We start from the raw sequence: 230,686 nt of genomic DNA on the forward strand, positions 1-230,686 counted from the left end.
CCTCGGCTACCACGTCACGCTCCAACCCGCCGCCTGACCCAGTGCCCACCGTCAGGTCATTTTCGAACTAGAGCGCTGCCGGCTGTCCTTGACGGTAGCCTGGCCGGTCTATGCACAGGTTCAAGCGCCGCGGCGGGGTGATCAGCACCGACCTCAGTGCCGACGAGGTCGCGATGCTGGATTCGCTGCTGCACGAGTTGATCGAGCTGGTCGCTCCGGGCGAACCGCAAGGCGATCAGCCGACGGCCGGCGAGGAGTCCGACGACCCGTTCGAGGCCTGGGCGGCCGAGCTGGGGGACCAGGGTCCGGTGGAGACACCCGATGATCCGGTGCTGCGGCGACTGCTGCCGGACGCGTACCCCGACGACCCCAAGGCATCGGCCGAATTCCGCCGGTTCACCGACCGCGATCTGCGGCGCAAGAAGGTCGCCGATGCCGAGGTGGCGCTGCGGCATCTGGCCGCCACTGACGGCGGCCAGCAGGATCTGCGGATCCCGATCGCCGAGGCCGGGAGTTGGTTGCGAGTGCTGACCAGCCTGCGGTTGGCCGTCGCCGGACGGCTGGGGATCACCGACAACGACAGCGCCGATGCCGTCGCCATGATCGATGACGACGACCCGCGCGCCTTCATGGTCAGCATCTACGACTGGCTCGGCTTCGCCCAGGAGACGCTCGTCTCCGCCCTCTGAGTTGCTCCAGCTCCGCCGTCCTCGCTCCAGTCGAGCCGGGTTGATCAGTCGAGGTGCCGGCTCCGGAGCCGCAGGGCGTTCGTGATCACCGAGACCGAGGACAGCGCCATCGCGGCGGCGGCGATGATCGGTGACAGCAGTAGACCGAAGGCGGGGTAGAGGACGCCGGCGGCGATCGGGATCCCAGCCGCGTTGTAGACGAAGGCGAAGATCAGATTCTGCCGGATGTTGCCCATCACCGCCCGGGACAGCCGCCGAGCCCGGACGATGCCGATCAGGTCGCCGTGCAGCAGGGTGACGCCGGCCGACTCGATCGCCACGTCGGTGCCGGTCGACATTGCCAGGCCGACATCGGCGGCGGCCAGCGCCGGGGCGTCGTTGACGCCGTCTCCGGCCATCGCCACCACCTTGCCCGCCTCGCGAAGGCGGCGTACGACCTCGCTCTTGTGCTCAGGCAACACTTCCGCCTCCACCTCGGAGATGTCGAGCCGGTCGGCCACTGCCTCGGCGGTTGTCCGGTTGTCACCGGTCAGCATGACGACACTGAGCCCTTCGGAGCGCAGCGCGGCGATCGCGGACCGGGTGTTGGCCCTGATCGGATCGGCGATCGCCAGCAGGGCCGTCGGCAGGTTGTCGATCGCGACGAAGATCACGGTCGCGCCGTCGCCGCGCAGCTGGGCCGCCTGCTCGGAGAGGGCCTGCGGGTCGGTCCCGTGGTCGGACAGTAGTTCGGCCGTACCGACCAGGACCTGGTGACCCTCGACCGTCCCGACAACCCCTCGGCCGGCGGGTGCGTCGAAGTCAGCGGCCTCGGGCACGCTGAGCTTGCGATCGGATGCCTCCGCGACCACCGCACGAGCCAGCGGATGCTCGGATGACCGTTCAACCGCGGCCGCGAGCCGCAGCACCTCGTCATCGGTCCACTCGGCACCGGTTCGTACGATCCTGGTCACGGCCGGCCGTCCCTCGGTCAGCGTGCCGGTCTTGTCGACCACCAGAGTGTCGACCTCCTCCATCCGCTCGAGCGCTTCGGCGTTCTTGATCAAGACGCCGGACCGAGCGCCGCGTCCGACTCCGACCATGATCGAGATCGGGGTCGCGAGCCCAAGTGCGCAGGGACACGCGATGATCAACACCGCGACGCCGGCGATCAGCCCGTGTGCCGCGCGGGGCTCGGGACCGACGAGTGACCAGACCACGAACGCGATGACCGCGGCCGCGATCACAGCCGGTACGAAGATCCCGGACACTTTGTCGGCCAGCCGCTGGATCGGCGCGCGGGATCGCTGTGCCTCGGCCACCATGGACACGATCCGGGCCAGGACCGTGTCGTGGCCGATCTTGTCCGCGCGCATGATCAACATCCCGGAACTGTTGAGCGTCCCGCCGATCACCGGATCGTCGGCGCCCTTGCCGACCGGCAGCGATTCACCGGTGACCAGGGATTCGTCGACCGACGAGCGGCCGTCGACGACGGTGCCGTCGACGGGGATCTGCTCACCCGGCCGGATCCGCAGCCGGTCACCCGGTTGCAGCTGATCGACCGGCACGTCCTCGTCGCTGCCGTCGGCGCGGATCCGGCGCGCCGACTTCGGGGTCAGGTCCAGCAGGGCGCGGATCGCTCCCGAAGTCTGCTCACGGGCCCGCAACTCCAGCACCTGCCCGAGCAGCACCAGGACCGTGATCACCGCGGCGGCTTCGTAGTAGACGTCGACGGTGCCCTTGTCGCCGTGGAACGAAGCCGGGAAGATCCCCGGCGCCACCGTGGCGATCACGCTGTAGACCCAGGCCACCCCGGTGCCCATCGCGATCAGGGTGAACATGTTGAGGCTGCGGTGGCGTACGGAGTCCCAGCCGCGGACGAAGAACGGCCAGCCGGCCCAGACGACCACCGGTGTGGCGAGCACGAATTGCACCCAGACCTGGACCTCGGCCGGTATCACGGCATCGAGGTCGAACAGGTGCCCGGTCATTTCCAGCAGGAAGACCGGTGCGGCCAACACCAGCCCGATCCAGAACCGCCGTGCCATGTCGATCAGTTCGGCGCTGGGCTCCGCGTCCGCCGTGATCGTGACCGGTTCGAGCGCCATGCCGCAGATCGGGCAGGCGCCGGGTCCCGGGCGGCGGATCTCCGGGTGCATCGGGCAGGTGTACTCGCTCGACTGACGCCCGCCGTCCTCGGGGGCCTGCTCGTGGTGGTCGTGCTCGTGGTGCTCGTGCCGCTCACCGAGGTAGGCCTGGGGATCGGCGACGAACCGGGTCCGGCAACCGGCAGAGCAGAAGTAGTAGGACTCGCCGTCGAGCTCTGCGGTGTGCTCGCTGGTTCGGCCGACCGTCATCCCGCACACCGGGTCGATCGTCTGGGTGTCGGTCGCAGGGCGTTGGCCGTGGCTTCCCGGTGTGCTCATACCGGAAGTATACCCCCCATGGGTATATGTGCGATCTCGGAGTGCGAGCGGCGTACGACCCGCTTGGCTGGGGTCCATAAGCTGCGACATCGTGTTGAGGATCGCCCGCGCCCACGTCGACGAGATGATCGCGCATGCCAGGGCGGACCACCCGGACGAGGCCTGCGGGGTGATCGTCGGGCCCGAGGGGTCGGACCGTCCCGCCCGCCTGGTGCGGATGATCAACGCCGACCGGTCGCCGACGTTCTTCCGTTTCGACCCGTCCGAGCAGTTGCAGCTGGCGAAACAGCTCGACGCCGCCGACGAGGAGATCATCGTCGTCTACCACAGCCATACGGCGACCGAGGCCTACCCGTCGCGGACCGACATCTCGTACGCGTCCGAACCCCAGGCGCACTATGTGCTGGTGTCCACGGCCGAATCGGGGAGGGATGAAGGGCCGGTGTCCGTACGGTCCTACCGGATCGTCGACGGCCAGGTGACCGAGGAAGAGCTGGACATCGTCGAGGACTAGTCGGCGACCGATGGAATATCTGTCGCGAACAGGGATGTTTCGCATCTAGAAGGATTGAGCCTGGCGGCCGGACGGCCGCCGAAGAACAGGAGTGACCAGATGGCGGTCGAAGTCAAGATCCCGACGATCCTGCGCACCTACACCGGCGGCGAGAAGACCGTCACCGGTAACGGCGGCACGCTGGGCCAGGTGATCGACGACCTGGAGAGCCGCCACGCCGGCCTGAAGGACCGCTTGGTCGAGGCCGACGGGTTGCGTCGTTTCGTCAACGTCTACATCAACGACGAGGACGTCCGCTTCTCCGGCGGGCTGGACGCCACGGTCTCCGACAACGACGTGGTCGTGGTGCTTCCGGCGGTTGCCGGCGGCTCGCGCTGATCGAGCACTGAGTCGTGACCCGCTACGACTCGCTGATCGACTCCGTCGGTCACACCCCGCTGGTCGGGCTGCCCACGCTGTCGCCGAGTGAGACTGTCCGACTGTGGGCCAAGCTGGAGGACCGCAACCCGACCGGTTCGATCAAGGACCGGGCCGCGCTGGCGATGATCCGCAAGGCCGAGGCGGACGGATTGTTGCGGCCCGGATCGACGATCCTGGAGCCGACCAGCGGCAACACCGGGATCTCGTTGGCGATGGCGGCCAAGCTGAGTGGGTACCGGTTGGTCTGCGTGATGCCGGAGAACACCAGCAGCGAACGCAAACAGCTGCTGGCGATGTGGGGGGCCGAGGTCGTGTCGTCCCCGGCGGCAGGCGGCTCCAACGAGGCCGTCCGGGTCGCCAAACAGATCGCCGAAGAGCACCCGGACTGGGTGATGCTCTACCAGTACGGCAATCCGGCCAATGCCGAAGCGCACTTTGCGGGCACCGGCCCCGAGATCCTGGAGGATCTACCGGAGGTCACCCACGTCGTCGCCGGGCTGGGCACCACCGGCACGCTGATGGGCATCGGCCGCTTCTTCCACCAGAAGAAGCCCGAGGTGACGATCGTCGCCGCCGAACCGCGCTACGGCGAGCTGGTCTACGGGCTGCGGAATCTGGACGAGGGCTTCGTACCGGAGTTGTACGACCCCAGCCAGATCGACGCTCGGGTTTCGGTCGGGTCCCGCGATGCCGTCCGCAGGGTTCGCGAGCTGTTGGAGAACGAGGGCATCTTCGTCGGGCTGTCGTCCGGTGCGATCGTGCATGCCGGCCTGTCGCAGGCGGCCAAGGCGCACAAGGCGGGAGAGCGGGCCGACATCGTCCTGGTGATCCCCGACGCCGGCTGGAAGTACCTGTCCACCGGCGCGTACGCTGCTGATCTTGACTCGGTCGAGGAGCACCTGGACACCCAGGTCTGGGCCTGAGGTTCCCGGGCTACGACCGCGGTCGCACGGATCGGATCCCTGAGCCTGTCGAAGGGTGTGCCGCGGTTGTGACAGGCTCGGGGCATGTCCGAGTCGATGATCAGCGTGCTTCTCCTGGTGCTGCCGCTGATGATCACCGTCGGGGTGTGCTGGATCGCGCTGGGACGGACCCGGGCCGAGCCGCGGCGGCTGTCCAACGCGTACTGGCTGCTGGTGGCCGGATTCCTTGCCCTGCAGACCCTTGCCGATCTCGGCTTGCCCGGATTCGGTGGGTATGCCGTGGTGATCATCCTGGCGCCGTTGCTGGTGCTCTGTCTGGCCGTCTTCCTGATCTTGAACGGCGTCGTGATGCTGAGACGGGAGCGGCCCACGATCGCAAACCTGCTGTCGTTGATCACCGGTATCGCGCTGCTGGTGATCATCGTTGGTACGCTGCCGGTGATCTTGTCGCGGATACCCTGGCTGATCAGCCTGTTGATCATCGCCCTGGTCCTGGTCGGCTACTTCGGATTCCATTTCGTGGCCTTCGTCGGCTACGCGCTGCTTTATCCGCGATTGGTCCGCGACCGGACGGCCGACTGGGTCGTCGTGCTCGGGTCCGGGCTCGGTGACGGTGTCCGGGTGACGCCACTGCTGGCTTCCCGGATCAGGGTGGGGATGGTTGAGCGGACCCGCCGCAACGCGCGGCTACTGGTGCTCTCGGGTGGGCAGGGCCCGGATGAGGAGCGATCCGAAGGTCACGCGATGGCGGACTGGGCGATCGCGAACGGCGCCGATCCGCAAGGAGTGCTTGTCGAGGACCGGTCCCGCAACACCGAGCAGAATCTTCGCTACTCAGCGGAGTTGGTCCCGGCCGGTGGCCAGGGTGTGATCGTGACGAGCAACTACCATACGCTCCGGGCGGCGATGCTTGCCCGCAAGATCGGGCTGCCCGCCCAGGCGGTTGGCGCACCGACTGCCGGCTACTACTGGCCGAGTGCGATGATCCGGGAGTTCGTCGCCGTGCTGGCCGAGCACAAGGTCGCCCATCTCCTCCTGATCGTGGTGGTCGGCGGCCCGCTGATCGCCCTGACGATCTCGGCATGGGCACAGGGCTGACGCCGGCGCGGCCCGGCGCACTATCGTCGGCTTCATGGATGCTTCCAACGATGCAGCAACCGATCCCGCACTGGTGATCGTCGGCGGAGGTCTCGCCGGGATGAAGGCGATCGAGGAACTGCGCGAGCAGGGGCACGACGGACCGATCACCCTGGTCGCGGCCGAGGATCACCTGCCCTATGAGCGGCCGGTGCTGTCCAAGGGATTCCTGCTGGGCAGTGAGTCCCGGGACTCGGCGTTCAGCCATGATCAACAGTGGTACGCCGATCACGACGTCGACCTGCTGCTCGCCGATCCGGCCGCCCGGCTCGATCCTGCCGGTCATACGATCACCACGCAGTCCGGCCTGCAGATCGCATACCGGAAACTGTTGCTGGCAACCGGATCCGAGCCGCGTACGCTCCCGCTTCCCGGCGCGGACGCAGCGAACGTCTTCACCTTGCGCGACGTCGACGATGCCGACAAGATCGACTCCGCCCTGACCGTGTTGGCCGACAGCGGCCGACCGCTGGTGATCATCGGAGGCGGCTGGATCGGGCTGGAAGTGGCCGCCGCTGCTCGGCAGCGAGACATCGACGTCACCGTCCTCGAGGCGCTGGACCAGCCGCTGCTGGGTGTCCTGGGTGCTGAGGTGGCGCGGGTCTTCGCCGATCTGCACACTGAGCACGGGGTCCACCTGGTCACCGGCGCCAAGGTCTCCGGCATCGCGACCGACGACGGGCGGGCGACAGCCGTCAGTACCGAGGACGGTGCCCGCTACGGCGCCGGTGCCGTACTGATCGGGATCGGAGCCGCTCCGCGGATCTCACTGGCTGCCGACGCCGGACTCGCCGTTGATCATGGTGTGCTCACCGACGGCTCGCTGCAGACCTCCGCCCCGGATGTCTACGCGGCCGGTGACATCGCCGAAGTCGATCATCCGCTGATCGGCGGCCGGGTCCGGGTGGAGCATTGGGCCTGGGCCAACGACACCGGTCCGGTTGCGGCCCGGGCGATGCTGGGCCAGGACTCGGCGATCGACTTCCTGCCGTTCTTCTTCACCGACCAGTACGACCTCGGGATGGAATACATCGGCTACGTCGCGCCGGGTAGCAGGCCGCAGGTCGAGCTGCGCGGCGACGTCGGTGGCCGGCAGTTCCAGGCGTACTGGATCGTCGACGGCAAGGTGGCCGCCGGGATGCACGTCAACGACTGGGACAACGGCATCGACCCGATCAAGGAGATCGTGTTGTCCGGTGACTCTGCGCGAATCCCGTCCTGAGGTCCGAGGCCGCTACGGCGAGACCCGGCTGGTGTCCAGGGCCTCCACCTGGATGCCGAGCGACTGCGCCAAGGTGGCCAGCGAGCCGTCGATCAGTTCGAGATCGCGGAAGGCCAGCTGCCGAGGCGTGGTGACATCCTCATCGTCCAGCCCACTGGCGATCCGGTCGAAGAGCGCGGCCGAGCGCATGTAGGTCCGGTCGGTGAAGGACTGCTCCTCGAAGGCCTCGATGATCTCCTTGATCGAGTTGGACAAGAGTTTGCCGGCGGTCTGCAGCTCGACCCCGAGCTCCTCGGGCAGGCAGGAGCTCCAGCCGGTGTCGATGACCAGGTTGCGGGCGTAGTGCCGGGACGAGGTGGCGGCGTACCAGAACTGCTCCCGCAGCCCACCGCCACCGACACCGGGCAGCCGCCCGCGCAATGGTCGGGTCGCCGCCTCGAGAGCCTGGTAGGCGGCGTCCAGCCGTCGCGCTGCTGCCCGTAGATCGCTGTCGCTGCCGGGCTCGCGCAGCCGCTCGATCGCCAGTCCGGCGACCTCGTCGAGGGCCTGCAGATGCTCGCGGGTGGCGACCGCCACCACCTGCCGGATCCGGACCGGCAGCACGAACAGCACGGTCAACGACGCGATCGCGGCACCGATCGCGGTCTCGGCGAGCCGTAACAGCAGCAGCGCGTCGGTGAATTCGTTCAGCTGGACGTAGAGCTGGGCCATCATCACGGTGATGCCGATGACCATGAAGGCGTAGCTGACCCGCAGCAGGTAGATGCCGAAGAACAGCGCGACCAGGATGACCATGATCGACATCCGGGTGTGGTCGCCGATCAGGTGGGCCAGCACGACGCCGACCACGACCCCGATCAGGGTCCCGAGCACCCGGTAGGCGCTCTTGCGGATCTGTTCGGTCGCATTGTGCGCACCCATGAAGGTGACGAAGGTGGCGATCACCGCCCAGTAGAAGCGCTGCGGCGACACCAGGCTGCCGACGATGATCGAACCGGTCACCGCGACAGCCATCTGGATCGTCACCCGGGCGTACGGTTCCAGCTTGACTCGGTCGATCCAGCGTGCCCCGGCCTCCGTGGACGCGGTTGCGCTGACCTTCTGCGAGCCGGGCAGCCAGCCGCCGGCCAGCGTGACGGCGGGATCGAACGGGTTGTCGCTGTCGTCAGGGATGTCGCTCGGCTCCGGGTGGTCGCGGATCATCCGCATCACCTCGGCGTGACCGATCACCGAGGTGGTGAAGCGGTGCAGGACGATCCTGATGGTCTGGTCCAGCCGCTTGGACTCGTCGGCTCCGTCGGCGGGGCCAGTCTCCTTGAGTCGCGTCCGGATCGCGTTCGCCGCCTCCTTGGCGCCGTCGGGATCCCGGTCCCGGACGGCGATCAGCGCCTGCCGGACCAGTGCGCGGAGGTCCGCCGGCACCTCCGGGTCGCTCAGCCGTTCGGCGAACCGGGCGGTGTTGGTCAGGGTCAGCTCGGAGTCGAAGACCCGTTGGTGCAGCGCGGCCGCCGTCGCACCGCGGGGTAGTGCGGCCTGATCGGCGAGCTGGGCGTCGACCATCAGTGCGCACTCGTTCAGCCGGATCAGCAGCTTCTGCAGCAGCCGGCTGCGTTGTTTGTCACCGGGGTCGTCGAGCAGGTCGATCGCGGCATCGGCGACCTGGCTGACCCGGCCGACGAAGGACCGCCGCAGCCGGCGCAACGCCGTCCGCCGACTGGGATAGAACAACGTGAACTGCGCGATGATCGCCACCGCGGTCCCGACGATCACGATCAACGCCAGTTGTCCGAGATCGGCGATGGTCATCAATCGGCCCAGGAAGAAGCCGAAGAAGTCGCCCATGAAAAGCAGCTGGCCGCCGAAGAATCCTCGTGGCCCGAAACGCCGCAGGTAGGCGCCGGCAGCCAGCACGACGACCAGCGAGGCGAGCGCAGCGACGTGGAACGGCGCCAGCGCCAGACCAAGCGCCATCCCGCCGATCATCGGCACCGGAACCAGCGCGAGACTGGCCAGCACCGCCAGTGGACGCTGGAACATCGGCCCGACGAAGGTCGAGATCATGCCCACCACGGCGCCGACCATCATCGCGATCACAGTGGCGGCATGGTCGGTCTGCCCGGTGGTCCTGGCCAGTAACCACTCGGCCAGCATGGCCGCGCCGATGGACGCGACCGCCTGCCCGGCCGTCCGCAGCCGGGTCAGCCCGGGGTCGGAAGCGACGAAACGCTCCCACCATTCGTACGGCGGCTGGATCTGCCGCACCGGCTGCATTGCCGGCGTCTGGGGTGCGATCCCGGCGCTCACGCCGTTTCGTTGTGGATTGTTGGGGAGAAGGGCGCCATGATCGCAGATTAGCGCCGCCGACCCGGCTCGTCGCGCGAGGGCTCAGAAACTCGCCTTGAGCACGTCAGAGCGGCCCAGCTCGGCGCCGTGGACGTCGACGCCGATCACTTGAAAGTACGGCCCGGTGCTGTCCACCGCGACTCCGGTCTCGAATCCGGCCCGGGGTACCTTCGCCAACTGGCGCAGCGCCGACTGCTTCGAGCCGGCCAGCACCGTCCACTGCGCCACCTCGGTCGCTCCGTTCCAGCTGGCGTACACCGTCGAGCCGCGAGCAGCATTGGTGCCGGCCGTGATCACCGGCTTACCACCTGGCTGGCCGGTCCAAGTGCCCGAGAGCGTCCGGTAGCTCTGCACGTTGTCGGGGAGCTTGCCGTCCAGCACGAGCGTGCCGTCGGTGGAGAACTGGGAGAAGTACGGCTCGGCTCCCCAGCCGACGAACCATTCACCCGTCGACAGGTGCTGGAAGCTGCCCTGGCTGTCGGCCAGCAATCCGGCCGGATGGGTCAGGGCCCGAACCAGTGCGACCGTCATGGACTTCGTGTCCACGTCAAGCAGCAGTGCTCTGGACTGCCGTTCCTGCGCAGGGGCCGAGGCGTTGTCGAAGATCATCAGCCGTCCCGGTCGCAGCTGGGTGGCGTGATGCTGCCATTCGAACCGAGTTCCGGTCGCGTGGTGGAAGTCGGAGTGCTGACCGCCGAGCCGCCAGAGCACCCTCCCTGAGGATTTGGCGACCGCGTAGACCGCCCAGGTATTGCGGGACGAGATCAGCAGCGTGTCGTTGTCCAGTTCGAAGATCGAATTGATGTGGAAATAGTCCAGCGTGTCGCCGGGATTGGTTGTGGGCTTGACGTAACTGGCCGTCGGATCAACGTGATCAAGACTGTCCCAACTGAAGAGCAGCTTGCCGGTGGCGATGTCGATCTCCTGGACGACCCCGCTCAGCACGTTGCCTTTCGACAGGCCGCCCGCTGCTGTCAGGTCCGTGGTGGTCCTGCGGTAGGCGGTCAGGTAGGCGGTGTTGCGCGCAGTGATCAGGAATTCGTGCAGATCGGCCTGGAGATTCCCGACCGCGTTGACGGTCGCGATCTTGGTGTAGCTGCTGTCGGCAATCACCCCGGTTCCGGTGCCGTACCCGTTGGCCGAGGTGCCTTCCCACCAGGTCAGCACCGGCCGGCCGCGATAGGTCTGTGGCCGGAAGTCCATCACCACATCGGATTGCCCCTCTGCGGAATCGGTCGGGGAGAACCAGACCAGGCGTCCGGCGTGATCGATGATCATCGGGCCCGACTGGCTACTGGTCGTCCCCGTGGCCGTGTATTGCTTCGGTGCCAGGAAGATGTATTTCTGGCTCCCGATCTTCGGGCCAGCCCCGGCGCGAGTCATGATCACTTCGGGCGGCGAAAGGTCGGGTCGGGTCCGGAAGCTGGTCGCGGTACTGGCCGTACCTGGGTTGGCCGTGCCCGAGGATCCGTCGGGAGAGGCGCTCGCGGACACACGCGAGGTCGCGGTCCCGTCAGACCTGCCGATCCGGTATCCGACCAGTCCGGCTGCACCGAGTGCGGCCGCACCGGCGACAACGCCGGACAGTCCCAGCACCTCGCGCCGGCCCAACCGCTGTCGGGTCGCGCGAGGGCCGTCGGGTTGGTCCTGTTGGTCGGTCTGACGGTCGGTCTGATCATCAGACTGGTTGTCGGTGGTCATCGGATCCTCGGGCACGTGGCCCAACTGTGCCCACCGGAGCTATGAACGACATGTGCAGAACCTGGGAGTCGGACCTGACGATTAAGCTGCCCGACTGTGACGCCCGAGCGACCGCAAACCGCCGCGCAGGCGCCGATCGGGATCTTCGACTCCGGATTCGGCGGCCTGACCGTGGCCCGTGCCGTCATGGATCAGCTGCCCAACGAGGACATCGTCTACCTCGGTGACACCGCGCGCTCGCCCTACGGCGAGCAGCCGATCGCCGACGTACGGGAATTCACCCTGGAGTGCCTTGATCATCTCGTTGGCCTGGGCGTCAAGGCGTTGGTGATCGCCTGCAACTCCGGTAGCGCCGCCACTCTCCGCGACGCCCGGGAGCGTTACGACGTGCCGGTGATCGAGGTCATCCTGCCGGCGGCCCGGCGGGCTGTGGCCACCACCCGCAACGGGCGCATCGGGGTGATCTGCACCGAGGCCACTGCTCACTCGATGGCCTACGACGACGCGTTCGCTGTGGCGCCCGGGGTCGAGCTCTTCACCGCGGCCTGTCCGAAATTCGTTCCTTATGTCGAGGCCGGGATCACCGGCGGGCCAGAGCTGCTGGCGGCTGCGGAGGACTATCTGGCGCCGTTGCGGGCGGCGGGTATCGACACTCTGGTGCTGGGCTGCACGCACTATCCGCTGCTCACCGGGGTGCTGTCGGTGGTGCTGGGTGACGGGGTGTCCCTAGTGTCCAGCGCGGCGGCCTGTGCCGACAGCGTCTACTCTGAGCTGTCGGCCGACGGGCTCACCCACAACGAGCCGCGCGAGGCGCGGCACACGTTCCTGACCACCGGCAATCCGGAGTCGTTCTCGCGGCTGGGCCGCAGGCTGATCCCGGAGTTGATCACCGATGTGGTGCAGTTCAGCGAGCCGTCGAGCCCGAGGGGGACAGCTGTGGGGCGGGCATGGACCTGACGATCATCGGCTGCAGTGGTTCGATCAGCGGGCCGGAGTCGCCGGCTTCCAGCTATTTGATCACCGCGCCGTACCGGGGGCGGACCTTCACGCTGCTGGTCGATTGTGGTCCGGGTGCGATGGGCGGGCTCTACCGGCTGATCGATCCGCGTCGGGTCGATGCGATCGGCATCAGCCACCTGCATCCCGATCACTGCATCGACCTGTGCGGTTTCCACGTCGCCTCCCGCTACGCGCCCGACGCACCCTGGGATCCCGTCGACCTGTACGGGCCGCCCGGCACGCTGGAGCGCATCACCAGGGCCTACGACTCCAGTGCGAACGGTGATGATCATGAAGATCTGACGTCGAGTTTCACTCCGCACAGCTGGCAACCGAGCCAGCAGGTCGGCCCGTTCACGATCACCACGGCTTTGATGAGTCACCCGGTGCCGACGTACGGGATGCGGATCGAGTCCGATGGTGTGGTGTTGGCCTATTCGGCCGACACCGGGCCGACGGATGCGCTGGTTGATCTTGCCCGCGGCTCCGACCTGCTGCTGGCCGAGTCGGCCTTCCTCGATGACGACGACAATCCGCCCGGCCTGCATCTGACCGGCTCCCAGGCCGGTGATCATGCCGCCCGGGCCGGTGCCAGGTCGCTGATGATCACCCATATTCCGCCGTGGCACGATCCGGAGCAGGTGCTGGCCGCTGCCGGCCGGCATTTCGACGGTCCGGTCGAGGGTGCGACCAGGGGTCTGGTCAGGCGGGTCGTCAGACGGTGATCAGTCGGCTCGCTGCAGCTTGTAGTGCAGCCTGAAGGCCGAAGTCCGCCACATCCGCAGTTCATGATCAGTGCGCAGCACGCCCTCGTCGTCCACATAGACCCGGAACGACTCGTGGAACGGCAGCCGCGCCGCGAAGGTCCGGCCCGCGTCCTCCGCGACCACATAGGTGCCGGGCGCACCGAACGGCCCTGGTGGTGACTCCAACCGGAAGGCGCCGTCGTGCTGGTCGGCGTACGGCATGAAGTTCGCCTGGATGTTGCCGGACTCCAGCGGGAAGGCGACGTTGACGGCGGGCCGGGTACCGCCCGGTAACAGCCGCGGCGCGTACAGGCCGCCGTAGACGTATTCACCGGTCGACCGCAGGGTGCGCAGCCAGCCGGCCGCCAGCTGCCGTCCCGCTGGATCGCGGATCGGCAGCACCCGGCTGCCCATGCCGTGGGCAGTGTCCAGCGGACGCATCGGCACCGCCAGCTGCTGCAACCGCTTGCCCCAGACCCGGGAGATCAGCTCGCCCGGCGGCCAGAACAGCGGCGACCATGCCGACCACACCTCCAGGCGGTAGCGGGCCGTGTGCTCGTAGAAGTCACGGACGGCGGGATGAAGATCCCCCGCGTCGAAGCCTGGTCCGTCGAGTTCGGCCATGTCGGCCAGAAGGCCGGCATCGGCGTCGTCGGTGACGACCGTCCCGCCGAGTAGGTCGGCCGCGGCCGGCAGCCAGCTGTCCTCGACCAGCGAACCGGTGTTCTGCGGTGCCCGCAACCAACGGCCGGACCCGTACGGGTCGATCTTGCGTCCGGTCAGCCGCCAGAACTTCCGGGTGCCGAGATCGAGCGCCCGGGTGAGGCCGGCGGAGGCGGATGGCTGCATGCGCACCGATCGTAGGCGGCCAGGCTCGACAAGGCTGAATGGTAATCTCGACCCATGCGCACAACCATGGACGCCGGTGGGCGAGTGGTGATCCCCAAGGAGGTGCGACGGCAACTCGGACTACAGCCGGGGCAACCGCTCGACATCGCCGTCGTCGACGGCCGGGTCAGCATTGACGTGTCCGGAATCGGCATGCATCTCGAGGTCCGTGACGGACTTCCGGTCGCCGTTCCGGATGAGCCGGTCGAGCAACTCACCGCGGAAACGGTCCGTGCCACGGTGGAGGAACTGCGTCGGTGAGGGCCGTTGACACCAGTGTCATCGTCGCGGCGTTCGCCGGCTGGCATCAGGACCACGCCTCGGCCGCGGCGGAGCTTCGGCAGCGCCCCCGGGTCGTCGCCCACGCGCTGTTGGAGGCCTACAGTGTGCTGACCCGGTTGCCCGGTCCGCACCGAGCGCCGCCGGTCTGGCTGCTGAATTCCTGGCCGCGGTCTTTCCCGAAGAGCCGTTGGTTCTGTCGTCGGGTCGCTATCGGGAGATGGCGACATCCCGACTGGTCGGACTCGGAATCTCCGGTGGTGCCTGTTACGACGCGCTGATCGCCGAGACCGTCCTGGCCGCGGGTGGAACGTTGGTCACCCTGGACGGTCGGGCACTGCGGACGTACATCAAGATCGGATGTCCGGCGGAGCAGCTCAGTCGTTAGGGTTGCGGCCATGACCGAGACGACGAGCAGCACCGGACCCCGCGCGGACGGCCGCGCCTACGACCAGTTGCGCGAGGTCAGGTTCACCCGCAACTGGCTGGACTCCGCCGAAGGGTCGGTGCTGGTCGAATTCGGCAAGACCCGGGTGCTCGTCGCCGCCAGCGTCACTGAGGGTGTACCGCGCTGGCGGAAGGGCTCCGGCCTGGGCTGGGTGACCAGCGAGTACGCGATGCTGCCGCGAGCGACCAACACCCGCAACGACCGCGAGTCGATCAAGGGCCGGGTCGGTGGGCGTACGCACGAGATCAGTCGGCTGATCGGCCGCAGTCTGCGCGCGGTGATCGACTACAAGGCGCTCGGCGAGAACACCATCGTGCTGGACTGCGACGTCCTGCAGGCCGACGGCGGTACGCGTACGGCCTCGATCACCGGCGCCTATGTCGCGCTCAGCGATGCGGTCAGCTGGTTGCGGGACCGCAACGCGCTGGCGGGAGAACCGCTGACCAACTCGGTCTCGGCGATCTCGGTCGGGGTGGTGGACGGCATCCCGATGCTCGACCTGGCCTACAGCGAGGACTCGGTGGCCGACACCGATATGAATGTGGTGCTGAGCGGAACGGGCGACTTCATCGAGGTCCAGGGCACCGCTGAGGGGGCGCCGTTCGACCGCAACACCCTGAACACGCTGCTCGACCTGGCGACCGACGGCTGCACGACATTGAAGGAACTGCAGCAGGCCGCGCTGGCGGACTGACCGAATCCGGAGAATCGGCATGGCGTACGAGGTGGTGCTGGCGACCGGAAACGCCAAGAAGCTGGTCGAGTTGCGCCGGATGGTCGCCGAGAACCCGGCCGCAGCCGCGCTGGACATCCAGGTGCACGGGCTGGCCGACTTCCCGGCCTACCCGCAGCCGGCCGAGACCGAGCGGACCTTCGAGGGCAACGCGCTGATCAAGGCCCGCACGGCCGTCGCCCGCACCGGACTGCCGGCCCTGGCCGACGACTCCGGGCTGGCGGTCGATGAGCTCAACGGCATGCCGGGCGTCCGGTCGGCGCGCTGGTCCGGGCCGGATGCCACCGACGACTCCAACAACGCGCTGCTGCTGGCCCAGCTGGACGACGTGGCCGACGAACGGCGTGCGGCGCAGTTCGTCAGCGCGGTCGCGCTGGTGCTCCCCGACGGCAGGGAGTTCGTCCGACACGGGCGGATGGCGGGTCGGCTGTTGTCGGAGCTTCGTGGTGATAATGGGTTCGGGTACGACCCGATGTTCGTCGCTGATGCGACCGTCGCGGCGGGGCGACAGCTCAGCAACGGGGAGTTGTCGGCCGAGGAGAAGGACGCGATCAGCCACCGCGGCATTGCAGTGCGGGCGATCGTCGAAGTGTTGGTGGACCTTGTGAAGGAAGCGGTCTGAGGGGTGAGTGGGCGATGAAGACGTATCTGGATCTGCTGCAGCATGTGCTGGACAACGGCACCGAGAAGGGTGACCGGACCGGCACCGGCACGCTGAGTGTCTTCGGCTACCAGATGCGCTTCAACCTCAATGACGGGTTCCCGCTGCTGACCACCAAGAAGATCCATACCCGGTCGGTGTTCGGCGAGCTGCTCTGGTTCCTGCGCGGCGAAACCAACGTCAACTGGCTGCATGAGCACGACATCAGCATCTGGGACGAGTGGGCCGACGATTCCGGCGAACTCGGGCCCATCTACGGCTACCAGTGGCGCAGTTGGCCGGATCCGATCGCCGCCGAGAACGGCGAACCGGACACCCATGACCAGATCAGGACCGTGATCGAGCAGATCCGCAAGACCCCCGACTCCCGGCGGATGATCGTCAGCGCCTGGAACGTCGCCGAGCTCGACCAGATGGCGCTGCCGCCCTGCCACACGATGTTCCAGTTCTACGTCGCCGACGGACGGCTGAGCTGCCAGCTCTACCAGCGCTCGGCCGACATCTTCCTCGGCGTGCCGTTCAACATCGCCTCGTACGCCCTCTTGACCCACATGATCGCCCAGGTCACCGGGCTCGGGGTCGGCGACTTCGTGCACACCCTGGGCGATGCGCACCTCTACCTCAACCACGTCGAGCAGGCGAAGCGGCAGCTCACCCGGACGCCGCGCGCGCTGCCGAAGCTGATCTTGAACCCGTCGGTCACCGATATCGACGACTTCACCCTGGACGACATCAGCGTCGAGGGCTACGACCCGTACAAGGGCATCAAAGCCCCGATCGCGGTCTAGGCCCGAGCTTGTCGCAGAGTATGGAGGTCGTCGCGATCGCCGCGGTCGCCCGCAACGGCGTGATCGGCAACGGCCCGGAGATCCCGTGGCGGATCAAGGGCGACCAGGCGCGCTTCAAGAAGCTCACCACCGGCCACGTGTTGATCATGGGCCGCAAGACCTACGACTCCATCGGCCGCCCGCTTCCTGGGCGCAGCACGATCGTGATCAGCCGCAATCCGGACTGGTCGGCCGACGGGGTCGAGACCGTCGACTCGATCGAGCGTGCACTTGAGCGGGCCGCCCAGATCGACCCCGACGGACCGGTATTCATCGCCGGCGGGGGAGACATCTACCGTGCGGCCCTTGATCGTACCGACCGGTTGGAGATCACCGAGGTCGACCTCGAGCCGGAGGGTGATGCGACTTTCCCGGAGATCGATCATGACCAGTGGCTGGTGTCGGCCCGGGACGATGATCACGACGGTTTCGCCTGGGTCAGCTACGTCCGCCGGTAGGAAACGTTGCCGGAAAGCTATCGCGACCGGCCGAGATGATCCGAAGCCAGGGACTGCGGCTGCCCTAAGGTGACTTACGTTCCCCAATGTGTGGGGTGTGGACAACGTAAGGAGATGGTCATGGATTCCTCCACTCCTGCAGCTCGGATCGGTGCGGAGTTCCTGGGCACGTTTTGGCTGGTCTTCGGCGGCTGTGGTGCCGCCATCCTGGCCGGTGTCGTACTCAACACCGACCAGGTGTCGGTCGGGATCGGATATCTCGGTGTGGCGCTGGCCTTCGGTCTGACGGTGCTGACGATGGCGTTCGCGGTCGGCCACGTGTCCGGCGGACACTTCAACCCGGCGGTCACGATCGGGCTGGCGATCGCCAACCGGATCGAATGGAAGTGGGTTCCCAGCTACATCATCACCCAGATCGTTGCGGGCTCGGCGGCCGGTGCGGTGCTGTGGGTGATCGCCAACGGCAAGCCGGGCTTCAGTGCTGTCGACAGTGGCTTCGCCAGCAACGGTTACGGTGATCGTTCGCCCAATCACTACTCGCTGCTGGCCTGTGCGATCGTGGAGATCGTCCTGACGGCGTTCTTCCTGTACGTGATCCTCGGTGCGACCGACGACCGGGCGCCGAAGGGCTTCGCCCCGATCGCGATCGGCCTGGCGCTGACTCTGATCCACCTGGTCGGCATCCCGGTCACGAACACCTCGGTCAACCCGGCCCGTTCGATCGGTGTCGCCTGGTTCGCCGGAAGCGGTGCGCTGGAACAGGTCTGGTTGTTCATCGTGGCGCCGATCGCGGGTGCGGCGATCGCCGGCTTCAGCTACTCCAAGATCACCGCGGCCCACAAGCTCGAGGTCGACGAGGGCGTCGCCAACAACCCGTAGGGCTCATGCGCTGGTGCCGGAGGCGGGACTTGAACCCGCACGCCTGGGGCACAGCATCCTAAGTGCTGCGTGTCTGCCAATTCCACCACTCCGGCCGTCCCGACAGTTTAGGGGTACGCAGCTACTGCACGAGCAGGCAGAACGGATGTCCGGCCGGGTCGGCAAGCACATACAGCGGCTCGTCCTCCTCGTCGGTGCGGTCGAACAGCAGTGTGGCACCGAGTTCCTCGGCATATCGGCGTTGCCGCCGGAGCTCATCGACATCGGCGACCAGATAGTCATGGTGCATCTGCTTGGGCACCTCGTCGGTGGGCCAGGTCGGCCGGGCCAACTCGCTCACCTGGTTGAAGGCCAGCACCCGATGATCATCATCGTCCATCAGCACCAGCCAGTCGGCCTCGTCGGGCCCGCTCTCCGGTGGTTCGTCGCCCGGTCGGTAGTGCAGTCCGAGCAGTTGCCGGTAGAACTCGGCGAGCCCGCGACAATCGGTGGCATCGAGCGCGGTGTGCATCAGCACCGGATGGTTCGGCATGGCGCCTCCGTGATTGCGGTGTAGTGGTCGCGATGCACGACATCATGGCACCGATCAGTCCGTGGCACCGTTGATCACCGGGCGACTGAAGGTCGCCGGCTGATCGGCGACCACGACGCCCGGGTTGATCACCCAGGACTGGTACTGCGGGGTGAACATCGCGTACGGCGCGGTGGGTTCCGGCGCTGTCGCCGCGTTGAGTGTGGTGATGACCTCAGCCGGCAGGGTCAACCCGGTCGCTGCCAGATTGCTCTCCAACTGCCGTACGCTGCTGGCCCCGGTGACCAGTGACGTGATGCCGGGCCGGGCCAGCGCCCACGCGAGTGCGACCTGCGCCATCGGTGCCCCGACGGTGTCGGCGGCCTCGCGCAGTGCATCCACTGCGGCCCAGTCCCGTTCGGTGAGAGGCTTGCTCGGAGCATCCGGGTTGGCGATCCGGCCCTCGCCGCTGACGCCATCGCCTGCGCGGGTGTACTTGCCCGTGAGCAATCCGCCCCCGAGCGGGCTCCAGGCGGTCAGGCCGATACCGAGATTCTGTGCCATCGACACGTACTCCGCCTCGAGTGATCGTTCTGCCAACGAGTACGGCAGTTGCACGGTGATGATCGGCGAAAGGCCGTGCACCTCGGCATAGGTCTGGGCGCGGGCTGCGTACCAGGCCGGTACGTCCGACAGCCCTGCGTAGCGGATCTTTCCCTCCCGGACAAGATTGTCGAGAGTCCGTACGACCTCCTCGACCGGGGTGATCCGGTCCCAGGTGTGCAGCAGGTAGAGGTCGAGGTAGTCGGTGTCGAGACGACGCAGGGATGCCTCGACCGCGCGGACGATGTGCGCCCGGCCGTTGCCGCTCGCGTTCGGATTGGGCCGCGTCGTCTGGTCGACGGTGTTGGTGAACTTGCTGGTGAGAACGACCTCGTCGCGGTTGCCTGCCCTGCGGATCAACCGGCCGAGGATCCGTTCGCTCTGGCCGGCGGTATAGAAGTCGGCGGTGTCGATGAAGTTGCCGCCGGCCTCGACGTAGCGACGGAAGATCGCCTCGGCATCCTCCTCGGTCTTTCCGTACCCGGCATGGAATCCGGCCACGCCGAAGTTCATCGTGCCGAGAGCCAGCCGGCTCACACGAAGGCCGGAGCGGCCTAAGAGGTAATAGGTGTTCATCGGGTTCTGATTCACACCTCGAAGGTAGGTACAGCGTTCTGGACCTGCAAGTCCAAAATACTGTCGAAGTTGGACCGGCGGGTCCAAAGTGCGGGTACGCTTCCAACCATGGTGCTGACGACGAAGGGCCGCGCTATGCGGCAGCTCATCATCGACGGTGCGGCGGCGTACCTGCGCAGTTCGGATCCCGGCACCGCGACCCTGGATGACATCCGGGGAGTGACGCACACCAGCAAGAGCCAGCTCTTCCACTACTTCCCGGGCGGCAAGGAGGAGCTGTTCCTCGAGGTGGCGCGTTCGGAGGCCGATCGGGTACTGGAGGACCAGCAGCCGCATCTTGACGCGCTCGACTCGTGGGCGGCCTGGGATCGCTGGCGCAAGGCGGTGATCGCCCGGTACCGCGCGCAGGGTGTCAACTGCCCGATGGCTGCGCTGATGAATCAGCTCGGCACTGTTCCCGGTGCGGCCGAGGTTTCCACCGTTCTGCTGAGACAGTGGCAGGACCGGGTCGAAGCAGGTATCAGGACGATGCAGGCCAAGGGTGCGGTCGGCCCGGGGATCAATGCCCGGCGGATGGCTGCGGCCTTCGTCGCCGGCATCCAGGGTGGCGTTGTCGTCCTGCGTACGACCGGAAGCACGGACCACCTCGAGTCGATCCTGGCGGTGCTGATCTCCCACCTGCGCAACTCGCGCAACGCGTGAGTCACGCCGGGCTTGACGGCTCCTGGGTGATCCGCTGTCGGGCGGTGTTGAGTCGTCCGGTGACCGGCTTGATGCCGGTCGCCTTGGCCAGCCCCTGCAGCGGCGTGTTGACGTAGATCGACTCGGCGTGCTCGACCTGGAAGGTCTCGTGCCAGACACCCACTACGCCGCCGGCCTTGCGCGCATTGCGGTTGTACGCCGCCCAGGCGGGCCGGTGGGTTGCCGCCGGGTCGCTGGCGTAGGCGTACAACTTGTCGAGGCTGCTCCAGTACTGGACCAGCCACGGCCCTCGCAGGTCGAAGATCAACCGGTACCCGAGCAGCCCGGATTCCTTGTCCTGGGAGAGTTCGCGGAGCATTCGCGGCATCGCGGCGAAGACCGGCAGCCAGCGATCTGGTCGCCACCACCGGTTGATCGTCATGCCGATCAGGAAGACGACCAAGTCTCTGTCTGTGTTGCCCTCGGTGACGCCGTCCTCGCTGATCGCGTAGTCGTGGGTCATCCGACCCGTGTTGATCCCCGCCATGATCCAGCCTCCCGGCATGATGGATACTGTCACTCTCTAATATTGGAGAGTAACACTGTCCAATAGTGCTGGCAAGGAGTTCCGTGCGTATCTCCGAGTTGTCCCGGGCCAGCGGAGTCCCGACGGCCACGATCAAGTACTACCTGCGGGAGGGGCTGCTGCACTCCGGCGAGCTGACCTCGGCGACGCAGGCCCAGTACGACGACGGCCACGTCGCCCGGCTGCGGTTGATCCGGGCGCTGATCGGCCCGGCCCGGTTGTCGATCACGACGGCGAAATCCGTGCTGGCGGCCATCGATGCGCCTGAAGGGCCGGTGTTGGAGCGTCTCGGCCGGGCGTCGATGGCGGTCAGCGGTGGCGAGGCAGAGGCCGAACCGGCTGCTGCCCGGGAGCTTGTTGATCAACTCGGCTGGCAGGTGGAACCCGGTAGTCCAGCACTTGTTGATCTTGAAGCTGCCTTGACGGCGATCGACGAGGCACAGCTGCTGTTGATCACCGGCGGGGTACGGCGCTACGCCGAACTGGTGCAGCGGCTGACTGTCGCCGAGATGGGCACGGTGCCGACCGAGACGCCCGAAGCAGCCGTCCGGCAGGCCGTGCTCGGCACGATCCTGATCGAGCCGCTGCTGATCGCGCTCCGCCGGCTCGCGCTGCAGGATGCGGCCATCCGCCGCTTCGGCAAGCAGCACTCGTAGGGTCCCCGACAGGCGATCATGCTCGCCCACCCGATTGGGATGTCTCGACCCGGACTACAGCGGGCCGAAGTAATCGTCGTTCCATTCGTCCAGGGGGTCGCCAAGCACCATGGTGGGCGGCCGAGCGCGGGGGAGCAGCCCACGCGTCAGGAGCCGAAGCGCTCTGCGAAGCGGGCGGTGAAGAGGTCGGTGCCCTTGCGTTGGACAACGGCTTCGACGGGAGCGGGCACCGAGCCGCCGTCGGGCGAGGGCAGCTGGCCAACGCCGAAGCGGGACCCGAGGGGGAGCAGGAGGCGAGGGGTGGCGTCAGGCTCGTAGACAGAGGTGGCGTCCCCGCCGCGCAGCTGCGCGAGGATGTTCTCGATCACTGTTGGGGCTTGGGTCTGCGCCCAGGTGGCCATTTTCGCGTCGGGGAGCTCGGCGATGTCGCCCAAGGCGTAGACCCTGGGATGCCCGACGACGTTGAGGTGACCGTCGACCGCGACGGTGTGACGTTCGGTGAGCTCGGTCAGGGCACCGTCGTCGAGAAAACCGGTGTTGGGCTGTGATCCGAAGCAGCGGAACCAGATGTCGGCGGTGATCGCCTCGCCGTCGGTGGTCTGCACGGCGAATGCTGTCGCGACGCCATCCGGGACGTCGGGCATCGATTCGATTGCGGTGCCCAGCCGCAGTTCGATGCCGAGGCCGTCGAGCTGGCGGTGCAGCTGCTCGCGGACCTCCGGGAGGTATCCGGGCAGCGCCTGGCTGGAGCGGTCGATGATGGTGACGTGCTTGTCGGGCCAGGCCTCGCGGATCTCGCCGGCGAGCTCGAGGCCGACAGGCCCGCCTCCGATGATGAGGACGCGCCCTGCTCGTACGAGCTGCTGGCCGGTGGCGCGCAAGTCTCGCGCGGCCTCTGTGGCGCTGGTCTCTGGCAGGTGCGGCCTGGCGGGGTAGGCGTGCGCGGACCCGGTGGCCAGCACCAGATAGTCGGCGTTGACGCGCTCCCCGCTCGCGAGGGTCACGCCGGCGGCGTCGGCCGATGTGACGCTGCCGCGGACGATTCGTCCGCGGTCGAGCAGGCGGTCGTAGGCGAAGAATGGGCGGTCCGCCCAGTCGGGGCGGACCAGGGCCCGCATCGAGCTGGAGACGTTGACGAAGGAATCCCGCGGGTCGATGAGGATCAGCTCTGCCTCTGGGTCCAAGGCCTTCGCCACCATCGTCCCGGCGTATCCGCCGCCGACCACGACAACCTTGCTCATCGCTGCATGTCCTTCCGCCTCCTGAAGAGTTGACGTAGCAACTGTAGCTCGTAGAGTTGCGATGTCAACTCTTGGCGTAGGATGACCACATGGCGGAGCTGGGAGTACTCACGGAGCAGGACTGGGAGTTCTGGGACGCTTGGGTCCGTTCGCAGCGCCTGCTCAACCGCGAGTTCGACAGGGCGCTGCAGCAGGAGCTGGCGCTCTCGAAGGCAGACTTCAGCGTCCTGGTGACGCTGGAGGCCGCCCCGGAGGGACGGAAGCGCGTGGGCGAGGTCGCCGAGGCTCTGGACTGGGACAAGGGCCGCGTGGCCCACCAGCTCACCCGCATGGAGTCCCGCTGTCTACTCGCGCGCGAGGAGGACGGCGCGCCCGGGCGTAGGACCGGCGTGCGGCTTACCGCGACCGGATGGGAAGCCGCACGGCGCGCCGTGCGACTCCACTCGGAGAACGTTCGCCGTCTCGTCCTCGACCGCCTGGCTCCCGAGGAGCGGGCCGCCATCGCCGCGATGAGCTGCCGGGTTATCAGGGACCTCGACGCTGGATGACACCCCCGGCTCGCCGCTGCTGCGCCCGCCTTCTCTTCCTACTCGGTCGGGCGCTTCCCGGCAGGCGAGGATCTGCTCGGCGTGCTCGTGCGCCACCGAACCGCGTCTGCACAGTAGGGCCTTTGCGAGCTGCGGTTCGTTCGAAGTTCTCCGTCACGTGCCGGTGGTTGTCGATCTTCGTCGTCTGGAATGATCAATACCCATGACAGACGTCCGCTTCGGCATCATCGGCATCGGCAACATCGGCACGACGCACGTGGCCCGGTTCGAGCGTGGAGAGATCGCACACGCACGGCTGGTCGGGATCTGCGACTCGGATCCGGCGGCACTGGCCCGGCATCCGCACCTGAAGGGTTGGAGCGACAGCGCCGCGATGATCGCCTCCGGCGAGGTCGACGCCGTGATCATCTCGGCACCGCACTATGCGCACACCCCGATCAGCATCGACGCCCTCAGCCACGGTCTGCATGTGCTGGTGGAGAAGCCGCTGGCGGTGCATCAGGCCGACTGCGACCGGATGATCGCCGCCCACACCAATCCCGACCAGGTGTTCGCTGTCATGTTCGACACCCGTACCGAACCCCGCTATCGGAAGCTGCGTGAGCTGATCCAGTCCGGGCAGCTCGGCAGGATCCGCCGGATCAACTGGATCCTCACCGCCTGGTTCCGGTCCAACGCGTACTACCGCTCCAGCAATTGGCGTGCGACCTGGGGCGGTGAGGGCGGCGGCATGCTGGTCAACCAGCTCCCGCACGACCTGGACCTCTTCCAGTGGCTTTTCGGGTTGCCGCAGCGGGTTCGCGCGTTCTGCCCGATCGGCAAGTACCACCCGATCGAGGTCGAGGACGAGGTGAATGCCCTGCTGGAGTTCGCTGACGGCAGCACCGCGGTGCTGGTGGCGACCACCGGCGAGGCACCCGGAACCGACCGCCGCGAGATCATCGGCGACAACGGCCGCGTCGTGGTCTACCCGGACCGGCTCGAGTTCACCCGGACCGCCATGCCGACCTCGGAGTGGAACGCCACGACCGAGAAGTCTTTCGGTGGCCCGGAGACGTCGCTCGAGACGATCGAGATCGACGGCAAGGGCGGACACCACACCGAGGTGATCAACGCGTTCGTCTCGACCATCCGCGGCGAGGGTTCGCTGATCGCCGAGGCTGCCGAGGGGCGTGCCTCGGTGTCGTTGGCCAACGCGATCATCTTGTCCTCCGAGCTGGATCGTACGGTGGAGTTGCCGCTCGATCCGGCGACGTTCGAGCAGTGGCTGTCGGGGAAGCGGGAGTCATCGACCTTCGACGCGAACGCCGCGACGTCTGGTGGCGTGGCGGACATGAGCGCGTCGTTCTCGTCCTGACCGACCGGCTCGAAGGAGGCATCCATGACCACAGCTCAGGCAACCGAGGGCCGGCTGTTTCCCCGGACGCCAGGAATGGTGTCATTCACCTATCGTCGGGAGTTCGACGAGGACGTCGCGGGAACCCTGGACCACATCCGATCGCTCGGTGTGACCGACATCGAATTCTCCAACCTGTTCGGTCGGACCGCGGCCGAGATTCGTACCCTGCTTGACGAACGAGGCATGTCCTGTTCGTCCTACGGCGTCGGGTACGCCGATCTTCAGGACTCCACCGATGCGGTCGCGGCGGCAGCGAAAACCCTTGGGGCACGCTTCGTACGCGTCGCGTGGATTCCTCACGAATCGCCCTTCGACCATCAGCAGGCCCTTGACGCCGCGGCCACCTTCAACCGGATCGGAAGCCGGCTGCGTTCCGAGCACGACCTCACGTTCTGCTATCACAATCACGGGTACGAGTTCGTGCCTCACAACGACGGCACGCTGTTCGATCTGATCATGCAGAGCACCGAACCTGCCGTGGTGGGCTTCGAACTGGATGTCCTGTGGACCTTCTTCCCCGGCCAGGATCCGGCGCAGCTGCTGCGTCGCTATCCGGACCGATTCCGCCTGATGCACCTCAAAGACCTCCGGTGCGGGGTCGTGGGCGACCTGAGCGGATCGACCGCACCCGAGAATGACGTCGCTCTCGGGGACGGCCAACTCGATCTGCCCGACATCCTCCGCGCGGCCCGCGAGTCATCGATCGAGCACTACTACATCGAGGACGAGAGTCCATCGACCGCCGACCAGGTGCCGCGCAGCCTCGCCTACCTGGCTTCGCTGCGTTGGTCTTGATTCTGACGCGACGTCAGGTCCTAGCCTGCAGGTGTGGCACTAGTCCGGGGGCCTGAAGTCCTCGCAGTTAGGGGCCAAACACCCTCCGTCGGGTCTGACGGTCGCAGGCACGATGGTGCACCTGGCCAAGGTCGAGGAGATGTGGACGGCATCCGCTGCCGGCCGCGCACCGGGGTCACCGGTGATCGGCTCGGACGGCGAGGAACACTACGGCGCCGAGTGGCAGGAGGCGCCGAAGCTGCCGCCCGAGGAGCTCTACAGCCTGTGGTACGGCACGATCGGTCGCTGCCGGGACGAGTGGGCCGGCCTTGTCGCCGACGGCGGCCTCGACGTCGAGTGCACCGACGATCCGGACTATGTGGTCAATCGTCGGCGCCGGCTGGTCGACATCTTGGAAGAGAACTTGCTGCACACGGGCCAGATTTCGATCATCCGCGAAGCGATCGACGGGCTTGTGGGCAACGGTGCGCCCTGATCGAATTCAGCCTGTCCGGTGAGGGACGCCGATCCCGGCTGAAACGGGCCGAACGGCGGTGGGCGGTTATGACAGACTTCTTGGCTATGCCGGACTGCGTCTTTTGCTCGTTACTCAACGGTGACGGGTCGGCGGAATGGCTATGGCGGGGACAGTCAGCATCGGCGCTACTGCCGCTGCGACATGGTTGGCTGGCTCTGGGGCACACCCTGGTCATCTCGAACGAGCATGCGGTCGGCGTGCAGGACGTCTCGCCGCATGGCATCCAGGAGGTTGCGCTTCTGGTCCAGCGGGTCGCGCAGCAGATGGCAACCACGATTGGCGCCTCCGGGGTCAACGTGCTCAACGCCAGCGGTCCAAACTCGGACCAGACCGTCGACCATTTGCACTTTCATGTGGTGCCACGATGGGCTGACGATGGTCTGGACACCTGGGTTCACGGGCGGTCGAGTCATGAACTCGGCGACGGTTGGTTTGACGAACTCCGCGGTGGGCTGGCATCCACGATTTCGGACCCCAGTTGACCTCCTGCCAGGTCAATTCCCTTTGCGAGTCAGGCCGGCTTGCGCCAAACCGAGACGTGGCTGTCGCTCTCGGAGGTGAACGGGCTTCGACGCCAGTCTGCATACCGTGACTCGAGTTCGAGTCCTGCGACCATCGCCATGAGATCGCACTCCGACGGCCAGACGTATCGGAAGCCGCCGGACCCGTAGCGGATTGTGCCTTCGGCATCGCGATCGTAGTGATGAGAGATGCATTGCTGCGTCACCAGATCGTAGGTGTCGAAGGACGCGTGTCCATCACTGACGTCCATCGCAACGATCTGCTGCCCTGGGGCAAGGCGGCGGATCGGCGGCACCCACAGCTCGATCACGAATCGTCCGCCAGGGCTCAGATGTCGTGCGGCATTTCGGAAGCACTCGACCTGTTCGGCCTGCGTTCGTAGGTTCGAGATGGTGTTGAAGACCAGGTAGACCAGAGCGAACTCACCATCGATGGTCGTGGTGGCCATGTCGCCGATGATCACTGGCAACTCTGCTTCGCCGACCTTCTGGCGAAGTTGGGCGACCATTGGCCCGGACAGCTCAATGCCGGTCACGGGAACGCCGCGACCAGTCAGCGCGACCCCGACGCGACCGGTTCCGATCGCGAACTCGAGTGCTGCCCCGGTGCCCGCAAGGTCAGCGAGGAAGTCAACAGTGGGGTTGAGCACCTCGGGTGCATACATGCCGGCTTGGTTGGCGTCGTAGCGTTCTGCTTGTTGCCGGCCCCAGACTTCGCTTGTCGTCATCGCCCACAGTCTGGCCGGGCCGCGTTGCGCGGTCGACGGGTTTTCGAAGACCAACCGCGCGCTTGTGCGGATTACGCCGGTGCCCAAAACATCAGCCCGCCACGAACCCGATGAGTCGCCCTGGCCTCGGCGGGGATGACTTGTAAGGTCACGGTCATGATCGCTGTCGAAGTCGCCTACACCACGCCGAGCCCGGAGCGGGATCGGCTGCGCCCCGCGCACCGGGAGCGCCTCAACGGGCTGCATGCCGAGGGCAAGGTCTTTGCGTCCGGGCCGTGGCCAGACGACACCGGCGCGCTGTTGATCTTCAACACCGAGGCCGACGAGGCCCAGCGGCTGGTGGACGAGGATCCGTACTTCCAGGCCGATGGCGTACGCGTCGTGTCGGTCCGGGAATGGAATGTCGTGGTCGGCGGCCCGCAGGAATGACGGTCACCGCCGACGCGGCCGGCACCTGGACGCTGGGCGACCTGACCGTCAACCGGCTGGGCTTCGGTGCGATGCGGCTGGCGGGCGACCGCGACGAATCGATCGCGGTCCTGCGCAGAGCCGTCGAACTGGGCGTCAACCACATCGACACCGCGGCCTTCTACTTCAGTCCGCTGCGCTCGGCCAACGAGTTGATCAACACCGCCCTGGCGCCGTACGACGGCCTCGTGATCGCGACCAAGGTCGGCCCCGGACGTGATCCGTGGGGCAACTGGATCGACCAGCTCCGGCCGGACCAGCTGCGCGGTCAGGTCGAGGAGAATCTGCGTCAGCTTGGCCAGGACCACCTGGACGTGGTCAACTTCCGGCGTCGCAGCGAGGCCAATGTCGCCGACTACATCGGCGCCCTGGCCGATCTGCGCGACGAGGGACTGATCCGCCACATCGGCATCTCCAATGTCGGGCCGGAGGCGGTCGCGGTCGCGCTGGAGGCGTCGCCGATCGTCGAGGTGCAGAACGCGTTCGGCGTCGACAACCAGCCCGCCCGGCAGCGCGAACTGATCCGGCTGTGTGCCGAACAGCAGATCGCGTACGTGCCGTTCTTCAGCATCGTCGGCGGCCGGGCCGGTGCCCACGGAGGTGCCGAGAAATCGGTCCGGGCGATCGCCGCCGGTCACGGCGTCAGCCCAGCCCAGATCCGACTGGCCTGGACGCTGCAGCTGTCGCCGAACGTGCTGGCCATCCCGGGCACCGGGAGCCCGGAGCATCTGGAACAGAATGTCGCCGCGGCCGCGATCCGGCTCACCGACGACGAGCTGGCCGCGCTGTCGGACTACTAGACGGCCAACTCCTTGCGGAGCTTGGCCACGTGGCCCTTGGCGCGGACGTTGTACTGAGCGACTGCGATGGTGCCGTTGCCCTCGGCGTCCACGTCAACCACGAAGGTCGACCGCAGCACGCCCTCGATCAGCTTGCCGTAGAGCAGCTTCTCCCCGTACGCACCCCAGGCGGACAGCGTGGTCTTGTCGGCGTCGGACAGCAGCGGGAAGCCGATGTGCTCCCGCTCCTTGAATTTCGCCAGCTTCGCGGTGTCGTCGGGCGAGATGCCGAGCACGCTCAGCCCGGCCGAACTCAACTCGTCCATGGCGGCCGTGAAATCGACGGCTTGGGTGGTGCAGCCGGGAGTCATCGCGGCCGGATAGAAGTAGACGATCACCCGTTTGCCCGCGAAATCGGACAACGAGACGGTCTTGCCGGTGGCATCGGGCAGGCTGAAGGCGGGGGCCACGTCCCCCGGTCCGAGGCGATCGCTCATGGACAGAACCCTAATGGCCGGGACCCACACCGATCGATCCGCGTTCATCGCCGGCCCCGACTGGTCCGTCGGCCACGCCGCCCTGGCCGGGAAACAAGGCAGGGTCCTACTTCTGTCTGGCGCTCGCGATGCTCGCCGCGGCCGTCGTCTTCGGGATCCTGGTCTTCTGGAGCCATACCAAGGAGCGCTGGGCGGTGGGGTCGCATCCGATGGCAGAGTGACCCGTACGGCGAGGGTTGTTCCGGCCGCGACTGTGGGTAGATACGCTGGGCCGACGGAGTAGCCGCCAGAGCAGCCGACAGGCCGTACCGAAGATCCTGTGCCGAGTAAGAGAGGTCACCGTGACCGAACAGACGCCCAGCCGGGCCGCGTCGAGCACGCCGCGCAGCCGAGCCCAGATCGAGGCGGACCTTGCGGCAACGCGCGAACGCCTCGCATCGTCGGTCGAGCAGCTCATCGACCAGGTGCACCCGCAGCGGGTGAAGGAGCGTCAGATCGAGTCGGCCAAGACGCTGGCCCGCGCCGAGGTCGCCAATCTCCGCTCGCAGGTCTTCTATCCCAACGGTGAGCTGCGGACCTCCCGGTTGGCGGCAGTGGGCGGGGCAGTGGCAGGCTTTGTCACGTTTGTTCTCGTCGTCCGCAAGATCGTCCGCGGCGCCAAGTTGTAGCACCCACAAGCGACACTGGAGGAAGAGCTGTCTGCGTCTGCACCGTCCGGATCCGGGAAGGACATGTCCCTGGATGCCGGCGCCGAACTGCCGATCCGGATGCTGCACGACCGGGTCCTGGTGATCCGGGAAAGCGAGTCCGGAGAACGCCGTAGCGGCAGCGGCATCCTGATTCCTGCCACGGTCTCGATGAGCCGACGGCTCGCCTGGGCAGAGGTTGTTGCGGTCGGCGCCAGCGTACGGGTCGTCAAGGTCGGCGACCGGGTGCTCTTCGACCCCGAGGAGAAGGCCGAGGTCGAAGTCCGCGGCAAGGACTACACCCTGCTGCGGGAGCGTGACTTACATGCCGTCGCCGCCGAGAGGCTCAACGACGGCAGCACCGGCCTATATCTGTGAGCCTGTATCTGTGAGCCGCATCGGCGTTCCTGATGGCGCAGGCGGCCTGAATTCGATCTGAACCCACGGTCACGATCAGACCCTCGCTGACCGCGGGCACGGACCCCACCCCGTTTGCTGTGAACTCGCACGGGTTAGCCTGAAGAGGTCGGCAATATTTCGCCAGACGGCGAAATCAGGGAGGAAGTAACCGTGTCCGCGGGGAAAATCAGGTTTCTGATCGGCTCATTGACAGCAGCAACTCTGGTGGGGCTGGCTGCATGCGGAGGCGGTGGTTCCGGTGGTTCGAGTGGGTCAGCCAGCAGCCCGGCCGCTCCCGCGACCAGCGCCAGCGCCGGCGGCGACCTGAAGGGCCAGTCGTTCACAATCCTCGGTCAGTGGACCGGCGGGGAGCAGAAGGCATTCCAGGCCGTGCTCGACAAATTCGACTCCGAGACCGGGGCTACTGGGCATTACACGCCCGCCGCCGGCGGTGACGAGGCGACGGTGCTCGGCACCAAGGTGGCCGGTGGTACGCCGCCCGACGTGGCGATCCTTTCATTGCCCGGTGCGATCGCGCAGTACGCGTCCTCGGGCGATCTGAAGCCCGCGACATCGGCGATGCAGCAGGCGACCAAGGACAACTACTCCTCGGAGTGGGCGACCCTCGGCTCATACAAGGGCAAGTTGTACGGTGTCCCGGTTGATGCATCCAACAAGTCGACCTTGTGGTACAACAATAAGCTCTTCGGTAACGCCGGGATCACCAAGCCGCCGGCGACCTGGCAGGATCTGATCAAGGATTCCAAGACGTTGTCGGACTCCGGTGTGACCACGCCGATCTCCGTCGGTGGCGGTGACGGCTGGACGCTGAGCGACTGGTTCGAGAATGTCTACATCCGCACCGCCGGGCTGGCGAACTACGACAAGCTCACCAAGCACCAGATCCCGTGGACCGATCCGACGGTGACCACGGCGCTGAACACGCTTAAGCAGATCTGGGGCGACAAGCAGTTGGTCGGCGATCCGGCCCAGGCCGTCAAGGTGCCGTTCACCGGCTCGGTCGACAACACCTTCAAGGCCAACCCGAGCTCCGCGATCGTCTACGAGGCCAGCTTCGTCGCCACCACGATCACCAGCGACAAGCTGCCGGCCAAGGTCGGCACGGACGCCAAGGTCGCGTCCTTCCCGTCGATCAACGGCTCCAAACCGGTGGTCGAGGCAGCCGGCGACTTCGCGGTCGGTTTCACCGACAACAAGGCCGCCCAGCAGTTCATGGCATACCTCGGCGGCAAGGAGGCCTCGGCGATCCTGGTCGGCACCCAGGGCAGCGGCTTCATCTCAGCGAACAAGAATCTGACTGCCTCCGACTACGCCGATCCGACGTCGGCCCAGCTCGGGCAGCAGATCGTCTCGGTCGGCGACAACTTCCGTTTCGACATGTCGGACCAGGCACCGGCAGCATTCGGTGGCACCCCGAACAAGGGCGAGTGGGGTGATCTCCAGACGTTCTTGACCGACGGCGACGTGAAGGCGGCACAGAAGCAGCTGGAGAAGGACGCCAAAGCGGTCAAGTGGCAGTAGTCGAGGCGCCGGGGCGGCCGGCGGCGAGTGATCGCCGCCGGCCCGGGCGCTCGCCGGGGGAACGCGGCTGGATCGCGGCGATCTTCCTGCTGCCCGCGGTGGTGTTCCTCGGGGCGCTGGTGCTCTACCCGCTGATCTACACCGTCATCCGGAGCTTCTTCAACGACGGGCCGAGCGGGCGTGCGACGACCTTCGCCGGCCTGAAGAACTACATCGGGATCTTCACCGCCCAGGATTCGCTGCAGGCCTTCGAGAACAACATCATCTGGGTGATCGTCGTGCCGGCGGTCGTCACAATCCTCGGGTTGTTCTTCGCGGTGCTGACCGAACGGATCCACTGGGGCGCAGCGTTCAAGATCATCCTGTTCATGCCGATGGCGATCTCGTTTCTTGCCTCCGGCGTGACCTGGACGCTGATCTACGTCGACACGCCGAGCCGCGGCCTGGCCAACTCGGTGGTGATCGGCGTGCACGACATGTTCGGATCGCAGCGGTCCTTCCCTGAGCTGCATCCGGGCAACAGCGCCAAGGGCCTGACCGGGAATCCGAAGCAGGGCTTCACCTTGACGACCCCGGTGACCTCCTCCGATGTCGCGCTGTTCCCGCTGACCGGCTTCAACCTGACCTCGCCGCCGCCGGGTGCTGAGCCCGCCGTCAAACCGGCACCCGGTAACGGCATTTCCGGCGTTGTCTGGAACGACTTCAAGCTCGGTGGCGGTGGCACCTCGGGTGCCGTCGACCAGGGTGAGCTGGGCGTTCCGGGGATCAAGGTCGAGGCGTTGCAGAACGGCAAGGTGGTCGCCACCGGCACGACGGAGGCGAACGGCACCTTCCGCTTCGCCGATCTCGGCAACGGCAGTTACCAGATCCGCCTGCCAGGGCAGGACTTCACCGCCGCCTACCAGGGCATCTCCTGGCTGGGCAAGGATCTGATCACCCCGTCGATCATCGTCGCCTATCTGTGGATCTACGCCGGATTCGCGATGGTGTTGTTGTCGGCCGGGATGTCGACGCTACCGCGTGATGTGCTCGAGGCAGCCCGGATCGACGGTGCATCGGAATGGCAGGTGTTCCGGCGGATCACCGTCCCGTTGTTGTCACCGGTGCTGCTGGTGGTGTTCGTGACGATGTTGATCAACGTGCTGAAGATCTTCGACATCGTCTTCATCATCCAGCAGGCGGCCGGCGGTGACGCCCGCTACGGCAATGTGCTGGCGGTGCAGCTCTACACCGATTACGGCAACCAGCGTTTCGGCCCGGCGAGCGCGATCGGGATCGTCCTGGTGCTGTTGGTGATTCCCGCGATGATCTTCCAGATCAGGCGGTTCAGAAAGGACGAGTCATGACCGCGCCCACTGTGACGGGAGCATCCGCGACCACAGCGGCCGGGAGCGGGATCGTCACCGGTGCGGCAAATCGTGGGCTACCGGCTCGGCTGGCCGCACGGACGGGCAGCGGCGCGCTGCAGATCGTGCTGATCATCGTGGCGCTGTTGTGGCTGCTGCCGACCTTCGGCCTGTTGGTCGAGTCGTTGCGCGATCCGACCCAGTATTCGGGCGGCGGCTGGTGGCATGCGCTGATCCATCCCGCCCAGCTGACGGTGGCCAACTACCAGGCACTGCTCGAGACCCCGGCGATGCGGTCCGGCTTCCTGAACACCGTGTTGATCACGGTGCCGGCAACCGTCCTGGTGATCTTGATCGGCTCAGCCGCGGGCTACGCATTCGCCTGGATGCGCTTCCCCGGCAGGGACTTCGCCTTCCTGGTGGTGGTCGGCCTGTTGGTGATCCCGATCCAGATCGCGCTGATCCCCGTGGTCAAGCTGTACGCCGCCCTCGGCCTGACCGGTTCGATCATCTCGGTGATCTTCTTCCACGTCGGCTTCGGGCTGCCGTTCGCGATCTTCCTGCTGCGCAACTACTTCGCCGGGATCCCGTCGGAGTTGATGGAGGCGGCACGGATGGACGGCGCCGGCGAGGGCCGGATCTTCTTCAGCCTGATCCTTCCGCTCGGGATGCCGGCGATCGCCTCGCTGGGGATCTTTCAGTTCCTCTGGGTGTGGAACGACCTGCTGGTGGCGTTGGTCTTCAGCGACAGCTCCAGCCAGCCGCTGACCGTAGCGCTGGCCAGCCAGACCCGGCAGTTCGGCAGCAGCATCGACATCCTGGCACCGGGAGCGTTCCTGTCCCTGGTCGTACCGCTGATCGTCTTCCTGGGTTTCCAGCGCTACTTCGTCCAGGGCGTGATGGCAGGCTCGGTGAAATAGCCGTACGGCCTGCCCGGAGGTGGGCCGTCAGCGGTCGTGCTGGGTGGGCTTCGGGGATCGAGCGGTACGCATCTCCGGTTGGCGGGGCTGCGGCAGCGGGATCGACGGGGCGCTGTCGACATCGATCTCAACCGGCTGATGGGCCTTGTGCAGGTAGGTCAGATCGGTCAGCACATCGGAGGCCGCCTCGATCTGCGACGGTGGCAACTCGGTGCCGGACCGGTGGGCCCGCTGCCACTGCACCAGCCGGATGACCTGCTGCACGATCACGCTCATGCAGACCGCGAAGGCGATGGCGATGACCATGCCGAGGATCGGATGGTCGGAGATCTTGCCGCCGAGGCTGCCGATGGTCGAGTAGATCAGCGCCCACAGGCCGCAGGCGACGGTGTCGTAGACGATGAATCTGCGGACCGAATAGCGCCCGAGCCCGAGGGCGATGATCACCGGCGCACGGCCGCCGGGGACGAGCCGGCCGGTGATGATCGAGCTGAAGGCGTTGCGGTGCAGCTTCTCCTCGGCCTGGTGGACCCGCTCGTAGTATTTGCGGCGTTCCAGCCACGGACGCAGTCGGTTGGCGCCGAGCCGTGCCTCGAGCAGCAGGATGGTGTCACCCAGCACCGAGGCCGCCCAGGTGACGAAGAAGATCAGGATGATGTCCAGCCGGGAGTTGGCGGCCAGCGCGGAACTGCCGCTGACCATTTCGCCGGTCGGTACGAAGGGGATCGCTGACCCGACGGTCACCGCCAGGAACAGCAGCAGGTGCCCTCGGATGTGGTCCACAAAGCAACTTTACGCGCGAGAGGCTCGGCTTCCGACTTCGGCCAGCGCGGCGTCGACGAAGTCTTGGTATTGATTCAGGAAGCTCTCCAGCCCGGCCGGATCCAGCCCCCACTCGGCCAGCCGCCCGACCGGGCGGGTCGCCGCGACCAGGTCCCAGTAGGGCTGGTCGGTGAAGTCGAGGTCGGCGAACGCGTCCCGGTAGCGTCGGGTGAAGTCCTCGCACGCCGTCCAGCCGTACGCCCAGAGCAGCTCGAGCCGGATGTTGGCCAGGTCGGAGCGTTGGTCGCCCCACGCGGCGTCCTCCCAGTCGATGACCGCCAGCAGCCGATCGGCGGCCCACATCGTGTTGCCCGGCCAGTAGTCGCCGTGCAGGATCCTCGGCGTCAGCTCCGTCCGGCGCGGCCACCAGTCGCCGAGCACCTGCCGGATCGCCGTCTCGCGCATCGGCTCGTCGGGCTCGGCAGCGGGCCTCGCCAGCCAGCGATCCACCCGGGCGGCATACGGCCGCAGCCAGCCCTGGACCGGGCCGGCGTCCAGCTGGTGCAGCCGGACCAGGACCTCGACCAGTTGCTCGGCCAGTGTCGGCGACCAGATCGGTGCGGGTCCGGCACCGGGCACGAAGCCGACCACTGCGTATGGGCCGTCGAGCAGTTGTGAGCTGTCGTCGGCCAGTCGCGGATCCGGCACCGGGATGCCGGCCGCGCGCAGCAACGACAGTAGCCGGGTCTCGGTGGCCGCCGGACGAGCGTCGGCGGCGACGTTCTTGGCGCCGTACTGGCGCACCACCACCCGGTCTGGGCTGCTCTGTGGATCATGATCGGGCCGGACGAGCTCCAGCACGGTGATCTGGGCGGACATCCCGCCGGCCAGTCGGCGGACCCTGGCCAACCGGGCCTGCGGATCCAGTCGGCGCGCGACCGGTGCGAACTGTGCTGCCAGTGCGCGCTCCGTGTCGCCAACGCGGTCATGCACGTTGTCGTCCACGTTGTCGTCCACGCTTCAATGTAACCGGCGGACCTGCTGGGAGCCGTACGCAATACGCTGCCGGTGTGCCGAATCTGGGAATCGTCGTCACCGGAGCTCCGCTCGCGGCCCGCACCGCGGACGTGATCGAGGCGGCCACCGCCGCAGGCTGGCAGACCTCGCTGGCGATCACCGAATCCGCTCGGCCCTGGCTGGATGGCGTCGACCTCAGCGATGTCGGCTACCGTGCGCCGGGCGCTCCCAAGCGGCCGCGACCGGACGCCCTCGTGGTCCTGCCGCTGACCTTCAACACCGGCAGCAAGTGGGCGCTGGGAATGGCGGACAACAGGCCCCTGAGCCTGCTGGCGGAGACGCTGGGCGCCCACAAGCCGATCGCCGTGGTGCCGATGGTGAACCGGGATCTGTGGGGCCATCCGGCCTGGCCTGGCCACGTGCGGACACTCACCGACGCCGGTGTGGTGATGGTCGACGCGGTTACCGGTGATCACGCCGCGCGGCCGCTGGAGTCCGACGACGTCGCCGAGGTCGTACGGCGCTTCGTCCCGGCCTGGCTGCTGGAGCCCCTATCGATGCGGTGAGCATGGCCCTGCTGTGAGGCAGGCCCGTGCTGTGAGCAGGCCCGTGCCGTGACCAGATCCGTGCCGTGAGCAGATCCGTGCGGCGAGCATGACCGTGCGGTGATCGGACAATGCGGAGCCTGTACGGCTCCGCTACCGCGGAGTAGCGTCGGCAACAGCCGTGAATGGCCCGATCACGCAACAGAGCCCGCGTTTCGTTAGGTCACCTAAGGAGCGGTTGTGAAATCGTTCGTCATGAAAGAGATCGGCTCGGTCGGTTTCATGGAGAAGCCGGTGCCGACTCCTGGTCCGAATGATGCCGTCATCCGGACCACGGCAGCCCTGATCTGCACCTCCGATTCGCATACCGTCAGCGGAAGCATCGGCGAGCGGACGAATCTGACCCTCGGCCACGAGGCGGTCGGCGTGGTCCACGAGGTCGGCAGCGAGGTTAGGCATTTCCGCCCTGGTGATCGGGTGCTGGTCGGCGCGATCACTCCGGACTGGGGAGATCCGGCATCCCAGGCCGGGCATTCCTCGCAATCGGGAAGCCCGCTGGGCGGCTGGAAATTCTCCAATACCAAGGACGGGATCCTGGCCGAGTATTTCCATGTCAACGAGGCTGACGCCAATATGGCGAAGATTCCCGACAGCGTTCCCGATGAGGTCGCCGTCTATTGCGCCGACATGTTGTCGACGGGATTCATGGGGGCCGAACACGGCAACATCCCGATCGGCGGCACGGTGGCGGTGATCGCCCAGGGACCGGTCGGGCTGATGGCCACGGTCGGTGCCCGGCTGCGCGGCGCAGGCCTGGTGATCGGCGTCGAGTCGGTGCCGCGGCGTCAGGAGTTGGCCAGGACCTATGGCGCCGACGAGATCGTTGACTTCAGCACCGAGGACGTCGTCGAACGCGTGTTGGAGCTGACGGGAGGACAAGGCGTCGACACCGCGATCGAGGCGCTCGGCGCGGATGTCACCTTCCAGACCTGCGTCAAGATCACCAAGGCCGGCGGCACGATCTCCAACATCGGTTACGTCGGCGAAGGGGAGTTCGTCCGGATCCCGCGCGAGGAGTGGGGCGTCGGTATGGCCGAGAAGACGATCACGACGGGCCTGTGTCCCGGCGGCCGCCTGCGGATGGAGCGATTGCTGCAGGTGTTGGAGAACAAGCGGGTCGACCCGACGCTGATGACCAGCCACACCTTCGGATTCGACGACATGGAGCGCGCCTTCGAGATCGCCGACCAGAAGCTCGAGGACGTGATCAAGGTCCTGATCACGTTCGAGGGCTGATCATCAATGCTCGATATCGATCCGGGCTTTCGACCGATCCGCCGGCATGATGGATATCTCGGGCTGGAGGACCTGGGACTGATCGGCAACGGTTCGACGACAGCGCTGGTCGGACTCGATGGCAGCATCGGCTGGATGTGCGTGCCGGCATTCGATTCCGATCCGCTGTTCGCCGGTCTTCTCGATCATGACCGGGGATGTGACTTCACGGTCGCCCCCGAAGGTCTGACCGAGGCCCGGCAGCGCTACGAGCCCGATACCGGTGTGCTGATCACCGAGTTGCGCGGGCCCGAGGGTGTGGTCCGGGTGACCGATGCGCTGGTGCTGCGGTCCGGTGCCGACCTCACCGACGACGCACCGGCCGGCCGTTCCGAACTGGTTCGGTCGGCGGTCGTCGTGTCCGGCCGGGTGCGGTTGCGGGTCAGACTGAATCCGCGCGGTGGTGCGCTGGCACAGCCGTCGCTGGACGGGCTTGCCGTCCAGGCCGCGCGGCAGCCGGGGCTGCGGCTACACCTGCGGGCCAACCGGGACCTGGCAGGGCTGGACGACGCGTACGATCTCGAGCAGGGCGAGCGTCTTGATCTTGTTCTGTCGTGGGGCCGGGTCCATCGCCACCATGCCTTGGATGCGGAGGCGACACTCCGGCAGACCACCGAGGCGTGGCGTCGGTGGATGCAACACTTCAGCTACGACGGGCCGCAAGAAGCGATGGTCCGGCGGGCCGCGGTCACGCTGAAACTCTGTGATCATTGGGAGAATGGGTCACTGGTCGCGGCGCCGACCTCGTCGTTGCCGGCACCTGTCGGCGGGATCCGCAACTGGGACTATCGCTACACCTGGATCCGGGATGCGTCCTACACCGTCTTCGCGCTGCGCCGGATCGGCTTCGTCAACGAAGCGGATGCCTTCCTGGGTTGGGTTTTGGACGCTTTCGACCAGAGCCGCTCCCCCCGGATCATGTACACCCTCGAGGGTGGCCCGGTTCCCGACGAATACGAGGATCCGGAGCTCGAGGGCTACCGCGGCTCGGCGCCGGTGCGCTGGGGCAACGGCGCCGCGGACCAGCGCCAGCACGACGTGTACGGCGAGGTGCTCGACTGTGCGGACCAGTGGGTCAGGTCCGGTGGCGTGCTACAGCCGGCTCTGTGGCGTGGGCTGAGCGCTCTGGCCGATACGGCCGGCAGGGCGTGGCGGGAGCCGGACCAGGGGATCTGGGAAGTCCGCAGCGAGGGCCGGATCTTCACCTATTCGGCAGGGATGTGCCAGGTGGCGCTGGATCGCGCGGCCGGGATCGGCGACCGGCTCGGGCTGGACGGGCCGGTCGAGCGGTGGCGGTCGGAGGCTGATGATCTTCGCCAGATGATCTTGACCCAGGCTTGGAACGCGGAGGCCAGGACCTTGTCGGAGCATCTCGACGGTGACGCCAGCGTCGACGCGAGTCTGCTGGCCCTGTCGCTGCGCGGCGTGGTACCGGCTGATCACCCGAAGATGGTCGCCACCGCGGCTGCGATCAGCGAACGACTGTCGGCCGTTGGCGGGCTGCTCTACCGCTATCGGCACGACGAGTCGCCGGACGGCCTGGCCGGCGACGAGGGTGCGTTCCTGTTGTGCAGCTTCTGGCTGGTCGACAATCTCGTCGGCCAGGGACGGCTGGACGAGGCCGAGGAGTTGTACGCGTCCCTGTGCGCGCGGGCCAACCCGTTGGGTCTGCTGTCGGAGCAGATCAATCCGACCACCGGCGAACTGGTCGGCAACTTCCCGCAGGCCTCCAGCCACATCGGGGTGATCGCCAGCGGCGTCACGATCGCCCGGGCGAGGGCAGCGCGATGATCGGGGAAGCAGCATGATCGGCGGTGCGGCATGATCGGCGGTGCGGCATGATCGAGAGGCTGCTGATCTTCGGTGCGACCGGTGACCTGTCGGCCCGCTATTTGCTGCCGGGCCTGGCCGCACTCCGCGAGCAGGGTCATCTCGGTGACGGCTTCCGGCTGATCGGCGTCAGCCGGGAGGATCGCAGCGATGATCAGTTCCGGAACTGGGTGGCCGAACAGCTCGATCGCTACGCTGCCGGCTACCCAGCCGAGGCCTGCCAGTTCGTGGCCGGAGTGTCGAGCTATCGAAGGGCAGATGTGACCGATCCCTCCGCGGTCGCACCCGCCGTCGCCGGCGATGGCCCGATCGCGGCCTACCTGGCGTTGCCGCCGTCGATCTTCGGCGCCGCCGTCACCGCACTGCACGGTGCCGGTCTCCCGCTCGGCAGCACCATCGTCCTGGAGAAGCCGTTCGGGGAGGACCTAGCGCAGGCCGAGCAGCTGAATTCGCTGCTGACCGGGATGATCGATGAGGAGTCGATCTTCCGCGTCGATCATTTCCTGGCGATGACGACGGTGCAGAATCTGCTCGGCACCCGGCTGGCGAACCGGATCATCGAGCCGATCTGGAACGGTGCGCACATCTCTGAGATCGAGATCATCTGGGACGAGACGCTGGCCCTGGCGGGCCGGGCCGGCTACTACGACGGTGTCGGCGCGCTGAAGGACATGCTGCAGAACCACCTGCTCCAACTGCTCTGTCTGGTGGCGATGGAGCCGCCGGTGAGCCTGGACGCTCGTGATCTTCGCGACCGCAAGGTCGACGTGCTGCGCTCGATCCGCCAACTCGACGATGCTGAGGTCCGGCAGCGGACCCGTCGGGCCCGATACAGCGCCGGCACGATCTACGGGCATCCGATCCCGGCCTACGTCGACGAGGACGGTGTCGATCCTGATCATGGCACCGAGACCTACGCCGAGATCGAATTGCAGATCGACAACTGGCGCTGGGCCGACACCGTGTTTCGGATGCGGACCGGCAAGGCCTTGGGCAACAATCGGATGGAGGTCGCCGTCCATTTCCGGCCGGTCCCGCATCTGCCGGCCGGCTTCGACGGCGACGTCGCACCCAACGTGCTGCGCTTCGAGCTGGATCCGGAAGGCGTGATCATCGAGCTGACCGGCATCGGCAGGCAGGTCCGCAGCCTCGCCCCGATGAAGCTGACCGCCGAGCTGGACCAGCCGGCACTACCGGCTTACGGACGGCTGCTGCTGGACGTCTTCGAACGCAACGCGACGCTGTCGATCCGCGGTGACGAGGCCGAGGAATCGTGGCGGGTGATGGAGCCGGTGATCACCGCCTGGGCAGAGGATCGCGTACCACTGGAGGAATACCCGGCCGGATCCGATGGTCCGGCCCGATCGCGACTGCGCTGATCGGCGCGTTCACCAACGACGGCGGGATCGCGACACCCGAAAGGGCATCTGGCACTGGCAGTCCGGAGCTCCGATCCGTCGGCGCCGGGCAGCACCCTCGGGCTGTGTCCTTCGGTGCCATCGCCAAGGCTGTCGGCGTACGGGCTGCGGGCTTCGGGATGACGATCATTGCCCATGACCCCTACCTGTCGCCGGAGGAGATCACCGCCGGCGGCGCGCGGCGGGTGTCCTTCGACGAGTTGATCACCGAATCGGACTGCACTGTCCCCGGTCAACGCCGACAGACTCGGGTCTGATCAGTCGAAGGTACGACCGCCGTTGACGGACAGCCGCTGCCCGGTGACGAACTTCGCCGCATCGGAGGCCAGGTAGCTGACCGCGCCGGCGATGTCCTCGGGCTTGCCCATATGGCCGAGCAGCACGTCGCGCCGGTAGCCGGCAGAATTCTCGTCGCTGACCACACCGTGACGCTCGACCGGGATCCAGCCGGGAGCGACCAGGTTGACGGTGATCCCGTACGGACCCAGCTCGCGCGCCCACGAGCGGGTCAGGCCGAGCTGGGCGCCCTTGGCCGAGACGTAGTTGCTGAAGTTGGCATTGCCGATGTCGAAGACCTCGGAGCCGATGTTGACGATCCGGCCCCAGCCGCGCTGCTTCATGCCGGGCAGGAATGCCTTGGTCAGCAGCAGCGGGCTTTTGACGAAGAATCGCAGCTGGTCGAGCATGTCCGACCATTCGAGTTCCTCGATCGGGCGCATCGGCTGCGGGCCGGTGGCGTTGAAGACAAGGACGTCGGGCTCCCCGAGGCTGGAGCTGATCGCGTCCTTCAATTCGGCGACAGCCGTCTCGTCGGTGACGTCGGCGGAGAACGTTTCCGCGACTCCGCCGCCGGCGACAATCTTCTCCTTGAGCTCGCGGGCTGCGTCGTGACTGCTGGAGTAGTTGATCGCGACCCGGAATCCTTGCTCAGCAAGGGATTCGGCGATGGCTCGGCCCAGGCCGCGAGAGGCGCCGGTGACCAGCGCGACATGATCGTGGGACATGTCGTGAACTGTAGTGCGCCGGCCCGGCGGGGCTCTCAGCGGGATCGCTGCGGGCCGGCGTTCCCGCGGGAACGTCGCAGGCCGAGCACCAGCAGGATGACGCCGATGATCGCGACTACGAGTCCGATCCAGAACCAGGTCCGGTTGTCGGACATGCCACTGCCGTGGATCAGGTTGCTGCCCTGGCCGATCCACAACAGGCCGACGAGGATGGCGATGATGCCGATTCGGATCAGCGACTATGGACCAATGGCGGCAGCCGGTCGAGGAACCGGAAGATCACTCCGATCACGGCGGCACCGACCAGGATCAGCAGGACGTTGAGTGCCGTCCTCGGGTAGCCGAGCTGGGTAACGTCCAGGAACGGATAGGGGTACCACCCGCTGATCGCCCCGTGGATGAGGGTGTACGCGATCCAGGCTGCCGGCCAGATGAAGGCGGCCGGGATCGTCACCCAGCTGACCCGGGGACGCGGACCGACGACGAGCCAGACGACCAGGGTCAGCCAGGGGCAGATGTAGTGCAGCAGGGCGTTGGCGATGAAGTCGGCACCCTCGGGATGGACCAGCGGCGCGAGGATCGTGGCGAAAACGATGCCGGTGATCAAGATCGCAAGTAGCGAGTCCAGCCGTACGACCCGCCAGATCGTGCCGTCGCGGGTCGGGCGCAGCATCAGGACGACGGAGGCGATCAGGACCAGGATGTTGCTCTGGACGGTGAAGTAGCTGAAGAACCGCAGCAGCCTGACACCGACCGGGATGACCGTGGTGTCCGCCGAGTTGACGTCGGCACCGCTGGCGAAGAGCAGGACCAGGCTGAGGACGAGTCCGGCCGCAGGAACGGCCGCCGCCACCGCATGCAGGACGCGGCCGAGCCGCTGTCGTCCGACCGCGAGTTCCACCGGCGCAGTGATCACGAAGCCATCATCGCCGACGAACCGTGATCGGGCAGGACCTTCGTCCTGAGGCGGGCGAAATCTCTTCGGACCGGGTCTCCGCAAGTCAGGATGGGAGAAACCTACGCGAAAGGCTCCCAGCCTGCGATCTGACCCACAAGCAGGTCAACGGCTGCCTGGTGCTGAATGGCACGCTGCAGGATCCGTACACCGGCAAGACGATCCACTCCCAGCGTGGCGAAGGCACGTCATCGGCGGTCCAGATCGATCATGTGGTGGCCGAGTCGGACGCCTGGCAGACCGGAGCCCAGCAGTGGTCAGCTGACAAGCGGCTGGACTTCGCGACCGACACCCTGAACCTGTACGCCGTCGACGGCCCGACGAACGACTCGAAGGGCGACGGGGACACCGCCACCTGGCTGCCGCCGAACAAGAGCTTCCGTTGCACCTACGTCGCCCATCAGGTTGCGGTGAAGAAGAAGTACGGACTCTGGGCCACCACGGCGGAACGCTCCGCGATGGTGAGGGTGTTGTCGGGCTGCCCGACGATGAAGTTGCCGAAGCGGGCCGCGATTCCGTCGCATCCGGCGGCCACACACAAGCCGGCGCACAAGTCGGCGCCGAAGCCGCATCACTCGTCGTCCGGCGGCGGGAGCAGCTCCAGCAACTCGAACACCTCCAGCGGTGGATCGACCACGAATGTCGTTCACCCCGGCTCGTTCTGCGCCCCTGCCGGCGCGACCGGTGTCACCGATCGCGGTACGCCGATGGTCCGTACGACAACCGCGACGGATTCGCGGAACCGCTGGCGGAGCGGGTAGCCGGCGTCGCGGCGACGATCATGATCCGGACATCGCCGAGCGCAGTTCCTCGGCGCGGTCGTTGATGATCGGGAACCTGCTCGCCGCCTCCTCCAGACGCGGGACGGCAACGCCGTAACGGCGGGCCGTTGCCAGGACGTCACCGGCGTAGGTCGCGGCCGACTCCGGACGTCCCGCGGCGCTGTGATCAACCTGCTCCATGATGAAGCGAGGGATACCACCGGCACCGAGGACTTGCTTGAGGATCCGGGCGATCAGCCTCGGCGCCAGGAATTGGACGATCCGTTCGGTGGGACCCGGCTGCCCACCCTTCATGATCATGACCGGAATCAGTTCGCGGGCGATGCGGGCGGCTTCGGCCAGCTCGGCACGGGAGTTGAGCACAGCCGAGAATGAGCCGGTGTAGAGAGCGCGCGTGGCGAGCGCGGTGTCGAGCAGGAAATGGGACCACAGCCAGCTGCGGAAGTCCTTTGACACCATGACGGTGAATCCCGCCCGGCGGAAGAGATTGCGCACTTGGCGATGCCGGGCGGTGGTCGACGAGCCGTCGATGTCGCCCAAGAACATGGTTCGCAGCAAGGCGCCACGCAACTGTCCGTCGGTGAAGCCGCCGCCACCGCCGGGAAAGCCCCACACAACGTGGTCGGACGGCAACGCTGTGATCGCGTCGGCCGGTTCGGTCCAGACGTTGTTGAAGATCAGCACGGTCGCGTCGCCGACCTTGTCGCGCAGCACCCCGAGCGCCGCGTCGAGTTGATCATGGTTGACGCTGACGATGATCACGTCGTAGTCGTGTCCGGCGTCGATCCGTTCAATCAGAGTGGTCGGCCACTGCTCGTTGATCTTGGTGCTGCGCAGCCGGCGTCCGTCGCGGAGTTCCAGCCTGACCGACGGTCCCAGCAGCTGAGCCTTACCGGGGCGTACGTAGAACTCGACCTGGTTGCCGGCATCGGCCAGCGCCCAGCCATAGATGGTCGAGATCACGCCTCGGCCGAACATCAAGATCTTCATCGGGCTCCTCCGGGATTCGTGGCGTCCAACGGCGGGACGACGTACGCTCAACTGGAAAGCTCGTTCCAGTTCTCGCTGAACGGTAGTTGCGACAAGGGGGCGAGCGAAGGGCAGCTGCGGAAGTGAGAACGATGGGTGATCGACCGGCTCAGATAGCTCCCGTGGACGGCTTGCGGTCTGACGCCCGACAGAACCGGGACCGGATCGTGACCGCCGCCGCGGAGGCATTCTCCGAGCGGGGACTCGACATCCCGATGGCGGCGATCGCACGCCGCGCCGGAGTCGGGGTGGCGACGCTCTTCCGCCGGTTCCCGACCAAGACCGACCTCGTCGAAGCGGTCTTCTCCCACCAGTTCAGTGCCTGCGGTGATCTGCTCGAGGAGGCGATCGACGATCCGGATCCGTGGCATGCATTCTGCACGCTGCTGGAATCCGTACGCCGGATGCAGGTTGCCGACCGAGGCTTCGCCGAGGCGCTGATCGCCGCCGGCTCACCCGGTGACGAGATCGACGAGCGGATCGTCTTCACCGAGCACGGAATCGCTGTCCTGCTGGAAAGGGCGAAGGCGACGGGGCAGTTGCGGCCCGATTTCACGTTGAGTGATCTGGTCGTCGTCCTGCTCGCGATCAGCGGCATCGCGACAGGCCCGCAGGAGTTCGCCGAGGCCGGTTCCCAACGTCTGCTCAGCTACCTGATCGAGTCTTTCGCGACCCAGCCCGGAGCGGAGCGGCGGGTGTTGCCACCAGCGCCGTCCGCCGGCTATTCGACGATCACGGCTGCAACCAGAGGACGTGACCGTCGGCGCTCCGGATCGTGACGGTCGGGCTGGCATCAAGATCGATCTCGACATCGAGATGATCATGGCCATCTGACGCGGTCGCCCGGTAACTGAGCCGTACGTTGTCCTGACTCAGCGTCGTGGTCCTGGCGGACACCAGCCAGGGGTGTCGACGTCGAAGGCCGATGAGGTCCTGATGGGCGCGGTAGATGGTCTCGCCCCAGCCTGCGAGCTGAGCGGGTGTCTCGGGAAACTCAGGGCGGATCGCGTCGTCGCCGCCCAAGCGTTCTTCCTTGATGCCGGTGAACCCTTGTTCGTCGCCGGCGTAGATGCCGCCGACGGTCAGCAGGATCGCGAGCGCGGTGATCGCGGGGTCCGGTCCGAGGGTGCTGGCGATGCGGGTCACGTCGTGGTTGCCGATGAACGTGTTCGGGGTGAAGTCGGCCAGGAAGCCGTTGTGTCGCGTCAGTGCCCAATCCAGTTCGAAGAGGTTGCGGTCGTTCAGGCTGGACCAGATGGCCTTCCACAGCTCGTACTGGGTCACCGCATCGACACCCGAGGACTGGACGAATCCGGGATAGTCGCCGTGGATCACCTCGCCGAGGAACCAGGCATCGGGATGATCCGTACGGACGCGGGGGAGCACTTGCGCCCAGAAGGCAGGATCGACGGAATACGCGGCGTCCAGCCGCCAGCCGTCGATCCCGCGGTCCAGCCAGTGGTTGAGCACGTTGGTCACGTAGTCGGCGGAAGCTGGGGAGGCGTGATCGAGACGTGCCAACCCCTCGTGTCCCTCGAACACCCGAGGTGCCGGTCCGTCGGCGGCGTCCCAGTCGATGTCGAACAGGGCAGCACCGGCGCTGTCGGGTCCTTCGTGCAACGCACGCAGGAGATCGGGATGGTCAGCAGAGACATGGCTGAAGACGCCGTCCAGGGCCACGCGCAGGCCGCGTTCCCGGCAGGCGCTGATCAGATCGTCGAAATCCTGGTCGCCACCAAGGCGCGGATCGATCCGGAACTGGTCGAGGCTGTCGTAGCCGTGGGTGCGTGAGGCGAAGACCGGCCCGAGCAGCAAGCCGGAGACACCCAGGTCTCGTGCGTAGTCCAGCCATGCGAGCAGACGTCGCAACCGTGGTCCGGGAGTCGCGTCATGATCGCGGATCGGCGCGCCGCAGAAGCCCAGCGGATAGACGTGCCACCAGATCGCATAGTCGACCCAACCCATCGCAGACTCCTACTGAATCGAATTCACTAACGTTAGTGATGCTAGTTCAGTAACGGTAGGCTGGGCAACATGGCACGTACGGACCGGCAGCCACGGACCCGCCTGGCGCCGGACTCGCGCCGGGCGGCGATCCAGGACGCGGCCGCCGAGGCGTTTGCCACCCATCCGTACGCCGAGGTGACCATCTCGGCGATCGCTCGGCAGGCGGGCGCATCGGACGCGCTGCTGTATCGGTACTTCTCCGGCAAGGAGGACCTGTACGCCGAGATCGTGCGGCTGTCGATCGACCGGCTCATTACCCAGCAGGCTGCTGCCCTGGGAGCTCTACCGTCAGGGGTGCCGGTACGCGACCGGCTTCGAGAGGCCGCACAGGTCTATCTCGATCACATCGCCACGCATCCTGACGCGTGGGCGATGCCGCTGCGTAGTCCCGGCACCGAGCCGGCGAGTGCGGCCGCCATCCGGCTGGCGGCCTGCCGCGACTATGTCGAACGGTTGAGGCAACTCCTGGCACCGAGCGCGCAACTGCGGCACGAGTACGCCCTCTGGGGCTACTTCGGATTCCTCGATGCCGCGTGCCTGCAGTGGGTCGAACGTGGCTGTCCCGACGATGACCGGCAGGCTCTGATCGATGCAGTGCTCGGTGCGCTGGAAGGGGCGCTCGGCGACTGGGCTGCCTGAATCGTGAGGTTCTTGCCGGAGAGCCAAGGCACCAAGTGCCCGATTCCGCTGGCTCCGAGACGAGAGAAGGCCAATCCCGCAAATCAACGACCACCAAAAGGGCGCGGAGAATTCAAAGGACCCCTGCGCCTCGGTAGTCGGCAGCGTCGGTGGGAGAACGGGCGGCACCAGCTCAGTCATGGATGTGTCGTGAGGCGCCGCCCGCAGCCACGCTGTCTGATCGGAAGAAGGGAATTACTTTCGAGTCATCCGATAGTCGTGCCAGGGACGGTCCCGGTCAGGCAGAATGCGAGCGTGAGAGTGTGGTTGATGGTCAAGCCGCGTTGGTTTCTGGCGGTTGTTTATGGATTGCTGTTCGGTCTGCCGTTCGGTCTTCTGATGGGGCTCCAAGAGCATGACTCGGTGGTGGGTTTGATCGATGGTGTAATCGGCGGAGCCTTTTTCGGTCCGGCAATGACTTTGACGCTGGGGCCGATTCAGAGCGGCCTTCTGGCCTCAGCCGGGTCGCTGCCGCCGGAAGAGCGTCTTGCTGCTGTTCGGGCGGCGAGCCGGAGCCCGCGCCCGACGGATCCGCCCGCCGTGATTACTGGTGCCCGTCGGGTTGTGGAATACCGCCTCGGCGAGGTTCGTCGGCAGCAACTGGCCGTATTCGGATTTCTTGGCGCCTTTATCTTGCTGGGCCTCGCCGCTGCCGTGCTCGAGAGTGGCTGGTGGTTTCTGGTTGTCGGTTTCTGGGTTATCCAAGGCGTGCTGCGTCTGATCCTGCCTAGTCGTCTGCGCCGTCGCCTGCAGTCCTACAAGGCCGTCGAGGGTGGCGCTTGAAGTTGGTCTGGGCTGCCGATTGACGCTGATCGAAGCATTCACCGTTGCGACCAAACCGCCGATAATGCAGTCGATTTGTGCGCAGCATGGTGGCGTCTCCGGACGGAGCATCCGTAACCTTGGTGATTCACACGTTTGGCTGCGGCTGGTCGGAGTGAGCTGCTATATGTGAGGTTATGTCATCCGAGCCCAGCCGATGGTGGAGTCTGTCTCCGCGTCGGCGGTGGGTGGCGGTCATTGCAACAGCTGGCAGTGGTTTGCTGGCCTTGGTCATAGCCGGTTTGGCGGGCGGTTGGTCGGACTGGCGTGGTGTCGTCAGCCTCACCTGCGGAGTTGCCGCTATCGCGGCGATCGTGACGACGATCCGCATGCCAATGGTCGATGATCGGCGCGGGAACCCGCTGTTGGGACTTGACCGCAGAACCAAGCGCAGGGCGCTGCGTTGTATTCGCCATGGCGACTGTGAAGGCGCGCCCATCGGCGTCAACCTGGGACACGTGGCGTTCTTCTGGGGAGATGCCCAAGTGCGCGGCCTTCGATTGTTGGTCCCAATGGTGTTGCTGGTGCTCGGTAACGCGTTGACGGATGGAGCGTTGTGGTTTTGGATCTTTGGCGTCGGCTTCGTGGTGGTCGCGGTTGTGTCGGTGATTCGGGGCATTCGCGATATCCGGGCTTGCCGACGGTTTCTGATCTCACGCGTGAGTGGTTCGGCGCCGCGCGGCTGACAGCACCTTGGGATCGATCAACGGCAAAGTCGCTGGAGCTGAACTATCCAGGGGCGGATGTCGAGGAATCGTCTACCCCATTGGGTTTCATACGTTCCGGAATACGGTAGGCCGCGTCAGGGGACGCTCTGGCTGAAACCGCAACGGAAGGCGATGCTGTGGTTTGACCTTCAGAGCCAGATCTCAGACCTGGTGTATCTGACGAGCCACGTTGGTGCGCCGCGAGGTGTGCTGGTTCACGACATCGTTCATATCTGAGTCGAGACATCGTTCACATTGATGAGTCGAGACATCGTTCATAGTCCTAGCGGCGTGCCTGCTGCCCGGGTTGACGTGTCGGTCATTGGTTGCTGGCATGTCGAAGGCGAAAGTGATCGTGCTCGCGGTCGTGGAACAGGGCCTGACCCAGACCGAAGCAGCTCGTCGGTTCAACGTGTCATGGCGCTGGGTTCACACCCTCGTCAGCCGTTACCGGGCCGACGGCCTCGATGGGCTGGAACCACGCTCGCGACGACCGCGGACCAACCCGCGAGGCATCACTGACCCGGTCCGGGCCAGGATCATCGAACTCCGCACCAAACTCGCCGCCAGCGGACTGGACGCCGGCCCGGCCACGATCGCCTGGCACCTGTCCGAAGAAGGCATCGACCCGCCACCGGCGATCTCGACCATCCGCCGCACGATCACCGACGCCGGCCTGGTCCGACCCGAACCGCGCAAACGCCCCAAAGCCTCACTGCACCGATTCGCCGCGAACAACCCAACGAAACCTGGCAATCCGACTTCACCCACTGGACCCTGGCCGACGACACCGAACCCGACACCGGGACTGACGTCGAGATCCTGAACTGGCTCGATGATCACTCCCGCTACCTGATCTCCTGCACCGCCCACCAACCCGTCACCGGCCCGATCGTGGTCGAAACCTTCACCACAGCAGCCAATACCTACGGGCCACCAGCATCAACCCTCGATCTGGCCTCACCGACAACGGCATGGTCTACACCACCCGACTGCTGCGCGACCGGGCCGCCCGCAACCAGTTCGAACACCTATGCCGAATACCTGTTGGGCGCCCTCGGCATCACCCAGAAGAACGGCACCCCGTTCCATCCCCAAACCCAGGGCAAGATCGAACGCTTCCACCAAACCCTCAAACGCTGGCTCGCCAACCAACCCCCAGCCGAGACCCTGGACCAACTCCAGACCCAGCTCGACACCTTCCGCCAGATCTACAACCACCACCGCCCACACCGCGCCCTGGACCGCCAAACCCCGGCCCAGGCCTACACCGCCCGACCCAAAGCCCGACCCACCGGTGCCCCGATCAACGGCTTCTTCCGAGTCCGCTACGACCACGTCGGCACCAACGGCAAAATCTCCCTCCGCCGAGCCGGTCGCATGCACCACCTCGGCATCGGCGCCGCCCACGCAGGCAAACCCGTCACCATCCTGATCACCGACACCGACGTCACCGTGATCCACAACGGCACCGGCAACATCCTGGCCACCAACACCATCAACCCCGACCGCACCTACTGGCGCAACAACCAAAAAGAGCCCGGCCGATGGCCGAGCTCCCAAACCCCCGAATATGAACGATGACCCGACTCACCTATGAACGATGACTCGACTCATCACATTGGTGCGCCGCGAGGGAATCGAACCCCCAACCCGCTGATTAAGAGTCAGCTGCTCTGCCAATTGAGCTAGCGGCGCGCGAGGAAGAACGTTACCAGCCAGCCCAAGGCTGAGCGAAATCGAAGCGTCAGTCCTCCAGCAGCGCCATCGCCGCGCTGTGACCGCCCAAGCCGCTGACCGCGCCGCCACGTCGGCTGCTCGAACCACACACCAGCAGGCCCTCGTGCCCACTGGCGACGCCCCAGCGTTCGGCGGCCGTTGTCGTCGGCTCGTCGTCGGCCAGCCAGGGCCAGGACAACTCGCCGTGGAAGATGTGACCGCCGGGCATCCCGACAGCGGCTTCGACATCGAGCGGGGTCATCACCTCGATGCAGAGATCACCGTTGGCATCGGTTGCCAGGCAGTCCTCCAGCGGCTCGGCCAGCACCGATTGCAGACTCGCCAGCGCCGCATCCCGAGCCTGGTGCCGCACGGCGTCGGGGTCGCGTACGAAGAGGCTTGCGGGAGTGTGCAGACCGAAGAGGGTCAGGGTGTGCCATCCCTGCTCGACCAGCTCGGGGTCGAGGATGCTCGGGTCAGTCAGGCTGTGGCAGTAGACCTCGCAGGGGAAGGGATCCGGTAGTTTGCCGGCGAGCGCAGCCGCATGGGCCGCCTGCAATTCCTCGTAGCCCTGGTGCAGGTGGAGCGTACCGGCGAATGCGGTCTTCGGGTCCAGACCGGAGCGCAGCCGGGGCAGCCGCTTGAGCACCATGTTGATCTTGAGCTGGTTGCCTTCTGGCTTCGGCGCTTGCTCGCCCAGGAGGCCGGCGAGGGTGTGCGCGGCACAGTTGGCCAGCACGTACGGCGCCTGCCAGGTTCCGGAAGAGGTCGTAACAGTCCAGCGATCATGATCGCGAGTCAGACTCCTAACCCGCTGATTAAGTGCCACTTCAGCTCCGGCCTCTCGGGCTGCATCGATCAACGACGCGGCCACGGCACCCATGCCGCCGACCGGCACCTTCCACTCGCCGGTGCTGTTGCCGATCACGTGATAGAGGAAGCAGCGGTTCTGCACCAGGCTCTGATCATGGACGCCTGCCTCGGTGCCGATCAGCGCATCGGTGAGGATCGTTCCGCGGATCGTGTCGTCGGCGAAGGTCCGTGTCACCAGGTCGCCGATCGGCTGCTCGGTGATCGCCGTCATCAGTTCCGCGCCGACCCGATGGGCGATCGCGCCGGCACGGGGGAGCGGTTCGGTGAGCGTCGGCGCGACCACCCGGGCGAAGCGACCAAGATCATCATGGAACAGCTGCCAGGCCTCGTACGCCTCCGGTCCGCCGGTCAGTTCGGCGAAGGAATCCCGGGTTGCCGTGCCCTCCGGGCGTTCGACCAGCAGACCATGATCATCGACAGGGGAGTAGGAGCCGACGGCCCGGGATCGCAACTCGAGCTCGAGTCCGAGATCGTCGATGATCTTCTGCGGCAGCAGGGAAACCAGGTAGGAGAAGCGCGACAGCCGGGCACCGACACCGGGGAAGACTTGCTCGCTGGCGACGGCGCCGCCGAGACGGTCGCGCACCTCCAGCACCACCACCGAGCGACCGGCGCGAGCCAGGTAGGCGGCGGCCACCAGACCGTTGTGGCCGCCGCCGATGATCACCACATCGGCCGTCCGCTCGGCACCTGCAGCGGCTCCGTTGCCACCACCTGCGGACATCGCGGTCACGAGCGGGCCGCTGCAATACGCTGCCGCCGCAGTTCGGTGATTTCCGGACGGTCGATGGGCGGAAGTGTAGTCCCCAATGCCAACTCCAGCACGTGATCGGCGAGGGCAGGATTGCGTGCCAGTGCCGGGCCGTGCGGGTAGATCGCCAGCACCGTACCGTTCTGTGCGCCGTCGAATCCGGTGCCGTCGTTGCCGATCCCGACCTCGACCTGTGTCACTGGCTTCGCGTCCGGTCCGAGCGTGGTGTAGCCGCCGTGATTCTCGAAGCCGGTGATCCACTGTTCCTCACCGGAGTGATCGATCCAGCGGCCCAGCAACTCGCCGACTGCCCGGGCCGGCCCGCGCCGGGTGGTCACGTCGAGCAGGCCGAGTCCCTCGGTGACGGTGTCGTCGTCGCCGATCGTGAACGTGTTGCCGAGGATCTGGTAGCCGGCACAGACCGCGAACACCGCCGCCCCGCGATCGACCGCGCGGTAGATGCTGCCGTCCTGCTTGAGCGCCTTGACCGCTGATATCTGGGCGGCGTCCTCGCCGCCGCCGAGCAGGTAGACGTCGCCGGTCTCGGGCAGCGGATCGCCGGGCTCGACGACATGCAGGACCGGGTCGTACCCCCGCCAGGCGAGCCGCTTCATCAACACCGTGGCGTTGCCGCGATCACCGTAGATTCCCAACAGGGACTGGTAGATCAGCACCACCTCGACGCGCTTGTCGCTGCCGGAACTCGCCGCACTCATGCCAGGCCTCCCATCTTGCGCAGCCGTTGGAACGGCGTATATGTGGCGACGATGTCGACCGGTTCGGTGTGCCCGACCACCGCCTGACCAAGATCAGGAAGACAGACATGATCAACTCCGGCGTATGCCAGGCGTACGGCCAGGTCCTGCGCCCTGGGGCCGGTGGCGATCACCCGACGGCCGGCCAGCTGTTCGTACTCGACGTCCCACAACCAGGAGACGTCGCGACCGTCGGCCGCCGCTGAATCGATCGCCAGGATCACCGTGTCGGTCGCCACCAGCGGCAGCGCCTCGGCCCAGCCGGCCGGATTCTTGGCCAGCAGCAGCCGGGCCGTGGTCGAACCGAAGTGTGCGGTGCCGAAGCGACCGGCCGGTGAGGTGACCGTCTGCATCCCCGCGATCGCCACATCGGGATCGATGCCCAGCACCCCGGCGGCGGCCAGTGCGCAGGCGGCGTTGCTGATGTTGAACTTGCCGGGCAGTTGCAGCCGCGGGTCGTGCAGGCTGCCGTCCGGCGTACTGATCTTGTCCCCGAGCACCCGGTAGTCGGCGGTCGGCTCGGCGAGCTCACAGTCCCGGCAGCGCCAGGTCTTGCCGAATTCGCCCTCGATTCGCAGCAGCGTCCCGCCGCACTGCGGGCAGAGCACCGCGTCCTGCAACCAGGTGCTCGCGGTGTCCACCCAGACCGTCTGCTTGGCTTCCTTTGCCGCCCACACCACCAGCGGTTCGTCGGCGTTGGCGACCACGATCGGGCCTTCGTCGCCGGCGCTGATCAGCGCATTCCGCCAGGCCCGGGCGAGCGCCTTGATCTCGTGGTGGCGGTCCAACTGGTCGCGGCTGAAGTTGAGCAGCACGAGGACCTCCGGTCGCCCGAGGCGTACGACATCGGCGACGACCCGCTCGTCGGTCTCCAGGATGGCGATATCGGCGCCGGGCTTCTTGGACAACGCCGAGGCGATGCCGCCGTGCAGATTGGCTCCGTCGGCGTTGTGCACGATCCGTTCCGGGCCGCCCCATCCCCGGTCAACCAGCGCGGCACCGACCGAGGCGGCGAGCAGGTGGGTGGTGGTGGTCTTGCCGTTGGTGCCCGAGACCATCGCGATCCGCCGGCCGTGCAGCAGCTTGGCCAGCGCCTGCGGATCGGCCTTGAGCATCACCTGCCCCTGGATCGCGGTGCCGGTTCCACGGCCGGCCAGCCGGGACGCGCGGGCGGCCAGGCGTCCGGCAGTTGTCGCAGCGGCCAGCCGGATCCTGGGCACCGGGGCCAGCCGGGGCCGGGAACCGGGCACGTCGAGCGGTGCGAGGGCGGTCTCCGGAAGAGGCATGGCGCTATTGTCACCCATCCCTCGCCGTGCGGCCGTCTCGTCACCGGCCACTAGCATCGGGAGACGTGAGGATCTGGGTCAGCGGCGCTGCAGGCAAGCTGGGCTCGCAGGTCAGCGAGCAGTTGCGCGACGACGGCCACGAGGTGGTCGGGGTTGATCGCCGGCCTGCTTCCGGGGTGCAGACGGTGGATCTGGAGGACCCGGCCGCGGTCGGGGCATCGCTGAGCGGTTGCGATGCGATCATCCACTGCGCGGCGATCCCGAGTCCGGAGGGCCACGAACCGGCCGAGCTGGTCCGCAACAATACGATGTCGACCTTCAATGCGCTCGAGGAAGCCTGGAAGCTCGGGATCCGTACGGCGGTGCTCGCCTCCAGCGGCTCGATCTATGGCACCGCCTGGTCGCCGGAGCCGATCGACCAGCCGTACGTCCCGGTCGACGAGGACAGTCCGTTGCAGTACGTCGACCCGTACGCGTTGACCAAGGACTTCCTTGAGCGGATGGGCCAGGCGTACGCCCGCCGCGGGATGACCGTCACCGCGCTGCGGTTCCATTGGATTCTGACCGCCGCCGAACAGGACGAGCTGGCCACGCGACAGCCGGTCGAGGACGAGGTCAAGAACCTCTGGGGCTTCGTCGATCTCGGCGACGCGGCCCGTGCCTGCACCCAGTCGCTGCAGCGCGACGGGGGTTCGGAGCCGTACGCGGTGTTGGTGATCGCCTCCGGCCGGACCTGGGCCGGCGAGCCGACCGCCGACATGCTGCGCCGCTACTGCCCGGACACCGATGTCCGGGGCGCGTTCGAGGGCAGTCAGGGTGCGTACGACATCAGCCACGCCCGCGAGCTGATCGGCTGGCAGCCGACATGAGCCGACCGACCGTTCGCGGTGCCGTGATTGACGACCAGACCCGCTGCAGGCACTGGCATGGGCCGTACGACGTGGTCGCGATCAAGTTCGCCTGTTGCGGCGACTTCTATCCCTGCATCAGCTGTCACGCCGAGGCGACCGAACACCCGGTCCGTCGCTGGCCGATCAGCCAGCGTGCCGATCCGGCGGTGCTCTGCGGGGTCTGCGGCCACCTGCTCACCATCGACGATTACCTGGTCGCCACCAGCTGCCCGGCGTGTTCGGCGGCGTTCAATCCCCGCTGCTCGCTGCACCATCACCTGTACTTCGAGCTGGCGGGCGAGACCGGCTCAGCTGCTCCGGATCCGAACGCTAAGGTCGAGATGTGACCGGAAGCAGGATCCGCATCATCGCCGGCGTCGGCCGCTTCAGTGACCCGTGGCACCCGTTCGCCGAGACCTCCCCGCGCATCGCCGCGCTGTTGACCGAACAAGATCATCAGGTCGAGATCCGCGACTCCACGCCCAACGCCTTCACCGGGCTTGACGACGTCGACCTGGTCGTCCTCAACCTTGGCGGCGGTGAGGGCGAAGCGGCCGCGGCGGAGGAGTACGACGCGGCGACCTGGCGGTCGACCTTCGAGAACTTCGGACAGTGGATCCGGGCCGGGCATCCGATCCTCGGCATCCACTGCGTCGCGAATGCATTCCCGGACTGGACCGAGTGGGAGGGGTTGCTCGGCGGTCTCTGGATCCGCGGCACCTCCCATCATCCGCCGCGCAACGAGTTCACCTTCGACGTCGTCCCTGCCCACCTGACCCATCCCGCGGTCGGCGGACTGTCCACCATCACGGCGCTCGACGAGCGCTACTCTGAGCTGGACGTCGCCGGCAGTTCCATACCGCTGGTGCAGCACCGCTTCGACGACAAGGACCAGATCATGGTCTGGGCCGTCGACGACGGGCATCGCAAAGCGGTCTACGACGGTCTGGGCCACAATCTCGAGTCCTACGACAGCCCGGAGCGGTGCCGGCTGCTGGTAGCCGAGGTCGACTGGCTTCTTGATCATCCCGAGGGCACAGAGGCAGGCTCGTGATCGACAGCAGATTGACCTCCGCCTCACGCGCCGAGGCCCTCGAACGGTTGGCAGCAAGCAACTCCGAGGGGCAAGAGCTTGACATCCTGGTCATCGGCGGCGGCGTTACCGGCGCAGGGATTGCCCTGGACGCGGCGACCCGCGGACTGACGACCGGAGTTGTCGAGGCGCAGGACTGGGCGTCCGGCACCTCGAGCAAGTCCAGCAAACTGATCCACGGCGGGCTGCGCTACCTGCAGATGTTCGACTTCAAACTGGTCCACGAGGCACTGGTCGAACGCGGGCTGCTGCTCAGCCAGATCGCGCCGCACCTGGTCAAGCCGGTGCCCTTCCTGTATCCCTTGCACAACAGGGTTTTCGGACGGGCCTATGTCGAGACCGGCATCAGCCTGTACGACGGTCTGGCCAGCCTCAGCACCGGTACAAAGGTGCGCGGGCAGCGTCGAAGGATCCTGCCCTGGCACACCTATATGGGTCACCACCGGATGATGGAGCGCTTCCCGGGGCTCGATCCCAAGGCGGCTGCCGGGGCGATCCAGTACTGGGACGCGACGGTCGACGATGCCCGGTTCGTCGCCGATCTTGTCCGTACGGCCCAGGCGTACGGAGCCTTCCCGGCCAGTCGGACCCAGGTATCCGGATTGATCAAGGACGGCGACCGGGTCGTCGGTGCGAGGCTCGTCGATCTTGAGACCGGCACAAAGCTCGAGGTCCGGGCGCGGACCGTGATCAACTCGACCGGCGTCTGGACCGACACGACCGAGAAGCTCACCGGGACCGACGGTAGCCTGAAAGTCCTTGCCTCCAAGGGCGTTCACATCGTCGTGCCCCGGGAACGCATCGACGGCCGGGTCGGACTGATCTTGCAGACCGAGAGCAGCGTGCTGTTCATCATCCCGTGGTCGCGTTACTGGATCATCGGCACCACCGACACCCCGTGGACCGAGGACGTCACCCACCCGGTCGCCACGGCCCGCGACATCGACTACGTCCTCGAGCAGGCGAACGCCGTGCTGGCCCGTCCGCTCACCCGTGACGACATCATCGGCCACTACGCCGGCCTCCGGCCACTGCTGCAGCCGGGCACGACCGGCGACGGCGTCTCGGCCAAGATCTCCCGCGAACACACCGTCGCTTCGCCGGCACCGGGCATGGTCTCGATCGCCGGCGGCAAATTCACCACCTACCGGGTGATGGCCAAGGACGCCGTCGACTTCGCGCTGGGGGAGCGGGCCGTACGGCTTCCCTCGGTGACTGCGAACGTGCCGTTGGTCGGCGCGGTCGGCTATCCCGGCGCCCGCGAGCACACCACTGCGCTGGCTGCCCGCTACGGCTGGGACGCCTGGCGGATCTCGCATCTGCTGCACCGCTATGGCGCCGAGATCAGTGAGATCACCCGGCTCTGCACCGACGATCCTTCGATGGCTCAGCCGTTGACCGGCGCGACCGCCTACATCCGGGCCGAGATCGCCTTCGCGGTCGGCCACGAGGGTGCGCTGCACCTGGACGACGTCCTGGCCCGCCGGACTCGGATCGTCTACGAGGAGCCTCAGCAGGGACTTGCGGCACTGGACGAGATCGCCGACCTGGTGGCGCCCCTGCTGGGCTGGAGCGAGGACCAGAAGGCTGCCGAGGTCCGGGCCTACCGGGAGCGGGCCAGGGCCGAGTCGGAGGCGATCCAGCAACCTGATGATCACGCCGCCGCCGAGGTGCGGGCCCGGGTCGATGATCACGTGCCGATGATCAGTTGAACCGAATGCCCCGTTAGCTCGTACACCGGTCAGCAGGTCCATGACTGTCGGCTGGCAGAGGGGGAGCGGGATGACGACTGCACGGGTCCCCGTTGGCGTCGGTCGGGTCGGGCTCGCCAATGTGATCACCGGCTCTCGCCTCTTGATCGCCGTCGCCGCTTTCATCTTGCTGCTCGTAGCTGTTGGCGGTCGGGAGCAGCCGCTCATGATTGCCGCCGCGGTGCTGGCCGGAGTCAGTCTGCTGCTGGACGGGATCGACGGTCGGGTCGCGCGGGCCCGGCACGAGGCGAGCCGGTTCGGCGCGATCTTCGACAACGAAGCGGATGCTGCGACGGTGGCGCTGTTGTCGGTCGGCCTGTGGATCAACGGCATCGCCGGCTGGTGGGTGCTGCTGATCGGCGCGATGCGTTATCTGTTTCTGCTCGCCGGCATGGTGCTGCCCGCGCTGCGGGGCCGGCTGCCGGTGAGCATGCTGCGCAAGGTGCTCGGGATCAGCCAGGGGATCTCGTTGGCGCTTGCTTTGTTCGGCGCCGCGATCCACGCGTCGGCCGGGTGGCAGCTGTTGCCGGCGATCGCGCTGGTCGGTCTATTCTGGTCGTTCGGCCGGGACACCGTCCACCTGCTGACGCGACGCTGACCAGGCGACGCTGATCACCAACTTGCCATGATCGAACACATGTTCGATACTCGATCCATGGCGCAGGATCATCGGTACGGGGCGTTCGGGGCACCGTCGGAGTGGAACCACCAGCAGGTGGTCAACGTCGAATGGCCGCCGCAGGGGATTCCGCCCATGCTCCCCGAGAACCCACCGGTGCCGGTCCAGGTCCGAGTCGTGTGGGAGCACGACGGCGAGGAGTGGATCCCCGGCCGCGCGGTCCGCTGGCTGCGGCCGGTGGTGTTCGTGCTGATCAACGATCAGCGGCATCGCGGTGCCGGAGTCTGGGTGCCGTTGAAGGATGTGCGGCGAACCTGACGCACAGCCGTTGAGATACAGGCTGTCCGGGTCGCTCAGGCAAGATGATCGAGCGGTAGGGTCCGACAAGGTACTCATCGGCCTGTGCGGAGGAGCACGTATGGCGGGCAACAGAGCTGTTACCTATGTCGGTTCAGGCAAGGTCGAGGTCCACGACATCGACTATCCGGGCCTGGAACTGAGAGACGGGCCGGGTGTCAACCCTGCCAATGTCGGCAGGAAGACGCCGCACGGCGTGATCTTGAAGAACGTCGCCACCAATATCTGCGGCAGCGACCAGCACATGGTCCGTGGTCGTACGACTGCACCCGAAGGTCTGGTGCTGGGACATGAGATCACCGGTGAGGTCGTGGAGACCGGGCCTGATGTCGAGTTCGTCAAGGTCGGTGATCTCTGTTCAGTGCCGTTCAACATCTCCTGCGGTCGTTGCCGTAACTGCAAGAGCGGCAAGACCGGTATCTGCCTCAACGTCAATCCCGACCGACCGGGATCGGCGTACGGCTACGTCGATATGGGCGGTTGGGTCGGCGGTCAGGCCGAGTACGTCATGGTCCCCTACGCCGACTGGAATCTGCTCAAGTTCCCGGACAAGGACCGGGCGATGGAAAAGATCCTCGACCTGACCATGCTCTCCGACATCTTCCCGACCGGCTACCACGGCTGTGTATCAGCCAAAGTCACCACGGGCTCGACGGTCTATATCGCCGGCGCCGGACCTGTCGGTCTGGCCGCGGCAACTTCAGCCTTCCTGCTCGGAGCAGCCGTGGTGATCGTCGGCGATCTCAACGCCGACCGGCTGGCCAAGGCTAGGAGCTTCGGCTGCGAGACGATCGATGTCTCACAGGGCCAGCCGCAGGACCAGATCGAGCAGATCCTGGGCGTCCCCGAGGTCGACTGCGCGGTCGATGCCGTCGGCTTCGAGGCCCGCGGACACGGGCCGGACGGCGCCGGGGTCGAGATGCCGGCCAGTGTGTTGAACTCCTTGATGGACCTCACCCAGGCCGGCGGCTCGATCGGCATTCCGGGGTTGTACGTCACGGGTGACCCCAGCGCGCATGAGGAGTCCGCCAAGGTCGGCTCGCTCTCGCTGCGACTCGGCCTCGGGTGGGCGAAGTCGCACGCCTTCTACACGGGGCAGTGCCCGGTCATGCAATACAACCGCCAGTTGATGATGGCCATCCTTCATGACCGCGTGCAGATCGCCAAGAACGTCGACGCCACCCCGATTCCTCTCGAGGACGCCCCGAAGGGCTATGCCGACTTCGATCATGGAGCAGCGAAGAAGTTCGTCCTCGATCCGCACGGGATGATCAAGGCGACGCATCCGGAACTGGCGGTCAGCGCGTGACCGGAAACATCGACGCACCGACCCTGACCTACCAGTGGTTCACCTTTCCGACCGACCCGAGCCATGCCGACGGCTGGGCCCACCACGGTGTGGCGATGACCTCGGACGGACAGGTGGTGACCTTCGCGGCCGGCGGTGACGAGGTGGTGATCTTCGATGTCGACGGCAATCCGGTGGACCACTGGCCCACCGGATTGACCGAAGGGCACGGCATTTCGGTCTCGCACGACGCCGACGGCGACCACATCTGGATCGCCGATCCCGGTAGCAAGATGGTGGCGGACACTCCTGGTCACTACCAGGGCTTCACTCCCGGTGATCATGGCCGGGTCGCCGAATTCGACCTGACTGGGCGCCTGGTCCTGGAGATCGGCGTTCCTGATCATCCTGCCTACACCGACGGGCGGTTCGCTCCGACGTCGGTGATCGTGGACTCGGTGGCCGACGGCGGCACCGGCAACATCTGGGTGGGCGACGGCTACGGGGCCAGCCTGGTACACGAATACGCACCAGACGGTACCTACCGGCAGACACTTGACCACGACTTCAACTGCCCGCACGGGGTGACCATTGATCGCCGTCGCGACGAACCCGAGCTCTATATCGCCGACCGAGGCAACGAACGGCTGCAGGTCTTCGGATTGGACGGGCGGTTCCAACGCATCTGCGGCGAGGGGCTGCTCCGGGGACCGTCGGCCTTCGCCTTCGCCGACGACAAGATGATCATCGCCGAGCTACGCGCCCGGGTAGCCGTACTCGACCTCGATGATCAACTCGTCGGCTACATCGGCGCCGACGACGAGGCACCCGCGCGGCCGGGCTGGCCCAACGCGATTTCGGCCGATGGACTGACCGTACGTCCCCCGCTGCAACCAGGCCGCTTCAACTCCCCACATGGAGTCGCGGTCACAGCCGACGGCAGGATCGTCGTCGCCGAGTGGCTGATCGGCGGTCGCGTCAACCGGCTGACCAGAGATACCGACTACTCGGCGCAGTAGCTCGAGCAGGGGGTTGGGTGTCAGCCCAGCTGCGGCACGATCTCTCGCGCGATGAACTCCAGATGATCAAGATCGTGGTGATCCATCACTTGCAGATACAGCCGCTGAACGCCGAGCTCCTTCAACGCCCCGATCCGATCGACCGCCTCGGCAGCAGTCCCGCCAACACCGTCCTGACGCAGCCCCGCGAGATCCCGGGAGATCGCCTCGGCACGACGGGTAGCTTCCGCCTCAGTGGCACCCACGGCAATCGTCCGAGGCACCGACAGGATCAAGTCACCCTGCGGCCGGCCGATCTCGTCGCACGCAGCACGTGCGCGATCCAGGGTGGTCTTCACCTGATCAAAGGGGACGAAGCCCGTGTTGTACTCGGTTGCGTACTTGGCAGCAAGGCGCGGCGTCTTCTTCTTGCCGGCTCCGCCGACGATCAGCGGCATCGGCCTCTGGACCGGCTTCGGCAGCGCCGGGGAATCCGTCAGCGTGTAGTGCTCTCCCGAGTAGGAGAATGTCTCGCCGACGGGAGTCGCCCAGAGCCCGGAGATGATCGCGAGCTGTTCCTCGTAGATGCCGAACCGCTTGGCCGGGAACGGGATGCCGTAGGCCTCATGCTCCCGCGTGTTCCAGCCGGCGCCGAGACCGAGTTCGGCCCGACCGCCGGACATCGCGTCGACCTGGGCGACCTGCACCGCCAGCACACCGGGATGGCGGAAGGTCACGGACGAGACCATGGTGCCGAGCTTGATGCGGCTGGTCTCCCGGGCCAGACCCGCGAGCGTCGTCCACGCGTCCGTCGGTCCGGGCAGCCCGTCGCCGGCGTCGAAGTTGATGTAATGGTCACTGCGGAACAGTGCGTCGAATCCGAGCTCCTCAGTGGCCTTCGCCACCGCCAACTGGTCCTCGTAGCTCGCGCCCTGCTGCGGTTCGATGAAGATCCTCAAGTCCACGGCTGAATCCTCTCATCCCGGCTCGGGGGACAATCGGTACGTGGTCGAAGTCGAGCCCTCGCGATTCGAGGAGATGGTGGCTGAGGCGCTCGACGGACTGCCTCACGAACTCGCCGAGCTGATGAGCAACGTCGCCGTCACCGTCGAGCACGACCGCGGTCCGAGGGGTCTGCTCGGGCTCTACCAAGGCATTCCGCTGACCGAGCGGACCACGAGCTACTCGGCGGTCCTGCCCGACCACATCACGATCTATCGGCGCGCGATCTGCGCGATCTGTCACACCGAGGAGGAGGTCGTGGATCAGGTGCGGCGGACGGTGGTGCACGAAGTCGGTCATCACTTCGGCATCGACGACGCGCGGCTGCACGAGCTCGGCTGGTGATCACCGAGCCCGAGGGAAAGAGATGGGGTGGATGACGAGACTCGAACTCGCGACCACCTGGACCACAACCAGGAGCTCTACCAACTGAGCTACATCCACCATCGCCCGACCAGAGGCGTACGCCATCGGTCGGCAGCCAGTGAATCTTAGCGTCACCGGTCGTCCGGACCGAAATCGGTTCCGGCGCTCCGACCGGTCAGGCCGGCGTCGGTTCGGAGGGCTTCGCGTCCGTCGCAGGAGAGGGTTCGGGGGCGGCCGGTCGCTCGCCGGTCAGCACGCCCTGATGGTGCAGTGCGATCGCCTTCGCGGTGGCGCTGTCCGGTCCGGGCTGGGGTACGAAGAGTGCCTCGCGGTAGTAGCGCAGCTCCTCGATGGACTCCTGGATGTCGGCCAGCGCGCGGTGGTTGCCGCTCTTGGCCGGCGACTGGTAGTAGACCCGCGGATACCAGCGGCGGGCGAGTTCTTTGATCGAGGAGACGTCCACGTTGCGGTAGTGCACGTGCGATTCCAGCGCCGGCATGTCGCGGGCCAGGAACGAACGGTCCGTACCGATCGTGTTGCCGGCCAGCGGCGCCTTGCGCGGCTCGGGCACGAACTGGGTGATGTAGGCCATCACCTTCTCCTCGGCCTCGCGCATCTCCAGACCCGCGTCCAGCTCGGTGAGCAGCCCCGAGTGCTCGTGCATGTTACGGACGAAGTCGCCCATCTGGTCCAGCGCCTCTTGGCTCGGCTTGATGATGACGTCCACACCGTCGCCGAGCACTTCGAGCTCGGAATCCGTCACCAGCGCTGCTACCTCGATCAAGGCGTCGTTGGCAAGGTCGAGCCCGGTCATCTCGCAGTCGATCCAGACCAGTAGCTGCTCAGTCACGCCCGCGAGTCTAGACCTCGGCGTGTTCGACGCAGCAGTCGTACGGGTCCGAGCAGGCCGTAGTCCCGCGGATGGGTCTGCTGGAATCCCTCACGTCCGACGAACATCAGCACGATGTCCGGGATCTGCTCGTAGTAGCCGCGAGCCAGCAGCCGGTTGTTCAGTGACGACGACACTCTGACGCGGATCGTGTTCTCGCCGGGGCGGAGATCATCGGTGATGTCGACCACCGGCCGCGAGGTGTCGAACCCACGCACCGCCCCGTCGTTGACCGTCACTGAGCCGAGACCGCCGGCGGTCGAACCAAGATCAAGAAGCAATCTTCCGCTGCCAAGATCATCGAGCCGCACGGTGGCCTGGTAGTCGCCGACTCCGGACACCTCCGCCCCGACCACGTCGATCTGCTGCCAGGGCCGCAGCGGACCGACACCAGCGTTGATCTTCGTGATCGCGGTGGTCGGGCGTACCTCGCGGCTGACATAGCCCAGCCCGCGATCCTCGGTGATCAGCTGCGGCTCTCCGGCATCCCAGCTCTCCACAGTCAGGTCCCAGTCCGCGATCTCGGCGACTTGTTCGTACGCCTCGGGCTCGGTCTCCGGGCCGGCGCCGGTCGAGCGATCGACCGTGATCAATGCGGTCTCGCCGGGGGAGAGTCGGAGCCGGACGATCGTGTGATCGTCCTCGTACCGCACTCCATCGCGATCATGAACGGTCCCGGTCCAGGCATCGATCGCGGACGCGGTGCCGAGACCCGGCAGCCGGATCTCGACCTCGGTCGGATCGCCCGTCTGGTAAAGGAAGTGGTACGCGTACAGGTGCAGTAGGTCGTCGTCCGCCCGCAGATGGGTGAGGATGCTCGGATTGTCCCGTACGAATTCGGCCCGACCCTGCACGCCGAGACTGCGGAGCGCGGACACCGTGCCGACGGGATCGTCGATCTCGACCACGGTCGGCAACTGCAGCAGCTCGGCGATGATCGTGGTCAACTCGTTGTCACGATGATCGAGTCCCGGTGTGCGGACGGCCGCCCGTTCGTGGCTGATGTAGTGGCCCATCATCGCCAGTCGTGCCTCCCGAGTTCCGTGCACCAGAAGGAGCCTGAGTCCCTCCCGGGCCCAACCGAGCAGGTGCGCGGCGACATCGGCGTCGAGTTCGCTCTGGTAGATGATTAGGGCCTGATATCCGGGGCCGTCCGGTTGGACGAGACCGTCGGCGTACGAGACGTCGCCGCGCAGCAGCAGCGATCCGTCGAAGAATTCGTACGTCCATCCGGCGTCCTGCATGCCGAGGTCGGACCACCAGCGGTTGTCCCGGTTGCGCATGCCGCGGGTCGCGTACGACTCCTCGTCGGGGACCCGCCGTCCGTCGAGATCCACCTCACCGACCCCGGAGACGTTGTCGGTGAAGTGATCCGTACGCAGGATGCCGACATCGATTCGTGGCAGGCCCTGCCGGAGCAGGTATTGGCAGCGCCCGAGCGCGGCGGTCCACAGCGGATAGAACTCCGCCGCCGGCTGCCGGGTGTCGAAGCGCTCGGAGAACATCGGCAGCATGCCCTCATGACCTGGCCACTCGGTTGTGTCCTCCGCGCCGGCCGGTGAGGACCAGCCGTGCAACACGGTCTTGGTGATCCCGGCCGCCAACTGGGTGGCGATGATCTGGTCGTAGAAGCGGTGTTCGAGCATGTGGTTGCGGGTGGTGGCACCGGTCTCGGACGAATACTGCTTGCCGAAGAGATGTGCGGGGCCGCCGAGCAGCCGGTAGGCGTCGATCTGGGAACCGAACTCCAGAGACTCGGTCTCGATCCCGTCGACCTCCGGGCCGGGTCGGGTCAGCTCGAACGGCAATCCGTAGCTGATCTCCGAGCGCAAGCTGATTCCCTGCGTGTGCAGGAATTCCGCGAACGGCCGCAGCATGTTCTCGATGTAGAGGTCGGTCAGGGTCCTGACATAGTCGTACCGGACCTTGTCGACGGTGATCTTGTGATCGTCGGCCGGTTCGTTGTGATAGGTCGTCGCTGCGGCCATCCAGGCGGACCGGGTCAGGAAGGGCAGCCAGGGCGTGATCTCGTAGCCGCGGCGGGACCGAAACTCAGAGGCCACTGATGGCCCCCAGAACATGCCGCCGGCTCCGTAGGTCGACAGCTCGAGAGAGTCCATGTACATCTGGGTCCGTGGATTCTTCGCGATCTCGGCGCGAAGCTCAGGAGTCAGGACAACGGAGTCCCAGTAGTCGATCACGGCGTCAACACCCGCCCGGTCGAGATAGTTGACCGTGTAGTTGATCGACGCCGACGGCGATGCGGTCTGCCCGGTGCCGTGCATCCAGAAGTTGAACAGTCGCCACCGGCCTTCAGCGGGTGCTGCCCATTCCAGCTCGTCGCCCTCGACCCGGTCCGACAGGTCAAGGACCGACTCGACGTCAAGGGTCGCGGCCGGGTCGGTCTCAGCGATCACCCGTGCAGCGACCACGGCAATCAGGACCTGATCGCGGATCACCCCGCGGTGGCCGGGGATGATCGACTCCGGCAGGGGAGCGTCGAGGTCGATCCGGGGCAGCGGCCCGGACCGGGATGTCCCGGCGGCCACGTCCTCGATCGTGACGTCGAGTTCCTTGGCCGCTGCGGCATGGTCTGGGTCGATGGTCGGCAGGTTGGCATTGGACCAGTTGGTGCCGGAGGTGAAGCTGACCGACATCCCGCGCCGGGTTGTCTCCTCGACCACGATCTGCGAGTCGTGCACCCACTCCTCGGCGCCCCAGCCGTATCTGCTGTGGTCGACCGCGGCCTCGTCCATGGCGAGGAATTCCATCCCGCCGAAACCGAGCCGGTGCGCCTCGCCGATCTCGTGCCGCAGGGTCTCGTCGGTGTGCAGGCCCTCGGCCAGCCACCAGCGCAACTCCGGCCGGAATTCGATGCCGGGCTCGGCGATCCGCCGGACCAACTCCTCGATGGACATGACCGTTCTCCCTTGAATGGCAATGAAACGATCCAACCAGGGTTGGCGTGCCCTGTCGAGAGATGCAACGGGTCAATCCGTCTGCTACCTCACAGGCAGCAGCTGGAGTCGGTCGAGGGTGTCGACCATAGCCCGGGCGAGGCGCTTGGACCCGTCGATGCTGGGGTGGGTGTGGTCCGGTGCCGCGTAGCGGGGCTCGAGGCGCGACGGGTCGGCGTCGGACCGGATCGCGGCGTCGAAGTCGACGTACTCGTGGCCGGACGTACGGATCCAGGTGTTCAGGTCCTGGCGGAGTTCTTCGCGGTGTGCGTCGACGCGGAGCTCGGGTGCGAGCGGGGTGATCGTCGCGAGAACCACTGTGATTCCAGCCGCCTCGGCACGATCGATGAGTTCCTGATAGCCGGCGACGAGTTGCGCGAGAGTGGGCATCTCCTCGATGGCGGTGACGCGGCCGGGCAGTCCCCAGTCGTTGCTGTTGTAGGCGATGACGAGGTGGGTGGCGCCGGCGGTTCCGAGCACGTCGTCGTCGAAGCGGGTCAGTCCTGCCTGTCCCCAGGAGGGGGTCTGTGGTGGCGCGTCGAGCCGGACACGGTTTCCGGAGATGCCGCGGTTGACGACGGCGATCGCGGCATCCTCGGGAAGCAGGTCGGCGGTGTACTGCGGCCATCCCATGGCGGTGCTGGAACCGCCGAACGCCACGACGACCGCCTTCGGCTCGGTCCCTGCGACCTCAACCGTGCGCAGGAACGGGCCACCGGCGGGCAGCGACCAGCCGGTCCCATCGGGCTCGGCATCCGCATCCGGGGCCGTGCCCGTGTTGGGCGCCGGGAACTCGCGGGACTCGTCGACGGCCGCCGGTGCCGAACCCTCGAGCGGGAACGGGAGGGATTCGACGAAGTCCCCGGGGAGCGAGCGGTCGAAGCGGAAGCCCGCTGCGGTCGCGTACGGGGTGGGACCGGGCAGGTAGACGTCGACGAGGATGTCGTCGCCCTTGGCCACATTCAGCTCGATCGGATCGGTCCACCGCGAGGCACCGACCGGGATCTCCACGGACGGTTGTCCGTTGAAGGTGGCTCCGACGAACCGGCTCCCGACGCCGATCGCGGCATGCCCGATGCGGACAGGGCCGTCGGCGAAGCGGTTGCTGAGCTCCACTCGGATCTGGCTGCCGCCGACTCCGGCCGGCACGCTCATCCGTACGGTGATGTCGTCGAAGTCCGGTTCGTCGTCCTCGCCGCGGTAGTCGGACACCGCCTGTCCCCAGGCCGGAACCCAGTCCAGGCCGTGGCCGCCGATGAACCCGATGAACGCGTACGGCGCCCGCTCGCCCAGGCACAACTCCTGGATCACCTGAGCCTCGGTGGCTTCGTCGCGGCTGCGGGCGAACATCGTCTCCTCGAAACCGGCTAGGGCCGCCTCCTGGTCATCCGGGTGGGCGGCCAACGCCAGCGCGAGCTCGGCGCCGTCGAGCATGGCCAGGTTCGCACCCTCGCCCGAGGGCGGCATCAGATGCGCGGCATCCCCGATCAGCGTGACGCCGGGAACGCGGCTCCAGCGGTGATCATCCGGCAGCGCGTGGATCATCCGGGCGACCGGCGGCCGCTCGCCGTCGGTGATCAGGGCCAGCAGCTCAGGCGCCCAGCCCTCGAATTCCGCGGCGATCCGCGCGGTCGCGGCAGCGGCATCACCGAAGTCGATGCCGGCGAACCACTCCTCCGACCGGGCGAGTTCGACGTAGGTATGGATCACTCCGCTCGCTTCGCGGTGTGCGGTGATCCCTCTGCCGGGCCTCAGCGCGTACATCACCCCGGCGCCCACAGCGGCGGCGGTTGCCGGATGGCGTTCGTCGACGTCGTAGAGGTAGGTCTCGACGAAAGTCATGTCCGAATAGACCGGGTTCGCGGACGAGAGGACCGGGCGGACCTTCGACCAGGCGCCATCGGCGCCGACCAGCATCTCTGCGGTCACGGTCGAGCCGTCCGCGAAGCTCAGCCCGTGGCGGCCGTCGCCCAGCGCAGCCACGCCGGTGAGCTTGCGCCCCCACTGGACCGTCCCCTCGGGGAGCGATTCCAGGAGAAGCCGGCGAAGATCGCCGCGGAGCGCCTCCGGCCGGCCACCGGTGCCGTCGTCGGGTTCGTCGAAGAGCAGCACGCCCCGCGGGTCAAGGACCCGGGTCGCTTCGGCGCCCGCGTGGATGATCGCCCGGAACTCCGCGGTCAGCCCGGCGGCCTCGAGCGCCCGCTGACCGGTGTGCTCGTGGATGTCGAGCTGTCCACCTTGGGTACGCGCCCCCGCCGAGGCATCCGCCTCGTAGACGGTCGCCGGGATCCCGTGCAGGTGGAGCACGCGCGCGAGTGTCAGGCCGCCGAGGCCGGCTCCGATGATCGTCATTGGTCTGGCCATCGCTGTTGCTGCTCCCAGATCGAAGGTTGGGTACGGTGTACCCGCAACTGTGGTACGGCGTACCCACCTGTCAAGATGGGGGCATGGTCACAACGAGCCGTGCCGCCGACATCCGATCAGCCGGACTCACCAGCGAACGCATCGTCCGGGCGGCGATCGACGTACTCGATGCCGAAGGCCTGAACGGGCTCACGTTTCGGACGCTCGCGGTCAAGTTGAAGACCGGGCACGGCGCGATCCAGCGGCACATCATCAACAAGGACAAACTCCTGGTCACAGCCACCACGACCGCGCTCACGCCGGTGCTCGAGGCGCCCGGGCGTGGGCTGCCGCCGCGTCCGGCCATCCATGCCGTCGCGTTGGCCGTCTTCGATGCCATCGACGCCCATCCCTGGTTGAGCTCGCAACTGTTCGCGGTGCCGTGGCAGCCGGCGATGGCAGAACTGTGGGAGCAGATCGGCCGGCCGGTCGCCGAGCTCGGTGTCCGCGAAGATCGGCTGTTCACCGCCGTGTCGACGCTGGTCAGCTACGTCGTCGGCGTGGGCAGCCAGAACGCCCTGAACACCCACTCCCTGGCAGCGGGCACGGATCGCGCATCGTTCCTGGACGCCGTCGCCACCACCTGGGAGAGTCTCGACGCGGTCGAGCACCCGTTCGTCGGCCGCGTGGCCGGGCAGCTGCGGGCGCATGACGACCGCAAGGAGTTCCTCGCGGGCATCGACATCATCCTCGCCGGGGTCGGGTCGCTGCGGTAATCGAGGGCGTCGCGCGGGCTGCTCGACGTCCTCGGACCAGCGGTTCCGGCATGGCCCCGGTCTCGCGTTCGGCTGCCAGCACGCGCTGGTGGGTCAGCCAGCCGACCAGGTGTGACCCGTCCTCGTCCAGCACTGGGACCGAGGCGTACGCAGTCTCCAAGGCGGCCAGGGCGGCCTGCAGCGGATCGGTGATCTTGATCGTGTCGGGGGACTCGATGATCGACTCGATCCGGTGATCATCGTGCCGGCCGTCGGCGAGTGCGTCGGCCAGGGCTCGGGCCGTGACGACTCCCAGATAACCGTTCTCGTCGATCACCCCGAGCTGCCCGTGCGGCGATGCCGTCACCGGGGCGATGGCCTTGATCAACAGTGTCCGGTTGTCCAGCAACGCCCCGACGGGTTCCATCACCTGACCGACCTCGATCCTCGCCATCGCAGAGATCGCGGGTTCGTCGATGTCGACCCCGCGGCGCAGCAGCTTGCGGGTGTAGATCGTGTCGTGGGACAGCAGATGGCTCAGCCCGGTGCCCAGGATGATCGCCGCCATCAGCGGCAGGATGATCGAATACTCCCCGGTCAGCTCGAACATGATCACCACGGCGGTGATCGGTGCCCGGGCGGCGCCGGCGAAGACAGCGCCCATGCCGATCAGCCCGTACGCTCCGGCCGGGCCGGCCAGTCCGGGCAGCAGATGGTGGGCGACCTCGCCGTATGCCGAGCCGAGCATCGCGCCGACGAATAGGCTTGGCGCGAAGACGCCGCCCGAGCCGCCGATACCGATGGTCAGACTGGTGGCGACCATCTTCCCGATCATCAAGATCAACAACATGATGATCCCGTACTCACCGGCGATCCCGGCGCCGAGCACGGGGTAGCCGACGCCGTACATCTGCGGCAGGATGAGCAGCAGACCGCCGAGGGCGAGGCCACCGACAGCCGGCCGGGCCCACTCGGGACCGCGCAGTTTGCGCCAGACCAGGTCGCAGCCGTCCTCGATCGCGTACAGAACCCGGCTGAAGCCGACACCGGCGGCGCCGACGAGCAGGCCGAGCCCGGCGAAGAGCGGATATTGGACCAGATGTCCGACGCTGAAGGCCGGCAAGGTCAGGAACGGGGTGTTGCCGAGAGCCGCCCTGCCGATCACGCTGGCGGTGACCGAGGATGCGACCACCATGCCGAAGGCGGCCGCGGTGAAGTCGCGCAGGATCAGTTCCATCGCGAAGAAGACGCCGGCCAACGGTGCGTTGAATGTCGCGGCGATGCCGCCGGCCGCACCGCAGGCGACCAAGACGCGCATCCGCGTCTCCGTGACCCGGAGCGTACGGCCGAGGGTCGAGCCGAGCGCAGAGCCGATCTGGACGATCGGCCCTTCCCGTCCAACCGAACCTCCGCCGCCGATACACAGCGCCGAGGCCAACGCCTTGACCAGGGCGACCTGGGGCGCGATCCGGCCGCCCCGCCGGGCGACTGCGAACATCACCTCCGGTACGCCGTGACCGCGGGCCTCCCGGGCGAAGCGCTGCACCAGCGGGCCGTAGATCAGGCCGGCGGCGATCGGTGCTACCAGCAGAAACCAGCGGCCGAGGTGGGGGAGCAGCGGGTGCGGCGCGCCCGGTGTGGCCGAGTAGTCGGCATGTCCGGAGAAGATCAACGTGAACGTCTTGATCAACCAGCGGAAACCTATCGCGCCGCATCCCGCACCGGCTCCGACAACCAGGGCCATCAGGAGCAGGCCCGGATTGGATGAGCGGACCCAGTTCAGCGCTCCGGCCCGGCCGTGTGGAATCGGCACGTCGGTGGCCGATCCGGTGCTCAGCTCCGGAACCTGCGGATTGCCGATCTCAGGTCGTGACACTATTGTATTATGCAATGATTGCACTGTGCCACGAAATTGGGCCCGGGGCGAGCGGCTGCCTGGCGACAGTGGTGACGCCCGTGATGACGCCCGTGATGACGCCCGTGGTGACGACGGCGATGTCGCCGTAGTGGCCAGCGACGAGGTCGCGGGCACAATGGGGGCTCGTGGAAGCAAGCAACGACGGCGGCCCGGCCGCTGCCGAGGACACCGACGAATTCGTGACGGCACTGCTGACTGCTTCGCGGGTGCTCGTCGCGGTCGCGGCCCGGTCCTTGGCGGAGCACAACGAATCAGTGACCATCACCCAGTTCCGCACGCTGGTGGTGCTCGGCAACCAGCCCAATCTGAGCTTGAACCAGCTTGCCGACCAGCTCGGTGTCAACGCCTCCACGGCGATGCGCATGATCAACCGGCTGTTGAAGGCCGAGTTGGTCACCCGTCACGACAATCCCGATGATCGGCGGGAGATCGTGCCGGCACTCACCGCGGCCGGCCGGGAGATCGTCGACACCGTGACCCGCCGGCGGCGGGATGAGATCAACCGGATCGTCACCGCGATGCCCGCGCGGCATCGCAGCGCGTTGATCGCAGCACTTCAGGCATTCGCGCAGGCTGCCGACGAACCGGACGCCCGACCGAGCGCCCTGGACTGGTAACCCGACCAGAGCACGAGACCCACGGGCAGCACGAAATCCGCGAGCGCCAAGGGAAAGGAGGTCTTGTTCCGCAGTATCCGAGGAGCAGGTGAGACGATGCCGCCCGTTCGCAGCTACGTGATCAGAGTGAGCGTCGCGCCGGACGGAGTGGCATGGGACGTACGGGTCCCAGGGCTCAGATCCGGCAAGGCCCCGACCGTCCAGGTTGCGATGAAGCCGGCGCTTGCGAAACACGTCGAGCGCACCGGGCACGCCGATGCCAGACAGGCCACAGTGTTCGTGTAAAGCGTGTCCCGGACTGTTGTCGGTGCATCGTGGTTCTCGCGGGTGAAAGTCGCTCGCAGTGAGGCGATCTTGCTCGATACGCTCCGGCGATGGGTGTCAGGAACTTTCTGGTCGAAGGCCGCTCAGGGAGTGGCAAGACCACGGTGTGCGACGAGCTGCTTCGGCGCGGTTACCAGGCCATTCACGGTGATCGGGTGTTGGCCTATCAGGGTGATCCGGAGACCGGTGAACCCGACCCGGTGACGAGCGAGATTCCGAACGGTAGCAGGCACCCACGCAACTGCGACTGCACAGAATGCCTTGCATGGCTGGACAAGCGGTGGATCTGGAACCTCGATCAGGTGAGATCCTTGATCGCCGATCACGATCAGCCGATGACCTTCTTCTGTGGCGGTTCGAGAAACGTCTCGAAGATCATCGATCTCTTCGACGGCGTGTTCATTCTCGAGGTTGATCTTGAAACGTTGCTCCATCGTCTGGAAAGGAGACCTGAGGACGAATTCGGCGGGAAGCAGTCCGAGCGGGACTTCGTCACCCAGCTGTACGGGACGTCGGACAGCATCCCCTCGGCCGGCATCATGATCAACACGGGCCGACCGGTGGAGCAGGTCGTGGACGAGATCATCAAGTACGCCGCTATGTTCGGACCGTGGTGATGCCAGACAACTCCCGGCAGACGGTCGGTTCTCACGGCTCCGGTGGCGGAGATTCCAGCCAGGGCTGGGCAGAACTCGCTCCAGGCTATGAGCAGTCCCGCGCCAGAGAGGACTCACTCGACCGTCTGGTCGAGTGGCCTGCGCAGCGGGAGCTCTTTGGCGATGTCGCGGGCCGTTCGGTGCTCGATGTCGGGTGCGGCAATGGTGGCAAGCTCGCCGAACTGGTTCGCGAAGGTGCGACCGGAGCCGTCGGCATCGACATCAGCGGCAACTTCCTCGCCGATCGGCCGCCCGGCCTGGAACTCATCCAGGCTGACCTCTCCGACCTCGATTCCGTGCCCGGACTTGCGGGACGACAATTCGATCGGATCCTGTTTCTGCAGTCTTTCGGATACGCCCGCGAGCCGGTCCGCACTCTGAAGGCCGCGCGGGAGCTGCTGACTGACGACGGCTTCATCCTGCTCACCAGGACCCAGCCGATCCGGTACGCCCTCGAGCGCACCGAGCAGAACGGCACCATGCTGGGGGAGGAATACTTCTCCACTGCCGGATACACCTACCGCAGCGGCTGGAATGACGAGGTGGCATTGACGAAGCGCCCGTACACGATCTCCGATCTGCTCAACGTCTTCAGCGCAGCTGGGCTGTGGATCGAGACCGCAGCGGAGCCGCAACTGTCGGAGGATGACCGCCGCCGTTACCCGCACAAGCAGGCGTGGATGGACAAGTATCTCGGCATCTTGATCTTCAAACTCCGGCCACTGCCGACCGGTCCGCAGACACCTCTCCCCGGAGCGCGTCACTCCTCCTGAATCTCGTCGGGCCGCGGGGCAACGACCCTGCTGAGCAGGTCACAAGTACCGGCCTCGTTGCCGATGATGGTGATCTTGGCGGCGCCTTGGGACAATTGCTCCCTGGGTTTGCCCAGAGCATGCAGCAGATCGTCGGCGGTCGCGGTGATGACCGTGTCGGGGCGTTCGGGCGGGGCGTGCTCGACCCGGACCGTCCCGTCGGCGTCGAGCCAGATGCCGAATTCCTGGTTCCGATCCTCGATCCGGACGCCGATGGTCAGCGGCTCGACCGAGATGTTCGTCGATGGCCGGTAGTAGGTCCGGATGGTCAACATCAATGAGTCAAGGCTGACGAATGTCTGCTCCGCGGTGGGAGGCGTGTAGAGGGCCCACGTGCCGAGCGCCAGGACGATGGGCTCGAGTTCGCGGCCCCAATCGGTCAGTTCATAGACCCAGGAGGCCGACGGCGGTGGCAGCCGGCGGCGACGCAGGATGCCGGCCGCCGTCAGTTCGGTCAACCGCTCGGTGAGGGCGTTGGGGCTGGCACCGGGGAGGCCGTCGCGCAGATCGGTGAATCGCTTGGGCCCGAGCAGAAGCTCCCTGACCACAAGCAGCGACCACCGTTCGCCGACGAGATCGAGAGCGCGGGCGACGCCGCAGATCTGCCGATAGGCACGTTTGACCGGCATTGCCCTCCTCATGATTGCTAATTCATACTAAAAAGTCTTAATATCATACTATGTCCGTCACTCACCCGGACACGGCCGACGCGAACCGTCAGCGTGTCAGCACTCTCGCCCTGGTCGCCGTGGCCGAATTCATGGTCTCCCTCGATGTGTTGGTGGTGACGACCGCATTCGGTGCCATCCGGCATGATCTCGCGGCCCGTCCGGTCGACCTGCAATGGACGCTGACCGTCTATACCGTCTGCTTGGCCGGTTGCCTGATGGCCGGAGCGTCGCTCGGGGACCGGTTCGGGCGTCGACGGATGTTGATCATCGGCATCGCGTTGTTCACGATCGGATCAGCAGGCTGCGGTTTGTCGCCCGGACTCGGTCTGCTGATCAGCTCGCGTGCGCTCCAGGGGGTCGGGGCGGCGCTGGTGCTGCCGTTGTCGCTGCCGTTGATCAGCGTCGCCTTCCCACCGGAGCGGCAGGGACGGGCGTTGGGCATCGTTGCCGGGATCAGCGGGTTGGCGACCTTCGCCGGGCCACTGATCGGCGGCGGACTTGCCGCCGAGTTGGGCTGGCGCTGGATCTTCTGGGTCAACGTCCCGGTCGGGATCGTGCTCATGATCTTGATCCGCCGCGCGGTCCCGGAGAGTCGTGGACCGACCAGCAAGATCGACGGCGCCGGCATGGCTCTGGTCACGGCCGGCCTGATCTGTTTGGCCTGGGGATTGAGCCGCATACCGGACCGCGGCCTGTCCAGTCCCGACGTCCTGATCGGTATCAGTATCGGTCTGGTGCTGATGATCTCCTTCGTGGTCTGGGAAGCGTCGACCACGCATCCGATGATCGAGATCGGACTGTTCGGATCCATCCGATTCGCCAGCACCAACCTGGTCACCCTCTGTCACTCGGTGCTGGTGCTCGGCGCGGTCGCGCTGATGGCCCAGTACTTGCAAGCGACGTTACGCATCGACAGCTTCATTGCAGGTCTGGAACTGCTGCCGTGGACCGGATCGATGATGTTCATCGCTCCGCTGGCCGGGCGACTGGCTGACCACATCGGGACGCGTACCGTGATCATCGGCGGGTTGGTCCTCGCGGGAGCCGGAGCGGGCTGGTTGGCCTGGGCATCTCATCCGGGAACCTCCTACCGTGATCTTGTTCCCGCGTTGGTGATCATGGGCATCGGAAACTCGGCAGTCTTCCCCGCAGTGTCAGCGGCTGTGGTCGCAGGTGTCGATCTGGAAAAGATCGGCCCCGCCTCCGGCGCCAACAACACCGTGCGCCAGACCGGCGGCGTCCTCGGCATCGCGATCATGACAGCGATCTTCTCCGCGACGGGCGACTTCACAACGTCGACGGCCGCAGCACAAGGGTTCCGCGCCGCTCTGATCGCGTGCGTCGTTGCGGCACTGGTCGGGGCGCTCGCCGGGGTCGCCGGACCGTCTAGCAATCTTTGGAACAGCGGTGAGTGACCGACCCGATGCGTCCACCCAGCGGACCTTTGCGTTTGATCACCGGGCGCCTGGCCGTCTGGGGATCGCCCTGAAGTGCCCCTGAGGCAGCGCGCCGGCCCCTTGCCGTCGTTACCGGACGAAGTAACAATTTACCTGTGCAGGTAACCAAGCAGAACAGGCAGACGCCGAGCCGGGCAAGTCGTCGCCAGCAGATCATTGATGCGGCGATCGAGGTGGTGGCGCGCGAAGGCGTGGCAGGGGCGTCGTTCGAGAAGATCCGGCAGCACGCCGGCATCTCGAGTACCCGGTTGATCTCGTACCACTTCGATTCCAAGGACGAACTGCTGTACGCGGTCGTCGAACAGATCGTCAGCCAGGCCGTCGGTTTCATGCAGCCCCGGATCGCTGCGGCCAGCGGGGCGCTCGCCCAGCTGGACGCCTACATCCGCTCGAACCTCGGCTTCCTGGCCAGCCGGCCGACCTACCTGATCGCGGCCGTCAAAGTGTTGTCGGTGGCGACGCCGGAGGACAGCCGGGTCACTCACGAACAGGCAGAGGCCCCCGTCCGTGCCCTGCTGCGCGCCGGACGCGACAGCGGAGAGCTCCGCGCCGTCGACGAGGCCGTGGCGGCGATGGCGATCCGCAGTGCCATCGACGGGGCGGCCATCCGCTACAGCCTCGATCCGCAACTCGACCTGACCGCACTCGCCGACCAGCTTGCACAACTCTTCACCACGGCCCTCGTGGCCCGGAGCAACGAACAGAACCAAGGGAGAACCCCACCATGAGCAACACCGCCATCAACACCATGACCAACACCAGTGGGCAGCGCTCGGAGCTGCGCGGTGTCTTCCGGGTCGCTGCCGGCCTACTGGTCGGCTACATCGCCATCAGCGCCGCAGCACTGGTCTTCGCGGTCGTCGAGCGTCACAACAGCGGGCTGGTCAACGGGGTCGTCTGGATTCGCGGCGGAGCCGTCCTGGCCTCATCGATCCTGCTCTACGTCTTGTGCAGGTTCGCCGAGAAGGGCCGGACCACCGCGTATCGGCGGCTTCGGCTGCTGTCCTTCATCATCCCGTGCGGAGTGTTGATCATCATCATCGCACCCGGGGAATATCCGACCTGGATGAAGATCGAGCAGGTAGTCTGCGGCGCGCTCGTACTCACCATCGCGATCTTGATGAGCCAACCGCAGGTGCGTGCTGCGTTCCCCAAGCCGGTCAAGAAGCCGTCGCGATCACGGGCGTTCCGCTGATGATCGGCACTGCGGTGGCGATCGATGACTGGCTGCTGCCGCTTACTCGCCTTGGTGGTTGAAGAACAATGCCGCTACGCCTACGTCTTAAGGACGAGGACCTCGCGTCTGTGATGTTCGCGGTGTCGCCGATCCAGCAAACGGTTCCCTTGGTGACTCTGGCACCGAGCCGGGCTGAGCCTCGATTCCTGATCATGGAGCATCGTGCCCGGGTACGGCGGTTCCGCGCCGACCACTCCGCGCTGATCGCGGTGCAGTCCGTGCCGGGCGTGCTTCCTGATTGGGTGACCCCTACGCCGGCAACCTCTGATGCCGACTTCGGCGATGAGCTCGAACGAGTCGCCGCAACCAGGAGCGAGTCGCTCGAGGCAAGCTTTGACCGACTCAAGCGGGCACCCCATCCAGCGGCGTCCGCCGGCTCGCTTCGGACCCAGATAGTGGACGGCTTGTGGCGCGCTCACAGGGACACATTCGCTGACACCTGGAGTGCCAGCCGCAACGGGATGGCTGCCGAGGTCGCCCGCCGCGGACAACAACTCGCTGATCAGGGTGTCCGACGAGTCCTGCAGACCCTCCACCCGCGAATCAGGTTCGACGGGCGGACTCTGACACTGTTCAGCCCGAGATTTCTCGAGTCGGTCGACCTGGAACTCCCAGGCCGCGGAATCGTTCTGGTCCCATCCCCGGTGTGGACGAACACCTTCAGTTCCAAGTTCAACGGCATTGATCCACTGGTCATCGTCTATCCCATCGGGCAGGCGGTCAGGACGATGGCCGGCCCACCCGGGGACCCGACCGACAATCAGCGGGCGCTGGAGAAACTGCTCGGGGTGACACGGGCGCACGTGTTCTTGAGCCTCAGCCGTGGATGTGGGCTCTCGACCACCCAGTTGGCGGCGGCCGCGCATTGCTCGATCCCGTCAGCAAGTGAGCACGCAGCTGTGCTCCGGGCGGCAGGTCTGCTGGTCACGCGTCGTCACGGCCAACACGTCACCCACTCCATCACCGAGACCGGCCGTCGATTGGCCGATGGCTGGAGAACACCCCGCATCTAGGCGGTTGGAGTCGACTGCACGCCGCATCACGTGCACGTCAAGCGAACGTCAGGCGCACTCTGCGTCAAGACGGCCAGCCGCTCTTCATGACGTGATCTGCTCGGCTGGCCCGCATGTCACCAGCTGACCAGCAGGGATCGTAGCCCGTAGACGGCGTTGAAGACATTGAAGTCCGGCTCACTGGTCGGGTCGGCCAGTGCCAGGCCGGGGAAGCGTTCGAGGAGGGCGGGGAAAGCGATGCGCATCTCCATCCGGGCCAGCGGGGCGCCGATGCAGTGGTGGATCCCGTGGCCGAAGGCGATGTGCGGGCTCGCGGTCCGGGTGATGTCGAGAGTTCCCGGGTGGTCGATCAGGGCGGGGTCGTGGTCGGCTGCGGGCAGCGACAGCAGCACGGTCGAGCCCGCCGGAATCGTGACGTCGGCGATCTGCGTGTCAACGGTGGCGATCCGCGGTTGTACCGATGGGACGATTGACAACCAGCGCAGCAGTTCCTCGATGGCCGGCTCGATCATCTCCTGTTTGATCGTCCCCGCGTCGTCGGTGAGCAGGGCGAGCTGGTCCGGGTGCTCGAGCAGGGCGTACGTGCCGAGTCCGAGCATGTTGGAGGTGGTCTCGTGGCCGGCCAGCAGGAGCAGTTCGGCGATGCCGATCAGTTCGTCGTCGGCGAGGTCGTCGCCGTGGTCACGGACCAGCATTCCGATCAGGTCCTCGCCGGGGGCCGAGCGGGCGCGGGATACCAGTCCGGCCATGTACTGCTGGCCCTCGGCCTGTGCCGCCACTCGATCCTCGGGTGGCGCGGAGGCGTCCAGGAGTCGGACGGATCGGTGGTGGAAGCCGGTGCGATCGGCGTAGGGGACGCCGAGCAGTTCGCAGATCGCCAGGGATGGGACCGGCAGCGCGAACAGCGCCACCAGGTCGGCCGGGCTGCCGGCGTTCTCGAGATCGTCCAGAGCAGCGTCGACGATCTCTGTGATGCGTGGTTGGAGGGGCGCGCATCCGGCGCATCGTGAATTCTGGGGTGAGTATCCGACGGATCCGGGTGTGGTCGGGCGGATCGAAGCCGATGAACTGGCCCGGTCCGGGTGGTCCTGCTGGGCCGATCCCGCCGCTGCTGAATCCGGCCGGGTCGCCGAAGATCTGCCGGACGTCTTCGTACCGGCACACCAGGAAGCCGTGCTCGATGCCGGGAAGTCCGATCCGGACCACGCCCTGTTCGTCGCGGGCCGTTGCGAGTTCGGGGGCAGGACCGATTCCGTCCCGTCGCAGATACAGCGGCACTTCCTGCGTTGCTGACATGGCTTGTCCTTTCCGGGACGCGATCGGCTTGCGGGCCCAACACGCCCGAGTCAGGTTCGGTCTGTCTCGCGCGTTCTCGGCTGTGGTCTGGGAAGTGTCTGCAGGCCAGCACCGCTTGGCAGAGCTCTGACGGTAACGTCGGTGCTCCGCTACACGTGGAGGTTTCGGTCCTCATCGAAACTCACCAGCTCGGTATTGAAATGAGGGGCCATCGACGCGAAGGTCGGCGTAGGCCGTCGTCTACCAGGCGAGGCGTCGACCAGTTGACCGAGCCCGAACCTGCCGGACCGCGACTCCCGGCCGCCCGTCGTATTCGACCTTCCGCAGCTACACAGGTGCGCCCCGGGAGGGAGTCGAACCCCCAATCGGCGAGGTAGAAGCTCGCTGCCTTATCCGTTTGGCCACCGGGGCAAGGGGATGCGTACGTCTCCCCGCGCAAGGCAACACTGTAGTAGCTCACCGGCCGAGGAGTTCACAGGTTGACCGGACCGATGACTCGGTACGCTGGGCGCCGTGTCGGTAGCCCAGAACAGCGGACAGCCCACCGGAGCTCCAACGCCCGACGGTCCGAAGAAGCCGTCGGACCGGCTGCGGACCTTCGGCACCCTGCTCGGGCGCGGTAAGGATGACAGCCCGCAGGCCCGCGATCGGCGCCGGCTGGCCCGTACCGGCATCCCGGCCGCGGCCGACCAGTCGGTGCCGTTGCCGCGGCGGATCCTGACGAATCGGATGTTCTGGCTCGGCATCGTGATGCTGATCGCGTACGCCGTCTTCCTGACGATGCTCTACAACCAGGTCGTGCCCGACAAGAAGGTGCCGGGCGGGGAGTTGATCGGCCTGGGCCACGAGGCGGTTCCGATCTCCGCCAAATTCGCCGCCTTCACCGCCGTTCCGCTGGCGCTGGTCTTCCTTTGGGTCGACCGGTTCCGGCCGCAGCGGCTGCCGATCTGGTTCATGGCATTCGGCTGGGGCGCCTGTATCGCCACCTTCGTCGCAGCCCAGGTCAACACCTGGGCTGCCAGCCATCTGTCGATCGTCGGCGACGGCGATCCCGCGACCGGTACTCGGGCCGCGATCTACGTCGCTCCCTTCGTCGAGGAGGCCTGCAAGGCGACGGTGCTGTTCTGGATGGCGATCCTGATGCGCTACCGCTGGGTCAGCCGACTGACCGGTATCGCGCTGGCCGGCCTCTCCGCCGCCGGCTTCGCCTTCGTGGAGAACATCCTCTACTACGGCCGCGCCTACCGGTACGCCGCCAACACCTTCGGCGCCGGCAACCCGGTCGATGCGCTGCACCAGTTGTTCTTCCTGCGCGGGGTGCTGACCTTCTTCGGCCACCCGCTCTTCACCTCGATGACCGGCATCGGGCTGGCGATCGCATTGCGCTCCAAGAGCAAGGTGGTCCGGGTCGTCGCACCGTTGGCCGGTTACTGCTGTGCGGCCTTCCTGCACATGACCTTCAACACGGTCTCCAGCTTCGTCACCGGCAGTCAGCTGCTGATGATGTACGTCTTCCTGGCGATCCCCGCTGTGGTGGCGATGATCACCTTCATCATCCGGCAGTTGTTCCGTGAGGGCCGGTTGATCCGCGAACGGATCACCGACTACGAGCGGGTCGGCTGGCTGCCCGAAGGTGACGCCCGGCCGGTGTCTCGGCTGCGCACCCGGCTGCGGGCGATCTGGCAGTCGATCTTCCTCGGTCCGGACGCGATCGTGGCGACCTTCCGCTTCCAGCGGGCCGAGACTGAGTTGGCCTATCTGCGCGACGCCATGGCCCGCGGTGTGGTCGACGACGCCGGCCAGTTGCGGGAGAAGGCGCTGCTGGCGACCATCCGCTCCGTACGCGGCGCGGCCGTGATCCAGCCGGCCCGGCGGGCGGCGTACTCCAACGTGACCGACGCCTTCAAGCGCCGCCGGACGGCTCCGGCGTACGCGCCGCCGCAGTATCCCGGTCCCGCCGGTCTGGGCGGCAGCCTGCCTGCTCCGGGTCTGGCGCCGATCGGGCCGGCCTCGACCCAGCTGTCCGAGGTCAACCCGAATTGGAAGCCGCCGGGCGAATAGCCCCGGACGCCGGCTGTCACAAGTTGTCCACAGCCGTCAAGGACCTCGAAGCGCTGTCCACAGATTTCGACCGAACTGAAACACCGGGGCCAGCCAGACCCAATGTTCCAGTGAGGGGCCGCACACCGCGGCCGGACATCGCGAGGAGCAGGACCATGGCAATGGATGCCCAGGTGACCATCAGCGGACTTGTCGGAAGCACTGTCGAGTTCCGCCCCAGTCAATTCAACACGACACAGGCGACCTTCCGGCTCGCGTGCACGCCGCGGGTCAACCGTCCCGGCGGCTGGGCGGACGGCAAGACGATCTGGATCACGGTGAGCTGCAAGTGGGGTCTGGCCGAGAATGTCGCGGCCAGCATCAAGAAGGGCGAGGCCGTGCTGGTGCAAGGCAAGCTGCGCAACTGGACCTTTCCGGACAAGAACGGGGAGATCCAGGAACGCCTGGTGGTCGAGGCCACCTCGGTCGGACACGACCTGTTCCGGGGCACATCGACCTTCCAGCGGGTGCAGCGGATCGAGCAGAACGACGACATCGAGCGGGAGGCCGGCGAGATGATCATGAAGGTCGAGGAAGAGGATCTCGGCGAACTGGCCGAAGCGACGGGCGATCGGTCGCTGGCCGCGACCCGGTGACACTGCAACCGCTGACCGCCGTCAGCTTCGGGCCCTACTGACGATCCCGGCCGGCTCGTCCGGCCGGGATCCCGCCTCGGGAGTGTGGCTCAGAGCGAGGCGAGCGCCTCGTTCAGTGTCGCGGACGGACGCATCACCGAGGACGCCTTCGCCTCGTCGGGCCGGTAGTAGCCACCGATGTCGGCGGGGGAGCCCTGGACACCGTTCAGCTCGCCGACGATGGTCTCCTCCTGGCTCGCCAGCGTCTCCGCCAATGGCGCAAACGTCTTGGCCAACTCGGGATTGTCGGTCTGGTTCGCCAGCTCCTGCGCCCAGTAGAGCGCCAGGTAGAAGTGTGAGCCGCGGTTGTCGATGCCGCCCACCCGGCGGGTCGGCGACTTGTCCTTGTTGAGGAAGGTGCCGGTGGCCCGGTCCAGGGTGTCGGCCAGCACCTTCGCACCCGCATTGTCGGCGTAGCCGGCCAGATGCTCGAAACTCGCCGCCAGAGCGAAGAATTCGCCCAGGCTGTCCCAACGGAGGTAGTTCTCCTTGATCAACTGCTGCACGTGCTTGGGCGCCGAGCCGCCGGCACCGGTCTCGAACAGCCCGCCGCCGGCCATCAGCGGCACGATCGAGAGCATCTTGGCCGACGTGCCCAGCTCGATGATCGGGAACAGATCGGTGTTGTAGTCACGCAACACGTTGCCGGTCACCGAGATGGTGTCCTCACCCTTGCGCAGCCGCTCCAGCGAATACTGCGTGGCCTCGTAGGGGGCCAGGATCTCGATCGTCAGCCCGGCGGTGTCGTGGTCCGGCAGGTAACTGTTGATCTTGGCGATCAGGTTCGCATCGTGCGGGCGCTTCTCGTCCAGCCAGAAGACCGCCGGGGCACCGGTCGCCCGGGCGCGGGTGACCGCGAGCTTGATCCAGTCGCGGATCGGGGCGTCCTTGGTCTGGCAGGCCCGCCAGATGTCACCGGGCTCCACCTCGTGGCTGAGCAGCTCCTCACCGGAGGCGTTGACCACCCGGATGGTGCCGGCGGACGGAGCCTCGAAGGTCTTGTCGTGGGAGCCGTACTCCTCGGCCGCCTGGGCCATCAGCCCGACATTGGGCACCGATCCGATGGTGGCGGGATCGTAGGCGCCGTTGGCCCTGCAGTCGTCGATCACGGCCTGGTAGATCCGGGCATAGCTGGAGTCCGGGATCACCGCCAGGGTGTCGGCCTCTTCGCCGTTCGGTCCCCACATGTGACCGCCGATCCTGATCATGGCCGGCATCGAGGCGTCGACGATCACGTCGGAGGGCACGTGCAGGTTGGTGATGCCGCGGTCGGAGTCGACCATCGCCATCTTCGGTCCCTCCGCCAGCCTGGCCTGCACGGCCTTGGCGATCGCGTCGCCGTCCGGCAGCTTGGCGGCCGAGCTCAGCAGCGCACCGAGACCGTCGTTGGGGGAGATGCCGGCAGCGGCGAGCTGGTCGCCGTACTGCTCGAACAGCGTCGGGAAGAAGGCCTGCACGGCGTGGCCGAAGATGATCGGGTCGGAGACCTTCATCATGGTGGCCTTCAGGTGCAACGAGAAGAGCACGCCGTCGGTCTTCGCCTGCGCGATCTGCTCGGTCAGGAACCGGCGCAGCGCGGCGACACTGAGGAAAGTGCCGTCGATGACCTCGCCGGCCAGCACGGTCAGCCCGTCCTTGAGCACGGTCACGGTGCCGTCGGCGGCGACATGCTCGATCCGCAGGATGTCGTCGGTCGGGATGATCACCGACTTCTCGTTGGAGTAGAAGTCGTCATGGCCCATGGTCGCGACGTTGGTCTTCGAATCGGGGCTCCACTTGCCCATCCGGTGCGGGTGCGCCTTCGCGTACGCCTTCACCGACGCGGGAGCGCGGCGGTCGGAGTTGCCCTGCCGCAGCACCGGATTGACGGCCGAGCCCTTGACCCGGTCGTAGCGCTCCCGGACGTCCCGTGCTTCGTCGCTCGATGGGCTCTCGGGATAGTCCGGCAGATCGTAGCCGGCGTCCTGGAGCTCCTTGATGGCTGCCTTCAGCTGCGGCACCGACGCGGAGATGTTGGGCAGTTTGATGATGTTGGCAGACGGGTCGGCGGTCAGCTCACCGAGCTCGGTCAGCGCATCCGGCAGCTTCTGCTCGTCGGTCAGCCGCTCCGGGAACTGGGAGATGATCCGGCCCGACAGCGAGATGTCGCGGGTCTCGACCTCGACGCCGGCCTTGGCCGCGTAGGCCTGGATGATCGGCAGGAAGGAGTACGTCGCCAGCAGCGGCGCCTCGTCGGTATGGGTGTAGATGATCTTGGCAGTACCTGACATGGGCTTCGCCTGACTCCTGCTCCAGAGATGTTCGGGGTCGCAATGTTCCTTGACGTCAAGATACCTGACCGGCGTCGGTATTTGTCTGGGCGGTAGGTAGCACTAGGTTGGGTGGTCGGCCAGATCGATCACTTCCAGTCCAACGTTTGAAGGGGACAGCACCAGCATGGCTGAGTTCATCTTCCAGCTCCAGAGCGTCCGCAAGGCGCTCGGCGACAAGGTCATCCTGGACAACGTCACGCTGGACTTCCTGCCTGGCGCCAAGATCGGCGTCGTCGGCCCCAACGGCATGGGCAAGTCGACCCTGCTGAAGCTGATGGCCGGTATCGAGCAGCCCAACAACGGCGAGGCCCGGCTGGCCAAGGACGCCACTGTCGGCATCCTCCTGCAGGAACCGCCGTTGACCGAGGGCAAGACCGTCCTGGAGAACGTCGAGGAAGCCGTCGGCGAGACCAAGCAGATGCTCGCGCGCTTCAACGAGATCTCCGAGGAGCTCGCCAACCCCGACGCCGACTACGACTCTCTGCTGGCCGAGATGGGGGATCTGCAGACCGAGCTCGACCGCCGTCAGGCCTGGGAGGTCGACTCCCAGCTCGAGCAGGCGATGGACGCGCTGCGCTGCCCGCCGGGCGATGCGATCGTCAACGTGCTGTCGGGTGGTGAGCGCCGCCGGGTCGCGCTCTGCAAGCTGCTGCTGCAGCAGCCGGACCTGCTGCTGCTCGACGAGCCCACCAACCACCTGGACGCCGAGTCGGTCTTCTGGCTGCAGGGACACCTGAAGAGCTACCCGGGCGCTGTCCTGGCCGTCACCCACGACCGGTACTTCCTCGATGACGTCGCCGAGTGGATCCTCGAGCTGGACCGCGGGCGCACGTACCCCTACCAGGGCAATTACTCCACCTACCTGGAGACGAAGCGGTCCCGGTTGCAGTTGGAGGGCCGCAAGGATGCCAAGCGCGCCAAGATCCTGGAGCAGGAACTGGAATGGGTGCGCTCCAACCCGCGGGCGCGGCAGGCCAAGAACCGGGCCCGGCTGGCCCGTTACGAGGAGCTCGCGGCCGAGGCGGAGCGGGCCCGCAAGCTGGACTTCGAAGAGATCAACATCCCGCCGGGCCCGCGGTTGGGCAACCAGGTGCTGGATGCGGACAACCTGGTCAAGAGTTTCGAGGACCGTACGCTCTTCAACGGCCTGTCATTCTCCTTGCCGCGCGCCGGCATCGTCGGCGTGATCGGCCCGAACGGCGTCGGCAAGTCGACCCTGTTCCGGATGATTGTCGGCGAGGAGACACCGGACAGCGGCTCGCTGAAGCTCGGCTCGACCGTGTCGATCTCCTATGTCGACCAGAGTCGTTCCGGCCTTGACCCGAAGAAGAACGTCTGGGAGGTCGTCTCGGACGGCCTGGACTACATCAAGGTCGCCAATTTCGAGATGCCGTCCCGCGCCTACGTCGCCAGCTTCGGTTTCAAGGGCCCGGACCAGCAGAAACCGGCCGGCGTGCTGTCCGGCGGTGAGCGCAACCGTCTCAACCTGGCGCTGACCCTGAAGATGGGCGGCAACCTGCTGTTGCTCGACGAGCCGACCAACGACCTGGACGTGGAGACCCTGCAGTCCTTGGAGGACGCGCTGCTGGAATTCCCCGGCTGTGCTGTGGTCGTCTCCCACGACCGGTGGTTCCTGGACCGGGTCGCCACCCACATCCTCGCCTGGGAGGGAACCGACGAGGATCCGGCGCAGTGGTATTGGTTCGAGGGCAACTTCGAGGACTACGAGGCCAACAAGATCGACCGGCTGGGTGCCGAGGCGGCCCGCCCGCACCGCACCACCCACCGCCGGCTGACCAGGGACTGACTGCGGGCTGGGCTGAAGCCCGGACTGCCGTTCCCGATCGGCAGACCGGGACCGCCCGACGACACCCGGCACGGGCGGGCGCTACGCCACGAATTCGCGTCACGCATTCGCGCGAGAGAAGCCAGGCGTTTCATTTACACGCTGCCGGGTACTGATTGTGCCCTTTTGTCGCCGGCGATTACCAGCCCGGTTTTGAAAAGGCCATTTCGTTATATCCGTGCTCAAAACGAGATATAAATGGCCGTTTTCTAAATTGCGCCGTGGGCGTTGGTGGAGTTTTATCGTTATTACGCAAAGGGGAACGGCACATTCCCATCACTACTCTCCCTGGGGGTTCTTGTGCGTAAAACTCGTGTATCTCCCGTTCTGGCAGCCGCAATCCTCGGGTTGGCCGGTTCGGCCTTCGCTATTCCCGCGGCGAATGCGGCGACAACGCATTACGGCTACGGCGCTTACGCCTACGGCTCGAGCGTCTCGGCCGGCAGCCTCGTCAACTCGGGACCGACCTCGAAGCTGACGATGTGCACCACCACGCCGACGTCGAAGACCATGCATGTGGCGGCGACCAATCTCGGCGCACTGGGCACCATTGGTGCGGTGCGGACAACAGTGAAGAGCGCCGGTTCCGGCTCCTCCGTCTCGACCACCACCACCAGTACGACCGGCGCCATCAAGCTGCTCGGCGGGCTCGTTACAGCCGACGGTGTCGTCAGCACCGCGGTGTCCCGACACACGTCTGCCGGGTACAGCGAGTCCGGCTCGACGAAGGTTGTGAATCTCGAGGTCGCCGGAGCGCCGGTGTCGGCCAATCCGGGCAAGGACACCACCGTGAGCCTGCCCAGCGGACTCGGCACATTGACGCTGAACGCCCAGGCCACCAGCTCCACGTACGGCTACCACAAGATTGTCGTGAAGGCGATCAAGATCGCGCTCAACAAGTCCAAGGCACTCTCGCTGCCCTCGGCCGACGTCGCGGTCGGGTATGCCGCCGCCGCGCTCCACGAGCCGGTCCACGCCAGGCCGTACGGGTCGGCCTATGCGACTCGGATTTCGGCCGCTGACGGTACGGTGACGTCGTCGGGAACAGCCAGCATGACCTTGCCCTGCGCCGGCAGTGACGGGCGGACCGTCAAGAACAGCACCGCTGCCGTCAAGGCGGGGAAGGCTGCATCAGTTGGCGCGGTCGCCACAACGGGCACTTCGACCGATACCGCAGCGCTGACGTCGGCCACCACCAGCGCCAAGCTCGGCGCCGCCAGCCTGCTCAACGGGCTCATCAAGGTGGACGCGATCACCGTCAAGGCGACGTCATCGCAGAAACCGGGCGCCAAGGTGAGCACATCGTCCTCTGGGACCAAGATCGCCGGCCTGACGATCAACGGCAAGTCGGTCAAGGTCAGCGGACGTGCGAACCAGAAGATCAACATCGCCGGGATCGGCACACTGTGGGTGCACAAGACCGTCACCACCAGTAGGCAGATCCAGGTGTATGGGCTGCAGCTCGATCTGCTGAAGGCCAGCTCGGGGCTCAAGGCGGGCAGCACCGTCACGGTCGGTTATGCCGGCGCCGGTGTCCACTGAATCCACTTCCAAAGAACATTCTCCGAGCCCGGCCGCATCAGCCGGGCTCGGAGAATTGTTCAGTGTCGGGCAGTCGCCAAAAGGTCGGCCAGGCTGATCGCTGTCCGGCCGGCCAGCTCGGCCAGCTGCGTACGGCAGGAGAAGCCGTCCGCCAACACGATCGCCTCCGGCCCGGCTGCCCGGACGGCCGGGAGCAGGTCGTGCTCGGCAACGGCGACACTCACCTCGTAGTGCCCCCGTTCCATGCCGAAGTTGCCGGCCAGCCCGCAACAGCCGCCGACCGAGGTGATCGTGGCGCCGGTCCGCTCCAACAGCGCGGCATCGCTCTGCCAGCCGGTCACCGAGGCATGGTGACAATGCGGCTGGACCACCAGCTCCGTGCCGCGCAGATCGGGCGGCTGCCAGCCCTCGGTCCGGGTCAGCAGCTCGGCCAGACTGCTGATCCCGGCCGCGACCGTCGCCACCCGCGGATCGTCCAGCAACTCGGGCGCGTCGCTGCGCCAGACCGCCAGGCACGACGGCTCCAGCCCGACGATCGGAATGCCGGCCTCGGCGTACGGCTCCAGTACCGCCACCGCGGCCCGCAGCTGCCGACGGGCGCCGTCCAGCTGGCCGGTGCTGATCCAGGTCAGCCCGCAGCAGGCGTTGCGGGACAGCAGGTACGGCTCGTACCCGGCCCGACGCAGCACGGTGATCGCCGCCGGGATCGGACCGCCGGCGAACTGGCTGGACAGCGAGTCGGTCCAGATGATCACGGAGTTCGCGGGCAGTGACCGCGGATCGTCGGCGATCGGCAGCCCGTCGGTGATCGCCCGCGATTCGAAGGCAGGAAGTTGGCGTCGCCGGTCGATTCCGGCGATGGATTTGATCATCGATGACAGCAGCGGCAGCCGGGTGCCGAGGTTGGCCAGCCGGGCCAGGACGGGGATCCTGGTGATCATCCGTCCCCAGCGGGGCAGTTGACCGAGCGCATAGTGCGCGCGCGGCCGCAGCCGGCCCTTGTAGGTCCGGTCCAGCACCTCCGCCTTGTAGGCCGCCATGTCGATCCCAGTCGGGCAATCACGCCGACATCCCTTACAGGACAGGCAAAGATCGAGCGCGTCGTGCACCTCGGGGGAGGACCAGCCGCCGGTGACCAGCCGGCCGTTGAGCATCTCCTCCAGCACCCGGGACCGGCCCCGGGTCGAGTCCTTCTCGTTGCCGGTGGCTTGGAAGGACGGGCACATCACCCCACCGCCACCGGTGTTGTCCGCCACGCACTTGCCGACACCGGTGCAGCGATGCACCTCGCGGGTGAAGTCCGGCTGGGCCAGTGCCAGCGGTCGGAGGCGTACTTGCGGGATCCGCAGATCGCCATCCACCGGGCGGGGGTCGACGAGCACACCGGGGTTGAGCAGATTCCCCGGGTCGAAGATCTCCTTGACCGCACCGAAGAGCTTGATCGCCTCGGGCGAGTACATCCGGCCCAGCAGTGCCGAGCGGGCTCGGCCGTCACCGTGCTCACCGGACATCGACCCGCCGTAACCGGCGACCAGGTCGGCGGCGTCCTCGACGAAGCGGCGGTACTGGGTGCCGCCGCCCTCCTCCCACAGCGGAAAGTCGATCCGGACGTGCACACAGCCGTCGCCGAAGTGCCCATAGGGCACACCGTCGACGCCGTAACTGTGCATCAGCTTCTCGAAATCCCGCAGGTACGCGCCCAGGTGCTCCGGAGGCACCGCGGTGTCCTCCCAGCCGCCGTGCGCGGGCCGGCTCAGGCTGATCGCCGCCAGACCGGCACCGTCCTCGCGGATCTTCCACAGCCGGGCGGCCTGTGCCGGATCCTGGACGACGAAACCGTCCAGGCAGCCGGAGTCGGCCAGCAGCCGCTCGGCCCGGTCGCGTACGTCATGATCATCATCGCCGGACAACTCGACCAGCATCCAGCCGGACCCGCGGGGCAGCGCCGGCACCGCGTCGGCGCCCTGCCGGCGTCGTACGACGTCGACCATCCGGGCATCAAGGCCCTCGGCCGCAGTCGGCCGGTAGGGCAGGATCGCGGGCACGGCGTCGGCCGCCTCGGCCATGTCGGGGTAGCCGAGCGCGATCATGATCTTGTACGGATCGTCGGCGACCAGCCGGACCGTGGCGCGGGTGATCATGGCTAGGGTGCCCTCGGTGCCGGCCACGAACTTCAGAACGTCGAAGCCGCGCTCGGGCAGCAGATGCTCCATCGAGTAGCCGGAGACCTGGCGGCCGAAGCGGCCGAACTCGGTCCTGATCACGCCGAGATGGTCGCGGACCAGGCCGTCCAGCCGGCCCAGCAGCGGCGAATCGGTCGGCGAGGTGTGGGCATCGATCGTCATCCTGGTCCCGTCGGCGGTGGCGATCTCCAGCTCGACCAGGTTGTCGGCGGTCCGGCCGTAGGCCAGTGCTCGGGATCCGCAGGCGTTGTTGCCGATCATCCCGCCGATCGTGCACCGGGTGTGGGAGCTCGGATCCGGGCCGAAGCGCAGGCCCTGACGGGTCGCCTCGCGTTGCAGCGACGCATGCACGACGCCCGGCTCAACGGTCGCCGTACGAGCCTGCGGATCGATCGAGATGATCTTGTTCAGGTATTTGGAGGTGTTGAGCACCAGGCCGGTGCCGATCGCGTTGCCGGCGATCGAGGTACCGGCGCCGCGGCTGGTGACCGGGACCCCGTGGTCGGTCGCGAGCCGGCCGATCTCGATCAGTTCGTCGGCGCTCCGCGGCCAGGCGACCAACTGCGGCACCACCCGGTAGATCGATGCGTCGGTCGAGTACAGCGCCCTGGTCAGGGTGCCGGCGTCGACGGCAGAGCCAAGGCCTCTGGCGCGCAGGTCGGCGAGCAGGGCCTGTGCCGCGGGGTCAAGAGCCTGGTCCGCGGACCGGGGCGGATCGACCGGGGCGGCCGTCGAGACGTCAGTCATAGCGGCGACCAGCCTAAGGCTCCGCGCCGCCGGAGACTTCTCAATCCCCGCCTACGGACAATCTGCCGGTCTCGGGCGCGGGCTGGGGGTCGGGCTGGGGACAGTCGTCGCAGTCGTCGTCCGGTTCGGCGGTCGGCGTCGGGGCGACCAGGGTGAATCGGCGCGGAGCCATCGTGCCGTCTTCGCGAGGTGTGTCCAGCAGCGACTCGAAGACCCGGCCGAGTGCCTCCCAGTCCTTTGCACCCGCCGGGTCGATGAAATGCCGGCGGACCGATTCGACGTGGGCGGGCGCCGACTTCTCCAGCAATGCCATGCCGGTTGGTGTCAGCTCCGCCCAGACGCCGCGACGGTCTGACCGCGATGCGGTCCGCTGGACGAGTCTGGCGGTCTCCATCCGGGCGATGGTGTGGGTCAGCCGGGACCGTGACTGGTGCACCGCGTCGGCGAGCTCGGACATCCGCAGCCGCTGGTCCGGACCCTCCGACAGGCACACCAGGATGCTGTACTCGTTGAGGGAGAGCTGATACGGCCTCAGTGCCTGGTCCAGGCGCTCGAGGAGCTCGGCGGCCCCCAGCAGGTAGGTCCGCCAGATCCGCTGTTCGGAGTCGTCCAGCCACCGCGTCTCGCTCATCGCCACCTATCTCGGTCCGGGCTGTCCCGCCATCGCCGTCGTTTGGCTCAGCTGCGGGGGAATCTCACTGGGCCGCGTGATCTGCGACAACTTACGCCGCAATCCTCAAGAATCGCGGTCGACGGCGTTACGGCGGCTTTCCGATCGGGACACTAAAGTTGAGGCCATGACGGCCACCGATGTGTCCCAGGGTCCCTACCGACCCGATGCGATGGAGCGCGTGAACACGCGACCGGGAACCGTCGGCGAGATGTTCCTGCACCAGGTCGCCGCGTCCGGCAGCCGGGAGGCCTACCGCTATCTCGACGGCGACCGCTGGGTGAGCCTGACCTGGGACCAGACCAAGGAGAAGGCTTTCGATCTGGCCGCCGGCCTGATCGCCCTCGGCCTGGAACCCGAGGACCGGGTCGGGATCGCCTGCTCGACTCGGATCGAATGGGTGCTGGCCGACCTCGGGGTGGTATGCGCGGCCGGCGCCACGACGACCGTCTACCCCAACACCCGTTCCGGCGAGGTTGCCTTCGTCCTCGGCAATTCCGGCTCCCGGATGATCTTCACCGAGAACGACGACCAGACCTCCAAAGTCATCGACCAGCTCGACAAGCTGCCCGACGTGGTCAAGATCATCCAGATCGACGCCCCAGCCGATCGGGCCCGGATCGAGCACGATCTGGTGATCAGCTGGCAGCAGCTGCAGGAGATCGGCCGTGCCTATCGTGCCGACCATCCGGATGCGATCGAGACCGCGATGAGCAAGGTCGGCCCGGACAGCCTGGCGACGTTGATCTATACCTCGGGCACCACCGGCAAGCCCAAGGGCGTACGGCTGGTGCACGACAGCTGGACCTACGAGGCCGTCGCGATGGACGAGCTTGGCCTGGCCGGTCCCGACGACGTGCAGTACCTGTGGCTGCCACTGGCGCACTCCTTCGGCAAGTTGCTCAGTGTCGTCCAGTTCCAGATCGGCTTCGTGACCGCGGTCGACGGCCGGATCGACAAGATCGTGGAGAATCTCGGCCAGGTCAGGCCGACCTTCATGGCCGGCGCTCCGCGGATCTTCGAGAAGGTCCGGGCCACCGTGATGCTGCAGGCCAGCACCGGGATCCGGGCCAGGATCTTCAACTGGGCGTTCGGGGTCGGGCAGCGTACGAAGCCGTTGCGGCTGGCCGGCCAGCAACCGACCGGGCTGCTCAAGCTGCAGGCCGCGATCGCCGAGCGGCTGGTCTTCTCCAAGATCAAGGAGCGGATGGGCGGCCGGATCCGGTTCTTCGTCTCGGGCTCGGCCGGCCTCAACAGCGAGGTCCAGTCCTGGTTCTACGACGCGGGCCTCACGGTGGTCGAGGGCTACGGCATGACCGAGACCAGCGCAGCCACCTTCGTCGACGATCCCCGTCATCCTGAGTTGGGGACGGTCGGGCCGCCGGCAGTCGGCACCGAGGTCAAGATCGCCGACGACGGTGAGATCCTGATCAAGGGGCCTGGTGTGATGGCCGGCTATCACGACAACCCGGAGGCGACGGCCGAGACGTTGGTCGACGGTTGGCTGCTGACCGGCGACATCGGTCATCTGACCGAGAGCGGCCGATTGGTGATCACCGACCGCAAGAAGGATCTGATCAAGACCTCGGGCGGCAAGTTCGTGGCGCCGCAGAAGGTGGAGGGTGCGCTCAAGGCGGAATGTCCCTACATCAGCCAGGTCCTGGTGCACGGTGAACACCGCAAGTACATCAGCGCACTGATCACTCTGGATCCGGACGCCATGAAGGGCTGGGCGGCCGACCATGATCACGCGTCGAGCAGCGAGGAGGAGCTGGCGGCACTGCCGGAGGTGCGTGAGCTGATCGACGGCTACGTCCAGCAGGCCAACGAGCAGCTGGAGCACTGGGAGACGATCAAGCGCTTCGAGATCCTGCCCGCCGAGCTGAGTGTCGAAAAGGGGCTGGTCACTCCCAGCCAGAAGATCCGCCGCGGTGCGGTGGAATCGCAGTATTCCGGCGTCCTGGACTCGATGTATCCGACCGAATAGGTCCGAACAACTCCGAACAACCGAGAACAAGGTCCAGAACAAGCCCGGCAGCCGGCGGGCCCGTCAGAGCCAGTGTGATTGGGTCTTGTCCTCGTCGTGCTCGGGATCGGGGCGGCGGAATTCGGCCCGCCAGCGGATCCGGCCGTCGCCGACCGGCACCGTTTCCACGACCGCGCGTTCGACGCCGTCGACGGCGAAATAGCCGAGCTCGTCCCCGGTGAGCGGCCACGGCGGTCCGTCCGGGATCTCGTCACCGACCCGGGCACCGGAGATCACCACCAGCAGGCCACCGATACTGACCAGCGAGGCGACTCCGGCGGCCGCCTGCTCGTGCAGGTCCGGCGGCAGCGCCTGGACCGTGATGCTCTCGATCACCAGGTCGTACGCCTGGTGCCAGTCCGGCGGCAAGTCCAGCAGGTCGACCTGCCGGTAGTGGACCGGGGAGTCGGGATAGCGGTGTCTGGCCAGCTCGAGAGCCGTCGGCGCGATGTCGAAGGCGGTCGTGTCGAATCCCCGCGCCGCGATCAGCTCCGCGTCGTTGCCGAGTCCGCAGCCCACCACAACGGCGCGTTTGCCGGCCGCCTCCAGCGGATGGTTGGCCAGCCACTCGACCAACAGCGGGTTGGGGTAGTCCCGATCCCACGGGACGTCGCGGTCGCCGGCCGCGGCCTCGGCGTACAGGGCCTCGAACCAAGCAGTCGCGTCACTCATACCTGCCCTGCCGTCGATGCTCGGATCACCAGTTCGGGCTGGAAGACCACCTGCTCGTGTTCGACCTCCTGGCCGGACCCGATCGCTTCCAATTCCCGCAGCAGCAGCTCCACGGCGGTCCTGCCGATCAGCTCGGCGGGCTGGCGGATCGAGGACAGCGGGATCACTGTCGCGGCGGCGAAATCGATGTCGTCGTAGCCGATCAGCGCGATGTCACCCGGCACCAGGCGATGATCCAGCATCGCCAGCGACTGCATCAACCCGATCGCCACCAGATCGTTGGCGGCGAAGACGGCGTCCGGTCGCTCGCCGGCGGCGCGTGCGGCCAGTGCTGCTCCGACCGCGTGTCCGTCGCCGACCACCAGCCCGTCGGTCTCGATGATCTCCAGGCTCGCGCCGCTGCCGGCCACTGCCTGCTCGGCGCCGGTCCGCCGGTCGGCGACCTGTCGCAGTCCTGCCGGTCCGCCGACGAAGGCGATCCGCCGCCGACCGGTCTGCACCAGGTGCTCGACGGCCAGCCGTCCGCCGGCGACATCGTCGACCGAGACCGACGAGTACGGATGATCTTCGACCAGCCGGTCGACCAGCACCGTCGGCGTACCGCGGCGTCCCAGTCGCCGGAGCCGTTCGTAGACGTCGCCGACCGGGGAGATCAGCAGGCCGCGGACCCGCTGCTGCTCGAAGAGATCGAGGTGGGCGGCCTCGCGGCTCTCGGTCTCGTCCGAATTGCCCAGCAGGACGGACAAGCCGTCCTGGGCGGCCCGGTCCTCGACCCCGCGGGACACGGCGGTGAAGAACGGATTCCCGACGTCCAGCACGACCAGACCGAGGGTGCGGCTGAGGCCGGCGCGCAACTGGCGGGCGGCGTCGTTGCGGACGAAGCCCAATTCGTCGATCGCATCCTGCACCCGTTTGCGGGTCGCTTCGGCGACCTTGTCGGGCCGGTTCAAGACATTCGACACCGTGCCCAGCGCCACACCGGCGCGCTCTGCGACGTCTCTGATGCTCACCGCAGGTGAACGTTTCACCACAGCCACCTATCTTGCCTTACCTCGCGAGCGGGGCCCAGGTTGACGTGCCGCGCGGCCGCCAGTAATCTCACTGCCGTCTGAAACGATTCAAGATCTGATTCGGCCCCTCGAACAAGAGCCGCTCGAAGGAGAGAAGGCGCAACCATGCCGAGCTTCGACCAGATTGTCCCGCTGTTGGAGCAGCAGGCGATCGAACTGCCCTCCTGGGCTTTCGGCAATTCCGGCACCCGCTTCAAAGTCTTCACCCAGCCCGGCGTCCCGCGCGATCCGGAGGAGAAGATCGCCGACGCGGCCAAGGTCAACGAGTTCACCGGGCTGGCACCGACCGTCGCCCTGCACATCCCGTGGGACAAGGTCGACGACTACGACAAGCTCGCCGGCTACGCCGCTGATCATGGTGTCGCGCTCGGGACGATCAACGCCAACACCTTCCAGGACGACGATTACAAGTTCGGCAGCCTGGCCCACCACGACAGTGCGGTCCGGTCCAAGGCACTTGATCACATGTACGAGTGCATCGAGATCATGAACGCCACCGGCTCCCGCGATCTCAAGATCTGGCTGGCCGACGGCACCAACTACCCGGGTCAGGGTGATCTTCGGCGCCGCCAGGACTGGCTGGCCGACTCGCTGCAGAAGGTCTATGACCGGATCGGCGATGATCAACGGCTGATCCTGGAGTACAAGTTCTTCGAGCCGTCCTTCTACCACACCGACGTGCCGGACTGGGGGACTGCCTACGCCCAGACTCTGGCGCTGGGGGACAGGGCGAAGGTGTGCCTGGACACCGGTCACCACGCACCCGGCACCAACATCGAATTCATCGTGGCGCAGTTGTTGCGGCTTGGAAAGCTCGGCTCCTTCGACTTCAACTCCCGCTTCTACGCCGACGACGACCTGATCGTGGGAGCCGCGGATCCCTTCCAGCTCTTCAGGATCCTGCACGAGGTGATCAGCAACGGCGGCTACGGCACCGATTCCGACGTCGCCTTCATGCTGGACCAGTGTCACAACCTCGAGCCCAAGATCCCCGGCCAGATCCGGTCGGTGCTCACCGTTTCGGAAATGACCGCACGGGCCCTGCTCGTCGATCGCGAGGCACTGGCCGAGGCCCAGACCGCGGGCGATGTGCTCGGCGCCAACCAGGTGCTGATGGACGCCTTCTACACCGACGTCCGTGCTGATCTTGCCGACTGGCGGGTCAGCCGCGGTCTGCCCGCGGATCCGATGGCGGCCTACACCAAGAGCGGGTACGCCGAGCAGATCGTCGCCGAGCGGATCGGTGGCTCCCAGGCCGGCTGGGGCGCCTAGCCATGGATCGATCTCTCCCGCACCAGCTCCTGCACTCCGCACCGGGTGCACACGGTGCGGGATGCAGGAGTTAGTGCGTCGACGGAGTGCGGAAGGATTGACGACATGAACGAGACTGTCCAGGAGTTGCTGACGCGATCCAACCGGCTGGGCGCCGACAAGGAGAACACCAACTACGCCGGCGGTAACACCTCGGCCAAGGGCACGACGACCGACCCGGTCACCGGCGAACCGGTGGAACTCCTGTGGGTGAAGGGATCCGGCGGCGATCTGGGCACGCTCACCGAACCCGGTCTCGCGGTGCTGCGGCTGGACCGGATGCGAGCCCTGCCGAAGGTCTACCCGGGCGTCGAGCGCGAGGACGAGATGGTTGCCGCCTTCGACTACTGCCTGCACGGCAAGGGCGGCGCGGCACCGTCGATCGACACGGCGATGCACGGCCTGGTCGACGCACCCCATGTTGATCACCTGCATCCCGACTCCGGGATCGCGATCGCCACGGCCGCCGACGGCGAGGAACTGACGCGTACGATCTTCGGCGACCGGGTGGTCTGGGTGCCGTGGCGCCGTCCGGGATTCCAGCTGGGGTTGGACATCGCGGCGATCAAGAACGAGAACCCGCAGTCGATCGGCTGCATCCTCGGTGGTCACGGGATCACCGCCTGGGGCGCGACCAGTGCCGAGTGCGAGGCGAATTCGCTGGAGATCATCCGGATCGCCAAGGACTACCTCGCCGAACACGGCGAGGCCGAACCCTTCGGCCCGGTGCAGCCCGGCTACGAGGCACTGCCAGAGGCCGAACGCCGGAGCAGGGCAGCCGCGCTGGCGCCGCACATCCGGGCGCTGGCCTCGGCCGACAAGCCGATGGTCGGCCACTTCAGCGACGACGACGCGGTGCTCGACTTCCTGGCCCGCGCCGAGCACCCCCGACTGGCCGCACTCGGCACGTCCTGCCCGGACCACTTCCTGCGGACCAAGATCAAACCGTTGGTCCTCGACCTGCCCGCGGATGCTCCGGTTGAGGATGCGATCGCGCGGCTGCAGGAGCTGCACGAGCAGTACCGAGCCGACTACCAGGCCTACTACGCCCGGTACGCCGACCAGGACACCCCGGCGATCCGCGGCGCCGATCCGGCGATCGTGTTGGTCCCGGGCGTCGGGATGTTCTCCTACGGTGCCAACAAGCAGACTGCCCGGGTCGCGGGGGAGTTCTACCTCAACGCGATCAACGTGATGCGCGGTGCCGAGTCGGTGTCCTCCTACGCCCCGATCGACGAGAGCGAGAAGTTCCGGATCGAATACTGGGCACTGGAGGAGGCCAAACTGCAACGGCTTCCCAAGCCCCGCAGCCATGCCGGCCGGATCGCGCTGGTCACCGGAGCGGCCAGCGGGATCGGTAAGGCGATCGCCACTCGGCTGGCCGCCGAAGGTGCCTGCGTGGTGATCGCTGATCTTGACCAAGCGAAGGCTGCCGAGACTGCTGCCGGTCTGGGCACTAGCGATGCGGCGATCGGGGTCGGCGTCGATGTCACCGATCCGGCCCAGATCACGGCGGCCTTCGAGGCGGCGGCGCTCGCCTTCGGCGGCGTTGATCTGGTCGTCAACAATGCCGGCCTGTCGATCTCCAAGCCGCTGCTGGACACGACCGAGAAGGACTGGGACCTGCAGCACGACGTGATGGCCAAGGGTTCCTTCCTGGTCTCGCAGGCCGCGGCCAGGATCATGATCGCCCAGCAGCTGGGCGGCGACATCGTCTACGTGTCCAGCAAGAATTCGATCTTCGCGGGGCCCAACAACGTCGCCTACAGCGCAGTCAAGGCCGATCAGGCCCATCAGGTACGGCTGCTGGCCGCCGAGCTGGGCGAGCACGGGATCCGGGTCAACGGCATCAACCCCGACGCGGTGGTTCGCGGTTCCGGCATCTTCGCCGGCGGTTGGGGTGCCCAGCGCGCCAAGGTGTACGGGGTGGCCGAAGAAGATCTCGGTGCCTTCTATGCGCAACGGACGCTGCTCAAGCGCGAGGTGCTGCCCGAACACTGTGCCAATGCCGTTGCGGTGCTGACCTCGGCCGAACTTGATCACACCACCGGGTTGCACATCCCGGTGGACGCCGGGGTCGCCGCCGCGTTCCTGCGATGACTGGATCCCCGAGCCCGTCGAAGAGACCGGTGTTCGCCGCCGTCGACATCGGCGCCTCCGGTGGACGGGTGATCGCCGGGCAGATTCTCGACGGCATGGTCACCACCGAGGTGGTGCACCGCTTCGACAACGGGCCGGTCGAGAGCCCCGCCGGCCTGCGCTGGGATCTGACCCGTCTCTACGACCAGGTGATCATCGGGCTGGCTGAGCTGACCAGGCGGTATCCGGATGTGATCAGGATCGGCATCGACACCTGGGCCGTCGACTACGGGCTGCTCGATTCCGACGGTCATCTGGTCGAGGAGCCGCACAGTTATCGCGACTCCCGGACGACCGATGCGGTCGCGGCAGTCCATGATCGGATCGACCCGGCTGAGCTCTATACGATCACCGGGCTGCAGTTCCTGCCGTTCAACACGATCTACCAAGTGGTAGCCGAGCAGACCTGTCCGGTGTGGGAGCGGGTCGCGAAGATCGTCCTGCTGCCGGATCTGCTGGCCTACTGGCTGACCGGTGATCTTGCCACCGACGTGACGAACGCGTCCACCACCGCCCTGATGGACGCCACCACCAGGGACTGGTCCGATCGGCTGCTGGAGATCGCCGGGTTGGGTCGCGACCTGTTGCCGCCGATCGAGCCGGCCGGGAGCGTACGGGGGAGGATCACCGAGGCTGTCGCCGAACGGACCGGACTGGGCACCGATGTCGTGGTGACCACGGTCGGGTCCCACGACACCGCATCGGCGGTCGCGGCCGTGCCGGCGACCGAGAAGGGCTTCGGCTACGTGTCCTCGGGTACGTGGTCGCTGGTCGGAATCGAGACCGCGGACCCGATCCTGACCGAGGCGAGCCGGGCCGCCAACTTCACCAATGAGGGCGGCGTCGACGGCCGGATCCGCTATCTGCGCAACGAAGGCGGCCTGTGGCTGCTGCAGGAATCCCTGCGGCACTGGGCGAAGACCGGTCATGATCATGATCTTGGCGAGTTGCTCGAACAGGCCGCCGCACTGCCTGCCGGCGGACCGACGATCGACGTCGGGGCTGAGGAGTTCATCGCGCCCGGTGACATGCCGAGCAGGATCGGCGACGCCTGCCGGCGGTCCGGGCAGGCCGCGCCGGAATCCCCGGCCGCGATCACCCGCTGCGTGCTGGACTCGTTGGCGGCGGCGTACGCCAGGACGCTGCACGAGGCGACGGAGCTGTCAGGTCAGGAGGTTGACAGGCTGCACATCGTCGGCGGCGGGTCCCAGAACGAGCTGCTCTGCCAGCTGACCGCGGACGCGACAGGTCTGCCGGTGATCGCGGGGCCGATCGAGGCGACCGCGCTGGGCAACCTGCTGGTCCAGGCGCGTAGCCACGGCATGGTCAGCGGCAGCCTGGAGGATCTCCGCCGGATCGTCGCCGCGTCCAGCAGCCTGACCCGCTACGAACCCGTCGACAGGCCGAGGGATCTATAGTCGGCAGGTGATCACCCAGCAGCAGCTCGACGAGTTGTGGGAGTTCGGCGACGCCACGGCCAGCGAAGCGCGGCTCCGTGCCGCTGCGGACGCGGTGACCGGCGCGGAGCGCGACGAATACCTCACCCAGGTCGCCCGCTCGCTCGGTCTGCAGGATCGTTTCGACGACGCCCGCACAGTGCTCACTGCGATCAGCTCCGACGATGGGGCTGTCGCGACCCGGGTCGCACTCGAACGCGGCCGGGTCGAGAATTCGGCGGGCCATCGGGAGCAGGCGGTGCCGTACTTCCGTACCGCTGCCGAGCTCGCCGAGCAGCACGGCCTGGAGTTCCTGCGGATCGACGCCCTGCACATGCTCGCGATCGCCGATCCTGACCACGATGCCGAATGGACCATGGACGCTGTCGCCCTGGCTGACGCGTCGACCGACGACCGGACCCGGCGCTGGCTGATCTCGCTGCACAACAACCACGCCTGGACCCTCTTCGACGCCGGTGATCGTGATGGTGCGATCGCCGAATTCGAGCTCACGCGGCAACTGGCCGAAGCGATCGGCACTCCGACCCAGCAGCAGTACGCTCGCGAAGCGTTGGAGGAAGCACAACGGTCCTGACCGGTGTGGCGTCAGGCACCAGACGTGGACGGCCCGTAAGCACCCGTGCCGCGATCGACGACACCGCACTGCGCCATGGCTCGGGGCGATCGCTGACCCGGGCAACGTCTACCTGCTGGACACCAACGTCGTGAGCGAGCTGCGCAGGCGTCCGACCCGTATCGAGGCAAACGTGGCGGCGTCGGCCGCACCGTTGGGACATCGAGCAGCAGTTCCTCAGCGCGACCACGGGTCTTCGAGGTGGAGTTGGGCATCCGGCAACTCCATCGCCGCTCTGGTTCGCTGGTTCTGTCACCGACGACCGATCCAGCCCGGCGTGTCGCCCTCGGCCAGACCATCCTCGGTCACAAATCCGGATCGGACGGTTACACCTGACCGGATACGCAGGGTCTCCACTCGACGTTGATCCGTCCATGAGCCGAATGAGCTCACCACGCCTGCAGCAGCCAGGTGATACCCGGCCCATCTCGTAAGCTGTCGAGGTGCGCGAACTGGAAGCCGGAATGACGACGCTGACCGGGTGGGCCCGGACGGCGCCGAGCGCGTCCCGGGTTGTGCCGGCGACCGATCCGGCGGCGATCCGGAAGGCGCTCGACCGGGCCCGCGCCGACCGCAGGGGTGTGATCGCTCGCGGCCTCGGCCGCAGCTACGGCGATCCGGCCCAGAATGCCGGCGGGATCGTGCTCGACATGACCGCGCTGAACCGGATCCACAGCATCGACCGGGCCGCAGGCGACGATTACGGGCTGGCGGTCGTCGACGCCGGGGTATCCCTGGACCAGCTGCTGCGGACCGTCGTACGCCTCGGGCTCTGGCTGCCGGTGATGCCCGGCACCCGGCAGGTCACCGTGGGTGGCGCGATCGGTTTCGACGTGCACGGCAAGAACCACCACACCGCGGGCAGTTTCGGCAACCACGTCCTGTCGCTCGAGCTGCTGACCGCCGACGGCGAGATTCGTACGCTCACTCCGGATGGGCCGGACCACGATCTCTTCTGGGCGACCGTCGGCGGCATGGGGCTGACCGGCATCGTGCTACGGGCCACGCTGATGCTGCGCAAGGTCGAGACGGCCTACTTCATCGTCGACAGTGACCGTACTGGTGATCTTGACGAGACGATCGCCTTCTACAGCGACGGCCGGGACCAGTCCTACGACTACTCGATGGCCTGGTTCGACTCGATGTCCGACGACTACAGAACCGGACGCGCAGCCTTCTCCCGCGGATCCATCGCGACCGTTGATCAACTTCCTGCCAAGCTGGCCAGGGATCCGCTGCGCTTCGAGGCGCCGCAGTTGATCAAGCTGCCGGACCTGTTTCCGAACGGTCTGGCCAACAAGATCACCTTCGGCATGATCAGCAACCTCTGGTACTACAAGACACCGAAGAAGAAGCGCGGCCAGCTCCAGAACCTGACCTCCTTCTACCACCCGCTCGACATGATCGGGGAGTGGAACCGGGCGTACGGATCCCGTGGCTTCCTGCAATACCAGTGCTTGCTGCCGTTCGAGCGTGATGATCAACTCAAAATGATCATCAGGCGGATCGCCGGATCCGGGCAGGTGTCCTTCCTCAACGTGCTCAAGCGGATGGGCGCCGCCAATCCGGCGCCGCTGTCCTTTCCGCGCCCCGGGTGGACGATCACGATGGACTTCCCGATCGGTCCGGGCCTGGAGCGGTTGCTGGCTGATCTTGATGCGATGGTGCTGGAGGCCGGCGGCCGGCTCTATCTGGCCAAGGATTCCCGGATGACCCCGGAAATGCTGCAGCGGATGTATCCGCGGCTGGACGAGTGGCGCCGGATCCGGGAGGCGGTCGATCCGGATCGGTTGTTCGTCTCCGACCAGGCCCGTCGGCTGGGAATCTAGCCCCGGTCTTGTGAAGATGGGGCGGTGCCGTTCTGCTACCGGGTCCCCAAGCGCTACACCGATCTCAACCTCGGCGGCCATGTCGATCATGGTGTGGTGATCGACTACCTGCAGGAGGCGCGGACCGAGTTCCTGCTGTCCTCCGACGGCCCGATGCCGGCGATGCTGGACAGCGGCGTCCTGGTGACCGGACACCAGGTCGAGTATCTGGCGCCGATCGGCTCCGACTCGCCGGGGGTCGACGCCGAGGTGTGGGTGGATCAGGTCGGGGCGGCCCGGTTCTCGATCAGCTACCGGCTCAGCGATGCGGGCACACCGGTGGTCCGGGCACGGACGTTCCTGACGCCGTACGATCTGGCCTCGGCCGGCTTGCGACGGCTGACCGGGCCGGAGCGGGACCAGCTCACCGCCGCCGTCGAGCCGCCGGTCGGCATCGAACCGTTGGGACGGGTCACCGCCGCCGAGCTCGGTCATGCGCGGGGGAGTGACTGCCGGGTGCGCTGGGCGGATCTGGATTCCTACCGACACGTCAACAACGTGAAGTTCTTCGACTACTTCTCCCAAGCGCGGTTGGAGCTTCTTCCGTCTGCGGAGTCGTGGGTGGTGGTGCGGCAGGACCTCGACTACAAGCGCCCGATCGACTTCCGCCGGCCGCCGTACCAGGTGCGTACGGCCGTAGTGCGGATCGGGAGCGCCTCGATCGAATTCGCCGCGGACATCATCGATCCACAGTCTGCCGAAACCAGACCGTACGCGACCGCCCGGACCGTGATGGTGCGGACCGGTCCCGACGGACGGTCGGAGCCGATCACCGACGACGTCCGGGCGGCGCTCGGCGCGTAGGTTGTGATCATGACCCAGGTGCAGCTTCCGGCCGAGCAGCGGCGTTCACTGTTGATCAAGCCCGAGGAGATCGGGACGGAGAACGCTCCGGTGCCGCAACCGGGGCCCGAGCAGGTGCTGGTCGAGGTCGCGGCGGTCGGGATCTGCGGGTCCGACGTGCACTATTACGAGCACGGCCGGATCGGGGATTTCATCGTCGAGCAACCGCTGGTGCTCGGCCACGAGGCGTCCGGCGTCATCCGGGCTGTCGGCTCGGCAGTGACCGGCCGGGCAGTGGGGCAGCGGGTCGCGCTGGAACCGCAGGAGACCTGCGGTCACTGCATCCAGTGCCTGTCCGGCCGCTACAACCTGTGCCCGGACGTCCAGTTCTACGCCACCCCGCCGGTTGACGGCGCTTTCGCCCAGTACGTGGTGCTGAATGCCGGGCGCGCGCATCCGATCCCGGACTCACTGAGCGACGAGGCAGGTGCACTGATCGAGCCGCTGTCGGTCGGCGTCTGGGCCAACCGGAAGGCCGCCGTCGAGCCGGGGGACCGGGTGCTGGTCACCGGGGCCGGACCGGTCGGGCTACTGGCCGCCGACGTCGCCCGGGCCCGCGGCGGATGGGTCGCCGTCAGCGACACCAACAGCTACCGGTTGCAGGTGGCCCACGAGCGCGGTGCGCAGGCCGTCATCGACGTCACCCAGGGCTCACCGCGGGACCAACAGGGTGAATTCGACGTCATCCTCGAGTGCAGCGGTGCGGCTCCGGCGGTGCTCGGCGCCTTCGACGCCGCCGCTCCGGCCGCACGGATCGTCCTGATCGGCATGGGTGCAGCCAGGCTGGAGCTCCCGGTCGGTCTGATCCAGGCCCGCGAGCTGCGCGTCACCGGCGTCTTCCGGTACGCCAACTGCTACCCGGCAGCGATTTCGCTTGCGGCCAGTGGTGCCATCGACCTCGACGCGCTGGTGACCGGACGTTTTGGCCTGGACGAGGTCGAGGATGCTCTCACCGCCGCGAAACGTGACCCGAAGACGCTCAAACCGGTCGTCTATCCCAACCGCTGAAGCCGCGCAGACTGCCAGCCGGGACCGCCAGTCAGGATTGGGGAGGCGCGATGGTCAGACCGGGCGCGGGGCGGTCCGGTCCGGACTCGTCGAAGCTGTTGACCATCGCGTACGCGGCCCGGGACAGGTAGTCCCACAGCATCCGGTCCTGCTCCAACGGCAACTGCAGTTCGTCGACCGCATCGCGCATATGACGCAACCAGCGGTCCCGCATGTCCGGAGTCACCGCGAACGGCATGTGGCGCATCCGCAGCCGCGGGTGACCGCGTTGCTCGCCATAGGTGGTCGGACCGCCCCAGTACTGCTCCAGGAACATCCGCAGCCGGTTCTCGGCCGGGCCGAGGTCCTCCTCGGGATACAGCGCCCGCAGCGGCGGGTCGCCGGCCACCCCCTCGTAGAACCGCTTCACCAGTCGGTCGAAGGTGTCGGCGCCGCCGAACAGCTCGTAGAAGGTCTGTGGCGTCTGATCGCCGTCGGGCGGGTTGCTGGACATCGCCTCGATTGTAGGTGCAGATCGTGGGTGGGGACTCCAGGCGGGTCAGGCGCGGTAGGCCGCGACGAAGACCCGGGCGGCAGCCTGGGCTTCACGGCAGGCGTGGTGATCAGCTTCGCCTGGCTGACCGGGTTGGCGATCGAGTTCTACCGCCGGACCCGGCGCCAGGCTGGTCAGCCGGGCAGTGAGTAGGGCTCTCAGCACTCCGTGGGGTCGTACTTCTTGTTCAGGGTCGCCACCCGACCGAGGTTGTCGCCGCAATGGCTGCTGATCGCCCGGTCACGCGTGGGGCACGTCCGGGTGACAAGGCCCACCCGATCACAAGAGGTCGTGATCAGGCATGATCGTCCTGTAGGCAGGAATTCGCAGACTCCACTTGAGAGGTGAACGTCATGGCAACCGTACGTACCGCCCATGCCCACTGGGAAGGCTCCCTGTTCGAGGGCTCCGGGCAGGTCGAACTCGCCTCGTCCGGGATCGGCACCTACCCGGTCACCTGGGCCGCCCGATCCCAGGAGGCGAACGGCAAGACCAGCCCCGAGGAGCTGATCGCAGCCGCCCACTCGACCTGCTACTCGATGGCGTTGTCCAACGGCCTCGCCGGGGCAGGTAACCCGCCGACCAGCCTGAACACCACCGCCGAGGTCACCTTCCAGCCGGGCCAGGGCATCACGGGTATCAAGCTCACGGTCGTCGGTGTGGTCCCCGGTCTGTCGGCCGAGGACTTCGCCGCCGCGGCCGAGGACGCCAAGAAGAACTGCCCGGTCAGCCAGGCGCTGGCCGGCACCACCATCACCCTTGAGGCATCCCTGGGCGAGTAGTCGCGTCCTGGACGCTCACGACTTGTCGGAGGCCGGTGGGGAAGTCACCCTGCCGGCCTCCGCTGTGTCGGGTTCGGGGGCGTCGGGTTCGTCCAGGCCCGGCGGTCTGCCGCTGCCGGAACCCTGGCTGTAGTTGCCGATCTTGGCCAGATCGCCGTTGCGCAGGTACCAGATGGTGCCTTCCGCGTCGCGGAGCCGGGTCAGCCGGAGCCCTACTTCCTCCACCACGCCGTCGACATCGCCGATCCGGACGTAGTCGCCCATGCCGAACTGGTCGTCGAAGAGCAGGAAGATGCCGGAGATGATGTCGCGCAGAATGGTCTGCACACCGAACGCGACCGCGATGCCGATGATCGAGGTGCCAGCCAGCAGAGCGGCGATATTGAAGCCCAGCTCGGTCAAGATCATCAGGCCGACGATGACCACCAGGATGATCAGCACGGCACTGCGGCCCAGCGAGCCGAGTGCGCCGATCCGTTGCTCCCGACGTTCCTCGCTGAAGACCGCGGCCTTGGCTGCGATCTTGGAGGTCTTCCGGCCGCGGCCACGTTGGGCCACCATCGTCCGTACGGTCCGGTTGATCACCCGGTCGGCGATTGCACGGAGGATTCCGGCCACCGCCAGGATGATCACGATCCGGATCCCGTGACTGATCAGGGCTCCGATGAAGTTCCCGTTCCACAACTCGTCCAGCTTGTGCAGCATGGGTCCAATCTAGGGCTGCCGGAGACGGCGATCGAAACCGCCGGTGCGCTGCTCGGCGGGAGGTTTGGCGAGGTTTCAGCCGATCCTTCGCAGTGGTTGAGGCCCCGACCGCGTTCGGCCGGAGGTTCGTACGCCTCCTGCCGCAGCTCGTGCGGGTTCGCAGGCCTCACAGCCGGCTGTAGGTGACCTCACCGCCGGCGACCGTGGCCATCACAGGATCCGGCAGCTCCAGCCCGTGCCAGGGATTGTTGCGGGACAGCGATGCCGAGGAATCCCGGTCGACGACGGTCCGGCGCTGCGGGTCGATCACCGTCAGATTGGCCGCCGCGCCGAGCACCGGCGGCAGACCCAGGCCGTCCTGCAGTCGCGCGATCCGTCCCGGACCGAAGGACGTCCGGTCCACCAGCCCGTCCCAGTCCAGCGCCCCGGTGTTGATCATGGTCTCGATCACCACGCCCAGGGCCGTCTCCAGCCCGACCATCCCGGGCGCCGCGTCACCGAAGGCGTGTTCCTTGTCGTGTCGGGCATGCGGGGCGTGATCGGTGGCGACGACATCGATGGTCCCGTCGGCAAGCGCCTCGCGCACGGCGGCGACGTCCTCGTCCGGGCGCAGCGGTGGATTGACCTTGAAGGTCGGGTCGTAGCCCTCGAGCAGTGCGGTGGTCAGCAGCAGGTGATGGGGCGTGACCTCGGCGGTGATGTCGATGGCCCTCTTCTTCGCCCATCGCAGCACGTCGACCGACTCGGCGGTCGAGACGTGGCAGACGTGCAGCCGGGACCGGGTCAGCTTGGTCAGCTCCGCGTCGCGGGCGATCACCGTCGCCTCCGCGGCCGACGGCCAGCCCGGCAGACCGAGCCGGCCGGAGACCTCACCCTCGTGACAGCAGGCGTCGCTGCCGGCAAGCCGCGGGTCCTGGGCATGCTGGGCGATCACGCCGCCGAACGCGCGGACGTATTCCAGCGCCCGGCGCATCAGCCGGGAGTCGCTGACGCAGTGGCCGTCGTCGCTGAACATCGTCACGCCCGAGCGCGCCATCAGTCCCAGCTCGGCCAGTTCCTGGCCCGCCAGGCCCTTGCTGACGGCACCGATCGGATACACCTGCGCGGAGCCGTGCTTCCGGCCCAAAGCGCGGATGTGCTCGGCTGCCTCGGCCGTGTCGGTGACGGGATCGGTGTTGGCCATCGCCATCACCGCGGCGAAACCGCCACGTGCGGCGGCCAAGGTGCCGGACTCGACGGTCTCGGCGTCCTCGCGGCCGGGCTCCCGTAGGTGGGTGTGCAGATCGATCAGGCCGGGCAGCGCCAGCAGCCCGTCGGCGTCGATCCGAGTGGCGTCGGCAGATGCTTGTGACGGATCGGCGTACCGGCCGTCGGCGATCAGGATGTCCTGGGTCCCGGACGCCAGGGCGCCCGCGGCGTCGCCGGGTCCCGGGACCAGTCGTACGCCGGTGATCAGAAGCTCAGTCATGGTCAGTCCCCATCCTCAACGCCGCCTGCACAGCCGCACCGCCTACCGAGACCCGCACCAGCTGCAGAGGGTGCGGATCTCTGTAGCTGGTGCGGCTGTGGACGGCGCGGGCACCGAACCCGGGTCACGACTCGTCCTCGCCGCCGAGCAGCTGGTAGAGCACGCTCATCCGGACGGCGACACCGGCGGTGACCTGGTCGAGGACGAGTGAGTTGGCCGCGTCGGCCGCGTCCGCGGAGATCTCCAATCCGCGGTTCATCGGACCTGGATGGCAGATCGCGGTACCTGGCTTGAGTGCGGTCAGCCGGTCCCGGGTCAGGCCATAGCCGATCGTGTACTCCCGCGGGGTGGGGAAGTAGCCGCCGGACATCCGCTCACGCTGGACCCGCAGCATCATCACCGCATCGACACCGCCGAGCACTGCATCGAGGTCGGCGCTGACCTCGCAGTCCCAGCTGTCCACACCGGACGGCATCAAGGTGGGTGGCGCGACCAGCACCGGCAGCGCACCGAGCTTCTTGAGCAGCAGCACATTGCTGCGCGCAACCCGCGAATGGGTGATGTCGCCGACGATCGCGATCCGCCGGTTGGCGAAGGAGCCGGTATCGCCGCCGAAGTGCCGGCGCAGCGTGAAGGCGTCCAACAACGCCTGGGTCGGGTGCTCATGGGTCCCGTCGCCGGCGTTGACCACATGTGCGTCGATCCAGCCTGTCACCTGCTGCGGCGCACCCGAGGTCATGTGCCGGATCACCAAGGCGTCGACGCCCATCGCGGCCACCGTCAGCACGGTGTCTCGCAACGATTCGCCCTTGGACACCGAGGATCCCTTGGCGGAGATGTTGATCACGTCGGCCGACAGCCACTTCCCGGCGATCTCGAATGACGAACGGGTCCGGGTCGAGTCCTCGAAGAACAGGTTGACGACCGTACGCCCCCGCAGGGCCGGCAGCTTCTTGATCGAACGGTGCTGGACGTCAGCCATCTCCTCGGCCAGGTCCAGGATCGCAGTGACGTCGTCCGGCTCGAGATCGGCGGAGGACAGCAGATGCCGCATCACAGGCTCGCCTCCTGAGGGGATGATCCAGACTCCGGTGCTGGCTTGGTGATCACGACCTCCGTGCTGCCGTCGGTTTCTTCCAGCCGGACGAGCACCCGCTCGTCGGCCGAGGTGGGCAGGTTCTTGCCGACGTGATCCGCGCGGATCGGCAGTTGCCGGTGGCCGCGGTCCACCAGGACGGCCAGCCGGACGGCTCGCGGGCGGCCCAGGTCACCGAGCGCATCCAGCGCAGCCCGGACCGAACGACCCGACATCAGCACATCGTCGACCAGCACCACCACGGCGTCGTCGACACCGGCCGGCATGCGGGTATGTCCGACCGGCCGGGTCGGGTGGCTGCGCAGGTCGTCGCGATACATCGTGATGTCCAGGGCACCCACCGGGATCCGTACGCCCTCGGCGGCCTCGATCGCGGTGGCCAGCCGCTCGGCCAGCGGTACGCCGCGGCGCGGGATGCCGGCCAGCACCAGCCCCTGGGCGCCGCGATTGGTCTCCAGGATCTGGTGGGCCATCCGGGTCAGCGCCCGGGAGATGTCCTCCGCATCCAGGACCACCCGCTGCGGCCCCGGATCGCTGGTATCGGCTGTGCCAGGTGGGGATGTGCTGTCGGCCACCTGATCTCCTCCGCTTGCCCAGTTGCCCAATTACTCTGCCAACTACTTCGCCAACTACTTCGCCTGGTTGCTGCCCTGTCGGCAGACCAAGTTGAGAGTTAGTCCCTGCCCGGTGCGACCCGCGAGGCGTTTGCGGATACGGTAGCCCCGTGACTGAACTCGTGAGCATGTTAGTGCCCCTGCAGGGGACGCTGCCGGGTTGGCCCACCGTGGCGCAGCCGAGTGCCGTGCAGGTTCTTGGCCTGTTGTTCGGCGTCCCGCTGATCGTGATCATCGTCATCAGTCTCATCGGGAAGGGCCCCGAGCTGATCCGCGCCGGCCGCGGCGAGGACCAGAGTGCTGCCGGCGAGCCGTTGTGGCTCGGCACCGCACCTGCTGATCGCGGCGCGGTCACCGCAGGACCGGACGCACCGGCCGCCCCGCCGGTTCCGGCCCGGGCTCCCGAGTCCGCGACCACGGTTGGAGGCGCAAGTGTCCGCTGGTGAACTGGTTCCGGCGTCGACCGCCAAGCCGGATCTGACCGACCCGTTCCGTCCGGTGCACGGTACCGGGCCGCTGACTCCCTACGAGATCGACCGGATCGAGCGGGTGATCCGTTACGCCCGGCAGAACAGCGGGCTGGACTATTCGGTCCTCATCGGCCAGACCGAGCCGGACAGCCGCGCCTACGCCCGTCGGCTGCATGCCGCGTTGCCGGACCCGGACCACACGGTTCTGGTGTTCGTCGACCTCGGATCGCGCGTGCTGGAGATCGTCACCGGTGTCGCCGCGACACGGGTGCTCGGCGACAACGAGTGCCGGTTGGCCGCCGCGACGATGCAGAGCAATTTCGTCGCGCATGATCTTGCCGGCGGCCTGACCGCCGGTATCCAGCAGTTGGCGACGGCCGCCACCCCGGCGCCGACCCTGCACCTGTCCGACAAGCCGTACTGATCCTGAGCTTTCGAAGGGCTAGCGCGAGGATTCGTGTGCGCGCAGGATCCGCTTGACCGCCAGGCCGTAGCGGAAGCCGCCCAGTCCGCCGTCGCGCCGGATGATCCGATGACACGGCACGAAGAGCGCCGTGGCATTGCGCGCACAGGCGTATGCCGCAGCCCGGACCGCGTCGGGCCGTCCGGAGTCTGCGGCCAGCCGGGTGTAGGTGGCGGGCTCGCCGGGCGCGGTCTTGCGCAGTGCGTCCCAGGCAGCTTCGACGAAGGGTCCGGAGCGCTGCCGTACGGTGATGGCATCGATCGCGGTCAGCTCGCCGCCGCTGTAGGCCTGCACGGCGTCGTCGATGATCGGATTGCCGGCCCGGCCGATCGTGGTCGGACGTAGCCGCGGATGCACCAACGCGGCGAGGTAGTCGGGATCGGTCGTCCAGCCCGAAGCGATCACCACCGGGACACCGCCCTCGTCGCCCCAGAGGTAGTCGAACCTGCCGGCGACACTGTCCGTGCTGCCGAAGTTGATCACGCTGTCGATCATGGTGTTGTTGATCATGCTGCCAGCTCCATTCTGCTTGCCTGCCAGAGTCTCATGGTCGCGTACGACCTCCAGGGTGCCCAGCGAGTGCCGTCCGGGCCGAGGCCGCGGCGCTGCAATTCGCGGCGGATGACCAGGTCCTCGGCCAGCAGCACATCCGGGTCGGCCAGCCCGCGCATCGCGATGTAGCCGGCGGTCCAGGGCCCGATCCCGGGGAGTCCGAGCAATCGGCTTCTGGCTTCGGCGCGGTCCGCGCCGGGGGACAGGTCGACCGCACCGCCGGCCAGGGCGGTCGCCATCCCGACCAGGGCACGGCCGCGGGATCGCGGCATCGGCAGGGTGTCCGGATCTGCCTCGGCGAGCTCCTCCGCGGTGGGGAACAGATACTCCGGTTGATCATCCCGACGGACTTGATCATCCCCATCGGGCGCCAGCCGGCGGCCGTACTGGCGGACGATCCTGGCCGCTGTGGTCGCCGCTCCCGCCACCGAGACCTGTTGGCCGATCAGCGCACGAAAGGCCAGCTCGTTGGCATCCACGACACCAGGCACCCGGACCCCTGGTCGATCGGCGACCATTCCGGCCAGCGCAGGATCTGCCGCCAGCACCGAATCGACGGCGACCGGATCGGCATCAAGATCAAGGAGCCGGCGGATCCTGGTCACCGCCGCGGACAGATCGCGAAGATCGTCAAGTCTCATTTCGACCGTCAACGGGCCGTCCGCTTCGGCCATGATCAACTCGAAGACGCCAGGCCCGTGCGGGAATGAGCAGCTGCGGCTGAAGATCATCCGGTCACCGGATCGGCGTCCGGACTCGACGCCTGCGATGGCACGATCGGCAAGGAAGTCGAAGAGCGGTTCAGCTGCGAAGGGCCGGCGGACCGGCAGTTTCAGGGTGATCATGCTCGGACCGGTTGCCAAACGATCTCCGGCAGGTCGGGTGCGCAGTTCCGAGGGCGGTCGCCCATACACCTCGCGCAGGGTGTCGTTGAACTGCCGGACGCTGGAAAACCCTGCCGCGAAAGCGATATCGGCCAGTCGCAGATCGGTGTTCTCGATCAACATCCTGGCGGTCTGGGCGCGCTGGGCGCGGGCGATCGCCAGCGGGCCGGCGCCGACCTCGGCCACCAGCAATCGGTTCAGTTGTCGGTCGCTGTAGCCGACCGCGGACGCCAGCCCCGAGACACCCTCGCGGTCCACCAGTCCGTCCGCGATCAGCCGCATCGCCCGCGCGGCGACGTCGGCCCGCGGATTCCACTGGGGTGAGCCGGGCACAGTGTCCGGCCGGCAGCGACGGCAGGCCCGGAAGCCGGCGGCCTGGGCGGCTCCCGGGGCAGCGAAGAATCGGCAGTTCTCCGCCTTCGGCGTCCTGGCCGGGCAACTCGGCCGGCAGTAGATGCCGGTCGAAGTGACCCCGACGTAGATCCAGCCGTCGTAGCGGGGATCCTTGCCGCTCACCGCCCGGTAGCAGGCGTCGGACTGCGGAAGTGCGTGCATGATGTCCATCCTGACAGCCGATCGGAGCCACAACTAGCGGAAATCGGACAGTGCCACGGCAGGGCGTCAGGTCGTCCCCGGTCGCCGTGATCATCGACGTTCCCCGGTGGGCTCTCGCGGAGTACGCTGAGCAACCTGTCCGGTGATCGTTGAAGGCGGCGGTTTGGGACGAAGGACTGCCATCGGTGCCTGGCGCCGGTCGTTGCGACCGGAGCGCCGGAATCTGCGCGCCGACGTCGTCGCCGGGATCCCGAATGCGATCACCAACATTCCCGATGGCATGGCCTCGGCCGTCCTGGCCGGCATCAACCCGGTGCACGGCCTGTACGCCAGCCTGGCCGGTCCGCTGATCGGCGGCCTTGGTGTCAGTACCCGGCTGATGGTGATCAGCACGACCGGCGCCGGCTCGGTCTCGACCGGATCGGCGGTCGCCGGGGTGTCGGTCCAGGACCGGGCGGCGACGGTCGCGGTCCTCACCCTGCTGGCCGGCGCATTCATGATCATCGCCGGGATCTTCCGGCTCGGTCGCTACACGCGGTTCGTGTCGCAGTCGGTGATGCTGGGCTTCCTGACCGGTATCGCGGTCAATATCGTGCTCGGGCAGCTGTCCGATCTGACCGGCGCACCGGTCGCCGGCGGCACCACTGTGACTCGCGCGATCGGAGTGCTGGCTCATCCCGGCCGGTGGGATGCTGCGAGTGTCGGCGCCGGACTGGTCGCGCTGCTGCTGCTGGTCCTGGTCAATCGCACCCGGGCGTCCCTGGCCGGCTCCCTGGTGGCGATCGCGGTCCCGACAGTGGTCGTCGTGCTGGTCGGGTGGCACACCGTGGCCCGGGTCGGCGACGCAGGCGAGGTGGCGCACGGTCTGCCGGTGCCGCGACTGCCGGAGCTGGCACGATTCTCCCCGGAGTTGCTCGCCGACGCCGCTGCGCTGGCGGCGATCATCCTGGTCCAGGGTGCGATCGTCTCCCAGGCGGCTCCCAACCAGGAGACCCGCGCCGATCCCAGCCAGGACTTCACCGCCCAGGGCGCTGCCAATGTGGTCTCGGGCCTGGTGGCCGGCATGCCGGTCGGAGCCTCGGTCGGCCAGACCGCCCTCAACGTCGCCAGCGGCGCCCGCAGTCGCTGGGCCGTCATCTGGGGATCGGTGTGGATGACGGCGATCATGGTCGGCTGCTGGTGGCTGATGCGCTACGTCGTCGTGCCGACGCTGGCGGCGATCCTGATCTACGCTGCGGTCACGTCGCTGCGTCAGCGGGAGCTGACGACGATTCTGCGGACCGGCTGGAATTCCCGGATCGCACTGGTCGCGACGTTCCTGGCCACCCTTTTCCTTCCGGTCGCCGTTGCGGTCGGCATCGGCGTGATCCTGTCGCTGGTGCTGCAGCTCAACCAGGAGGCGATCGATCTCCGGGGCGTCCGGCTGGTGCCCGAGGAGTCCGGTCGCTTCATCGAGACCCGATCGCCGGCCCGACTTCCCGACCGGACGGTCACCATCCTGGACATCTACGGCAGCCTCTTCTATGCCGGGTCCAGGACGCTGGAGGCACGATTGCCCGATCCCCGAGGATCGGTCCGTCCGGTCGTGGTGTTGCGGTTGCGGGGGCGTACGACGCTCGGCTCGACCTTCTTCGCCGTGATCTCCGACTACGCGGACCGTATCGAGGCGGCCGGTGGCAGGCTGTATCTGACCGGGATCGCGCCGGAACTGGCTGCCCAGATCCGCCAGCCCGGGCATCGCGAGCTGACCGGCAACGCCTTGCTGTACGCGTCCTCACCGGTGGTCGGGGCGTCCACGCTCGAGGCGTACAACGACGCGACCACCTGGCTGGTCGACCCGCGGCACTAGATCCGGAAGGTCCACGGATCGGTGACGATCCGAGAGACCGTGACCGGCAACCCCGGAAGTTGATCTTCGAGTTCGGCCTGGAGCGCGGGCAACCAGAGCCACTCGGCAGCCCAGTGCGGGACGTCGATCAGGGCCGGGGCGGCCTCCCAGGCGACCGCCTCGGACGCCGGGTGGTGCCGCAGGTCCGATGTCAGGTAGACGTCGGCGCCGGCCAGCCGGGCGGTGTCAAGAAGATCATCTCCGGCACCGCCCTGCAGCGCGACCGTGGTGATCACGCGATCGCGATCACCGGCGATCCGGATGCCTGCGGCAGTGTCCGGCAGCACGGACGCCACCCGGTCGGCGAAGCCGGCGAGAGTGATCGGCTCGATCCGGCCGATGCGTCCCAGCCCGGCCGCCGGACCGCCGTCGACGGGGAAGGCCACCTCGACGATCCGATAAGCCGGGACCTCGTACGGGTGGGCCGCCAGCAGGGCAGCGACGACCTGATCGCGCACCCGTCGATCCATGATCATCTCCACCAGATCCTCGGTCACCTGCTCGCGCCGGCCAGGTTCCCCGATCGCCGGATGCGCACCGGGTCTCGGGGTGAAGGTTCCGGTGCCGGTCACGGTGAACGCGGCTCGTTCGTAGGATCCCAGGGCGCCGGCTCCGGCAGCCGACAGTGTGTCGATCACCGTCTTGGTGTGCTCCCGGGGAACGTAGGTGATCAACTGGTCGAGCGGCTGCACCGGCACCGTACGGAGCGGCCGGGTGCCGGTGAGACCGAGTGCCGCGGCCACGGAATCGGCGACCCCGCCGACGGGGATGTCGGCATTGGTGTGGGCGGTGATCAACCCGGTCCCGGATCTGATCAACCGGGTGATCATCCGGCCCTTGGGCTGCTTCGGGTCGATCGCATTGACGCCCCGCAGCAGCAGCGGGTGATGGGCGATGATCAGATTCGCGTCCAGGCCGGCCGCCTGCTCGATGATCGCATCGGTGACGTCGACTGTCAGCAGCACGCCCCGGACCGGCTCCGCACTGTTGCCGGTGACCAATCCGACCCGGTCCCAGCTCTCCGCGGAACCGGCGGGGTAGTGGGTGCTGAGCAGGGACTGCAGATCGCCGATGGTGATCATCTGGGCTCCGGGTCGAGCGTCCGATTCAGAGTGTCGCGGACTGGGCCAGATCGGCCCGCTGGCAGCGGTTGGCCCGATCTGCACCGTCCAGTCGCTCGGCGGCGATGTGCTTGACCATGTCGCCCAGCGGGGCACCCGCCTCGGTCACGCCCGCGGTCAACCAGCCGTGCAAGCGGCCGATCTTGGCGACGTCGTCGGCGATGCTGGGGAACAGGAAGGTCAGCACATTCTGCCGGAAGATCGACGACTTCTTGGCCCAGATGCCGGTTGAGGTGGAGATCGCCTCGGCGGTCTTCAGGTATTTGTCCAGATAACCGTCCAGCAGCTCCTCCTGTCCGGGTTGCCAGAATGCCGCACAGATCTGCCGCTGGGTCTCATTGGGGATGTCGTTGCCATCGACCGCCAGCGCCCATGCCTCGGCCTTCGCCTCGGCCGTCGGCCGGGCAGCGCGGGCGGCGGCGGCCCGCTCGGCACCGGTGGCGGTGTTGTCGCGTTCCAGCTCGGCCGCGATCGCTGCCTCGTCGACCGCTCCGCAGCGGGCCAGTTCGCCGATCACCAGCCAGCGCAGCTCGGCGTCGACCTCCAGTCCCTCGGGGACACCGCGACCTTCCAGCCAGCCGGAGAGCGTTGCGATCCCCTCGTCCGAGATCACCGAGCGGGCGTACGCCTGGGCCAGCGCCAGCTGATGATCACTACCGGCCGTGGCCGCGTCGACCAGCTCCGACAGGCCGGCCTCCCAGCGGGCGACGACTGCGGGCCGCGAGCCCGGAGCGGTGTAGGACTGTACGGCCAATGCCGCGTTCATCAGCACCGCCCGGACCGTCGTCAGATCGGTCTCATCGGCGACGTTGCGCAGCACCAGCTCGGCGTAGTCTTTCGCCGGCAGCTCGGCGTCCCGGCACATGTCCCAGGCTGCACCCCAGCACACCGCCCGGCTGAGCGGCGAGCTGATCCGGGACAGGTTCTCGATCAAGGTCGTCATCGACCGGTCGTCGAATCTGATCTTGGCGTAGCTCAGGTCGTCGTCATTGAGCAGCACCAGATCGGGCTGCTGGGCACCGACCAGATCGTCGATATCGGTCGAGGCGTCGGCGATGTCGGTCTCCACCCGGTGGATCCGGACCAGCTTGTCGCCCTGCAAGGCGTACAGGCCGATGGCGATCCGGTGATGACGCAGGGTCGGATACTGCTCGACCGCGGTCTGGGTCACCGCGAAGCGGGTGAAAGCGCCGGAATCGTCGACCTCGAAGTCAGGACGCAAGGTGTTGACACCAGCGGTTTCCAGCCATTCGGCCGACCAGCCGGAAAGATCACGTCCGGACGGGCCTTCGAGCGCCTTGAGCAGATCGGTCAACCGGGTGTTGCCGAAGGCGTGCTCGGCGAAGTAGCCGCGAGCGCCCTCCAGGAAGGCGTCCTGGCCGACGAAGGCAACCAGTTGCCGCAGCACCGATGCGCCCTTGGCGTAGGTGATGCCGTCGAAGTTGGACTCGACCGCCTCGAGATCCACCATGTCGGCGGCGATCGGGTGGGTGGTCGGCAGCTGGTCCTGGCGATAGGCCCAGTTCTTGCGGGAGCCGGTGAAGCTCGCCCACGCGGTCTCGGCGTCGCCGGTGCGCTCGGCGATCGCGAAGGTGGCAGAGAATTCGGCGAAGGACTCCTTCAGCCACATGTCGTCCCACCAGACCATCGTCACGAGATCGCCGAACCACATATGAGCCAGCTCGTGCAGGATCGTCTCGTCCCGGGACCGGTAGTTGGCCTCGGTGACCCGGCTGCGGAAGACAAGATCATCGCGCAGCGTCACGCAGCCGATGTTCTCCATCGCGCCCATGTTGTACTCAGGCACGAATGCCTGGTCGTACTTGCCGAACGGGTAGGCGTACCCGAAGTGCTTCTCGAAGATATCGAAGCCGGCCTTGGTGGTCGCGAAGATCCGGTCGGCGTCCAGGTGCTCCAGCAGCGACTGGCGGACCAAGATCGACATCGGCAGCTCACCGGACTTGGTCTGGTGGCTGTCGCTGACGACTGCGTAGTCGCCGGCCACCAGGCTGGTCAGATAGGTCGACACCCGCGGTGTGGGCGGGAAGTGCCGGCGGGTGACGCCGTCGAGTCCGTCCACCGACCCTTCGACCGGTCGGGGCTCGTCGCCGGTGGAGTTGGCGATCACCGTCCAGCTCTCGGGTGCCAGCACCGTCAACTCAAAGGTGGCCTTCAGGTCGGGTTGCTCGAAACAGGCGTACACCCGGCGGGCCTCGGAGGCCTCGAACTGGGTGTAGAGATAGGTCTTCTGGTCGGCCGGATCAATGAACCGATGCAGTCCCTCGCCGCTGCGGCTGTAGCGGCAGAGCGCCAGCACGATCAGCTCGCTGTCGCCCTCGGCGACCGAGATCGGCAGCCGCGATCCGTCGTAGCTGGCCGGATCAAGATCATCACCATTGAGTGTGGCCGAGATCACCCGTTCGGCGATCAGGTCGATGTGGATGTCTGCAGCCTCGGTCGCGGTGAATCGCACGACGGTCCGGGACACGAAAGTGGTCTCCAGTGCCTCCACCACGCCGCCGGACAGGTCGTGCCCGGACAGGTCGAGGGAGACGGCGTACGAATCAACGGTCAGCAGCGCCGATCGGCGGCGTGCTTCATCTCGTGTCAGGTTATGCAGCATGGGTCGATCCTAGGAGGGCGCGCACAGGCTGACCCTAAGATGCGGTTATGCGCGTACACATCGGGAGCGATCACGCGGGGTTCGAGCTGAAGAATCATCTGGTCGAGGAGCTGACCGCCGACGGTCACGAGGTTGTCGATCATGGTCCGCAGGCGCTCGATCCGGAGGACGACTACCCGGTCTACTGCATTCCGGCCGCCCAGGGCACCGTCGACGACGACGGATCGCTGGGCATCGTGATCGGCGGCTCCGGCAACGGGGAGCAGATTGCGGCCAACAAAGTCACCGGGGTGCGCGCGATCCTGGCATACGACGAGGGCACTGCAACCCTCGGACGGCTGCACAACAACGCCAACGTCATCGCGGTGGGAGCGCGGATGCACACCATCGACGAGGCGACCGCGCTGGTCCGGTTGTTCCTGGCCACCGATTTCTCCGGCGAGCCGCGGCATCAGCGCCGGATCGACGAGCTGGCGGCGTACGAGAAGGGCGACGACCTTCCGGCGCCCGCCTGAGCGCTCCCGCTTCTCTTCCCACGGTCTTCGCTTCCCGTTCATCCGCTCGCTTCCGTTGCCCGTGAGGCGAGCGCATGTTCGTGAAGCGAGGGCCGATGGGACGGACTGGTGGCGTGGCGCGTCAGGAAGCCCGGGCGGGTCGCCGGCCCTCGGCGCGGGCGATCAGACTGTCCACGATGGACAGCGCGAATTCCTCCTCGGCCGCTCCCGGGCGCGACACGTCGCGCGCCCGCATGGCACGGTCGATACTGACAAGTCCGGAAACACCGTCCCGGCCGAAATCCCGACCCGGCAGTTCCCCCACGTCCTCGGCGACCCCTCGCCGATCGCGTTCTGCGATCACCCGCATATCCTAGGTCGCCTGCGAGCGCACGGTGGTGCGTTCAGGCCACGATTAGGTCACAGCTGCTGCAAAGGAGGTCCCGATGCCCGAGGGTCATACCCTGCATCGACTGGCACTCGACCTCAGCGCCGCGTTCGCCGGGACCAGGCCCCAGGTGAGCAGCCCGCAGGGCAGATTCGCGGAGTCCGCGGCGATCATCTCGGGCCGGCCGTGCTCGGGCGCCCAGGCCCAGGGCAAGCACCTGTGGATCGAATTCGAAGATCATCTGCTGCACATCCACCTCGGCCTGATCGGCAAGTTCCGGATCGCGCCGCCGGCGCCGCCGCGGGGTGAGATCCGGGTCCGGATCGCGACACCGGAGGTGGCCGCCGACCTGAGTGGTCCGCAGCTGTGCGTGCTGCGGACACCGGAGGAGATGGCCGCCCAACTCGCCAAGCTCGGTCCGGACCCGCTGCGCAAGGACGCCGACCCGGAGCTGGCCTGGGCCAGGATCCACCGGTCCGCCCGTCCGGTCGCGGCGTTGCTGATGGACCAGACTGTGCTTTCCGGGGTCGGCAATGTCTATCGGGCCGAGGTTCTGTTCCGCAACCGGATCGGACCGCACGTCGAGGGCAGGAAGCTCAGCCGCCGTTCCTGGGACGCGATCTGGAACGATCTGATCACCCTGATGCCGCAGGGAGTGGTGGACAACCGGATCGACACCGTACGACCCGAGCACACGCCCGAGGCGATGGGCCGGCCGCCGCGCGTCGATGATCATGGCGGTGAGGTGTACGTCTATCGCAGGGCGGGAATGGACTGCCTGGTCTGCGGATCGCGGGTCAGGACCGAGGTCCTGGATGGCCGCAATCTCTTCTGGTGCGGACGATGCCAGCGCAGGAGCTGATCTTCGTCAGCGGCGACCTCGAGGTCACTGTCGGCGCTGCCGGCTTCCCGGTACGCGTCCGGTGCGCCGGGCGGCCCGGCCAGGACTACTTCGCCGCGCAGTATGAACCGGGCCCGTTGATCATGGACGGCCGACCGCAGCGCTGGGAGCCCGTCGGGCTGGTGACCGATGTCGACGAGACCGAGGCCCGGTACGCCCTCGTTGATCATCCGGAGCTGGAGTACACCGTCCGCAACTCCTTCGCCGGCCACTGGCAGCAGCGCCACATGCTGGTCAACACGTCGTCGGCCACCATCGTCGTCGACCGCTGGCAACTGGCTCTGGCGCCGGCCCCGGGCTGCCTCGGCTGGGGATCGGCGATCGGCGGCGATGCCACCTGGGCGGTGCAGCCGACCGACGGGCAGGGGCCGCTGGTCTTCGGCGAGCTGGTCCAGGGGTCGGTCACCGAGTTGGTGGCCGGCGACGAGCCCGGTGTCGCGACCGGGACGATCGTGCTGTCCGCCAATCGCCGGATCGTGCTGCAGTGGCGGATCGACACCGCGGCCGACACCGCGAGCATCGCCCGGACCCGTCAGCCGGTGCTGTCCGGTCGCACCGATCTGGGCCTCAATCAGGCCTTCGAGGTCGCCGATCCGGACAGTGCCGTGGTGAGTGAGGATCCGGTGATGGTCAGCACCGAGGGCGACCTGCAGGTGCTGACCAGCGATCGGGCCGGCCGCTATCCGGTCGAGTTGCGGTCCGGCCGGGGAACGACCGTCCTCGACCTGGCCTGGGTGCCCGGCGCCGACGAGCTCGTCGCGACCCTCAGCCGGACCTGGTTGGACCATCGCAGCGGTGCCGGGATCGGGGTGATTCCCGGTCCTGGTGCGGCGCTCGGGCTGCAGCAGGCCGTGATCGGCCGATTGACCGATGAGGTCGACGATGCCGAGGATGCTCTGGCCCTGCACACCGGCCGATTGCTGGACCGGCCGGAGATCTCGATCATGGACCAGGCCTATCTGGCCCAGGAGAGCGTACGGACCGGTGACCCCGAGCCGCTCCGGCGGGCCCGGTCCGCCTTCCTGGAGATCGACCGTCCGGAGCCGGGCGTCGGTCTGGCCGCCACCCGGATCTGCCTGGCGGAGTTGGCGCTGGGTGGCAGCCCCGCCGAGGTGATCGGCCGGCTGCAGGAGATCGCCCGTGCTGCGGCCCCCGACGACGGTGATCATGGCGACCGTGGTCATGGGGACCGTGGTCATGGGGGCCGTGATCATGGGGCGGAGGACGACCTGGTCCGTGCCGCAGCATGGCTGGAGTTGATCACCGTCACCGGGCCGTCGGCCGGTCAGACCTCCGATTCGGCGATCCGGCATGCTCTGGCGGTCGGCGCCGGCCTGGGATCCGGGCTGCCCGGCGCGAGGATCGGTACGACGCCGCCCGGCGTGACCTGCTACGCGGCGGCGGTGCTCGACCTGCTGCCCGACCGGTTCGGGTCCGAGCTCGAGCAGCGGTGGGGGATGACGGCGCACACCCTGGCCGACCAGGCGCGGACGTCGGCATTGGCCGCGGCGTTGTTTCCCAAGGGCCCGGATCCGACGCCCAATGATCTTGACCAGACCATCGGCTGGGTGGTGCTGGGCAAGCCGATCGAGTGACCTGTCGACAGGGTCAGTGTGGTGGTCGCAGTCATCATTGTCGGCCCGATCCAAAGGCACCGACGCCATCATCGTGAGCGCTTCAACTCGCACTTTTGGTGCTCCACCGGGCACTCAGCTGAGCGTCGAGTCGGCACCGTCACTGGGGATCCTGGTCCGGGCAACATCGCTGTTTCCATTTCCGCTGATTCTGTCGCCGACGATCGAGCCGCCACGGCGTGTCGCCCCGGGGCAGACCATCCTCGGTCACAAAACCAGCGGCTCCGCAAGCCGTTCCACCACCGGAACACGCGCGCACAGGATCATCCCACCGCGTAGCACGGTGTCCCGTTTCCCCCGTCCGGCTCCCATGCCCTCAAGCGGCGCGACCTACGCCGCAGATTCGACGTCTCGGAAACGGCCGTTGCCGGTCCACCATCCGTGGCCGCCATCGCGGGGTCGGGTCCTTCGACAGGCTCAGGGGGTCGGGAGCAAGGCTTGTCAGTCGTCGGAGCGGGAGAAGCCGCGATGGGCGGAGAGCAGCTCGAATTCGCCGCGACCGGCGACCAGCACTTCGGCGCTGTCCAGCACCTCGGTCAGATGCCCGTGATCTGGTCCCACGCAACCGATCCCGATCAACGCTCGCCGGTGCAGGTCGAGGTGGCCGACCTCGGCCGCGCTGAACTGGAACCTCCGGCGCAGCTCGGCGACCAGCGGCCGTACGACGGCTCGTTTCTCCTTGAGGGAATGCACATCTCCCAGCAGGAGGTCGAATTCGATCCAGCCGATCCACATCGGTCCATGATCACATGCGATGGAGGAGTGGGTCGTCGTCGGCGAAGGTACGCACCGGCCCGGGCGGGCTCGCCGACGTCTCGAAACGCACCGTCACCCGACCCAGGCCCGCGCCCCAGACCCAGCCGCGTCCGTGCTCGTCGTGCTCGACGTCGGCGCCCGGCGGCCAGTCCAGCCGCCGTCGCACCCGGTGCAGCCCGGCAGCCTCGGCGTCGACGCCGCCGCTCGGCTGCCGCTCCAGGGCGGCCGGATCGTCTCTGATCGACTGTGCACCCTCGTCTGCCGCCGGTTCCGCCGAGGCGACCTCAGCGTCGACGTCGTCCTCGGCCTGGTCCGCGGCCTCCGCAGAGGAGAACAGATCCTCCTGCAGGACGTCGGTCAATCCCGCGACCCCGACGCCCAGCAGCCGTACGCCCGAGGAGGTGTCGACCTCGTCCAGCAGCGACCGGGCGATCTGGCTGATCAGCTCCACCCGGTCGGTCGCGCCGGTCAGCGTCCGGCTCCGGGTGTGGGTGACGAATCCGTGCAGCCGCACCTTGATTGTCACCGTCCGGGCGAAGAGCCGCGCTGCGGTCAACCGGACCGCCACCTGCCGGGCGTCGGTCTCGATGATTCGCAGCAGCTCGGCCCGGTCGACCAGGTCGGTCTCGAAAGTGTCCTCGACCGAGATCGACTTCGCCTCCCGTTCGGGCTCGACGCCACGATCGTCCCGGGCCAGTGCGAGCTCCTTGAGCACCGATCCGTGCGCCCGGCCGACCTCACGGACCAGCTCGTCGAGGTCGATCGCCTGCAGGTCGGCGATCGTGGTGATGCCGATCCGGCGCAGTTTGTCGAAGGTCGCCGGACCGACCCCCGGGATGGCGCGGATGCTCATCGGGCTGATCAGCTCCACCTCCGCGCCCGGCTCGACGAGCGTGAAGCCGTCGGGTTTGCCCAGCTCGGTGGCCAGTTTCGCGATGAATTTCGAGGTGCCGATCCCGATCGATGCTGTCAGGCCGTCGGTCGCCTCGGCGACGTCGGTCTTGATCCGGGTCGCCAACGCGGTCAGCGATTCGCGATCGAAACCGATCGGCTCGGTGGCTGCACCGAGATCGACGAAGGCCTCGTCGAGGCTGAGCGGCTCGACCAGCGGCGACAGCTCGCGCAGCACGCCCATCACCGCTCGGCTGGCCACCCGATAGGCGTCGAACCGGCCGGACAGAAAGGCGGCGTACGGGCAGCGTCGGCGGGCTTCGGCGGTCGGCATCGCCGAGTGCACGCCGAAGACCCGCGCTTCGTACGACGCGGTCGAGACGACCCCGCGCGGTCCGATCCCGCCCACGACCACCGGTTTGCCGCGCAACGACGGCTTGTCCCGCTGTTCGACCGAGGCGAAGAACGCATCCAGGTCCAGATGCAAGATCGACGCCCGGCTCCTCACCCCGGCATTGTCTCCCAGCAGCCCAAACCGCCCACATCGCGGCGGGCCGCGCTCAGTCGAGCTGGTCGGCGAGCCGGTCCGCGCTCGCCCGGGCCCAGCGGCCACTGGTCACCAGCCCGAGGACCAGCACCAGCACGCCGCAGCCGATGATCATGAACCAGCCACCCCGGCCCGGGACCGGACCGTGCAGCGCGGTCTGCAGCACCGTGGCCCCCGACAGCGCGACCCCGAGCGACGAGCCGATCTGCCGACTGGTCGAGGCGGTCGCCGCGGCCACACCGGCCATCGCGCGGGGCATCCCGGACACGGCGGTGTTGGTGATCGGTGCATTGACGACACCGAAGCCGATGCCGAAAACGAAGTAGGTCAGCACGAGCTGCCAGGTCGGCGTGTTGACGTCCAACAGGGTGAGAAGGCAGCCCGCGACGGTGATCCCGATACCCGCCACCAGCAAAGACGGTCGCGGTCCGCGGGCGCCGACCAGGCGACCCGACAACGGCGCCAGGATGACCGTCATGACCGCCATCGGCAGCGTGTGCAGGCCGGCATCGAAGGCCGACATGCCGCGCAGATTCTGCAGGTACAAGACATTCAGGAAGACGAAGCTGCTCATCCCGGCGAATGCGCTGATCGCGATCAGGGTCGCACCGGCGAACGGCACACTGCGGAAGAAGCCCAGCTCGATCAGCGGGTCGGTGCGCCGCGGCTCGTAGATCAGCAACCCGATCAGGGCCGCGACGAAGATCGCGAAGAAGCCGAGGATCTCCGGGCTCAGCCAGCCGTGTGCTGGACCTTCGATGATCGCGTACGTCACCGAGCCGAGGATGATGATCACCAGCACCTGGCCGACCGGGTCGACCCGTCTGGTCCGGGCGGCGCGGGATTCCGGCACCAGCAGCCCGGTCAGGATGACCGCGATCAGGGTGACGGGGACGTTGAGCCAGAAGATCGCGCGCCAGCCGATCGAGTCGACGATGCCGCCGCCGATCAACGGGCCGAGCGCCTGGCTGAAGCCGACGACGCCGCCCCAGATGCCGATCGCCCGGGCCCGTTCGGCACGCCCGGTGAAGGTGTTGGTGATGATCGACATCGCGACCGGGTTGAGCATCGAGCCGCCGACCGCCTGCAGCATCCGGAAGACCACCAGCCAGCCCAGGGACGGTGCCAGGCTGCAGAGCAGCGATGCCGTGCCGAAGATCACCAGCCCGACCTGGAAGATCCGCTTGCGGCCCAACCGGTCGCCGGTCGATCCGCCGAGCATCAGCAGACTCGCCAGCACCAGCGTGTAGGCGTCGATCGTCCACTGCATGCCGCTGACGCCGGCGTCGAGGTCACGGCGCATGGTCGGCAGGGCGACGTTGACGACCGTCGAGTCCAGCGACACGATGAACAGGCTCATGCAGCAGGTCGCCAGGACCGCCATCCGACGCCGGTGGGAGAGCTCGACGGCGGGCGGGGCGGTCACGGACACAGCGATCCTTCGGGGAGAGTTTGTAGCCGCTCCACGATAATCCGTGCCAGGGTGTGGCTCGTTCACAACCCTGTGTTCACCCATCCGCGGTTGGATGCGGTGTTGGATGCCTGACCCGTCCAGAATTCCGTGCCCGAAGCGTCGACCGCTCCGGCAATGACGAGGGGGGAAGCGTGCAGAAGTCGCCACGATCTCGTACGGCCGGTCTCGCGACCGCAGCGCTGCTGGCTCTGGGGGCCGGTACGACGGTCGCTCTCACCGGAGCGCTGCCCGCCGGCGCGGCGCCGTCGGACGGCTTGGTGATCAACGAGGTGTACGGCGGCGGTGGCAACTCCGGCGCGACGTACACCCAGGATTTCGTCGAGATCACCAACCGCGGCAGCAGCGCGATCTCGGTCGACGGGTATTCGGTGCAGTACACCTCCTCCAGTGGCACCGCCAGCTGGCAGACCACACCGCTGTCGGGCTCGATCGCTCCCGGAGCGTTCTACCTGGTCGCCGAGGCGAAGGGCAGCGGCGGCAGCACGGCACTGCCGACCCCGGACGCCACCGGCACGATCGCGATGTCGGCGACCGCAGGCACAGTCGCCCTGGTCGACTCCACGACCGCGCTGACCTGCCACACTTCCGCCGACTGCGCGAGTGCTGTCGTCGACCTGGTCGGCTTCGGCTCGGCGGCGATCGACGAAGGATCCCCGGCGGCAGGCGCCTCCAACAGCGAATCGGTGCAGCGCAGCAGTGCCCCCGACTCCGACGACAACTCCCAGGACTTCACTGCCGGGGATCCGACCCCGGCGGCGGCCAACAGCGGCGGCGACGGCGGCACCGGGACCGGTGAACCCGGCCCCCTGCGCATCCACGACATCCAGGGTGACAGTTGGATCTCACCGCACGACGGCGACGCCGTGACCAACGTGCCGGGCATTGTCACCGGCGTACGGACGCAGGGCAGCAGCAAGGGCTTCTGGTTCCAGGACCCCGACCCCGACAACGACCCGGCTACCAGCGAAGGCCTGTTCGCCTTCACCTCCTCGCCGACGGTCAAGGTCGGCGACTCGGTGCTGGTCTCGGGCACCGTGCAGGACTACTACCCGCTGTCCAGCGGGGAGACGCTGTCCACCACCTCCAATCTCTCGACCACCGAGCTCGACTCGCTCACGGTGATCGTGCTCACTCATGATCAACAGGTGCCGGCCGCGGAGAGGGTCACCGGCGCCGACCTGCCGGACGCCTACGCTCATGATCTTGGTGGCGGCGATATTGAGAAGACGTCGCTCGACCCGTCCCGTTCGGTGCTGGACTTCTGGGAGTCGCGTGAGGGCATGCGCGTCGAGGTCGATGATGTGCGGGTTGTCGGGCCGAGCAACGCCTACGGCGAGCAGTACGTGACGCTCAAGCCGAAGGAGAATCCCAGCTACCGCGGTGGCACCGAACTGCTGGCCGAGAACCAGACCCCGACCGGCCGGCTGGAGATCGTTCCGGTCGACGGCAGCAACCCGGCGGTCCAGGTCGGCGACCTGATCAACGGCGCGACCGTCGGGCCGGTCGAGTGGTCCTCGTACGGCGGCTACACGATCGCGGCAACTACACTCGGCACGGTGCAGCACAACAAGCTGAAGCCGGTCGTCGCCACGCCGCAGTCGAAGAAGCAGCTGGCGATCGCCACCTACAACGTGGAGAACCTGGCGCCGTCGGATCCGGCGAGCAAGTTCACCGCACTCGCGGACGGAATCGTCAAGAACCTGTCATCGCCCGATATCGTCGCCCTGGAAGAGGTCCAGGACAACGACGGTGCCACCGATGACGGTGTGGTCGCGGCCGATCAGACGCTGAAGAAGCTGACCAGCGCCATTGTCGCCGAAGGCGGCCCGGACTACGCCTGGCGCTCGGTCGATCCGGTCAGCGACCAGGACGGTGGCGAACCGGGCGGCAACATCCGCAACGTCTTCCTCTACACCACCGACCGGGTCTCCTTCACCGATCGTGGCGGTGCATCAACGGACCGGTCGACGACCGGAACTACGGTGACCAAGGTGAAGGGCGAACCGGCGCTGACCCTGTCGCCCGGCCGGATCGACCCGACCAACCCGGTCTGGGCCTCCAGCCGCAAGCCGCTGGTCGGACAGTTCTCCTTCAAGGGCAAACCGGTCTTCGTGATCGCCAACCACTTCGACGCCAAGCTCGGTGATCAGAACGCCGACGGCCGTTATCAGTACCCCGAGCAGAGCTCGCAGACCCAGCGGGCAGGCCAGGCTCTGGTGGTGCACGACTTCGTGCAGCAGATCCTTGATGTGGACAAGAAGGCCGATGTGGTCGTGGTCGGCGACCTGAACGACTACCAGTTCAGCCCTGCGCTGTCGGTGCTCAAGACGGGCTCCGCCGCCGGTACGGGGACGGCGAATCTCACCGATCTGATCACGACGCTGCCCGTCAAGCAGCAATACACCTACGTCTACGACGGGATCTCCGAGGTCCTTGATCACATCCTGGTGACCAAGGGCGCGGACAAGAACGTCGAATACCAGGTGGTCCACATCAACGCCGAATTCACCAACCAGACCAGTGATCACGATCCCCAGGTGGTGCGCCTGAATCCCTGATCGGGCGATACGACAGGATGTGATCATGGCTGCTGATCACAGAACCGTCGTTGTCGGGTCGGGGATCGCTGGTGCCAGTGCCGCCTTCGGCCTGGCCCGGCGCGGGGCGGCGGTGACCATCGTCGACGACGGAGCCGTCGGCCAGGCCACAGCCGCCAGTGCGGGGATCATCATGCCGTGGGCGACCAGCGACGACGGCCCGTTCTACGACCTGTACGCCGCCGGTGCCGCCTTCTATCCCGAACTGCTGGCCCTGCTGGCCGATCTCGGCATCACCCGGACCGACTTCCGGCGCAGCGGTGGCTTGATCGTCAACGCCGATCCTGATCTGCTGGACCAGAGCTACCAGCGGGTGATCGGGCGCAAACAAGCAGCCGGCGCCGCGGGCGCGGTGATCGGCAGTGTGGAGAAGATCGACAACGCGGCCGCGCGGGACCTGTTCCCGCCGCTGGCCGAGGGCTTGGACGCGATCTTCATCTCCGGCGGTGGCCGGGTCGACGGCCGTACGCTGCGGGACGCGCTCCTGCAAGCAGCCACCCAACTGGGAGCCGAAAGGGTCGTCGGCCACGCCGCAGTCGATCATGACGGTACGCGTCCGGTGACCACCGTCGACGGCCGGCAACTGCCCGCCGATTCCGTGGTTGTGGCGACCGGCGCCTGGAGCCGGGATCTGCTCTCCGGGCTGGGCTATCAGACGCCGGTGCAGCCGCAGAAGGGGCAGATCAGCCACTTGCGCGTCGAGGCCGACACATCCGGCTGGCCGACACTTCACCCGATCAGCCATCACTATCTGGTCCCGTTCGACGACGGCCGGATCGCGGTTGGCGCGACGCGCGAGACCGGGAGCGGCTTCGACACCCGGGTCACGGCGGCCGGGCAGCTGCAGGTGCTGCAGGACGCGCTGTCGGTCGCACCGGGACTCGCTGACGCGACCTTGATCGAGACCCGGGTCGGGCTCCGGCCGCTGGCCGATGATCTTCCGGTGGCCGGCGCCGTACCGGCCTGCCCCGGCCTGTATGTGACGGTCGGTTACGGCGCGGGCGGGCTGACGATGGGACCGCGGATCGGGGACGCGATCGCCCGGTTGATCATCGGCGAACCGGCTCCGGAGATTGAGGCCGTGGCACCGCGGCCCGCCTGAGTGTCGACCCGGACGAACCGTCCGGGCCGTACCATCGCTTGCGTGACGATGCCGAGCGATCCGCCGCCCGCGGGCGGCCAGCCGGTCGTGGTCGAGCTGTCGACCATCGACAGCCGCATCATGATCATCTTCGGTGGCGCGTTGTTCCTGGGGCTGGGCGGTCTCGCGGCGTACGGGGCGATCAGTGGTCACATCGAGGGCGAGGACCCCGGTACCGAGCGGATCATTTCCGGCTGTATCGCCGTGTTCTTCCTCGGGTTCGCCGCCCTGATCCTCGCCTCGTTGCCGACCGCGATGCGGGACCGGTCCTTCGCGATCGACGTGCGAGGCATCCGGTACCAAGATCGGAAGCGTCGCTCCTGGGCCTGTGAGTGGTCCGAATTCGATGAGCTCCGGCTGGAGACGGCCGAGCGTGCGACACGGTCCGGCAACACCATCCCCCGGGTCAGGCTGATCATGAAGCCCACCGATCCCGGCTTCGGCGCGAAGCATCCGACGATGTCACGCTTCGCCGGTCATTACGGGGCCAAGGCAGGGGAGTACGGCATGCCGCTCGGCCCCGACCTCTCGATCGCGGACCAGCTCGACGAGGCGATCCGCGGCACCGGTGCCCGGTGCTACACGGGCAAGATCTACACCGGGATGATCTACGGGCTGGGTGGGTACGCCTGAGCGACATCCCGCCGCACGCGGTGTCGCGGCGAGCACGCTCCTGGGGCCGCGACGGATGACCCCTCAGCCCGTACGATCGCGGCCATGACGACACCCGCCGGACCGCCCCGTTCCGGACCCGCCCAGCCGGTGTTCATCGAGCTGTCGACTACTGCGACCCGGATGAAACTCATCCTCGGGACCGCTCTGATGCTGCTCTTCGGGGGCTTTGCCGCGTACGGAGCGCTGAGCGGCCACATCGACGGTGACAACCCCGTTGCCGGGCGGATCATCTCCGGCTGTTTCGCCCTGCTGTTCCTGGGGCTGGGTATCCCGATGCTGATCTCGATGCCGACGATGCTGCGCTCGCGGTCCTTCGTCGTCGATAGCCAAGGCATCCAGTACCAAGATCGAAAAGGTCGCGGCTGGGCCTGCACGTGGCCGGAGTTCGACCAGTTGCGGGTGGAGACGGCTTATCGCCCGAGCCGGACCGGCGGCCGCGGCCGGGTCAGATTGATCATGAAACCGTCTGATGCCGGTTTCGGGCAACGGCATCCGTCGATGTCGCGGTTCGCCGGGCACTTCGGAGGCAAGGCGGGGGAGTACGGCATGCCGCTCGGACCCGACGTCTCGATCGCCGAGCAGCTCGACTCGGCCATCCGTGGCGCCGGTGTGGGTTGCTACGGCGGCCTGGTCGACACCGGAATGGTCATCGGCCCGGGTGGCTACGTCTGAGCGCCGGTCCGACACATCGAGCATCGACTCGCCCGGAATGAATTTGAGGCACCCCCGCGGTGCCCTAGACTCATCGGGCACGCCGGAGACGGCGCGCCGGGGCGTAGCGTAGTGGCTAGCGCGTCTGCTTTGGGAGCAGAAGACCGCCGGTTCGAGTCCGGTCGCCCCGACCAAGTCCTCCAACGGAGATCTCTCCGGCGGAGTTCCCACGTCAGTTGCTCATTCCCGCAGGTCGTCTTCGATCGCGCACCAGCTTTGGATGATGCCGGGTCCGGGAACTGGCGCGGCACGACGGACCTGGTGCGGCAGGACGGAACGGGTGCCGGGTCGAAGGGCTCGTGCCGGACCGGTCGTTTGGCGACCGGAGCCGTACGACCACTACACTGACCGCTGGTCCCGAGCGGCCGTGCGGATGTAGCTCAATGGCAGAGCCCCAGCCTTCCAAGCTGGTCATGCGGGTTCGATTCCCGTCATCCGCTCCAGATCGCCTCGCACCATCCGTCAAGCCGACAGTTCTGACACCAGCGCCTCGATCAGTGGCTCGAGTTCGTCATCGGCCAGGCACTGCGGATTGATCGCGACCGACCCGCCCTCGACGCCGACCGCGACCGGGGGCTTACGGCGCAGCAGCCGGTCGCGCAATTCCGGTGCGGTCAGCCCTGCTTGGTCGATGTAAGCCCGCGGGATCTCCCGCGGCTGGATCCCCGGCACAGTCGGATAGCCGATCCGGGCCGTGCATCCCGGCACCTCGTTCACCGCTGCCACGACCGACTCGGAAAGCCGTCGCCAGCGCGCGAAGATCGCGCCGTAGTCCCGCTGCACGAAGAGCTCGACCGCCGTCACCAGACCGACGATCGTCTCCTTGTCGGTCTTCATCGACCGCCCGATGCTGTGGTTGGGGAAGTTGGTGAGACTGCACTCGGTGATCAACGGCTCGGTGCCGAGGATGAATCCGGATGACTGCGGACCCCCGATCTCCTTGCCACCGCTGAAGACCACCAGGTCGGCCCCGTCGGCCAGGAACGACGTCAGATTCCCGACCGGCGGCAGCTCCGCGGCGGCATCGACGACCAGGGGGATGCCGTGCGGTTTTACGAGGGCCGCCACATCCCGCAGCGGCAGCGAACCGGGCATCCCGGACGCGCCCGCGAAGTAGAACAACAGGGCCGTACGGTCGGTGATCGCCGCGTCGACCTGTTCGAGAGTCGTCGACGTCGAAGTACCGACCTCGACGAGCTCGGCGCCGGCAAGTCGTACGGCCTGGTCGTAGACCATCCGATGCGCTGCCAGCACCAGTGCCTGGTCACGCATCCCGGTAGTGTCGGGCAGCTGCCGGATCCGCTCCGGATCACCGTGTGCGAGACAGGCCGCCGTGGCGACGGCGAGTCCTGCGGCAGCGCCGGAGGTGACGCAGGCCGCCTCGGCGCCCGCCAACCGGGCGATCGTCGTGCCTGCCCGGTCCAGGAGCAGGGGAACATCGACGAAGGAACCGGACGCCGCCGCCATCGCCTCCAGCACCCGCGGATCCATCCGGGAGCCGCCGACCACGGTCACCGTGCCCAGCGCGTTGATCAGCGGCGCGACGCCGAATCGTTCGTAGACGCCCACGCGCCGTTCCCCTGGATCTCGTCGCTCAGCCGGCGGCGATGATCTCCGGCGGCACCGCCGCCAGTGCGTCCTCGATCGCCTGGACCAAGGCCCGTGCCGACTCGGCGGTCAGCTCGAGGGCCACCCGCTGGCCGGGCCCGGCGGACGGGTCGGCGATGTCGATGTTGAGCGCGTGCCCGGCCATCGCGTGCACCGGATGGTCGTAGTAGACGGTGGCGTGGTCGACGTGGAACCACTTGCTCGACGGCCCCTTGGCGCTGCCGTTCAGTTCGGTGATGACGGTGTTGTACGTGCACATGGCGAGCCCTCTCGCGGGTCGGGGATGGTCAGCTGAGGTGAGTGCCGTAGAAGGTTTCGATCCGCTCCCAGCCGTCGTTGGCCGCCGACACGCTGTAGGACGGCCGGTCGGGGGAGAAGAAGCCGTGCCCGGCGCCGTCGTAGCGATGGAATTCGTGCGGCTTGCCGAGATCGTCCAACCGCTGGTCGAGCTCGTCCACCAGCGCCGGCGTGGGAGAGCGGTCCTCGTTGCCGAACAGGCCGAGCAGCGGGCAGCCCAGGCTGGGCAGGTCGGTGACCAGATTCGGCCGGTTGGACTCCGGCGGCGGCGTACCGACCACCAGAGCGCCGTAGCAGTCGACGGCCGCGTCGAGATCGAGATGGCAGGCCGCCAGCACCGATTGCCGGCCGCCGGAGCAGTAGCCGATCACTCCGACCTTGCCGTTGCTCCACTCCTGCCCGCGCAGGTACGCCGCCGCCCCTGCCACGTCGTCCAGCAGTTGCGAGTCGTCCACTCCGCCCTGGGCCCGGACCGCGGCCGCCGCATCGCTGGGCTCGGCGCCGGGCGCCTGCCGCCAATAGAGATTCGGGCAGATCGCGTCGTAGCCGAGCTCAGCGAAGCGTCGGGTGATCTCCTTGGTCGAGCGGTCGTAGCCGGGCATGTGATGGATCACGACGACGCCGCCGCGCCGTCCGGCGTCGTCCGCGGTGGCGAGGTAGGCCTCGATATCGGTGCCGTCGCGGCTGCCGATCGTCACCGTGCGTGCGGTAATGGTGTCGGTCACTGCTGTTGTCCTTTCCATCCTCGCAAGACGAGCGGCGCTGATGTCCGCTGAAACGCACATTAGGGGAGCGCCGCGATCCGATCGGCGGCGCCCCGTCCGTGTTGACGCGAGAGGGCCGCTCGGCCATACTTCGAATGCTCGGGGGAACGTTTCCACAGCCCTTCGGAGTTCAATGATGATCACTCACAGCCGGCCCTTCGGCCGTGCTCTGCGCGCCGCACTGTTGGGGCTGGTCGCCCTGGCCGTGTGCCTCGTGCCCGCTGCAGCAGCCCACGCCAGTCCGGCGAAGAAGACCACACCTTCCGCATCGACCGCCGTCGCCCGCGCCCGTGTCGCCGCCGACGTCCTGATGAGCTCCTACGACCCCGACAAGGCATGGTTCCCCTCCAGCTGGTGGAATTCCGCGGTCGCGCTGGAGACCATCGGTGACTATATGCAGCGCACCGGCGACAAGCGCTACCTTCCGCAACTGGAGAACACCTTCGAGAAGGACCAGGGCACCTTTCCGGCCGGCGTCCTGTCAGGCGACCCGCTGCTGGGCAACTTCACCAGCCGTGCGATCGACGATTCCGAGTGGTGGGGCCTGACCTGGCTGCAGGCGTACGACCTCACTCACCAGAAGAAGTATCTGGACATGTCGATCAAGATCGCCGACTACGTCTACGGCTACTGGGACACCAGCACCTGCGGCGGCGGAGTCTGGTGGAATGCCGAACGGACCTACAAGAACGCCGTTACCAACGGGCTGTGGATCCGGCTCACGGCAGAACTGCACAACCGCATCCACGGCGACCGGCTGTGGCTGAGCCGTTCCACCACAGCCTGGAAATGGTTCGTCGGCAGCGGCATGATCAACTCTCAGGGTCTGGTCAACGACGGGCTCAACGACGACTGCACCAATAACGGTCAGACCGTCTACAGCTACAACCAGGGCCTGGCGATCGGGGCCGGACTCGAGCTGTGGCGGGCCACGAAGAATCCGGAGATCCTGGCCACCGTCCGTAGTCTGGCCAGCGCCGCGATGACATCCAGTGCGCTGACCAGCAACGGCATCCTGACCGAGAGCTGCGATGCCACCGACCAGACCTGCGACGACAACGGCAAGCAGTTCAAGGGCATCTTCATGCGCTACTGGACCGACCTCGTCGACACCACCCACAACCCGAAGTACACGGCCTTCCTGGACAGGCAGGCCGAGAGCATCTGGAACGACGATCGCGATGCGGCCAACCGGCTCGGCACTCGCTGGTCCGGCGAGACCAGCGATGATCATCCCAACGTCTTCGACTGGCGGACCCAGGCCAGTGCGTTGAGCGCGCTGATCGGAGTGATCCCGCAGCAGGCACCGAAACAGTCCTTGGCCGCGACCATGTCGCCGGCCCAACCGGTGATCATGCCCGCTGCGTCCGGGTCGACCAGGATCACCATTGATCTCGGCGTCTCTGCGACCGGGTCGAGGCCGATCACCGCGGGGTCGTCGGTCCGGCTGCCGAGCGGCTGGAGCGTCTCGCCGGCGCGGAGCAGCGTACGGCTCAACCCACACGGCACCGCGAAGCCGGTCTACGGCAGCATTCCGTTGCAGGTCACGGTTCCGGCGGACGCGACCGACGGCGACAACCTGATCACTGCGACGGTCACCGACGGCGACCAGACCTTCAGCACCCAGGCCGACGTGCTGGTCGCCCACAAGATCGACTTCGACACCGGCACGGCCGCCGAGAATCCGTGGTTGTTCGATGCCGACGGATCCCAGAGCAACGGCGTCCAGAACCGCTTCGCCGATGGCAACAGCCACTTCACCTACCTCTTCCCGTTCCCATCTGACGCGGTGTCGGCCACAGTGACGCTGACGATCGACGCCGAGTTCCTGGTCCAGGTCAGCTCTGACAACCAGAGCTGGACGACGGTGCTGCAGGAGGACCAGCCGGTCACCGACGGATCCAACAAGGCCGACCGGACGGTCGACCTGACGCCGTATCTCGGCCCTGGTTCCGGTGGTGACAAGCCGGTCTATGTGAAGGTCTCGGACAACTTCCCCGATGACGGCTGGGGCGGTCGGGTCTATCACGTGACGGCCAGCGACACCGAGGGCTGACGCGGAACATCCGGCCCGTTCAGGCGGGCTCGAGCATCCGCAGCAGACGGTCCCGGGAGATGCCCAGCACCTCCCGGGGCCGTTCCGCGCCGCCGACCGGGAACGCCTCGGCGATCGTGACCACCTCGGGATCGGTGATCCTGGCCCGCAGTGCGGCCGGGAAATCACCCCAGAGCACTCCGAACGGCCGATCCCACATCCGCTCGATGCTCGTCGGTACCGGTTCGGTGATGGCCAGTCGGTTGTGCAGCGCGGCGACCCTCTCGTACGCCTCCTGCAATGCCGACTCTCGGTCCTGCCAGCGCCGGGCATGGAGCACGCGGTGCAGGATCGGTGACAATTCCGGGCCGCATTCGAGGCGGCTGAATGCGGTGCCGAACCATTTGTCGTACGGCGCATAGGTGCGCTCGAGCAGAAAACACAATCCCATCAGATCGTGGACGAGTCTGGTCCCGATCACCGCTGAGCCCAGTTCGTCACCGACAAAACCGCTGCGGCCGACCAGGTTGAGTTCGGGATGTACGCGCCACCAGCCGGCGAGCATCAGGTAGTACCAGACGTCGTCGGGGTAGTAGTGGAACCGGTCGATCGCATCCGTCAGACCGACCTCGTCGTGGAAGATGGCGCCGCCGGTGACCATGATCAACCGGGACTCCGCCCAGGTCAGCCAGTCGACCGGCCTGATGGCTGCATCGACGTCGAACCGCAGTTGTTCGGCAACGTAGCCGCGGATCGTGGTCACGCGATACTGCGTCGGCCGGCCGGCGAACTTCTCCGGTACGGCCGCCGCCAGCGCATCGCCGAGCCCGGACGCGTAGCGCTCGTGATCATCGTCGGCGAGGAAGATCAACACCCGCGCCTCGTCGTTGTGGTCTGCTGACATCAGGTCGTCGTAGCCGAGCACCTCCGAGCCGCGGCCGAGCAGCGCGGCGGCGTTCGGTACGGCGGCGAATCCGGAATCGAGGACCGGTCGCACGCATTCGGTGTAGAAATCGGAACACAGTTGCCGGCCGGAGATGAATTGGTCGCCTGTCACAGCCAGAACACTGGCACGCATGCGTCCTGGAATTCAATGGACTCTCCGAAATTCAATGCGGATTATCGAATCGGGTCCAAGTGAATTCGGTAATTCATATTCTACCGCAATCCCGGCGCATTCGTACCGAATTCGCTCCGATTGCCCATCTCTCGGTCATCCCCGGCCGGCCGGGGTGAGGGGCGGGGCGGGCAGGTCGGCGGTGGTTGGTTTGTCGCGCGGGGGAGCCGACCGTAGGATTACGTGGGCCCAAATCGGCGCGTCACCGTGCCGGGCCGGGCTCGTGAAGCGTCAACCCAACCGTCTAGTTCCACGTGGCCGACGATGTACGCGTCTGGTCACGCCCTCAGGAGTAACACGTGCCCAGCACCGTCGAGCAGTTGAGCCCCTCGCGGGTGAAGATCACGGTCGAGGTCCCGTTCGCGGATCTGAAGCCGAACATGGACAAGGCCTACCGCGACCTCGCCTCCCAGGTGCAGATCCCCGGTTTCCGCAAGGGCAAGGTCCCGCCGCGGATCCTCGACCAGCGGTTCGGCCGCGGCGCGATCCTCTCCGAGGCCCTCAACGACGCGCTGCCCAGTCTCTACAACGACGCGGTCGTGGACAACAAGCTGTCCCCGCTGGCCCAGCCCGAGGTCGAGGTCACCAAGCTCGAGGACGGTGAGCTGGTCGAATTCACCGCCGAGGTGGATGTCCGGCCCGACTTCGACGTCCCGAGCTTCGACACGATCTCGGCGACCGTCGACGCCATCGAGATCACCGACAAGGCGGTCGAGGAGCGGCTGGACTCGCTGCGCGCCCGGTTCGGCTCGCTGGACGAGGTCGACCGCCCGGTCGAGGACGGCGACCACCTGATCATCGATCTGGTCGCCCGCCAGGACGGCGAGCCGCTCGAGGACGCCAACGTCACCGACGTCTCCTACGAGGTCGGCACCGGCCGGATGGTCGACGGCCTGGACGAGGCCGTGATCGGCCTGTCCGCCGGTGAGTCGAAGAAGTTCGAGTCCAAGCTGGTCGGCGGACCGCTCAAGAACGAGGACGCCGAGGTCGAGGTCACCGTCAAGAAGGTGCAGGTCCAGGACCTGCCCGCAGCCGACGACGAATTCGCCCAGCTGGCCAGCGAATTCGACACCATCGAGGAGTTGCGGGTCGACCTCAAGCGCGAACTGGAGGAGAACGGCCGCGCCGAGCAGGCCAATGCGGCCCGCGACAAGGTCCTTGAGGCACTGATCGCCGAGATCGACGTCGAGGTGCCCGAGGGCGTCCTGAAGGCGGAGGTCGAGTCGCGCCGCGAGCAGATCACCACCCAGCTCGCCCAGGCCGGCCTGACGCTCGACCAGTACCTGGAGGAGATCGCGGCCGACGAGGACGAGGAGTCCGACGAGGACGAGCCGACGGACGCCGAGTCGTTCTGGGCGCAGACCGAGAAGCGTTCCGCGGACGCTCTCAAGGCCCAGATGGTCCTGGACAAGATCGCCGACGACCGCGAGGTCGGCGTCGAGCAGGACGAGCTGAGCGCCTACCTGGTGCGTCGTGCCCAGGCGTCCGGGACCACCCCGGACCAGGAGGTGCAGCACATGCTCGAGCACAACCACATCCCCGAGTACATGAGCGAGATCCGCCGCAGCAAGGTGCTCGACCAGATCGTGGCCCAGGCGACGGTGAACGACAGCAACGGGCAGACCCTTGATCTCGGCCTGCCGCAGCCCGAGAGCGCCGCCGACGATGAGGCCGCCGAGGGCGACGTGATCGAGGGCGACGTGATCGACGGCGAGGTCGAAGACTCCACCGAGGTCGAAGGCCAGACGCAGGAAGCCGACACCGAGGACGCCAAGGCCTGATCCTGGGCGGCGGTCACGCCACAAACGACAGTTGTAGGACGAGGAGGGCGCTCAGCGCCCTCCTCGCTTCTGTTTCGAGCTCGTTCAGCTAGTTGTGCTCGTACGGGATCTTCTCGCCGGCCTCGATCGCGACCGGGACCCGGTTCTCGGCCGGCGGAAGCGGGCAGGTCGCGTACACCGTGTAGGCGCAGGGCAGGTTGCCGGCCCGGTTGAAGTCCAGCAGCACGGTGCCGTCAGCCGCCGGCGCATCGATCGTGAGCGAGCGATTGGCGGCGTAGGTCGTCCGCCCCGAGGTCTCGTCGGTGAAGAGCGCCATCAGGCCGCCGTGGGACTCGAAGACCGTCAGCGCCAGCTCGGTGCCGTCGAGCTCGAACTCCACCCGACCGGGGGCCTGGTAGATGTGCTGCAATCCCTCGACCGCCGCGCCGACCGTGGTCGGCCGGGGCTCGTCGAATGCGACGTAGCGTCCGGTCACCGCCCAGCGCGGGTCCGGTTCGTAGGCCGGGGTGCCGCGGAAGTCGACCCGCAGCGGGTGCTCAGGATGCCGGGGCCGGATGATGTCGAAGCCGCCGCGCTTGCCGATCTCGATCACCGCATCGCCCGCGGTGACATTGATACCGCTCCGCTCGGCGATCATGCCGAAGTCGTGCTGTCCGGTGATCGTGGTGCCGTCGACCTCGATTGTCTCGCCCTGATCCAGGACCACGTGCACGCCATGGTCGTCACTGGACCAGCTGCCAGGCGCATCGTCGAAGCGCTGCGGTTCCGGGCCGAGGAAGTTGATCGAGGTGATCGCCAGGAATCCGTGCGGTGCCGAGAGTTTGGCCTCCTTGGCGCGGTGCCAGTCCTGCCACTCCTGCCGGAAGGTCGAGATGTGCTCGGCCTGGCCCTGGATCGTGGTCATCTCGGTGCTCCTCCGGTCCCGGGGCCTCTCCGGTTCAACCCGGCCCCACCATCACCCTAGGTCGTCGCGTCGCCCGCGGGCGCTCGTCCCGATCCCCGGACATCGAGCAGCACGCCCAGCGGCCGCTCCAGGGCAAGGACAACCACCGGCCACATGCTCCAGGCCGGATGGATCATCGCCGTGACCAGCGCCACCACGATCAGCCCGGCAGGGATCACGTGCCGGAGCACGACCCGCCGGCCGAGCCTCTCGGCGCCGAGCAGACCGGCGCCGGCGAGCAGCAGTTCCTCGGTCATCAGCAGGATCCGGACGGCCAGGATCACGCCGAGATACAACCCGAGTCCCAGGCGGTCGCGCCCGGACCCCGAGACGAACAGCACGGTGACGACCGGGACCGCCATGATCCCGGCCAGCCAGTAGAGGTTGGCCTGCATGACAGAGCGGGTGTAGCCCTCAGCCCTGCTGAACAGACGGTGGTGTGCGCGCCAGTAACCGCCGATCACCGCGAAGCTGATCGCCGCCGCGATCAGTGCGGTGTGGTTCTCCCGCAGGAAGGAGACCGCGGGACGGCCGTCCAACTCGCGGGCGCTGTCGACCAGCGGCAGGACGATCAGGGTGATGGCGATCGCCACTACCGCATCACTGAAGAACACCAGGCGTTCGAGCCCGTTGCGGTCTTCGGTCGGCTCAGGATCGGTCAGTGCAGCGCCTTCTCCAGGTCCCCGGTCAGCTCCTCGGGCTTGACCTGCGGGGAGTAGCGCTGGAGCAGTTCGCCGTCGCGATTGAGAAGGAACTTGGCGAAGTTCCACTCGATGTCCGGGCCGTTCTCGCCGGGGATGGTCGAGGTCAGCCACTGGTAGAGCGGGTGGGCGCGCTCGCCGTTGACCTCGATCTTGGCGAACATCGGGAAGCTGACGCCGTAGTTGAGCTCGCAGAAGTCGGCGATCTCGGCCTCGGTGCCCGGCTCCTGATGGCCGAACTGGTCGCACGGGAAGCCGAGGATCTCCAGCCCGGAGTCGGCATAGGTCTCGTACAGGGTTTGCAGCCCTGCGTACTGCGGGGTCAGCCCGCATTGTGAAGCGGTATTGACGACCAGGACCACTTTGCCCTGGTATGCACCGAGGTCGACCGGATCGCCGGTGATCTTGGTCGCGACGAAATCAGAGAGCGCCATTGCCTCAATCTACGCCGTGCACCCCGCGGTGGGCGCCGCGCCCTCCGCCCTGAGCGAACAGCACCCGGACAGCCTCAGTTTCTCGTCCGCCGGACGGTAGGTTCGCAACCGTGAATGCACTACCGCATCTGTCCCAAGAGGCTGGGCCTTCCGAGGTCCGTTCCGCCGCCCGCAGCGGCGGATTCGGGCTGGACGACAACGTCTACCAGTCGCTGCTGGCCAACCGCATCATCTTCCTGGGGTCCGAGGTCAAGGACGAGAACTCCAACGCGATCTGCGCGCAGATGCTGCTGTTGAACGCCGAGGATCCCAATAAGGACATCTGGCTCTACATCAACTCCCCGGGCGGCTCGGTCGACTCGGGCATGGCGATCTACGACACCATGCAGTGGATCTCCAACGACGTCGCCACCGTCGCGATGGGCCTGGCCGCGTCGATGGGGCAGTTCCTGCTCTGTGCCGGCGCCAAGGGCAAGCGCTACGCGCTGCCGCACAGCCGGATCATGATGCACCAGCCGTCGGGCGGCCTGGGTGGCACCGCCAGCGACATCAAGATCCAGGCCGAGCAGTCGCTGCACATCAAGTCGGTGATGCAGAACTTGATCGCCGAGCACACCGGCCAGACGCTGGCCCAGGTCGAGGCCGACTCGGACCGCGACCGCTGGTTCACTGCCGAGCAGGCCCAGCAGTACGGCTTCATCGACCACGTCTTCACCTCGGCCAGCCAGATCCAGGCGACCGCCGATTCCCCGACCAAGTGACCAGTAAGGAGCACCTTCGATGACTCAATCGATTACCGGCTTGAGTGCGCCTCCTGCTGGCCTGCCGAGCTCAGTGACCAACCCGTCGTACTCCCCGCGGATGGATTACTACATCCCGCAGTGGGAGGAGCGCACCTCCTACGGGATGCGGCGCATCGACCCCTACACCAAGCTGTTCGAGGACCGCATCATCTTCCTCGGCACGCCGATCTCCGACGACATCGCCAATGCGGTGATGGCCCAGCTGCTCTGCCTGCAGTCGATGGACGCCGATCGCGATATCGACATCTACATCAACTCGCCCGGTGGTTCGTTCACCGCGCTCACCGCGATCTACGACACCATGCGCTACATCAAGCCGCAGGTCCGTACGGTCTGCCTCGGCCAGGCTGCCTCGGCCGCTGCGGTGATCCTGGCGGCCGGCTCCAAGGGCAAGCGGCTCGCTCTGCCCAACAGCCGGATCCTCATCCACCAGCCGGCCACCGAGGGCGGCTACGGCCAGTCCTCGGACCTGGAGATCCAGGCCCGCGAGATCATGCGGATCCGGGAGCTGATGGAGGGCATGCTCTCTGCCGACACCGGTCGCGACATCAGTGAGATCAGCAAGGACATCGAGCGAGACAAGTATCTGACGGCCGAGGAGGCCAAGGAGTACGGCATCATCGACGACGTCCTGACGTCGCTGAAGGATGTCCAAGCAGCCGCGTGACGGCCGACGGCCGGTAAATCCTGTCGAAGCGGGATCGGCCGGGTTAGTCTGAAGAACTCGTACGACGAAGGTTGAGGAGCACCCATGGCGCGGATCGGTGAGAGCGGTGACCTGTTGAAATGCTCGTTCTGCGGAAAGAGTCAGAAGCAGGTCAAGAAGCTCATCGCGGGTCCCGGCGTCTACATCTGTGACGAGTGCATCGATCTCTGTAACGAGATCCTCGAGGAGGAGTTCTCCGAGAGCGCGGATGCCCGGACGCTGGACGAGCTGCCCAAGCCGCAGCAGATCCGCCAGTTCCTCGACCAGTACGTGATCGGCCAGGACAGCGCCAAGCGCGCCCTGGCCGTGGCCGTCTACAACCACTACAAGCGGGTGCAGGCGGCACAGGCGACGTCGAACACGGCCAGGCGGGCCGAGGACGACGGGGTCGAGCTGGGCAAGTCCAACATCCTGCTGATCGGTCCGACCGGCAGCGGTAAGACCTACCTGGCCCAGACGCTGGCCAAGATGCTCAACGTGCCGTTCGCGATCGCCGACGCCACCGCGCTGACCGAGGCCGGCTATGTCGGTGAGGATGTGGAGAACATCCTGCTCAAGCTGATCCAGGCCGCCGACTTCGACGTCAAGAAGGCCGAGACGGGCATCATCTACATCGACGAGATCGACAAGATCGCCCGCAAGGGGGAGAATCCGTCGATCACCCGCGATGTGTCCGGTGAGGGTGTCCAGCAGGCGCTGCTGAAGATCCTCGAGGGCACCACCGCGAGCGTGCCGCCGCAGGGCGGCCGCAAGCATCCTCACCAGGACTTCATCCAGATCGACACCGCCAACGTGCTCTTCATCGTCGGCGGTGCGTTCGCCGGCTTGGACCACATCATCGACGCCCGGGTCGGCAAGCGGCCGCTGGGCTTCAACAACGACATCGAATCGCGCAAGCCGGTGTCGAACGACCCCTTCGCCGACGTCCGGCCGGAGGACCTGGTCAAATTCGGCCTGATCCCTGAATTCATCGGCCGGCTGCCGATGATCTCCAGCGTCAGCCCGCTCGACCGGGACGCGTTGATCCGGATCCTGGTCGAGCCGAAGAACGCGCTCACCCGGCAGTTCAAGAAGCTCTTCGAGATCGACGGCGTCGATCTGGAGTTCACCGACGAGGCGATCGAAGCCATCGCCGACCTGGCGCTGCTGCGAGGGACCGGTGCCCGCGGTCTGCGCGCCATCCTCGAGGAAGTGCTCCTCAATGTCATGTACGACGTCCCGTCCCGCGACGACGTCGCCCAGGTGATCATCACCGAGGAGGTCGTCAAAGACTCGGTGCTGCCGACCCTGGTGCCGCGGGACAAGCTGCCCAAGCGCGAGCGCCGCGAGAAGTCGGCCTGAGGTTTCCCCGCAAAGTTTCTGCACAGAGCCCGAGCGGCAGCAGCTGATCGTCCCCGATCCGGTGCTGCCGCTCGGGTTTTCTGCTGCGCCGCGCAGCTGAGGCGGCAGCCCGATCGAGGATCGCAACGACTCGCCCGGCAATTTACGGAAAACCCTTGCCAAACGCGTCCGCGACAGCCATCGTAGTGCCCGCGTTACCGATTAGCTTCGGCGTGTGTCGTTGGGCCCCGGTGATGGTGGGGCTTGTGTTGTCGGGAATGGGATCACCTACAAAGGGGCAGGTGTTGACGTGAGCCAGAGCAGTCTGACCCGCCCGGTCGGGGAAGCGGTTACCACCGCATCCTCTGCTGAGGCCGCCAAGGGCCACCGCCACGGGACCCGCTTGCAGCGGTTGTCCCGGGACAAGCTGCTGATCGGGATCGGGCTGCCCGGCGCCATCGCGCTGGTGCTTTTCCAATATGTTCCGCTGCTGGGCAACGTGATCGCCTTCCAGAACTACCAGCCCTATCTCGGCATCACCGAGGCGCCGTTCATCGGGCTGCAGAATTTCTCCTTCCTGTGGGGCGGCAATCCGACCTTCTACAACGCGCTGCTCAACACCTTGATCCTGACGATCATCCAGACCGTCCTGGTGTTCCCGGTGCCGTTGGTGCTGGCCCTGCTGCTGAGCAGCCTGGCCGGGGAGCGGCTGAAGCGACTGCTGCAGTCGATCCTCTACATGCCGCACTTCCTCAGCTGGGTGATCGTGGTCGCGCTCTTCCAGCAGATGCTGGGCAACGCCGGCATGCTGAACACCTTCCTGATCCAGCACGGGTTGCCGCAGTTCCACATCATCGGCGTGCCGGACCTGTTCCGGGTGCTGATCACCACCCAGGCGATCTGGAAGGATGCCGGCTGGGGCACGATCATCTTCCTGGCGGCGATCTCCCAGATCGACCAGGAGCAGTACGAGGCTGCAGCGGTCGACGGTGCGAACTCCTGGCGCCGGCTGTGGCACATCACGCTGCCGTCGCTGAAGGGCCTGTTCATCCTGCTGTTGATCCTGCGGCTGGGCAACAGCCTCAATGTCGGCTTCGAGCAGATCATCCTGCAGCAGGGCCCGGTCGGCCTGCAGGCCAGCGAAGTGCTGGACACCTGGGTCTTCAACAACGGCATCATCGGCGGCAACTGGGGCATGGCGGCCGGCGTCGGCCTGGTCAAGATGGTCGTCGGCATCGGCCTGGTGATCGGCGCGAACAAGCTGGCCCATATCTTCGGTGAGCGAGGTGTGTACGAGAAATGACGACCCTCGAGCAAGCCGCGGCGGAGGGCACCCGGACCAGGACGTCCAAGCGCCCGGTCTGGATGGAGCGGCCCAACCCGATCCTCCAGGTGATCAAATTCATCGCGTTGTTGATCTCCGCGGTGTTGGTGATCCTGCCGTTCTGGTCGGTGCTGGCGACCTCGTTCGCCGACCGGCAGACGCTGAACAACGCGGCCGGCGGCATGGTGATGTGGCCCGGCAGGACGCTGTCGCTCGACGCGTACAAGGCCGTGCTGTCCGGTGGGGTCGTGACGCGGGCGCTGGTGATCTCGATCGGGATCACCTTCGTCGGGACGATCCTGTCGCTGGCGGCGACCGCCGGTCTGGCCTACTGGCTGTCCCGGTCCCGGTCGTTCGCCGCGAAGCCGATCCTGCTGCTGGTCCTGGGCGCTGTGCTGTTCAGTCCCGGCCTGATCCCCAGCTATCTGCTGGTCAAGCAGTTGAACCTGCTCGACAACTGGTGGTCGCTGATCCTTCCGGTGTTGGTCAACGCCTTCAACGTGATCGTGATGCGTGCCTTCTTCCAGGAACTTCCCGCCGAGCTCTTCGAGTCCGCTGCGATCGACGGCGCCTCGAGCCTGACGATCCTGACCAGGATCGTGTTGCCGCTGTCCAAGGCCGTGCTGGCCGTGATCGGGCTCTTCTATGCAGTCGCCTACTGGAACGCGTTCTTCAATGCGCTGATCTACATCCAGACCGCCGACAAATGGCCGATGGCGCTGGTGCTGCGCACCTACGTCGTCAACCAGACCAGCATCGGCGGCGAGGACATCGGCAGTTCCGCAGGACTGCCGCCGCAACTCTCGATGGAGATGGCGATCCTGGTGATCGCGATCCTGCCGATCATGATCGTCTACCCCTTCATCCAGAAGCACTTCGCCAAGGGCGTCATGATCGGCGCCGTCAAGGGCTGATCGTCAAGGACTGATCGGAGCACTCTCACCGATCAGCATCATCAAGATCAACAACGATGTGATCACCAAGGAGGTCCGGCAATGACGGCCGAGATTCGCAACACCCCCGTATTCACCCGCCGCCGGCTGCTGGCGGGCGCCGGCGGCCTGGCCGCGATGGCCGGCGCCACCAGTCTGGTCGGCTGCAGCAACGGTTCCAGCTCGGCGACCGACAACGCCAGCGTCAACTCCGCGGTCAAGCTGCCGACCTACGTCCCCTACACCGGACTGAAGCCGGACCTGCCCGGCACGGCGCAGGGTGTAGACAATGCCTTCCGTAACTTCCCGAAGGACAATCCGCAGTCGGTCAAGGAGAAGCCCGGTGACGGGAGCACGATCACCGGGATGGCGATCATCTACTACGCTGTTCCGCCGGGCCCCGACAAGAACAGCTACTGGAAGGGCCTCAACGATCGGATGAACGTTGACCTCCAGCTGCAGATGGTGGGCAACGCCGACTACGCCACCAAGTTCCCGACCGTGATCGCCGGCAACAATCTGCCGGACCTGACGATGATGCAGGTGGTCGCGAACTTCCCGTCCTTGCTGGACAAGCAGTTCCAGCCGCTGGACGAATTCCTCAGTGGCGATGCGATCAAGGACTACCCGAATCTGGCGAATCTGCCGACCGCCTCGTGGAAGTCGACCATCTACAACGGCCACATCTACGGAATCCCGATCCCGCGCGGTCTGGTTGGCGGCTACAACTTCCTGCGGGCCGACCTGTTCGAGGAGAAGGGCCTGCCGACCAGCCCCAAGGGTTACGACGAGTTGCTGCGGGTCTGCAAGGAGCTGACCGATCCCAAGCAGCGGCGCTGGGCCTTCAGTCTGAACACCCAGCCGGCCAACCTGCTGGCCATGATCAACGACGAGCCGAACGGCTGGCGTGAGAATGGCGGAAAGCTGACCAACCGCTACGAGTCCCAGGAATACAAGCAGTCGGTCAACGACATGATCACCATGTGGAAGGCCGGGGTCATGCACCCCAACTCCTTCGACCCGGCCCAGCCGTTCAAGAATCTCTTCAACGCCGGGACGGCAGCGATCAACGCCATGGACGGTTATCCCGGCTGGGCACAGTACCGGTCGGACAACTCGTCCAACCCGAAGTTCAAGCTCGGCCTGATGGAGGTCTACAACCGGGATGGCTCCAAGCTCGCCCCGTGGCACCTCGGCTCCGGCGTCTTCGGTACCGGGCCCTTCACGGCGATGAAGAAGACCAGTGACAAGAACCGCGTCAAGATGATCCTGCGGGTGCTCAACTACCTGGCCGCACCATTCGGCACCGAGGAGTACCTCTACCGCCTCTACGGCGCCGAGGGTGTCGATCACAAGACCAACTCCACTGGTGACCCGGTGCTGACCAAGACCGGTCAGGCCAACACGGTGATTCCGATCCGCTACCTGGCCGATGCGCCGTACACGCTTTACCAGCCGGGATTCCCCAAGGATGCCGATGTCCAGCACGATTACCAGGCGACCGAGGTGCCGACCGGCATCATGAACCCGACCGTCGGTCTGTTCTCCAACTCGGCGGCCACGGTCAATGCCACCGCGGACAAGAACTTCAACGACGGTGTCAACGACATCGTCCAGGGGCGCAAGCCGTTCTCGGACCTGGACGGACTGATCTCCACCTGGAAGTCGGCAGCCGGCGACGCGATGCGCAAGGAATACCAGGACCAGCTCCAGAAGAACGGTGGGCCGAAGTAATTCCGACAACCACACCGGATCCGTCGGCGCCGTACACGGGATGGGGGAGACCCGAGCTCGAGGCGTTCGCGGATCGTACGCTGCTGGCCCTGCGCCCGTGGGCGACTCCCGGACACGCCCGTTTCGATCTGCCCGGCCCGGCTTCCCGGGCCGGGCAGGTCAGCGACGGCCTGGAGGCTTTCGCCCGGTCCTTCCTGGCTGCGGGTTTCCGGCTCTCCGCGGCGACCGAGGATCCCCGTGATCATGCCGGCTGGTACGCCGCCGGCCTGGTCGCGGGAACCGATCCGACCTCGCCCGAACGCTGGCCCGGACTGCCCGACATTGCCCAGGTGCGGGTCGAAGCGGCGGCGATCGCGATCGCCTTGCACGAAAGCCGTTCCTGGATCTGGGACCGACTGTCCACCGACGAGCAGCACAAGATCATCGACTGGCTCGCGCACAGTGCAGAGGTCAGCTACGGCGACAACAACTGGAAGTGGTTCGCCAATGTCACCCAGGCCTTCCTGCGCTCGGTCGGAGGCCCGTACGACGAGAAGTTGATCAACTCCAACATCGAGTTGCTGGACTCCTGGCATCTGGGCGATGTGGACGGCCGGGGCGGCTGGTACAACGATGGAGCTCACGGCAGCATCGACTGGTACAACGGCTGGGTGATGCACCTCTTCGCGCTCTGGTACTGCCGGATGTCCGAGGGGCTGCCCGGGATCGCCGAGCTCCAGGAACGCTACCGATCCCGGTTGCGGGACTACCTGTCCCAGGCCGCCTGGTTGTTCGGATCCGGCTCCGCACCGCTCTACCAGGGCCGGTCGCTGATCTACCGCTACGCGACGGCCGGCGCACCATGGGCCGGGGTGATCTTCGATGCCGATCCCTGGACTCCGGGAACCATGCGCCGACTGGCCGTCGGATGCGTCCGGCACTTCGCCGACCGCGGTGCCTTCACCGAGAACGGCCTGCTCACCATGGGCTGGTTGGGTCGCTACGAGCCGATGCGCCAGCCATATTCGGGACCCGGGTCGCCCTACTGGTCGAGCCTCGGGCTGGCCGGTCTCGTGCTCGGGCCGCAGCATCCCATCTGGAGCACGCCGGAACAGCCGTTGCCGATCGAGTCAGGGGACATCCGGGAGCCGATCGCTCCCGCCGGCTGGCTGGTCTCCGGGACGCAGCACGACGGCATCGTCCGGGTGATCAATCACGGTGTCGATCACTCGGCCAGCCACGACGATCAGGAAGACCCGCTGTACGGCCGGCTGGCCTACTCGACCGTCACCGCGCCTGCGGCGCTGGCCCCGGGCACGTTGGCCGACAACCAGGTGGTATTGACGGATGCTGCCGGGACATCGACACAACGCCGCAGTTTCGTCAACCTCCTGACGTCCCGTCGGATCGCCGGCAGCGCGTGGGGTCCGATCACCTGCACCTCGGTGGCTCATGGGCCGATCGAGGTGCGCATCGTGCGAGTGTCGTCGGTCAAGGATCACGATCTTGACGGTCTCGAATTGCAGGTGTCCGGATTCGCGATCCCGGAACGGCCGGTGCCGGGTGCCTGCGCCGGACTACGCTCCGACGTACGCATCCTGCTCGGCACCGGCGAGTGCGGTTCGGTCGAGCATGATCACGACAATCCGTTCGGATCGAGGCTGCTGATCAACCACGCCCGGTTCGGCCTGCTGAAGCCCGGTGAGCCGTACACCGTCGGGATCAGCCTGGCCACCGATGATCAAGAACCGGCCTGGCCGACGGTCGTCCAGCAGGGTGAGGGAGTCGAGATCACCTGGCCGGACGGGACGATCGACCTGGTCTCCTAGCGGTCCCTGAGCTTGTCGAACGGGCCCTGAGCTTGTCGAAGGGTTACAGGCTGAGCGCCGGCTCCGGCCGGTGGACGCCGCGCGGGCGATAGCCCAGCTCGGAGGCGATTCCGACGGTGTCGGCCAGCAGCCACAGGATCGCCAACCACATCTCGGTTCCCTGCAGGCCCGGAGTGGTCGCCACCGCCGAGGTCGCGTTCGCGCTGGGGGCCTGGAAGCCGAATCCCTGACCATCGGTCCAGTGCCCGAGAGCGTTGTCCAGGAGCGATCCGGCGACCCTGGTCACGTCGTCGTGGCGATAGTCGGTCTGCCGGCCGGCGAGCCACAGCGGGTGGATGACGTCCAACACATTGCAGGCGTTCTGCCGCTCCGGTGCGAAGTAGCGCTGGGTGCGGACATGGGCCAGGACGGTGTCGATCACCCGCTCCGGATACGGCAGCGGCAGCCCGAACTGGGCGTACGTGCCGCGGGAGGCCCGGTAGAAGCCGTTCACGACCTGCAACATGTCGCCGCCATCGGTCGGCCCGTCCGGCCGGCCCCACATGCCGGTACGGGGATCGGAGTGGGTCAGCATCCAGCCGTAGAGCGCGTCGGTCGCGCCGACCGCACCGGACTTGTCGCGGGGCAGGTTCCAGCGCAGCGCTGTCCCGACGGCGTCGATCATCGCTCCACTGTGCCAGGCCCGGCCGTGCCAGGGCAGATTGTCGAGCATGGTCACGAGATCCTCGGGACGGACATCGGCGTACGCGGTGATCGGCTCGGCGAATCCGCTGCCCAGCAGATCGAGGGCGTAGCCGACGCAGAGCACGTGGTACGCGCTGCCGTGGTCGTCGAGACCGCCGAAATCGGTGTCGCCGGGGTGATAACCACGCGGTGCGGGTCCCGGCGTGCCGTCCAGCTCGATCTCCGTCAGCAGGCCTGTACGTCGATCCTGAAGATCACGAAGCCAGGCGGCCTGTTCATCGGCCGGCAGTTGGTCCGGAGCCCTGCCCAGCAACAGATCGGCGATCTCGATCGCGTCGCACTGGGCGCGTACATTGACCGCGGCGCCCGGCTTGTCGGCGAACTTGCCACGATCGGCGACCCAGGAGCGGGCCAGGATCTCGTCCGCCTGCGAACGGGCGCGATCGGCGAAGTCCTTGAGCCTGCCGGCAAGATCACCGGATCCCTGAGCTTGTCGAAGGGCTTCGGATGCGCCAACCCCAGCACCCGGTGTGGGCGGCACCCGCCACTTGATCACTCGCGCGGGATTGCCGCCGACCACGGCACCAGCCGGTACGTCCTTGGTCACGACAGCACCGGCGGCCAGCATCGCCTTGTCGCCGATGGTCACGCCGTCGACGATCACCACATGCGAGCCGATCCAGACATCGGAGCCGATCGTGACCCCTTTGCTGTTGGTCGGTTGCCGGAAGACCTCGACATCGGGATCGGTCATGGTGTGGTTGAAGCCGAGGATCGACGTGTGGGCGCCGATCCGGACCGCGTCACCCATCGTGATCTTGCCGCGCACCACGGTGTAGACGTTGATCGTGCAGTCGCGGCCGGCCCGGACCTCGCCGGAGAGATAGGCATGGCCGGCGATGTAGCTGCGGTCGCCGAGCTCAAGAACGTCGTTCTGGACGGCGGACTGATCGCTGACGAAGACGCGATCGCCGAAAGCCCAGCCTGGGTTGTCCGCCAGCAATTGCTTCTGGTGACCGAGTTGTCGCTGCTGCTCGGCCTCGTCGGCCTGCGACCAGAAGCGCCACGGGGAGTAATCGAAGACAGAGGGTTGGTTGCCGTCGTTGGCTGTCACGGTATCCACCCTAGAACACCGCGGTGATCATGATCACCGGGTTACCTGCCTGCTGACCGACGGCGGGGCATGTTAATTCCATGTTTCCGGCTCGTTGCCGTTGAGAACCATCCCGATCGATTGTCTTGATGTGTTCTGATCGTTACTGCTTCAATCCCAGACAGCCAGCCTGTTTCGCCCCGTTCAGTAACCACCCCCTGCACACCGACGGAGGCCGCCATGAGGGATCCAGATCTCGCGCCCGCGACATCCGACTCATCGCCTGTCCTCGCGGTCCGTGATCTTGCGGTGTCCTTTCGCACCGACCACGGCACGGTCGACGCTCTGCGCGAAGTCAGCTTCGAGGTCGCGCCCGGTGAGATCCTGGCGATCGTCGGTGAATCGGGGTCGGGCAAGACCGTCGCGACCCGGGCGGCCATGCGGTTGTTGCCCCCGAACGCGGTTGTCAGCGGTCAGATCCGGTTGGCCGGCGGTGCGGACGTCCTCGAGATGACCGATCGCGAGCTTCGGTCGGTCCGCGGCGCCACCGCGTCGATGATCTTCCAGGAGCCGTCGGCCGCCCTCGATCCGGTCTACCGGGTCGGCGACCAGATCTGCGAGGGAATCCGGATCCATCGCGCGGTGAGCCGCAGCCAGGCCAGGGCGCGGGCAGTCGAGCTGCTGGAGGCGGTCGGCATCGGCGAGCCCGCTGCGAAGGCGAGAGCCTTTCCGCACCAGCTCTCCGGTGGCCAGAAACAGCGCGTGATGATCGCCATGGCGCTGGCGCTGGAGCCGGAGTTGATCATCGCGGACGAACCGACGACCGCTTTGGATGTCACGGTCCAGGCCGGGATCCTGTCGCTGCTGCGATCGCTGCGGGATCGGGCCGGAACGGCTACCGTGCTGATCACCCACAACATGGGCGTGGTCGCCGGCCTCGCCGACCGGGTCGTGGTCATGCAGAACGGCTCGATCGTCGAGACCGGTCCGGTGAACCAGGTGCTGCTGAGTCCCCGGCACCCCTACACCCGGCAGTTGTTGCAGGCCGTACCGAGTCTGGCTCGCGTCGAGGACTCTGATCAGGCACCCGTACGCGAACCGCGCAAGGATCTGGCTCTCGACGTCGTGAATCTGAACGTGGAATATCGGTCGGGCCTGGGACGTCCACCGTTGCGAGCCGTACGAGACATCTCCTTGCGGGTCGGCGTCGGCGAGCTGGTGGGCCTGGTCGGCGAATCGGGCTCGGGCAAGTCGACCCTGGGACTGTCGGTGGCGGGGCTGATCCGCCCGGTCAGCGGTTCGATCCGACTGCTCGGCCGGGACATGGCGACGATCCGTGGGCGCCGGCTGGACCAGATGCGCCGGGAGATCGGGATGGTCTTCCAGGACCCGCGCGCCTCGCTGAATCCGCGGATGACCATCGCCGAGGGGATCAGCGAGCCCATGATCATCCACCGGGTGGGCACGAAGGCCGAGCGCACGGCCCGCGTGATCGAGATGATGGAACGGGTCCAACTCGATCCCGGCTTCCGGCATCGCTATCCCCATGAGCTTTCCGGCGGCCAGCGCCAACGGGTCAGTCTGGCTCGCGCCCTGATCCTGCACCCGAAGCTGTTGATCGCCGACGAGCCGACCTCGGCGCTGGACGTCTCGGTGCAGGCCCGCATCCTGGAGTTGATCCGTGATCTGCAGGAGCAGCTCCGGTTCGGGTGCCTATTCATCAGCCATGACCTCGCGGTGGTCGGCGAGCTCGCCGCCAGGACGCTGGTGATGCGATCCGGGCAGCTCGTCGAGGAGGGCCCCACCCGTGAGGTCCTCGTGCACCCGCAGCATCCTTACACCCGGGAGCTGGTGGCCGCAGTGCCCGTCCCCGATCCGGTCGCCCAGCGTCGTCGTCGGGAGCTGGCCGAGGAGGCCGGTGATCTCTCCCTCGCCGGCACCTGAACCGAACACCCAGCACCGCCGGAAACCCCCGCATCTGCTGAAGATCTCAGCACCATCATCGTCAATGAAGGGCATCCCCATGTCTGATTCCCTGTCACCCAACAGGTCGCACTTGCTCCGCGGCCGCAAGTCGCTGATCCTCCTGGCGGCGAGCGCCCTGTGCGCGGTCGTGGCGGCATGCTCGCCGGTCCAGCCGAGCTCGTCCGGCGGGGGAGCGGCGGCCTCGCCCGGCGCCGGCCCCTCGTCTTCGGGGTTGGCAGCCAACTACGGGCCTACCGCGCCGCCAGCACCGGGAACGGTCAAGAAGGGCGGCACCCTCACCTTCGGACTGTCGGCCCAGGGCGACGCACTCGACCCGACGACGACGGGCGCCCTGGTCAACAAGCAGATCTTCGCGTCGATGTGCGAATCGCTCTATCGGCTGGGCGGCGACGGCAGCATCAACCCGCAGCTGGCCACCGCACTGCCCAAGATCACCGATGGTGGCAAGACCTACACGATCCCGCTGCGGGCCGACGCCAAATTCGCCGACGGCACGCCTTTCAACGCCGCCGCGATGATCACGACCTGGAAGCGCGATCTCACCGATCCCGAGTCGGGCCGCAAGTCGGAGATGGGCCCGATCGCCTCGATGAAGGCGGTGGACGATCACACGGTCCAGGTCAAGTTCTCCAGCCCGTTCGCCCCGTTCAGCTCGGTCCTGACCGACCGGGCCGGTATCCCCGAAAGCCCCAAGGCTCTGAAGGAACTGGGCTACGACAAGTTCAGCACGCACCCGACCTGCGTCGGGCCGTACAAATTCCAGAGTCAGGTCGCCAACACCTCGGTCACCCTGGTCAAGGACCCGAACTACTACGACGCATCCAAGGTCAACTTCGACAAGATCATCTACCGGATCATCCCGGATTCGAGCGTCCGGGCCCAGGACCTCAAGGCCGGGTCGATCCAGGTCACCGATTCGCTGGCGTCAACCAGCATGGCCTCGATCAAGTCCGACTCCTCGATCAAGGTGCTGACCGCTCCGTCGATGGGATACGCGTCGTTGCGGATCAACCTCAAGGGCGACACACCGATCGCCAAGAGCAAGCTGCTCCGGCAGGCGCTGTCGCTGGCGATCGACCGGCCGACGATCATGAAAGCCCTCTACGGGCCGTACGCCACTCCGACCTGCAGTCCGATCTCCGACGCCAGCCCGTACGCGACCAAGCAGTCCCAGGCTTGCCCCGCCTACAATGTCGCCAAGGCCGAGCAGTTGATCAAGCAGGCGGGGGTCAGCACCCCGGTCAAGATCACCGTCAAGACCAGCAACACCTCAGACTCGCTGCAATTCGCCCAGGCGCTCCAGTCCTCGGTCAAGGCTGCCGGTTTCGACATGAAAATCGAACCGGTCGAATTCGCAACCTTGCTGGACGACATGGACAATCACAAGTTCGAAGCGGGCATCCTGAGCTGGTCCGGCCGGCCGGACCCGGACGGCAACCTGAGGGCCGAGATGGCGACCAACGGCACCGGCAACGACTCCGGATACTCCAACCCGCAGGTCGACAAGTTGCTCGACGACGCCGTACACGTCACCGACACGGCCCAACGGGCCAAGATCTACGGAAAGATGATCGCCATCCTGAACACCGACCTGCCCTACATCTACCTGGACCGCAGTCAGATCCTCGTGGGCTACAAGGGACTGTCCGGAGTGTTCATCGATCCCGTCGGCGTCGTGCATCTGGCCTACGCCGGAACGACCGCCTAGGACCGGTGGCGGATGCTGAGACGCTTCCTGATCAAATTCGGACAGGGCCTGCTGACAGTCTTCCTGGCCTCGATCGTCGTATTCCTGGCGATCCGAGCCCTGCCCGGTGATCCGGCGGAGACGATGGCAGGCGAAGATCAGAACCCGGCGGTGATCGCCGCGATCCGCGCCAAGCTCGGTCTGGACAAGCCGATGCCGGAGCAATACCTGCTCTACATGTGGCACGCTCTGCACGGCGACTTCGGGACATCGATCAGCAGCCGGGTGCCGGTCTCGACCCTGCTCGGGCAGACGCTCCCGGTGACGCTGCAACTGACTGTCCTGACCATGGTCTGCGGTGGCATCGTCGGAATGCTGATGGGATCGGTGGGCGCCTACTGGCGCGGTCAGTGGCCGGAGTGGCTGTCCAGTGTGCTGTCTCTGGTCGGACTCTCGGTACCGCACTTCTGGCTGGCGATGCTGGCGATCATCTATGTCGGCACGACCATGCACCTGTTCCCGGTGTCGGGTTACACGCCGTTGCGCGAGAGCCTCGGCGCAAACATCGGGCACCTGATCGTCCCGGCATTGATCCTCGGTTCTGCGCTGGCGGCGGTGCTGATGCGCCAGACCCGGGCCAACATGCTCGACGCCTTCGGTGCCGAATACATCCTCGCGGTGCGTGCCAAGGGTGCATCGGAGTCCCGGGTGGTGATCGGCCACGCGCTGCGCAACAGCCTGGTCGTCGCGGTGACCATCCTCGGCCTGGAGTTGGGCGGACTGCTGTCCGGCGCGGCCGTGATCGAACAGATCTTCGGCCTGCCGGGGATCGGGAGGTTGGCGATCAACGCGGTCTTCTCCCGCGATTATCCGGTGGTGCAGGGCGTGGTGCTGGTCGTCGCCGTCTCCTATGTGGCGATCAGCCTGCTGATCGACGTTCTCTACACGGTGCTCGACCCGCGGATCAGGGTAGGAGGTTGATCATGGTCGCTGCTGCCACGGCACGGGTCGGATCGACGCCGGTCAAGGAGGCCACCCCCTGGCGTCGGTTCCGTCGCCGGATGATCAGGAACAGATTCGGGATGGGCGCGCTGCTCGTGCTGTTCGTCCTCGTCCTGGCGGGCGTGCTGTCGCCGATCGTCGCCCCGCACCCACCGGGCGACGCCAACTTCGCCACGGTCTTCCAGCGCCCGGGCACCGTCGGCTATGTCCTGGGCACCGACAATCTCGGCCGCGACATCCTGTCCCGGGTGCTGTACGGGATCCGTGCCTCCTTGGAGGTCGGCGTGCTGGCGGTGCTGATCGCCTTCGTGGTCGGAGTGCCGGCGGGTCTGCTGGCGGGGGCCTTCAGGACTGCGGACGTGATCGCCTCCCGCGGCACCGACCTGCTGCTGGCCTTCCCGTTCCTGATCATGGCGATCGGTGTGGCCGCGATCCTCGGACCGTCGCTGATGATCGCCGCAGTGGCGATCGGCATCGGGGCGGTGCCGTCGATCCTTCGGGTGATGAGGGTCGAGACCGCCCGCATCATCAGCCTGGACTATGTCACGGCGGCTCGTGCCCAGGGGGCCGGAACGCTGCGCATCCTCAGCCATTACGTGCTGCCGAACGCCGCCTCGTCCCTGATCGTCCGGGCGACGGTGATCATGCCCGGTGCGATCCTGGGCGAGTCGACGCTTTCGTTTCTGGGGTTGGGTATCCAGCCGCCGATGCCCAGCCTGGGCGGGATGCTCGCCGATGCCCAGCAGTACGCCGAACAGGCCCCGTGGATGGCGGTGGTCCCCGGCGCGGCGATCGTGCTGATCTGCTTGTCCTTCAACACCCTCGGCGATGCGCTCCGGGACGCACTCGACGTGCAGGTCGTCAGCCGCGACTGACGGTCCCGGCGGAGGACTGGTACCGGGCGGGAGTGGTGTTGATCATCCGTCGCAGATGCCGGGACAGGTGTGACTGGTCGTAGAAGCCGGAGCCGACGGCGGCATCGGCGATCGGCATGCCGTCCAGCAATAGGCGGCGGGCCAGCTCCACCCGGCGTCCGACCAGATAGCGGTGCGGCGGCAGACCGAAGCCGGCGGTGAACGCCCTGATCAAATAGGTCGGTGCCACACCGAAGTCCGCCGCCGCTCGTTCGAGATCGACCCCGTCGACCAGGTGCTGGTCCAGCAGGTCCCGCAGTTTGCGCGCCACAGGCCGGTCCGAACGACGTCCATCGGGTGCCGGGCGTCGACTGCCCAGATGGTCACGCAGTCTTTCGAGGATCAAGGTCAACCGGGACTGGGATTCCACTTCGTTCCCGGGCTCGGCCAGCGTCGCGTGCAGCTGGGCGACCCGATGACGCAACAGCGGATCGATCAGGTCAGGGTTGTCCACCGCCGCGCCGATCAGGCCGGTGTCGATCATGGACGAGTCCAGATAGATCACCCGCTTGCGGAAGCCGCCCTGGCGTGCCGACCGGCCGTCGTGGGCGACGCCGGGCGGCAACAGCGAGACGGTCGGCTCCAGCGTCCCGTGCTCGCGCCGGTCGAGGTCGTAGCGGACCGCTCCGGCGTCCACGATCAGCACGGTCCAGTCCTGGTGGACGTGAGCGGGATAGGCGTGATCGGTGAAGCGGGCATGGAACACCTCTTTCACGCCGGGCACAGCAGGCCGCCAGGCCCGGACCGAGGTGGGACCGGAGCCGTATGCCTCCGCATGCCCGCTCACCCTTCCACCGTAGCGTCCCGGCCAAGGTCAGGAACGTACAAGACCGCGGGCCCGGAGCGTACGACCCTGGAATCGTGACCAACCCAGCGCCCGAGCCGCCTGACCGCCTTGCCCGCTTCGACACCAAGATCGCGGTAGTGCTCCGTGACGATCTGGCTGCCTGGCAGCGACTCAACGTGACCGCGTTCCTGGTCAGCGGGATCACCGCGCGCTATCCCGCACTGATCGGCGAACCGTACGTTGATGCCGATGATGTCAACTACCTGCCTATGCTCGGGCAGCCGGTGCTGATCTTCGAGGGATCACTGGAGCTGATCAAGCAGGCGCATGAGCGGGCCTTGCGGCGCGACCTGGAGTTGTCGATCTTCACCGGTGACCTGTTCACGACCGGCAACGACATCGACAACCGCGCTGCCATCGCCAAGATCACCACCCGTGATCTGGATCTGGTCGGCATCGCGATCCACGGCCCGCGCAACCAGGTCGATCGGACGGTCAAGGGCGCTCGAATGCACCCCTGAACCAGGGTCCCTGAAGTCGTCGAAGGCGCAGCAGCAGCGAACGGCTCAGGACGCGTTGCCGCCCCAGACCAGATGCGCACCGGCATCCCCGGCCAACACCACCTGGACGGTGGTGAGGGCGGCGGCGGCGATCACCAGCAGCGCGATCAAGACGGTCATCCACTGACGCCGAGGCGCGAAGCGCAGATAGATCCACTGGCCGATGGTGGTGACTGCCAGCGCGATCGAGAACGGCAGGATCCGCCGGCCCAGCGTCTCGTGGTGGGCGATCGCGGCCCCGGTCAGGTGTAGCGAGTCGACCAGCTGCTCACCGGCCTGGATCGTGATCGGCACGAAGATCATTGCTCCCAGAGCGGCGAGCGGGGTGAGGAAGCCGAATTTGCGCTGGGCGGCGGGCCACAGCGATCCGATGATCGCCATCAGCGAGCTGAGTGGCAGCATCACCAGCACCAGATGGACCAGCAGCGGGTGGGCAGGCAGTCCGTTGATCGTCATCATGTCCGGTGAACGATGCAGCCCCATCCCGGGTTCATTGCGGCAATCCGCGGTTACGTTGAACCATCGGAAGGTCTGAATCGTGTCTGAGGGGGAAGGGAGACACGGTGAGCGGACTGCAGGAGTCCGAATGGCAGCTCATTCATGACCGCCATTCGGGGGAGCTGTGGCGCTTCGTGCTGGCCCTGACCCACGACCGCCCGACCTCGGAGGACATCGTCCAGGAGGTGCTGCTCCGCGCCTGGCGAAGCGGCGAACTCGCCGAACGGGACGAGGCGGGCGTCCGGGCCTGGCTGTTCACTGTCGCCCGCAGACTCGTCGTCGATCGCTGGCGCAGCGCGGCTGTCCGCCGGGAAAGCCCGGGCGAGCTGCCCGAGACAAGCCCTGCGGCGGTGGTCGGCGGTGTGACCCGTCCGCCGGACCGTACCGATGAGGTGCTCGACCGGTGGCTGATCGCCGACGCGCTGGCCGCGCTGAGCTCAGACCATCGAGCGGTCCTGGTTGCGGCCTATTACGAGGGCCGGACGACGGCCGACATCGCGACCCGGCTGCAGATCGCCGAGGGCACCGTGAAATCACGGCTGCACTACGGTCTGCGGCATCTGAAGATGATCATGCAGGAAAGGGGAGTGACCCGGTCGTGAGCCAGTCCGATCCGTACGGCGACTGGGACGCCGCCTACGTGCTCGGTGCGCTGACCGTCCAGCAGCGCCACGAGTACGAGGACCATCTGGCCGGCTGCCCCGACTGCCGCAGCGCGGTCGGCGAGCTGGCCGCGATGCCGGGCCTGCTCGCTCAGTTGCCGGCCGCCGAGGCGATCGCGCTCAGCGACCATGGCAGTGGACCGGGGGCCGAACCGGTGCCGGACTCGATCCGCGACCTCACCCCGCCGCGACGGCTGGGCGCACGGATGCGGCTGCTGCTGGTGGCGGCAGTGGTTGCGGCGCTGATCGTCGGCGGCATCGGCGGCTTCCTGGTCCACGGAGCCCTGGCCCCCGCACATCCCGGTCGCGGCTCATCAGTCCTGGTCGCGTTCGGACCCCAGCGGCAGACCGGCATCATCGCCACCGCCAACCTGACCGCGGCCGGCGACGAGACCAAGGTCGACTTCAACTGCATGTACGCCACCCACAGTTACGGCCGGCCGGCCGACTACGTCCTGCAGACGATCGATGATCACGGGCAGGCGAAGCTGATTTGGAAATGGCGGGCCGGACCGGGGGAGGACGACTGGTGGCCCGGCTCGGCGAAGCTCCCGCTGGACAAGATCACCGCGCTGCGGATCGTCGACGCCGACACCGGCGCCGTCGTGATGACCGCCGCCGTACAGTGACGCCGGTGAACTGACACGATTGTGAACTGGGGCTCCGGGCCTGACCTGACCGGGCATTGCGGCGTCAGGCCTGGGCCAACTCCACCGCGACGTCCAGATCGGTATCGGACTCGGCCCACTGCACCTCGCCGGTGATCCGACCAACCGCCCGCAGATCGGTTTCGACCTTTTGCAGCCGCTCCAGCACCTCGCCCTTGCCGGCGAACTCGATCCGGGCCACCTCGGTCTTCATCGAAACCTTGGCGCTGGACTTCGCGCCGCGGATCGCGATCAGGGCCGAGGCCACCGCGTCGAGCAGCAGCGCATCGCCGCGACCCTCGGGATTGGGGACCTCGTCGACCGTCGGCCAGGTTGCGTTGTGGATGGAGCCGGCGTTGCGGCCCTGATGGGGCCACCACGACCAGACCTCTTCGGTCGCGAACGGCAGGAACGGCGCCAGCAGTCGCAACACCACGTCGAGCGTGGTCGCCAGTGCCGCGTGGGCCGACCGTGCGGCGTCCTCGCCGGCGGCGCCGTACGCCCGCTCCTTGACCACCTCGAGGTAGTCGTCGCAGAACTGCCAGAAGAACCGCTCGGTGACCTCGAGTGCGCCGGTGTAGTCGTAGGCCTCGAACGCTTCGGTGGCCTCGGTGATCACCAGCTGCAGGGCCGACATCAAAGCTTGATCAACAGGCTCGGTGATCGGCGTGCTGGGCTCGGGGATTCCATACGACAGCACGAACTTGCTCGCATTGAGCACCTTCAGCGCCAGCCGCCGGCCGACCTTCATCTCCCGTTCGTCGAAGGGCGAGTCCAGACCCGGACGGGCCTTGGCTGCGCGCCAGCGAACCGCATCGGAGCCGTACCGCTCGAGGACGTCGGTCGGGACCACCGCATTGCCCTTGGACTTGCTCATCTTCTTGCGGTCGGGGTCCATCACGAAGCCCGAGATCATGGACCGCTTCCACGGCAGCGAACCGTTCTCGAAGTGCGCCCGTACAACCCGGGAGAACAACCAGGTCCGGATGATCTCGTGGGCGTGGGTGTTCAGGTCCATCGGAAAGGTGATCTTGAACAGTTCCGGGTCCCGTTCCCAGCCACAGACCACCTGCGGGGACAGCGAGGAGATCGCCCAGGTGTCCATCACATCAGGGTCACCCACGAAGCCGTGCGGCGCGCCGCGCTGCGCCTCGGTATAGCCGGGCGGCAGGTCCGAACTCGGATCGACGGGCAGCACGTCCTCGTCGGGCGTGATCGGGTGCGCGTAATCGGGCTCGCCGTTGCCGTCCAACGGGTACCAGACCGGGAAGGGCACCCCGAAATAGCGCTGCCGGGAGATCAGCCAGTCCCCGTTGAGCCCGTTGACCCAGTTGTCGTAGCGGTATTTCATGTGCTCGGGCACCCAGCCGAGCTCCTCGCCGCGCTGCAGGAAGGTCTTCTTCAGCCCGGCGTCACGGCCGCCGTTGGTGATGTACCACTGGCGAGTGGAGACGATCTCCAGCGGCTTGTCGCCGTTCTCGTAGAAGTTCGCCTTGCGCTGGGTCGGCGTCGGGTCGCCGATCAGGTCGCCGGACTCCCGCAGCAGCCCGACCATCGCCTCCCGGGCACTGAACGTCGTCTTGCCGGCGAGCTGCTCGTAGGCGTCCTGGGCCGGTCCGGGGGTGATCCACTCCGGCACGTCACGCAGGATCCGGCCGTCCCGGCCGATGATCACCCGGGCCGGCAGCTGCAGCTCCCGCCACCAGGTGACGTCGGTCAGGTCGCCGAAGGTGCAGCACATCACCAGGCCGGAACCCTTGTCCGGTTCGGCCGCCGGGTGCGCCTTCACCGGCAGCTCGACACCGAAGACCGGGCTGGTCACCGTCGTACCGAAGAGATGCTGGTAGCGCTCGTCGTCAGGGTGCGCGATCAAGGAAACACAAGCGCCGATCAGCTCCGGCCGGGTGGTCTCGATGATCACCGGGTCGCTGCCGTCCGTGGGGTGGAACTGCACTTTGTGGTAGGCACCCGGGTAGTCGCGGGCCTCGATCTCGGCCTGCGCGACCGCGGTCTGGAAGGTCACGTCCCACACGGTCGGGGCCTCAGCCAGGTACGCCTCACCGCGGGCCACATTGCGCAGGAAAGCCTTCTGGGCAACGATGATCGTTTCGTCACCGATCGTCGTGTAGACGCTGGACCAGTCCACGCTGAGTCCGACCCGGCGCCACAGATCCTCGAACGCCTTCTCGTCCACCGAGGTCAGCTGGTGGCACAGATCGATGAAGTTGCGCCGGCTGATCGGCACCTGCCGCTTGGGATCAGGTTTGGCCGGGGGAGTGAAGTCCGGGTCGTACGGGACACTCGGGTCGCAGCGGACACCGTAGAAGTTCTGCACCCGGCGCTCGGTCGGCAGCCCGTTGTCGTCCCAGCCGATCGGATAGAAGACGTGCTTGCCCTGCATCCGCTGGTAGCGGGCGATCAGGTCGGTGTGGGTGTAGGAGAACACGTGGCCGACGTGCAGCGAACCGGACACGGTCGGCGGCGGGGTGTCGATGCTGAACACCTGCTCGCGGGTCTGCGCCGGATCTCCTTGGGGCCGCTGGAAGGCGTACGTCCCCTGCTGCTGCCAGGTCTCCAGCCACTTCGACTCCAGCCCCTCTAGGGCAGGGCGATCCGGTACGTTCGGCGCGCCGGAGGTCGGAGCGTCGGAACGTTGGCCGGATTCAAGAGTCGTCATAAGGGGAATCCTACGAAGACACCCCGCCCGTACGCACATCGATACACGATCAGGTGACCGTTGCGGGCTCTATCCTCCCAGCGTGGCGGATATCACCAGGTCCCGGCAGTTGCTGATCGCAACCGCCGTCCTGCTCGCGGTGACCGCCCTGATATCGGCCCGCTGGGGGAAGGCTGTGTTGCTGGTCGGCGGCCACGTGATCCCGGGCTGGTTGCTCGGAACGGTACCGCTTCTGGCTGCGGTGGTCGTCGCCGTCATCGCCCGGCGGCTGCGCCGCAGGGCCACCGCCACGCTCGGTACGGACCGCGTAGCGAAGCTGACGGTGCTCCCGTCGGCCGCCATCTACACGGCGGTAGCGCTCATCGGATTCTCGGCGGTGTACGAGACGCTCTGGCCGGCCGGCTGGGACCTGTTCGGCGTCGCCGACTACACAGTGCTCGAACCGACCAGTCCGGACGGTTGTGTGGTGGTCGTCCGAGACGCCGCCAACTTCGGATACACCAGTGAGGAGCTGTTCCCGGTTCCAGCCGGCGGAGTCGGACGGCAGACCGACGGCTGGCTGGTCAGGAATCACGATCGGCCGGTCAAGAACGGCAACTACCGGCTGACCTGGAACTCGCCCGGCGACGCAACGCTGGAGATCACCGGACCCGGCACGTCCGAGGTCGTCGGGATGCCGCTGCGCGACGCGCAGTGCTGAGGTCGCGGTCCGAGCGCCGTAGACTCGCCGATGCCATGTCAGAGCCCATTCCTGCATCCAGTTCCGCTGCGTCCGGTCACGCCGAGATCGCCGCCGCGCTCCAGGCGCGCTGGCCTGAGCATCGGGTCGCGCCCAGCCTGGCCCGGATCGCCGCACTGACCGAGTTGCTGGGGGATCCGCAACGCGCCTACCCAGTGATCCAGTTGACCGGAACCAACGGCAAGGGCAGCACCGCGGCCATGATCGACGCGCTGCTGCGCTCGGTCGGCCTGCGCACCGGACGGTTCACCAGCCCGCACCTGATGGATGTCACCGAGCGGATCCGGATCGACGGCGAGCCGATCAGCTACGAGCGGTTCGACGAGGTCTGGAACGAGATCGAGCCGTACGTCGCCATGGTCGACCAGCAGCAACTCGACGGCGTCTCGATGACCTTCTTCGAGGTGATCACCGGGATGGCGTACGCCGCCTTCGCCGATGCACCGGTCGATGTCGCGATCGTCGAGGTCGGGCTGGGCGGGACCTGGGACGCGACCAATGTCGCCGACGCCCAGGTCGCGGTGATCACACCGATCGACCTCGATCACACCCACCTGCTCGGCGACACGGTCGAGAAGATCGCCACCGAGAAGGCCGGCATCATCAAGGCCGGTGCGACGGCGATCCTGGCCGGCCAACAGCCGGAAGCCGCCCGCGTGCTGCTGGAACGTGCCGCCGAGGTAGGAGCGAGCGTCCAGCGCGAGGGCCTGGGATTCGGCGTCCTGGACCGGGTGATGGGAGTCGGCGGGCAGCAGTTGCGACTGGACTCGGCCGAGGGGCCGATCGACGAGATCTTCCTGCCCGCCTACGGCGCCCACCAGGCCGAGAACGCGGCTGTCGCACTGGCCGCGGCGGAGGCGTTCACGGGTCTGAACCGGATCGACCCGGACGTGGTCCGGGAGGGCTTCGCGGCCGTCGAGGTGCCGGGCCGGCTTGAGGTCGTACGCCGTTCGCCACCGATCATCCTGGACGCGGCGCACAATCCGCACGGCGCACGAGCGACCGCGGCGGCGATCGCCGAATCGTTCGACTTCAATCCGCTGGTCGGCGTGATCGCGATCATGCGTGACAAGGACGCCGAAGGGCTGCTGCGGGAATACGCCGACACGCTCACCACGGTCGTGGTCACCCAGGTCGCCTCGACCGACCGCGGGATGGCCGCCGATGATCTTGCCGACCTGGCCGCCGGGATCTTCGGCTCCGACCGCGTGCAGGTCGAACCACGGATGGACGATGCGATCGAGACCGCGATCGCGCTGGCCGAGATCGACGGGGCGACCGCTCCCGGTGTCCTGATCACCGGGTCGGTGATCGCGGTCGGTGAGGCCCGGACCCTGTTGGTCGGCCATCGGCCGAGCAGTGCACCGGGGGCCGTCGCCGTTACCGGTGACGGCGTGCTGGATGCTTCAAGTGCACCGGTCATCGACGAGACCGAATCCGACGATGACGCGAAGGACTACTCGTACGGGCCGGAGTACGGCGGTGATCAATTCGGCGACGAATTCGCTGCCGAGGGTGAGGATGGCGGGGACTTCGCGACCGGCCCGGATGCTGAGCACGAGGACGCGTATGGGCCCCTGTCCGACGACATTACTGACGACGTTACCGACGATGCCGGACAGCAGAGTCCGGAGGGTGGCCAGCAGTGAGGTTGCAGCCCGGAAATCCGATGGGGCGGGCAATGATGATCACGCTCTTCATGCAGCTGATCGCCCTCGGTCTGGCCATCCCGGTCCTGATCAAACTCGCCGGAGTGTCGACCGGGCTGGCGTTCGCAACCGCTGGCGGGACCGCACTGCTCTGTCTGGTCGCTGGGGGACTTTTTCGTTCCCCTGTGGGCTATCCGCTCGGGTGGCTCGCCCAGCTGGCCGGGCTGGCTCTCGGCCTGATCAGCGGGGTGATGTTCGTGATCGGAGTGATCTTCACGGGCGTCTACGTGCTGGCCTTCGTGCTGGGCAAGAAGATCGACAATGCCACGGCCTCGATGGCCAACCATTCGTGATCTGACCGGCTAGATCCACCCGGCCAGATCCTTCTGGCGCCCGGGGCGTCGGTCCGCGCCGTGCTCGGGTGTTGGGCCAGGCTTACTGGGTTGCACACCTGGTGTTCGCTCTCAGGGCTCCTGGAGCTAATCGTCAGCAGCCAGCGTTCGAAGCCATGACGTTACTCTCGCGCAAGCGCGCCCGGGTCGGGGTCGCGATCGGTGCCGCTGCCGCTTTCGCGCTCGTCGGCTCCGGCGTGACCGCCCAGGCCCACGGCTGGCTATCGGCCCCCACCCACGATTTCGACGTGCGGTCCGACTCCTTCACCGGACACAAGACGATCACCGGGAACGTGCTGAAGAACGACAAGGGTGCCACCGCTGTCGTCCGCAACACCAAACCCGCCAACGGCACGGTCACCGTGAACGCCGACGGCAGCTTCAGCTACACGCCGAAGGCCGGCTTCACCGGAACCGACACCTTCACCTACACCGCAAGCGATGCCGTCCAGTTGTTCAAGGACACCACAGCCAGGGGCACGGCTCTGCCGCTGTTGGCCAAGGTGCCCGGTCCGAACGGCACCACCACCTCCATCTCCGGCGAGGGCTACGGCTCGTCGCTGGCGCCGGTGCCGGGCAGGTCGGGCTGGTTCTACGGGCTGACCGACCGCGGTCCGAATGCCGACGATCCGCTGGGCAACAAGTCCGAGATGGTGACCGACTTCGTCCCGCAGGTGGGCGAGTTCAAGCTGGTCGACGGCAAGGCCGAGTTGCAGAAGACGATCACCCTCAAGGGCCCGAAGAACGTCAAGGGTCCGGCGGGTGTCTACGGCCAGTCCTACAGCGGCCGCCCGCCGACACCGGACACCAGCGAGACGATCGACGATGTCACCAAGAGCCACGGGACCACCGGCGTGCCGGTAGCCAGTGACCCGGACGGCTACGACTCCGAGGGGCTGGTGGCCCTTCCGGACGGCACCTTCTGGGTGTCCGACGAGTACGGCCCGTACATCACCCATTTCGACGCCCGCGGCTTCGAGATCGGCCGGATCACCCCGTACAAGGACAGCCCGAACAACAAGTATCACAAGATCATCGGCTACCTGCCTGCCGAGTATGCCGACCGATTGACGAACAAGGGCATGGAAGGCCTGACGATCACGCCGGACGGCACAACCCTGGTCGGCGCCATGCAGTCAGCGCTGCAGATGCCTGATCTTGGCAGCACCAAGGCCTCCAAGGTCGCGGCGACCCGGATCATCACGATCAACCTGCACACCTTGAAGACCAAGCAATACCTGTATCTGTTGGACAATCCGAACGACACCGGTGACGCCGTCAGCGAGATCACCGCGCTCTCCGACACCAAGTTCCTGGTCGACGAGCGGGACGGCAACTTCGAGCCGTTCGCCGGCAAGACCTTGTACGAGGTGGACATCAACGGTGCCACGGACGTGTCCGTCCTGACGATCCAGGGCAAGTCCCCGGAGGCGTTCCTCGGCAAGGACGACACCAACACCGCGCTCGCTGCGCTGACTGCTGCGGGTGTCCAGGTGGCGCAGAAGCAGCCGTACCTGCAGGTCGGTTCGCTGGTGAGTCAGCTCGATCCGACCGGCGCGTTCTTCGGTCACGACAAGGTCGAGGGTGTTGCGACTCCGGACGCGGGCAGGACGCTGTACCTGTCCAACGACGACGACTTCGGCATCGACTACATCGGCAACTGTGGCGACGATGATCCGTGCACTGAGGCCGACGGTTCGTGGGCGGTCCACCAGAAGGTGTTGCCGGCGACCGGTCAGGAGGACAACGGCGAGATCCTCAAGGTCGACACCACCAAGCTGCCCGCCGTGCTGAAGACCGTCACCGTGACGATCCACGTCCACTGATCGCTGGCCGGCGATCCGACTCGCGAAGACACACCGGTAGATGGCTGATCTGAGCACCCATTGACAGCCATCTGCCGGTGTGTCCCGTTGTCCTGGTGCGGTACGAATTCAGGCTTCGACCGTGAACTCGGCGCAGATGCATTCCTCGCGATCCCGGAACGGGCGATCATCGGCCTGATCGACCCAGATCTGCTTCGAGATCCGGTACCTGCCGGGTTCAAGGTCCCCCGGGACAGTCATCGTCATCGCGCGGCTCGTCATGCCCGGATCGACACCGAGGCCCACTGCGGCGAATACATCGAGGACGGGAATCTCCACCCAGCCATCTGCTGTGTGTTGCTCGAGGCCGTAGCCGAGCCCGAATTCCAGTGGGCGATCGGCGTCGTTGATGATCATGTGCGCGACCTCGTCGCCGGGTCTGGCCGTGTGCCTGTCCAGCACTAGTCGCGCCGACATCGTTGCCCCGATCTCTTGATCACCGTGATTTGCGGTCAGGCCGTGCAGAGAATCCTCGTACGGAGTTCGTCGATCATACCGGCGTCGGCCGAGCCGTCTCCATCTCTGAAGGGGCTGGCCGCGTCGCCTCCAAGCCATTGCGGCACGTCCACCGGATCGGTGTGCCCACCCGCACAACCGGGTATCGACGAGATCGAGCGGGTCGACCCTGTCAGGAACCCGGCGCCACTCGATGCCGCGGTCACGCGTGTCGGTGACCAGCCAGACTGGGCCGTAGGCGTCGGAAATGCGGCACAGATCCACAGGGCGCGATCGACGGGAATACCGACTCCGCGCCCAGCACCGACGAGCGCTCCGGCCGATTCGGCGCTGGCATGGATGCGTTCCACCGCAGCTACCGCGGGATTCTCCTGGTCCACGGCAGGGGATCGAAGCCACCCAATCATGTCCCGAGCTTAGGCGGCTGAGCGACAATGCACACGTGGATTGCGTGGAGAGCAAGGAGATCCGGGCGAACGGCTGAGCGGTCCGAGCGGTCAAGCTCAATGCCCCGGTGAACCGAAACGATCGACCCCACCATCAGATGATCGGGTCCGCCCGACTTGGAGTCACCGCCGGCGCTTACGGTCAGAGCGTCGGCAGGTCGAACCTGGAGCCAGCCGTGAAGCGCTCGACGCTGTGGTCGGAGAGCCGGGTCAGTTGGCCCTTCCCGCGCACGGTGGCGATGCCCTCGTCACATCGCAGCCCTACAGACTCAGGCAGGCCAAGGACGACGGTGCCATGGGACGATGCCCATCGACCGGCTGCTTCCAGTTGATCTTCGGTGAAGTGCGGTAGCACCGCGGTGCCGGTGATCAAGCCGAGGGCGGCGAGGTCATCCAGCCCGGGTTCATTGGGATCGTGGCCGTCGGCGATTTCAATGGTCTCGCAGGCGAGGACGGCGCCCGCGCTCCCTCCGTAGTAATCCCCGCCGTCGAGGCAGAACCTGCGCACTTGATCAACGAATCCGTGTTGTCTGACCTGGTCCAGGAGCCGGAAGGTGTTGCCACCTCCGACGAGGAGCAGGTCAACCCGATCCGAGTCCAGCTCAACCGGGTCATGATCGCTGAGCGTCTGCCATGTGTCGAGGTGATAGTCGATGTCCAGGAGGTCGAGATTGTGCCTCAGCCACTGGTCCGCTGATGCGCACATCGCGCCAGGCAGCGCGAAGGGCCAGTAGACGATCCTCGTGCTTTCTCGATGGAACATCGACAACCACAGGCGTGCCTCATCGGCAGCGCTTCCACATCCGAGATACAACGTGCCAGGCACAAGCCGTACTTTCGCACGTTGCTCGTGGCGAGGCAATCAGGTTGAAGACACGTCCGGTCGCAGGGACTCTGAGGGCGTACGCGACGTGGCGGATCGACGCGAGACACACTGATAGCTGGCTGGATTCCCGCGCCAGAACAGCCATGTCTCGGTGCGTCTTGTCGGGGCGTCGCTGCCCAGGCAGCACTGCCGGGTGGAAAAGAACGGCGGCGGACGGCCCTGCTCCGCTAGCGTTCCGTCGTGTCCAAGGATCGCGTACGCAAGCGGGTGCGTGGAGCACGCGAGAACGGGCAGTTGGTCCGTATCCGACGATCCCGCGGCTGGGACGCCCTCGAGGGTGTCGTCGTCGACCACGGGCCGAAATGGCTGCTACTGGCGGTGGAGTTCGATGCCGGGTTCTACGGCCACTGCATTCTGCGGATCCGCGACATCACCGACTTCTCCGACCAACGTCCCAGCTTCGTCGCCCAAGCGCTTGCCGGCGAAGGCCATTGGCCGATGCCGACGCTTGATCAGATCGACGTCTCCGGATCCACCAAGGAGCTGGTCGCCAGCCTGGTGGCCCTCGGCCGGCCGGCGGCCTACCACTACGAGCGACGCGATCCACACTCGATGCTGATCGGTCTGCCGGTCGGCAACGAGGACCACGTGCTCCGGCTTCACACGATCGACACCCACGCCCGCTGGGACGACGTCAGCCGGATCCGCTACCGCGACCTCACCCGGGTGGACATCGATAGCGGCTACCTGAAGCGGCTGCTGCGCATCAGCGGCAACCATCCGGGTGACCCGATCCAGGTGACCGCGGAACTCCGGTTGCGGCAGTTCGATCCGTGGCAGGCGGATGATCAACTGTTGCGGGACCTGCTGGTCTCCTATCAGGATCCTGACAGTCTGCGGATGGTCGACGGGCCGAGGGCCAGGCCGTACAAGCTCCGCGGGCTCAAGGACATGTTCCGGTACATGAGCGACCACGGCGAGCTCTACCTGATCGAGCGGCTCAATGCTGACGGGACCTGGAAGCCGATCGGCGACGCAGCGCTGCAGCCCGGCGCGATCCCGGTCGTGATCGCTCCCGGGCACCGCAACCAAGGCATCGGACGGGCCGTAGTGGCGGCTTTGATCGGTCGGGCTCGCCAGCTCGGCTGGAGGTCAGTGAACGTCAGTGATATCTACGACTACAACACCGCCTCGCGGCGCTTGTACACCTCGTGGGGATTCGTCGGAGTCGGTGCCACTGAGCTTGGGCACCGCTACCGCCTCGACCTCTCCTGACATGGTGTTCCCCGACCCTGGCCTCGCGATCGCGAGACTGGTCGGTTTCGCGACGTCGTCGAAGTTGATCGTGATGGTCACCCGCTGACTAGCATCTTCTCAACACTCAACAATCCCGAGTACGCGACGGCCGCCGACCAGGTGATCGACAAACCTGCCCTATCGGTCAGCAGCCGGGTCGCGGAACTCCTTCGGGGCCTGTTGACCAGGGCTGCCGACTGACCTACTCCCCGTGGTCCGGGGTTTGCGAGTATCTCTGCCGGGTTCCCTGCGGATCCTTTGTGCGCTCGTCCGAGTCGGCGAGCACTCCTGCCGCTTGTGCTTCGGGATCATCGCTGCCGACGGCCTGCTCCTCCGGCAACAGATGCGCTCGCTTCTCGATGCGGTCACTCTGCTCATCGTCGAGAAGCTCCTGATCTTCGGGCTCGCGCTGCGTATTCATACCTGATCCCTACCCTCGGAGCCGTCCTGCCACGCGCCTTTCAGGCGAGAGACTTGGCGGGCGACCAGGTGTATTTTGGCGCCGGAGTCCTTGCCGATAAGGAGACTGAGGTGTCTGAGGACGGACAGGTGGCATTCCCAGACGAGTGGATCGCTGCCGCGCCCAAGATCGAATTGCATGTCCACCACGTCGGTGCGACCTCAGCCGCCACCCTTGCTGATCTTGCTGTCCGGCACCCGGAGGCCGGAGTGCCGACGGATCCCGCACAGCTCGAGGAGTTCTACCGGTTCGCCGACTGTGATCATTTTCTGCGGGTCTACGCAGCCGTCTCGCGTCTGCTGTCCACTGCCGAGGATGTCTATCGACTCACGGTGGGCAATCTTGGCGAACTGGCAGCCCAGCAGGTCCGCTATGCCGAATTGACCGTCACGCCCAACGGGATACCGAGTGCGGGCGTGCCTCGCGAAGGACTTGTCGAGGCACTGGGTGCGGCGCGTGCCTTCGCGGCCCGCGAATGGGCATGACGGTCAACTGGATCCTCGACATCCCTGGCCACACGGGCGAACCCGCCGAAGTGGTCATGGATCTGTGCGAGCGGTGCCAGCCTGAAGGGCTGGTCGCACTGGGCCTGGGCGGGCCGGAGACTCCCCGAGCCGACTTCGCCCCATACTTCGCGCGAGCCCGCGCCCTCGGCCTGGGGTCCGTTCCCCATGCCGGTGAGGTGGCGGGTCCAGAAAGCGTCCGTGCGGCGGTCGACGTGCTCAAGGCGGACCGCATCGTGCCGACCCTCGCGGACCACCCGCTGCCGTCCTTGATCGGTGCCGGGATCTCGGTGTCGATCAACTCCGACGATCCGCCGATGTTCGGCACGACGCTCACCCGCGAGCTGCAGATCGCTGCGCAGTTGCTCGGGTCGGAGCAGGTACCGCAACTCCTGCGCAACGCCGTCAACGCCTCGTACGCGACCGATGAGCTTAAGGTGTCGTACCTGACCGATCTCGCGGCGTTCGAAGCCACGGCTCTCACGAAACGCTGACGAGCCCGTCGAGCTCCTACGCCTGCGGATTGGGGATCCAGGTGCTGCGCCGGCTCGCATCCCGGTCGCCCATCCAGGCGAGGTATTGCTCGTACGACGTCACTCCGTGGTCGATCACGGCCTCATAGACCCACCGACCGTGGGCCAGTTGGCCACGTTCGCGGGCCTCATGCTTGATGCGGATGATCGTTGTGCGGTCCTGCGGTCGGCTGCTGATGGCCTGTGCCTGCAGGCGCGCTGCTCGTCTGACCTCATCCTCACCGTCTTGATCACGATCACGGGTCAGCATCCAGGTGTCGATCGTCCACGGTTCGGAGTCGTCGATGATCAGCATCTTCCAGTACAGGCCGTTGATCGGTTGGCTCCGTGCGTCGACGTAGGCGATCTCTCGTACTGTCGGATCGTCGGTGAGGGGCAGCAGCACCTCGAATCCCTGCCGGGGCGAGAGATTGTCGACGAAGACCGCGAAGTCGATGTCGGGCTTGACCATCACATCGAGTGCGACCGACCCGACGAGTTCGACGCTGCCGACTGTCTCCCACCGGTGGAGGAGCCGTGTCCGGTCGAGGATCCCCAATGCTTGTTCTCGTCGTCGCTGTGCGGTCTCGAGGATCCGGACGTCGTTGACCATGACGAGACGGTAGCGATTCAGCCCCGGGTGGTCATGGCATTTTCCGACGGCGGGACGCTATGCGACTGCCCCATGGTCTCGGTGGCGACGACGGCGACCACAACGCCGGCCGCGGTGACGATCGCCGTGCTCAGCCCGCCCAGGACGGCGGCACATCCGGCGACCAGCGCGCCGACGAGGAAGCACGCGTTGCCGGCCGCGGTCAATCCACGCCGCAAGGTCAGCCACCACACGCCCAGCAGAAAGATCGCCACGGGCACCGACAGGGTCGCCCCGGCGCTGATGGAGGTGAGCCTGGTGTGATCTCCGACGGTGTCGATGGTGACCTCGATGCCGGCGGAGAACGCGCCGGCCGCGGCGAAGATCACGTAGTGGAAGTATCCGAACCGCAGGGACGACCGAAGATCCGAGATCTGCTCGTGGTGTTCCCGGGCGAAGTAGACCCACCACAGGCCCGCGGCGATGACGAGGCCGGCTGCTGAGATCACCAGCAGATCGCGGAGATGGTCGCCGCCCGCGACGGCCTCCACCACCGCATTGGTGGAGGCCAGGACCGATTCGCCCAGGACGATCAGCGTGAACGCGCCGTAGCGGTCACCGATGTGGTGTGCGTTCCAGGCCGTGGTCTTGTGGCTCTCCGCCCAGACGGGGACGGCGATCTCGGCGACCGCCAGGACGAAGAATCCGACGAAGCCGGCCAGGTCCGGCAGGACCAGCCGGACGACCCACCCGAGCTGGACGACGACGATGCCGCCGGCGTAACGGAATGCCGTGCCCCGCAGACCGGCATCGGACAGACCGGCGCGGAACCATTGGGTGACCATGGCCAGGCGCATGACGAGATAGCCGATCGTCACCAGGGTGAAGTCGGACCGGGTCATCGCCGCTTCGGCGCCGGCCGCCAGGATGAGGACGCCCGCCATCTGCACGATCGTCATCACCCGGTAGAGCCAGTCGTCGGTGTCGAACGACGTCGCGAACCAGGTGAAATTCATCCAGGCCCACCAGATCGCGAAGAACACCATTAGGTACGACAGCAGCCCCGCCCAGACCTCTCCGTCGGCGTCGAGATGATGCAGCTGCTGGGACGACAACGACACGGCAACCACGAAAACGAGATCGAAGAAGAGCTCGAGCGGGCTGGCGACCCGACCGGACTCGTACGGATCCCGCGACACCATGCGCTGCAGCGCTCTGCCGGTCCCGGTGATGGGCAACGACGTACCTCCTGGCGAATCGGCACCCGGCCGGATCGGGCCGGTGTGGTTCCTGGCCGGGCAGCCTAGCGAGCATGTGCAGCAGAGCGCGCCAGCAGTTCGGCGCGCTCAGCCGGATAGCTCGATATCCTCACGATTGCGACGTCGTCGATGGGCACCCGGCACCGGTTTCGTCGGCGAAGCCGATGTGGATCGGCTGACCGGAGCTCTTCGCACGCCGTAGGACGGTCGGTTCCTTCTCGCGCGGCCTGCCGAGGTCGCCCGGCTCGTGGCGGAAGCGATCGCGACCGATCAGACGGAGATCGTGGTCGATGAGCTGAGCCGGACCGTACGCGCCGGGTCGGCAGGCGGGTGGCCGCGCTCTCCCCGGACGTGGCCTGATCAGCTTTCCGGGGTCCGCGAGACGGCACTCCCATCGGGCCGTCAGCCGGCGATCGCTGCCTGCCAGAGCTCGAACAGCTCGTCGGCGACCTGCGGCCGTGCGGCGAGGATGCCACGGCTCTCGGGAAACGGGTCGGCGTTGCCGGCCTCGTCCCGGACGATCATGCCGGCTTCCTTGCAGAGCAGGGCAGCGGCGAGATGATCCTCGGGATGGAATTCGCCGATCACTGCGCCGACCGTCCGTCCGACCGCTACCTGGGCCAGCGTGAGCGTCGACGAGCCCATCACCCGGGTGGTGCAGTGCCGGTCGGCCAGGGACTGCAGGAAGTTGATCATGCCGGGCCAGGGTTGGTAACTGGCCCACTCGGTTCCGATCACCCCGCCGGCCAGCGAGGCCGGTGCCGAAATGGCCGGGGGCCGTCCGTTGACGGTCACACCCCGGCCGGCCGCAGTGAGCCAGATCTCCTGTCGCCAGGGATCGGCGACCACACCGACCAGCGGCGTACGGCCGACCGCCATCGCCAGCGAGAACGACGTCCAGGGCAATCCGGCGGTCAGATTCGTGGTGCCGTCGACCGGATCGCAGTACCAGGTCGGGCCGTCGCCGGCGGTGCCGCCGTACTCCTCGCCGACCACGACGTGGCCCGGCAGCTCGGCCTTGATCAATCCGCGGACCGCTTGTTCGACGCCGGTGTCGATCTCGGTCACGACGTCCGCGTCGTGCTTCTTGGTGCGGATCTCTCCCAGCGGAGAGTCCCGGGTGATGGCGATCGCCTGCTCGGCCGCCAGTCGGGCCACCCGCAGGCAGGCTTCGAGATCGATGTCACCTGTCATGGCGCAACTCCTGGAGTTGGTGGATCCTGTTGGTGGTGATGCCGTCGATCCCGCGATCCAGCAGATGCTGCATCAGCTCCGGATCGTCGACCGTCCAGCAGGTGATCGCCAGACCGTGATCGGTCGCCCAGCCCATCACGGCGTCGTTGATCATCGGCCAGTGCGGATTGAACGCCTCGGGCGACAGCTCGTTGATCATCGACTCGGCAGGCAGCCTGCCGTCGGCATCGGATTCGTCCCAGCTGAAGATGATCCGGGCCTCTGGGTCGGCATCCCGGATGATCGTGAGCGAGTCCGGCCGGCCGCACCACAGCACCTGGTCCGGAGCAATGATTCCGGCAGCCAGCGACTCGCCGACGACGGCCAGGCCCGGCGCCGCCCAGGCGGGATCGTCCATGTCGATCAACAGCGCCGCACTCGACCGGCCGATGTGCTCCAGCACCTCCGACAGCAGCGGAATCCGGTGATCATCGTCGCCGATCTTGTCGAGGTCAGGCTTGCTGATCCCCGTGATCGGGCGTGGAACGCCCCAGAGTCGTTCCAGGGTGTCGTCGTGCAGGACGACCACGGCAGCATCGGCGGTCGTCTTGATGTCGATCTCCACGACCTCCGCACCGGCGTCGATCGCCGCGTCGATCGAGGGCAGCGTGTTCTCCCGATGGTGACGGGGATCGCCGCGATGGGCGACAGCGTGGAATGCGCCGCCCCGGGTGAATCTCTCCCTCAACCCAAGCCGCGTCACCGCAACCTACCGTCCTGGTCGTAGCTCAGCACGCTGTGCAGCCGTACGCCCACGGCATCGCCCGGCCCGAGGCGCGCGATCGGTGATCGGTCGTCGAGGTAGGCCCGCAGCTCGGTGGGCTCGCCGGTCGCGGTCGCCAACTCGATCACCATCTCGGTGAAATGTCCACGAGGAATGCTCCGGATGATCTTCGCCGACGCCCCGGCCTCGACCGGCCCGAGGAGCACGTTCTCCGGCCGTACGCCCAGGCTCACCGGGCGGTCACCGGCCGCGGTTCCCGGGGTGGCTGGCGTATCGACGGGGACCGTGACACCACCGACCACGGCGACCGTACTGTCCGCACCGCCGCGCAACTCGCCGTCCAGGGTGTTCATCGCCCCGACGAAGCCGCCGACGAACCGGGTGGCCGGGGACCGGTAGAGCTCGGTCGGGTCCGAGTACTGCTCGATCCTGCCGGAGTTCATCACGGCGACCCGGTCGGAGATGCTCAACGCCTCGTCCTGATCATGGGTGACGATCACGGTCGTGATGCCGAGCCGTTGCTGGATCTCGCGGATGTCCTCCCGCACCCGGACCCGCAGTTTGGCGTCCAGGTTGGAGAGTGGTTCGTCCAGCAGCAGCACGGCCGGCCGCTGCACCAGAGCCCGGGCGAGTGCGACCCGCTGTTGCTCCCCGCCGGAGATCCGCGCCGGCCGGCTCTTCTCGTGGTGCATCAGGTTCACCAGTTCGAGCATCTCGTGCACTCGCGCCGTGATCTCGTTCTTCGGCGTCCGCCGCAGCTTGAGCGGATAGGCGACATTCTCGAAGACCGACATGTGCGGCCAGAGCGCATAGTTCTGGAAGACCATCGCCGTTGGCCGTTTCTCCGGCGGCACCCTGGTCACGATCTCGCCGTCGATGCTGATCGTGCCGACGTCAGGGTTGAGAAAGCCGGCGATCATGCGCAGGGTCGTGGTCTTGCCACAGCCGGACGGTCCGAGCAGGCAGACCAACTCGCCTTTGGCGACCACAAGATCAAGATCATCGACGATCGTCCGGCCGCCGAGATCCTTGCCGACGCCGCGCAGGACGAGCCCGGACTGCTGCTCCTCGCCTACAGAATTCGTGCTCAACGGATCTGGAATCCTTCCGCCAACTGTCCGCCCATCACATGCTTGCGAACCAACATCAATAACACCACCGACGGGATCGACAGCAGGATCGAGAAGACCGCAGCCACCTGCCGTGGATAGTTCAGCACCAGCGAATACATCTCGGTCGGCATCGTGTAGAACTCCGGGGCGCCGACGAGATAGGTGCCCTGGGCCTCGTCGAAGGATGCCAGGAAACTCATGATCAGCGCCACCAGGATGCCCGGCATGGCCAGTGGCAGGGTGATCGTGAAGAAGACCCGCAGCCGCCCGCCGCCGGCGTCCCGGGCGGCCTCCTCGAAACTGCGCGGCACCGAGGCGAACGCCGCGGCGGGGATCCAGGTCATGAAGACGATCGTGCCGAGCAGGTGTACGACCACCACGCCGCCGAAGGTGCTCATCAGGTTGAAGGCGTAGAAGAGCGCGGCAAGTGCCACGTAGAGGCCCGTCTTGGGGAAGGCGTTGGTAGCGAATAACCCGATCAGGAAGACTCGACGGCCGGGAAAGTCGAAGCGGGAGAAGGCGTACGCCGCCGGCAGGCAGATCACACTGGAGACGATCAGGGTCGTGATCGCGAATTCGATGCTGAGCCGGATCGAGGAGAACAACTGCGGGTCGTCGAAGACCCGCCCGAACCACTGCAGCGTCCAGCCGTCGGGAAGCAGTCTCGGGTAGGTCCAGCTGGTCGAGAAGGCGCGGATCGCCAGCCAGAGCAGGGGTCCGACGATGAAGGTCAACAGCGCGACGACGAAGATCACCGTCAGCACCTGGCGGGCGATCTTGGTGACCATGGTGGAGACCGGCACCTCAGACCCTCCCCGAATCCTTGGCCGAGCGGAAATTCGCCCAGACATAGAAGGCGCCGAAGACCGCGGCGACCGCGAACACCACGACCGCCATCACCACGGACTGCTGCGGCCGGTTGTAGGAGCGGAAGTAGGACACCATGTCGACACCCAGCATGCTGGGCGCGTTCGGACCGGTGAAATAGGGCATCGTGAAGGCGCCCAGCGTGCCGATCGCGGTAAACGTCAGGGCGATCACGGTCGGCACGATCGTCAATGGGGCGATCACGGTCCGAACGATGGTCAGCAGGCCCGCTCCCGCGTCCCGGGCAGCCTCGATCAGGGCGTCCGGGACGCTCTGCACACCGGAAGTGATCATCAGCGTGGCGAAGGGCAGATTCGTCCAGACCAGACCGATCGCGACACACACCATCGTGTAGCCCCAAGTCGGGCCCTGGAAACCGAGATCCGCGCACAGCGAGCGGATGAAGCCGTCGGCGGCATAGAACGTCAGCATCGCCCACGATGCGATCACGACCGGGATGAACATCGGCACCACCGCCAGTCCGGAGATCAACTTCGCCACTCCGGACCGGAACCAGGCGCCTTCCGGAGTGGTGCGCAGGTAGACCGCGATCACCCAGGCCAGCGCCGTCACGGCCAGCGTGGCGATCAACGTGACGATGATCGTGACACCGAGGTCATGGGTGAAACGTGGGTCGGTGAAGACATCGCGGTAGGCGCCCAGCGACATCCGGTCCCAGGCCCCGACGGTGTGTTGGCCACGGGCGATGGTGGCGATGGTTCGGTTGAGGCCGCCGACATGGCCGAGGCTGTAGGCGATCGCGACGATGATCGGGAAGCCGACGAACACTGCGGCGACGATGATCGGCGGACTGGCCATCAGCAGTCCGCCGATCTTGATGCGTGAGCCGGGGCCCGTACCGGTGTGCCTACGGGCCATCAGTGTCCGGGCACCTTCTGCTGCCACTGGCTCTTCATGTCCGAGTCCATGTCGGAATTGAAGCCCGGCCGCAGATTCCCGGGATCGGCATCGGCGAATTCCGACTGCACGTCCGATGGCAGCTTCGACATCGGGATTGCCGGAAAGCCTGCGATCGCCTTGGCGATCGCCGCCTGCTGCTCGGGTTCCAGCATCCAGTTGGCGAGCTTGAAACCGAGGTCCTGCTTCTTCGATGCCGACAGCACACCGCACTGCGTCGCGCCACCGGTGAAACTCGGATCGGAGATCTGCAACGCTTTGGCGTCCTTGGGAACGACTCCGGAGGCCCGGCCGCTGATGAACTGGTCCGACCATGCCGGGCACATCGAGATCTGGCCCTGGAGCAACAACTCCAGCGTTCCGTTGTTGCCGTTGGGATAGACGCCCTTCTGGTACATCGACTTGTTGAGATCGGCCAGGGCCTTGAAGCCCTGGTCCCAGTTGCCCTCCAGGTCCTTGTGGTAGCCGGTCTGCATCTGCTTGAGCACATCAGGTGTCAGGTACTTGCCCAGCACGGTCTGCACGAAGGAGTCGCCGGCGCCGCCGCTGTCGGGGGAGTTGTAAGCGAACTTGCCCGGGTTGGCCTTGATCCAGGCCAGCAGATCGTCCAGCGATTTCGGCGGCTGGCCGACCTTGGACGGCAGATAGGCCAACAGCACCGCCGAACCGCGATAGGGGATCGCGTTCTTCTCCACCGTGGCCAGGACGTCCTGGGAGATCTCGGACAGGTTGGCGACCTTGCCGGTCGGATCGGCAAGCAGTCCGGCGGCACCGGCGCGGTCGCCCATCGACTCAAGGAAGTCGATGCCCGGATCCTTCTTCTGCTGCGTTGCGGCTGCGATCTTGTTCAGAATCTGGTCCGAGTTCTGTCCGTGCAGGTCGAACTGGAAGTTGACGGTGATCCCGGTGGCCTTCTTGAAGCCGGGGATCAGCGTCTTGGTCCACAGGTCCTGGATGTTGGTGTCCGCGCCGGCATAGACGACCAGCGAATTCGCCCCGCCTTTACCACTGCCGGCGTTGTCCCCGCCGGTGGCCGCGCCGGGTCCGTTGCCCTGGCAGGCGGCGAGTGTCGCCGCGCCGGCGGATACGCCGGCGAGCGCGATGAATTTGCGACGGTCCATCAAAGCCTCCAAAGAGCAAGCTGAGCATTCAGGCGTACGTCGGCATGGGCACGAGAGCGATCGCTGGGTGAGCGATCCGCACCACCCGGTCCGGACGGCCTGGTCGGCGATGACCTAGGCGTTCGAACCGTAGGGCGTCCGACCCATGCGGACGGCAACACCGAAGTGAGATTACAGTGAACGACAGTCCTCACCTGGTCAATTACTGACGCGTCGGGCCACGTAATAAGGTCGCTCTCATGAGTGCAACCGGGGCCGAGCGGTCCTTCGTCCTGCTGAAACCTGATGCCGTACGCCGTGGGCTGGTCGGCGCGCTGCTGAGCCGGTTCGAGGCCAAGGGGCTCAGGATCGTCGCGCTCGAGCTGCGGCAGGTGACAGGCGAGCTTGCCGACGAGCACTACGCCGAGCACGTCAACCGGAACTTCTATCCGCCGCTGCGGACCTTCATCACCAGCGGACCGTCGATCGCCCTGGTCGTCGAGGGCGATCAGGCCATCGAGGTGGTCCGCGGTCTCAACGGCGCCACGGACGGCCGGAAGGCTGCTCCCGGAACCATCCGCGGGGACTATTCGCTGTCGAATCGGGAGAATCTGGTGCACGGCTCGGACTCGCCCGAGTCGGCGGCACGGGAGATCAAGCTCTGGTTCCCCGAGCTGTCCGACTGACCTGTCCTCCTGACCCGTTCGACTGATCTCCACAACCGTCCCGCCTCACGCGCGGGTCACAACTAGCGCCCGATGCTGTGATTAGCGCGGCGGTGGCGGCTCAGGGATGGGATGATGGCCCGCGTGGTTGCGGATGTCACCAGGCCCGCCCGGGTCGCCGTGAACCCGGACAGGTCCCCGACGGCCCGCTCCGGCGGACGGTGGCGCCTGCTGCTGTGGACCAACGAGGGTTCCGGAGTCGGTCGGGCCGTGTCCACCCGCGCACTGATCTTCGACTGCGTGGTCGCCGCCCTGTTCTTCGCATGCGGGTCGGTCTTCCTGCCGCTGTTCATGCCGCAGGCGATCTGGATCGACGAGGTCTTCGTCGGACTGGTGACCATGCCGTTGATGCTGCGACGCCGACTTCCGCGCACTTCGTTCGCACTGATTCTCGTCTTCGCCACCGTGCAATCGTGGGCGTTGCGACCGATCGGCATGCACGACGCCGGATTCCTGTTCGGGCTCTACTCCGTGGTCGGCTTCACCAACCGCCGGACCGGCATCGTCGCCGCGCTGCTCGCACTGGTCCCCACCTTCTCCGGCGCGCTCAACGACTGGTGGAACTTCATCGACATCTCCCTGGTCAAACATCCCGGCCTCTTCACCCGGGTCTGCACCACGACCGGGATGGTGGTTCTGGTTGCCCTGGCGTGGTTCTCCGGTGAAGGCCTGCGATCCTCACGGCTGCTGCAGGACGCGCTCGTCGATCGCACCGTCCGGCTGGAACGCGAACGTGAGCAGCAAGCCCGGCTGGCCGCTTCGGCGGAACGAGCGCGGATCGCCCGCGAGATGCACGACGTGATCGCACATGCGCTCTCGGTCATGATCGCCCAGGCCGACGGGGGAGCGTACGTGATCGACCAGGATGCCGCGGAGGCGAAGGCGGCGCTGGAACGGATCTCGACGACCGGACGCGACTCACTCACCCAGATGCGCGGTCTGCTCGGCCTGTTGCGATCCGGCGAGGGCGACGATGATCAACCGTCCGCGCCCCAGCCCGGACTTGCGGAGTTGCCGTTGCTGATCGAGGACGCCGGCCGGACCGGACTCAAGATCACCGTGCGGCGCAGGGGCTCCGAACGGCCGATCGCCGAGATGCTCGGCCTGACTGTCTATCGGCTGATCCAGGAGTCGCTGACCAATGCCCGCAAGCACGGCGGCGATCACGTCGAGATCGACATGGAAACGACGGCGCAGGGCGTCGATCTGCGGGTGACCAACGATTTTCCGGCCGAAGGCAAACAGTTGCAGACCGGAGCCGAACCCGGCCACGGATTGAACGGGATGGGGGAGCGGGTGACGGCCGTTGGCGGACGGTTCACGGCCGAGCCGACCCGCGACGGCTTCCTCGTACACGCCTGGTTGCCCCATACTGGGGACGGGGATGGAGGACGATGACGATCAAGATCTATCTGGTTGACGATCAAGAACTCGTGCGTGCAGGGTTCGCGATGGTCATCGGATCCCAACCGGACATGGAAATCGTCGGGCAGGCCAGCAACGGTGCCGAGGCGGTGGACCAGCTTGCGCACGTCGCCGCCGACGTCGTGATCATGGACGTCCGGATGCCCAAGCTGGACGGTGTCGCCGCGACCAAGATCATCACTGATCGCTCGACCGACAGGCCGCGGGTGATCGTGCTGACGACATTCGATCTTGATGAGCATGCATTCGCAGCACTGCGGGCGGGTGCTGCCGGCTTCCTGCTGAAGGACACACCGCCGAGCACGCTGTTGGAGGCGATCCGGACGGTCGACGCCGGCGATTCAGTGGTGGCGCCCAGCACGACCAAACGCCTGATCGAGCGGTTCGTCGACGAGGTGCCCGATCCCGTCCAGGGCGATGCGCCGATGCTGACCGGGCTGACCGAGCGAGAGCGCGAGGTGCTGCTGGAGATCGCCAACGGGCTGAGCAATTCCGAGATCGCCGCGAAGTTCTTCGTCAGCGAAGCGACGGTCAAGACCCACGTCGGCAGGATCCTGGCCAAGACCGGACTCCGCGACCGGGTCGCTCTCGTCGTCCTGGCCTATCGGACCGGGCTGGTCCGCCCGGCCAGGACCTGATCATCAGCCGGACCTGATCAGGGCACGGACAGACCTGCTCGTTACTGTCTGGCTGTGAGTACGGCTTCTCGGGGACCCGGCCCCGCTCTGGTGGCCATGGCGATCGGCGGCTTCGCCATCGGCACGGTCGAGTTCGCGACGATGGGTCTGCTGCCGCAGATCGCCCACGGCGTCCAGGTGACCATTCCGCAGGCGGGTCGACTGGTGTCCGCGTACGCCCTGGGTGTCGTCGTCGGTGCGCCGCTGATTGCCGTGCTGGCCGCCCGGCTGCAGCGCAAACTGCTGCTGATCCTGCTGATGGCGCTGTTCGCCGTCGGCAACTTCTCCTCCGCGCTGGCGACCGACTACCACCTTCTGCTGATTTCCCGCTTCGTCTCGGGATTGCCGCACGGCGCCTTCTTCGGGGTGGCTTCGGTGGTGGCCTCGACGCTGGCGGCCCCGGGGCGTCGGGCGCGGGCCGTCTCGCTGGTCTTCGTCGGGGTGACGATCGCCAATATCGCCGGTGTCCCGGGCGCGACCTGGCTCGGCCAACGGCTCGGCTGGCAGGCACTCTTCGCGATCGTCGCGGGGCTTGCCCTCGTCTGCCTGGTGGCCACGGTGCTGCTGGTGCCTGAAGTGCGGCGGTCCGGACCGTCCCGGATGATCGATGAGCTCAGCGCGCTCGCCCGGCCGCAGGTGTGGCTGATGCTGGCGGTGATCGGAATCGGCAGTGGTGGCATGTTCGCCATCTACTCCTACATCACCCCGACGCTGACCCGGCTGTCCGGGATCGCCGAGTCGACCGTGCCGTGGGCTCTCGCCCTCTACGGCGTCGGCATGACCGCCGGCATGCTGATCGGTGGCCGGCTTGCCGACCACTCCGCAGTCCGGACGATCCTGGGCGGTCTGGTGTCCATGGTGATCCTGTTCGCCGTGTTCGCGCCGCTGGTCGGAACGGGCCCGGTCGGAGCGTTCACGGCCACCTTCCTGCTCGGTCTGACGTGCACGATGCTGGTGCCGGCTCTGCAGACCCGGCTGATAAGCCTTGCCCCGGAGGGCGAGTCGCTGGCCGCGGCACTCAGCCAGGCCAGTTTCAACGTCGCCAACGCGTTGGGCGCCTGGCTCGGCGGGCTGTCCCTGGACGCCGGCATGGGGTACGCCGGACCGAGCCGGATCGCGATCGCACTGCCCGTGATCGGCATCGTCATCCTGCTGATCGCCGTTCGCGGAGTTAGAGGTCCGGGCCGAAGTCTGCGGTCTGGAGTCGTGCGGCGTCGGCCGACGGCGGAGAGCCGAACATCCTGCGATATTCCCGGCTGAACTGCGACACCGACTGGTAGCCGACCTCGTGACCGACCCGGCCGACGTCGCCGGCGGAGTTGAGCAGGACCAGCCGCGCCTGCTGCAGACGCAGGGTCTTCTGATACTGCAGCGGGCTCATCGAGGTGACGGCGCGGAAGTGCCGGTTGAGGCCGGCGACGCTCAACCCGACGTGGCGCGCCAACCGGTCGGCCTGCATCGGCTGGTCATAGTTCTGCTGCAGCCAGCTGATCGCCCGGGCGATGATCCGCAGCCGCGAGTCCGGAGTGCCGGCCTCCCGGACCAGTGCTCCCTGCGGCCCGGTCAGCAGCCGCCAGTGGATCTCCCGGATGATGCCGGGCGACAGGACCCGGCCATCGCGTGGATTCCGCGCCAGCCGGAGCAGTCGTGCGATCGCGTCCAAGAGATCGTCGTCGGCGTCGCTGACGGCCAGTGCCGGCCCGGTCTCCGAACGGCCCCGCCCGGTCGCACCCTCGACCACTGGCCCGGACTCCTCCAGCAGCAGCGAAGCGATCACGTCTGGCCGTAGCGGGAGCCCGACCGCCACGAACGGTTCAGCGACCGAGGCACGGGTGATGTGGCTCACCAGCGGAAGGTCGACGGTGACGATCAGGAACTGGCCTTGGCGGTACTCGTAGACCGCCTCGCCGAGCGAGGAGACCTTGGCACCCTGCAGCACCAGCGCGAGGATCGGCTTGCTCGTCGAACCGAGCGGCTGGGTGACCGCCGACGTAAGGAACAACCAGGAATCCTCGATCCAGGTCGCCTCGCCCTGCCGCTGCACCATCGACGTGACCTGGTCACGAAGAGACGTGAGGATCGACGACGTGGCCACGGTCCCAGTGAAGCACGATCACCCGAATCGTGCGGCCTTGAGCGGATCAGGCAACAGTCGGCGCGAATTGGTCTAGGCCGCCGTGGGTCCGGGAACGACGCTGGAATCCATGACATCGACAGCGAACGAAACTCTCCGCGGCGCCACGTCCGGAAGCGCCCTGGACGACTACCGCACGCTCGGCCGCTCCGGTCTGCGGATCAGCCCGGCGACGCTGGGGACGATGACCTTCGGCCAGGACCACGGCTGGGGAGCTTCGGTCATCGACTCCGTGGCGATGCTGGACCGGTATGTCGCGGCCGGTGGCAATTCGATCGACACCGCCAACGTCTACACCAGCGGGCACAGCGAGCGGATCATCGGCGACTGGCTGGCCGCGCGGCCGGGACTGCGGGACCGGCTGGTGCTCGGGACGAAGTTCTACACCAATCTGCATCCCGGTGACCCGAACGGCGGCGGCGCGAGCCGCAAGGCCATCCTGCACCAGCTCCAGGACTCCCTGCGTCGGCTGCAGACCGACTACGTCGACATCTACTGGCTGCACAACTTCGACTCCTCGACACCGCTGGAGGAGACGTTGCGGACGCTGGACGACCTGGTCAGTGCCGGGACCGTACGCTACGTCGGCTTCTCGGACGTGCCGGCCTGGGCGACCGCAGCGGCCCAGGTCACCGCGGGATTCGTCCGGTTGGTGCCGATCGTCGGGCTGCAGGCCGAGTACTCGCTGTTGGAGCGGACAGCCGAGGGCGAGCTGCTGCCGATGGCCCGGGCGCTCGGCATCGGCGTCCTCGCCTGGGGTCCGCTGCGCAGCGGACGGCTGAGCGGCAAATACTCCTCGGCAACAGCGGGCGGGAAGGTCGACACCGCTCGGCGGGAGCTGGTGGGAGATCCGACCGCCGCCGAATACGTCGTCATCGACCGGGTCAACGAGATAGCCGCAGCGTTGGGGGTGACCGCGGCCGAGGTTTCACTGGCCTGGGTCCGCGGCCGTGTTGGGATCACCTCGACCCTGATCGGTGCGCGGACCCTCGAGCAGTTCGACGCCAACCTGCACTCACTCGCGTTCGAGTTGCCGGCTGAGGCCCGCCGGGCGTTGGACGAGATCTCCGAGCCGCAGTTGAACTTCCCGGCCGAGAACAACGCCCTGCTGGCCCCGGCTCTGCAGTTCAACGGCCTCAGCGTCGACGGCGTCCAGCACCCCGCCAACATGCTGCTGGGCTCCGATCCGAAGATCTGGTAGGCCGGGCCGGAGATCGACTCCGGACGGTCCGGAAAGTTAGTCTGGTTCCCGTTATGAGTGTCGACACCAGCCCAGTGACCGGTCCCGAGTCGGTCTTCCCCCAGCTCGAGCCGCTGCTGTCCCGGGTCGGCAAGCCGATCCAGTACGTCGGTGGCGAGCTGAACAGCGTCGCCAAGGACTGGTCGCGGGCCAACGTCCGCTGGTGCCTGATGTATCCGGACGCGTACGAGGTCGGCCTGCCCAACCAGGGCGTGCAGATCCTCTACGAGGTGCTCAACGAACGCGACTGGATCCTGGCCGAGCGGACGTACGCGGTCTGGCCCGATCTCGAGGCGCTGATGCGCGAGCACGGCCTGCCGCAATTCAGCGTCGACTCGCACCGGCCGGTCGGCGCCTTCGACGTGCTGGGTGTCAGCTTCGCCACCGAACTCGGCTACACCAACCTGCTGAATGCTGTTGATCTTGCCGGAATGGCCTTGCACGCCGTCGATCGCACCGAATCCGATCCGATCGTGATCGCCGGTGGCCACTCGGCCTTCAACCCCGAGCCGATCGCCGACTTCATCGACGCCGCCGTGCTGGGCGACGGCGAGGAGATCGTGCTCAAGATCAGTGACGTGATCCGGGAGTGGAAGGACGAGAACCGACCGGGCGGCCGGGACGGCCTGTTGCTCCGGCTGGCCGAGACCGGCGGCGTCTACGTTCCGAAGTTCTACGACGTCGACTACCTGCCCGGCGGCCGGATCCGGCGGATAGCGCCCAACCGGAGCGGGGTGCCGTTCCGGGTCGCCAAGCACACGGTGATGGATCTGGACGCCTGGCCGTATCCGAAGAAACCCCTTGTGCCGCTGGCCGAGACCGTGCACGAACGGTTCTCCGTGGAGATCTTCCGGGGCTGTACGCGAGGCTGCCGGTTCTGCCAGGCGGGCATGATCACCCGGCCGGTGCGCGAGCGCAGCATCGAGACCGTCGGAGCGATGGTGCAGAACGGTATCGAGCAGACCGGACTGGAGGAGGTCGGCCTGCTGAGCCTGTCCAGTGCTGATCATTCCGAGATCGGCGACATCACCAAACAACTCGCGGATCGCTACGAGGGCAGCAATGTCTCGCTCTCGCTGCCGAGCACCCGGGTGGACGCTTTCAATATCGATCTTGCCAACGAGCTGTCCCGCAACGGCCGCCGGTCCGGTCTGACCTTCGCACCTGAAGGCGGCTCGGAGCGGATGCGCAAGGTGATCAACAAGATGGTCAGTGAGGACGACCTGATCAACACGGTCGCGACCGCGTACGGCAACGGCTGGCGGCAGGTCAAGCTCTACTTCATGTGTGGGCTGCCGACCGAGACCGACGAGGACGTGCTGGCGATCGCCGATCTTGCCAAGCGGGTGATCGAGACGGGGCGGCAGGTGAGTGGCCGGCGCGACATCCGGTGCACGGTGAGCATTGGCGGCTTCGTGCCGAAACCGCACACGCCGTTCCAGTGGGTCGGACAGACTGATCATGAAACCATCGACGACCGGCTGGCTAAGCTGCGGGAGTCGGTCCGCTCGGACCGGCGGTACGGCAAGGCGATCGGATTCCGTTACCACGATGGAAAACCGGGCACCATCGAGGGCCTGCTGAGCCGCGGAGACCGTCGGGTCGGCAAGATCATCGAGGCGGTCTGGGAGGACGGTGGCCGCTTCGACGGCTGGCACGAGCACTTCTCGTACGACCGCTGGGTCTCGGCCGCCGAACGAGCACTCGAGGGCACCGGTGTTGATCTTGACTGGTACACCACCCGGGAGCGGGATTACGCCGAGGTGCTGCCCTGGGATCACCTGGATTCCGGACTCGACCGGGACTGGCTGTGGGAGGACTACCAGGACGCGCTGGAGGAGGTCGAGCTCGACGACTGCCGCTGGACGCCCTGCTTCGACTGCGGCGTCTGCCCGCAGATGGACACCTCGATCCAGATCGGCCCGACTGGGAAGAAACTGCTGCCGATCGCCGAGGTCAAGCACAAAGTGACCGCCTGAGCTGGTGCCTGATCAGCTCAGGCAGATTTCGTTGCCTTCCGGGTCCGAGAGGATCCATGGTTGGTCCGGATGCAGTCGTCGGCCGCCGGCCGCAAGCACCGCGGCGACCCTGGCTTCCATCTGTTCGGCCGGGACGGCGATGTCGACGTGGATGCGGTTGCGCTGGGTGCGCGGCTCATCCATCTGCTGGAACCAGAACGACGGTCCGCGCCCTCGCGGATCGACGACGTCCTCCTCGGTGTCACGACGGAATTCGTAGCCGAGTGCCTCCCGCCAGAACGGCATCACCTCTGCGATGGAGAGCGCGTCGATGGAGACCTGGACGTGCTGGACCCGCGCCGGATCCGCCACGATGCCGGACTCGCGGGCAAGGACGGAGATGCTCTTCGCCAGCTCGACATCGGCAGGGCTGTATCCGGCGAAATACTGACCGACGGTGATCGTGGTCAGCCGTACGGTGACGCCGTCGTGGCGGAGGTCGATATCCGGCGGGCGGGTCGCGTCGATCTCCGGCAGTTCGGCGACCGCCACGGCGAAGTGGGCACCCTCGGCAAACGTGTCCGTGCGGAAGAACGTGTAGATCGCGTCGCCCAGCAGCCGCCAGTCCTCGACCCCGTCGGCTGCGCGGAATTCGTCCGGCATCAGCCAGCCGGGCTGCTCCCAGGGTTGCTGCTCGGTCGTGGATCCGGACATCGCGTTCCTCCACTTCTGTGTGGTCTGATCAGCCCTGCCGATCCTTGCACGTGTTGCCGGGGAAGTGGTCCGGCCCACTACCGATGAGGGAACAGACCAGTGGCAGAAAGGTCCGAGACAAGTCGGTCCGCCGTACTTAGGCTTGTGACCCATGACCACAGACGTGGAGTCGACCTCCGCCGAGATCACCTCGGTCGAAGAACTCGAGGCGCTGATCGGGACCCCGGCGCCGAATGCCGCCAACAAGGAGCGCGACCGTCTGCACGAACTCGACGTGCAGTGGCTTGCCGCCTCGCCGTTCTGCGTGATCTCCACCAGCGACGCCCACGGCAACTGCGATGCCTCGCCCAAGGGCGACCCGGCCGGACAGTTGGCGTACGTCATCGACGACCGGACGATCGCAATCGCCGAGCGACCGGGCAACAAACGTGTCGACGGCTATCGCAACATTCTGGCGAATCCGCATGTCGGCCTGTTGTTCCTGATCCCCGGCCGCGGTGACACGCTGCGGATCAACGGTCGTGCGCGGTTGGTCACGGACGCGCCGTTCTTCGACGACCTGGTGGTCAAGGCACATCGGCCGCTGCTCGCGATCGTGGTTGAGATCGACACCGTCTTCCACCACTGCGCCAAGGCGTTCATGCGGTCCAAGCTCTGGCAGCCGGACACCTGGCAGCCCGACGTCGTGCCGAACCGGCCCAAGATCGCCAAGGCACTCGAGCGCAAGGACGACGACCTGGCCGAGATCGAGCGCTACTACTCCGATGGCGAATACGGCAAGAAGCTGTACGCCTGAAATACCCGAACAGGTCAGCGGCCACCGAAAAGCATCCTCAACAGTCCGCCGCTGCCGGGTTCGTCGGCATGACCCTGGCAGCGCTTGGCCGACGGGATCCGCGCCATGACCTGGTCGACGTGTTGGCCGCAGCCGGCCCAGGTGGTCTTACCGCACTTCTTGCAGGTGACTGGTCGGCACATGACTTTCCTTCGGTGGGATGTTTCTGATTCGTTGATCTTGGTCGGTTGATCTTGTTCGGGTGGGACGGATCAGAGAAGTTGGGGGATCGCCTGCCACGCGGTGTAGCCGGCAACCAGAACGAGCAGCCCGCTGAAGGCGGTCTGCAGGGTGCCACCCTTGAGCCGGGCGGCCACCTTGACGCTGACCCAGCTGGCCAGCACTGCGGCCGCGGTCAGGAGCACGACCAACGGCCAATCCGGCTGGATCCCTGCGCCGGTCTTGACGAGCAGGGCGGCGGCCGACGTGATCGTGATGACGACGAGCGACGTTTCCGGCGGCGTACGCCATCGGCAGGCCCATCACCAGGACCAGGGCCGGCACCACCAGAAAGCCGCCGCCGACACCCAGGAAGCCGGTGATCGGTCCGACAGCGGTCGCGGTCACCTGGGTGGCGGTCTGGCCGAGTCCGTAGATCAGCACCGGGACCGCCAGCATGGATCCGCCGCCGCCCAACGCACCCAGACTGAGCCCGATCAGGAGCCCGGCAGTGACGGCAATGACCAGGGTCACGCCGGGCCCACCGTCGCGTCGGTGATCGGCAGACCGGTCTCGACGGCGTTGTCGAACGTGTCGTCGACGGCCACCAGCCGCCGCCCGGCTCGGGCCAGGAACGAGGCGGCGACCGAGGCCCGGTAACCGCCGGCGCAATGCACCCACACTTCTCCGTCGGGTACCTCGCCGATGCGCCGGGGCAGCTCATGGATCGGGATGTTGATCGCCCCGTCGATATGGCTGTCGGAGAATTCATCGGCACGGCGTACGTCCAGGGTCACGACCGGACGGTGATGCCGCACCTGGGCGAGCTCCGCGAAGGTGGCGGTCGGGAAGGATCCGAGCCTTCGGCCGGTTCCGGCGACCCAGTCCTGCGGGCCGCCGATCGCGGCAGCTGCCGGGCGGTCGATGCCGATCCGTACCAGTTCGCGCTGCGCCTGCGAGATCTCCGCGGCGGTCTCGGCCAGCAAGGTCAGTGGCGTGCCCCGATCCATCAACCAACCGAGGTAGGTGGCGAAGGAGCCGTCGAGCCCGAAGTTGAGTGATCCGGGCAGATGGCCGGCCGCGAACACGGTGCGGTGGCGCAGGTCGACGATCCACTCACCCGCCTCGATCCGGCGGCGGAGTTCAACCGGATCGGCGGTCGTCGGTGGTGTCAGATCGGGCTCTGACGGTCCGGCGCTGTTCCCGGGTGCCATCTGGGCGTAGTACGCCGGATAGGCGCCGAGTCCGTCCAGCAACTGCCGGACGTAGGTCTCCTCATCCTGGGTGAGGACGGGATTCGCGGTCTTCTCCCGGCCGATCGTGGATGCCGTCGCCTCCGACTGGGTCGCCGAACAGAACGAACCGAAACCGTGGGTCGGGAAGACCTCGGCGTCATCGGGCAGCATCGCGGCGAGCCGGCGCGCCGAGCTGTGCTGCAACCGTACGAGCTCGTCGGTGTGCTCTGGTCCCAGCAGATCCGGTCTGCCGGTGGCGCCGAACAACAGTGAGCCGCCGGAGAACACGGCGGTGGTCCGTCCGGTGACGGAATCGGTGAGCACGTAGGACAGGTGCGTGTAGGTGTGTCCGGGGGTGGCGACCGCGGTGACCTGCATCCGATCACCCATCCGGATCACTTCACCGTCGCGGATCGGAGTCCGCTCGAAGGCCACCTCGTCCTCGGCATTGACCAGGTAGGCCGCGCCGGTGCGCCGGGCGAGTGCCAGTCCGCCGGTGAGGTAATCGTTGTGGATGTGCGACTCCAGCACGTGGGTCAACCGGACCTGATGCTTGTCGAGCAGGGTGAGGATGCGATCGATGTCACGTTGCGGGTCGACGACGAATGCGACGGCGCCGTCGTGAATCAGATAGCTGCGATCACCCAGAGTCGGCGTGTCCAGTCCCACCACCGTGAGGTCGGTCGCAGCAGCCGTCCCGGTGGCCAGCGGGTGACCGGCGGCAACCCAGGCGCGGGTGCCGCCGACGACCGACCAGGCCCGAAATCCGGCCCGGACCAGGAAGTCGGTGATCGTGGCGCTCCGATTACCTGATGCACAGATGACGTACATCGGCCGGGACCGGTCCAACTCCGCGGTCCAGGCGGGAAGTTTGCCCATGGGGACCAGTTCGGCGCCTGGGACGTGGCCGGCGACGTACTCCATCGGCTCACGGACGTCGATCACTGTTGCACCAGCCGCTACGGCGATCGCCAGCTGATGGACATCGATCTCCGGAACTCCTTTCACCGGCTTCCTCCTCACAGGGCTATACCCGACGGGGTATCTCCACATCAACGATAACACCCCCGGGGGTATATTCAGAACTGCCGCGGTCGCTGCCCGGAGGGCCGCGCGGCCGGACCGGGAAGACCGCAACCGAAATACCCCAGAGGGTATGCTGGTTGAACTGGAGGAACGCCACGGAGGGCATCCCATCCATGACTGAGGAAGGACCTGATGAGCACCGTCACCCTGACTGCGAACAACTTCGAGCAGACGATCCTCGAGCCGGCGGAGGACTCCTCCGCGGCGCTGGAGGATCTGATCGGTCAACTCCGCGCGCTGGACGTGAAACAGGCCGTCGGCGCCGGTCAGGGCAGCGGGCGATGAGCCAGCCGCCCACGCCGACCTACACCATCAGCGCAACACTGTCACTGGCGTACCCGGCGGCCGTCGAGGCTGTCCGGACTGCGCTGGCCCGTGAGGGTTTCGGCGTGTTGGCGATCGACGCGCTCGGCACGACGCACCCGGTGTCGGCAACCGAACGCGAAGGGGAATCCTCATGACCGAACTGAGACCCGAAGACATGGCCCCGGTGATCAACCGGATCAAGCGGGCTCAAGGTCAACTCGGCGGCGTACTGCGGATGCTCGAGGAAGGTCGCGATTGCGAGGACGTCGTCACCCAGTTGGCCGCCGTCTCGCGCGCCCTCGACCGGGCCGGATTCGCCATCATCGCCAGTGGACTGCGGCAGTGCCTGGCCGACGACCCGACCGCCGAGGGGCTCGACACGAAGAAGATGGAGAAGCTGTTTCTCTCGCTCGCCTGACCGGCGACATTAGGCTGCCCGCCGTGGCCCGTGAACAACCCGAACAACAGGCACCGCCGGTGCAGCGGCTCCGGATCCGGTACGCCAAACGTGGCCGGTTGCGGTTCACCAGTCACCGTGACTTCAGCCGGGCCTTCGAACGAGCCTTGCGCCGTGCCGGGATCCCGATGGCGTATTCCTCCGGATTCTCGCCACACCCGCGGATCTCGTACGCGACCGCCTCGCCCACCGGAGCTGCCAGCGAGGCCGAATACCTGGAGATCGCACTGTCCGCGGTCTGCGTGCCGGAGCTCGTTGCCCGCGAACTTGACGCCGCACTGCCGGACGGCCTCGACGTCCTGGCCGTGGTCGAGGCCGGCCCGGGATCGCTGGCCGATCAGCTGACCGGCTCGGTGTGGCAGATCGACCTGCGTGATATCGAGCCCGACGTCGTCGTGCCGGCAGTCGGGGCGTTCCTGGCGGCCGACACCGCCGTCACCGAACGGATGACCAAGAACGGTCTGCGCAGCTTTGACGCCCGTGAATCTGTGGTGTCGCTGCGCGCCGAGGGGACCGTCCTGCGTCTCGTCGCCAGGCACCTCACGCCGCTCGTCCGGCCCGACGACGTGCTCTCGGCGATGGCCAGGATCACCCCCGCCTTCGCTCCGCAGAATCCGCTGATCACCCGCCTGGAGCAGGGCACACTCGACGCGACCCAACAGGTCGTTGCGCCCTTCTGATCGGCCCGTCGGTTCGTTCTGCCTGGTCGGGTGTGGGATACTCGGAACAGACGAAGACGCCATGACGCCCGGCATCAGGCGCGGACCCGCTCGCGGGTCGGCCACCGGACGTACGGCATCAGAGGTCGATCTGTAGTGATGTCCCGAGCGGGGTGACAGCTCGTCACCGGGACACGTAGGGCCCCATGGCCGCGACGAGTGGATACGCGTAGCTGCGTTGCTCGACCGCGGCCGGGTCATGCGGATGTCACTGCACCGGAAAGCTTTGTGGACCGGCATCGCCGGCCGCGTACGAACATCGGTGCGTTTGTCACGCACCGAGAAGGAGTCTGGATGCTCGATTCAGAGCCCGACAACAATGCAGTCACCAACCCTGTGACGACCCCCGAAGCAGCACCCAAGCCGCCGCGTCGGCGTGCGGCCAGCCGCCCGGCCGGGCCACCGAAACACGCTGATCCGACCGCCGAGACGACCGGCGGAACAGCAGAGATCACACTGTCCGCGCCGCAGCAATCGCCGCCGGAACTGCCGTCCGATGGCGACGGCGCGGCGCCGGCGAAGAAGTCCGCCGCGCGCAAGACCGCAGCAAAGAAGGCGCCGGTCAAGAAGGCGACATCCGAGAAGACAGCCGAGAAATCCGCCGCCAGGAAGACGACCACCCGCAGGACCGCGGCGAAGAAGACCGCCGCCGCGGAGCCGGTGGATGCGGTCGCCCCGGAGCGGGCGGCGCAGGACCAGGCGGAATTGCCCGCCGTCTCCGAATCGGAGGCGGAGCCGGCGACCGCGAAGAAGTCCGCGGCGAAGCGTACGACCAAGAAGACCGCCACCAAGGTGCCCGCCAAGCGCACCCCGCGCAAGACTGCGGCCAAGAAGACGGCAGCCCCCGACTTAGATGTGGCTGACTCAGATGTGGCTGACTCGGATCTGACAGCTCCTGCCGGGCAGGGCATCGGTGCGGTCGAAGCGGATGAGGCTGCCGAGCTTGTCGAGTCGCAGCAGGCAGCCGACGTGCTCGCCGTCGAACAGACTGCCGGCGCCTCGGCACCCACGACCGAGGTAACCGCGACCGAGGAGCCGACCGCCGACCGGATCGCTGAGGCGGTCGGGGCGGCGGAGGCGCTCGAGGAAGTGGAGGAGATCGAGGCTGCCGACGAGGCGGACCTGTCGATCGAGGCTGCGATCGCGTCCGCCATGAATGCGACCCTCGCCGAACGTGAGGCTGTCCAGGCAGACGATGCTGACACCGCGGCAGCCGGCGCCGCCGAGCCTGAGGCCGCCGGCGATCAGGACGACACCGAGGACGGCCGCCCCGAGGACACCCACGACGAGGACACCCACGACGAGGACACCCACGACGAGGGTGACGAGACCCACGAGGGTGGCCGCCGTCGTCGCCGCCGTCGCGGTGGCCGTCGTCGTCGCCGCGGTGGCCGGGATCGGGATTCCGCCGAGGACGACGACTCGTCCGAGGAGTCCGGTGAGGCGGGCAGTGACGACGCGGAGTCCGACGAGTCCAGCGCCCGACCGACTGCAGACTCCGGCAGCGAGGCCGCTCCGGCTGCTGACTCCGCCAGCAAGTCCGCCGAACAGTCCGCCGAGGACGCCGATGGCACCACTGATGAGGACACCGAAGGCGAGGGTGGGGGCGGTCGTCGCCGGCGTCGTCGCCGTCGTCGCCGGGGCGAGGACACTGCTGCCGCCCCGGACGACCCGACCGAGGTCGTGGTCCGGGTCCGGGAGCCGCGGAAGGCGTCCGACGAGGTCACTGGGATCGACGGCTCCACTCGGATGGAGGCCAAGCGCCAGCGCCGCCGCGAGGGGCGTGAGGCCGGCCGCCGGCGTGCGCCGATCATCAGCGAGGCCGAGTTCCTGGCCCGCCGTGAGTCCGTCAACCGGAAGATGATCATCCGCCAGCGCGAAGACCTGTCCCAGATCGCGGTGCTCGAGGACGGCATCCTGGTCGAGCACTACGTCGACCGGGAGAGTGCCAACTCGCTGATCGGCAACGTCTATCTCGGACGCGTGCAGAATGTCTTGCCGTCGATGGAGGCGGCCTTCATCGACATCGGTCGCGGCCGCAACGCCGTGCTGTACGCCGGTGAGGTCGACTGGGACTCGTACGGCGTCGAAGGCCACGACCGCAAGGTCGAGACGGTCCTCAAATCGGGTCAGACCGTGCTGGTCCAGGTCACCAAGGACCCGGTCGGAGCCAAAGGCGCCCGGCTGACCAACCACGTTTCGATCCCGGGCCGCTACGTCGTCTACGCCCCCAACGGCCATCTGTCCGGCATCTCCCGCAAGCTGCCGGAGAACGAGCGCAAGCGACTCAAGGACATCCTCGACGCGGCTGTCGGCGAGACGGCCAGCGTGATCGTCCGGACTGCTGCCGAGGGTGCGTCGGAGGAGGAGCTGATCCGCGACGTCAACCGGCTGAAGGCGCAGTGGGAGGACATCGAGCGCAAGGTCAAGGCCGGCAACGCCCCGCAGTTGCTGTACGCGGAGCCCGACCTGACGCTGCGGATCGTCCGGGACCTGTTCACCGAGGACTTCGCCGAGCTGATCGTCCAGGGCAACGGCTCGATGAATGATGCCTACGAGGCCCTCGAGGCGTACATGCAGCATGTCGCCCCGCACCTGGCCGATCGGATGAAGCGCTGGGACGCCGAGGCCAACGGCGATCTCTTCGGCAGCTACCGGCTGGACGAGCAGATCGCCAAGGGCCTGGAGCGAAAGGTGTTCCTTCCGTCCGGCGGCTCGCTGATCATCGACCGGACGGAGGCGATGACGGTGATCGACGTCAATACCGGCAAGTTCACCGGCTCCGGCGGCAACCTCGAGGCCACCATCACCTCCAACAACCTGGAGGCGGCCGAGGAGATCGTCCGGCAGCTGCGCTTGCGCGACATCGGCGGCATCATCGTGATCGACTTCATCGACATGGTGCTGCCGAGCAACCGGGAGCTGCTGCTGCGCCGGCTGGTCGAGTGCCTGGGCCGCGACCGGACCCGGCACCAGGTCGCCGAGGTGACCAGTCTCGGCCTGGTGCAGATGACCCGCAAGCGGATCGGCACCGGCCTGCTCGAGGCATTCAGCACCGAGTGTCCGCACTGCCACGGCCGCGGTGTTGAACTGCACGACGTGCCGGTCGCCGACGCCAAACTCGCCGACGGCGGCGCCCGCGATGAGCACAACGGCGGGGGCCGCAACCGGCGTCGCGGCGGCAAGAGTCGCAAGAAGAGCAGCGAGGAAGCCCCGGCGGAAGTCACTGCTGCGAGCTGATCGCCAAGAACGTCCGTGCCGTTGCTCGCCGACCCGCCCCAGAGGCTGGTACAGCGATCGGCATGGACGTTCTTAGCGTTTAGGTTGGACACATGAAGCCGCTGGTGGTTGCCGTCGTCGGCGCCGGACCGTCGGGTATCTACGCGGCCGAGGCGCTGACCGCCCAGTCCGAGATTCCGGTGCAGGTGGCGGTGATCGACAAGCTCCCGGTCCCGTTCGGCTTGGTGCGCTACGGAGTCGCCCCCGATCACCCGAGCATCCGCTCGATCCGCAACACCCTCGAGCGGACCTTGGAGCGTGACGACGTCAGCTTCTTCGGCAACGTGGCGATCGGCCGCGACCTCACCGTGGAGGAATTGCGCAGCGTCACCGACGCGGTGATCTACGCCTACGGTGCGGCCAGCGACCGACGGCTCGACGTGCCGGGTGAAGATCTGGCCGGCAGCATCGCTGCGCCGGACCTGGTCGCCTGGTACTGCGGCAATCCTGACGTGCACCCGGAGACCTCCGGTCCTTCGACAGGCTCAGCACCGGATGGTGACGGGCACAATCCGGTCGAGGAGTTGATCACCCACACCCGGCAGGCGGTCGTGGTCGGCGCCGGGAATGTCGCGCTGGACGTGGTCCGGGTGCTGATCAAGAATGTCGACGAGCTCGAGGACACCGACATGGCCGACGAGGTGCTCCAGGTGCTCGGCGTGAAGTCGATCACCGATGTCCATCTGCTGGCCCGACGCGGGCCGGCCTACACCTCCTTCACTACCAAGGAACTTCGCGAACTGGCCAAGATCGACGAGGTCGACCTGATCCTCGAACCAGCGGACTTCGATCTCGACGAGCCGAGCCGGGCCCGGGTGGACAAGGACAAGATCGCTGCTCGCAACGTCGCGGCGATGCAGGACTGGCTGGAGCGGCCGGTCACCGGCGCCGCACGACGGATCCACCTGCACTTCTGGACCCGGCCCACCAAGATCATCGGGACCGACCGGGTCGAGGGTGTCGGCATCGAACGCACCCGGCTGGACGACACCGGGCGGGTGATCGCAGCCCGCGCACTCGAGCCGATCCCGGCGCAGCTGGTGGTGCGGTCGGTCGGCTACCGCGGCATCGCGCTGGAGGGGATCCCGTACGACGCCGAGCTCGGCCGGGTGCCGCATGCCGGCGGGCACGTGATCCGGTCCGACGGCTTCTCACCCGACGAATACGTGACCGGCTGGATCAAGCGCGGACCGACCGGTGTCATCGGCACCAACAAATCCGATGCGGTCGAGACCGTGCACAGTCTGCTCAACGACGTCGAGGACGAGGCGCTGGTCGCCGAGCACGACATCGCCGAGCTCGCCGCGCTGCTGGCCGAACGGGGCATCACCCCGCTCGACCTGCCCGCCTGGCGCCGGATCAACGCCGCCGAGATCGCCCGCGGCCAGGGACATGGCCGGGACCGGACCACCATCGCGCATCACTCGGAGCTGCTGGCGGCCGCTGACGACCCGGCGTGAGCAGCATCGATCGCTGAGCTTGTCGAACCGCTCTCATCGGTCCTTCGACGGGCTCAGGACTCCTCGGCTGTTTCCTGAGACTGGCGTTCCAGCATCTGCCGCAGCGGGAGCGGGGGATCGGGGGCCAGTGTGCCGTCCGGAGCGATGTGCTCGAAGATCTGTTCGACCATCGTGATCACGTGCGGGTCGTCGACGGTGTAGATCTGCCGCCGGCCGTCCCGGCGACTGCTGACCACGCCGGCCAACCGGAGCTTGGTCAGGTGCTGGCTGACGGTGGCGATCGAGACTCCGACCCGCTCCGAGAGCGTGCCCACGTCGTACTCACCCGCCGAAGCCAGTGCCACCAGATGCAGGCGGACCGGCGTCGACAGCAGCGCGAACGTCCGGGCAGCCGTGTCCAGCTGTGCCCCGGTCGGGTCAGGAGTCACTCCTCCATTGTCCAACGTGCCGGCACAGCCCGGACCCAGGTATCAGGCGTGTCCGCTCGTTTCGGCAGTTCCTCATTTGCGTAACCATCGAAACGTCGCCAGAATGGGGTGATGCTGAAGGCCATCCGACCCGTCCTGCTGTGCTGCCTGGTGGCAGCGCCGGCGGTCGTCCTGCGGCTGATCGGCGCCGACATCCCGGCGCCGCTCGCGCTGCTCGCCTTCGGCGGCGCGGTCGTCGGCGCGTCGTTCATGCTGGCTTGGGCCGCGGAGGCCGCCGAGCACGACATCTCCGGCGGCCTGGCGATCGCCATCCTGGCCGTGATCGTGGTCCTCCCGGAATATGCGGTCGACCTCTATTTCGCCTACTCGGCCGGCACGGACCCGTCCCATGTCGCCTATGCCGCCGCCAACATGACAGGCTCGAATCGCCTGCTGCTCGGGGTCGGTTGGGCACTGGTGGTGATCGTCTCGCTGGCCGTGACCAAGCGGCGTACGGGCCGGCCGGTCCGGGCGATCCTGCTGGAGTCGGGCAATCGGATCGAGCTCGGCTTTCTCGCGATCGCCTCCCTGATCTCGCTGCTCATCCCGATCACAGGTCAGATCCACCTGGTGCTGGGGATCGCGCTGCTGGCGATGTTCGCGTTCTATCTGGTCCGCGCGGCGGCTTCCGGCGCTGGCGAGGAGCCGGAGTTGATCGGCCCGGCGGCGCGGATCGGCGACCTGCCGGCGAGTCGCCGCAGGCCGCTGGTGATCGCGATCTTCGTGATCGCCGCGGCCGTCATCCTGCTCTGCGCCGAGCCGTTCGCCAACGCGCTGGTCGACAGCGGCAGGGTGCTGGGCATCGACCAGTTCCTGCTGGTGCAATGGCTGGCTCCGTTGGCATCGGAGGCGCCGGAGCTGATCGTCGCGGTGATCTTCGCCGTCCAGGGCAAGGCGGCCGGTGCGATCGGGATGTTGATCTCGGCCAAGGTCAACCAGTGGACGATGTTGGTCGGGTCGCTACCGATCGCGTACCTGATCGGTGGCGGGAGCGCTGCGCTGCCGATGGACGGCCGGCAGACCGAGGAATTCGTCCTCACCGCTGCCCAGACCCTGCTCGGGATCGCCGTGTTGTTGAAGCTGCGCTTTCCCCGGTGGCTGGCATGGACGCTGCTTGGCCTCTTCGCCTGTCAGTTCGTGATTCCCGGGACGACAGGACGGCTGGTGCTGTCCGGGGTCTTCGGGGTGCTGACCATCGGCGCTCTGGTGGTCAACCGGCGGGAGATCCTGCCGACCCTGCTGGCGCCGTTCCGCCGCGAGCGGACGATCATCGCCCGGGACGAGCAGCGCGAGCTCGCGTCGACCCCGCGCTGACCGGGGCCGTCCGACGTTTCAGGACCGCGCCGGGACCATCGCCAGGACGTCGGTGACCAGCCGGTCTGCGTAGTCCTGGTCGATCGGCTGGCCGAAGACCGCGTGATGGTAGAGCGGGGCGACGATGTGATCGACGACCTGGTCCGCGGTCGGCACCGCCTCGCCGCGGTCGGTTGCCCGCCCGATCATGATCGTCGCCTGGCTGAGGCGGGCGTCCCAGCACTGGCAGTCGCCGGTGCTGTCGCGAGCCGCTGCCAGTGCCTTCAGGTAGCGGGTGCGTTGCGGTCGGGAGATGTCGGCGGCGATGATGCCGGCCCAGGCGCGCAGGTCGCCGGCGAAGCTCCCGGTGTCCGGAGGCTGGTCGCCGTCCCGGGTCAGCGCGGCGACCGCGACCTCCTCGAGCAGTTCGTCCACGTCGGCCCAGCGGCGGTAGACGCTGGTCGGGTTGACCCCGGCCCGCTGCGCCACCATCGGAATCGTGATCCGGTCCGGCTTGCCCTCGGCCATCAGATGCCCGATCGCGGTGTAGATCGAATCCAGGACACGGGCGCTGCGGCCTCCGGTCCTGCGGGCTACCGGGGGCGAAACGGACTGGGTGGACATGATCTCATTATGCTATCCCCAAAGGATTGGCTTTAAGGATCGCGCCGCGCTACAGTCTTCCTAAAGCAATGAGTATTGCTTTTAGATGCCGCTCTGGCAGCTAGGAGATGACTGTGGCACTTCGGCTCCGGCGGACCTCCGCCTTTCTCGTCGCTGTGACGACCATGATCGCGATGCTGGCGGGTTCGGCCGCGCCGTCGCCGCTCTACCCGGTGTATCGCCAGCTCTGGGGCTTCTCGACATTCACCCTGACCGTGATCTTCGCCGTCTACGTCGCCGCGCTGCTGGCGGCGTTGCTGACGGCCGGTTCGCTGTCCGATCAGATCGGCCGTCGACCGGTGGTCGGAGCGGGGCTGGTCTTGCTGGCCGCTGCGATGGTGCTCTTCATCGCAGCCCAGGGCGTCGGCGGTCTGATCGCCGCGCGGATCCTGCAGGGGGTTGCCACCGGGCTGATCACCGGCGCCGTCACGGCCATGATCGTTGATCTTCAGCCGCACGCCCGCGCGGGAGCACTGGCCACCGGGATCAGTCCCGCGCTGGGGATGGCGATCGGCTCGCTGCTCTCGGGAGCACTGCTGCAGTGGGCACCTTGGCCACGCTTCCTGGTCTTCTGGATCCTCTTGGCCGGAGACCTGCTGCTGGCGCTGCTGGTGGCGTTGATGCCGCCGATGCCGGCCCGGCGTGCTGATCATGAGCGGATTCGCTTCCGTACCGTGCTGGGCTCGCTGCGCCCGAGTGTCGGTGTCGTCCGCGCAGTGCGTCCGGCATTCCTGGCTCAGCTGCCGGCAGTGGCCTCCACCTGGGCCCTCGGCGGCCTGTATCTGGCCCTGGGCTCCTCGATCGTCGCCGGTCTTCTCGGGGTGACCAATCACTTCTACGGCGCTGCCGTGTTGGCCGCCTTCTTCGCCAGCGCGGCGCTCGCGGCGCCGGTCTTCCGCGTGCTGAGCGAGTCCCGTCGCCGGCCGGCGGGTTTCGGGGCGCTCGGGATCGGAGTGCTGCTGACCATGGTCGCGGCGCTGAACCACTCGCTGACGCTGGATATTGTCGGCTCGGTCCTGGCCGGACTCGGTTTCGGGCTCACCTGGCTGACAGTGATGAGTGTGCTGGCCGCGGCCACGCCGGCCGAACACCGGGGTCAGACATTTGCCGCCGTTTACGTTGCCAGCTACATCGCCTTCAGCGTCCCGGCCCTGGTCGCCGGTCTCGCGGTGAACCGGCTCGGGATGTTGCCGACGGTGGTCGGCTACGCCTGCTTCGATCTACTGCTGGTGATCGCCGCATCGGTTGCTGCCGGGCTGGAGTTGCGTCGGCGTCGCCGCCCGATCCCGGCCGAGCTCAGCGGTGAGACCGTCGATGATCTTGACGAGGATCCTGTCGATGATCTTCTCATCGCGGCGCCAATGCAGCCTGCCAGCTGCTCAAGTCAGTCATGATCGTGCGAGCGATGGGGAGCTCGTCCACCGACGAGCTGGCGTGTGCGCGTGCGTCCTCCTCCTCGAGCTGAAGGACCCACCGCCCAACCGACCAGGCCGGCTGCCGAGCGACCGCAAGCGGTAGCGCCAGTCGTTCGCCGTGCGACAGTGGGCGCTCCGTTCCCGAGTCGTACGCGTCCAGGAGCCGTCGGACGACGTCGCGGTCCTCGTCGTCGGGGAGATCGTGTCCCGGTTCAAGCAGGTAGAACCAGATCGGCAGTGCAAGATCATCGATCCGCCAGCGTTCGGCCATGAAATCGAAGTCGATCACAGCGGCAAGCTCGTCGCCGGCGAACAGGACGTTGTTGTCCCAGAAGTCGCCATGCACCAGTTGACTGACCTGATCGGCCACCCATGATCGTTCTGCGGCAGTGACAGCCTCGATGTGGTCGACGACCTGGTCGGCGAGTTTGTCGAGCACCGGGTCGTTCCACCCTCGGATCCGATCGGCTCCCAGGCGTGTCAGTGCGGCGGCGCGCGCTGACGGCACGTGGTTGGCCCGCGGCGCACGGCTGGCTGCGATCGCAGGTTCGAGAGAGCGCAGGAGATCGTGCAACCGGCCGAGCTCTGCGAATCCTGCCTCGAGGAGATCCGGTGTCTTCATGGCGCGATCCCAGTCCACATACGATTCCAGCTCGACCAGAGTTCCTTCAGGCAAGCTGATCATGGTTGCAGCGTCCGGAGCAGGGATCGGTGTCACCGTCGGCAGTCCGGCAGAGCGGGCGCAGCGGCGTACGTGCTGGATCGCCGCCAGCCGATCCCGGTTGGTCCAGCGTTGGTGCAGACGCGCAACCAGAATGCGATCGTCGGCGTCCAGTCGCAGATTCGTGGTCCAACTGCTGCTCAGGACGCTCCATCTGCGCAGCGACCCGATTCCGAACCGAGCCGCGATCCGATCCACAAGATCATCGGTCACGATCAGCCGGTCGTCGGTCATGGATCCCGACCCTACCGGGCGATTCCTCCGCGCCAATCAGATTTCAGGCCGGCGGGAGCACCAGCAGCCGTACGAGTTGGTCAAGCGTGACCGCAGGGTCGGCGGTCAGCCCGGTATGGACGGGGGAGGGCTGGACGACGGTGCTCCGCAGAGCCGTCAGCATCCCGAAGCGAGTGACCAGACCGGAATTCTCCCGGTTGCTCCCGACAGGTTCCTGACATGCCTCGACCACGGACTGCGCCGACATGGTGATGAGGTCGATGTCGGCGGCCGGATCGAGGGCGAGGATCCGGTCCGGGCGTACTTCCGCCCGGGCGCACAAAAAGTCAAGATCCTGACAGTAGAGGACCACGCCGATGTTGACGAACTCGCCGCGTTCGACCCGCGGCACCACACGCAGGGTGGCGTACGTGTAGGAGCGCAGGCCGGTCATGGCAGCCACTCCTCGGCGGCGTCGAGCCGGGCCAGCAGGTAGTCGCGGTAGGCCGCCCGCGCCGCCGCCGGGTCCGCTGGTGCCCCTGGATCGGGGCGGGATGGATCCGGCTCCAGCCAGCTGTCAGGCACCAGCGCGGTGATCGAGTCCAGCAGTCGGCCGGTGATGCGTGCGGCCAGCTCATCGTGCACCGACCGCGGATCGCCGACACCGGCCAGCACGTGATCGTCGTAGCGGTAGGCCGACTGGGCGAACCGCTCCGGATCGCCCCAGGAATGGTGGAACCGCAGGCAGGCGCCGTGATCGATCGCCCAGAGGTTGTGGTGCCAGATCAGCAGGTTGGTGTTGCGTGCGCTGCGATCGACGTTGGCCACCAGCGCATCCATCCAGACCACCCGCGCCGCCTCGTCGTCCGGCACCGGAAAGCTGCGGTCGTAACCGACCGATCCGGGCAGGTAGTCCACGCCGAGATTGAGCCCGGCACTAGCCTGGACCAGGTCCTGCACCTCGAAATCGGGTTCGGAGCGGGCCAGCTCCCCGTCGACGTCGACCAGGGCGAGATCAGGCGTTCGGATACCGACCGCGCGGGCCAGTTCGCCGACGATGATCTCGGAGACCAGCGCCTTGGGCCCCTGGCCGGCGCCCACGAACTTGACCACATAGGTGCCAAGATCATCGGCCTCCATGATCGCCGGCAGCGAGCCGCCCTCGCGCAGCGGCGTCAGGTAGGTGATCGCCGTGACCGACGGCAATGACGTCTGCACGGCCGGCGGTGGGGACTCGGTCACGCGCTCACCCTATCGACGCTCGGCGCCGAAGCTCAGCCACCTCAAGGGGGCTGATTTCTCGACACGCCGCAAATATCGGGGAATTACTGACCCCTCGGCGGGTTGGGTCAGCCGGCCAACCGGGCCCATTCGCCGGACAGTTCCGACCAGGGCCCGATCGCGGCGACCTCGCCGTCGACCAGGACCACGACCCGGTCCGCCTGGGCCAGCGCGGCTCGCTTGGACGTCGCACCGATGACGGTGACCCGACGCTCGCGCAGCGTCCTCCACAATTCGATCTCGGTGGTCGCATCCAGTGCGCTCGAGACGTCGTCGGCCAGCAGCAGTTCGGCATCGGTCGCCAACGCGCGGGCCAACGCGAGCCGCTGCACCTGGCCGCCGGAGAGCCGTACGCCTCGATGCCCGACGAGGGCGTCCTTGCCACCCGCATCGGCGATGTCGGCATCCAGCCGGGCGCCGGCGACCGGCTCGTCGAAAGCCCTCGGATGGCCGAGCCGGACGTTGTCGGCGAAGGTCCCGGACAGCACGCGGGGCACCTGCGCGACGTGCGCCACCTGACCCGGCCGCAGGAAGACCTGAGGATCGTCGATGACCTCACCGTTCCAGCGGAGCTCGCCGCGATGATCGATCAGCCCGGCCAGTGCCGACAGCAGACTGGACTTGCCGGAGCCGACCCGTCCGACGAGCAGCACCAACTCGCCGGCCTCGACGCTCAGGTTGACCTTCGAGACGCCGATCGTGCCGTCGTCGTGGACGGCCGTCAGGTCGATCAGCTCCAGCTCGCGCAGCCGGGTCCTGGGTGCGGGTTGCGGTTCAGCTGCCGAGCCCGAGACCAGGTCGATGCCGGGCGGCAGATCCATCAGGTCGACGCCTCCGGCGAAGCGGCTGGTCTCGGCCTGCCAGGCGCGAGTGCCGGGCGCCTCGGTGACGACCGCGCCGGCGACCTGGCCGAAGTAGCCGAAGCCGTTGACGGCATTGGCGACCAGCAATGCGGTCGCCAGGCCCCAGACGTTGTGCATGTACGCCGCCCAGGCCGCCACCAGACCGATCTGCACCATCACGACCGGTACGCCGTCCAGGAAGGCCTGCACCCGGTGTTCGCGGACCGCCGCATCCACCCGTCCGCCATCGACCCGCTGCAGATGGGCATGGACCTGCGCGGTCGCAGCGGCCAGCTTGATCGTCCGGGCGGCTTCCAGCGCCGAGACCAGGGTCCGGCCAAAACGAGCCCGGGCCGCCGAGGAGGCGGCGGCGGAGCGGCCGGCGATCGGGCGGCCGATCGTCGACGCCAGCGCCGACGACGCCATCACCGCGAGCAGCACGGCACCGGCGAGCCAGGTGCCGCCCAGCAGGGCGGTCACGACGGCGATCACCAGGCCGTTGAGGAAGTCCACCCAACGGTCGCCGTAACGGGCGAACCGGTCGGCGTCCATCGACCGCGCGACCACCTCGCCCGGTGGCGTACGAGCCAGGCGGTGCTGCCGGGTCTGGCCGTACAGCACCGCCATCCGGGTGCGCAACAGCACCTCGACCCACCAGCGCGGGTAGCGCCAGAAGGCCTCGGCCAGGGCCAGCGGTGCCGCCAGCAGTGTCGCGATCAGCGCGAGTGTCAGCAGCCACGGCGTGTGGCCGGCCCGCAGCCCCTCGACGATATGGCCCCAGACCAGGCCGGTGACCGCGCCCTGGGCTCCGGTCATGCCGGCGAACAGGAACAGCACCGCTCCGATGACGCCCCATTCGGGCCGGATCAGCAATGCATGCGCCATGCCGCGGGCCAGGCTCGGACCGGTGCCGGTTCGGGGACCGACGGGTGGTTCGCCCATCCGTCTCCGGCCGCCCACCATCTCCGCGCTCGGCTCGGCCGCTGCTGTTGGCTGGTCGGAATGGTCCACGGACTGGGCCAGTGATTCTGCGGCCCCGCCGGCCAGCAGCAGCTCCCGGAACGGGCCGGAAGTGACCGCGAGTTCGGCCCGGGCCCCTTGCTGGACGACGCGCCCGTGATCGAGCACCGCGACCAGCGGTGCGCGGGCGATGGTGGACAGCCGATGGGCGATCAGCACCCCCGTGCGCCCGGTCAGCAGCCGGTCCGAGGCCGCGATCACCAACCGCTCGGTGAGCGGATCCATCCGAGCGGTCGCCTCGTCCAGGATCACCACCCGGACATCGCGGACCAGCAACCGCGCGAAGGCGACCAACTGCTCCTCACCTGCTGACAGCGACGTCCCGCCCGGTCCGAGGACAGAATCCAGCCCGTCCGGCAGGTTGCCGACCCACTCGGCCAGGCCGAGCTCGCTGACCGCCGACTCGATCACCGCCCGGGGCAGCTCGTCATCGAAGAGCGCGATGTTCTCCGCGAGGGTGCCGGACAGGATCTCGGTCCGCTGGGTGACGACGCCGACGCCGGCCCGCAGCTTCTGCAGGTCGAGCGTCGTGACGTCGTGGCCACCGAGGAAGACTGTGCCGGGCGGCGGTTCGACCGCGCGTGAGATCAACGAGGCGAGAGTGGACTTGCCGGATCCGGTCCGCCCTACCAGAGCGATCGTCTGCCCGTCCGGCACCCGGAGGTTGATGTCCTGGAGTGCGAAGGTGCCCTCGGCATAGGAGAAGCGGAGGTCACGAACCTCCAGATCGATCTGATCGCCTGGCAGGGCGATGCCACCCTCGGGCTCGGGTTCGGCCGCCAGCATCTGTCGCAGCCGGGTGATTGCGCCGAGCCCGGCCTGCAGATCCGGCAGGTTGTTGGCCACCTGGGCGATCTGGCCGACGAAGGTCGAGGTGACCAGGAAGAGGGTGACCAGCCGGGCCACCGTCATGTGGCTGTCCGCCGCCAGGGCGACGCCGGCGACGCCGATCGCCGCCAGCAGTCCGTGCAGCAGCAACCCTGCCCGGCGGCCGATCCGGCTCTCCACGACGACCACAGCATCGAATTTCTCGTGCACCGCCGCCGACAGTCGTGCCACTCGTCCGAGGACGTGCGGCTGGCCGAGACTCGTCCGAAGGTCGTCCCGGCCGGCGATGCCTTCCTCGAGTGCGGCGGCATGACCGGTCCAGGCCATCTCCTCGATCACCTTGCGTCGGGCGATCTCGGTCAGCAGCCGGCGGATCGCGAACCAGGTGACCACTGCGAGCAGCGGAAAGAGGATGAAGGACGGCCACCAGGTCAGACCGGCGACGATCCACATGGGAATGGTCCCGAACACCGTGCCGGCCAGCATCCAGAGCTGCCAGCGCATCAGGTTGCCGACCTCGTGGGAGTCGTCGTCGACGCGGTCCAGGATCTCGCCGACGGCCTGCTCGGAGAGGACCTCCAGCGGCTGCCGCATCGCGGCCCGCAGCACGTCCTCGCGGAGCTTGCCCTCGACCCGGTCGGAGACGCCGACCCACACGACCTTGCCGACGCTGCTGACCAGTGCGCCGCCGACCACGCACACGGCCAGCAGCCCGACCAGCTGCCAGCTCGGCTGCTGCGCCAAGTGCCCGGCGACCACACTGCCCAGGGTCGAACCGAGGGCAGCAACGGCAGCCGCCACCAGTGCCACCACGGTGAGCGGATTGCCCAGTCGCCGCCAGTCGACCCGGCGGGACGGATCGGCGGGAATCGTCGGAGTCGGGGCGGCAGCGTCCGGCAGCGAGGTCAGAAGGTCGGTCATCAACTGAAAACCTTAGGTTGTGGCACCGACAGCAGTCAGCCGGTTTTCCCGGTCGTGAGCCCTGACGTCCGCCATCCCCGTACGTCATCTCCCTGCGGTCTCCGCAACCTCAAACTTTGATCTTGCGGTCGGCGACACGCCGGCTCGAAGTGGTGCGGGAATGCGCAATCGCAAGGTTCGAGATTCGGTAGCGGGAGGGGATCGGCGGTACGTTTCGCGGGGCGCCCGCCGGCGGGCCGCTCGTACGGGCTACCGCAGTTTGACCCTGGGGTCCCCGTCCGCGTACTCTTGATCCTCGGTGCGTTGACGTGCGCGCACCGGATTCCGTGGTATTGCTCCCGCCGGACCGGCTGAGGTAGCAGACCCGAGCCCGAAGAACAGCGAAGAGAGTAGGTCAGGCGTGTACGCGATCGTGCGGAGTGGTGGCCGCCAGCACAAGGTCGCCGTCGGCGACGTCATCGAGATCGACAAGGTCGGTGACGAGGTCGGCGCGAGCGTGTCGCTGACGCCCCTGCTGTTGGTCGACGGTGAGAACGTGACCAGCGACAAGACCAAGCTCGATTCGGCTTCGGTGACCGCCGAGGTCCTCGGCGCAACCAAGGGCCCGAAGATCCGGATCATCAAGTTCAAGAACAAGACCGGTTACAAGAAGCGCCAGGGGCACCGTCAGAAGTACACCCAGGTCAAGGTCACCGGGATCGAAGGCTGAGGAGCAGGCGAGATGGCACATAAGAAGGGCGCGTCCTCGACCCGTAACGGTCGGGACTCCAACTCCCAGCGGCTCGGCGTCAAGCGGTTCGGCGGCCAGGTCGTCAACGCCGGCGAGATCATCGTCCGGCAGCGTGGCACCCACTTCCACCCGGGTGACGGCGTCGGCCGCGGCGGCGACGATACGCTGTTCGCCCTGGTTCCGGGCGCGGTGCAGTTCGGCACCAAGCGCGGTCGCCGGGTGATCAACATCGTGGCGTCGGAGACGAAGGCGCCAGCCGAGGCTGCGGCCGCGGCTGAGTAATCAGCACAAGTTTCACGAGGGTGGCCCGGACGCTTCGTCGGGGCCACCCTTGTTTTATGCACTCTTGTTTGAGGTAGAAGGGGCGGTGCGCGATGGCGATTCCGAGCTTCGTCGACACCGTCATGTTGATGGTCGCCGGCGGCAAGGGCGGCAACGGCTGCGCCTCGGTGCACCGGGAGAAGTTCAAACCGCTCGGTGGTCCCGACGGCGGTAACGGCGGCCACGGCGGGTCGGTGATCCTCGAGGTCGATCCCGGGCTGACCACCCTGGTCGACTACCACCGCTCGTCACGCCGGATCGCCACCAACGGCCAACCGGGCAAGGGCGATCACCAGAACGGTTCCAACGGTGGCGATATCGTGCTCGCCGTCCCCGAGGGCACGGTCGTCTCCGATGCCGGGACCGGCGAGGTGCTGGCCGATCTGACCGGTGCGGGAACGCAGTTCGTGATCGCCGAGGGCGGTCGGGGCGGGCTCGGCAATGCCGCTCTCGCGTCGTCGGCCCGGAAGGCTCCCGGCTTCGCACTCCTGGGCGAGGAGGGCGAAGAACGCACCATCCGGATGGAACTGAAGGTCGTCGCCGATATCGGCCTGGTCGGCTTCCCCAGTGCGGGCAAGTCGTCGCTGATCGCGGCGATCTCCCGCGCCCGTCCCAAGATCGCCGACTATCCCTTCACCACCCTGATCCCGAACCTCGGTGTCGTGGTCGCGGGCGGCACCACCTTCACCGTCGCCGACGTGCCGGGGCTGATCGAGGGCGCCAGCGAAGGGCGCGGCCTCGGCCACGAGTTCCTCCGCCATATCGAGCGCTGTGCTGCGATCATCCACGTGATCGACTGCGCCACGTACGAGCCGGGCCGGGATCCGATCACCGACCTGAACGTGATCGAGTCCGAACTGGAGGCCTACGGTGGGCTTGCCGACCGGCCCCGGATGGTCGCACTGAACAAGATCGACATCCCGGATGCCCGCGAATTGGCCGACCTGGTCAAGGCCGACGTCGGCGAGCGCGGCTGGCCGGTCTTCGAGATCTCCACCAAGAGTGGCGAGGGGCTTCAGAAGCTGATCTTCGCTGCCGCCGAACTGGTGGCCGAACGCCGTGCCGCGGCTCCGGCGCCGGAAGCGCTCCGGGTCGTGATCAAGCCGAAGCCGGTCGGTGGTGGCCCGGAGTTCACCGTCGTCCGCGAGGGCGACCTGTGGCGGGTCCGCGGTGACAAGCCAGAACGGTGGGTACGCCAGACCGACTTCACCAACGACGAGGCGATCGGCTATCTGGCCGACCGGCTCAACCGGGTGGGGATCGAGGAGCGACTGCTCGAGCTCGGCGCGATTCCGGGTGACACCGTCGCGATCGGTGGCGACGACGCGGTGATCTTCGACTTCTCCCCGCAGGTGGACGTCGGTGCTGAGATCCTCGGTCGCCGGGGTGAGGACAACCGGTTCCTGAGCGATCGTCCGGCGGCCCAGCGCCGCAAGGCCAAGGACGAGGAATACCATCGCGCCCGGGAGGCCGGGGAGTTGCAGCCCTACCAGATGCCGACCCGTGTCGATGATGACGACGTCACCGGCGATGATCAAGAAGCATGATCAGGAAGGCTGATCGGGAGCGACGATGACCGAGATGGTGCGGCGCGCCGCCATCACTGCTGCCCGGCGGATCGTGGTCAAGGTCGGCTCCTCGTCGCTGACCACGGCGGCCGGTGGTCTTGACCCGAAGCGGGTTGGTGCCCTGGTCGACGCACTGATCTCAGTACGCCTTGCGGGCCAGGAGATCGTGCTGGTGTCCTCCGGTGCGATCGCTGCCGGACTGGCACCGCTGGCATTGCGGACCCGGCCTCGTGATCTTGCCACCCAGCAGGCCGCCGCGTCGGTCGGCCAGGGGCTGTTGGTCCAGGAGTACGCCCGGCTGTTCGGTGCCTGCGGGCTCACAGTCGGGCAGGTGCTGCTGACCGTCGATGATGTCACCCGCAAGAGCCACTACCGCAACGCGTCGCAGACCTTCGACCGGCTGCTCGAGCTCGGCGTCGTACCGATCGTCAACGAGAACGACACCGTCGCCACCCACGAGATCCGGTTCGGCGACAACGACCGACTGGCCGCGCTGGTCGCCCACCTGGTCCGCGCCGATGCGCTGGTGATGTTCAGCGACGTCGACTCGCTCTACACCTCCAACCCGAGCAGGCCGGGCGCGCGTCGGGTCACCGAGGTGCGTACGGTCGATGATCTTGCCGGCGTCGAGGTCGGCGGGATGAGTGCATCGATCCTCGGCACCGGTGGCATGGAGACCAAGATCAACGCGGCCCGGATCGCCACGTCCGCAGGGATCCCGGTCGTGCTGACCGATGCCACGGCGATCGTCGGTGCGTTGGCCGGGGATCCGGTCGGCACCTACTTCCACCCGACCGGCAAGCGCCGGCCCAGCCGGCTGTTGTGGCTGGCCCACGCCACCGACGCCCACGGCGAGCTGGTCCTGGATGCCGGCGCCGTCGATGCCGTGCTGCGCCGGCACGCGTCGCTGCTGCCGGCCGGGGTGACCGAGGTCCGGGGCGAGTTCAGCGCCGGCGATCCGGTCAATCTCGTCGGCCAGGACGGCACCCTGATCGCTCGCGGCCTGGCCAACTACGACTCCTCAGAGCTGCCGGATCTGCTGGGCCGGCATACCGACGAGATCGCGGCCGAGCTGGGGGAGGGTTACGACCGTACGGTCGTCCACCGAGATGCGCTGATCGTTCTGCCCTGACAACCGAGCGGCGCTCCGGCAGGACAAGCCTCACGGTTGGTCTCACGATGTGCGCTCGCACCGCGGTTATCAGGCCCAGGGTCAGCCCGCGGCGCGCAGACCGGCGAGCACGGTGTCGAGGATCGGCCGGCGATAGCTCGGATCGCCGGGGATCTTCGCTACGGCGACGACCAGATCGAGGATCTGGTCCAAAGTCAGCGTGGCCTGGATCTCATGCGCCTTCTGGGCGGCGGCGAGCAACGGCGCACCGGAGGCGACGACCCGCTCGCGGCTGCTGCCGAAGACTGGATCGGCACGATCCGTGTGCTCGAGGAGTTCGATCGCGACCGGTCGCTTGTCGGTCACATACTGGAAGAACCGCCGCAGCCACGCGGTGAGCCGCGCTTCGGCGGTCTCGCCCTCGGCGTCAGCTGCGGCAGCGCAGACTGCCTCGACCTCGTCGACGAGCAGCGCCTCGAGCAGATGTCGCCTGGTGGGGAAGTTGCGATAGAGCGTTGCCGAGCCGACACCGGAGCGCCGGGCGATCTCGATCATCGACACATCGCGACCGGCCGGATCGTCGTCACGGAATGTCTCGCGTGCCACCTGCAGGATGCGCTGCCGATTGCGTACGGCGTCGGTGCGCTTGGCTGGTTTCTCGGTCATCGTCAGAAGTCCTTGCGAAATGGGCAGGGTGTCCGTATCGTTGATCCGGACACCCTGCCCGTTTTGGTGCCAACTCTACCTGACGGTCTTCTGCAAGGAGCGATGATGGATTACGGCTATCTCGGACGTACCGGGCTTTCGGTGAGCCGGCTGTGTCTGGGTGCCATGATGTTCGGCGCCTTCGGCAACGCCGAGCACGATCACTGCGTACGGATCGTCCACCGTGCGCTGGACGCCGGGATCAACATCATCGACACTGCGGATGGCTATTCACATGGCGAGTCCGAAGAGATTCTCGGCAAGGCGCTGACTGGTGGACGTCGCGACAGTGTGATGTTGGCGGTCAAGTTCGGGCCACCGTTCGACGCCGATCCCAACCACCGTGGCGCTTCCCGGCGCTGGATCATCGAAGGGGTCGAGGCGTCCCTGCGACGACTGCGGACCGACTGGATTGATCTCTATCAGGTCGGCGTCCCGGATCCGCACACGGACATCGACGAGACGCTCGGTGCGCTGACCGACCTGGTACGGGCCGGCAAGATTCGTTCGTTCGGCACCTCCAAGCTGCCGGCGTCCGAGATCGTCGAGGCCCAGTGGGTGGCCGATGGGCGTGGTCACGGGAGACCCCGCAGCGAGCAGTCGCCGTACTCGATCCTGACCAGGGCGGTCGAGTACGACCTGTTGCCGACCTGTCAACGCCACGGCATCGGGGTGCTGGCCTACAGCCCGCTGGCCGGAGGCTGGCTCTCGGGTCGCTACCGCAAGGACACCACGGTGACCGGACCGGGCGCGCCGGCGCGGGCAGGTCGCCGACCAGGGCGGTTCGACTCGGACAATCCGGCCAACGCCGCCAAGCTCCACGCAGTCGATCGGCTCGGCGCGCTGGCCGACGAGGCCGGTCTCACGCTCGTCCAACTGGCGGTCGCCTTCGTCACTCGGCATCCTGCGGTCACCACGGCAATCATCGGGCCCCGGACGATGGAGCACATGGAGGGCTATCTCGCCGCGGACGGGATCAAGCTCGCCGATGACGTCCTGGACCGCATCGATGGGATCGTTGCGCCCGGAACCACGGTCGACATTGCGGACAACATGTGGGAATTCGGTACCACCGCCCTCAATCCGCGGTCCCGTCGGCGATGACAGCTCCGACTCCGCCGTGGTCTCGTCCGGTCCGCCGCGGTCTGGTGCTCGCGATCTGTTGTCTCAGTGTCGCCGTGACCGGCATCGACATCACCATCGTCAATGTTGCGCTGCCGTCGATCGGTCGAAGTCTGCACGCTTCGGTCAGCGGCCTGCAGTGGACCATAGGCGCGTACACCCTGGTGATCGCCTGCCTGCTGGTGTTGTCCGGCTCGCTGGCCGATCGGTACGGCCGCAAGCGGATCTTCCAGCTCGGGCTCTGCGTCTTCTCGGCCTCCTCGTTGCTCTGCGGTGTTGCGCCGGGCGTTGGGTGGCTGATCGCATTCCGAGGGCTGCAGGCAGTCGGCGGATCGATGCTGAACCCGGTCGCCATGTCGATCATCGTCAGCGTCTTCACCGAGCCGAAGGAACGGGCCCGGGCCGTCGGCGTCTGGGGATCGGTCATCGGGGTCACGGCAGCGGCAGGACCGATCTTGGGCGGTGTCCTGGTCAGCGCGCTCGGCTGGCGCTCAGTGTTCTGGGTCAATGTGCCCGTGGGCATCGTCGCAATCGCGTTGACCCAGCGCTTTGTTCCCGAGTCCAGGGCAGAACGGGTACGGGCCTATGACCCGCCCGGCCAGGCGCTCGTCGTCGTGCTGTTCGCGTCGATCATCGTCGCCACCATCGAGGGTCCCAACCGGGGCTGGGACTCTCTAGCGATTGTCGGTCTCTATCTGCTGGCGGTTGCCGCGCTGGTCGGCCTGCTGGTCGTGGAATCGCGGCAACCGGAGCCGTTGATCGACCCACGGTTCTTCCGCAGCCCACCGTTCGCAGGGGCCAACCTGATCGCGCTGGCCATCTCGGCCAGCCTGGGGGGATTCCTGTTCCTCAACACGCTCTACCTTCAGGATGTCCGAGGCACGGGTGCGCTGCCCGCTGGGTTGATGATCATCCCGTTGGCTGTCGGACAAGGAGTGTCGGCCAATGTGTCCGGGCGGTTGCTCGCCGTAAAGGGTGCACGACTGCCGCTGTCCCTGGGTGGCGGCTTGCTCGCCGTCGGTGCCCTACTGCTGATGCCACTGACCGTCCACACTTCGATCGCGTATCTGTTGGTCACCTACGCTGTCTTCGGTCTCGGTGCCGGTCTGGCCGCGCCACCGGTCACGCACACCGCCGTCTCGGGGCTCCCTCGGGATCAGGCTGGTGTTGCGGGAGCGGTGGCCTCCAGCGGCCGACAGTTCGGCATCGCCATCGGTGTCGCGGTCACCGGATCGATCGTGGCGCGCACCGGCGCGGACTTCATCGCCGCCGGCCGTGCAGCGTGGTTGGTCCTGGCCGCCTGCGGTCTGCTCGCCATGCTGCTCGGCCTGATGTCTACGAGCCGTTGGGCCCTAGCGACCGCGCGGCGCAATGGCGACCGGCTCGCCTCTCGTCGGTAAGAAGCTCCGTTGAGTCGCTGGGAATCCGTCGGGCCTGTCGCCGTGGCGCGACACTTCAATCGGTGACCGTGTTGTCCTCGTCTCACTGGCCACGGCACTCGAGGCGGAACTCCGGGCAGGATCGCATGACGGGCGATGCGGCGGCCGGATTCATCACTTGAACTCGCGGACCTCCTGCGGCCAGCCACAAGCCTCGGCGACCTTGCCGGCCCACACTTTGGCCTCGTCCAGCGTGGGAACGTTGATCGCGGTGAGGCCGCCCAGATACTCCTTGGTCTCCACGTACGGCCCATCGGTGATCACCACTGTGCCGCTGGTCGCATCGGCGCTGAACGCCTCCTCGACCTCTTCGACCAGACCACCGGCGAATATCAGGACGCCGGCGTCTTTCATCTCTTCGACGACGGCCTTGGCCAGTGGTCCGCGACTGGCGAACCACGCCGCGTCGTGATCGCCGACCCACTGCTGGTTGAAGAAGATCAGGTATTCGGCCATCTCTGCTCCTCGTTCCGGGTGCGCGCTTTCTGCTCGCAGTCTCACACAATCAACGAACGGCTGGTCCCGGTTCCGACACCGCCGGCGCGGAAGTCGAGTTGTCGCGAGTTCGAACGCCAGGGAGTCGCGATTCGCCTTCGCAACTCGAGTTGTCGCGACTTCCGCTTGGCGGGTCGACGGAAGTCGAGTTGTCGCGAGTCTGACGGCCGGATCGTACGAATCCAGGCGCGCCGAAGTCGAGTTGTCGCGAGTTGTGCGGCTTGAGGGTCGCCGACGTCGACCGGCCGGGGATCAGGTGAGCTTCTGCACGGTCTGCTGGGCGCCGACCTCGTGCAGTGAGCGGAGCACCTCGAGGTAGGGCTCGGTGAACCGCGGCTCGTCGACAAGATCACCGAAGAGCTCGCGATTGGTCAGGAACGCCAGTTCGTCGGCATCCGGTGCGATCTGCTTGGCAGCGTACTTCTTAAGCGTGTCGGCGATCCGGTCGTTGATCTCGATCGGCTGACCGTCCTCGTCGACCGCCTCGCAGTAGCGGGCCAGCGAGGCGATGATCGCGGCGGCCAGCCGCACCTCGCCGTCGTGGGCGAGCTGATGGCGTACGACCGGGAGCACGAACTTCGGGATACGGTCCGATGCCTCGAGGCACAGCCGCTGGACCTGGTCGCGGACATGGGAGTTGGCGAACCGCTCGATCAGCGAGTCCTTGTATTCTTCAAGATCAACTCCGGGGACCGGCTTCAGCGTCGGCGTCCCCTCGCGATCCATGTAGGCGCGGGCAAAACGGGCGATCGCAGGATCCTGCGCCGACTCGTGCACCAGCCGATACCCGGAGAGATAACCGAAGTAGGCGATCGCCTGGTGTCCGGCGTTGAGCAACCGCAGCTTCATCAGCTCGTACGGCTCGACGTCGTCGACGACCTGCACTCCGGCATCCTGGTACGGCGGCCGTCCGAGCGGGAAATGATCTTGCAGCACCCACTGCTCGAACGGCTCGCAGACCACCGGCCAGCCGTCCTTGACACCGTGTTTCTCTTCCAGGGAAGCGATGTCGTCGGGTGTGGTCGCCGGCGTGATCCGGTCGACCATCGAATTCGGGAACGCGACGCTCTCGATCATCCAGTCGGCGAACTCCGGATCGGTCAGCCGGGCATACGACGTGAAGGTGCCCTTGGCGATCTCGCCGTTGCCCTGGATGTTGTCGCAGGACATCACGGTGAACGGCGGCAGGCCGCGTTCGCGGCGACGCTTCAGCGCGGCGACCACCAACCCGTACACGGTCTTCAGCGGTTCGGACGACGCGACCTCGTCCAGGATCGCCTGGTTGTGGTCGTCGAACCTGCCCGTGACTGCGTCGAGGTTGTAGCCGCCCTCGGTGATGGTCAGCGACACGATCCTGATCTGCTCGCTCGCCATCTTCTCGATCACCGCGTCCGGGTCGTCGGGCGCGAAGAGGTAGTCGACGATCGACCCGATCACGGTCACCGCCTGGCTGCCGTCCGGTGCCTTCTCGACGAGCGTGTAGAGGCCGTTCTGCGCCTTCAGCACGTCCCGCATCCGGGCGTCGTGGGGGAGTACGCCGACTCCGCAGATGCCCCAATCGGTCGCCTTGCCCTCCCGCAGCAGCCGATCCAGATACATCGCCTGGTGGGCCCGGTGGAAACCGCCGACACCGAAATGCACGATCCCGGCTGTGACCCGGGACCGGTCATAGGTGGGCAGCGCAATGCCCTCCGCTTCAGCGGGCAGGTCCGCGGACAGGTCGATCACGGGGGTCATGGCGGAGCCATCCTCCTTCGGGTAGCTGTTCGGCCGATTCTGTCCATCATGTCAGCATCGCGCGCTGCCGCGGCGACGGGCGGCATTCAGAGTGAGGCGTGATAGCGCACCAGCGGCAGGAACAGCTGGTGCGCGATGTCGTCGAGGGCCTGGTCGGACGGTGCGGCCCGCTCGGCCAGCATGGCGTACCGGATCAGTACGCCCGGCATGGCCAGCACCGCATCAGGAACGGGTGCGGCGCCGATCTCTCCGCGGCTGACGGCCTGGTCGATGACCTGCCGGAAGGCGGTCGGGACGACGGCCTTGGCCTCGTGGGGGATCTCGTCCAGCTCGCCGAACAGTCCGGTTGCGACGTCGATGCCGATCTGCTGGATCCGATCCGCCAGATCGTTCAGGAGGGCGAGGACGTCGGCTTCGAGGCTTCCGGTATCCGGGGCGTTCCCGACGACTGTGCCGGCGTGGGCTCGTACGGTCGCCAGCACCAGCGCCGCACGTCCGGGCCAGCGGCGATAGATCACCGCGCGGCTGGTGCCGACCGTACGGGCCACGGCGTCGATGGTGAACGCCGTGTAGCCCTCGCGCTGCAGCTGGACCCAGGCCGCCTCGAGCAGGGCCTCCTCCAACTCCTGCCCGCGACGGCGGCGGACTGGACTGGCATTGGTCTCGGTCTCCACATGGCGAGGATACATGTGTATCTTAAAGTCGTAAGATACACATGTCTCTTAGGGGGAGTGATGGCCAAAGCGCGATTGGAACCGTTGGGGTGGCCGTTGATCCGGCTGGCACTGGTCGTGGTTGTCGGCGGCGTGGCGCCACTGGTCGATACGACCGTCGTGAATGTCGCACTGCACACGATCAGCACCGACCTGGACGTCGGCACTCGGGCGATCCAGTGGGTCACGACGGCCTATCTGCTCACCCTGGCCGTAACCGTGCCGGTCACGGCGTGGGCATCAGACCGCTTCGGCTCGAGAAGGGTCTGGGTGGTCGGACTCGCGCTGTTCATGATCGGCTCCGGCCTGTGTGCGCTGTCGTGGGACTTCGGGTCACTCGTCGCTTTTCGTGCTGTGCAAGGAGTCGGGGCCGGGATCATGCTGCCGGTGCTGCAGACGATCCTGGTCCGGGCCGCCGGGCCGACCAAGATCGGTCGTGTGCTCACTGTCGTGATGCTCGTGACCACGATCGCGCCAATCGCCGGTCCGCTCGTCGGGGGTGCGATCGTGGACGCGGTGAGCTGGCGCTGGGTCTTCGTGATCAATCTGCCGATCTGCGTCGCGGCGATCCTGCTGGCGCTGCGATTCGTGCCCAGTTCACCGGCCCAGACCCAGAAGCGGCTGGACCTGCCCGGCGTACTGCTGCTGGGCATCGGGACCGCGGCGTTGCTTTTCGCGCTGAGCAACGCCGCCGGACGCAGCGATCATGCAGTCGCGTCCGTGTGGTCACCACTTGCGGCTGGCCTGATCCTGATTGCGGGATTCGTCGTGTGGAGCTTCACCAGGGGCGAGGGATCGGCGGTTCCGGTTCGACTGCTCTCCAACCGGGCTTTCGGCTCTGCGACCGCAACGCTGTTCCTGACCGGGCTTGCGCTCTACGGGGCGCTGTTCCTGATCCCGCTGTATTTCCAGCAGCAGCGTGGTCTCACCGCTTTGACCGCCGGGGCCGTGCTGGCACTCCAAGGCGTCGGCTCGCTCCTGACCCGATGGGTCGGCAGCATCGTCGACCGTATCGGCGCCCGGTTGATCGCGGTCCTCGGTGTGCTGTTATGCGCGGTGGCCACCGTTCCCTTCGCGATAGCGACCACGCGGACGAGCTGGGTACTCCTGGGCGTCGCGTTGATCATCCGCGGCGGTGCGCTGAGCGGAGTGAACATCGCGATCACCACGGGTGCCTTCGTGGACCTGTCCCGGGATCAGGTCCCGGCCGGCTCAGCGATCGTCCGCCTCGTCCAGCAACTCGGCGGAGCGGCGGGCACCGCGGTGTTGGCCACGGTCGCGGCCGCCGTGGGCTCGGTCACCGGATTCCACGCGGCATTCTTCTGGAGTATCGGCCTGACTCTGATCGCGCTCATCCCTTGCCTGGCAATCCCTACCAGGCAAGGGATGTAGCACTACGACACGTCGGTGAGCAGCTTGCCCCTGGCCTCGCGGCGACGGTGTTGTTCGACCGGGTCCGGTACCGGAACCGCGGCGATCAGCTGGCGGGTGTATTCCTCCTGCGGATCGCTCAGCACCTGCTGCCGCGGGCCGACCTCGACCAGCCGGCCGCTCTGCATCACGGCCACCCGGTCGGCGAGCGAGTCGACGACGGCCAGATCGTGGCTGATGAACAGGCAGGCGAACTGCAGTTCCTGCTGGAGTTCGGCGAAGAGCTCGAGCACCCGCGCCTGTACCGAGACGTCCAGAGCGGAGGTCGGCTCATCGGCGACCAGCAGCTCCGGGTCGAGCGCCAGCGCGCGGGCCAGACTGACGCGCTGCCGCTGGCCGCCGGAGAGCTCGTGCGGATAGCGATTGGCGTACGCCCCCGGGAGCTGGACGCGATCGAGCAGCGACCGGACCTTGTTCCGCTGTTCGGCCACCGACCCGACCTGCTGCACGTACAGCGGCTCGGCGATGCAGTCGGCCACGGTCAGGTGCGGGTTGAGCGAGGCGGCCGGATCCTGGAAGACGAACCCGAACCTGCCGCGGTGGCTGCGAAGCTGGGCCTCGCTGAGTTCGGAGATCTCCGAACCGCCGACCATCACCGAGCCGGAGGTCGGCTTCTGCAGCCCGACCACGGTCCGGCCGACGGTCGACTTGCCGGATCCCGACTCGCCGACCAGGCCCAGCACCTCGCCGCGCCGGATCTCGAAACCGACCCGGTCGACGGCACGGAACGGCGGTTGCCCGATGCGCCCGGGGAACTCGACGACCAGATCATCGACGATCAACGTGATCGGTTTGTCGGCCTCGGCCTTCGCGTCCGCTGCAGGTCGCTCGTTGCCTGCGCCCAGCCTCGGTACGGCGCCGAGCAGCCGCCGGGTGTACGGGTGCTGCGGGTCGGCGAACAGTCTCTCGACCGGCGCCTCTTCGACGACCTCCCCGCGATACATCACCACGACCCGATCGGCGATGTCGGCGACCACGCCCATGTTGTGGGTGATCAACACGATCGCTGTTCCGAGCCGATCGCGCAGCGACAGCAGCAATTCCAGGATCGCGGCCTGCACGGTGACGTCGAGCGCTGTCGTCGGCTCGTCGGCGATGATCACATCCGGTTCGCAGGCGATCGCCATCGCGATCACGACGCGCTGCTTCTGACCGCCGGACAGCTGGTGCGGATAGGAGTCGACCCGCCGCTGAGGCTCGGGGATGCCGACCAGGTCGAGCAGTTCGATGGCCCTCGCCCGCGCCTCCTTGCGGCTGATCTTGCGGTGCGCGCGGATGCCCTCACTAATCTGCCAGCCGATCGTATACACCGGATTGAGCGCGGTCGACGGCTCCTGGAAGATCATCGAGATCTGGTCACCGCGGATCGGCCGGAGCGCCCGCGAGCCGAGGCCGAGGAGTTCGCGGTCGCGCAGCTTGGCCGAGCCAGTGGTGTGCGCGGTCGAGGGCAGCAGCCCGAGCACCGACCGGGTGCTGACTGACTTGCCGGATCCGGATTCGCCGACCACCGCGACCACCTCGCCCGGGTCTGCGGCGAAGCTGACGCCGTTGACGGCGTGCACGACGCCGGCATCGGTGTCGAAGCGTACGGTCAGATCCTGCAGGCTGAGGGTGGCAACCAGCTTGGGATCCCGGTCGTCGACGACAACGGCTTCGTGGACCTCGTCGGAGCCGACGGCTGCCTCGAATTCGGCGGCCACCTCCTGCTCGTCGGCCGAGCCGCCGCCGGCGCGGGTGCGCAGCAGCGGGTTGAGTACGTCGTTGAGGCTCTCGCCGACCAGGGTCACGCCGAGCACCATCAGGACGATCGCCACGCCCGGGAAGATGCCGGTCCACCAGATCCCGTTGGTCGCATCCGACAGCGCCCGGTTGAGGTCGTAGCCCCATTCGGCGGCCGCCGACGGCTCGATGCCCAGGCCGAGGAATCCCAACCCGGCAAGGGTCAGGATCGCTTCGGACGCGTTCAGGGTGGCGATCACGGGCAGGGTGCCGGCGACGTTGGACAGGATGTGTTTGAACAGGATCCGTGGGGTCCCGGCGCCGACCACCCGGGCGGCATCGACGTACGGCTCGACCTTGACCGAGACGGTCGCGTTGCGGACGACCCGGAAGTACTGCGGGATGAAGACCACGGTGATCGAGATCGCAGCTGCCAGAATTCCCGTGACGAAGCCGCTCTGGCCGCCGCCGATGATGATCGAGACCACGATCGCCAGCAGCAGCGACGGGAAGCTGTAGAGAGCGTCCATGATCAACACCAGCACCCGGTCGAGCGGTCCGCCGAGATAGCCGGAGACCAGTCCGATCGGGACGCCGATCACGATCGAGATGATCACGGCGACGACGATCACGATCACCGCCGTCCGGGCGCCGTAGACGACGCGGGACAGCACGTCCTGGCCTCCGACAGTGGTGCCGAACCAGTGCGCACCTGACGGGTGGATCTGGGTTCCGAAGACGACATTGCCGATCCGGTCGGCGTTGAAACCGTATGGGGCGACGACGGGGGCGAGGATCGCCAGCAGGATGAAGAAGGCGACGATCCCGAAGCCGGTGAACAGCATCACGCGCTGCAGGCCGCGGGTCATCCGAATGGTGCTCAACATGATCAGCTTCCTCCTCGGCTCAGAACCGGACCCGCGGGTCGACCAGAGCGACGATGAAGTCGATCAGCACCGACACGACTCCGATGATCAGGGCGAAAACGGTGACGATTCCCTGTACGGCAATGAAATCGCGTTTGAGCAGATACTGTCCGAGCGTGTAGCCGAGACCCTGCCACTCGAAGGTCGTCTCGGTCAGCAGCGCGCCGCCCATCAGCATGGCGATCTGCATGCCCATCACCGTGACCACCGGCACCAGGGCGTTGCGGAAGGCGTGCCGGCCCAGGACCCGGCGTTCGGAGATGCCCCGGGCACGGGCAGCCATCACATAGTCCATCCGCAGGGTCTGCAGCAGATTGACCCGCACCAGCCGCAGGAACACGCCACCGGTCAGCAGTCCGAGGGCGACGGCCGGCAGCACGGCATGCTGCAGCACGTCGAGGATCATCTTCGGATCGCCCCACAGGATGGCGTCGATCAACATGATGTGGGTCTCGGGCCGGACATTCTGCAGGGTCAGCTCGGTCGCCGTACTGGCCCGGCCGGCCACCGGCCAGCCCAGCGGGGCGAAGGCGAGTTTGAGCAGCAGTCCGACGAAGAACACCGGCGCCGCGTACACCAGGATCGCGAACAGGCGCAGGGCGACATCGGGAAAACGATCACGGTAGCGGGCGGCGATCCGGCCCAGTGGGATGCCGACCAGGAACGCGACGACCAACGCGTACACGGAGAGCTCGAGGGTGGCCGCACCGTTCACGACCAGGATGTTGGAGATCGCCCGATGGTCGGTCAGTGTGGTGCCGAAGTCGCCGTGCAGGATGTTCCACAGGTACTGGCCGTATTGCACGATCAGGGGCTTGTCCAGCCCGGCGGCCGCCTTCGCCTGGGCGATCTTGGCCGGACTCATCCGGCCACCCAGGGCAGCGCTGATCGGATCGCCGATCACCCGCATCAGCAGGAAGACCAGTGTCAGCAGGATCCACAGCATCGGGATCACCAGTCCGATGCGCACCAGCATGTAGCGCAGCAGCGGAGGCATTCCCCGGCGGGTCCGGGGTGCCGTGGTCGCGGGCGGTTCGGGCGGGACGAACAGTTCGGTTGTTGCCATGGGAAGCCTCCTCGGGCAGCAGACGGCGGGCCGGCCTCAGGGGCAGGCCCGCCGCGTGCCGGATATGGCGCTGGAGCAGGTCGTCAGCTCAACGTGCTTGTGATCAAGAGTGACATCACTGCCGGCATCACTTGGACAGCGAGCTGAAGCGGAAGCGGAAACTCGGGTCGAGGGTGTTGTCGACGCCCTTGACGTCGCTGGTGGAGACAGCGACCTGCGAGCCGGTCAGCAGCGGGATGATCGGCAGCTGCTCTGCGACGAGCTTCTGTGCCGCAACCAGGGTCTGCTTGCGCGAGTCCGCATTGGTGTCGGAGATCTCCGAGCCGAGCAGCTTGGTCATCTGCGGATCCGAGTAGTGGTTGAGGATGAAGTTGTCCTTGGAGAAGAACGGAGTCAGGTAGTTGTCAGGATCCGGGAAGTCCGGGAACCAGCCCAGCTGGTAGACGGGATAGTCGTCCTGGGTCCGGTCCTTGCTGTAGGTGGTCCACTCCGCCGACTGCAGGTTGACCTTGAACAATCCGGTCGCTTCGAGCTGGCGCTTGACCTCGTTGTACTCGTCGGCCGAGCTGGAGCCGTAGTGGTCCGGGTTGTACCAGAGGTTGAGCGAGACCGGAGTGGTCACGCCCGCGGATTTGAGGAAGCTGGTGGCCTTGGCCTTGTCGGGCTTGCTGCCGTACAGATCCTTGAAGGGCTCGCTCGCCGCCAACTGTCCCTGGGGGATGGCCGAGTAGGCGGGGGTGTAGGTGCCCTTGTAGACCTGGGTCGAGATGGCCTGCCGGTCGAGTGAGGACGCGACGGCCTTGCGGATCGCGAGCTTCTGCGCATCGTTCTTGCCGGGCATGGTCTTGAGGTTGAAGACCAGGTAGCGCAGCTCCCCGCCGGGACCGGTGTGCACCGTGATTCCCTTGGTCTGCTTGAGATTGGCGATATCGGTCGGCGTCAGGGAGCGGTAGGCGACGCTGATGTTCTTGTTCTGGATGTCGAGCTTCAGGTTGTTCGCGTCGGTGTAGTACTTCATGGTCACGGTGTCGGTCTTGGCGGGACCGAAGGCACCCTTGTAGTCCGGGTTTTTCTTGAACTCGGCCAACACGTTCTTCTGGTAGCTGGAGATCGTGTACGGCCCGGAGAACGCCTTGGCCTTCACCACCTGATCATCCGGCATCACCTTGTCGGCAGGGAAGACCTTCTGGTCGACGATCGGGCCGGCCGAGGTGGCCAGCACCTGCGGGAAGGTCTGGTCGTTGCCGGCCTTGAGGGTGAAGACGACCTTGTCGCCGACGGCCTTGACCGACTTCATGTTGCCCAGCAGCGCCCACGGGCCGTTGGGATCGTTGATCTTGACGACACGCTGGAACGAGAAGGCCGCACTCTCCGCATTGAGTGGATCGCCGTTGGCGAATTTGAGGCCTGGCTTCATCGTGCAGGTGTATTCGGTCGGCTTGGTGAAGTCGCAGCTCTTGGCCGCATCCGGCTGCGGGCTGGTCTTGCCCTCGGGGAAGTTCAGCAGGTACTGGAAGACCTGGGTCTGGACGGTGGTCGAACCGTTGTCGTACGCACCGGCCGGGTCGATCGAGACCACCTTGTCGGTGGTGCCCACGATCAGGCCCGCGGAGTCCGAATCGCTACCGGAACTCTTGCCGGGATTCCCGGCGCCGCAGCCGGCGACGGCAACGGTCAGCGCTGTCAGCGCAGCGACGCTAGTGGCTGCTGCTCGCATGCGGTTCAATGCTTGCTCCTGGTTCTCGGCGGCGGCGACGATCACGCCGACAAGGCCGACTGGTGCTCCGCTGCCGGGGCGCCGTCTGTTGCCGGCCCGGCGTGGCGGAACATGTCCGGATGTTGGACGGGACCTTAACACCCGAGTAGCCATGGCTCGATTCGACGCTGTGCCCGCAACGGACCGTTGGCGCCAACCGTCGGTTGACACGGGTTGCGATGTCGGTTGCGGTGCCGGTCAGCAGTCACACGCGGGCATCCAGGAAAGGGCGGGAGAGACCACATTCGTCTCCTAACGCTCATCGATATTGACGATGATTACAAATGAGCCTGACGTCTGTAACCTGGTTAACATGCTATGGAGGTTAGGGTGGTGACTGTCGGTGCAGCTGCGGATGAGGAGTTGCTGCTGGCGCTGTTGAACACGACCCGGATGGTCGGCGGAGCACCGACTGACCGGCTCGCTGAGCCGGATGGAGCTGCTGCCTGGCTGCGGGAACAACAGTGGGACGGGCTGCCACAGGACATCGAGTTGTTGCGGTCGACACGCGATACGCTCCAATCATTAGTACGTGGCGGGTTCGGTGCGGGTTCAGGTATGAGCGGCCTCGCCCCGGCGGTCAAGGGCGTCAGCTACCGGGCCCGACTGGCCGACGACGGCATCGACTGGGAGCTCGTGACTCCGCCCGCGAACGCATTGGTCGCTCGGGCCGTCCTGGCCTGGAGCGAGCTCCAGCAGAGCGCCCCCGGTCGGTTGCGGGCTTGCCAGAACACTGCCGAGTGCACCCGGTTCCTGATCGACCACTCCAAGAGCAACAGCGCCCGCTGGTGCTCGATGGCCGCGTGCGGCAACCGGATGAAGGCCCGGCGCCACTACCAACGCCAGAAGAGCGCCCTGTCCAATGATCTGACAACCGCCGGAACGACACCGCAGTGAGGAATGATCAGGTTCAGGAGCTTGGGTCCGAGCGCACGGCGCTGACCGGCGCAGCCGGAGGCAGCTGGCGAGTCGCGGCCCAGACCGCTGCAGCGCTGGCGGCGGCGATGGGGGTCGGCAGGTTCGTCTTCACTCCCATCCTGCCCTTGATGGAGACGCAGTCCGGCTTGACCAGGCAGGGTGCGAGCCTGTTGGCGACCGGCAACTATCTCGGCTATCTGCTCGGCGGCATACTCGGCATCCTCGTGTCGGGCCTCGGTCGCGCCCGGCGCGCGCTGCGAACCAGCGGGCTTGTCCTGATCGCCAGCCTGGTCGTGATGCCGTTGACCCATGACGTCGCCACGTGGGTCGTCATCCGCGGACTGGCTGGAGTCGCCAGCGCGGTGATGTTCATGGTGGCCGGTCACACCATCCTCACCCGGCTCGCTAGTTCAACGCCGCGCAGTGTCGGCTGGGCGTACGGAGGTGTCGGAGCGGGCATCGCTGCATCCGGAATCCTGATCGCGGTCGTCGGCGCCGTGGGAGACTGGCGGGCTGCCTGGTGGTCGGCGTCCGTCCTGACAGCAGTGCTGGTGGCAGTGGGATGGCCGATCGGCGAATCAGGCAACCGGCCGGGCTCGAGGACAGCCGTCGCTGCCACCCGCCGTGGGCATCGGGCCCGGTTCGCACTGCTGGCGGGCTCGTACTTCCTTGAGGGCACCGGTTACATCATCGCCGGGACGTTCCTGGTCGCCGCGGTGAGCGCGACCGGGCCGCGCTGGCTCGGGAGCAGCGTCTGGATCATCGTCGGGCTCGCGGTCGTCCCGTCGAGCGCGCTGTGGACCTGGTTGAGTACCCGGGCATCGCGACCCAGTCTGATCGCGGGTGCGCTGGTCCTGCAGGCGATCGGCATGGGACTGCCAGCGCTGTCGGCCGGCCCGTGGGTGGCTGTTGTCGCTGCCGCACTCTTCGGTGTGACTTTCGTCGGCATCACGACGCTGTCGCTTGCCACCGGCCGGCACCTCGGCATTCCCGGGGCCATCGCCATTCTCACTGCCGGGTACGGCATCGGCCAGGTCATCGGACCGCTGGTCGTAACGCCCTTGCTCGGCAACGGATACCGTCCGGCGCTGCTCGTCGGATCTGCCATCGTGCTCGCGGGAGCAGTCGCCGCCCTGTTTCTGCGCGTCGGTTTCCCGCACTACGATCAGCCGCATCACGGTGCTCGCCTTGTCCGAAATCCGCTAGTCCATCGCTTGAGAACTGTCGGACCCGACGACCAGACTGGTGATCATGACTGAGACAGTGGCTGGGACACCGGCCGAGTTGATCACCGTGCGTGGCAGTCTGGAGACGCCGGTAGGTGTGGTCACCGTGCTGGCCGACGACGAGGGCATCCGGAGCATCGGCTGGCGCTATCGGCCTGCGGCCGCACCCGCTCCCGATAGCTCGCCGGCGGCAGCGCATGTCGCCGCGGCAATCAGCCAATTGGGTGAGTACTTCGACGGAAAGCGTACGGATTTCGATCTGCCGATCCGGCTGGACGGGCTGGGCAGTTCGAGCCTGGTGGTGCTGACCGCACTCAAGGACACCGTCGGCTACGGCGAGAAGGTCACCTACGGAGAACTCTCCGCACGCAGCGGCTCCAGTGTCCCTGCGCGCGCGATCGGGTCGATCATGGGCAGCAATCCGGTGCCGCTGGCGATTCCGTGCCATCGGGTGGTCGCCGCGGACGGCCTGGGCGGCTACTCCGGCGGCGGGCCCGGGCAGGGTCGCCAGACCAAGCTCTGGTTGCTCGAACACGAAGGTGCCCTGCCGCCGGCCTTGATCTGAGTCCCAGCGCGCAGTTCCGACTGATCCGGCGACCCTGTGCACAAGTCGCCGGCATTGTCGGCGTCGGTGTTTAGGCTGGGGCCACGTGTCCGGATACCGGTGGCAGGCGGGGAGTGGATGATCGATCTTTCGGATGACGCGATCGGCAATCTGGTCGGCTGGAATGCGCTCTTCCGTGGTCTGGAGTATCACGAGACCGGTCGGGTGCAGAGCGTCCGATGGTCCCAGGGCCAGACCGTGCTGGACGGCGTCGTCATCGGGACCCTGCCCAAGCCGTACCGGGTCAACATCCTCTTCTCCGGTGGCGATCCGACCCGTCCGGTGGTCGGGGTGTGTTCGTGCGCGGTGCATCTGAATTGCAAGCATGTCGCCGCGACCCTGATCAGTGCGCGACAGCCGAACCTGGTCGCCGAGGACGCACCGGCTTCCTGGGAGCGGATGCTGGATCCGTTGGTCCAGCGGCACGGTCAGGAGAACCAGCTGGCGCTGCAGCTGGAATTCCGGCCGCGCGAGCACGAGACCTTACGCGGGCGCCCGCTGGGCATCGGTCGCAGCGGGCGTTGGGTCCGCGGCGATACTGGCTGGCACCTGTTCAGCCCCGCCGTGCCGTCCTACGAATACGACCAGACCCAGCATCAGGTGCTGTCGGCGATCCGCGCGCTCGGCCGTGACCAGTGGGCCAATCAGCACGGTTGGAAACGGCTCGACGACGTCTCCAGTACGGCGCTGTGGGCGTTGTTGCGCGACGCCACACAGGCGGGGATCACGATACTGGGCGACGGCGCCGACGATCCGGTGATCCTGGACGACGAGCCGGCGCGGGTGCATCTCGAGGCCCATCGCGACGACCAGGAGTTGATCTTCGTGCCGACCCTCACGGTCGGCGACCGGGAGATCGATCTCAGTACGGTCGTGGTGGTCGGTGTGCCGCAACAACTGGTCGTACGCCGCGATGACCAGTCCACGCTGCGGATCGGCATGCTGGAGCACGCCCTGACACCCGCGATGTCACGGTTGATCATGATCGGCCAGCGGGTCGTGGTGCCGGTCGCCGACGAGCAGCGGTTCCTGAACGACTACTTCCCGCAGTTGCGCTCCAACATCAGCGTTCGTTCCCGTGACCACAGCTTCAACCCGCCGGCTCCGCGGGTTCCGCAGCTGGCGCTGGAATTGCGGCCGAAGTCCGATCATCAGATGGAGTTGCGCTGGGACTGGTGGTATCGCAATTCCGACGACGATCCGGGCCAGCGGCATTCGCTGCTGGTCGGCCCAGGGGAGGGCGATCGTGATCTTGTCGCGGAGCAGCAGATCCTGAACCGGCTGGATCTCAAGCGGTTTGACGTGCTGCTGGACAAAACGGTGTCGCGATCCTTGCTCCCACGCAATCTGCTGCGGACCGATGGCATGATCATCTTCATGACCGAGGTACTGCCGCGGCTGGAGGGCGAACCAGGGCTGGTGATCATCTACGACGGCGAGCTGCCGGAGTATCGGGAGGCCCAGCGGCCGCCGTTGATCAAGGTCCGCAACGACGACATCCGCGGCGAGCGGGACTGGTTCGAGTTGTCGGTGACCATCGAGGTCGATGGCGAGAAGGTGCAGTTCACCGAGTTGTTCAAGGCGCTGGCCAAGGGCACCGGGATGATGATCCTGCCCAGCGGTAAATACTTCCGGCTCGACAAGCCGGAATTCAAACAGCTGCAGGAGTTGATCGAGGAAGCCAAGGCGATCGGCGAGCCGACGGCCGACGGGGTCCGGATCAGCCGTTACCAGGTCGACTGGTGGGACGATCTGGAACGGCTCGGAGTCGACTTCGAGCAGAGCCGCAACTGGCGTCAGATCGTCGCGGGACTGGGCGTCGGGGCCGAGCTGGACCGGATCCCGATCCCCGACGGTTTCACCGCGGAATTGCGCGACTACCAGCGCGACGGTCTGGACTGGCTGGCGTTCCTCCATGATCACGATCTCGGCGGTGTGCTGGCCGACGACATGGGACTGGGCAAGACCCTGCAGACGCTGGCACTGATCTGCCACGCCAAGCAGCAGGCGGGTCCGGACCGGCCCGTACGCTATCTGGTCGTCGCACCGACCAGCGTGATCAGCAACTGGGCTGCCGAGGCGGCACGCTTCGCTCCGGACCTCAAGGTCGCAGTGATCACCGAGACGCAGAAGAAGTCCGGCAAACAACTGCGGGAGCTGGTCGCACAGGCGGATCTGGTGTTGACCTCGTACACGCTGCTCCGGATCGACTTCGAGAGCTACACGAGGGTGCCCTGGTCGGGGCTGATCCTGGACGAGGCACAGTTCGTCAAGAACCACCGGTCCCAGGCCTACACCTGCGTCCGGATGTTGGAGGTGCCGTTCAAGCTCGCGATCACCGGCACTCCGATGGAGAACAACCTGATGGAGCTGTGGTCGATGTTCTCGATCACAGCGCCCGGTCTCTTCAGCGGGCCGACCGATTTCCGTGACGAGTACGCCAAGCCGATCGAGAAGGGCGAGTCGCAGCTGCTGCTGGAACGGCTGCGGCGCCGGATCCGGCCGTTCATGCTGCGGCGGACCAAGGAACAAGTGGCTTCCGAGCTGCCGCCGCGGCAGGAGCAGGTGATCGCGCTTGACCTGCTGCCCAAGCATCGGCGCGTCTACCAGACCCACCTGCACCGCGAACGGCAGAAGATTCTCGGCCTGCTGGATGATCTTGAAGCAAACCGGTTCGAGGTGTTCCGGTCGCTGACGCTGCTCCGCCAGCTCAGTCTGGACGCATCGCTGCACGATGATCAGTACGCCGACGTGCCGAGCACCAAGCTCGAGGCGTTGGGCGATCTGGTGGACGAGATCCTCGCCGAGCAGCACCGGGTGCTGATCTTCAGCCAGTTCACCACCTTCTTGGGCAAGGTCGGCGACTTGCTCTCTGCGCGCGAGGTGCCGTACGCCTACCTCGACGGCCGGACGAAGAACCGCGGCAAGGTGATCGAGGAGTTCAAGTCCGGCGAGGCGCCGGTGTTCCTGATCAGCCTGAAGGCCGGTGGTTTCGGGCTCAACCTCACCGAAGCCGACTACTGCATTCTGCTCGACCCGTGGTGGAATCCCGCGTCCGAGCAGCAGGCCATCGACCGGATCCATCGGATCGGCCAGACCAAGAATGTGATGGTCTACCGGCTGGTTGCCAAGGACACGATCGAGGAGAAGGTGATGGCCCTTAAGGAGGACAAGGCGAAACTCTTCGCCAGCGTGATGAACGGGGGGACGGCGGCCAGCAGCAAGCTCACCGCGGGCGAGATCCGCGAGTTGATCGCCTGACCGTCATCTCCCGAGGGGACCGGTCGCTCGCGGACGGCGTGCGACCGGCGCGCACCGCAGGCGTACGGGCGTTGGTCCGGCGACTGAGCGAGTCACCGCCAGCAGTAGCCAGCGGAGCGGCCTCGAAGCATCGAGGTAGTTCGGTCTGCGGTGCCAGCGGCAGGTATTTCGGGTCGGCGCTCGCGTTGCGGAGGACGCCGTACCTCGGCGGCTCAGTCGATCTATCGACGTAGCGTTGCTGGGAGGCACCGAACTCGAGTCCGTTTTGCACCAGCAACTTTCAGCCGTCAGGCCGCTGACGTCGGCCACCGTCGCACTGGTCACGGAGGCTTTTCATACGGTTCACATCCTGCTGGACCGAACATTCGGAGTCCGGCAACCAAGTTGGTCATAATCGAGACGTGACACAAGACCGCGGTCCGAGCACGTCAGAGCTAGCCGCTCGTACCT

Annotated in this window: 215 protein-coding genes, 6 tRNA genes and 2 pseudogenes (1 of these 223 cut by a window edge); 135 read left to right on the forward strand and 88 right to left on the reverse strand. The window is 66.9% G+C overall.

Features of this window, described 5'->3' with window-relative positions; genetic code table 11:
- Window positions 1–110: 110 nt before the first annotated feature.
- Entirely contained in the window at window positions 111–689 is a 579-nt protein-coding gene (locus IEY07_RS08955) for a DUF2017 domain-containing protein (RefSeq protein WP_188894884.1), read from the forward strand.
- A 44-nt stretch (window positions 690–733) separates the two neighbouring features.
- Here the strand turns inward: IEY07_RS08955 and IEY07_RS08960 are convergent, their stop codons facing one another.
- A complete protein-coding gene (locus tag IEY07_RS08960; protein WP_188894885.1) occupies window positions 734–3,097 on the reverse strand; it encodes a heavy metal translocating P-type ATPase in 2,364 nt (787 codons plus the stop codon).
- Between the two features lie 91 nt (window positions 3,098–3,188).
- Here IEY07_RS08960 and IEY07_RS08965 point away from each other — a divergent pair, with 91 nt between their 5' ends.
- The 5 genes from IEY07_RS08965 to IEY07_RS08985 all read left to right on the forward strand — a co-directional run bounded on the left by IEY07_RS08965 (window position 3,189) and on the right by IEY07_RS08985 (window position 7,313).
- A complete protein-coding gene (locus tag IEY07_RS08965; RefSeq protein ID WP_268239195.1) occupies window positions 3,189–3,611 on the forward strand; it encodes a M67 family metallopeptidase in 423 nt (140 codons plus the stop codon).
- A 99-nt stretch (window positions 3,612–3,710) separates the two neighbouring features.
- Window positions 3,711–3,989, forward strand: coding sequence for a MoaD/ThiS family protein (locus tag IEY07_RS08970; RefSeq protein ID WP_188894886.1), 279 nt, complete (start codon window positions 3,711–3,713; stop codon window positions 3,987–3,989).
- A gap of 14 nt (window positions 3,990–4,003) precedes the next feature.
- Window positions 4,004–4,954, forward strand: a complete 951-nt coding sequence (locus tag IEY07_RS08975) for a PLP-dependent cysteine synthase family protein (RefSeq protein ID WP_188894887.1) — start codon at window positions 4,004–4,006, stop codon at window positions 4,952–4,954.
- 84 nt (window positions 4,955–5,038) lie between these two features.
- Window positions 5,039–6,052 (forward strand): YdcF family protein, encoded by a 1,014-nt coding sequence (locus IEY07_RS08980; protein ID WP_188894888.1) that lies wholly within the window; start codon window positions 5,039–5,041, stop codon window positions 6,050–6,052.
- Between the two features lie 34 nt (window positions 6,053–6,086).
- A complete protein-coding gene (locus tag IEY07_RS08985; protein ID WP_188894889.1) occupies window positions 6,087–7,313 on the forward strand; it encodes an NAD(P)/FAD-dependent oxidoreductase in 1,227 nt (408 codons plus the stop codon).
- A 12-nt stretch (window positions 7,314–7,325) separates the two neighbouring features.
- On the opposite strand, the gene IEY07_RS08990 is transcribed toward IEY07_RS08985, so the two are convergent.
- Window positions 7,326–9,617, reverse strand: coding sequence for an FUSC family protein (locus IEY07_RS08990; RefSeq protein ID WP_188894890.1), 2,292 nt, complete (start codon window positions 9,615–9,617; stop codon window positions 7,326–7,328).
- An 81-nt stretch (window positions 9,618–9,698) separates the two neighbouring features.
- The gene (locus tag IEY07_RS08995; protein WP_188894891.1) at window positions 9,699–11,372 is read right to left on the reverse strand and encodes an arylsulfotransferase family protein; all 1,674 of its coding nucleotides are present in this window, start codon (window positions 11,370–11,372) and stop codon (window positions 9,699–9,701) included.
- Window positions 11,373–11,453: 81 nt separating this feature from the next.
- On the opposite strand from IEY07_RS08995, the gene murI reads away from it, so the two are divergent.
- Together murI and IEY07_RS09005 are read left to right on the forward strand one after the other, a co-directional pair.
- A complete protein-coding gene (murI, locus tag IEY07_RS09000; RefSeq protein ID WP_188894892.1) occupies window positions 11,454–12,314 on the forward strand; it encodes a glutamate racemase in 861 nt (286 codons plus the stop codon).
- Window positions 12,305–13,081, forward strand: a complete 777-nt coding sequence (locus IEY07_RS09005) for an MBL fold metallo-hydrolase (protein ID WP_188894893.1) — start codon at window positions 12,305–12,307, stop codon at window positions 13,079–13,081. The genes murI and IEY07_RS09005 overlap by 10 nt, the downstream gene beginning before the upstream one ends.
- On the opposite strand, the gene IEY07_RS09010 is transcribed toward IEY07_RS09005, so the two are convergent.
- Window positions 13,082–13,951 carry a hypothetical protein gene (locus tag IEY07_RS09010; protein WP_188894894.1) on the reverse strand — a complete coding sequence of 290 codons (870 nt, stop codon included), beginning with the start codon at window positions 13,949–13,951 and terminating at the stop codon, window positions 13,082–13,084. It abuts the gene before it with no gap.
- 54 nt (window positions 13,952–14,005) lie between these two features.
- On the opposite strand from IEY07_RS09010, the gene IEY07_RS09015 reads away from it, so the two are divergent.
- From IEY07_RS09015 to aqpZ, 7 genes are all read left to right on the forward strand, one after another.
- Window positions 14,006–14,251 carry an AbrB/MazE/SpoVT family DNA-binding domain-containing protein gene (locus IEY07_RS09015; protein ID WP_188894895.1) on the forward strand — a complete coding sequence of 82 codons (246 nt, stop codon included), beginning with the start codon at window positions 14,006–14,008 and terminating at the stop codon, window positions 14,249–14,251.
- A 238-nt stretch (window positions 14,252–14,489) separates the two neighbouring features.
- Window positions 14,490–14,657: a PIN domain-containing protein gene (locus tag IEY07_RS09020; RefSeq protein WP_188894896.1), complete on the forward strand. Its 168-nt coding sequence runs from the start codon at window positions 14,490–14,492 to the stop codon at window positions 14,655–14,657.
- Between the two features lie 10 nt (window positions 14,658–14,667).
- Window positions 14,668–15,411, forward strand: coding sequence for a ribonuclease PH (gene rph / locus IEY07_RS09025; protein ID WP_188894897.1), 744 nt, complete (start codon window positions 14,668–14,670; stop codon window positions 15,409–15,411).
- A gap of 19 nt (window positions 15,412–15,430) precedes the next feature.
- Complete coding sequence (locus tag IEY07_RS09030; RefSeq protein WP_188894898.1) at window positions 15,431–16,072, forward strand: non-canonical purine NTP pyrophosphatase; 642 nt, start codon at window positions 15,431–15,433, stop codon at window positions 16,070–16,072.
- A 14-nt stretch (window positions 16,073–16,086) separates the two neighbouring features.
- Entirely contained in the window at window positions 16,087–16,899 is an 813-nt protein-coding gene (locus tag IEY07_RS09035; protein WP_188894899.1) for a thymidylate synthase, read from the forward strand.
- 8 nt (window positions 16,900–16,907) lie between these two features.
- On the forward strand, window positions 16,908–17,396 hold the full coding sequence (locus tag IEY07_RS09040) for a dihydrofolate reductase (RefSeq protein WP_308422926.1): 489 nt from the start codon (window positions 16,908–16,910) through the stop codon (window positions 17,394–17,396).
- Between the two features lie 120 nt (window positions 17,397–17,516).
- The gene (aqpZ, locus tag IEY07_RS09045; protein ID WP_188894900.1) at window positions 17,517–18,275 is read left to right on the forward strand and encodes an aquaporin Z; all 759 of its coding nucleotides are present in this window, start codon (window positions 17,517–17,519) and stop codon (window positions 18,273–18,275) included.
- A gap of 11 nt (window positions 18,276–18,286) precedes the next feature.
- On the opposite strand, the gene IEY07_RS09050 is transcribed toward aqpZ, so the two are convergent.
- From IEY07_RS09050 to IEY07_RS09060, 3 genes are all read right to left on the reverse strand, one after another.
- Window positions 18,287–18,370 (reverse strand) — tRNA-Leu (locus IEY07_RS09050).
- Window positions 18,371–18,396: 26 nt separating this feature from the next.
- Entirely contained in the window at window positions 18,397–18,807 is a 411-nt protein-coding gene (locus IEY07_RS09055) for a VOC family protein (RefSeq protein WP_188894901.1), read from the reverse strand.
- Window positions 18,808–18,861: 54 nt separating this feature from the next.
- Window positions 18,862–19,980, reverse strand: coding sequence for an aldo/keto reductase (locus IEY07_RS09060; RefSeq protein WP_229669882.1), 1,119 nt, complete (start codon window positions 19,978–19,980; stop codon window positions 18,862–18,864).
- 93 nt (window positions 19,981–20,073) lie between these two features.
- Between IEY07_RS09060 and IEY07_RS09065 the strand changes: the two genes are divergently transcribed.
- Complete coding sequence (locus IEY07_RS09065; RefSeq protein WP_188894902.1) at window positions 20,074–20,667, forward strand: TetR/AcrR family transcriptional regulator; 594 nt, start codon at window positions 20,074–20,076, stop codon at window positions 20,665–20,667.
- Window position 20,668: 1 nt separating this feature from the next.
- Here the strand turns inward: IEY07_RS09065 and IEY07_RS09070 are convergent, their stop codons facing one another.
- Window positions 20,669–21,226 (reverse strand): DUF4188 domain-containing protein, encoded by a 558-nt coding sequence (locus IEY07_RS09070; protein ID WP_229669883.1) that lies wholly within the window; start codon window positions 21,224–21,226, stop codon window positions 20,669–20,671.
- A gap of 50 nt (window positions 21,227–21,276) precedes the next feature.
- Here IEY07_RS09070 and IEY07_RS09075 point away from each other — a divergent pair, with 50 nt between their 5' ends.
- Window positions 21,277–21,888 (forward strand): MerR family transcriptional regulator, encoded by a 612-nt coding sequence (locus IEY07_RS09075; protein WP_188894903.1) that lies wholly within the window; start codon window positions 21,277–21,279, stop codon window positions 21,886–21,888.
- A 146-nt stretch (window positions 21,889–22,034) separates the two neighbouring features.
- Here IEY07_RS09075 and IEY07_RS09080 read toward each other — a convergent pair whose 3' ends face one another.
- Window positions 22,035–23,129: an NAD(P)/FAD-dependent oxidoreductase gene (locus IEY07_RS09080; RefSeq protein ID WP_188894904.1), complete on the reverse strand. Its 1,095-nt coding sequence runs from the start codon at window positions 23,127–23,129 to the stop codon at window positions 22,035–22,037.
- An 89-nt stretch (window positions 23,130–23,218) separates the two neighbouring features.
- On the opposite strand from IEY07_RS09080, the gene IEY07_RS09085 reads away from it, so the two are divergent.
- The 5 genes from IEY07_RS09085 (at window position 23,219) to IEY07_RS09105 (ending at window position 26,870) form a co-directional block, all read left to right on the forward strand.
- Complete coding sequence (locus IEY07_RS09085; RefSeq protein WP_188894905.1) at window positions 23,219–23,677, forward strand: MarR family winged helix-turn-helix transcriptional regulator; 459 nt, start codon at window positions 23,219–23,221, stop codon at window positions 23,675–23,677.
- 202 nt (window positions 23,678–23,879) lie between these two features.
- Window positions 23,880–25,034: a Gfo/Idh/MocA family protein gene (locus IEY07_RS09090; RefSeq protein ID WP_188894906.1), complete on the forward strand. Its 1,155-nt coding sequence runs from the start codon at window positions 23,880–23,882 to the stop codon at window positions 25,032–25,034.
- 24 nt (window positions 25,035–25,058) lie between these two features.
- Window positions 25,059–25,871 carry a sugar phosphate isomerase/epimerase family protein gene (locus IEY07_RS09095; RefSeq protein ID WP_188894907.1) on the forward strand — a complete coding sequence of 271 codons (813 nt, stop codon included), beginning with the start codon at window positions 25,059–25,061 and terminating at the stop codon, window positions 25,869–25,871.
- 52 nt (window positions 25,872–25,923) lie between these two features.
- A complete protein-coding gene (locus tag IEY07_RS09100) occupies window positions 25,924–26,346 on the forward strand; it encodes a mycothiol transferase (RefSeq protein WP_188895393.1) in 423 nt (140 codons plus the stop codon).
- Window positions 26,347–26,414: 68 nt separating this feature from the next.
- Window positions 26,415–26,870 (forward strand): HIT family protein, encoded by a 456-nt coding sequence (locus tag IEY07_RS09105; RefSeq protein WP_188894908.1) that lies wholly within the window; start codon window positions 26,415–26,417, stop codon window positions 26,868–26,870.
- 29 nt (window positions 26,871–26,899) lie between these two features.
- Here IEY07_RS09105 and IEY07_RS09110 read toward each other — a convergent pair whose 3' ends face one another.
- Window positions 26,900–27,637 (reverse strand): class I SAM-dependent DNA methyltransferase, encoded by a 738-nt coding sequence (locus tag IEY07_RS09110; RefSeq protein ID WP_188894909.1) that lies wholly within the window; start codon window positions 27,635–27,637, stop codon window positions 26,900–26,902.
- A 156-nt stretch (window positions 27,638–27,793) separates the two neighbouring features.
- Between IEY07_RS09110 and IEY07_RS09115 the strand changes: the two genes are divergently transcribed.
- Entirely contained in the window at window positions 27,794–28,066 is a 273-nt protein-coding gene (locus IEY07_RS09115; protein ID WP_188894910.1) for a YciI family protein, read from the forward strand.
- On the forward strand, window positions 28,063–28,905 hold the full coding sequence (locus IEY07_RS09120; protein WP_188894911.1) for an aldo/keto reductase: 843 nt from the start codon (window positions 28,063–28,065) through the stop codon (window positions 28,903–28,905). The genes IEY07_RS09115 and IEY07_RS09120 overlap by 4 nt, the downstream gene beginning before the upstream one ends.
- Here IEY07_RS09120 and bcp read toward each other — a convergent pair.
- On the reverse strand, window positions 28,902–29,381 hold the full coding sequence (gene bcp / locus IEY07_RS09125; protein ID WP_229669884.1) for a thioredoxin-dependent thiol peroxidase: 480 nt from the start codon (window positions 29,379–29,381) through the stop codon (window positions 28,902–28,904). The two genes, IEY07_RS09120 and bcp, sit on opposite strands and share 4 nt — an antisense overlap.
- Window positions 29,382–29,722: 341 nt before the next feature.
- On the opposite strand from bcp, the gene IEY07_RS09130 reads away from it, so the two are divergent.
- The 5 genes from IEY07_RS09130 (at window position 29,723) to IEY07_RS09150 (ending at window position 34,274) form a co-directional block, all read left to right on the forward strand.
- Window positions 29,723–30,049, forward strand: coding sequence for a DUF3618 domain-containing protein (locus IEY07_RS09130; RefSeq protein WP_188894912.1), 327 nt, complete (start codon window positions 29,723–29,725; stop codon window positions 30,047–30,049).
- Window positions 30,050–30,112: 63 nt separating this feature from the next.
- Window positions 30,113–30,445, forward strand: a complete 333-nt coding sequence (locus tag IEY07_RS09135) for a GroES family chaperonin (protein ID WP_188894913.1) — start codon at window positions 30,113–30,115, stop codon at window positions 30,443–30,445.
- A 192-nt stretch (window positions 30,446–30,637) separates the two neighbouring features.
- Window positions 30,638–32,008: an ABC transporter substrate-binding protein gene (locus IEY07_RS09140; protein ID WP_229669885.1), complete on the forward strand. Its 1,371-nt coding sequence runs from the start codon at window positions 30,638–30,640 to the stop codon at window positions 32,006–32,008.
- The gene (locus IEY07_RS09145; protein WP_188894915.1) at window positions 31,999–33,354 is read left to right on the forward strand and encodes an ABC transporter permease; all 1,356 of its coding nucleotides are present in this window, start codon (window positions 31,999–32,001) and stop codon (window positions 33,352–33,354) included. The genes IEY07_RS09140 and IEY07_RS09145 overlap by 10 nt, the downstream gene beginning before the upstream one ends.
- The gene (locus IEY07_RS09150) at window positions 33,351–34,274 is read left to right on the forward strand and encodes a carbohydrate ABC transporter permease (RefSeq protein ID WP_188894916.1); all 924 of its coding nucleotides are present in this window, start codon (window positions 33,351–33,353) and stop codon (window positions 34,272–34,274) included. The genes IEY07_RS09145 and IEY07_RS09150 overlap by 4 nt, the downstream gene beginning before the upstream one ends.
- A gap of 27 nt (window positions 34,275–34,301) precedes the next feature.
- Here IEY07_RS09150 and IEY07_RS09155 read toward each other — a convergent pair whose 3' ends face one another.
- Window positions 34,302–35,057 (reverse strand): DedA family protein, encoded by a 756-nt coding sequence (locus IEY07_RS09155; protein WP_188894917.1) that lies wholly within the window; start codon window positions 35,055–35,057, stop codon window positions 34,302–34,304.
- A 9-nt stretch (window positions 35,058–35,066) separates the two neighbouring features.
- Window positions 35,067–36,053 (reverse strand): phosphotransferase family protein, encoded by a 987-nt coding sequence (locus tag IEY07_RS09160; protein ID WP_188894918.1) that lies wholly within the window; start codon window positions 36,051–36,053, stop codon window positions 35,067–35,069.
- A gap of 53 nt (window positions 36,054–36,106) precedes the next feature.
- Between IEY07_RS09160 and IEY07_RS09165 the strand changes: the two genes are divergently transcribed.
- The 5 genes from IEY07_RS09165 to IEY07_RS09185 all read left to right on the forward strand — a co-directional run bounded on the left by IEY07_RS09165 (window position 36,107) and on the right by IEY07_RS09185 (window position 41,438).
- Complete coding sequence (locus IEY07_RS09165) at window positions 36,107–36,619, forward strand: flavoprotein (protein WP_188894919.1); 513 nt, start codon at window positions 36,107–36,109, stop codon at window positions 36,617–36,619.
- A 219-nt stretch (window positions 36,620–36,838) separates the two neighbouring features.
- The gene (locus tag IEY07_RS09170; protein WP_188894920.1) at window positions 36,839–37,894 is read left to right on the forward strand and encodes an NAD(P)-dependent alcohol dehydrogenase; all 1,056 of its coding nucleotides are present in this window, start codon (window positions 36,839–36,841) and stop codon (window positions 37,892–37,894) included.
- Between the two features lie 6 nt (window positions 37,895–37,900).
- Window positions 37,901–39,724, forward strand: coding sequence for a glycoside hydrolase family 15 protein (locus tag IEY07_RS09175; protein ID WP_188894921.1), 1,824 nt, complete (start codon window positions 37,901–37,903; stop codon window positions 39,722–39,724).
- A 47-nt stretch (window positions 39,725–39,771) separates the two neighbouring features.
- Window positions 39,772–41,142 (forward strand): glucose-6-phosphate dehydrogenase, encoded by a 1,371-nt coding sequence (locus IEY07_RS09180; RefSeq protein ID WP_188894922.1) that lies wholly within the window; start codon window positions 39,772–39,774, stop codon window positions 41,140–41,142.
- A 104-nt stretch (window positions 41,143–41,246) separates the two neighbouring features.
- A complete protein-coding gene (locus IEY07_RS09185) occupies window positions 41,247–41,438 on the forward strand; it encodes an NAD(P)-dependent oxidoreductase (protein ID WP_188894923.1) in 192 nt (63 codons plus the stop codon).
- Here the strand turns inward: IEY07_RS09185 and IEY07_RS09190 are convergent, their stop codons facing one another.
- Both IEY07_RS09190 and IEY07_RS09200 read right to left on the reverse strand, forming a co-directional pair.
- Window positions 41,439–42,185 (reverse strand): SDR family oxidoreductase, encoded by a 747-nt coding sequence (locus tag IEY07_RS09190; RefSeq protein WP_188894924.1) that lies wholly within the window; start codon window positions 42,183–42,185, stop codon window positions 41,439–41,441.
- Window positions 42,186–42,417: 232 nt separating this feature from the next.
- Complete coding sequence (locus tag IEY07_RS09200) at window positions 42,418–43,101, reverse strand: Pr6Pr family membrane protein (protein WP_229669886.1); 684 nt, start codon at window positions 43,099–43,101, stop codon at window positions 42,418–42,420.
- A gap of 158 nt (window positions 43,102–43,259) precedes the next feature.
- Here IEY07_RS09200 and IEY07_RS24670 point away from each other — a divergent pair, with 158 nt between their 5' ends.
- Complete coding sequence (locus IEY07_RS24670; protein ID WP_373288822.1) at window positions 43,260–43,901, forward strand: HNH endonuclease family protein; 642 nt, start codon at window positions 43,260–43,262, stop codon at window positions 43,899–43,901.
- 18 nt (window positions 43,902–43,919) lie between these two features.
- On the opposite strand, the gene IEY07_RS09210 is transcribed toward IEY07_RS24670, so the two are convergent.
- Window positions 43,920–44,912, reverse strand: a complete 993-nt coding sequence (locus tag IEY07_RS09210) for a ketopantoate reductase family protein (RefSeq protein ID WP_188894926.1) — start codon at window positions 44,910–44,912, stop codon at window positions 43,920–43,922.
- A gap of 161 nt (window positions 44,913–45,073) precedes the next feature.
- On the opposite strand from IEY07_RS09210, the gene IEY07_RS09215 reads away from it, so the two are divergent.
- Complete coding sequence (locus tag IEY07_RS09215) at window positions 45,074–45,730, forward strand: TetR/AcrR family transcriptional regulator (RefSeq protein ID WP_229669887.1); 657 nt, start codon at window positions 45,074–45,076, stop codon at window positions 45,728–45,730.
- Here the strand turns inward: IEY07_RS09215 and IEY07_RS09220 are convergent.
- On the reverse strand, window positions 45,684–46,916 hold the full coding sequence (locus IEY07_RS09220; protein WP_188894928.1) for an alpha-amylase family protein: 1,233 nt from the start codon (window positions 46,914–46,916) through the stop codon (window positions 45,684–45,686). The genes IEY07_RS09215 and IEY07_RS09220 overlap by 47 nt on opposite strands.
- Before the next feature lie 69 nt (window positions 46,917–46,985).
- On the opposite strand from IEY07_RS09220, the gene IEY07_RS09225 reads away from it, so the two are divergent.
- The 4 genes and pseudogenes from IEY07_RS09225 to IEY07_RS09240 all read left to right on the forward strand — a co-directional run bounded on the left by IEY07_RS09225 (window position 46,986) and on the right by IEY07_RS09240 (window position 50,749).
- Window positions 46,986–47,597 carry a TetR/AcrR family transcriptional regulator gene (locus IEY07_RS09225; protein ID WP_188894929.1) on the forward strand — a complete coding sequence of 204 codons (612 nt, stop codon included), beginning with the start codon at window positions 46,986–46,988 and terminating at the stop codon, window positions 47,595–47,597.
- Window positions 47,598–47,906: 309 nt separating this feature from the next.
- Complete coding sequence (locus IEY07_RS09230) at window positions 47,907–48,419, forward strand: hypothetical protein (RefSeq protein ID WP_188894930.1); 513 nt, start codon at window positions 47,907–47,909, stop codon at window positions 48,417–48,419.
- Between the two features lie 227 nt (window positions 48,420–48,646).
- The gene (locus tag IEY07_RS09235; RefSeq protein ID WP_188894931.1) at window positions 48,647–49,144 is read left to right on the forward strand and encodes a hypothetical protein; all 498 of its coding nucleotides are present in this window, start codon (window positions 48,647–48,649) and stop codon (window positions 49,142–49,144) included.
- A gap of 355 nt (window positions 49,145–49,499) precedes the next feature.
- Window positions 49,500–50,749: pseudogene (locus IEY07_RS09240) on the forward strand (IS481 family transposase).
- A gap of 38 nt (window positions 50,750–50,787) precedes the next feature.
- On the opposite strand, the gene IEY07_RS09245 reads toward IEY07_RS09240, so the two are convergent.
- The 4 genes from IEY07_RS09245 to IEY07_RS09260 all read right to left on the reverse strand — a co-directional run bounded on the left by IEY07_RS09245 (window position 50,788) and on the right by IEY07_RS09260 (window position 54,378).
- A tRNA-Lys gene (locus IEY07_RS09245) sits at window positions 50,788–50,863 on the reverse strand.
- Between the two features lie 49 nt (window positions 50,864–50,912).
- Window positions 50,913–52,481, reverse strand: a complete 1,569-nt coding sequence (locus IEY07_RS09250; protein WP_188895397.1) for a phytoene desaturase family protein — start codon at window positions 52,479–52,481, stop codon at window positions 50,913–50,915.
- Between the two features lie 5 nt (window positions 52,482–52,486).
- Complete coding sequence (locus IEY07_RS09255; protein WP_188894932.1) at window positions 52,487–53,224, reverse strand: type 1 glutamine amidotransferase; 738 nt, start codon at window positions 53,222–53,224, stop codon at window positions 52,487–52,489.
- Entirely contained in the window at window positions 53,221–54,378 is a 1,158-nt protein-coding gene (locus tag IEY07_RS09260; RefSeq protein WP_229669964.1) for a Mur ligase family protein, read from the reverse strand. Before IEY07_RS09260 ends, IEY07_RS09255 begins: the two co-directional genes overlap by 4 nt.
- Before the next feature lie 236 nt (window positions 54,379–54,614).
- On the opposite strand from IEY07_RS09260, the gene IEY07_RS09265 reads away from it, so the two are divergent.
- The 8 genes from IEY07_RS09265 to IEY07_RS09300 all read left to right on the forward strand — a co-directional run bounded on the left by IEY07_RS09265 (window position 54,615) and on the right by IEY07_RS09300 (window position 61,566).
- A complete protein-coding gene (locus IEY07_RS09265) occupies window positions 54,615–55,418 on the forward strand; it encodes an NAD-dependent epimerase/dehydratase family protein (protein ID WP_188894934.1) in 804 nt (267 codons plus the stop codon).
- Window positions 55,415–55,786, forward strand: a complete 372-nt coding sequence (locus IEY07_RS09270; protein ID WP_188894935.1) for a CHY zinc finger protein — start codon at window positions 55,415–55,417, stop codon at window positions 55,784–55,786. The genes IEY07_RS09265 and IEY07_RS09270 overlap by 4 nt, the downstream gene beginning before the upstream one ends.
- The gene (locus tag IEY07_RS09275) at window positions 55,783–56,493 is read left to right on the forward strand and encodes a ThuA domain-containing protein (RefSeq protein ID WP_188894936.1); all 711 of its coding nucleotides are present in this window, start codon (window positions 55,783–55,785) and stop codon (window positions 56,491–56,493) included. The genes IEY07_RS09270 and IEY07_RS09275 overlap by 4 nt, the downstream gene beginning before the upstream one ends.
- Window positions 56,490–58,244 (forward strand): glycerol-3-phosphate dehydrogenase/oxidase, encoded by a 1,755-nt coding sequence (locus IEY07_RS09280; protein WP_188894937.1) that lies wholly within the window; start codon window positions 56,490–56,492, stop codon window positions 58,242–58,244. The genes IEY07_RS09275 and IEY07_RS09280 overlap by 4 nt, the downstream gene beginning before the upstream one ends.
- A gap of 70 nt (window positions 58,245–58,314) precedes the next feature.
- Window positions 58,315–58,881, forward strand: coding sequence for a CDP-alcohol phosphatidyltransferase family protein (locus tag IEY07_RS09285; RefSeq protein WP_188894938.1), 567 nt, complete (start codon window positions 58,315–58,317; stop codon window positions 58,879–58,881).
- A 57-nt stretch (window positions 58,882–58,938) separates the two neighbouring features.
- Window positions 58,939–59,220, forward strand: a complete 282-nt coding sequence (locus tag IEY07_RS09290; protein WP_188894939.1) for a hypothetical protein — start codon at window positions 58,939–58,941, stop codon at window positions 59,218–59,220.
- Between the two features lie 100 nt (window positions 59,221–59,320).
- On the forward strand, window positions 59,321–60,568 hold the full coding sequence (gene fdhA / locus IEY07_RS09295) for a formaldehyde dehydrogenase, glutathione-independent (protein ID WP_188894940.1): 1,248 nt from the start codon (window positions 59,321–59,323) through the stop codon (window positions 60,566–60,568).
- Window positions 60,565–61,566: an NHL repeat-containing protein gene (locus IEY07_RS09300; protein WP_229669888.1), complete on the forward strand. Its 1,002-nt coding sequence runs from the start codon at window positions 60,565–60,567 to the stop codon at window positions 61,564–61,566. The genes fdhA and IEY07_RS09300 overlap by 4 nt, the downstream gene beginning before the upstream one ends.
- A gap of 20 nt (window positions 61,567–61,586) precedes the next feature.
- On the opposite strand, the gene IEY07_RS09305 is transcribed toward IEY07_RS09300, so the two are convergent.
- The gene (locus tag IEY07_RS09305; RefSeq protein WP_188894941.1) at window positions 61,587–62,510 is read right to left on the reverse strand and encodes an LLM class F420-dependent oxidoreductase; all 924 of its coding nucleotides are present in this window, start codon (window positions 62,508–62,510) and stop codon (window positions 61,587–61,589) included.
- A 40-nt stretch (window positions 62,511–62,550) separates the two neighbouring features.
- On the opposite strand from IEY07_RS09305, the gene IEY07_RS09310 reads away from it, so the two are divergent.
- Window positions 62,551–62,892, forward strand: a complete 342-nt coding sequence (locus IEY07_RS09310; protein WP_188894942.1) for a metallopeptidase family protein — start codon at window positions 62,551–62,553, stop codon at window positions 62,890–62,892.
- A 23-nt stretch (window positions 62,893–62,915) separates the two neighbouring features.
- On the opposite strand, the gene IEY07_RS09315 is transcribed toward IEY07_RS09310, so the two are convergent.
- The 4 genes from IEY07_RS09315 to IEY07_RS24065 all read right to left on the reverse strand — a co-directional run bounded on the left by IEY07_RS09315 (window position 62,916) and on the right by IEY07_RS24065 (window position 69,123).
- Window positions 62,916–62,991, reverse strand: a tRNA-His gene (locus tag IEY07_RS09315).
- A gap of 97 nt (window positions 62,992–63,088) precedes the next feature.
- Window positions 63,089–63,763: an oligoribonuclease gene (gene orn / locus IEY07_RS09320; RefSeq protein ID WP_268239196.1), complete on the reverse strand. Its 675-nt coding sequence runs from the start codon at window positions 63,761–63,763 to the stop codon at window positions 63,089–63,091.
- The gene (locus tag IEY07_RS09325; protein WP_188894943.1) at window positions 63,760–66,720 is read right to left on the reverse strand and encodes a glycosyl hydrolase; all 2,961 of its coding nucleotides are present in this window, start codon (window positions 66,718–66,720) and stop codon (window positions 63,760–63,762) included. The genes orn and IEY07_RS09325 overlap by 4 nt, the downstream gene beginning before the upstream one ends.
- A gap of 84 nt (window positions 66,721–66,804) precedes the next feature.
- Complete coding sequence (locus tag IEY07_RS24065; RefSeq protein WP_229669889.1) at window positions 66,805–69,123, reverse strand: GDSL-type esterase/lipase family protein; 2,319 nt, start codon at window positions 69,121–69,123, stop codon at window positions 66,805–66,807.
- 83 nt (window positions 69,124–69,206) lie between these two features.
- On the opposite strand from IEY07_RS24065, the gene IEY07_RS09335 reads away from it, so the two are divergent.
- Window positions 69,207–69,878, forward strand: coding sequence for a TetR/AcrR family transcriptional regulator (locus IEY07_RS09335; protein ID WP_188894944.1), 672 nt, complete (start codon window positions 69,207–69,209; stop codon window positions 69,876–69,878).
- Here IEY07_RS09335 and IEY07_RS09340 read toward each other — a convergent pair.
- Window positions 69,847–71,733 (reverse strand): chloride channel protein, encoded by a 1,887-nt coding sequence (locus IEY07_RS09340; RefSeq protein ID WP_229669890.1) that lies wholly within the window; start codon window positions 71,731–71,733, stop codon window positions 69,847–69,849. The two genes, IEY07_RS09335 and IEY07_RS09340, sit on opposite strands and share 32 nt — an antisense overlap.
- 167 nt (window positions 71,734–71,900) lie before the next feature.
- Here IEY07_RS09340 and IEY07_RS09345 point away from each other — a divergent pair, with 167 nt between their 5' ends.
- The 4 genes from IEY07_RS09345 (at window position 71,901) to IEY07_RS09360 (ending at window position 74,145) form a co-directional block, all read left to right on the forward strand.
- The gene (locus IEY07_RS09345; RefSeq protein ID WP_188894945.1) at window positions 71,901–72,392 is read left to right on the forward strand and encodes a MarR family winged helix-turn-helix transcriptional regulator; all 492 of its coding nucleotides are present in this window, start codon (window positions 71,901–71,903) and stop codon (window positions 72,390–72,392) included.
- Between the two features lie 96 nt (window positions 72,393–72,488).
- The gene (locus IEY07_RS09350) at window positions 72,489–72,677 is read left to right on the forward strand and encodes a hypothetical protein (RefSeq protein ID WP_188894946.1); all 189 of its coding nucleotides are present in this window, start codon (window positions 72,489–72,491) and stop codon (window positions 72,675–72,677) included.
- Window positions 72,678–72,766: 89 nt separating this feature from the next.
- Window positions 72,767–73,333, forward strand: coding sequence for an AAA family ATPase (locus IEY07_RS24675; RefSeq protein WP_188894947.1), 567 nt, complete (start codon window positions 72,767–72,769; stop codon window positions 73,331–73,333).
- Window positions 73,333–74,145, forward strand: a complete 813-nt coding sequence (locus IEY07_RS09360) for a class I SAM-dependent methyltransferase (protein ID WP_188895402.1) — start codon at window positions 73,333–73,335, stop codon at window positions 74,143–74,145. The genes IEY07_RS24675 and IEY07_RS09360 overlap by 1 nt, the downstream gene beginning before the upstream one ends.
- Here the strand turns inward: IEY07_RS09360 and IEY07_RS24075 are convergent.
- The gene (locus tag IEY07_RS24075) at window positions 74,133–74,813 is read right to left on the reverse strand and encodes a winged helix-turn-helix transcriptional regulator (protein WP_229669892.1); all 681 of its coding nucleotides are present in this window, start codon (window positions 74,811–74,813) and stop codon (window positions 74,133–74,135) included. The genes IEY07_RS09360 and IEY07_RS24075 overlap by 13 nt on opposite strands.
- Window positions 74,814–74,863: 50 nt before the next feature.
- On the opposite strand from IEY07_RS24075, the gene IEY07_RS09370 reads away from it, so the two are divergent.
- The 4 genes from IEY07_RS09370 (at window position 74,864) to IEY07_RS09385 (ending at window position 78,562) form a co-directional block, all read left to right on the forward strand.
- Window positions 74,864–76,270, forward strand: coding sequence for an MFS transporter (locus IEY07_RS09370; protein WP_188894948.1), 1,407 nt, complete (start codon window positions 74,864–74,866; stop codon window positions 76,268–76,270).
- 137 nt (window positions 76,271–76,407) lie between these two features.
- Window positions 76,408–77,040 (forward strand): TetR/AcrR family transcriptional regulator, encoded by a 633-nt coding sequence (locus tag IEY07_RS09375; protein ID WP_188894949.1) that lies wholly within the window; start codon window positions 76,408–76,410, stop codon window positions 77,038–77,040.
- Window positions 77,037–77,507 carry a hypothetical protein gene (locus IEY07_RS09380; protein WP_188894950.1) on the forward strand — a complete coding sequence of 157 codons (471 nt, stop codon included), beginning with the start codon at window positions 77,037–77,039 and terminating at the stop codon, window positions 77,505–77,507. Before IEY07_RS09375 ends, IEY07_RS09380 begins: the two co-directional genes overlap by 4 nt.
- 152 nt (window positions 77,508–77,659) lie before the next feature.
- Window positions 77,660–78,562: an ArsR/SmtB family transcription factor gene (locus IEY07_RS09385; RefSeq protein WP_188894951.1), complete on the forward strand. Its 903-nt coding sequence runs from the start codon at window positions 77,660–77,662 to the stop codon at window positions 78,560–78,562.
- Window positions 78,563–78,678: 116 nt separating this feature from the next.
- Here the strand turns inward: IEY07_RS09385 and IEY07_RS09390 are convergent, their stop codons facing one another.
- A complete protein-coding gene (locus tag IEY07_RS09390; RefSeq protein ID WP_229669893.1) occupies window positions 78,679–79,473 on the reverse strand; it encodes a cytochrome P450 in 795 nt (264 codons plus the stop codon).
- 61 nt (window positions 79,474–79,534) lie between these two features.
- Here IEY07_RS09390 and IEY07_RS24080 point away from each other — a divergent pair, with 61 nt between their 5' ends.
- Entirely contained in the window at window positions 79,535–79,855 is a 321-nt protein-coding gene (locus tag IEY07_RS24080) for a hypothetical protein (RefSeq protein ID WP_229669894.1), read from the forward strand.
- A gap of 341 nt (window positions 79,856–80,196) precedes the next feature.
- On the opposite strand, the gene IEY07_RS09395 is transcribed toward IEY07_RS24080, so the two are convergent.
- A tRNA-Arg gene (locus IEY07_RS09395) sits at window positions 80,197–80,269 on the reverse strand.
- A gap of 102 nt (window positions 80,270–80,371) precedes the next feature.
- Here IEY07_RS09395 and IEY07_RS09400 point away from each other — a divergent pair.
- Entirely contained in the window at window positions 80,372–81,919 is a 1,548-nt protein-coding gene (locus tag IEY07_RS09400; protein ID WP_188894952.1) for a PrsW family intramembrane metalloprotease, read from the forward strand.
- Between the two features lie 155 nt (window positions 81,920–82,074).
- Window positions 82,075–82,554, forward strand: coding sequence for a single-stranded DNA-binding protein (locus IEY07_RS09405; RefSeq protein ID WP_188894953.1), 480 nt, complete (start codon window positions 82,075–82,077; stop codon window positions 82,552–82,554).
- 89 nt (window positions 82,555–82,643) lie between these two features.
- Here the strand turns inward: IEY07_RS09405 and IEY07_RS09410 are convergent, their stop codons facing one another.
- Window positions 82,644–84,863, reverse strand: coding sequence for an NADP-dependent isocitrate dehydrogenase (locus tag IEY07_RS09410; RefSeq protein ID WP_188894954.1), 2,220 nt, complete (start codon window positions 84,861–84,863; stop codon window positions 82,644–82,646).
- Between the two features lie 166 nt (window positions 84,864–85,029).
- Here IEY07_RS09410 and ettA point away from each other — a divergent pair, with 166 nt between their 5' ends.
- On the forward strand, window positions 85,030–86,712 hold the full coding sequence (gene ettA / locus IEY07_RS09415; protein WP_188894955.1) for an energy-dependent translational throttle protein EttA: 1,683 nt from the start codon (window positions 85,030–85,032) through the stop codon (window positions 86,710–86,712).
- 387 nt (window positions 86,713–87,099) lie between these two features.
- Window positions 87,100–88,293 (forward strand): choice-of-anchor P family protein, encoded by a 1,194-nt coding sequence (locus IEY07_RS09420; protein WP_188894956.1) that lies wholly within the window; start codon window positions 87,100–87,102, stop codon window positions 88,291–88,293.
- Window positions 88,294–88,352: 59 nt separating this feature from the next.
- On the opposite strand, the gene IEY07_RS09425 is transcribed toward IEY07_RS09420, so the two are convergent.
- Both IEY07_RS09425 and IEY07_RS09430 read right to left on the reverse strand, forming a co-directional pair.
- A complete protein-coding gene (locus tag IEY07_RS09425) occupies window positions 88,353–91,223 on the reverse strand; it encodes an FAD-binding and (Fe-S)-binding domain-containing protein (protein WP_188894957.1) in 2,871 nt (956 codons plus the stop codon).
- Window positions 91,224–91,263: 40 nt separating this feature from the next.
- Entirely contained in the window at window positions 91,264–91,854 is a 591-nt protein-coding gene (locus IEY07_RS09430; RefSeq protein ID WP_188894958.1) for a MarR family winged helix-turn-helix transcriptional regulator, read from the reverse strand.
- Between the two features lie 166 nt (window positions 91,855–92,020).
- Here IEY07_RS09430 and IEY07_RS09435 point away from each other — a divergent pair, with 166 nt between their 5' ends.
- On the forward strand, window positions 92,021–93,880 hold the full coding sequence (locus tag IEY07_RS09435; RefSeq protein ID WP_229669895.1) for an AMP-dependent synthetase/ligase: 1,860 nt from the start codon (window positions 92,021–92,023) through the stop codon (window positions 93,878–93,880).
- Window positions 93,881–93,943: 63 nt separating this feature from the next.
- Here the strand turns inward: IEY07_RS09435 and IEY07_RS09440 are convergent, their stop codons facing one another.
- Both IEY07_RS09440 and IEY07_RS09445 read right to left on the reverse strand, forming a co-directional pair.
- Window positions 93,944–94,591 carry a class I SAM-dependent methyltransferase gene (locus IEY07_RS09440; RefSeq protein WP_188894959.1) on the reverse strand — a complete coding sequence of 216 codons (648 nt, stop codon included), beginning with the start codon at window positions 94,589–94,591 and terminating at the stop codon, window positions 93,944–93,946.
- A complete protein-coding gene (locus IEY07_RS09445) occupies window positions 94,588–95,601 on the reverse strand; it encodes a LacI family DNA-binding transcriptional regulator (protein WP_188894960.1) in 1,014 nt (337 codons plus the stop codon). Before IEY07_RS09445 ends, IEY07_RS09440 begins: the two co-directional genes overlap by 4 nt.
- Before the next feature lie 165 nt (window positions 95,602–95,766).
- Between IEY07_RS09445 and rhaI the strand changes: the two genes are divergently transcribed.
- The 7 genes from rhaI (at window position 95,767) to IEY07_RS09480 (ending at window position 104,900) form a co-directional block, all read left to right on the forward strand.
- A complete protein-coding gene (gene rhaI / locus IEY07_RS09450; RefSeq protein WP_188894961.1) occupies window positions 95,767–96,933 on the forward strand; it encodes an L-rhamnose isomerase in 1,167 nt (388 codons plus the stop codon).
- A 105-nt stretch (window positions 96,934–97,038) separates the two neighbouring features.
- A complete protein-coding gene (locus IEY07_RS09455) occupies window positions 97,039–99,072 on the forward strand; it encodes a bifunctional aldolase/short-chain dehydrogenase (protein ID WP_188894962.1) in 2,034 nt (677 codons plus the stop codon).
- On the forward strand, window positions 99,069–100,529 hold the full coding sequence (locus IEY07_RS09460; RefSeq protein ID WP_188894963.1) for a rhamnulokinase: 1,461 nt from the start codon (window positions 99,069–99,071) through the stop codon (window positions 100,527–100,529). Before IEY07_RS09455 ends, IEY07_RS09460 begins: the two co-directional genes overlap by 4 nt.
- Before the next feature lie 7 nt (window positions 100,530–100,536).
- Window positions 100,537–101,142, forward strand: coding sequence for a hypothetical protein (locus tag IEY07_RS09465; RefSeq protein ID WP_188894964.1), 606 nt, complete (start codon window positions 100,537–100,539; stop codon window positions 101,140–101,142).
- Between the two features lie 482 nt (window positions 101,143–101,624).
- Complete coding sequence (dprE1, locus tag IEY07_RS09470; protein ID WP_308422927.1) at window positions 101,625–103,010, forward strand: decaprenylphosphoryl-beta-D-ribose oxidase; 1,386 nt, start codon at window positions 101,625–101,627, stop codon at window positions 103,008–103,010.
- A 24-nt stretch (window positions 103,011–103,034) separates the two neighbouring features.
- Window positions 103,035–103,853 (forward strand): acyl-CoA thioesterase, encoded by an 819-nt coding sequence (locus tag IEY07_RS09475; protein ID WP_188894965.1) that lies wholly within the window; start codon window positions 103,035–103,037, stop codon window positions 103,851–103,853.
- 9 nt (window positions 103,854–103,862) lie between these two features.
- On the forward strand, window positions 103,863–104,900 hold the full coding sequence (locus IEY07_RS09480) for an NAD(P)-dependent alcohol dehydrogenase (RefSeq protein WP_188894966.1): 1,038 nt from the start codon (window positions 103,863–103,865) through the stop codon (window positions 104,898–104,900).
- 31 nt (window positions 104,901–104,931) lie between these two features.
- On the opposite strand, the gene IEY07_RS09485 is transcribed toward IEY07_RS09480, so the two are convergent.
- On the reverse strand, window positions 104,932–105,393 hold the full coding sequence (locus IEY07_RS09485; RefSeq protein ID WP_188894967.1) for a globin: 462 nt from the start codon (window positions 105,391–105,393) through the stop codon (window positions 104,932–104,934).
- A 27-nt stretch (window positions 105,394–105,420) separates the two neighbouring features.
- Between IEY07_RS09485 and IEY07_RS09490 the strand changes: the two genes are divergently transcribed.
- A complete protein-coding gene (locus IEY07_RS09490) occupies window positions 105,421–105,585 on the forward strand; it encodes a hypothetical protein (protein WP_188894968.1) in 165 nt (54 codons plus the stop codon).
- 200 nt (window positions 105,586–105,785) lie between these two features.
- Window positions 105,786–106,214 (forward strand): OsmC family peroxiredoxin, encoded by a 429-nt coding sequence (locus IEY07_RS09495; RefSeq protein WP_188894969.1) that lies wholly within the window; start codon window positions 105,786–105,788, stop codon window positions 106,212–106,214.
- A 15-nt stretch (window positions 106,215–106,229) separates the two neighbouring features.
- Here IEY07_RS09495 and IEY07_RS09500 read toward each other — a convergent pair whose 3' ends face one another.
- From IEY07_RS09500 to pyrR, 4 genes are all read right to left on the reverse strand, one after another.
- Window positions 106,230–106,919, reverse strand: a complete 690-nt coding sequence (locus tag IEY07_RS09500; RefSeq protein ID WP_188894970.1) for a mechanosensitive ion channel family protein — start codon at window positions 106,917–106,919, stop codon at window positions 106,230–106,232.
- A 166-nt stretch (window positions 106,920–107,085) separates the two neighbouring features.
- Entirely contained in the window at window positions 107,086–108,387 is a 1,302-nt protein-coding gene (locus IEY07_RS09505) for a dihydroorotase (protein WP_188894971.1), read from the reverse strand.
- Window positions 108,388–108,511: 124 nt separating this feature from the next.
- Window positions 108,512–109,441 (reverse strand): aspartate carbamoyltransferase catalytic subunit, encoded by a 930-nt coding sequence (locus IEY07_RS09510; RefSeq protein WP_188895405.1) that lies wholly within the window; start codon window positions 109,439–109,441, stop codon window positions 108,512–108,514.
- Window positions 109,441–110,058 (reverse strand): bifunctional pyr operon transcriptional regulator/uracil phosphoribosyltransferase PyrR, encoded by a 618-nt coding sequence (gene pyrR, locus IEY07_RS09515; protein ID WP_188894972.1) that lies wholly within the window; start codon window positions 110,056–110,058, stop codon window positions 109,441–109,443. Before pyrR ends, IEY07_RS09510 begins: the two co-directional genes overlap by 1 nt.
- Window positions 110,059–110,207: 149 nt before the next feature.
- Here pyrR and IEY07_RS09520 point away from each other — a divergent pair, with 149 nt between their 5' ends.
- Both IEY07_RS09520 and IEY07_RS09525 read left to right on the forward strand, forming a co-directional pair.
- Window positions 110,208–110,543: a hypothetical protein gene (locus IEY07_RS09520; RefSeq protein WP_188894973.1), complete on the forward strand. Its 336-nt coding sequence runs from the start codon at window positions 110,208–110,210 to the stop codon at window positions 110,541–110,543.
- On the forward strand, window positions 110,530–110,991 hold the full coding sequence (locus IEY07_RS09525; protein WP_188894974.1) for a DUF5130 family protein: 462 nt from the start codon (window positions 110,530–110,532) through the stop codon (window positions 110,989–110,991). The genes IEY07_RS09520 and IEY07_RS09525 overlap by 14 nt, the downstream gene beginning before the upstream one ends.
- A gap of 18 nt (window positions 110,992–111,009) precedes the next feature.
- Here the strand turns inward: IEY07_RS09525 and IEY07_RS09530 are convergent, their stop codons facing one another.
- A complete protein-coding gene (locus IEY07_RS09530; protein ID WP_229669896.1) occupies window positions 111,010–111,540 on the reverse strand; it encodes a methylated-DNA--[protein]-cysteine S-methyltransferase in 531 nt (176 codons plus the stop codon).
- Window positions 111,537–113,021 (reverse strand): DNA-3-methyladenine glycosylase 2 family protein, encoded by a 1,485-nt coding sequence (locus IEY07_RS09535; protein WP_188894975.1) that lies wholly within the window; start codon window positions 113,019–113,021, stop codon window positions 111,537–111,539. Before IEY07_RS09535 ends, IEY07_RS09530 begins: the two co-directional genes overlap by 4 nt.
- A gap of 163 nt (window positions 113,022–113,184) precedes the next feature.
- Here IEY07_RS09535 and IEY07_RS09540 point away from each other — a divergent pair, with 163 nt between their 5' ends.
- Window positions 113,185–114,870, forward strand: a complete 1,686-nt coding sequence (locus IEY07_RS09540; RefSeq protein WP_229669897.1) for a SulP family inorganic anion transporter — start codon at window positions 113,185–113,187, stop codon at window positions 114,868–114,870.
- Here IEY07_RS09540 and IEY07_RS09545 read toward each other — a convergent pair.
- The gene (locus IEY07_RS09545; RefSeq protein ID WP_188894976.1) at window positions 114,867–115,991 is read right to left on the reverse strand and encodes a Nif3-like dinuclear metal center hexameric protein; all 1,125 of its coding nucleotides are present in this window, start codon (window positions 115,989–115,991) and stop codon (window positions 114,867–114,869) included. The two genes, IEY07_RS09540 and IEY07_RS09545, sit on opposite strands and share 4 nt — an antisense overlap.
- A gap of 25 nt (window positions 115,992–116,016) precedes the next feature.
- Window positions 116,017–118,653: an aminopeptidase N gene (gene pepN / locus IEY07_RS09550; protein ID WP_188894977.1), complete on the reverse strand. Its 2,637-nt coding sequence runs from the start codon at window positions 118,651–118,653 to the stop codon at window positions 116,017–116,019.
- A 47-nt stretch (window positions 118,654–118,700) separates the two neighbouring features.
- Between pepN and IEY07_RS09555 the strand changes: the two genes are divergently transcribed.
- Window positions 118,701–119,168 (forward strand): ribose-5-phosphate isomerase, encoded by a 468-nt coding sequence (locus tag IEY07_RS09555; protein WP_188894978.1) that lies wholly within the window; start codon window positions 118,701–118,703, stop codon window positions 119,166–119,168.
- Between the two features lie 121 nt (window positions 119,169–119,289).
- Here the strand turns inward: IEY07_RS09555 and IEY07_RS09560 are convergent, their stop codons facing one another.
- On the reverse strand, window positions 119,290–119,511 hold the full coding sequence (locus IEY07_RS09560) for a hypothetical protein (protein WP_188894979.1): 222 nt from the start codon (window positions 119,509–119,511) through the stop codon (window positions 119,290–119,292).
- Between the two features lie 82 nt (window positions 119,512–119,593).
- Between IEY07_RS09560 and IEY07_RS09565 the strand changes: the two genes are divergently transcribed.
- Window positions 119,594–120,397, forward strand: coding sequence for an Fpg/Nei family DNA glycosylase (locus IEY07_RS09565; protein ID WP_188894980.1), 804 nt, complete (start codon window positions 119,594–119,596; stop codon window positions 120,395–120,397).
- The gene (locus tag IEY07_RS09570; protein ID WP_188894981.1) at window positions 120,379–122,031 is read left to right on the forward strand and encodes a hypothetical protein; all 1,653 of its coding nucleotides are present in this window, start codon (window positions 120,379–120,381) and stop codon (window positions 122,029–122,031) included. The genes IEY07_RS09565 and IEY07_RS09570 overlap by 19 nt, the downstream gene beginning before the upstream one ends.
- A gap of 480 nt (window positions 122,032–122,511) precedes the next feature.
- On the opposite strand, the gene IEY07_RS09575 is transcribed toward IEY07_RS09570, so the two are convergent.
- The 3 genes from IEY07_RS09575 to IEY07_RS09585 are packed head-to-tail and all read right to left on the reverse strand — an operon-like array spanning window position 122,512 to window position 125,690.
- Entirely contained in the window at window positions 122,512–122,805 is a 294-nt protein-coding gene (locus IEY07_RS09575) for a DUF503 domain-containing protein (RefSeq protein WP_188894982.1), read from the reverse strand.
- A 10-nt stretch (window positions 122,806–122,815) separates the two neighbouring features.
- Window positions 122,816–124,225 (reverse strand): DNA polymerase IV, encoded by a 1,410-nt coding sequence (locus tag IEY07_RS09580; RefSeq protein WP_188894983.1) that lies wholly within the window; start codon window positions 124,223–124,225, stop codon window positions 122,816–122,818.
- Window positions 124,226–124,277: 52 nt separating this feature from the next.
- Complete coding sequence (locus IEY07_RS09585) at window positions 124,278–125,690, reverse strand: DHA2 family efflux MFS transporter permease subunit (protein ID WP_229669898.1); 1,413 nt, start codon at window positions 125,688–125,690, stop codon at window positions 124,278–124,280.
- A gap of 179 nt (window positions 125,691–125,869) precedes the next feature.
- On the opposite strand from IEY07_RS09585, the gene IEY07_RS09590 reads away from it, so the two are divergent.
- The 6 genes from IEY07_RS09590 to IEY07_RS09615 all read left to right on the forward strand — a co-directional run bounded on the left by IEY07_RS09590 (window position 125,870) and on the right by IEY07_RS09615 (window position 131,305).
- On the forward strand, window positions 125,870–128,296 hold the full coding sequence (locus IEY07_RS09590) for a DUF8508 domain-containing protein (RefSeq protein WP_188894984.1): 2,427 nt from the start codon (window positions 125,870–125,872) through the stop codon (window positions 128,294–128,296).
- Between the two features lie 25 nt (window positions 128,297–128,321).
- Window positions 128,322–129,437, forward strand: a complete 1,116-nt coding sequence (locus tag IEY07_RS09595; protein ID WP_188894985.1) for an NAD(P)/FAD-dependent oxidoreductase — start codon at window positions 128,322–128,324, stop codon at window positions 129,435–129,437.
- 42 nt (window positions 129,438–129,479) lie between these two features.
- Complete coding sequence (locus IEY07_RS09600; protein WP_188894986.1) at window positions 129,480–130,109, forward strand: hypothetical protein; 630 nt, start codon at window positions 129,480–129,482, stop codon at window positions 130,107–130,109.
- Window positions 130,110–130,193: 84 nt separating this feature from the next.
- Window positions 130,194–130,823 (forward strand): hypothetical protein, encoded by a 630-nt coding sequence (locus IEY07_RS09605; RefSeq protein WP_188894987.1) that lies wholly within the window; start codon window positions 130,194–130,196, stop codon window positions 130,821–130,823.
- A gap of 97 nt (window positions 130,824–130,920) precedes the next feature.
- Window positions 130,921–130,996, forward strand: a tRNA-Pro gene (locus IEY07_RS09610).
- Between the two features lie 235 nt (window positions 130,997–131,231).
- Window positions 131,232–131,305: transfer RNA gene (locus IEY07_RS09615), tRNA-Gly, on the forward strand.
- A 19-nt stretch (window positions 131,306–131,324) separates the two neighbouring features.
- Here the strand turns inward: IEY07_RS09615 and IEY07_RS09620 are convergent.
- From IEY07_RS09620 to IEY07_RS09630, 3 genes are read right to left on the reverse strand one after another with little or no spacing between them, the layout of a single operon-like run.
- Entirely contained in the window at window positions 131,325–132,431 is a 1,107-nt protein-coding gene (locus tag IEY07_RS09620; protein ID WP_188894988.1) for an aminotransferase class V-fold PLP-dependent enzyme, read from the reverse strand.
- Between the two features lie 25 nt (window positions 132,432–132,456).
- Window positions 132,457–132,729, reverse strand: a complete 273-nt coding sequence (locus IEY07_RS09625) for a DUF6295 family protein (protein WP_188894990.1) — start codon at window positions 132,727–132,729, stop codon at window positions 132,457–132,459.
- A 28-nt stretch (window positions 132,730–132,757) separates the two neighbouring features.
- The gene (locus tag IEY07_RS09630) at window positions 132,758–133,492 is read right to left on the reverse strand and encodes a dienelactone hydrolase family protein (protein ID WP_188894991.1); all 735 of its coding nucleotides are present in this window, start codon (window positions 133,490–133,492) and stop codon (window positions 132,758–132,760) included.
- Window positions 133,493–133,667: 175 nt separating this feature from the next.
- Here IEY07_RS09630 and IEY07_RS09635 point away from each other — a divergent pair, with 175 nt between their 5' ends.
- Complete coding sequence (locus IEY07_RS09635; RefSeq protein ID WP_229669899.1) at window positions 133,668–135,587, forward strand: glycoside hydrolase family 76 protein; 1,920 nt, start codon at window positions 133,668–133,670, stop codon at window positions 135,585–135,587.
- Window positions 135,588–135,606: 19 nt separating this feature from the next.
- Here IEY07_RS09635 and IEY07_RS09640 read toward each other — a convergent pair whose 3' ends face one another.
- Window positions 135,607–136,623: a DUF4037 domain-containing protein gene (locus IEY07_RS09640; RefSeq protein ID WP_229669900.1), complete on the reverse strand. Its 1,017-nt coding sequence runs from the start codon at window positions 136,621–136,623 to the stop codon at window positions 135,607–135,609.
- Between the two features lie 359 nt (window positions 136,624–136,982).
- On the opposite strand from IEY07_RS09640, the gene tig reads away from it, so the two are divergent.
- The gene (tig, locus tag IEY07_RS09645) at window positions 136,983–138,464 is read left to right on the forward strand and encodes a trigger factor (protein ID WP_188894997.1); all 1,482 of its coding nucleotides are present in this window, start codon (window positions 136,983–136,985) and stop codon (window positions 138,462–138,464) included.
- An 88-nt stretch (window positions 138,465–138,552) separates the two neighbouring features.
- Here the strand turns inward: tig and IEY07_RS09650 are convergent, their stop codons facing one another.
- Genes IEY07_RS09650 through IEY07_RS09660 form a run of 3 tightly spaced genes read right to left on the reverse strand, consistent with a single transcriptional unit; the run spans window position 138,553 to window position 140,542 of the window.
- Window positions 138,553–139,368 (reverse strand): DUF1684 domain-containing protein, encoded by an 816-nt coding sequence (locus IEY07_RS09650; protein ID WP_188894999.1) that lies wholly within the window; start codon window positions 139,366–139,368, stop codon window positions 138,553–138,555.
- A gap of 56 nt (window positions 139,369–139,424) precedes the next feature.
- The gene (locus IEY07_RS09655) at window positions 139,425–140,021 is read right to left on the reverse strand and encodes a TMEM175 family protein (RefSeq protein WP_229669901.1); all 597 of its coding nucleotides are present in this window, start codon (window positions 140,019–140,021) and stop codon (window positions 139,425–139,427) included.
- 44 nt (window positions 140,022–140,065) lie between these two features.
- A complete protein-coding gene (locus tag IEY07_RS09660) occupies window positions 140,066–140,542 on the reverse strand; it encodes a glutathione peroxidase (protein WP_188895003.1) in 477 nt (158 codons plus the stop codon).
- A 128-nt stretch (window positions 140,543–140,670) separates the two neighbouring features.
- On the opposite strand from IEY07_RS09660, the gene IEY07_RS09665 reads away from it, so the two are divergent.
- The 7 genes from IEY07_RS09665 (at window position 140,671) to IEY07_RS09695 (ending at window position 149,169) form a co-directional block, all read left to right on the forward strand.
- A complete protein-coding gene (locus IEY07_RS09665) occupies window positions 140,671–141,303 on the forward strand; it encodes an ATP-dependent Clp protease proteolytic subunit (protein WP_188895409.1) in 633 nt (210 codons plus the stop codon).
- Between the two features lie 19 nt (window positions 141,304–141,322).
- Window positions 141,323–142,012, forward strand: a complete 690-nt coding sequence (locus IEY07_RS09670) for an ATP-dependent Clp protease proteolytic subunit (protein WP_188895005.1) — start codon at window positions 141,323–141,325, stop codon at window positions 142,010–142,012.
- Window positions 142,013–142,096: 84 nt separating this feature from the next.
- A complete protein-coding gene (clpX, locus tag IEY07_RS09675; RefSeq protein ID WP_188895007.1) occupies window positions 142,097–143,392 on the forward strand; it encodes an ATP-dependent Clp protease ATP-binding subunit ClpX in 1,296 nt (431 codons plus the stop codon).
- 289 nt (window positions 143,393–143,681) lie between these two features.
- Window positions 143,682–144,674, forward strand: coding sequence for an ABC transporter permease (locus IEY07_RS09680; protein ID WP_229669902.1), 993 nt, complete (start codon window positions 143,682–143,684; stop codon window positions 144,672–144,674).
- The gene (locus IEY07_RS09685; protein WP_188895009.1) at window positions 144,671–145,609 is read left to right on the forward strand and encodes a carbohydrate ABC transporter permease; all 939 of its coding nucleotides are present in this window, start codon (window positions 144,671–144,673) and stop codon (window positions 145,607–145,609) included. The genes IEY07_RS09680 and IEY07_RS09685 overlap by 4 nt, the downstream gene beginning before the upstream one ends.
- Before the next feature lie 81 nt (window positions 145,610–145,690).
- The gene (locus tag IEY07_RS09690) at window positions 145,691–147,361 is read left to right on the forward strand and encodes a type 2 periplasmic-binding domain-containing protein (protein ID WP_188895011.1); all 1,671 of its coding nucleotides are present in this window, start codon (window positions 145,691–145,693) and stop codon (window positions 147,359–147,361) included.
- Entirely contained in the window at window positions 147,361–149,169 is a 1,809-nt protein-coding gene (locus IEY07_RS09695; protein WP_268239204.1) for a DUF2264 domain-containing protein, read from the forward strand. Before IEY07_RS09690 ends, IEY07_RS09695 begins: the two co-directional genes overlap by 1 nt.
- A 1,225-nt stretch (window positions 149,170–150,394) precedes the next feature.
- Here the strand turns inward: IEY07_RS09695 and IEY07_RS24915 are convergent.
- Window positions 150,395–150,562, reverse strand: a pseudogene (locus tag IEY07_RS24915) (DapH/DapD/GlmU-related protein); the annotation flags it as partial.
- Between the two features lie 624 nt (window positions 150,563–151,186).
- Between IEY07_RS24915 and IEY07_RS09705 the strand changes: the two are divergent.
- The 4 genes from IEY07_RS09705 to IEY07_RS09720 all read left to right on the forward strand — a co-directional run bounded on the left by IEY07_RS09705 (window position 151,187) and on the right by IEY07_RS09720 (window position 156,496).
- Window positions 151,187–152,890, forward strand: coding sequence for an ABC transporter ATP-binding protein (locus IEY07_RS09705; RefSeq protein ID WP_188895013.1), 1,704 nt, complete (start codon window positions 151,187–151,189; stop codon window positions 152,888–152,890).
- A 79-nt stretch (window positions 152,891–152,969) separates the two neighbouring features.
- The gene (locus IEY07_RS09710; protein ID WP_188895014.1) at window positions 152,970–154,640 is read left to right on the forward strand and encodes an ABC transporter substrate-binding protein; all 1,671 of its coding nucleotides are present in this window, start codon (window positions 152,970–152,972) and stop codon (window positions 154,638–154,640) included.
- Between the two features lie 12 nt (window positions 154,641–154,652).
- Entirely contained in the window at window positions 154,653–155,600 is a 948-nt protein-coding gene (locus IEY07_RS09715) for an ABC transporter permease (RefSeq protein WP_188895015.1), read from the forward strand.
- Between the two features lie 2 nt (window positions 155,601–155,602).
- Window positions 155,603–156,496 (forward strand): ABC transporter permease, encoded by an 894-nt coding sequence (locus tag IEY07_RS09720; RefSeq protein ID WP_188895016.1) that lies wholly within the window; start codon window positions 155,603–155,605, stop codon window positions 156,494–156,496.
- On the opposite strand, the gene IEY07_RS09725 is transcribed toward IEY07_RS09720, so the two are convergent.
- Window positions 156,483–157,322 carry an AraC family transcriptional regulator gene (locus tag IEY07_RS09725; RefSeq protein WP_188895017.1) on the reverse strand — a complete coding sequence of 280 codons (840 nt, stop codon included), beginning with the start codon at window positions 157,320–157,322 and terminating at the stop codon, window positions 156,483–156,485. The two genes, IEY07_RS09720 and IEY07_RS09725, sit on opposite strands and share 14 nt — an antisense overlap.
- 74 nt (window positions 157,323–157,396) lie before the next feature.
- Between IEY07_RS09725 and IEY07_RS09730 the strand changes: the two genes are divergently transcribed.
- Window positions 157,397–157,843, forward strand: coding sequence for a DUF2000 domain-containing protein (locus IEY07_RS09730; protein WP_229669903.1), 447 nt, complete (start codon window positions 157,397–157,399; stop codon window positions 157,841–157,843).
- A 45-nt stretch (window positions 157,844–157,888) separates the two neighbouring features.
- Here IEY07_RS09730 and IEY07_RS09735 read toward each other — a convergent pair whose 3' ends face one another.
- Window positions 157,889–158,365, reverse strand: a complete 477-nt coding sequence (locus IEY07_RS09735; protein ID WP_188895020.1) for a DUF2231 domain-containing protein — start codon at window positions 158,363–158,365, stop codon at window positions 157,889–157,891.
- A gap of 80 nt (window positions 158,366–158,445) precedes the next feature.
- Between IEY07_RS09735 and IEY07_RS09740 the strand changes: the two genes are divergently transcribed.
- Complete coding sequence (locus IEY07_RS09740; protein WP_229669904.1) at window positions 158,446–158,982, forward strand: sigma-70 family RNA polymerase sigma factor; 537 nt, start codon at window positions 158,446–158,448, stop codon at window positions 158,980–158,982.
- Window positions 158,979–159,671: an anti-sigma factor family protein gene (locus tag IEY07_RS09745; RefSeq protein ID WP_188895022.1), complete on the forward strand. Its 693-nt coding sequence runs from the start codon at window positions 158,979–158,981 to the stop codon at window positions 159,669–159,671. The genes IEY07_RS09740 and IEY07_RS09745 overlap by 4 nt, the downstream gene beginning before the upstream one ends.
- A gap of 64 nt (window positions 159,672–159,735) precedes the next feature.
- Here the strand turns inward: IEY07_RS09745 and valS are convergent, their stop codons facing one another.
- Window positions 159,736–162,366: a valine--tRNA ligase gene (gene valS, locus IEY07_RS09750; protein ID WP_188895024.1), complete on the reverse strand. Its 2,631-nt coding sequence runs from the start codon at window positions 162,364–162,366 to the stop codon at window positions 159,736–159,738.
- Window positions 162,367–162,448: 82 nt separating this feature from the next.
- On the opposite strand from valS, the gene IEY07_RS09755 reads away from it, so the two are divergent.
- From IEY07_RS09755 to IEY07_RS09770, 4 genes are all read left to right on the forward strand, one after another.
- Window positions 162,449–163,066, forward strand: a complete 618-nt coding sequence (locus IEY07_RS09755; protein WP_188895025.1) for a hypothetical protein — start codon at window positions 162,449–162,451, stop codon at window positions 163,064–163,066.
- Window positions 163,067–163,101: 35 nt separating this feature from the next.
- Window positions 163,102–164,754: a bifunctional folylpolyglutamate synthase/dihydrofolate synthase gene (locus IEY07_RS09760; protein ID WP_188895027.1), complete on the forward strand. Its 1,653-nt coding sequence runs from the start codon at window positions 163,102–163,104 to the stop codon at window positions 164,752–164,754.
- Window positions 164,751–165,107, forward strand: coding sequence for a DUF4233 domain-containing protein (locus IEY07_RS09765; protein WP_188895028.1), 357 nt, complete (start codon window positions 164,751–164,753; stop codon window positions 165,105–165,107). Before IEY07_RS09760 ends, IEY07_RS09765 begins: the two co-directional genes overlap by 4 nt.
- 155 nt (window positions 165,108–165,262) lie before the next feature.
- A complete protein-coding gene (locus IEY07_RS09770; protein ID WP_188895030.1) occupies window positions 165,263–166,972 on the forward strand; it encodes an esterase-like activity of phytase family protein in 1,710 nt (569 codons plus the stop codon).
- Window positions 166,973–167,080: 108 nt separating this feature from the next.
- Here the strand turns inward: IEY07_RS09770 and IEY07_RS24555 are convergent, their stop codons facing one another.
- Both IEY07_RS24555 and IEY07_RS09780 read right to left on the reverse strand, forming a co-directional pair.
- Window positions 167,081–167,566, reverse strand: coding sequence for an immunoglobulin-like domain-containing protein (locus IEY07_RS24555; RefSeq protein ID WP_308422928.1), 486 nt, complete (start codon window positions 167,564–167,566; stop codon window positions 167,081–167,083).
- 489 nt (window positions 167,567–168,055) lie between these two features.
- Window positions 168,056–168,676 carry a Type 1 glutamine amidotransferase-like domain-containing protein gene (locus IEY07_RS09780; protein ID WP_268239205.1) on the reverse strand — a complete coding sequence of 207 codons (621 nt, stop codon included), beginning with the start codon at window positions 168,674–168,676 and terminating at the stop codon, window positions 168,056–168,058.
- Between the two features lie 303 nt (window positions 168,677–168,979).
- Here IEY07_RS09780 and IEY07_RS09785 point away from each other — a divergent pair, with 303 nt between their 5' ends.
- Complete coding sequence (locus tag IEY07_RS09785) at window positions 168,980–170,014, forward strand: GNAT family N-acetyltransferase (protein ID WP_188895036.1); 1,035 nt, start codon at window positions 168,980–168,982, stop codon at window positions 170,012–170,014.
- Window positions 170,015–170,237: 223 nt separating this feature from the next.
- On the opposite strand, the gene IEY07_RS09790 is transcribed toward IEY07_RS09785, so the two are convergent.
- Window positions 170,238–170,456, reverse strand: coding sequence for a hypothetical protein (locus IEY07_RS09790; RefSeq protein ID WP_188895038.1), 219 nt, complete (start codon window positions 170,454–170,456; stop codon window positions 170,238–170,240).
- A 110-nt stretch (window positions 170,457–170,566) separates the two neighbouring features.
- On the opposite strand from IEY07_RS09790, the gene IEY07_RS24440 reads away from it, so the two are divergent.
- On the forward strand, window positions 170,567–170,980 hold the full coding sequence (locus tag IEY07_RS24440) for an amidohydrolase family protein (protein WP_268239200.1): 414 nt from the start codon (window positions 170,567–170,569) through the stop codon (window positions 170,978–170,980).
- Window positions 170,977–171,492: an adenosine deaminase family protein gene (locus tag IEY07_RS24445; RefSeq protein WP_268239201.1), complete on the forward strand. Its 516-nt coding sequence runs from the start codon at window positions 170,977–170,979 to the stop codon at window positions 171,490–171,492. Before IEY07_RS24440 ends, IEY07_RS24445 begins: the two co-directional genes overlap by 4 nt.
- A gap of 16 nt (window positions 171,493–171,508) precedes the next feature.
- Here IEY07_RS24445 and IEY07_RS09800 read toward each other — a convergent pair whose 3' ends face one another.
- The 8 genes from IEY07_RS09800 to IEY07_RS09835 form a co-directional block, all read right to left on the reverse strand.
- The gene (locus IEY07_RS09800; RefSeq protein ID WP_188895039.1) at window positions 171,509–172,123 is read right to left on the reverse strand and encodes a hypothetical protein; all 615 of its coding nucleotides are present in this window, start codon (window positions 172,121–172,123) and stop codon (window positions 171,509–171,511) included.
- Between the two features lie 17 nt (window positions 172,124–172,140).
- Window positions 172,141–173,340, reverse strand: a complete 1,200-nt coding sequence (locus tag IEY07_RS09805; RefSeq protein ID WP_229669906.1) for a low temperature requirement protein A — start codon at window positions 173,338–173,340, stop codon at window positions 172,141–172,143.
- Between the two features lie 423 nt (window positions 173,341–173,763).
- Window positions 173,764–174,555, reverse strand: coding sequence for an inositol monophosphatase family protein (locus IEY07_RS09810; protein ID WP_188895042.1), 792 nt, complete (start codon window positions 174,553–174,555; stop codon window positions 173,764–173,766).
- Window positions 174,545–175,282, reverse strand: a complete 738-nt coding sequence (locus IEY07_RS09815) for a glycerophosphodiester phosphodiesterase (RefSeq protein ID WP_188895043.1) — start codon at window positions 175,280–175,282, stop codon at window positions 174,545–174,547. The genes IEY07_RS09810 and IEY07_RS09815 overlap by 11 nt, the downstream gene beginning before the upstream one ends.
- 11 nt (window positions 175,283–175,293) lie before the next feature.
- Complete coding sequence (locus IEY07_RS09820; RefSeq protein ID WP_229669907.1) at window positions 175,294–176,409, reverse strand: ABC transporter ATP-binding protein; 1,116 nt, start codon at window positions 176,407–176,409, stop codon at window positions 175,294–175,296.
- Window positions 176,406–177,233: an ABC transporter permease gene (locus tag IEY07_RS09825; protein ID WP_229669908.1), complete on the reverse strand. Its 828-nt coding sequence runs from the start codon at window positions 177,231–177,233 to the stop codon at window positions 176,406–176,408. The genes IEY07_RS09820 and IEY07_RS09825 overlap by 4 nt, the downstream gene beginning before the upstream one ends.
- Window position 177,234: 1 nt before the next feature.
- Entirely contained in the window at window positions 177,235–178,176 is a 942-nt protein-coding gene (locus tag IEY07_RS09830; RefSeq protein ID WP_188895045.1) for an ABC transporter permease, read from the reverse strand.
- Entirely contained in the window at window positions 178,176–179,336 is a 1,161-nt protein-coding gene (locus IEY07_RS09835; RefSeq protein ID WP_188895047.1) for an extracellular solute-binding protein, read from the reverse strand. The genes IEY07_RS09830 and IEY07_RS09835 overlap by 1 nt, the downstream gene beginning before the upstream one ends.
- Before the next feature lie 239 nt (window positions 179,337–179,575).
- Here IEY07_RS09835 and ndk point away from each other — a divergent pair, with 239 nt between their 5' ends.
- The 4 genes from ndk to IEY07_RS09855 all read left to right on the forward strand — a co-directional run bounded on the left by ndk (window position 179,576) and on the right by IEY07_RS09855 (window position 183,402).
- Entirely contained in the window at window positions 179,576–180,001 is a 426-nt protein-coding gene (gene ndk / locus IEY07_RS09840; protein ID WP_188895049.1) for a nucleoside-diphosphate kinase, read from the forward strand.
- A gap of 123 nt (window positions 180,002–180,124) precedes the next feature.
- A complete protein-coding gene (locus IEY07_RS09845) occupies window positions 180,125–181,438 on the forward strand; it encodes a sensor histidine kinase (RefSeq protein WP_188895051.1) in 1,314 nt (437 codons plus the stop codon).
- Window positions 181,435–182,103: a response regulator transcription factor gene (locus IEY07_RS09850; protein WP_188895052.1), complete on the forward strand. Its 669-nt coding sequence runs from the start codon at window positions 181,435–181,437 to the stop codon at window positions 182,101–182,103. Before IEY07_RS09845 ends, IEY07_RS09850 begins: the two co-directional genes overlap by 4 nt.
- A 54-nt stretch (window positions 182,104–182,157) precedes the next feature.
- Window positions 182,158–183,402, forward strand: a complete 1,245-nt coding sequence (locus IEY07_RS09855; protein WP_229669909.1) for an MFS transporter — start codon at window positions 182,158–182,160, stop codon at window positions 183,400–183,402.
- Here IEY07_RS09855 and IEY07_RS09860 read toward each other — a convergent pair.
- Entirely contained in the window at window positions 183,314–184,237 is a 924-nt protein-coding gene (locus IEY07_RS09860; RefSeq protein ID WP_229669910.1) for an AraC family transcriptional regulator, read from the reverse strand. The two genes, IEY07_RS09855 and IEY07_RS09860, sit on opposite strands and share 89 nt — an antisense overlap.
- Window positions 184,238–184,346: 109 nt before the next feature.
- Here IEY07_RS09860 and IEY07_RS09865 point away from each other — a divergent pair, with 109 nt between their 5' ends.
- Both IEY07_RS09865 and IEY07_RS09870 read left to right on the forward strand, forming a co-directional pair.
- On the forward strand, window positions 184,347–185,477 hold the full coding sequence (locus IEY07_RS09865) for an aldo/keto reductase (RefSeq protein ID WP_188895054.1): 1,131 nt from the start codon (window positions 184,347–184,349) through the stop codon (window positions 185,475–185,477).
- Between the two features lie 53 nt (window positions 185,478–185,530).
- Window positions 185,531–187,495, forward strand: coding sequence for a TIGR03960 family B12-binding radical SAM protein (locus IEY07_RS09870; RefSeq protein ID WP_188895056.1), 1,965 nt, complete (start codon window positions 185,531–185,533; stop codon window positions 187,493–187,495).
- Window positions 187,496–187,507: 12 nt separating this feature from the next.
- On the opposite strand, the gene IEY07_RS09875 is transcribed toward IEY07_RS09870, so the two are convergent.
- On the reverse strand, window positions 187,508–188,188 hold the full coding sequence (locus IEY07_RS09875; protein ID WP_229669911.1) for a 4a-hydroxytetrahydrobiopterin dehydratase: 681 nt from the start codon (window positions 188,186–188,188) through the stop codon (window positions 187,508–187,510).
- A gap of 151 nt (window positions 188,189–188,339) precedes the next feature.
- Between IEY07_RS09875 and IEY07_RS09880 the strand changes: the two genes are divergently transcribed.
- On the forward strand, window positions 188,340–188,984 hold the full coding sequence (locus IEY07_RS09880; RefSeq protein WP_188895058.1) for a pyridoxamine 5'-phosphate oxidase family protein: 645 nt from the start codon (window positions 188,340–188,342) through the stop codon (window positions 188,982–188,984).
- Window positions 188,985–188,998: 14 nt separating this feature from the next.
- Here the strand turns inward: IEY07_RS09880 and IEY07_RS09885 are convergent, their stop codons facing one another.
- The 3 genes from IEY07_RS09885 to IEY07_RS09895 form a co-directional block, all read right to left on the reverse strand.
- Complete coding sequence (locus tag IEY07_RS09885) at window positions 188,999–189,166, reverse strand: DUF8730 family Cys-rich protein (RefSeq protein ID WP_188895060.1); 168 nt, start codon at window positions 189,164–189,166, stop codon at window positions 188,999–189,001.
- A gap of 69 nt (window positions 189,167–189,235) precedes the next feature.
- The gene (locus IEY07_RS24090; RefSeq protein ID WP_308422932.1) at window positions 189,236–189,460 is read right to left on the reverse strand and encodes a hypothetical protein; all 225 of its coding nucleotides are present in this window, start codon (window positions 189,458–189,460) and stop codon (window positions 189,236–189,238) included.
- Window positions 189,461–189,712: 252 nt separating this feature from the next.
- Window positions 189,713–191,425: a rhodanese-like domain-containing protein gene (locus tag IEY07_RS09895; protein WP_229669912.1), complete on the reverse strand. Its 1,713-nt coding sequence runs from the start codon at window positions 191,423–191,425 to the stop codon at window positions 189,713–189,715.
- A 210-nt stretch (window positions 191,426–191,635) separates the two neighbouring features.
- Between IEY07_RS09895 and IEY07_RS09900 the strand changes: the two genes are divergently transcribed.
- The 6 genes from IEY07_RS09900 to IEY07_RS09925 all read left to right on the forward strand — a co-directional run bounded on the left by IEY07_RS09900 (window position 191,636) and on the right by IEY07_RS09925 (window position 197,724).
- The gene (locus tag IEY07_RS09900; protein WP_188895062.1) at window positions 191,636–191,788 is read left to right on the forward strand and encodes a hypothetical protein; all 153 of its coding nucleotides are present in this window, start codon (window positions 191,636–191,638) and stop codon (window positions 191,786–191,788) included.
- Window positions 191,785–191,964 carry a DUF302 domain-containing protein gene (locus IEY07_RS09905; protein ID WP_188895063.1) on the forward strand — a complete coding sequence of 60 codons (180 nt, stop codon included), beginning with the start codon at window positions 191,785–191,787 and terminating at the stop codon, window positions 191,962–191,964. The genes IEY07_RS09900 and IEY07_RS09905 overlap by 4 nt, the downstream gene beginning before the upstream one ends.
- Complete coding sequence (locus IEY07_RS09910; protein ID WP_188895065.1) at window positions 191,961–192,227, forward strand: metal-sensitive transcriptional regulator; 267 nt, start codon at window positions 191,961–191,963, stop codon at window positions 192,225–192,227. The genes IEY07_RS09905 and IEY07_RS09910 overlap by 4 nt, the downstream gene beginning before the upstream one ends.
- Before the next feature lie 23 nt (window positions 192,228–192,250).
- A complete protein-coding gene (locus tag IEY07_RS09915) occupies window positions 192,251–192,946 on the forward strand; it encodes a TIGR03936 family radical SAM-associated protein (protein ID WP_229669913.1) in 696 nt (231 codons plus the stop codon).
- Between the two features lie 333 nt (window positions 192,947–193,279).
- On the forward strand, window positions 193,280–196,225 hold the full coding sequence (locus IEY07_RS09920; RefSeq protein WP_188895067.1) for an Rne/Rng family ribonuclease: 2,946 nt from the start codon (window positions 193,280–193,282) through the stop codon (window positions 196,223–196,225).
- A gap of 92 nt (window positions 196,226–196,317) precedes the next feature.
- Window positions 196,318–197,724, forward strand: coding sequence for an FAD-dependent oxidoreductase (locus IEY07_RS09925; protein ID WP_188895069.1), 1,407 nt, complete (start codon window positions 196,318–196,320; stop codon window positions 197,722–197,724).
- A gap of 53 nt (window positions 197,725–197,777) precedes the next feature.
- Here the strand turns inward: IEY07_RS09925 and IEY07_RS09930 are convergent, their stop codons facing one another.
- Window positions 197,778–198,152, reverse strand: coding sequence for an ArsR/SmtB family transcription factor (locus IEY07_RS09930; RefSeq protein ID WP_229669914.1), 375 nt, complete (start codon window positions 198,150–198,152; stop codon window positions 197,778–197,780).
- A 111-nt stretch (window positions 198,153–198,263) separates the two neighbouring features.
- On the opposite strand from IEY07_RS09930, the gene IEY07_RS09935 reads away from it, so the two are divergent.
- Window positions 198,264–199,505 carry a calcium:cation antiporter family protein gene (locus tag IEY07_RS09935; protein ID WP_188895073.1) on the forward strand — a complete coding sequence of 414 codons (1,242 nt, stop codon included), beginning with the start codon at window positions 198,264–198,266 and terminating at the stop codon, window positions 199,503–199,505.
- A gap of 18 nt (window positions 199,506–199,523) precedes the next feature.
- Here IEY07_RS09935 and IEY07_RS09940 read toward each other — a convergent pair whose 3' ends face one another.
- Window positions 199,524–200,108, reverse strand: coding sequence for a TetR/AcrR family transcriptional regulator (locus tag IEY07_RS09940; protein WP_188895075.1), 585 nt, complete (start codon window positions 200,106–200,108; stop codon window positions 199,524–199,526).
- A 113-nt stretch (window positions 200,109–200,221) separates the two neighbouring features.
- Here IEY07_RS09940 and IEY07_RS09945 point away from each other — a divergent pair, with 113 nt between their 5' ends.
- Window positions 200,222–201,541, forward strand: a complete 1,320-nt coding sequence (locus IEY07_RS09945; RefSeq protein WP_188895077.1) for an MFS transporter — start codon at window positions 200,222–200,224, stop codon at window positions 201,539–201,541.
- Here IEY07_RS09945 and IEY07_RS09950 read toward each other — a convergent pair.
- From IEY07_RS09950 to IEY07_RS09965, 4 genes are all read right to left on the reverse strand, one after another.
- A complete protein-coding gene (locus tag IEY07_RS09950; RefSeq protein WP_188895079.1) occupies window positions 201,495–202,517 on the reverse strand; it encodes a phosphotransferase in 1,023 nt (340 codons plus the stop codon). The two genes, IEY07_RS09945 and IEY07_RS09950, sit on opposite strands and share 47 nt — an antisense overlap.
- 43 nt (window positions 202,518–202,560) lie before the next feature.
- Window positions 202,561–202,950: a DUF3037 domain-containing protein gene (locus IEY07_RS09955; RefSeq protein WP_188895081.1), complete on the reverse strand. Its 390-nt coding sequence runs from the start codon at window positions 202,948–202,950 to the stop codon at window positions 202,561–202,563.
- Window positions 202,947–203,738, reverse strand: a complete 792-nt coding sequence (locus IEY07_RS09960) for a HipA family kinase (RefSeq protein WP_229669915.1) — start codon at window positions 203,736–203,738, stop codon at window positions 202,947–202,949. The genes IEY07_RS09955 and IEY07_RS09960 overlap by 4 nt, the downstream gene beginning before the upstream one ends.
- Window positions 203,739–203,845: 107 nt before the next feature.
- Window positions 203,846–207,388, reverse strand: coding sequence for an ATP-binding cassette domain-containing protein (locus IEY07_RS09965; protein WP_188895083.1), 3,543 nt, complete (start codon window positions 207,386–207,388; stop codon window positions 203,846–203,848).
- A gap of 400 nt (window positions 207,389–207,788) precedes the next feature.
- Between IEY07_RS09965 and rplU the strand changes: the two genes are divergently transcribed.
- From rplU to proB, 4 genes are all read left to right on the forward strand, one after another.
- Window positions 207,789–208,097: a 50S ribosomal protein L21 gene (gene rplU / locus IEY07_RS09970; protein ID WP_188895085.1), complete on the forward strand. Its 309-nt coding sequence runs from the start codon at window positions 207,789–207,791 to the stop codon at window positions 208,095–208,097.
- Window positions 208,098–208,109: 12 nt separating this feature from the next.
- Window positions 208,110–208,400, forward strand: coding sequence for a 50S ribosomal protein L27 (gene rpmA, locus IEY07_RS09975; RefSeq protein WP_188895086.1), 291 nt, complete (start codon window positions 208,110–208,112; stop codon window positions 208,398–208,400).
- Between the two features lie 92 nt (window positions 208,401–208,492).
- The gene (gene obgE, locus IEY07_RS09980; protein WP_188895088.1) at window positions 208,493–209,986 is read left to right on the forward strand and encodes a GTPase ObgE; all 1,494 of its coding nucleotides are present in this window, start codon (window positions 208,493–208,495) and stop codon (window positions 209,984–209,986) included.
- A gap of 34 nt (window positions 209,987–210,020) precedes the next feature.
- Window positions 210,021–211,139, forward strand: coding sequence for a glutamate 5-kinase (proB, locus tag IEY07_RS09985; protein ID WP_229669969.1), 1,119 nt, complete (start codon window positions 210,021–210,023; stop codon window positions 211,137–211,139).
- Between the two features lie 81 nt (window positions 211,140–211,220).
- Here the strand turns inward: proB and IEY07_RS09990 are convergent, their stop codons facing one another.
- A complete protein-coding gene (locus IEY07_RS09990; RefSeq protein WP_188895092.1) occupies window positions 211,221–211,784 on the reverse strand; it encodes a TetR/AcrR family transcriptional regulator in 564 nt (187 codons plus the stop codon).
- A gap of 105 nt (window positions 211,785–211,889) precedes the next feature.
- Between IEY07_RS09990 and IEY07_RS09995 the strand changes: the two genes are divergently transcribed.
- Window positions 211,890–212,927, forward strand: a complete 1,038-nt coding sequence (locus tag IEY07_RS09995) for an aldo/keto reductase (protein WP_188895422.1) — start codon at window positions 211,890–211,892, stop codon at window positions 212,925–212,927.
- On the forward strand, window positions 212,924–214,345 hold the full coding sequence (locus tag IEY07_RS10000) for an MFS transporter (protein WP_188895094.1): 1,422 nt from the start codon (window positions 212,924–212,926) through the stop codon (window positions 214,343–214,345). The genes IEY07_RS09995 and IEY07_RS10000 overlap by 4 nt, the downstream gene beginning before the upstream one ends.
- Before the next feature lie 153 nt (window positions 214,346–214,498).
- On the opposite strand, the gene IEY07_RS10005 is transcribed toward IEY07_RS10000, so the two are convergent.
- The 3 genes from IEY07_RS10005 to IEY07_RS10015 all read right to left on the reverse strand — a co-directional run bounded on the left by IEY07_RS10005 (window position 214,499) and on the right by IEY07_RS10015 (window position 217,290).
- On the reverse strand, window positions 214,499–214,840 hold the full coding sequence (locus tag IEY07_RS10005; protein ID WP_188895095.1) for a YciI family protein: 342 nt from the start codon (window positions 214,838–214,840) through the stop codon (window positions 214,499–214,501).
- Window positions 214,841–215,131: 291 nt separating this feature from the next.
- Entirely contained in the window at window positions 215,132–216,616 is a 1,485-nt protein-coding gene (locus tag IEY07_RS10010) for a mannitol dehydrogenase family protein (protein WP_188895096.1), read from the reverse strand.
- Between the two features lie 86 nt (window positions 216,617–216,702).
- Window positions 216,703–217,290: a TetR/AcrR family transcriptional regulator gene (locus IEY07_RS10015; protein ID WP_188895097.1), complete on the reverse strand. Its 588-nt coding sequence runs from the start codon at window positions 217,288–217,290 to the stop codon at window positions 216,703–216,705.
- 60 nt (window positions 217,291–217,350) lie between these two features.
- Between IEY07_RS10015 and IEY07_RS10020 the strand changes: the two genes are divergently transcribed.
- Window positions 217,351–218,721 carry a DHA2 family efflux MFS transporter permease subunit gene (locus IEY07_RS10020; protein ID WP_188895099.1) on the forward strand — a complete coding sequence of 457 codons (1,371 nt, stop codon included), beginning with the start codon at window positions 217,351–217,353 and terminating at the stop codon, window positions 218,719–218,721.
- A gap of 2 nt (window positions 218,722–218,723) precedes the next feature.
- On the opposite strand, the gene IEY07_RS10025 is transcribed toward IEY07_RS10020, so the two are convergent.
- The 3 genes from IEY07_RS10025 to IEY07_RS10035 form a co-directional block, all read right to left on the reverse strand.
- On the reverse strand, window positions 218,724–221,366 hold the full coding sequence (locus tag IEY07_RS10025) for an ABC transporter ATP-binding protein/permease (RefSeq protein ID WP_229669917.1): 2,643 nt from the start codon (window positions 221,364–221,366) through the stop codon (window positions 218,724–218,726).
- A gap of 19 nt (window positions 221,367–221,385) precedes the next feature.
- Window positions 221,386–222,471 carry an ABC transporter permease gene (locus tag IEY07_RS10030; protein WP_229669918.1) on the reverse strand — a complete coding sequence of 362 codons (1,086 nt, stop codon included), beginning with the start codon at window positions 222,469–222,471 and terminating at the stop codon, window positions 221,386–221,388.
- A gap of 127 nt (window positions 222,472–222,598) precedes the next feature.
- Window positions 222,599–224,188 carry an ABC transporter substrate-binding protein gene (locus IEY07_RS10035; RefSeq protein WP_188895101.1) on the reverse strand — a complete coding sequence of 530 codons (1,590 nt, stop codon included), beginning with the start codon at window positions 224,186–224,188 and terminating at the stop codon, window positions 222,599–222,601.
- 372 nt (window positions 224,189–224,560) lie between these two features.
- Between IEY07_RS10035 and IEY07_RS10040 the strand changes: the two genes are divergently transcribed.
- The 5 genes from IEY07_RS10040 to IEY07_RS10060 form a co-directional block, all read left to right on the forward strand.
- Window positions 224,561–225,124 carry a CGNR zinc finger domain-containing protein gene (locus IEY07_RS10040; protein ID WP_229669919.1) on the forward strand — a complete coding sequence of 188 codons (564 nt, stop codon included), beginning with the start codon at window positions 224,561–224,563 and terminating at the stop codon, window positions 225,122–225,124.
- Complete coding sequence (locus IEY07_RS10045; protein WP_229669920.1) at window positions 225,121–226,404, forward strand: YbfB/YjiJ family MFS transporter; 1,284 nt, start codon at window positions 225,121–225,123, stop codon at window positions 226,402–226,404. Before IEY07_RS10040 ends, IEY07_RS10045 begins: the two co-directional genes overlap by 4 nt.
- Window positions 226,397–226,936: a methylated-DNA--[protein]-cysteine S-methyltransferase gene (locus IEY07_RS10050; RefSeq protein ID WP_188895104.1), complete on the forward strand. Its 540-nt coding sequence runs from the start codon at window positions 226,397–226,399 to the stop codon at window positions 226,934–226,936. The genes IEY07_RS10045 and IEY07_RS10050 overlap by 8 nt, the downstream gene beginning before the upstream one ends.
- Window positions 226,937–227,053: 117 nt before the next feature.
- On the forward strand, window positions 227,054–230,236 hold the full coding sequence (locus IEY07_RS10055; RefSeq protein ID WP_188895106.1) for a DEAD/DEAH box helicase: 3,183 nt from the start codon (window positions 227,054–227,056) through the stop codon (window positions 230,234–230,236).
- Window positions 230,237–230,637: 401 nt separating this feature from the next.
- Window positions 230,638–230,686: the 5' portion of a glutamate-5-semialdehyde dehydrogenase gene (locus IEY07_RS10060; protein WP_188895107.1), read on the forward strand. The gene runs 1,283 nt beyond the window's last position; 49 of the gene's 1,332 nt are visible here — the first part of the coding sequence; the start codon lies at window positions 230,638–230,640; the stop codon falls past the right edge of the window.

Source organism: Microlunatus endophyticus, assembly GCF_014646195.1.
Taxonomy (GTDB): Bacteria; Actinomycetota; Actinomycetes; order Propionibacteriales; family Propionibacteriaceae; genus Microlunatus; species Microlunatus endophyticus.

Coding starts and splice junctions, on each gene's coding strand:
- IEY07_RS09940 (WP_188895075.1), bottom strand. CDS start 200,108: ATGTCCACCCAGTCCGTTTCGCCCCCGGTAGCCCGCAGGACCGGAGGC.
- IEY07_RS09020 (WP_188894896.1), top strand. CDS start 14,490: ATGGCGACATCCCGACTGGTCGGACTCGGAATCTCCGGTGGTGCCTGT.
- bcp (WP_229669884.1), bottom strand. CDS start 29,381: ATGAGCGATCGCCTCGGACCGGGGGACGTGGCCCCCGCCTTCAGCCTG.
- rhaI (WP_188894961.1), top strand. CDS start 95,767: ATGCCGAGCTTCGACCAGATTGTCCCGCTGTTGGAGCAGCAGGCGATC.
- IEY07_RS09210 (WP_188894926.1), bottom strand. CDS start 44,912: ATGAAGATCTTGATGTTCGGCCGAGGCGTGATCTCGACCATCTATGGC.
- IEY07_RS09530 (WP_229669896.1), bottom strand. CDS start 111,540: ATGATCAACAACACCATGATCGACAGCGTGATCAACTTCGGCAGCACG.
- rpmA (WP_188895086.1), top strand. CDS start 208,110: ATGGCACATAAGAAGGGCGCGTCCTCGACCCGTAACGGTCGGGACTCC.
- IEY07_RS09705 (WP_188895013.1), top strand. CDS start 151,187: ATGAGGGATCCAGATCTCGCGCCCGCGACATCCGACTCATCGCCTGTC.
- IEY07_RS09830 (WP_188895045.1), bottom strand. CDS start 178,176: ATGGCCCGTAGGCACACCGGTACGGGCCCCGGCTCACGCATCAAGATC.
- IEY07_RS09735 (WP_188895020.1), bottom strand. CDS start 158,365: ATGGGGCTGCATCGTTCACCGGACATGATGACGATCAACGGACTGCCT.
- IEY07_RS09995 (WP_188895422.1), top strand. CDS start 211,890: ATGGATTACGGCTATCTCGGACGTACCGGGCTTTCGGTGAGCCGGCTG.
- aqpZ (WP_188894900.1), top strand. CDS start 17,517: ATGGATTCCTCCACTCCTGCAGCTCGGATCGGTGCGGAGTTCCTGGGC.
- IEY07_RS09690 (WP_188895011.1), top strand. CDS start 145,691: ATGACGGCCGAGATTCGCAACACCCCCGTATTCACCCGCCGCCGGCTG.
- IEY07_RS09780 (WP_268239205.1), bottom strand. CDS start 168,676: ATGTTCCATCGAGAAAGCACGAGGATCGTCTACTGGCCCTTCGCGCTG.
- IEY07_RS09865 (WP_188895054.1), top strand. CDS start 184,347: ATGACATCGACAGCGAACGAAACTCTCCGCGGCGCCACGTCCGGAAGC.
- IEY07_RS09175 (WP_188894921.1), top strand. CDS start 37,901: ATGCTCGATATCGATCCGGGCTTTCGACCGATCCGCCGGCATGATGGA.
- IEY07_RS09935 (WP_188895073.1), top strand. CDS start 198,264: ATGCTGAAGGCCATCCGACCCGTCCTGCTGTGCTGCCTGGTGGCAGCG.
- IEY07_RS08970 (WP_188894886.1), top strand. CDS start 3,711: ATGGCGGTCGAAGTCAAGATCCCGACGATCCTGCGCACCTACACCGGC.
- IEY07_RS09005 (WP_188894893.1), top strand. CDS start 12,305: ATGGACCTGACGATCATCGGCTGCAGTGGTTCGATCAGCGGGCCGGAG.
- IEY07_RS09495 (WP_188894969.1), top strand. CDS start 105,786: ATGGCAACCGTACGTACCGCCCATGCCCACTGGGAAGGCTCCCTGTTC.
- IEY07_RS09190 (WP_188894924.1), bottom strand. CDS start 42,185: ATGTCCCACGATCATGTCGCGCTGGTCACCGGCGCCTCTCGCGGCCTG.
- IEY07_RS09455 (WP_188894962.1), top strand. CDS start 97,039: ATGAACGAGACTGTCCAGGAGTTGCTGACGCGATCCAACCGGCTGGGC.
- IEY07_RS09230 (WP_188894930.1), top strand. CDS start 47,907: ATGGTCAAGCCGCGTTGGTTTCTGGCGGTTGTTTATGGATTGCTGTTC.
- IEY07_RS10020 (WP_188895099.1), top strand. CDS start 217,351: ATGGCCAAAGCGCGATTGGAACCGTTGGGGTGGCCGTTGATCCGGCTG.
- IEY07_RS09065 (WP_188894902.1), top strand. CDS start 20,074: ATGGTGCTGACGACGAAGGGCCGCGCTATGCGGCAGCTCATCATCGAC.
- IEY07_RS24075 (WP_229669892.1), bottom strand. CDS start 74,813: ATGCCGGTCAAACGTGCCTATCGGCAGATCTGCGGCGTCGCCCGCGCT.
- IEY07_RS09325 (WP_188894943.1), bottom strand. CDS start 66,720: ATGTCCATCGAGGAGTTGGTCCGGCGGATCGCCGAGCCCGGCATCGAA.
- IEY07_RS09460 (WP_188894963.1), top strand. CDS start 99,069: ATGACTGGATCCCCGAGCCCGTCGAAGAGACCGGTGTTCGCCGCCGTC.
- IEY07_RS09710 (WP_188895014.1), top strand. CDS start 152,970: ATGTCTGATTCCCTGTCACCCAACAGGTCGCACTTGCTCCGCGGCCGC.
- IEY07_RS09545 (WP_188894976.1), bottom strand. CDS start 115,991: ATGATCACCATCGGCGATCTGCAGTCCCTGCTCAGCACCCACTACCCC.
- IEY07_RS08985 (WP_188894889.1), top strand. CDS start 6,087: ATGGATGCTTCCAACGATGCAGCAACCGATCCCGCACTGGTGATCGTC.
- IEY07_RS09885 (WP_188895060.1), bottom strand. CDS start 189,166: ATGTGCCGACCAGTCACCTGCAAGAAGTGCGGTAAGACCACCTGGGCC.
- IEY07_RS09120 (WP_188894911.1), top strand. CDS start 28,063: ATGACGGTCACCGCCGACGCGGCCGGCACCTGGACGCTGGGCGACCTG.
- IEY07_RS09605 (WP_188894987.1), top strand. CDS start 130,194: ATGACGACACCCGCCGGACCGCCCCGTTCCGGACCCGCCCAGCCGGTG.
- IEY07_RS10050 (WP_188895104.1), top strand. CDS start 226,397: ATGACTGAGACAGTGGCTGGGACACCGGCCGAGTTGATCACCGTGCGT.
- IEY07_RS24555 (WP_308422928.1), bottom strand. CDS start 167,566: ATGGCTTGGAGGCGACGCGGCCAGCCCCTTCAGAGATGGAGACGGCTC.
- rph (WP_188894897.1), top strand. CDS start 14,668: ATGACCGAGACGACGAGCAGCACCGGACCCCGCGCGGACGGCCGCGCC.
- IEY07_RS09900 (WP_188895062.1), top strand. CDS start 191,636: ATGAGCACCGTCACCCTGACTGCGAACAACTTCGAGCAGACGATCCTC.
- IEY07_RS09685 (WP_188895009.1), top strand. CDS start 144,671: ATGACGACCCTCGAGCAAGCCGCGGCGGAGGGCACCCGGACCAGGACG.
- IEY07_RS09030 (WP_188894898.1), top strand. CDS start 15,431: ATGGCGTACGAGGTGGTGCTGGCGACCGGAAACGCCAAGAAGCTGGTC.
- IEY07_RS09990 (WP_188895092.1), bottom strand. CDS start 211,784: ATGACCGAGAAACCAGCCAAGCGCACCGACGCCGTACGCAATCGGCAG.
- clpX (WP_188895007.1), top strand. CDS start 142,097: ATGGCGCGGATCGGTGAGAGCGGTGACCTGTTGAAATGCTCGTTCTGC.
- IEY07_RS10005 (WP_188895095.1), bottom strand. CDS start 214,840: ATGGCCGAATACCTGATCTTCTTCAACCAGCAGTGGGTCGGCGATCAC.
- IEY07_RS09370 (WP_188894948.1), top strand. CDS start 74,864: ATGTCCGTCACTCACCCGGACACGGCCGACGCGAACCGTCAGCGTGTC.
- IEY07_RS09150 (WP_188894916.1), top strand. CDS start 33,351: ATGACCGCGCCCACTGTGACGGGAGCATCCGCGACCACAGCGGCCGGG.
- IEY07_RS09435 (WP_229669895.1), top strand. CDS start 92,021: ATGACGGCCACCGATGTGTCCCAGGGTCCCTACCGACCCGATGCGATG.
- IEY07_RS10030 (WP_229669918.1), bottom strand. CDS start 222,471: ATGGCAACAACCGAACTGTTCGTCCCGCCCGAACCGCCCGCGACCACG.
- IEY07_RS09965 (WP_188895083.1), bottom strand. CDS start 207,388: ATGACCGACCTTCTGACCTCGCTGCCGGACGCTGCCGCCCCGACTCCG.
- proB (WP_229669969.1), top strand. CDS start 210,021: ATGGTGCGGCGCGCCGCCATCACTGCTGCCCGGCGGATCGTGGTCAAG.
- fdhA (WP_188894940.1), top strand. CDS start 59,321: ATGGCGGGCAACAGAGCTGTTACCTATGTCGGTTCAGGCAAGGTCGAG.
- IEY07_RS09090 (WP_188894906.1), top strand. CDS start 23,880: ATGACAGACGTCCGCTTCGGCATCATCGGCATCGGCAACATCGGCACG.
- ettA (WP_188894955.1), top strand. CDS start 85,030: ATGGCTGAGTTCATCTTCCAGCTCCAGAGCGTCCGCAAGGCGCTCGGC.
- IEY07_RS09650 (WP_188894999.1), bottom strand. CDS start 139,368: ATGACCACGATCCAGGGCCAGGCCGAGCACATCTCGACCTTCCGGCAG.
- IEY07_RS09115 (WP_188894910.1), top strand. CDS start 27,794: ATGATCGCTGTCGAAGTCGCCTACACCACGCCGAGCCCGGAGCGGGAT.
- IEY07_RS09225 (WP_188894929.1), top strand. CDS start 46,986: ATGGCACGTACGGACCGGCAGCCACGGACCCGCCTGGCGCCGGACTCG.
- IEY07_RS09290 (WP_188894939.1), top strand. CDS start 58,939: ATGGCGCAGGATCATCGGTACGGGGCGTTCGGGGCACCGTCGGAGTGG.
- IEY07_RS09760 (WP_188895027.1), top strand. CDS start 163,102: ATGTCAGAGCCCATTCCTGCATCCAGTTCCGCTGCGTCCGGTCACGCC.
- IEY07_RS09485 (WP_188894967.1), bottom strand. CDS start 105,393: ATGTCCAGCAACCCGCCCGACGGCGATCAGACGCCACAGACCTTCTAC.
- IEY07_RS09080 (WP_188894904.1), bottom strand. CDS start 23,129: ATGAGCAAGGTTGTCGTGGTCGGCGGCGGATACGCCGGGACGATGGTG.
- IEY07_RS10000 (WP_188895094.1), top strand. CDS start 212,924: ATGACAGCTCCGACTCCGCCGTGGTCTCGTCCGGTCCGCCGCGGTCTG.
- IEY07_RS09955 (WP_188895081.1), bottom strand. CDS start 202,950: ATGACCGGCCTGCGCTCCTACACGTACGCCACCCTGCGTGTGGTGCCG.
- IEY07_RS09440 (WP_188894959.1), bottom strand. CDS start 94,591: ATGAGTGACGCGACTGCTTGGTTCGAGGCCCTGTACGCCGAGGCCGCG.
- IEY07_RS09250 (WP_188895397.1), bottom strand. CDS start 52,481: ATGTCCGCAGGTGGTGGCAACGGAGCCGCTGCAGGTGCCGAGCGGACG.
- IEY07_RS09270 (WP_188894935.1), top strand. CDS start 55,415: ATGAGCCGACCGACCGTTCGCGGTGCCGTGATTGACGACCAGACCCGC.
- IEY07_RS09055 (WP_188894901.1), bottom strand. CDS start 18,807: ATGCCGAACCATCCGGTGCTGATGCACACCGCGCTCGATGCCACCGAT.
- IEY07_RS09635 (WP_229669899.1), top strand. CDS start 133,668: ATGATCACTCACAGCCGGCCCTTCGGCCGTGCTCTGCGCGCCGCACTG.
- IEY07_RS09380 (WP_188894950.1), top strand. CDS start 77,037: ATGAGCAACACCGCCATCAACACCATGACCAACACCAGTGGGCAGCGC.
- IEY07_RS10025 (WP_229669917.1), bottom strand. CDS start 221,366: ATGTTGAGCACCATTCGGATGACCCGCGGCCTGCAGCGCGTGATGCTG.
- IEY07_RS09110 (WP_188894909.1), bottom strand. CDS start 27,637: ATGACGACAAGCGAAGTCTGGGGCCGGCAACAAGCAGAACGCTACGAC.
- IEY07_RS10035 (WP_188895101.1), bottom strand. CDS start 224,188: ATGCGAGCAGCAGCCACTAGCGTCGCTGCGCTGACAGCGCTGACCGTT.
- IEY07_RS09625 (WP_188894990.1), bottom strand. CDS start 132,729: ATGTGCACGTACAACACCGTCATCACCGAACTGAACGGCAGCGCCAAG.
- IEY07_RS09880 (WP_188895058.1), top strand. CDS start 188,340: ATGACCACAGACGTGGAGTCGACCTCCGCCGAGATCACCTCGGTCGAA.
- IEY07_RS09950 (WP_188895079.1), bottom strand. CDS start 202,517: ATGACCGACGACCGGCTGATCGTGACCGATGATCTTGTGGATCGGATC.
- IEY07_RS09500 (WP_188894970.1), bottom strand. CDS start 106,919: ATGCTGCACAAGCTGGACGAGTTGTGGAACGGGAACTTCATCGGAGCC.
- IEY07_RS09425 (WP_188894957.1), bottom strand. CDS start 91,223: ATGACTGACGTCTCGACGGCCGCCCCGGTCGATCCGCCCCGGTCCGCG.
- IEY07_RS09555 (WP_188894978.1), top strand. CDS start 118,701: ATGCGCGTACACATCGGGAGCGATCACGCGGGGTTCGAGCTGAAGAAT.
- IEY07_RS09095 (WP_188894907.1), top strand. CDS start 25,059: ATGACCACAGCTCAGGCAACCGAGGGCCGGCTGTTTCCCCGGACGCCA.
- IEY07_RS09405 (WP_188894953.1), top strand. CDS start 82,075: ATGGCAATGGATGCCCAGGTGACCATCAGCGGACTTGTCGGAAGCACT.
- IEY07_RS09810 (WP_188895042.1), bottom strand. CDS start 174,555: ATGACAGGTGACATCGATCTCGAAGCCTGCCTGCGGGTGGCCCGACTG.
- obgE (WP_188895088.1), top strand. CDS start 208,493: ATGGCGATTCCGAGCTTCGTCGACACCGTCATGTTGATGGTCGCCGGC.
- IEY07_RS09335 (WP_188894944.1), top strand. CDS start 69,207: ATGGTCACAACGAGCCGTGCCGCCGACATCCGATCAGCCGGACTCACC.
- IEY07_RS08980 (WP_188894888.1), top strand. CDS start 5,039: ATGTCCGAGTCGATGATCAGCGTGCTTCTCCTGGTGCTGCCGCTGATG.
- IEY07_RS09220 (WP_188894928.1), bottom strand. CDS start 46,916: ATGGGTTGGGTCGACTATGCGATCTGGTGGCACGTCTATCCGCTGGGC.
- IEY07_RS09715 (WP_188895015.1), top strand. CDS start 154,653: ATGCTGAGACGCTTCCTGATCAAATTCGGACAGGGCCTGCTGACAGTC.
- IEY07_RS10055 (WP_188895106.1), top strand. CDS start 227,054: ATGATCGATCTTTCGGATGACGCGATCGGCAATCTGGTCGGCTGGAAT.
- IEY07_RS09260 (WP_229669964.1), bottom strand. CDS start 54,378: ATGCTCAAGGCCGATCCGCAGGCGCTGGCCAAGCTGCTGCACGGCCGG.
- IEY07_RS09925 (WP_188895069.1), top strand. CDS start 196,318: ATGAAGCCGCTGGTGGTTGCCGTCGTCGGCGCCGGACCGTCGGGTATC.
- IEY07_RS09010 (WP_188894894.1), bottom strand. CDS start 13,951: ATGCAGCCATCCGCCTCCGCCGGCCTCACCCGGGCGCTCGATCTCGGC.
- IEY07_RS09535 (WP_188894975.1), bottom strand. CDS start 113,021: ATGCACGCACTTCCGCAGTCCGACGCCTGCTACCGGGCGGTGAGCGGC.
- IEY07_RS09035 (WP_188894899.1), top strand. CDS start 16,087: ATGAAGACGTATCTGGATCTGCTGCAGCATGTGCTGGACAACGGCACC.
- IEY07_RS10010 (WP_188895096.1), bottom strand. CDS start 216,616: ATGACCCCCGTGATCGACCTGTCCGCGGACCTGCCCGCTGAAGCGGAG.
- IEY07_RS24675 (WP_188894947.1), top strand. CDS start 72,767: ATGGGTGTCAGGAACTTTCTGGTCGAAGGCCGCTCAGGGAGTGGCAAG.
- IEY07_RS09720 (WP_188895016.1), top strand. CDS start 155,603: ATGGTCGCTGCTGCCACGGCACGGGTCGGATCGACGCCGGTCAAGGAG.
- IEY07_RS09135 (WP_188894913.1), top strand. CDS start 30,113: ATGTCCCTGGATGCCGGCGCCGAACTGCCGATCCGGATGCTGCACGAC.
- IEY07_RS09770 (WP_188895030.1), top strand. CDS start 165,263: ATGACGTTACTCTCGCGCAAGCGCGCCCGGGTCGGGGTCGCGATCGGT.
- IEY07_RS09180 (WP_188894922.1), top strand. CDS start 39,772: ATGATCGAGAGGCTGCTGATCTTCGGTGCGACCGGTGACCTGTCGGCC.
- IEY07_RS09510 (WP_188895405.1), bottom strand. CDS start 109,441: ATGCGGCATCTGCTGTCCTCCGCCGATCTCGAGCCGGACGACGTCACT.
- IEY07_RS09835 (WP_188895047.1), bottom strand. CDS start 179,336: ATGGACCGTCGCAAATTCATCGCGCTCGCCGGCGTATCCGCCGGCGCG.
- valS (WP_188895024.1), bottom strand. CDS start 162,366: ATGACGACTCTTGAATCCGGCCAACGTTCCGACGCTCCGACCTCCGGC.
- IEY07_RS24080 (WP_229669894.1), top strand. CDS start 79,535: ATGCGTGGTTGGAGGGGCGCGCATCCGGCGCATCGTGAATTCTGGGGT.
- IEY07_RS09595 (WP_188894985.1), top strand. CDS start 128,322: ATGGCTGCTGATCACAGAACCGTCGTTGTCGGGTCGGGGATCGCTGGT.
- IEY07_RS09285 (WP_188894938.1), top strand. CDS start 58,315: ATGACGACTGCACGGGTCCCCGTTGGCGTCGGTCGGGTCGGGCTCGCC.
- IEY07_RS09410 (WP_188894954.1), bottom strand. CDS start 84,863: ATGTCAGGTACTGCCAAGATCATCTACACCCATACCGACGAGGCGCCG.
- IEY07_RS09850 (WP_188895052.1), top strand. CDS start 181,435: ATGACGATCAAGATCTATCTGGTTGACGATCAAGAACTCGTGCGTGCA.
- IEY07_RS09920 (WP_188895067.1), top strand. CDS start 193,280: ATGCTCGATTCAGAGCCCGACAACAATGCAGTCACCAACCCTGTGACG.
- IEY07_RS09905 (WP_188895063.1), top strand. CDS start 191,785: ATGAGCCAGCCGCCCACGCCGACCTACACCATCAGCGCAACACTGTCA.
- IEY07_RS09870 (WP_188895056.1), top strand. CDS start 185,531: ATGAGTGTCGACACCAGCCCAGTGACCGGTCCCGAGTCGGTCTTCCCC.
- IEY07_RS09575 (WP_188894982.1), bottom strand. CDS start 122,805: ATGTGGATCGGCTGGATCGAATTCGACCTCCTGCTGGGAGATGTGCAT.
- IEY07_RS24445 (WP_268239201.1), top strand. CDS start 170,977: ATGACGGTCAACTGGATCCTCGACATCCCTGGCCACACGGGCGAACCC.
- IEY07_RS08960 (WP_188894885.1), bottom strand. CDS start 3,097: ATGAGCACACCGGGAAGCCACGGCCAACGCCCTGCGACCGACACCCAG.
- IEY07_RS09430 (WP_188894958.1), bottom strand. CDS start 91,854: ATGAGCGAGACGCGGTGGCTGGACGACTCCGAACAGCGGATCTGGCGG.
- IEY07_RS09085 (WP_188894905.1), top strand. CDS start 23,219: ATGGCGGAGCTGGGAGTACTCACGGAGCAGGACTGGGAGTTCTGGGAC.
- IEY07_RS09480 (WP_188894966.1), top strand. CDS start 103,863: ATGACCCAGGTGCAGCTTCCGGCCGAGCAGCGGCGTTCACTGTTGATC.
- IEY07_RS09570 (WP_188894981.1), top strand. CDS start 120,379: ATGCCAGCGCAGGAGCTGATCTTCGTCAGCGGCGACCTCGAGGTCACT.
- IEY07_RS09800 (WP_188895039.1), bottom strand. CDS start 172,123: ATGGTCAACGACGTCCGGATCCTCGAGACCGCACAGCGACGACGAGAA.
- IEY07_RS09565 (WP_188894980.1), top strand. CDS start 119,594: ATGCCCGAGGGTCATACCCTGCATCGACTGGCACTCGACCTCAGCGCC.
- IEY07_RS09350 (WP_188894946.1), top strand. CDS start 72,489: ATGCCGCCCGTTCGCAGCTACGTGATCAGAGTGAGCGTCGCGCCGGAC.
- ndk (WP_188895049.1), top strand. CDS start 179,576: ATGAGTGCAACCGGGGCCGAGCGGTCCTTCGTCCTGCTGAAACCTGAT.
- IEY07_RS09360 (WP_188895402.1), top strand. CDS start 73,333: ATGCCAGACAACTCCCGGCAGACGGTCGGTTCTCACGGCTCCGGTGGC.
- IEY07_RS09015 (WP_188894895.1), top strand. CDS start 14,006: ATGCGCACAACCATGGACGCCGGTGGGCGAGTGGTGATCCCCAAGGAG.
- IEY07_RS09670 (WP_188895005.1), top strand. CDS start 141,323: ATGACTCAATCGATTACCGGCTTGAGTGCGCCTCCTGCTGGCCTGCCG.
- pepN (WP_188894977.1), bottom strand. CDS start 118,653: ATGCTGCATAACCTGACACGAGATGAAGCACGCCGCCGATCGGCGCTG.
- IEY07_RS09255 (WP_188894932.1), bottom strand. CDS start 53,224: ATGAGTGCGGCGAGTTCCGGCAGCGACAAGCGCGTCGAGGTGGTGCTG.
- IEY07_RS08955 (WP_188894884.1), top strand. CDS start 111: ATGCACAGGTTCAAGCGCCGCGGCGGGGTGATCAGCACCGACCTCAGT.
- IEY07_RS09875 (WP_229669911.1), bottom strand. CDS start 188,188: ATGTCCGGATCCACGACCGAGCAGCAACCCTGGGAGCAGCCCGGCTGG.
- IEY07_RS09790 (WP_188895038.1), bottom strand. CDS start 170,456: ATGAATACGCAGCGCGAGCCCGAAGATCAGGAGCTTCTCGACGATGAG.
- IEY07_RS24065 (WP_229669889.1), bottom strand. CDS start 69,123: ATGGCCAGACCAATGACGATCATCGGAGCCGGCCTCGGCGGCCTGACA.
- IEY07_RS09505 (WP_188894971.1), bottom strand. CDS start 108,387: ATGACTGAGCTTCTGATCACCGGCGTACGACTGGTCCCGGGACCCGGC.
- IEY07_RS09910 (WP_188895065.1), top strand. CDS start 191,961: ATGACCGAACTGAGACCCGAAGACATGGCCCCGGTGATCAACCGGATC.
- IEY07_RS09105 (WP_188894908.1), top strand. CDS start 26,415: ATGACAGACTTCTTGGCTATGCCGGACTGCGTCTTTTGCTCGTTACTC.
- IEY07_RS09660 (WP_188895003.1), bottom strand. CDS start 140,542: ATGGCGCTCTCTGATTTCGTCGCGACCAAGATCACCGGCGATCCGGTC.